We start from the raw sequence: 230,686 nt of genomic DNA, 5'->3' as shown, positions 1-230,686 counted from the left end.
TTCAATCAACCAGGCGAGCTTTTCGCCAATCTTCCCTTCAAGCCCACGCGTGGTCGGATGGTAATAGCGGGTTTGTGCCATTTGCGCCGGGAAATAGTCCTCACCTGCTGCATACGCGTTAGGTTCATCGTGGGCATAACGGTATTCCGCTCCCAGCCCCATTTCTTTCATCAGTTTGGTTGGCGCATTACGCAAATGTTCAGGAACATCATAATCCGGGCTTTCACGCGCATCACGCATGGCCGCTTTGAAAGCGTTATATACCGCGTTGCTTTTTGGCGCGCAGGCCAGGTAAACAATCGCCTGAGCGATCGCCCGTTCACCTTCAGCCGGGCCGACACGAGTAAAACAATCCCAGGCAGAGATCGCCACCTGCATCCCACGCGGATCTGCGTTGCCAACATCTTCTGAGGCGATCGCCAGCAAACGCCGCGCGACATACAGCGGATCACCACCTGCGGTAATGATCCTTGCATACCAGTAAAGTGCCGCATCCGGGGCCGACCCTCGCACTGATTTGTGCAGCGCCGAGATAAGATCGTAGAAACGGTCACCTTTATTATCAAAGCGTGCGCTACGCTCGCCAGATACTTCGTTGAGCAATTGTGGCGTTAGTTCACGCTTGCCTTTGCTATTCACCTCAGCCATATCGGCCATCATTTCCAGCGTATTTAGCGCGCGGCGCGCATCGCCGTTGACCAGCTCAGCAATCATATTGCGGGTATTTTCCGGCAGGATGATGTTGTCATTACCATAGCCACGCTCACCGTCTTGCATCGCCTGGTCCAGCACGGCAGCAATGTCTTCCGTGGTCAGGGATTTCAACAGATACACGCGGGCACGCGATAACAGCGCTGAATTCAGTTCAAATGAGGGATTTTCCGTTGTAGCACCGATAAAGGTAATGGTGCCATCTTCAATATGTGGCAGAAAAGCATCTTGCTGGCTTTTATTAAAACGGTGAACTTCATCAACAAACAGGATGGTACGCCGACCTGCATTGCGGTTTTGCCGCGCACGCTCAATCGCCTCACGGATCTCTTTCACCCCGGAGGTGACAGCGGAAATGCGCTCAACGTCAGCCTGTCCATAGTGACCGATAATTTCGGCCAGCGTGGTTTTCCCCGTCCCCGGAGGTCCCCATAGAATCATCGAGTGAAGATGACCCGCCTCAATAGCACGCGGCAGCGGTTTACCCGCTGCCAGCAGATGCTGTTGGCCAATATACTCGGCCAGGGTGCGTGGCCGCATACGCGCGGCCAGAGGCTGAAACTCATTACGGGAAAAGTCGAGGGACAGGTTACTCACGCAAACCTCACTGACGCTGGTCGTCCACAGTCACACCTTTAGGCGGCGTGAATTTGAACTTATCGGCACTGATGCTGCCATTTTGCTGGCTTTTCAGCGTATAGCAGCTGCGCTGCCCATCCTGCTCTACCGCGCTGAACTGATTGATAGTGCCGTTAGTTGCCACGTTGATGGTGAACTGCTTCAGGTTGCCATCGGCATTTTTCGGCGTCAGAGAGAAGTCATTCCCTTTTTGCGCAACGTTGTATTGTTTCCAGTCACTTGCCTGGTTACGAGCAATCAGCATAAAGGGTGTGTTGCTGGTGGCATCTTTCACCCAGCTGGCGCTAACCTGCTCAACAAACGGATTGTAGAACCACAACGTTTTCCCATCGGAAATCAGGGTGCTTTCATCCGGCGCAGTCATATGCCAGTTGAACAGGTTAGGACGCTGAACCCACATCTCGCCTTCGCCATCCTGCACCGATGCGCCACTGCTGTCGGTCACTTTCTGACTGAACGTGGCATGGAAACTTTTCACCTTATCCAGGCGTTGCTGCAAATCGCTGGATGCATCAGCCCAGGCAGTAACCGAGGAAAAAGCAGCCAGCAGACAGCAGGAAATCATTAATTTTTTCATTACGGCATCCTTATTGAAACTCTTGTATCCCGTTCGGGTTAAGCGTGACGTGGATAACTTTAGCCAGGCGCTGATAACAACAACAGGAGAAAAAACTGAATTCTCCGGGCCGTACCATGCAGATATTGGGACTGCTGTCAGGAATTCAACGGGCCAGACAGTGCCTGACCCGTTGAGAGTTATCGAAAGAAGAAGACTTAACGCTCATGCGGCGGTGGTGCCAGCACCTCACGGTTACCGTTGTGCCCCGGGGACGAGACAATCCCCTGCGCTTCCATCTGTTCAATGATGCGCGCGGCACGGTTATAACCAATACGGAATTGCCGCTGTACACCGGAAATGGAGGCGCGACGCTTGTCGACGACGAACTCTACGGCCTGGTCGAACAACTGGTCCAGCTCTTCGTCACCATCCACGCCACCCGCACCCGATTCAGCATCTTCACCGCCGCTGAGGATACCTTCTTTATACTGAGGTCGTTCGCGTGCCTTCCAGTCTTTCACTACGGCATGCACTTCCTGGTCACGAACAAAGGCGCCGTGGACACGGACCGGAATAGAAGAGTTCGGTGCCAGATACAGCATATCACCCATGCCAAGCAAAGATTCTGCACCCGATTGATCCAGAATGGTACGTGAGTCAATTTTACTTGATACGGTAAAGGCAATACGTGTCGGGATATTGGCCTTAATCAGACCGGTGATCACATCCACTGAAGGTCGCTGTGTGGCCAGTACCAGATGAATCCCCGCCGCACGTGCTTTCTGTGCCAGACGCGCGATCAGCTCTTCCACTTTTTTGCCAACGGTCATGATCAGGTCTGCAAACTCATCCACCATCACCACGATATAAGGCTCTTTTTCCAGTACCGGTGGGGTCATATCCATGCTGTCGGTTGGCTTCCAGAACGGGTCAGGTATAGGACGCCCCATCGCCTCAGCCATATCCACCTTCTCGTTATAACCCGCGATGTTACGCACACCCAGTGCCGACATCAGCTTGTAACGCCGCTCCATCTCAACCACACACCAGCGCAACGCATTGGCCGCATCTTTCATGTCTGTAACAACATCGGTTAACAGATGTGGAATACCTTCATACACCGACAATTCGAGCATTTTCGGGTCGATCATAATAAAGCGCACTTCTTTAGGCGTGGCTTTATACAGGATACTGAGGATCATGGCGTTAACGCCTACTGACTTACCGGAACCGGTGGTACCGGCAACCAGCAAGTGAGGCATTTTGCCCAAATCGGCCACCACCGGATCGCCGGAAATATCTTTGCCCAGCACAATTGACAGCGGTGAGGGATTATCACGGAATGCCGGGCAATCCAGCACTTCCCGCAGATAAACCGTCTGGCGATTTAGATTAGGCAACTCCAGCCCCACATATGGGCGGCCAGGGATAACTTCCACGACACGCACGGCTACGGCCGACAATGAGCGCGCCAGATCCCGCGAGAGGTTAGAAATGCGCGCAGCTTTTACGCCCGGTGCCAGATCCAGCTCAAAGCGGGTGATAACCGGACCCGGTGAGTACCCTACCACCTCAGCCTTAACGCGATAGTCAGCCAGCCGCGCCTCAATCAAACGAGCGGTCTGTTCGAGCGCAAACTGGTCTACCGGTTCCGTTTCGGCTGGCGGCGACGATAACAAATCGAGCGTTGGCAGCGGCGTGGTCGGTTTGTACGTTGGCTGTTCATGACGCATCAGGAACGGATGGATTAAGCTGTCCATATCCGGTTCTTGCGGCTTCACAGGCTGGGCCGTCACAGGAGGTGCGACAGGTGCAGCGGCCGGTTGCCACGCAGGAGGAGCCTGCATAATGGTGGCCGGTGCCTGCGGTTGCGCCTCTTCTGGCTGTTGCCACTGTGACTGAACGGGGGCAACGGGCTCTGCTTCCGGTGTTGCCGACAGTGTAAACAGCGGCTCAGTCGGGCCATCATTGACCAAATCGTCCATGGGTGAGAAATCGAAAGCACCGGAGGTATCAAGCGTAAAGGTTGGGCTTTGGACTGGCGTTTCGGCAGCATAACGTTGCTGCTGCTGCTCAGCGAACTGGCGCGCCAGCGCCGCTTGTTCCAGCGCTTCTTCATCGTCAGCAGCAAACTCTTCACCGTAACGCTGCTGTTCCCGTGCCAGGAACGCTTCACGAAGCTGTGCCTGTTCCGCAGCATCCTGCTCGTCAGGCGGGATACTCTGCCAGGCATCAACTTCAGCAACCTCTGGCTGCTGTAACTCCTGCTCTTTGGCTTTTTCTTCCGCCATTCGCTGCGAAGGCAGCTTAATACCATACGAAGCCAACTCGCGGCGGGTCGGCAATTTAACCGGGTTCGGACGCGGCAGCTCAGGGCCAATACCCTGCTTGACCTGCGGATTCAGATCGTCACCGCTGGTTGCCGTAAAACCGGGCATAAATGGCGTATTACTACTGGCAGATTGCGCAACCGCACCAATCGCAGCACCGGTGGCCACCGCCGCTACGGAGGCTGGATGAGAGGCATGTGGCGTGGAGAAATCAAACGGCGAAGCCGCTGATGTATCCTGCCAGTTACCCATCTGCGGACCGTCTTCTTCATCAACCGGTAACGAAGGCGCTGGCGTCCGGGCATCTGCTGGCACTTCAAACCGATAGAGCGAAGGTTGTGGTGGCGCTACTGGCGTGGAAATCTGTACCTCAGCCTGAGCTGCGTATTACTCCACGGGAGCAATCACCGGCGCAACGGGGGCAATGGTAGCTTGTTGCGCAGCAACCGAAACAACATCGCTGGATGCAGGTTTTGCCAACAGCGGATCGTCCTGCTCATCATCCTCTTCTGCGTAAACAGGCTGCGGTTTCGTCAGCAGTACGTCGTCGTGATCGTCAGCACGCATCGGCGTGCTACGCACAGCAACTGGCGCATCCACTTCATCTTCATCTTCATCGTCTTCATGCCATTTCTCATCAGCACGTGAGCGATTACTGGCAAAAGTCAGGATCCCCATCACCACGCCACCAATCTTTTCGGCAATCGTCAGCCATGACCAGCCGGTATAGAGCGTCAGCCCCGCTGCCCAGATGCACAGCAGCGTCAACGTGCCGCCCGGCCCGCTAAAATAGGGAGCCATCGCATTGCTTAATAAGCTGCCGATCACGCCACCAGACGCAAAGTACCAGATATCATCGGCATTCAACGCGGCCAGACCACAGGATGTCACCACCAGCGCCAGCACGCCAATCATGCGCAAACCAATGGCAAAATAGTCGATGTAATCCTGGAAGTAGCGTCGGCTGAAAGTGATCCAGCACAGGCCTAAAATCACGGGAGGAAGCGCATAGGCCATGACGCCAAAGATGAAGAATAGCGTATCTGCAAGCCACGCCCCAACGCCACCACCGATGTTGTGGATAGGTTCGTGCCAGGCGGTTTGTGACCAACTGGGATCGGAAGGATTGAAGCTCACCAGCGCCACCATCAGATAAATGGCGAAAAGAGCAACAACAATTAATAGCGCTTCCAGCAGGCGACGCCCGCTGCTCAACGGTTCTAACGAAACGTCTTTATCTTCTGTGTATTCCTGGCTCAAGAGTACTCTCCAGGTGCCTGTAAACTATGGAGGTAACAGCGCCGGGCAAGCCCGGCGCTGAACCTGTATGAATTCACAGGAGTGTACCGAAAACTAACAGGTTTTGCACCTACCCTGTGTTACCGGGTTTTAATCACTAACCGGTTACTTTGTTTCACTTCTTCCATGACCACATAAGTACGGGTATCGTTTACACCCGGCAGACGCAGCAAGGTTTCACCCAGCAATTTACGGTACGCAGACATATCTGGCACGCGGGTTTTCAGCAGATAGTCAAAATCACCGGAAACGAGGTGACACTCTTGAGTTTCCTCAAGTTTTTGTACTGCGGCGTTAAACTGCTCAAACACATCAGGCGCACCACGATTCAGAGTAATCTCAACGAATACCAGCAGTGATGCATCCAGGTAGTGCGGGTTTAACTGGGCAGTGTAGCCGAGAATAAAGCCCTGTCGCTCCAGACGGCGAACGCGCTCAAGGCACGGCGTGGGTGATAAGCCTACGCGCTTGGAAAGCTCGACGTTAGAAATACGCCCATCTTTCTGCAGTTCATTCAGGATGTTGCGGTCAATTCTGTCAAGGTCTTTACCCGGCCGTTTTTTATTGTCTACAATTATTATTGTCTCTCTTAAATTTCTTCCCTTTACCTGCCATACCCTGAACGACTCAATGTAACAGGGTTGATCTAAGTGAAGACATAGAGCCTGTCGCGGTATTAAACGCCCTATCTGCATGACGCATGTTGTCTGTCCACACCATGCGTCATTCCAAATAACAGGCTGAGTATATCGGGCGATAAACGCAAAATCCGGGATGAAACCCTGACTGACGTGACCAAATACACTCTGCTTCCCATAATGTTTTCGCAAATGCGCAGCCGATTGTCAAAGCAAAACAAACAAAATCAGTACAACATGCCAAGGTGAATGCTGTCTGTCTGTTTTTCAATGACAATTTTGTCGCAAAAACGCCAAAAAGTGGTCCAAATGGCATGATACTCATCAGCACAATTCGTTGTGCAGCCAACGATTGGTTAAACCTTTTTCATAAATTGTTAACAAAATCGCAGAATACTTTTTTTGCCTCGCTAAATTCCCTACAATCCGGGTATAGGTTTGCCAGTTAATTAATGAGGGTTTCATGGGAACGGCTAAACACAGTAAATTACTGATTCTGGGCTCGGGCCCGGCAGGTTATACCGCTGCCGTGTATGCAGCCCGCGCTAACCTGAACCCGGTGTTGATCACCGGTCTGGAAAAAGGGGGTCAGCTGACCACCACCACAGACGTGGAAAACTGGCCAGGCGATCCGAACGAGCTGACCGGGCCACTGCTGATGGAACGTATGCACGAGCATGCGGTGAAATTTAACACCGAGATCATTTTCGATCATATCCACAGCGTGGATCTGCAAAACCGTCCATTCCGGCTGACCGGCGATGAAGGTGAGTACACGGCTGATGCACTGATTATCGCTACCGGCGCATCCGCTCGTTACCTGGGGCTGCCTTCAGAGGAAGCGTTCAAAGGTCGCGGTGTTTCAGCCTGCGCCACCTGTGACGGTTTCTTCTACCGTAATCAAAAAGTTGCCGTGATTGGCGGTGGTAACACCGCAGTGGAAGAAGCCCTTTATCTGGCGAATATCGCCGCCGAAGTGCATCTGATCCACCGTCGCGATAGCTTCCGTGCGGAAAAAATCCTGATTGACCGTCTGAATGAAAAGGTCAAAAACGGCAATATCGTGCTGCATACTGACCACACGCTGGATGAAGTGCTGGGCGATCAGATGGGCGTCAGCTCATTGCGTCTGCGCTCCACCAAAGACGATCAGACTAAAACACTGGAAGTCGCAGGCTTGTTCGTTGCTATCGGTCACAGCCCGAACACCGCTATCTTTAATGGTCAGTTAGCACTGGAAAATGGTTACATCAAAGTCCAGTCCGGACTTCAGGGTAATGCCACGCAGACCAGCATTCCGGGCGTATTCGCCGCAGGTGATGTGATGGACCATATTTACCGCCAGGCGATTACCTCTGCCGGAACGGGCTGTATGGCCGCCCTGGACGCAGAGCGTTATCTTGACGGTTTAGTTAAAAATAATCAGTAAGTTGTTAAAACTCTGAGCTAATCTTGCCTAAGGCGACGAGCAATTGTCGCCTTTTTATCCTCCGCATTGTAACATTGCCGCGCTTGACACCTATCTTCCTGGGGCCTTTGCCTCACTACTGTTTACGTCAGGGCAATACGGCAACAGATGAATAAAACACGACAACAACAACTCACCCGCTGGCTGAAAAGTCAGAGTGTGCACGGCCATCGCTGGCTGCGCCTCTCATACCTGCTAGGCACATTGAGCGCCCTGCTGATCTTAGCCCAGGCCTGGTTTCTGGCATCGCTGCTTCAGGCCCTGCTGATTGACCATCAGCCGCGTGACAGCCAGCTGCTGCATTTTATTCTGCTACTGGCCTGCTTTGCGGGTCGTGCCTTTATGGCATGGCTGCGCGAAAAAATAGGTTTCAAAACCGGCCAGGCTATCCGCCAGACCCTGCGCCGTCAGGTATTGAACCGTCTGTCTGAGCTGGGACCCGCCTGGATTCAGGGTAAACCCGCCGGGAGCTGGGCCACATTGCTGCTGGAACAGATTGAGGAGATGCAGGATTACTATGCGCGCTATTTGCCTCAGATGCTGCTGGCGGGGATCATCCCGTTGCTGGTATTGATCCTGCTGTTCCCGGTGAACTGGGCAGCCTCGCTGATCCTGCTGGCGACTGCACCATTGATCCCCTTATTTATGGCGATGGTGGGAATGGGTGCGGCCGATGCAAACCGCCGTAACTTTCAGGCGCTGGCACGTCTGAGCGGTCAGTTTCTTGACCGTCTACGCGGGCTGGAAACGTTACGTCTGTTTCACCGCGCACAGGCTGAAACCGCCACCATCGCAGAAGCGTCCGAGCAGTTCCGTCTGCGCACCATGGAAGTGCTGCGCATGGCGTTTCTGTCCTCGGCGGTACTGGAGTTCTTCGCTTCAATCTCCATTGCCCTGATCGCGGTCTATTTTGGTTTCTCTTATCTTGGCGTCTTCAATTTTGGTCACTACAGCACCCCGGTTACCCTGTTTGCCGGGTTCCTCGTGCTGATACTCGCCCCTGAATTTTATCAGCCACTGCGTGACCTTGGGACTTACTACCATGCCAAGGCACAGGCGATTGGCGCCGCCGATGCGCTGCAAACCTTCCTGGAAGAGAGTGAGTCTGCCTCCGTTGAACGCGGATCGCTGACTCCGGACCTGAGTAATGGATTGAATCTGGTGGCCCAGGGCCTGGTCATCACCACGGCAGAAGGCACACCGCTTGCGGGTCCACTGAGTTTTACTTTACGACCGGGACAACGCGTGGCGCTGGTCGGGCAAAGCGGTGCGGGCAAAACTTCGCTGATGAATGTGCTGCTCGGCTACCTGCCCTATCGCGGTTCGCTGCTGATTAATGGCACAGAGCTGCGAGATATCGCTCTGCCGCACTGGCAGCTGCAGCTGGCCTGGGTGGGCCAAAACCCGCACCTTCCCGCCGGTACACTGCGGCAGAACATTTTGCTGAGCGGGAATAGCGATGAAGCCCGTCTGCACCAGGTGCTGGCACTGGCGGGGGTTAATGAATTCCTCTCACAGTTACCCGCAGGTCTTGACAGTGAAACCGGTGATCAGGCTACGGGGCTTTCTGTCGGCCAGGCGCAGCGTGTTGCCGTTGCACGTGCGTTGATGAAGCCCTGTCAGCTGCTGCTGCTGGATGAACCTGATGCCAGCCTCGATGCGCACAGTGAACAGCATGTTAACCACGCGCTGTTACAGGCTTCTCATGCACAGAGTACGCTGCTGATCACCCACCAGCTCGATCGCCTGGATCAGTGGGATGAAATCTGGCTAATGCGCAAAGGCGAAATTGTTCAGACAGGAAGCTGGGAGGCTCTGGCCCATCAGCCAGGCCCGTTTGCAGACCTGATGGCCCAGCGAGGAGGATCGCTCGAATGAAAACCCTGCTGCCGTTTTTAACACTTTATCGTCGCCATATTCTGCGGTTACTGGCGGGCATTGTGCTGGCGGTGCTGACGTTGCTGGCCAGCATCGGCCTGCTGACGCTGTCTGGCTGGTTCCTCGCCGCGACGTCTCTGGCGGGCGTCGCCGGGATCTACAGCTTTAACTATATGCTTCCTGCCGCCGGGGTTCGCGGCACGGCAATCAGCCGTACGGTGGCACGCTACCTGGAGCGCCTGGTCAGCCACGACACTACCTTCCGTGTGCTTCAGCATCTGCGGGTATTCACCTTCAGCAAGCTGCTGCCGCTCTCTCCTGCCGGTATCGCCCGTTTCCGTGAAGGCGATTTGCTCAATCGTCTGGTGGCGGATGTGGATACGCTGGATCATCTCTATCTGCGTGTCATTTCACCGTTGGTGGGGGCGCTGGCCGTCATTGTCGTGGTGACGGTCGGCCTGAGCTGGCTGGATACCAGTCTGGCACTGACCCTTGGCACACTGATGCTGCTGACGCTGATTGTTATCCCACCTGTGTTTTACCGTGCCGGGCTGCCGGTAGGCGCTGATTTAACTCGCCTGCGTGGCGAATATCGCAGCGGCCTGACCCGCTGGCTTCAGGGGCAAGCCGAATTAAGTCTGTATGGGGCTGCCAGCCAGTTCCGCAGCACAATGAATGCCACCGAACAGGCCTGGCTGGCAGCGCAACAGCGTCAGGCGAGCCTGACCGGGATGTCTCAGGGACTGGTGATGTTGATGGGTGGCATCGCCGTCACGCTGCTGTTGTGGTTAAGTGCTGCTGGCATCGGCGGCGATCCTTATCCCGGTGCTTACATTGCGCTGTTTGTCTTCTGTGCACTGGCCGCCTTTGAAGCGCTGGCACCGGTCGGTACCGCATTCCAGCATCTCGGCCACGTTATCGCCTCAGCAAAACGCGTTTCGCAGATTATCGAACAGCGCCCGGCCGTTAACTTCACAGCGGAAAGTGGAACATCGCAGGGTGCTGGTGCGGCGCTGAGCCTGAGTGATGTCAGCTTCCGTTACGGCGAAGGCCCGTACGCCATTGCCGGGCTGACGCTTGAGATTGGCGCTGGCGAACATATCGCCCTGCTCGGTCGGACTGGCTGCGGCAAGTCCACGCTGTTGCAACTACTCACCCGCGCCTGGGACCCGCAACAAGGGACTATCCTGTTAAATGATCAACCGCTGACTGACTGGAGTGAAGCCGATTTACGTGCCCGCACCAGCGTGGTCACCCAGCGTGTGCATCTGTTCAGCGCCAGCCTGCGTGACAATCTGCTGCTGGCCGCACCGGCATGCCACGATGAGCAGCTGTGTGATGCCCTTCATCAGGTCGGGCTGGAGACATTGCTGGAGAATGATCAGGGACTCAATGCCTGGCTGGGTGAAGGCGGTCGTCAGCTTTCCGGTGGGGAGCTGCGCCGACTGGGTCTGGCGCGCGCGTTGCTGCACGGCGGCGATTTAATGTTACTGGATGAACCGACGGAAGGCCTGGATGCAGAAACCGAACAGCAGATCCTGGCTTTGCTGCGCCAGGTCGCCCGCGGGAAAACCCTGATTATGGTGACGCACCGTCTGCGGGGTCTGGCACATTTCGATAGAATTTGTGTTATGGATAGCGGCCAGATCATTGAACAAGGCAATCACCAGGAATTAGTCTCAAAACAGGGCCGATACTGGACATTTCTGCAGCGCTTTGCGCTATAGTCATTACCTCTCGTGCTGATGAGTATTGCCCGATGCGCCTGATCCAGCTCTCACGTGAATCGCTTAATTTCCCGCCGCCAGAAATGGCGTTGCGGGAACCCAATGGCCTGCTGGCAATGGGGGGAGACCTCAGTCCGCAGCGTTTGCTTAACGCCTATCATCGGGGCATTTTTCCGTGGTTTTCCCCTGGCGATCCCATCCTCTGGTGGTCACCCGATCCGCGGGCAGTGCTGCTGCCTGAACATTTCCATCTCAGCCGCAGTATGAAACGCTTTCATCAAAAATCCGCTTATCAGGTCACACTGAATCAACAATTTCAGCAGGTGATAGAAGGCTGCGCCAGCGATCGTAATGAAGGAACCTGGATCACCCATGAGGTGAAACGCGCGTGGCAAAAGTTGCATGAGCTGGGCCACGCACAGTCGATAGAAGTATGGCGTGGTGAAGACCTGGTCGGCGGTATGTACGGGCTGGAACTGGGGCAAATCTTTTGCGGTGAATCGATGTTCAGCCGCAGCGAGAATGCCTCAAAAACGGCATTGCTGGTCTTCAGTGAGTACTTTCAGCAACAGGGTGGCAAGTTAATCGATTGCCAGGTGCTTAATCCTCATACCCTCTCTCTGGGCGCACAGGAAATTCCCCGCGCGACCTACCTGCAATATGTCCATTCTCTGGCGCATCAGCCTCTTTCTGCTGATTGCTGGCAGCCACGCCGGCTTTTTTAATGCAATCCTTCTATGTTTTGCACGCAACAGGGCAAGAACAGTGATATAATATGCGCGTTTGGTATGTCGTCCGCCTTTCACCGGTACAAGATGGTGATGCGGAATACCAGGCTGGGAATCTCAACGCACCTTTTCAGAACTGTTTTAATCGTGCGACCAAAGCATATTTTAAACAGATTCTTAGCCCGCTGTTCCCCCACGCTGACGTCACTGACTCCAGATTAATTCGTAATCCGTCTGCGCCAGGTGCGCGTCAGAGGGATTGATGTGGATGAATTCATCCGCAATTCTTTACTTAATACGTGAAATTCGGCATTATCTCGCCGGTTCAAAACTAAGGTAGTCCACCTAGAGGATTCGATGGCCAAAGAAGACAATATTGAAATGCAGGGTACCGTACTCGATACGTTACCTAACACCATGTTCCGCGTTGAATTGGAAAACGGTCACGTGGTTACCGCTCATATCTCCGGTAAAATGCGCAAAAACTACATCCGCATCCTGACGGGCGACAAAGTCACTGTAGAGCTGACCCCGTACGACCTGAGCAAAGGCCGCATTGTCTTCCGTAGTCGCTAAGTGACCCATTCTGAGGTGCTGCCGCGTTAATCGCGCCAGCAGTACCGATAAGCCAAACCGGACTGCTTTCAGTCCGGTTTTTTTATGCCTGAAATATATTGATTCAAGCCCCCTAAAGTGCCGTTGCCCTTTGCCGATATATCAGATAATTCCTAAAAATGGACGGGATAATCCCGCCAGAATAACTCTGATGGTGGCAAACACAATGAATAAAGGCTTACTTTCTTTTCCTCTTAAACCCCTGGTGATTGCCCTTGCGGCAGCGCAAAGCTTCTCTGGCCTGGCGCTGGCCGATCCCTTGTCGGTGATTGATAATACCTATCCAGGCAATACACCATTTCTTATCCAGACGGGCACCCTGACGATCAATTCCGATGCCAGCATCAATAGTTTTTCCGATGCGCTAACCAACGAGCAGCACACCCTGCTGATAGACAATAACGGGACTCTTTCCTCGGAAATCGGCTCTGCCGTCTATAACCTGTCAACTATCGACCTTTTGCGCAATGGCCAGACCGGTGTTATGAAACAAAATAACTATGGCCCGGGCAATTCAAATGGGGTGATCTATAACGACAACGGCGCCACCATTACCACACTGGAAAACAGCGGAACCATTACCAGCAGCAACACTAATGGGCCCATTTTCCCGCAAAACCGGGCCGCCATTGTTAACAATGGCACCATTACCACGCTAAACAATAAGGAAGGCGCCACGATTTCAGGCAACGGCGGCGCTATTGTCAACAACGGCACCCTGACTGTACTGAATAACGCCGGCACCATCAGAGCAACCAACGATTATTTTCTGTACCAAAATTCCAATGATGCCATTATTAATACCGCCGTCCTGGGGGTTATCAATAACAGTGGTACGATTGCCGGTAATATCACCAACACCACCAGTAATGAGCTGGTGATCAATGGGGGTATAAATCGTCGCGGTTCGCTGATCGGTAGTAACCAGATGATTTATGCGTTCTCATTACCAACATCCTCACTGATATCCTCACCGGTCGGAGCGATAAACAGCACCGATGCTGATGTCCGCTTCCAGAAGGGGCAGCTGCTGCTAAACGACAACGTGTACCTGGGCGGCACTCATACCCTGACCAACAATGCTGACGTTCTGATTAATGAGAGTCTGAAGGTCGACGGCAACTACCATCAGACCGCTAGCGCGATCCTGCGTATTGGGGTTTCCGATGCCTCCCAGGCACTGGGAAGCGCACTGGATAGCGGCTATGGAAGATTGAACGTTAGAGGAAATGCAGTGATTGATGCAGGGTCTTCAATCAAATTACTCAATACAGGCAGCTATGGTTTTGCCGATGGTCAGCGCTATGTGGTGATCAAAGCCAGTACTGCCGATTATAATGCCAGCAAACTGCACTACAGTGCTGACACGTTTAATGGCACAGTGACAGGTACAGCGATTAGCGACGAAGTCAGTAATACCGACAACCTGGTCGTCTATCTGTCCGGCGGTAATAACAGCGGTGGCGGTAATAACAACGGTGGTGGCAATACCCCAACCACGGGCAGACCGCTTCCGACGACTGGCAATGCCATCTCTTCACTGAATGGTCTGTCGAGCTACAGCGGCATCTCCTCCCCTGCGCTGCTGAATCTCTTCAACGCCTCAAAAACCATCACCACGGAAGCAGAAGCCAACCGCATCGGCGAGCAGCTTTCGCCAGGCCAGAACAGCATGGCGTCCGCCGCCACCTCGGCCGCATCCATGGATGCCCTGGGCGTGGTTGGCACGCATCTGGACGGTCTGCGCATCACCCCGGGCGCCAGCGCACGCGGTATCGCCACCGGTGATGACAGCCTCGACTGGGCCGCCTGGGGTAAACCTTTCTACGGCAGCGCGCGTCAGGGCATGGTCGATAACGTCAGTGGTTACCGCGCCCATTACGGCGGCCTGGTGCTGGGTGCTGACCGTCAGATTCTGGATAGCTGGCGTGCCGGTGCGGCGTTAAGCTACAGCCGCACCTCAGTTAAAGGCCAGGATAACGTGAAAGGCAGCAGCAGCGACGTTGACGCATGGGGCGGCATTCTTTATGCCACCTACAGCGGCGAGCCGTGGTTTGTTAACCTCAGCACCAGCCTGACCCGTCAGTCTTACGACAGCCAGCGTCAGGTGGCCTTCGACGGCTTCAACGACAACGCCAGCGCGCACTTTACCGGGCAGCAGGTGGCACTGAAGTCGGAGGTTGGTTACCCGCTGGCATTAGGGGCTAACACTACGCTGACCCCGCTGGCCAGCCTGAGCTACAGCTACCTGCATCAGGGCAGCTATCAGGAAAACAGCGACAACGGCAGTGCACTTGATGTCGACAGTGCGCACAGCCAGTCGGTCGAAAGCAGCCTCGGCGGTAAACTGGCGCACAGCTGGTCAACGTCTGTCGGCGACCTGTCTCCGTTTGTCCAGGTAATGTGGAGCCATCAGTACGATCGCAGCCCGATGACCACTAATTCCGGTTTCAGCGCGGACAGTCTGGGGGAAACCCGCTTTACCTCGCAGGGTGCCCGCCAGGCTTCAGACAGTGCAGATACCAGCGTCGGTGTTTCACTGGCTCATGCCGATGACCTGACCCTGGAAGCGCGTTACGACCTGCAAACTGCACCGCAGTTCATGGGTCAGACCGTCAGTCTGCAAGTGCGTAAGCTGTTCTAAGTCACGGGTGAAATTAACATCCCTCTGCGTTGGGTTACTTTGGTGCAGCCTGCTGACCGGCTGCGCCACCGATAACCGTGCTGCCACCGCCGACGCCATTGCGCGTGCGGCGGGTTTACAGCAGGGTGAAATCAACGCCGTGCCATTTGTACTCCGCTGGTGGGGTCGCATCAGCGATCCCGACCAGCCTGTGCATCTCTATATTGAAGGTGATGGTTTTGCCTGGGTCACCCCCAGCCAGCCCTCACGCGATCCCACGCCGTTTAACCCTACTGCGCTCAAACTTACCGCTGCCGACCCTGCCGTAAATGTGGCGTATCTGGCACGTCCCTGTCAGTACATCCCCATGACGCGCAATCCCGCCTGTGACCAAAGCTGGTGGACCGACCGTCGCTTCGGCCCGGAGGTGATTAACGCAATGAATGATGCCATCACGCAGATTGCCCGCCAGGCACCCGGTCAGCCTCTGGTGCTGGTCGGCTACTCGGGTGGTGGCGCGGTGGCTGCGTTAGTCGCGGCGCGGCGCCATGATGTGCAGTCGCTGCGCACGGTGGCGGGAAATCTCGATATGGATGAGGTGAACCGTCTGCACCACGCCAGCCCGATGCCGCAGTCACTGAATGCTAAAGACGTTGCCCCCACGCTGGCAGGGCTACCGCAGATCCACTTCTCTGGCAGTGAGGATCGGGTGGTGCCGCACAGCGTGGCACAAGGCTATGCGGATGCCAGCCACTCTTCCTGCGTACAAATCGTTGAGGTTCCTGGGCTGACACACGGGGGTCATTGGGAAACGCACTGGGCCGCCCTACTGGCGCAACAGCCCGCCTGTAAATAGACAAAAAAAAGCCTGATGAATCATCATCAGGCTTTTTTATTCGCGCAGGTCCGGCAAATTAATGCACGGTCCCCTCCGCTTTACGCTTCTGTGCACTCAGGAAGTGATAGGTCAGTTGGTTTTTATCTTTATCCAGCGCCACCGACACCGATCCTCCATCAACCAGTGAACCAAACAGCAGCTCATTAGCTAACGGTTTTTTCAGGCTTTCCTGAACGGTACGGGCCATTGGGCGTGCGCCCATTGCCTTGTCGTAGCCTTTCTCTGCCAGCCAGTCACGGGCGTCATCACTGACTTCCAGCGAGACACCTTTCGCATCCAACTGGGCCTGGAGTTCGACGATAAACTTGTCGACAACCTGATGGATCACGACCTGGTCGAGATGTTTGAACCAGATAATATTATCCAGACGGTTACGGAACTCTGGTGTGAAGATCTTTTTGATCTCTTCCATCGCATCGGTACTGTTGTCCTGCTGGATCAGGCCGATAGATTTACGTTCCGTTTCACGTACCCCGGCGTTCGTGGTCATCACGACCACAACATTACGGAAGTCCGCTTTACGGCCGTTATTATCCGTCAGCATGCCGTTATCCATCACCTGCAACAGCAGGTTGAAGACATCCGGGTGTGCTTTCTCAATCTCATCCAGCAACACCACCGCATGTGGATGTTTGATCACCGCATCGGTTAACAGGCCGCCCTGATCGAAACCAACATAGCCCGGAGGCGCACCAATCAGACGACTGACGGTGTGCCGTTCCATATACTCAGACATGTCAAAACGCAGCAGCTCAATACCCAACGCTTTCGCCAGCTGAACCGTTACCTCGGTTTTCCCGACACCGGTCGGGCCGGCAAACAGGAAGGAACCAACAGGTTTACGATCCTGGCCCAAACCTGCACGGCTCATTTTGATCGCTTCGGTCAGCACTTCAATGGCATTATCCTGGCCAAATACCAGCATCTTCAGGCGATCGCCGAGCGTTTTCAGTGAGTCACGGTCGGAAGCCGACACGCTCTTCTCAGGAATACGGGCAATACGCGCCACCACCGTTTCGATATCCGACACGTTGACAGTTTTTTTGCGTTTGCTGACCGGCATCAGACGCGCACGGGCACCGGCTTCATCAATAACGTCAATCGCCTTATCGGGCAGATGACGGTCGTTGATGTATTTCACCGCCAGCTCCACCGCTGCACGCACCGCTTTTGCAGTATAGCGAACGTCATGGTGCGCTTCGTACTTCGGCTTCAGACCATTGATGATCTGCACCGTTTCCTCAACCGTTGGCTCAGTAATATCGATTTTCTGGAAGCGGCGTGCCAGCGCACGATCTTTTTCGAAAATATTACTGAATTCCTGGTAAGTGGTAGAACCCATCACGCGAATTTTCCCACCCGACAGCAGCGGTTTAATCAGATTTGCGGCATCCACCTGGCCGCCTGATGCCGCGCCAGCACCAATAATCGTATGAATTTCATCGATAAACAGAATGCTGCTGGTGTCCTGCTCAAGCTGTTTCAGTAACGCTTTAAAGCGTTTCTCAAAGTCACCACGGTATTTAGTGCCCGCCAGCAGAGAACCAATATCCAGTGAATAGATGGTGCAATCTTTCATCACTTCCGGCACATCACCCTGCACAATACGCCAGGCAAGACCTTCCGCAATTGCCGTTTTACCGACCCCAGATTCGCCCACCAGCAGTGGATTATTTTTACGACGGCGGCAGAGAACCTGAACGGCGCGTTCCAGCTCTTTATCACGGCCGATCAGCGGGTCAATACCGCCAACACGAGCAAGCTGGTTAAGGTTGGTGGTGAAGTTTTCCATACGTTCCTCCCCGCCTGCTTGCTCTTCATTAACCGGATTCTCAGCACCCGATGCCGGGCCTGGTTCATCTTTGCGTGTGCCGTGTGAGATGTAGTTCACCACATCAAGACGACTGACTTCATGTTTGCGCAGCAGATAAGCAGCCTGCGACTCCTGCTCGCTAAAGATCGCGACCAGTACGTTAGCGCCCGCAACTTCGCTGCGGCCGGATGACTGCACGTGGAAAACAGCACGTTGCAGTACGCGTTGGAAACTTAGCGTCGGCTGTGTGTCGCGCTCTTCTTCGCTCACCGGCAAGACCGGGGTGGTTTGTTCAATGAAAGCTTCGAGCTCCTGCCGTAACGCGACAATATCCACCGTACAGGCTTCCAGTGCCTCTCTGGCCGACGGGTTACTGAGCAATGCCAGTAACAAATGCTCGACGGTCATAAACTCATGTCGGTGCTCGCGCGCTCTGGCGAAAGCCATATTTAAACTGAGTTCCAGTTCTTGATTGAGCATAGGCACCTCCCCCACAAATAGATCGCCTTATTCAGGCTTTTTCCAGCGTACAAAGCAACGGATGCTCATTTTCCCTGGCATACTTGTTCACATTAGCGACTTTAGTCTCTGCGACTTCAGCAGTAAACACACCGCATATCGCCTTTCCCTGGTAGTGAACCGCGAGCATCAGTTGCGTTGCACGTTCAACATCATAAGAAAAGAACTTTTGCAGAACGTCAATAACAAATTCCATAGGCGTATAATCGTCATTATTCAGAATAACTTTATACATCGAGGGTGGCTTGAGCTCCTCACGGACTTTATCGTCTGCAAGCTTTTCAAAATTAAGCCAATCGTTAGTCTTTCCCATACCTACCCAGTGTGATCAACATTGCTTACTTACGCCAGACTAACATCATTCATGTTAGGAATAACATGAGCACAATGTTGTACAGCGCGGTTGAAATTGTGTACAGAAATCATCAATCGCGACCTTCATCACAAAATTCGCAATAGCGTTAACTGCTTCAAATTTTGATGATTTCATCCCCATCATAACCGCCCGATTGCTTGACCCTTGATGCTAATTCTCTACAGTACAAACACAGGCTGAATGAAGATTAACCAGCCGTCAGGTTTTTAAACCTGGACACCTCACTCAATTTGAATGTCTTGCGAGGGATGTAGAAGCATGGAGACGGGTACTGTTAAGTGGTTTAATAACGCCAAAGGCTTCGGTTTCATCTGTCCGGTGGGCGGCGGCGAGGATATTTTCGCTCACTACTCAACGATTAAGATGGACGGTTACAGAACGCTGAAAGCCGGGCAACAAGTCCAGTTTGATTTGCATCAGGGCCCAAAAGGCAATCATGCCAGCCTCATCGTCCCTGTTGAAGAGGCCATCGCTATCAGCGCATGACCCCTTACTCATTCTGTACAACCCTGCGACAAAATGCCAGCCAGTGATGCTGGCATTTTTATTGGGCGCTCTGCTCACTCTCCTAATATGGGTGGACAGATGCGCTTTTCAACCCAGGCAGAACGCCATGAACGGAAATAACGGCATTAATCCGCTTTCCCTCGCGCCAGCCACTGCACGCTGGCAAACATGTTACGCAGCAACGGGGGAACCGAGTCCGTTCCGCGTTCAGCAGCATCCATTGCCACTGAAATGGCCAGCTCCGGCTTGGAAGCGTGCTGGAGGGCCTTGCCAATAATTCGCCGCATATTCATCGGTACATTGGGAGGCAGCCTGGCGATACGATGATAGACCGCAGCAAAACCCGCTTTGTACAGGAAATGCTCCATATCCAGTGCGGGTAATTGCGTCAGGTGCTGGTGTTCGTCTGCCCGCGCCTCATCCAGCATACTGCGAGCCGTAGCAGCATATTTCTTTCCGGCATCATCGCCATCGGTGAGAACATGCCATTCAATGCCCATACGCTGAGCGAATTTCAGCAACGGCTTTAACCCGGACTGGGCGAACTCAATCACCTTCACGCCTTCTGCCGCAAAATGATAACCGCACTGGCGCGCCAGCTCGTTCATCACCCACACCTCCGTTTCACCTTCCACCAGCAACCAGCAGCGGGCAAACAGCGAAGACGGGCGGTTAAAACGAATGTGAAAAGCGATGCGTCGGCTGTCCTCTGCACTCATGCCAGCGGGGCCAATACGCCACGCGGCTACGCGCTGTGGCTCGCGTACCAGGCGACACACCTGCTCCACCGGCACTTGCGACAGCAGTTCACCCGAGTTCGTGGTGACGATTTTTTGCAGGGGCAGCAGTGAGAGTAACTCCCAGGCCACGGCCAGCATGGTCGGGTGCAGACGGGTTTCCGGGTCTTCCACCAGCAATAACGGCCGGGCCTGTGCATCCAACTGTCGCGCACCGCGCGCCTGAACCAGCAGGGCAAACATCCGCAACAAGATCAGTCGACGGCTGCGGTCGCCCCCGGCAATCAGTTGATTCATCTCCCGCAGATGACGCCAGCCGCTAACGGATTCACGCTGCTGGTGAGGGACGCGGCTGGCTGGAGGTGATGCCTGGGGCGACTGAAAAGAAAAATAATGTTCCACCAGCTGTTGCAGGGTATTCAGCCCTTCGCGCAGTGCGGTATCCGTCAGATTTTGCGGGCAGATCGCCCCATCACGCATCAGATCTTCCATCATACTTGTCAGTTCAGTCAGCGGCGCAGCCGATGCTGCTTCGTGTGGCTGGCGTCGGCTGAAACGTGCATCGCGCAGGCGCAGCACGGGATGCAGGCGGATCAGTGCTGTTATCGCCTCCGTCGCCTGGTCGCCGCTAATGATGCTTTGTCCCCGGGCATCTCGAAACTGTCGCCGGGTCACCACCTGTTCTTCGTCCAGCAGCCGCCCCTCGATACAGAGTTCAAGACGGCGCAATCCGCCTTCACCACGCCACCACAGGGAGGAAAGCGGCTGATACTGTTCCGCTTCCGCCTCACCCGCCTCGCGTTCGCAAAACGTCAGCACGACCTGCACATCGCGTGCCCGGCGATGCTGTTCACCCGGCAGATAATGAAAATCATGCCGCCTGAACTGGTAAAGATCCTGCTGAGGAGCCAGCAACAGCGTCAGCGCATCCAGCAGGCTGGATTTCCCCCAGGCATTTTCGCCAATCAGAACGTTGTTTCCTTCCAGCGGCAACGACAAGCGGTTGATGCCACGAAAGCCGACGATGGCCATTTTTTCCAGAATCATCTTTGCCCCTTTTTGCTTTTGTATTGAGAATGGTCGGCCTCCGTCGGTGGGTCAAGCCACGGAGAAAAAACGCTGTTTGCCGTTGCAGAATTGCGCCAGATCAAACCAGGGCAGGTTAATCTTTACGGCTGCTTGTATCCCGGGCCGTAATCTCATACATAAAGATACATATTAAATACATCTTATAAAAGGTGAGACCATGTTCTGTATTCAATGTGAGCAAACAATGCGTACTCCGGTCGGCGACGGCTGTGCTTACGCGCAAGGCATGTGCGGTAAAACTGCGGAAACGTCCGATCTGCAAGATCTGCTGGTGGCGGTGCTTCAGGGCTTGTCGGCCTGGGCACTTCAGGCACGCAGTCTGGGAATTATTGATCACGAGGTGGATAATTTCGCCCCGCGCGCGTTTTTCTCCACGCTGACTAACGTCAATTTTGATTCCGCGCGAATTGTCGATTACGCGTTTGAAGCGATCGCCCTGCGCGATCGTCTGCAACAGCGTTGCGTGCAGAGGGGGGGTAGCCTGTTTCTCGACCACCCGCTCGCCGCGCTCAACCTGGCAAGCCATGAAATCGCCGGGTTGCAGCAGCAAGCCGCACAGTTTGCCTTGAACGAGGGGGACACGGACGCGGACACCCTCGGGTTGCGTCTGCTTTGTCTCTATGGGCTAAAAGGGGCGGCAGCCTACATGGAACATGCTCACGTCCATAACCGCTTCGATAACGCGATCTATGCTGAGTATCATCAGATCATGGCCTGGCTGGGGACAAACCCTTCTGCCACCCACGATCTGGTAGCCTGCGCCATGCAGATCGGCAAAATGAACTTCACCATTATGGGCATGCTGGATGAAGCGCAAACGACGGTGTATGGCGACCCACAGCCCGTCACCGTCAATGTTCGCCCGGTGGCCGGCAAGGCGATCCTGATTTCTGGTCACGACCTGAAAGATCTCCAGTTCCTGCTGGAGCAGACCGCCGGCAGAGGCATTAACGTTTTCACCCACGGCGAGATGTTACCTGCCCACGGTTACCCGGAACTCAAAAAATACCCGCATCTGGTGGGTAACTACGGCAGCGGCTGGCAGAACCAGCAAACGGAGTTTGCCCGCTTCCCTGGCCCGATAGTGATGACCTCCAACTGCATTATTGATCCGCTGGTAGGCGATTATCAGCAGCGTATCTGGACACGCAGCATCGTCGGCTGGCCTGGCGTCAATCACCTGGAAGGTGACGATTTCTCTGCCGTCATCGACCAGGCAGAAAGTATGCCGGGCTTCCCCTGGAGTGAAATTCCTCATGAGATCACTGTCGGCTTCGGGCGTAAAGTGCTGCTGGATGCCTGTGACAGTATCATCGACCTGGTAAGCCGCCAGAAACTGCGCCATGTGTTCCTTGTGGGTGGCTGTGATGGCAGCCGTGACCAGCGTAGCTATTACACGGATATGGCGCTGGCGATCCCACAGGACTGCCTGGTACTGACGCTGGCCTGCGGGAAATACCGCTTCAATAAACTGGCGTTTGGCCACATCGAAGGGTTACCACGCCTGCTGGACGTGGGCCAGTGTAACGACAGCTACGCGGCCATTATGCTGGCGGTCAGACTGGCAGAAAAACTCAACTGCGGCGTCAACGACCTGCCGCTGTCATTGCTGCTTTCGTGGTTTGAACAAAAAGCTATTGTCGTGCTACTCACGCTGTTATCTCTGGGGGTAAAAAACATTCGTACCGGCCCAACCTCCCCGGCATTTCTCACCGATAACCTGCTGGCATTGTTGCAAAAAGAGTTCGGTATGATCCCGGTTAGCAGCGTGGAAAACGATCTGGCCACCATCCTGGGCAACGTGGAGTAACCCCCATGAATTCAACGATACTGTGCCCCTGGCGCATGCAGGTTCACCATGTGCAGCAGGAAACCCCCGATGTCTGGACGCTTGCGCTGATTAACCATGACTTCTATCGCTGGCAGGCAGGCCAGTTCGCGCTGGTGAAAATCGGTAACAGCGATGAAATGCGTGCATATACGCTGTCATCCACCCCTGGGCAAAGCCCGTTTATCACGCTCACCGTGCGGCAGATCGAACAGGGTAAAGGCTCGGGCTGGCTGACGCGCGATGTTCGCCCGGGAAACGACATTTGGCTGTCCGACCCTCAGGGAGATTTCAGCTGTCAGCGCCATCCCGCCAGCCATTATCTCTTTCTGGCGGCGGGCTGCGGCATCACACCGATGATGTCGATGTGCCGCTGGCTGCATGCGCAGCGCCCGGCCTGCAATGTGCAGCTACTGTATAGCGTTCGCTCACCGCAGGATGTCATTTTTGCCCATGAACTCAGCGCCATGCAGCCGTGGTTAACGTTGACGATTATCGCTGAAAATAGCGGCACGGCAGCCATGCTGTCCGGCCGCCTTGATCGTACGCATCTCGCCGCACTGGTGCCTGATATGGTCAGGCGCACCGTGATGATCTGCGGACCCGAGGCCTATATGGAGAGCCTGCAGCATGATGCGCAGGCACTGGGGGCAAAAACGATTTTCACAGAACAGTTTACCCCGGTGGCCAATGTTGCCAAAGAAGGCAAGCTGTTCACCCTGCGCAGCCCGATGCGCTTGCAGGGTGACACCTTTCCGTCAGGCTGGTCACTGCTGGCGGCGATGGAACACTATCAACTCCCCGTTGCCGCTGCCTGCCGCTCGGGCGTGTGCGGCTGCTGTAAAACCCGTGTGACGGAAGGCCACTACCAAACCCGCAGCCAGCAGACACTCAGTGACACAGAGATTAGCCAGGGTTACGTACTGGCGTGCAGCTGCTATCCCGAAAGCGATATCGTCCTCGTCTGATCTCACGTTTGACTCCCGTGTGAAACCGCTTGTTTCACACGGTATCCCCCGTCCGGCGCATCCTAAACTAAGCTTGTAACCGTGAATTTTATCTTCCCGTCAAAGGACATCCCCATCACTGAGGAGAACGCATGAAGCAAACTGTTGCAGCCCTGGTCGCAAAAACACTGGAAAGTGCGGGCGTAAAACGTATCTGGGGCGTCACGGGCGACTCACTCAACGGCTTGAGTGACAGTCTTAATCGCATGGGGACCATTCGCTGGATGCCCACCCGTCACGAAGAAGTGGCGGCGTTTGCCGCTGGCGCTGAAGCTCACCTTACTGGAGAACTGGCGGTCTGTGCCGGATCCTGTGGGCCCGGTAACCTGCACCTCATCAATGGTCTGTTCGACTGTCACCGCAACCACGTGCCGGTATTAGCGATTGCCGCACATATTCCGTCAGCGGAAATCGGCAGCAACTACTTTCAGGAAACCCATCCACAAGAGTTGTTTCGTGAATGCAGCCACTACTGCGAACTGGTCTCTAACCCTGAGCAGCTCCCTCAGGTGCTGGGCATCGCGATGCGTAAAGCGATCCTCAATAAAGGTGTATCCGTGGTGGTACTGCCGGGAGATATCGCGCTTCAGCTGGCGCCTGAGGCCGCCAGTGCTGACTGGTATCCTCCACAGTTACCGCAGGTCCAGCCCGTCGCCGCTGAGCTGGAGAAACTGGCTGCGGCGCTCAATCAGGGCGGCAATATCACCCTGCTGTGCGGCAGCGGTTGCGCAGGTGCGCACAGCGAAGTGGTGGCACTGGCTGAAACCCTGAAAGCCCCGGTGGTGCACGCCCTGCGCGGCAAAGAACATATCGAATACGACAACCCGTACGACGTGGGCATGACCGGATTGATCGGCTTCTCCTCCGGCTATCACGCAATGATGAATGCTGACACGCTGCTGATCCTCGGCAGCCAGTTCCCCTACCGGGCTTTTTACCCGGCCGATGCGAAAATCATTCAGATCGATATCAATCCCGGCAGTCTGGGCAGCCACTGTGCGCTGGATATGGCGCTGGTCGGTGATGTCAAGGCCACGCTCACGGCCTTACTGCCACAGCTCAGTGTGAAAACCGAACGCGGCTTCCTCGATCAGGCGCTGGAGCACTACGCCAAAGCGCGTAAAGAGCTGGATGCGCTGGCCACCGCTAACGACAAACAACCGATCCATCCGCAGTATCTGGCGCAGCAGATCAGTCGCTACGCCAGCGAAGATGCGATCTTCACCTGTGATGTCGGCACTCCAACCGTCTGGGCAGCCCGCTATCTGAAAATGAACGGCAAGCGCCGCCTGCTTGGATCATTCAGTCACGGTTCAATGGCCAATGCGATGCCGCAGGCCATTGGTGCCCAGGCCATAGATCCTGGCCGTCAAACCATCGCGCTGTGCGGTGACGGAGGATTCAGCATGTTGATGGGCGATTTTCTCTCACTGGCACAGCTAAAATTGCCGGTCAAAATCGTGGTGTTTAACAACAGCGTATTGGGGTTTGTGGCGATGGAGATGAAGTCCGGCGGCTATCTCACCGACGGCACCGACCTGGAAAACCCCAACTTCGCGGCGATTGCTAACGCCTGCGGAGTGAAAGGCATTCGGGTTGAACAGGCATCGCAACTGGACGACGCCATACAACAGGCGCTGGCCCACGACGGCCCGGCACTGATCGACGCGGTCACCGCCAAAGAGGAGCTGGCGATGCCGCCGCAGATCAAACTCGAACAGGCGAAAGGTTTCAGCCTGTATATGCTGCGCGCAATTATTAATGGTCGCGGTGACGAAGTGGTTGATCTGGCAAAAACCAACTGGCTGCGGTAAAAAAGAGTGAAGGCCTATTCACGGACGCTGCGGCGTCCGTTTTACTGTTGACAGGAGAGTTGAGCGTGATTGACCTGCGTAGTGATACCGTGACCCGCCCCAGCCAGGCGATGCTGAATGCCATGATGTCGGCTGAAACTGGCGATGATGTTTATGGTGATGACCCCACCGTCAATCAACTGGAATCAGAGGCCGCTCGCCTGAGTGGCAAGGCCGCCGCCCTGTTCCTGCCCACAGGCACCCAGGCGAACCTGGTCGCCCTGCTTTGCCACTGTCAGCGTGGTGAGGAGTATATTGTTGGTCAGCTGGCCCATAACTACAAATACGAAGCCGGCGGCGCGGCGGTGCTGGGCAGCATACAGCCCCAGCCGATCCTCGCAGCCGCTGACGGATCGTTACCGCTGGATGTGGTGGCGCAGTTTATCAAACCCGATGATGTCCATTTCGCCGTCACTCGCCTGTTAAGCCTGGAAAATACCCATAACGGCAAGGTGCTGCCGATTGCCTATCTGCAACAGGCGTGGGATTTTACCCGCGAACGTCAGCTGGCGCTGCATATCGATGGTGCACGTATTTTCAACGCGGCAGTAGCGCTGGACGTGCCGCTGGAGGCGCTTACACGCTATTGCGATACGCTGACGATCTGCCTGTCTAAAGGGCTGGGCACGCCGGTGGGATCGCTGTTGTGCGGCAGTGAGGAAGTTATTCAGCGTGCTCGTCGCTGGCGGAAGATGACAGGCGGTGGCATGCGCCAGGCAGGGATTCTGGCCGCCGCCGGGCTGTATGCACTGGAGCATAACGTCGCCCGCTTAAAAGATGACCACGACAATGCGGCCTGGCTGGCAGGGGCACTACGTGACATTGGCGTGGATGTCACCCGTCACGACACCAACATGGTGTTCCTGCGGCTGCCAGAAGCGCAGGTTGCCACGCTGGGGCCGTGGATGCGCGAACGCGGTATTCTCCTCAGCCCCGGCCCCGTGACCCGCCTGGTAACCCACCTGGATGCAGACCGTGATGCACTGCAACAGCTGGTCAGCCAGTGGCAGGCATTTTTAGCCGCGCAGTAACTTAGTCAGAACCGTATTTTTCCAGCAACGCAGCGGCGATGGCTTCAGTTTCAGCATCTGCCACGCCGCTGTAATCTGACGGGCGAAAGTGCATTTGAAAAGCGGCGATCAGCGCCTGCTGCTGATACGGTTTCATCTGCGGCGTCACCTCATAACCATACCGGGCTAACAGATCCAGCAGGCGGGTTTTATCCACGCGCTGTGTCGGTGGGCGGCCCGCCAGCCAGAATGTCACCCTTTCTGCATCAGGCCATGCACCAATGCCCTGCCCGGCAAACCACTGCCAGGGAAACAGCGGGCCAGGGTCCTGTTTACGCAGCGGAGCAATATCACTGTGCGCCACCACATCCTGCGGCTGAATACCGTAGCGCTGCACAATGTCTCGCACCAGCGGCAACAGTGCATCCATCTGCGACTGTGGGAACGGCTGCCAGACCACAACGCCGCCCTCACGGTGCCAGCCCTGATTCTCCAGCTCAATGCCGATGGAGGTATCATTCAGCCGGGTTGCGCCACGCCAGAAACTCTCCCCGGCATGCCACGCCAGCATCGACTCCGGCACCAGCCGCCATACCAGCGGCTGACCATCATATTTTGGTGGCGTTGCCGGTAGAAGATAGTGAGCGCTTACCCGACGATCGGTCAGCGTATTCAGTGAACGCGGGAAATCCCCGGCCGTATAGTGGATCACCAGCACTTTGACGCGCGGGCGCGCACCGTAAGCTTCCTGCCGGGTATCCACCGTGTATCCCTGATGCGGTTGCAGCCCTTTCGGGGTAATAGAGGTATACAGAAAGACCGCCAGCAGCAGCAACAGCGGGCGAACGATGGACAACGGACGCATCAGTGGTGCAGTTTCACTGCGGTGCCACTGACGCTGACCATCAGCATACTGCTGTCTTTGCCCACGGTTTCATAATCAATATCGATTCCGACGACGGCATCGGCCCCCAGCGCTTTTGCCTGTGCTTCCAGCTCGGTAAATGCTATCTGGCGTGCCTTACGCAGTTCTTTCTCATACGCCCCGGAACGGCCGCCGACGATGTCGCGGATACCGGCAAAAAAGTCCTTAAAAATGTTGGCACCAAGAATCGCCTCACCGGTGACGACGCCGCAATATTCAGTAATGGGCTGGCCTTCCAGCGTTGGCGTTGTGGAAAATTTCATGTCGCTCTCCTTGTTCAGTGTTCACTTCGCTCTTGCAACTATACTCAGCGGCTATAATCAATGATAAAGCACACTCGCTGATAACAATAAGGAAATCAGAATGAAATACCTACCCTTTGCTGCCGTGGTACCCCTTGCGCTGTTACTCAGTGCCTGTACTGGCGTAGAGCCTGCCTATAAGGACATTGGTACCCGGGTGGGGCCCTGTGCTGATGGCGGCCCGGACAGCGTTGCGCAGCAGTTCTACGATCTGCGGACACAACAACCTTCACCGGGATTGCCTGATGCTCAACTGCTGGCAAAGTACCGCCCGCTACTCAGTGATGCGCTCTATCAGTCTCTGATTAATGCACAGACGAAACCGAATAAAACCGCACTGCTGACGGGAGACATCTTCTCCAGTCAGGGCCAGGGTGCTACGGACGCCAGCGTGGCGGATGCTTCGACTATCCCGAATACCGATGCCCGCAACATCCCGTTGCGCGTCACGCTGAAACGGGGTGATACAAGCTGGCAGGATGAAGTGCTGATGGTCCGTGAGGGCACCTGCTGGTCCGTCAGTGATGTGCGCTATCTGGGCCCTAATCCGCATCTTTCCGGCGGTTCACTCGTCCAACTGCTGCAAAAATAAGTCACGAATACGTGCCGCTGGCTGGCGGCACGTAATTTAATGCCGTCTTTATCCCCATAGCATAATTCATACGATCGCCTCCTGCCCCCTGATTTATAATCGTATTATTACTATTTCCAATCTAATTCATTGAACGTAAAATTCGCCAAGCAGAGGGTTTATTCAGGAAGTCACACTGGCGCAAAACAAACCAGGCAGACAGGCACCAATAAAACACATTATAATTAATCAGTTAAAACAGCACAAAAAAGGATGTAAAATGAGTGATGCAGAAAGAATCTCAAAACAAATAATAGCGTTAATAAGAACTGACAGCAAACCATTTTATATAAAGCACACAACCTTTGCTGGTGATATTGTTAAGGACTTCTCAAGAGATATTGGATATTCTTTTTATGAATACTTTGACACCGAAAATAGATGGATAAATAGATTGGATTCAGATAGATTATTTAGACGAATTAAATTCGGTGTTTCTAATGATGAGATAAGAAAAATAATAGTATTAGTTGTCGACGAATTTACAAGAAACTCGAAAAAACACGTCACAGACGTTGTCGCTGAACAAGCAGGAAAGGCTTCTGGGCGAATATTTATAAACAGCATTCTGCTTCAGGATATGGCATCTTACTTTGCCAGTAAATTAATTCCCAAGATTATATTCAACGCAACATTCACACTGAGTGTTACAATAGCTGGAGCCAGAGCAAGATCTTTATATATTTCGAGAAAACTAAAAAACAAGTCACCTTCATTGTTTTATATGATGAGAAAAAAAGATGACCTCGACCTGTTTTATTTTCTTGTCGATGATTACCTGGAACCCTTTATTGATGCACTATCAATAAAGGAAAATAATGAAGAGGAATTTCATGAGATAATAAAAGATGTTTTAAGTGGAATTAACTAAATGTCACTTAAATTAATTGGAAATTAGCATATCTATTATCTTAACCCTATCAATTAGTGCCATCAAAGATCGATAAAAAAAACAACAGCACCAAAAAGATTCATCAACGGCGTTAGAAAACCCTAACACCAATACTTTGAGGAAATATATTATTACATTAACAATGATGTCTTTATTGAAAAATAAAGACACCCTAATGTAATCAGCAATATTAAGAGGTGACCAATCAGGTCTCCTGAGTTAAAAGAATAGATACCACCATCCTCGATAATTCTTTTTATTGAAAAAATAGCGCTAACAAAAACAAAGCAAAAAAAAGTAAAAAAAAGAAAAGAGATAAAAATCATGAACATTTTAAAGTGCTTTTTTGAATCCATTCTATATAATTCCTGTAAGTTACTCTCACCTTAACGATTTCGACATGTAAATAGCATATTACATGTAACCCACCTGATCCCGGAAGTGACGAACCGTCATGGTTTATCAGAAAAAAATCGCATTTCGAAAAAATTATAATTGAAAAAAAATAAACTATTATTTTGCTTGAGTTCTGATTCCATGAAGGCCATAAAAATACGACATCTGCAATCACATGGGTATTGTAACCGTAACTTTTAATTAGTTCAATGAGCGTAACTTATTATCATGATTAAATTTCTAGCCACAACCAGTAATCCCTGATTATCGCATGCATTCACGTTAATAATTCTGTAGCGTATTTAATAATCAGAGGCATACCCTTCATACTTTAAGCTACAGATGCGTTTGCTACACCCATTCGCCCCAGCCACATAGTTATCTATGCTCATGAAGGTTCACGAGCTCGCCACCGTTCTGTAGCACAGCCATTGATCCGATCCCGCGCACATAATTGCATAACAGCCCCGATACATTTCAGTGAAAACCGTAACATCGCGCTATCTTGTGCTACTATTTACTCACCCTGCCCGCATAAATAAATTTTAACGCACAATGATTGCATAACTATGCTGTCGACGTTAAGATTCGCGGCATCAATTGCTATTCACTTTTTGCGCATGAGTATTCAACTAAACGGTATTAACTGCTACTACGGTGCCCACCAGGCGCTTTTTGACATTCAGCTGGCTTGCCCTCAGGGCGAGACGCTGGTATTGCTGGGGCCAAGCGGTGCCGGGAAGAGCTCTCTCCTGCGTGTGTTAAACCTGCTGGAGATGCCGCGTTCCGGTACGCTGGAAATCGCTGGCAATCGCTTTGACTTCACAAACCCCCCTGGCGACGTGGCAATACGCGAACTGCGTCAAAACGTCGGTATGGTGTTCCAACAGTATAATCTCTGGCCTCACCTGACTGTCGTTCAGAACCTGATCGAAGCCCCCTGCCGCGTGCTGGGCTTAAGCAAAGCGCAGGCTCATGAACGTGCCGCGAAACTGCTCGATCGCCTGCGTCTGACGACCTTTGCCGATCGTTATCCTCTGCACCTGTCCGGTGGCCAGCAGCAGCGCGTAGCCATTGCCCGTGCGCTGATGATGGAACCGGCTGTGCTGCTGTTCGATGAACCCACCGCCGCACTGGACCCGGAAATCACCGCCCAGATCGTCAGTATCATTCGTGAACTGGCGCAGACCAATATCACTCAGGTGATCGTCACCCATGAAGTGGAAGTGGCGCGTAAAACGGCCAGCCGCGTGGTGTATATGGAAAATGGCTATATTGTCGAACAGGGTGATGCCAGCCGCTTTACACAGCCGCAAACCGAGGCGTTTGCCCATTATCTTTCGCATTAATTGCAGGACATAACGATGAAAAAAATTGTCATTGCCGCACTGTTAGCCGGTTTCAGCCTGAGCGCCAGCGCCACTCAGACCCTTCGTTTTGCTACTGAGGCGTCTTACCCTCCTTTCGAATTCGTGGATTCTGATAATAAGATCCAGGGGTTTGATGTCGATCTGGCTAACGCACTGTGCCGCGAAATCGGTGCCGAATGTACCTTCACCAACCAAGCGTTCGACAGCCTGATCCCCAGCCTGAAATTCCGTCGTTTCGATGCGGTGATGGCCGGTATGGATATCACGCCTGAGCGTGAAAAACAGGTGCTGTTCACCAAAGCCTATTACGACAACTCTGCGCTGTTTATTATCCAGAAAGATAAAGTCAGCAACGTAGATGCGCTGAAAGGCAAACGCGTAGGTGTGCAGAACGGCACCACTCACCAGAAATACCTGAGCGAAAAGCTGCCTGCTATTAACGTTGTGCCTTACGACAGCTATCAGAACGCGATACTCGACCTGAAAAATGGCCGTATCGACGCGGTATTTGGTGACACAGCGGTGGTCAACGAATGGCTGAAACAGAACCCAAATCTGACGCCATTGGGCGAGAAAGTGACGGATAAAGCCTACTTCGGCACCGGCCTCGGCATTGCTGTGCGTCAGGGTAATACCGAGCTTCAGAGCAAATTCGACGCGGCGCTGGACAAGGTGAAAGCCAACGGCACCTATAAGACTATCTACAGCAAGTGGTTTCAGCAGTAATTAATGAGCGAACTTTATACTCTCGCCAGCGCCGCCGGGATGACCGTCGGCCTGGCCGTTTGTGCACTGATTGCCGGTTTAATACTGGCGATGATTTTCGCCGTCTGGGAATCAGCGCGCTGGCGTCCCCTCGCCTGGCTGGGAACCGGACTGGTCACGCTGTTTCGCGGCCTGCCGGAAATCCTTGTGGTGCTGTTTATCTACTTCGGTGCCTCACAGCTGCTGCTGACACTGTCGGACGGCTTCACCGTTAACCTGGGGTTCGTTCAAATCCCGGCTCAGGTCGCCATTGAGAATTTTGACGTCAGCCCGTTTCTTTGCGGGGTGATTGCGCTGGCTATCCTCTACTCCTCTTATGCATCACAAACCCTGCGCGGTGCGCTGAAAGCCGTACCGTCAGGCCAGTGGGAGTCAGGACAAGCGCTGGGAATGAAGAAGACCGCCATCTTCTTCCGCCTGATTATGCCGCAGATGTGGCGCCATGCACTGCCCGGCCTCGGCAACCAGTGGCTGGTGCTGTTGAAAGATACCGCGCTGGTCTCCCTGATTAGCGTTAATGATATTATGTTGCAGACCAAAAGCATCGCCACGCGCACCCAGGAACCTTTTACCTGGTACGTTATTGCGGCAGGAATTTACCTGCTGATCACCCTGTTCAGCCAATTCGTCCTGAAACGCATTGAACTGCGCACCACACGCTTTGAGCGGGGAGACTGCTGATGTTGAGTTATTTCCCTGAACTGCTGAAAGGTTTGAATACCAGCCTGATGCTTACCGTAGCGTCACTGCTGCTGGCGTTGATTCTGGCCCTGGTGTTTACCGTTATCCTGGCGTTGAAAGTCCCGGTTTTTAACCTGATGACTCGCGCCTATATCACACTGTTTACCGGCACCCCACTGCTGGTGCAGATCTTTCTGATCTACTACGGACCCGGACAGTTCCCGGCGATCCAGAATATTCACTGGTTATGGAGCCTGCTTTCACAACCCTGGTTGTGTGCGCTGCTGGCCCTGTCACTGAACAGCGCGGCCTATACCGCACTGCTGTTCCACGGCGCGGTGCGCGCTATTCCTGCCGGGCAATGGCAGTCCTGTGCGGCGCTGGGCATGAATCGTCGCGATCAGTTACGGATTTTGCTGCCATATGCGTTTAAACGCGCGTTATCCTCGTACTCCAATGAGGTGGTGCTGGTGTTTAAAAGCACCTCACTGGCCTACACCATCACGCTGATGGAAGTGATGGGTCACGGGCAAATGCTTTACGGGCGCACCTACGATGTCAGCGTGTTTGCCGCCGCCGGGGTGATTTATCTGTGCGTAAACGGCTTACTGACCCTGATGATGCGCATGATTGAGCGCCGGGCACTGGCGTTCGAACAGCGGAATTGATGCCCGATACGCACACGCGCCTCAGGCATCCATGAAAAAAAAGCCCTGGTAGCCCTTTAATCAACGGATAACGAACACCTTCTGTCGTCAATACTGGTCAGGACAATGAGACCTCAAGGAATTAATAGATGAAAAAACTCGTTCTGGCAGCATTGCTCGCCAGCGTTGCCTTAGGAACCCAGGCTGCAGACAAGATTCGTTTTGCCTCCTCCGCAACCTACCCTCCCTTTGAATCCCTGAACAGCGATAACCAGATTGTCGGCTTCGATATCGATCTGGCGAAAGCACTGTGCAAACAGATGCAGGCGGAGTGCAGCTTCACCAACAACCCCTTTGACAGTCTGGTTCCGGCGCTGAAATTCCGCCGCTACGACGCCGTGATTTCCGGTATGGATATCACCGAAGAGCGCCAGAAACAGGTCAGCTTTACTCAGCCTTACTACGCCAACTCAGCGATTATTATTGCGCAGAAAGGCAAGTTCACCAGCCTGGATCAGCTGAAGGGTAAACGTGTGGGCATTGAGAACGGCACCACTCACCAGAAGTATCTGCATGATAAGCAGCCGGACATCACGGCGGTGGCCTATGACAGCTACCAGAACGCGATCCTCGACCTGAAAAATAATCGCCTGGATGGCATTTTGGGTGACACGGCAGTGGTCGGCGCCTGGCTTAAGACCAACCCGAATCTCAGCGCCGTCGGCGAGCATATTACGGACAGCAGTTATTTCGGTACGGGTCTGGGTATTGCGGTACGTAAAGATAATGATGCCCTGCTGAAGAAGCTGGACACGGCGCTGGCAGCACTGAAAGCTGACGGAACGATTGAGAAACTCAATAAGCAGTGGTTCCCCGAGTAATCTTCGGCATCAGGGCGCGGCGTGCCACGCCCCTACCCGCATAGTGCCATCATCCGTTGGCATCAGGGCGCGGCATGCCACGCCCCTACCCGCATAGTGCCATTATCCGTTGGCATCAGGGCGCGGCATGCCACGCCCCTACCCGCATAGTGCCATTATCCGTTGGCATCAGGGCGCGGCATGCCACGCTCCACATAGTGCTGTTATCGTAGGGGTCGGGCATGCCCGACCCGCTTTACACCCGCTGCAACAGCGTCAACACTTCGTAATGTGCGGTGTGCGGAAACATATCAAAGATCTGAATTTTGATGATGCGATAGGCTTTCAGGCGCCCGATATCGGTGGCCATCGTTTCGGCATTACAGCTGGAATAGAGTATCCATGGCGGTGCCATTGTCTCCAGATACGCGCAAAGCTCGGCACCAATTCCGCGGCGCGGTGGATTGACCAGCACCAGCTCCGGCACGCTGCCCTCTCCGGTGGCAAAAGCGGTGGAGTCCAGTGCTGCAAAGCTCACCTGCTTCAGTCCCATCTGTGCCGCAGACCGCTGCGCACAGGCAATCGCTTCCTGACTGATCTCGATACCTGTCAGCTGCATCTCGGGCGTTGCACAGTGCAGACCAAACCCGCCCACACCGCAGAACAGATCCCACATAGCACTTACCTGTAATTCTCTCACCCAGACGCGCGCCGTGGCATACAGTTCGGCCGCCACCCGGGGATTTGTCTGAAAAAAGCTTTTCGGCAGTACTGACAGCGGCACGTCGTTGAGTTGTTCGGCAAGGACCTGATTATCCGTTAACGGGATCTCTTCCTCCCCCTCCATAATCGCCATCGCCACAGGTTGAATATTGGCAGAAATCACCGCCAGCTGGGGCAGTGCACGCTGAAGCTCGGGCAATGCGGCGCGCAGCTGCGCCAGCTTGGTGGTTGAACGCAGAACAAAACGCAACATCAGTTGCCCGTTATGCTGGCTTTCGGTCAACAGAATATATTTCAGTTCACCTCGCCTGCGTGCCACGTTATAGGGCGTCAGCCCGGCACGGGCAATAAACGGGCGCAGTTCAGCAAACACGCTGGCAAAACTGTCAGGATAGAGCGGACAGTCGCTCAGATCGACTGGCGTACCATCACGATGCAGCATACCCAGCAGCGGGCGTTCGACGCTGCCGCTGCCCACCATTTTGGCTTTATTACGGAATTTTTGTAGCGGAGAGCGCGCGGGCGGCAACCACTGGCCAACCGGAAAAGACTCCAACAGTTGCTGTAAATGTGACTGTTTTTGAGAAAGTTGCCGGGAGTAAGGTGTCTCCAGCCACTGGCAGGAACGGCAACGGCCGGCGTCATAAAGCGCGCAATGCATGATGGAAGCCTGATCTGGGAAGCGAAATGCAGTCGGACAGTATAGCAGTGGAGGATTAACGATAAAACCGTCGGCTACTTTGCGGTACAAACAGCAACAACAACACCAGAATATCGGGAAGCTTTTGTAGCAAGAGAGCGGGAACGACCTGACTATCATTATCGCTATGAATGCTGAAAATCTCCGGATAGACCCAGCCCATAGATGCCAAAAACATATAGCTCAGCACCACCACCTGAGCGATCAGGAAACCCCAGCGCCCCCAGCTGTGCCCGCGCATCAGGGCAATGGCACAGCGCAGCTCGATAAAGAAGATCAGCTGGCTGGCAATAAAGATCAGCGTTGAATCCCAGGCCTGTGCACTGCGATGCACAAAGTTCATCAGCTCCATCAACCCCAGCTCGTTAGCGAGCAGCAATACGCCGAGGCAGCGGGTAGCAATAATGGCGATACCCGCAATCCTTACGGGCACCGGAATGCTTGCCGCGCCGCTGAACAGCGTTTTGCTCTCTCTTATCACTTCAGACATTTCTTCCCTCCTGCTGCTGCCACGCCCTGTGATGGTGCAACTGATCCATCATGGTGTTTTACGGTTGCACTCACAAGAATATTCCCACTGAGAAAAGATAAAAAGCGTCTTTTATTTCATCGTTGCAAATAAATAATCGGTTTTTCACCCTGAGCGGATAGCGAAATTAACCCGCCCTGCCTCACTTCATTTCAGAAGATTAATGATATGAATGCAATCTGGCACGATATCTGCAATCCGAACCCGGTGGTTCGAAAGTTATCGGCAGCAGCCACATTATTTTTAGCCCAGGTCGGTCAATAATTCCACTATATGGAACGAAAAATCCGCTATGGGCTATTTGCATAACCTTTGATGAATACCGGGGAGTAGGAACCAGATGTCTGAAGATAAAATAACCCTGTCGGGTGAAAAGTGGTCAGTCGGCAAAGGGGCCTGGCTGGCATTAATATTAGCCATACTGTTTTTTTCCGGCCTGCTGTTTAACGTTGACGGCATGGCATGGCTGGGTGCATTTGATTTCACCACGCTAGGCGGCAGTTTCGGCACCATGAAAGATCCGGCCCATAATACCTTTGTCGGTGCGGGTGGGCTCAGTGCCAAAGCCGGTTTCCTGTTTGCATTGTCGCTGGTGCCAACCGTGATGCTGGCGCTCGGGCTGCTGGAGATCTTCACCCATTACGGTGCCATTCGCGCGGCCCACAAATTGCTGACGCCACTGTTACGTCCCCTGTTAGGTATTCCAGGACGCACAGGGCTGGCCTTAATTACCGATTTACAAAGCACCGATGCAGGTGCGGCATTAACGAAAGAGCTGTACGACAACAAACAGGTGACAAAAAAAGATGTGGTGATCATGGCGGCCTGGCAATATTCCGGCGCCGGGCTGATTAATAACTACTTCTCTATCGGGTCGGCGTTATTTGCTTCGCTGGCCACACCGGTACTGGTCCCGCTGGTGCTGATGTTCGTACTGAAATTTGTTGGCGGCGCTTTTGTCCGTCTGATGCTGAATACCGTTTACAAGCGAGATTTCCAACATGCAGAATAACCCTCAGGTTAGCGTTTCTAATAATCCCTTCGATATCTTTGTGGTTGGCGCACGTAAAGGCTTCCATATTGCCATTCATAATTTAATGCCGAACGTAGTGATGGCTTATGTGATTGCCGAAGTGCTGAACCTGCTCGGGGTGATGAAACTGATTGGCACGGTTTTCGCGCCTGTCATGGGATTATTCGGCCTGCCCGGTGAAGCGGTTACCGTCCTGCTGACCGCCTGGCTCTCCTCTTCTGCCGGGACCGGCGTTGCTATCAGCCTGCTGGCAAAAGGCGTGCTGACCGGGGGAGATATCACTATTTTGGCCCCGGCGATCTTTTTAATGGGTTCTCAGTTACAGTATATGGGCCGCCTGCTCGGCGTTTCCGACGTGCCGAAAAAATACTGGCCGCTGTTAATGCTGACCAGCATTATGAACGCGGTCATCGCGATGCTGGTGATGCGAATCATTGCGTAACCAGAAGCTGAATGGAGTGTATAACGTGTCAAAAGTGTTAGAACATTACCACTACCTGCACGAAATCCCGGAGTTGGGTTTCCAGGAGTTTAAGACCTCGGCCTACATCAGTCAGCAGCTTAAAGCAGCCGGTTATGAGGTTCAGGATCATTTTAATGCCACCACCGGCATTGTCGCGGTACTGGACAGCGGAGTTCCCGGTCCGACTCTGGCACTGCGTGCCGATATGGATGCGCTGGGGCACATTATTGATGGCATTCCCTGCGCCCGCCACACCTGCGGCCACGACGGTCACTCTTCAGTGGTGCTTACCGCCGCTCAGGAACTGATTGCCGAGCAGGCGATTAAAAAAGGTCGCCTGAAACTGATTTTCCAGCCTGCTGAAGAGCTGGGAACCGGCGCGCTGGCAATGATCGACGGCGGTGCCATTGATGATGTCGATATGATCCTCGGTTTCCACGTCCGTCCGGCGGAAGAGTGCGCGGTTGGCACAGCGATCCCTGCCGTGTATTACTCAGCGTGCGTGACCGTTGAAGCCATTATTCGTGGCCAGACCGCGCACGGCGCTCGCCCACATCTGGGCATCAATGCACTGGATGCGGGTGTCAGCGCGGTGCAGGCCGTGAATGCCATTCATATGGCACCGAACAGCGTGTGGAGCGTTAAAGCCACGCGTTTCCTCTGCGATGCAGGCGTGACTAACTCGATCCCGGATGAAGCACGCGTGGTGTTCGATCTGCGGGCCGCAAAGAACGAGGATATGATCGAACTGCAACATCGTGTGCAGCGTGCGATTGAGCACAGCGTTGCCGCCTTTGGCGCGCAGGCTGAAGTGGTGGTGCTGAAAGCGATGCCCGCTGGCGAAATTGATGATGAAATGACTGCGCTGATCTCCAGCGCAATTGTCGAGGTATTGGGTCAGGACGCTTTACTTGAACCGCGCTCCACGCCGGGCAGTGAAGATTTCTTCCACTATCCGGTGCAGCGTCCTTCAGTAAAGGCCGGTTTCTGGGGCCTGGGCACCGGGTTAGTTCCCGGATTGCACCACCCGGATATGCATTTTGATCTGAATTCACTGCCGGTGGGGATTAAGATTTTCAAAGCCTGTGTGAAGAAGGTGCTTGGGTGATTGATCGCCCAGGAACCTCGTAGAGATAACGGGACGACCTTTTTCCGGTCGTCCCGTTTTCATTGCGGCATAACGGCGCGGTCTGACCGAAACAGAAGGTCAGCCCCGACAGATCTTGCTTAAACGCAGATTAATGCCCGGCGCGCGCCCTCTGAATGTCTTTCAGGCGCTGCTTCTCTTTACTCGCCATCAGACGCCAGGCAATAAAGCCAACAATCCCCACGACGAGCAGAATCAGGGTTGCCAGCGCGTTAATCTCCGGGTTAATCCCACGGCGCACGGTAGCAAATATCTGCATCGGTAACGTGTTAGCGCCTGGCCCGGTGACGAAGTTGGAGATCACCAGATCGTCAAGCGACAGGGTGAATGCCAGCAGCCAGCCGGTGACAATCGCAGGTGCAATCATCGGAACCGTGATCACAAAAAACACCTTCAGTGGCGTCGCACCCAGATCCATCGCCGCCTCTTCAATCGAGCGGTCCAGCTCACGCAGACGCGAGTTAATCACTACCGCTACATAGGCGGTACAGAAGGTAACGTGGGCCAGCCAGATCGTCAGCATCCCGCGCTCGGCAGGCCAGCCGAACGCATTTGCCATGGCCACAAACAGCAGCAGCAGCGACAGCCCGGTGATTACATCCGGCATCACCAGCGGTGCCGTCAGGATAAAGGCGAAGCCGGTGGAGCCTTTAAAGCGGCCGAAGCGCACAATCACCATTGCAGCGATAGTCCCGAGGATCACCGCGGCCGTCGCCGACAGCCCGGCAAGAGACAGGCTGAGCGTTACTGCACGGATCATGGCATCGTCGTTAAACAGTACCTGATACCAACGCAGCGAGAAGCCTTCCCATGCCGCCAGCTGCGATGAGTTAAACGAATAAATCACCAGCAGCAGCATCGGTGCGTACAGGAAGAAGAAACAGACGGCAAGGATAGCCGTGCGCCACTTTGAGCGAATAACCGGTAGCTGACTCACGCTTTATCCCCCTCTTTATTCTGATGTTTATGGAACCAGATAATCGGCAGGATCAGGATCAACAGAATAATCACCGCCAGCGCCGATGCAACCGGCCAGTCTCGGTTGTTAAAGAACTCCATCCACACCACGCGCCCGATCATAATACTGTCCGGGCCGCCCAGCAGTTCCGGGATCACGTACTCCCCTACCGCCGGAATAAACACCAGCATCGACCCGGCGATAATGCCGCCTTTGGTCAGCGGCACAATCACACTGAAGAAAGTTCTTATCGGCCGTGCGCCGAGATCGAGCGAGGCTTCCACCAGCGAGTAATCAATACGTGTTAGCGCGGTGTAAATCGGCAGCACCATAAACGGCAGATAGCAGTAAACAATACCGATATACACCGCCAGATCGGTGTAAAGAATGGTGATCGGATGATCGATCACCCCCGTCCACATCAGAAAGCGATTCAGAATACCGTTATTATTGAGGATGCCCATCCACGCATAAACGCGCACCAGAAACGAGGTCCAAGACGGCAGGATCACCAGCAACAGCAGGATATTGCGCGTAGAAGGTGCAGCATGTGCCACCGCCCATGCCAGCGGATAGCCAATCGCTAAACAGATCAGCGTGGCAATCCCCGCCACCTGCAATGAATGCAGGTAGGCATCAATATACAGCGGGTCCTCAGTCAGCATCAGGTAGTTGCCGAAGTTCAGCGCCATGTTCAACTGGCCGTCAGCCCAGCTTAACAGCTCGGTATACGGCGGGCTTGAACGGGCGATATCGGAAAAACTGATCTTCAGAACAATCAGAAACGGCAGCAGAAACAGCAGCGACAACCAGAGGTAAGGCAGTCCAATCACCAGCTTACGACCGTGTGCCATCGACAGACGCGTCAACAGCCCTTTAATGCCGGTTTGCTGGCCGCTTGGCGGCTCGGGAGGGCGTTCAGAAAATTGGCTCATGATTATACCGTTAAGACCACACAGCTATCGGCATCCCAGCAAAGACGCACTTCGTCACCCCAGGTTGGGGTATCCTTACGGAAGCGATAGGCATTCTGCAACTGGGCACTGATCATCTGCCCGCTATGCAGACGTACGTGATAAATCGACAGATCGCCCAGGTAGGCAATATGCACCACTTCACCCACGGCAAAGTTGCAGCCATCGGCCGGGATCTCATCGCATAGCATCACTTTTTCCGGGCGCAGCGCCACGGACACCGGAACACCATCAACCACCGACACGTCAGAGGCCACTTTCAGCGGATGGATCAGGCCGGGGCTCTCAATAATCAGCCCATCCTCCAGACGTTCACGCAGCAGTCCTTCGAACAGGTTAACTGAACCGATAAATTCAGCACTGAAACGCGTGGTCGGGTGCTCGTAAATTTCTTCCGGTTCACCGATCTGCACAAACTTGCCACGATTCATAATCGCGATGCGGCCCGCCATGGTCATGGCTTCTTCCTGGTCGTGGGTCACCATGACGCAGGTCGCCCCAACGCGCTCAAGGATATCCACCACTTCATGCTGCATGCGGTCACGCAATTTTTTATCCAGCGCGCCCATCGGTTCATCCAGCAGCAGCAGTTTAGGGCGTTTTGCCAGGCTACGGGCCAGTGCGACACGCTGACGCTGACCGCCAGAGAGCTGATGAGGCTTACGTTTGGCAAACTCCTGCATATGCACCAGCGTGAGCATTTCAGCCACACGCTCGGCAATTTCGGCTTTCGGCAGACGGTCCTGTTTCAGTCCAAAGGCGATATTCTGCTCCACCGTCATATGGGGGAACAGGGCGTAGGACTGGAACATCATATTAATGGGACGCTGATACGGTGGCACATGGGAGAGATCCAGGCCATCCAGCACGATTTGCCCCTGCGTTGGCGCTTCAAAACCGGCCAGCATACGCAGCAGCGTTGATTTACCGCAGCCTGAGGCACCTAACAGAGCGAAAATCTCGCCTTTATAGATGGTGAGGTTCACATCATCCACCGCATGCTGACCATCGAACGATTTGGTCAGATTGCGGATCTCCAGCAGTGGCGTCAGCGCCTTACCTGCTTTGCTTTGAGGACGGGGGATCGCGTCATTCACTACCATTATACTCCGGCGCTAAAAGGCGGGGCCGCTGTGCGGGTTGACGTCTGCCCTACCCTAAAAAAAACAAAACAGAGGCCGGTAACCGCGCCTCTGCTGCTTAACGAGTGTGAAACGGTTATGGCTTACTTACCACTTTTAACTTTAGTCCATGCACGCGTACGCACACGGTCAAGTTTCGGATCCTGCACCTTCAGGGTGAACAGTTTCGCCATGGTTTCAGGGGTTGGATAGATTCCCGGGTTGTCGCGAATAGCCGCATCAACAAACGGCAGGGAAGCCTTTACACCACTGGCGTAAAAAACCGTGTTGGAAATCTGCGCCATCACTTTCGGCTCCATCAGGTAGTTAATAAACTGATAGGCTTCATCGACGTTTTTCGCATCTTTCGGGATCGCCAGCATATCGAAGAACGCCAGCGCGCCCTGCTTAGGAATGCTGTAGGCGATATTCACACCGTTCTTCGCTTCTACAGCGCGGTTTTTCGCCTGGAGAATATCACCCGCCCAACCAATCGCCACGCAGGTATTGCCGTTTGCCAGATCGTTGATGTACTGGGATGAGTGGAAATAGCGAATGCTCGGACGCAGTTTCAACAGCAGATCGGTCGCCGCCGTATAATCTTTTGCATCGCTGCTGTTCGGATCTTTGCCCATGTAGTTCAGCACAGTCGCGAAGATCTCCTCAGGTGCATCGAGGAAGGAAACGCCACAGCTCTTCAGCTTTTCGAGGTTTTCCGGCTTGAGGACCAGATCCCAGCTGTCGACCGGGGCATCTTTACCCAGAGCGGCTTTCACTTTTTCAACGTTATAGCCAATCCCGGTGGTCGCCCACAGATAAGGGATCGCATATTTGTTGCCCGGATCGTGCTGCTCGAGCTTTTTCATCAAATCCGGATCGAGGTTTTTGTAGTTTGGCAGTTTGCTTCTGTCCAGCGGCTGGAACACACCCGACTGAAGCTGACGCGCAAGGAAGCTGGAGGACGGCACAACGACGTCATAACCGGTGCTACCGGCCATCAGTTTGCCTTCCAGTACTTCATTGGAGTCGAATACGTCGTACACCACTTTAATACCGGTTTGCTTTTCAAAATCCGCCACCGTACCCGGCGCAATATAATCAGACCAGTTATAAACGTGCAGCGTCTTGTCTGCGGCCAGTGAGCCAGCAGAGATCGCCATCAGCGTACCTGCTACCACACCTGACAACCATTTTTTACGTTGGTTGAACATTTTCCATCCTCATGAACAGAGATAAACATTTTGCCGGGCAGGTGAACCGGTGAACACCTGCTTTCTTGATAGATAAAATTTGAAGAATTAAGGCTAAAGAATGAATCATTATTCACCGGGCCGTTAATACTAAAAACCTATATATCTGGGGACGTTGCACGCGTAATGCAGCCACGCAAGAATAGCCCCAGTATCATGATCAGACCAGCCCCTAGCGTAAAAAACGCCTTTTATCGATTTTTTATGCATGTTTCCTCTATGTGATACGCCATTCATGGCATAAACAGCGACAGATATCTGGCAATATAGGGCAAAATGCAGAATAAAAAGTGGTTATGGTTTTACAGGAAGTGGCGCTAAAAACAGCTGTTGATGCAGGTTTTTGGGCAGAAACACGGAATGAGATCAAAACGGGCGGAAACCATGTCCGCCCGCAGGAAACCAGGAAATGAAACCTTCGGCTTAATGCAGCACAGAATTGCCGCCGCTTACAGGCGTCCGATCGTCATCTTCACCGATCATCAGCAGATTATTGGCAAAAGCCTCCATGACGATCATCGAAATTTGTTCTTCGCTCTGCTTCATAAAATGGACAAACTGGCCGTAGGTCAGCCCGGCGGTCACACTCAGCGACTGGCAGACAATCAGTTTGGGCAGATTATCATCCTGAATATCGAGGAACGCTTTCACCGTCAGCGAACTGGCATTGATCTGTGACAATTCGCCCAGCAGCGGGATCAGGGCCGTTGGTTTGACTTCGGCCAGTGCCGAAAACAGGATGACGTTGTCCACCAAATCGAGTTTGGCATCAAACACCCCATCAAAATTCTGCATATGCGGCAGATGTAGTGCCTGGCATGAATCACACTCAAACCAGGTGATGCTTTGCTGATCCAGCCAACGTCGCAATACGTCGAGATCCGGAACGACGAGTGAATCCATATTCTTTGTCTCTTGCCGAAATAAAATTGCGCCATAGCTTACTAAAAAACGCCGCCAAAAACCATGATTACGACAGAAATATGACGCCAGCAGCTGGTTTTAAGCATTAACTCAGGGAGACACTTCCTGGCCACGCCGCCTGAAGCAACAACAGAGCCCCCCTGCTGCCGCAGCATTCGGACAAACAGATATTATGGCCGCGTGGCGTGCGCCGCAATCGTCAGGTCAATTGCCACCCGGTCATCAACAATTCCGACAAGGCGATCAACCCGAAATGCGCTGCGGGAGATGGCGGTTGACGCATGCAGTGCCAGCGTTTGTGCCTCTGGCGATAACACACCGTGATTATCCAGCGTCGCCTCCATGACGATCGGACGACGAACATCTTTGACGGATAAAAGACCGAAAATTCTGAACTGGCCCTGCCCCAGTGCCACCACGCGGCTACTGGTAAAGCGTATCCAGGGATAATCAACCGCATCAAAAAACAGGGCACTTTTCATCTGACTGGTGAGGAGGATGTTTGACGCAACCAGCGTGGCGACCGGTATTTTCACCTCAATATGATCGTCCCAGTCTGCCATGGGATCCAGTGTCACCGTTCCCGTCCCCCCCTCTAAATGCGCCTGAGAAAACGCATGGCCAAACGCGCGCCAGGAGAGCCCGATGGCAGTTTTGTCCGTCGATATGACATAGGTTTCAGGCGCAGCAAACAGAACCGGGCTGAACAGCAGTAAAACACTCAGAAAGCAGCAAGAACGCATCATGGGTAAACCTCTCTTTAGACGTCATAGCGTAAACACCTGACCGCATGATTTTATTCACGGTACTCTCTGCATTACCCTTTTACAGCGTCACCCCTCTGTTGAATAAGATCTCTTCTTGAGGTTAACCCCCGGTTTTCAAACAAAAACCCGGCTGGGCCTGCTCTTCAATCCAGCCAATCATCATCGCCGCAATATCCAGGCCGGTGGTTTTCTCAATACCTTCTAATCCGGGAGATGCGTTAACTTCCATCACCAGCGGTCCCCGGCTGGCACGCAGAATATCGACGCCGGCCACATCAAGCCCCAGCGTGGTGGCCGCTTTAATCGCTATCTCTCGCTCGCTGTCGCTGATCGTCACACGCCGGGCAGTGCCGCCGCGATGCAGGTTAGAACGAAAATCACCTTCTTTTGCCTCACGCTCGATCGCACCCACCACTTTCCCTCCGATCACCAGGCAACGCACGTCACGCCCGCGCGCCTCCTTGATAAACTCCTGTACCAGAATATGAGCATTCAGACCGCGAAAAGCATCAATCACACTTTCCGCAGCCTGGCGGGTTTCTGCCAGCACCACTCCAATCCCCTGGGTACCTTCCACCAGCTTGACCACCAGCGGCGCACCGCCCACCATCTCGATCAAATCGCGGGTGTCATCCGGTGAATGGGCAAATCCGGTGATCGGCATGGCAATCCCCGCTCGCGCCAGGAGTTGCAGCGAGCGCAGCTTGTCACGCGCCCTGGCTATCGCCAGCGATTCATTCAGCGGGTAGCTGCCACACATTTCAAACTGGCGCAGTACCGCCGTGCCGTAAAACGTGGTGGCCGAACCAATGCGTGGAATAACCGCGTCATAATGTGACAGCTGGCGCCCCCGGTAATGGATAGCCGATGCGCCAGGGTTGATATTCATATAGCAGGAGAGCGGGTCGATGACGTCAATGCTGTGACCACGCGCTCGCGCGGCCTCCAGCAGACGTTGACACGAATAAAGCGAACCATCACGGGAAAGAATAGCAATTTTCACCAATAGCCTCCGGGGCCAAAAGGATTAGCGCGTAGCCCAGCCCTGCTGATGCAGGTAATCAAGAATAAACGGACGGCTCTCTTTGATCAGCGTCTTCTGAATGTGCTCGCTCCAGCTTTCCGAGCGACGGTTGCTGTCGCGTGACTGGTAATAGGCCACCAGTTCGCGGTCATATTGCGCCAGTAACGCAGGATCGATCGGCTGATAGCGGTTTTCATGCATCAACAGCCCCGCAGGCATGCGCGGTTTATGGTCCGGGTCCTGCTCCGGGCTGCCCAGGCAAAGGCCAAACAGCGGCAGCACAAACTTCGGCAGGCCCAGCCGCTCCGTCACATCAGCAATATGGTTACGGATGCCACCAATAAAGCAGCCGCCGAAACCGAGCGATTCGGCAGCGACCAGAGCATTCTGCGCCATCAACGCCGTATCGATACAACCCAATAGCAGCTGTTCTGCCAGCCCTAATTCGGCGTCCGGGCAGATCTGCTGGTTACGATTGAAATCGGCACAAAACACCCAAAATTCGGCGGCCTCGGCAACGTATTTTTGCCCGCCGCTCAAAGCGACCAGCGCATTGCGCGTCTCAGTATCCGTAATACGAATAATCGAGGAGCACTGTAAAAAGCTGGAGGTGGAGGCCGACTGTGCAGCATCCAGAATCGCGGCACGCTGCTCTGCGGTGATAACCTGGTCGCTGTAGGCGCGAATCGAACGGTGTGAACGCAGTAGTTCAATGGTCGGCGTCATGGGAATCTCCTGATTTGGGCTTATCACGCGAACGGCGCGTGTTAAAAAGTTCGGGTGCCATCACCTTCGCTGTCCGCCACATCATCACCGTGGCGGCAGGCAGCATCAGGGCAATACCGGCAAAGATCATCAGCGTTGCTGCAAGCTTACCGGTAAAAGGCGACGGCAAGGGTAGCATTTCATGTAACGTGAGGTAAGACAGGATCAAGAGCAAAATACCGAATACTTCGAGAACTAACACCGCCCGGGGCAGTTGACTAAAGGCACGCATAACGGCTCTCCTGCTGATGACGATATTCCTGCTGAATGGGGGGTATTAAAGCGTAGATTATGCCCTTGTGCATAGGTGCTGCGAATCAGACTAACAGGTAATTCCTTCTTCCTTTCACCGGAGGATGCGGGCATCATAAGCGCCATTGAGCAATGAAATGTGATGTTAATCACATAAAATTCTGACCCTTTGAGGAGAAACCTATGTTTGCAGTGATTTTTGGACGCCCTGGCTGCCCTTACTGTGTTCGCGCGACCGAGCTGGCTGAAAAACTGACTGAAGAACGTGAAGACTTCAATTTCCGCTACATCGATATTCACGCGGAAGGGATCACTAAAGCTGACTTAGAGAAGACGGTGGGTAAACCGGTAGAAACCGTGCCGCAGATCTTCCTCGATTCAACCCATATTGGCGGCTGCACTGATTTCGAAGCCTATGCCAAAGACAATCTGGGCCTGTTCCAGTAATCATCACCGCCTTGCGGGGATGATTACCGTAGGGGTCGATCATCTTTTCCGATCGACCCGTATCACCGCAGCCATGATGACTGTCAGGGCCGATCGTTGAGATCGGCCCTTTGCTTTTGCAGCAATGCTATAAACGCCCTTTTCCATCCTGCTGGTGATGGATATCCATCAGCGTGCGCCACAGCATCACGCCCAATGTGCCAGACCCGCACCAGAATACCGCACTGGCGATAAACACGATCTCCTGCCCCAGGCCCACAGAGTTAAAACCGTCAGACTGCATCAGCACCAGGCAAGGAGGGGATGCCAGTGCGATAGCAATCACCATTGCCGTTAGAGGGGACTCTTTTGAGGTCAACGCTGCCAGCGCGCCCGGCAGCACAAACAACAACAGACCCAACTGTGCATGGCCGATGTATCCTGCGGGCAGCGGATAGCGCACGGCGATATAGATCGCACCATAGAGTGCGCTACAGGCAATCAGGCCTGTCCAACGGATACCTTTTATCCACACGGGAATTTTCTCCAGGTTATTTTAAAACCCAATTCAATTCGACGCATCAATTAGCCATTTCAGTCACTATGGGTAATTGCCGTTTTTTGGTCAGCCTATTCGATAAAAACATAACGGGTAACAAATAAGCGTGCCGGAGACTGGCTGTCAATCGGCATAGGGATTAACATAGTGGTGCAATTTATCTGGCTGTTGGTAAGTGCTGTTAACCCGCGGCGGACAAATGACGAACACAGGGTGAAATCTAGCGTATAAACCCATTTTCTTCAATAGGTTACTGGTAAACAAGAAGTTAAACCGTGAATATAAACATCGCAGATTTGTTAAGTGGAAATTACATTCTGTTATTATTTGTCGTACTGGCTCTGGGGTTATGTTTAGGCAAACTTCGGTTAGGATCTGTTCAACTGGGTAATTCTATTGGTGTTTTAGTTGTTTCATTACTGCTCGGCCAGCAGCATTTTTCGATTAATACTGAAGCACTCAATCTCGGCTTTATGTTATTTATTTTTTGTGTCGGCGTGGAAGCCGGGCCGAATTTTTTCTCTATTTTATTCCGCGATGGAAAAAACTATCTCATGCTGGCGATTGTTATGGTCACCAGTGCGATGATACTTGCCCTTGGACTCGGGAAACTGTTCGGCTGGGATATCGGCCTGACCGCCGGGATGCTGGCCGGCTCAATGACCTCCACGCCAGTGCTGGTGGGCGCGGGTGATACCCTGCGGCAAACCCTCACCGACGAGAAAAGCCTGACGCTGGCACAGGATCATCTTAGCCTTGGCTATGCGCTGACCTACCTGATGGGCCTGGTAAGTTTGATTATTGGTGCACGTTACCTGCCTAAATTACAGCATCAGGACCTGCCGACCAGCGCACAGCAGATTGCCCGCGAACGTGGGCTGGACCCGGACAGCCAGCGCAAAGTCTATCTGCCAGTGATCCGCGCCTATCGCGTTGGCCCGGAACTGGTTGCCTGGAGCGACGGTAAGAATCTGCGTGAGCTGGGTATCTACCGGCAAACCGGCTGCTACATTGAGCGAATTCGCCGTAATGGCATTCTCGCCAACCCTGACGGCGATGCCCTGCTACAACCTGGCGATGAGATCTCGCTGGTGGGTTATCCTGACGCACATTCCCGCCTGGACCCGAGCTTCCGTAACGGCAAAGAAGTATTCGACCGCGACCTGCTGGATATGCGCATCGTCAATGAAGAGATCGTGGTCAAGAACAACAATGCTGTGAATAAACGTCTGAGCCAGTTGAAGCTGACCGACCACGGCTGCTTCCTTAACCGGGTGATCCGCAGCCAGATCGAAATGCCTATCGACGACAATATCATCCTGAATAAAGGCGATGTGTTACACATCAGCGGCGAAGCACGACGCGTGAAATCCGTCGCCGACCGCATCGGCTTTATCTCGATTCACAGTCAGATGACGGACCTGCTGGCGTTTTGTGCCTTCTTCATCGTCGGCCTGATGATCGGTATGATCACCTTCCAGTTCAGCAGCTTTAGTTTCGGCATTGGCAACGCGGCCGGCCTGCTGTTTGCCGGTATTATGCTGGGATTCCTGCGTGCCAATCATCCAACCTTTGGCTACATTCCTCAGGGCGCGCTGACGATGGTGAAAGAGTTCGGACTGATGGTGTTTATGGCGGGGGTAGGTTTAAGCGCCGGTAGTGGCATCACCCACGGTTTAGGTGAAACCGGTCTGTTGATGCTGGGTGCCGGGCTGGTTGTCAGTCTGGTGCCGGTGATTATCTGCTTCCTGTTCGGTGCCTGGGTACTGAAAATGAACCGCGCCCTGCTGTTTGGCGCCATTATGGGTGCCCGCACCTGCGCCCCGGCAATGGAAATAATCAGCGATACTGCACGCAGTAACATCCCGGCACTGGGCTATGCAGGAACCTATGCCATTGCTAACGTTTTACTGACGCTGGCTGGAACATTAATCGTGATAATCTGGCCGATTTTAGGCGGATAAAATAATTAATCGATTTCAGAGAACTTTTGTGACGGCGTGAAGTCTTAATTTATGCCACTGCTTTTCTTTGAAATCCCCTTATTGTGGAGCCCGTTAATCTTATGATTTTCGGGTTTTTTTCTTTTCTGCTCCTGTTCGATTTACCGCGGCCTTCTTAATGTTTCCTTAAGCCCCTCACGGCAAAGTAGCACCATGCTCCCCTGGTCGCCAAAATGTCATGAAATCATCATTAATTCTCAACAAAAGCCAAACGAATCGTGCAATTAAGAGTGATTCTCTTTACCCCTTGCCCGCTCACTTTTACCTTAAGCAATTCGTGCTACTGATTCTCAGCGCCATGGTTTTTATCTGGCTGTCGCGCAGCGAAAGCATCGACATGGCGATCACCCGCCTGTGGTTTGACCCGCTGACACAGCAGTTTCCGTGGAAAGATAATCACTGGCTGGATCTGATTAACCATCGCCTGCTTAAACAGATGGTGATCGGCGGAGGGAGCGTACTGCTACTGGCCGGCGTGGTACGCGGACAACCACGCTGGGTATTGGTGGCATTACTGATGGGCATTGGCCCACTGGTGGTGGGCGTCCTGAAGGCCACCAGTGCCCACTCCTGTCCGTGGGACCTGGTGGAATTTGGCGGTAAGGCGGTTTCTTACCCGTTGTTCGGCGCTGTCCCGTTGAACAGCGGGCCGGGGCGCTGTTTCCCCGGCGGCCATGCATCCAGCGGCTTCAGTGCCCTGGCGCTGTTTTTTCTGTTCTACCCCCAACGCACACGCCTGGCCTGGGCCTGCTGGTGGGCAGCCCTGGCCGTTGGCATGGTGATGGGCTTTGGACAGATTATGCGCGGCGCCCACTTTCTTTCCCACAACCTGTGGGCAGCATGGTGGGTCTGGCTGACGCAATGTGTGACTTTCGGATGCGTAACGTATCTGCTTAACAAGACGAGGAAATCAAGATGATGGAAGAGCTGAACCGGGCACTGTTTCTTTGGGTCAATGCCAACGCGGCGTCACCCGAATGGCTGATCGACCTGGCCACCTTTATTGCCCGCGATGTGATCGCCATTGTTCCCCTGCTGATCGTGGGCCTGTGGCTGTGGGGGCCTCGCAGCCAGCTCACTTCACAACGTGTGCTGGTGGTTAAAACTGGCATAGCACTGCTTTACGCCCTTGCGATTTCCTGGTGCCTGGCACAACTCTTCCCGCACCCACGCCCTTTTGCTATTGGTCTGGGGCATCAGTTCCTGTCACATGCGCCGGATGACTCTTACCCCAGCGATCACGGTACGGTGATCTTTACCTTTGCCATTGCCTTTATCTGCTGGCACCGCCTGTGGTCAGGCGCAGTTTTGATGGTGACCGGCGCAGCCATTGCATGGTCGCGCGTTTATCTGGGGGTACACTGGCCGCTGGATATGCTGGGTGGCATGCTGGTGGGCCTGCTCTCCTGCCTGTTTGCGCAAATATTCTGGCAGTTGTGTGGCGCGATATTGCTACCCCGCCTCTCTTCTCTCTATCGGGCGCTGTTTGCCTTCCCCATCAGTAAAGGATGGGTACGCGATTAATCCAACATGATGGGCCTGATTATTCAGGCCCTTTTACTTTGATGCAGATCATACCTCTCCCTGTTTTAAAAAAAAATGCGCGGCTATTTCATGCAAATCACTTTTTGCTTATTGCGCAACATCCTCAACGTATCTCCCGGATATTATGCCTGTTGCGCAAGGCGCTTAAATTAACCGCAAATCACTCCACACCAAAAAACACAACACATTGATAATTAAAAAATTATGAAATAATGAGATGATATTTTCGCCACTTTAGCTCACTACTTCACCATACTAAAATGATAAAAATCAGTGTAAATACCTGTTTAAACACTCATTACCTGGTCAATAACCCCTTCAAAAACCCACCCCACAGATGTTCACACTAAAAAAGGTGATGGAAATGTGATTTCGATCACCGGTAACCCCAAAGACAGTGCTTTCTTCTATTTTTTCTAGTGGTAGAGTGTGCGCCATAAAATCAGAGTAATTAATTAAAGCCGTAATCAGGGGTTAATTCTGATATCGCGGAAGGAATACGATTTAGTTAATTGTTTTAACATTTCAACCCTGGAGAAATCATGGACACATCCCAAACGGCGGTGTTGAGCCCCGAAGCAACGCAGGATTCCAGCGCGTGGCGTAAAACTGACACTATGTGGATGCTCGGCCTGTATGGTACGGCAATTGGGGCGGGCGTACTGTTTCTGCCTATCAATGCCGGAATCGGTGGCCTGATCCCGTTGATCATCATGGCCGTGCTGGCCTTCCCGATGACCTATTTTGCTCACCGAGGGCTCTGCCGTTTCGTCTTGTCTGGCCGTAATCCGGGCGAAGATATTACTGAAGTGGTTGAAGAACATTTTGGCGTAGGTGCCGGTAAGCTGATCACCCTGCTCTACTTCTTTGCCATCTACCCGATCCTGCTGGTCTACAGCGTGGCGATCACCAATACCGTGGAAAGCTTCATGACTCACCAGTTGCAGATTCAGGCACCGCCACGCGCGCTGCTGTCTCTGATTCTGATTGTTGGTCTGATGACGATTGTACGTTTTGGCAAAGAGATCATCGTCAAAACGATGAGCGTGCTGGTTTATCCGTTTGTTCTGGTACTGATGCTGCTGGCGTTGTACCTGATCCCACACTGGAGCAGCGCCATCTTCGACAACGTCAGCCTGAACGGCAGCGGAAAAGGTCTGATGATGACCCTGTGGCTGGCCATCCCGGTCATGGTGTTCTCATTCAACCACTCACCGATTATCTCTGCCTTTGCCGTTGCCAAACGCGAAGAGTACGGCGACCAGGCAGAACCAAAATGCTCACGCATTCTGGCGCGCAGCCATATCATGATGGTGCTTACCGTGATGTTCTTCGTGTTCAGTTGTGTATTGAGCCTGACACCGGAAAACCTGGCGGAAGCCAAGTCCCAGAACATCTCTATTCTTTCTTATCTGGCGAACCACTTTGATACCCCGCTGATGGCGTGGCTGGCACCGATTATTGCGATGGTGGCCATTACCAAATCCTTCCTGGGCCACTATCTGGGTGCACGTGAAGGCTTTAACGGTACGGTGAATAAGATGCTGCGCAGCCGGGGTAAAACCATTGCCGAGCATAAACTAAACCGCTTTACCGCGCTGTTTATGCTGGTGACGACCTGGATTGTGGCAACTCTGGATCCAAGCATTCTCGGCCTGATTGAGAGCCTGGGTGGCCCTATCATCGCCGTGCTGCTGTTCCTGATGCCGATGTACGCGATTAACAAAGTCCCGGCGATGCGCAAATACAGCGGCAAGCTGAGCAATGTGTTTGTCGTGCTGGTAGGCCTGGTGGCAATTTCCGCCGTGGCGTATGACCTGATCTGATGTTCACAGGGTCAGGCATGCCTGACCCCCTACCGCTTTGCACACCTCGCCCTGCAAAATCCCGAAGTCGTATGTAGGGGCGAGGCACGCCTCGCCCAATGCATTGACGATTTACGCGAACCAGCTACCAAACCAGCTATTCATCTTCATCATCACGAAGTCCCACATGCGGCTAAAGAACCCGCCCTCTTTCACTTCATCCAGCACCACCAGCGGGCGTTGCTCAATCGATTTACCATCCAACTGGAAATCAATCGTCCCGACCACCTGATGCTTAGCCAGCGGCGCCGTCAACTGCGGTTGGGTCAGCGTGAAGCTTGCCTTCAGGTTTTTCATCTGCCCTCTTGGCAGAGTAATTGATGCATCCTTCGCGACGCCGAGACTGACTTCTTTCCGGTCGCCAAACCAGACGCGCTGGGTGGCAAATGCGTTCCCCGCTTTAATCGGCGTCACGGTTTCATAGAAACGGAAGCCCCAGGTCAGCAGCTTTTCACTTTCGCGAAAACGAATCGCATCGGTCGCGGCACCCAGCACCACAGAAATCAGGCGCATATCGCCGTCCGTCGCGGAGGCCACCAGGTTGTTCCCGGCCCCGGACGTATGGCCCGTCTTAATCCCGTCAACGTGCAGGTTGGTACTCCACAGCAGGCGGTTGCGGTTATGCTGGCGGATCTTGTTGAAGGTAAATTCTTTCTCTTTGTGCAGGGCATATTCTTCCGGCACATCGCGGATCAACGCCTGGCCGATCAGCGCCATATCGCGGGCAGTGCTGTACTGACCAGAGGAATCCAGCCCGTGCACCGTTTTGAAATGAGTATTTTGCAGCCCCAGCACCTTCCCGTAGTTATTCATCAGGCCAACAAATGAATCCTGGCTGCCCGCCACATGGTCGGCCAGGGCGATACTGGCATCGTTACCGGACTGGATCACAATGCCTTTATTCAGCTCCGAAACCGGAATACGATCGCCGGGCTTCAGGAACATCAGGGATGACCCCTGCAATACCGGGTTACCGGTAGCCCACGCGTCTTTGCCAACGGTCACCATATCATCGTTGCTGATTTTGCCTGCCTTCAGAGCCTGCCCGGTGACATAGCTGGCCATCATTTTCGTCAGGCTGGCCGGGTCAAGGCGCTGATCGGCATTAGATTCGGTAAGCACTTTACCGCTGTTATAATCCATCAGCACCCAGGCTTTCGCCTCAATCTGTGGGGCGGCAGGTGCCTGCTCTGCCCTGGCGGGGGACAGTGTTAATAGCAACAGCGTGGAGGTGGTAGCCAGTGTAAAAACACGGGATGACAGGGAAATATTCTTCATGTCGTGACCAGGTATCCATTTGAAAGACAATGATTAAAATTAAAGCCAGGAGACTAACCGCCCTACACTAAGGTGTTACATCCTGAAAAAGAACAATTTTACCGTAAAGATTTCTACAGTTTATTCAATATGGCTGATTTTGCCTGCAATAAGGCACAATTTAGCGTCATTTTCACAAAGTGTAAAACGGGCGTAAATCCGAATTATCGGCGAACAGTTAAGCCTGTCACAAAAATCCGCTAATCTGAGAAAAGTCTGCAAGAGGAGTCACGACGATGGATTTAGCGCTGTTTGATCTTGATGAAACACTGATTTGTGAAGACAGTACCGGCCTGTGGCTGCGCTGGCTGGTTTCTCAGGGATTTGCCCCTGCCGCTCTGATCGATGAAGAGCGGGCTCTGATGGAACAATACTATCAAGGCTCGCTGTCGATGGAAGCCTATATGCATACCACACTCTCCCCGCTGGCTGGGATGTCAGCCGCCACGGTATCCGGCTGGATCCGCCGCTTTATTCAGCGAGACATCCTGCCACGCGTCTACCCTGCCGCCCGCGAGCGAATGCGCTGGCATCAGGAACGTGGCGATACCGTCATTGTTATCTCGGCCAGTGGTGAACATCTGGTTACACCGATCGCAGAACAGTTGGGCGCGTGCGGTGCACTGGCGATCGGTGTGGAGATCATTGATGACCGCTACAGCGGCCAGACCTATGGCACCATGACCTATAAAGAGGGCAAAGTCAGCCGTCTGAACGACTGGTTGCAACAGGCGCAAACGCCGACCTATTCCGGCACCTGGGCTTACAGTGATTCCATCAACGACCTGCCGATGCTGGAACATGCGGACCATGCCTGGGTTATCAACCCTGCCGAACCGCTCAGCCTGCTGGCTCAGCAGCGCGGCTGGGAAATCTGTCACTGGCTCCGGTGACATGCCGGGCTGATCGTCTCCGGTCAGCCCGCCTTTGTTGCTTAAGGCTGCAACCCCACCTTCAGCAGTTTACCCTTCGACTCGTCAGTCAGCACATACAGCCAGCCATCCGGCCCGGCCCGTACATCACGAATACGCTCACCACGGTCGGCCAGCAGACGTTCCTGCCCTTCAACACGATTGCCATTAAGGCTCAGGCGGATCAAGTTTTTCTCTTTCAGTGCACCGATAAACAGTGAATCTTTCCACTGTGGGAAGCGTGTGCCGCTGTAAAACGCCATGCCGCTAATCGCCGGAGAGACTTTCCAGTACCAGACCGGTTGCTCGGTTCCCGCCACGCGGCCCCCTTTCGAGCCGGGGACTTTTTCACCGCTGTAATCAACTCCCCATGTTGCCAGCGGCCAGCCGTAATTATTGCCCCGGTGTGGAATATTCACTTCATCGCCGCCACGCGGGCCGTGTTCACTCTCCCAGATTTCACCGCTGGCCGGATTCAGGGCTAGTCCCTGCGGATTACGCATCCCCCAGCTCCAGATTTCAGGTCGCGCTCCTGCTTTCGTCGCCAGCGGATTATCGGCAGGAACAGAGCCATCGGCGTTGAGACGAACGATCTTGCCTTGCAGGGCAGACAAATCCTGCGCTTTTTCTGCCTGGAAGTTGTCGCCAAAGGCGATAAACAGATGGCCACTGCGGTCAAACGCCAGGCGCGTGCCCAGATTGGCTCCGGTTGACAGCCCCTGCTGCCGTAGCACTTCACGGAAGTCGCTCAACTGGCGATGGTCCTCGCTGAGCCGGCCATAGCCAACCGCCGCTCCGGCGCGCCCGTCCTGCCCCGCAACGGTATAACTGAGCCAGACGCGGCGGCTGCTGGAGAAATCAGGTGCCAGTACCACATCCAGCAATCCGCCCTGGCGCTGCGCCCAGACCTCAGGCACACCGCCGATCGGTTCAGACAGCCCCGCTCCAGCCTGCCAGCGGCGTAACTGGCCGGAGCGTTCGGTGATCAACATGCCCTGGTTATCCGGCAGAAAGGCCAGCGACCACGGGTGATCCAACCCATCCTGTAATACCTCAGCATGGACTTTCTCAGCCCGCACCGCTGGGCTGAGTAATAACGCTGACACCATCGTTAACGCCGCCAGGCAACCTCTCATCGTTATGCTCCTTATCGCTATTTGTTAACTAAACGTAGTTAAATTACCAATAATTGCCGAATTATCTGGTTCAGTGCGCTATATTCCCGGGGCTATTTTTTTCAATACTACAAGGGATATGTCTGATGACTTCACGATTACCACAAACAGGTTTCACCCGTTTTTTACTGTTACCGTTGATGATGATGGCCCTGCTGCTGACATTAAGCGGCTGCGGCGACAAAGAACCCGAACAGCGCAAGGCGTTTATTGAATTCCTGCAAACCCGCGTGCTGGCGAAAACACAGGTTGCCGTACCCACCCTGACGGACGAAGAGACCAAAGCATTCGGCCCCTATGCCAGCGACTATGCGTTACTGACGGATTATCATAAGGGTATGGGCAACGTGTTCAGCGCCTCTCTTGGCGAGGTTTTTGCCCAGTTCAGAGGCGTGAATACCGTCAGCAGCCTGATGGCTAAGCGCGATGACCTCCAAAAAATGGCCGAACAAAGTGCCACCTGGAAACCGGTGCTGGTGAAGCTGCGTGCGGATAGCGAAAGCAAACATGCCGCGCTGAAACAGCCGGACGATCTGAAGGCGGTTTATGATCAGGTGTGGGCTAAAGTGATTGTTGCACCGGGTGATGCGGCGTTGCAGGTTGCCACACAGGTACCAGAGGTGCTGACGCTGCTGGTGAGCCAGGTGGATCTGTTGAAACAGCAGGGAGATAAGGTCACCGTATCCGGGAATATCGTACAGTTTACCGACCAGAAAGCCCTGGATCAGTACAATGCCATTCAGCAAAAACTCCAGCCGTTAGTCATGGATCTGATGAAAACCGCCGGCCAGTTACAAAGCATGATCCGTTAAATCCGGGCAGAAAGTTCACCCGTTACCGCATCAAGATAAAAGTGGCCGACCGAGTGTTGCGGTCGGCCAACAACGAGTACTTTACTGCGCAGGGAAAGTCACAACGTCCCGTACCATCTCATCGATACCGCTTTTCAGCTCGCTCAGATTGATCGGTGCATTGCTGTTAGGCACGGTTTTCCCGTAGGCCTTGCGGACTACTTCCACCACCGGTTTGCCGGTTTTCGCATCCAGCAACTGCGTTTCCAGGAACAGCACACTGTTCTGAGTACGATGCCCGGAGGCCGCCATCGTGCTGGCAACGACCGCCGCCACCGGCACCACTTCATAGAACTTCATATCCTGATTTTCGGCATTCACCGCCGTGATCGCCGTTTTCATGATCAGCGTGCCGGGGCCGGACTGATTCACCAGCGTTTTACGCTGCCCAACCGCACTTTTCAGCTGCTGATCGAGATAACTACGCGCCTGGTCCAGCGTGGGTTGGCTGACGCGGGCTGTGGGTTTTGCTGCCGGGTAATAGACCACCGGGGTGTAATAAATGCCGCGATAATCAGACAGTTTAAAATCAGGCGAAACCCAGCGCAACGTCTCATGACCGCTGGGAGACTCCGATGCTTTCAGGCGGGAATAATCCGGCAAAAAACCGGAATATTGTGTGGTATCAGCTACTTTTGACGAACAGCCGGCCAGCACAAGACACAACGTTGCCAGCCCGGCGACCAGAGGGAGACGCAAATTCTGCATTGCCAAATTCCTTGCTCAGTGAAGGTTATTCAAGCATAGAGCGCGCCTGACCTTTCACCAGCGGGATAAGCAAAATAGTTGATCTGACTGCGGTCAGCGTCAGGTTTTTAGCTTCGGATCCAGCGCGTCCCGCAGGCCATCCCCCAGCAGATTAAAGGCGAGCACGGTCAGAAAGATCGCCAGACTGGGGAAAATCGCCACGTGCGGTGCCATCACCATATCAGCCTGAGCCTCATTGAGCATCGCCCCCCACTCCGGGGTCGGCGGCTGCGCGCCCAGCCCAAGAAATGACAGGCTGGCTGCCGAAATGATTGAAGTTCCAATACGCATAGTGAAATAGACCACAATCGACGACAGCGTCCCCGGCAGGATATGCCGTAGGATGATAGTGAGATCCGATGCGCCAATACTGCGTGCCGACTCAATATACGTCAGGTGCTTCAGCACCAGCGTATTGCCGCGGACAAGGCGGGCAAAGGCAGGGATACTGAATATCGCCACCGCCAGAATCACATTCGACATGCCATTGCCCATCACCGCCACCACGGCGATCGCCAGCAGAATGCCGGGAAACGCGAACAGCACATCGCAGATACGCATAATGATGCGGTCCCACCAGCCTTCGTAGTAACCGGCTAACAGCCCCAGCAGCGTGCCTATTGCGGCACCCACCGCCACCGAGAAGAAACCCGCGACCAGCGATAGCCGGCTACCCAGCAGCACGCGACTGAAAATATCACGCCCCAGCGCATCCACACCAAACCAGTGGACCAGCGACGGCCCTTCATTCAGCCGATCATAATCAAAAAAGTTCTCGGCATCGAACGGCGCGAGAAGCGGTGCAAACAGCGCAATCAGGATCAGCAGGAGCACAAAAACAGCAGCAATCATCGCCACATGCTGGCGACGAAAACGCCGCCAGAACTCACGCCACGGGGTACGGACGCGATGGGGGCTGATACCCGGCAGCGCTGAGAGTACGGCGTTACGTCGCCAGTTAATCATCATGCATCCTTACTTGTAGCGAATGGCGGGGTTGATCGCGGCATACAGCATATCGACCACCAGGTTAATCAAGATAAACTCCAGCGAAAACAGCAGCACTTCGGCCTGGATAACCGGGTAGTCGCGCATTTCCACCGAATCCACCAGCAGTCGCCCCAGGCCAGGCCAGTTAAACACCACCTCGACCACGATGGAGCCCCCCAGCAGGAAGCCAAATTGCAGGCCCATCATCGTGACCACCGGGATCATCGCATTGCGCAGGCCGTGTTTGATCACCACCACCGATTCACGCACGCCCTTAGCGCGTGCGGTACGCATATAGTCTTCTTGCATCACCTCAACGAAAGAGGCCCGGGTAAAGCGTGCCATCACCGCCGCCACGGCAGCACCGAGGGTAATGGAGGGTAAAATATAATGTTGCCAGCTATCGGCACCGACGGTCGGCAGCCAGCCAAGCTCCACGGAAAAAACCTGCATCAGCAGGATGCCCAGCGCAAATGCCGGGAAAGAGATCCCCGAAACCGCCAGCGTCATCCCCAGCCTGTCTGGCCAGCGGTTGCGCCACACGGCAGAGACAATGCCAATGGCCATGCCAAAAATCACCGACCACACCATGCTGCTCAGCGTCAGCCACAGTGTCGGCAGAAAGCGTTGAGCGATCTCTTCAGAGACCGGTCGTTTCGACACCATCGAGATGCCAAAATCACCGCGTACGGCATGGGTGATGTACTGCCAGAACTGCTGCGGCAAAGGCAAGTCCAGCCCCAGTTGCTGGCGCACCATCGCCACCACGTCGGCATCGGCTTCGCGCCCGGCAATCAGTCGCGCCGGATCGCCGGGCAGCAGGTGAACAAACAGGAACACCAGCACCGCCACGATCAGCAGCGTGGGGATCAGCCCCAGTAAGCGTTTGAGAAAATAGTTAAGCATCTTGTACCCTGCGCCCCCCTGACGGGAGGGGCGTTAGTCCATTACTTCAGGTCAGCATCGTCAAAGCTGAACGAGGTATCCGGCATCACATAGAACCCGGTCAGGTTTTTGGTGTTCGCCGAAACCAGCTTTTCCACAACCAGCGGTGCCCAAGGCTGATCTTTCCAGATACGGTCCTGCGCATCTTTGTACAGCGCGGCTTTTTTCTCGCCGTCGGTCGTATTCAGCGCATCAGCCAGATCTTTATCCACCTGCGTGTTGCTGTAGAAAGCGGTGTTGAAGATGGTTGGCGGCCAGGACTGCGTGGCGAACAGCGGCGTTAAGGCCCAGTTGGCTTCCCCGGTTGAGGCAGACCAGCCAGTGTAGAACATGCGCACGCCGCTCTCTTTCTGGCCTTTATCTTCCACCTGTGCCGCACGCTGACCGGCATCCATTGCCGTCAGTTCCACTTTGATGCCCACCTGTGCCAGCTGCTGCTGAGTGAACTGCAACACCTTCTGCGCCGTGCTGTGATTGTGCGAAGACCACAGTGTGGTAGTAAAGCCGTTCGGATAGCCCGCTTCCTTCAACAGTTCGCGCGCTTTAGCCGGGTTGTATTGCGGGGCCGGATAGCTTTGTGAGTACTGGATCGACGGCGGTACAATACCGGTCGCCGGGGTGGCATAACCCGCAAAGGCCACTTTTGCCAGCGCCTCACGGTTAATCGCGTAGTTGATCGCTTCACGCACTTTCGGGTTATCAAACGGCTTCTGCGTCACGTTAAAGCTGATGTAACGCTGCATGATCGACGGCGAGGTCACCAGATCCAGCTTGCTGTTTTTCTCCAGCAGTTTCGCCTGCTCAAACGGGATAGGGAAGGCAAAGTTGGCTTCGCCCGTTTGCAGCATCGCGGAACGGGTATTGTTATCCACGACCGGGCGCCAGGTAATGCTGTCCAGCTTCGGATAACCCGCTTTCCAGTAACCCGCAAATTTCTTCACTTTCACAAAGTCAGTCTGATTCCAGGTGACGAACTCGTACGGACCGGTGCCGACCGGGTGGAAGCCGATATCCTTACCGTATTTCTTCAGCGCCTCTGGGGAGATCATCGCGGCTGCCGGGCTGGCCAGGGTGTTGATAAAAGCGGAGAACGGCTGCTTAAGCGTGATTTTGACCGTGTTAGCATCAACCACCTCGGTGCTGGCGATGGTTTTAAACAGGTTATAACGCTTGAGATGATTGTCCGGGTTGCTGGCACGGTCGAGGTTGGCTTTTACCGCTTCAGCATTAAACGGCGTGCCATCCTGGAAGTTAACACCGGTTTTCAGTTTGATGGTATAGCTCAATCCATCCGGGCTGGCCTGGTAACTTTCTGCCAGTACGTTTTCCAGCTTCATCTCTTTATCAAAGCCAAACAGCCCCTGATAAAACGACTTTGCCACGGCCTGCGACAGCGTGTCATTCGCGTCGTACGGGTCCAGGGTGGTGAAGTTAGAGGCGACGGCAATAGTGACATCTTTCGCCGCCCAGGCAGGCAGTGCAACAACGCTGCCGAGCAGGCCAGCAGTTAACAGCAATTTACGCGTGTAGTGATTCATCATGTCATCCCTTGTTGTCGTTCTACTCTGGAGTAAACAGGTTCTAGGTGCGATTTATGGCATGGCGCGCCACGTAATGCCCGGCGCTCACCTCTACCAGCGGTGCCACATCCGGCTCGTCGCCGAGGGCGCGGATCGGGCTGGGTATTTCATCAACGAGCAGTGCGCGTTCACGTCTCCGGTGCGCAGGATCGGCCACCGGCACAGCGGCCATCAGCTTACGGGTGTAAGGATGTTGGGGATGCTCGAACACCGCCTGGCGCGGACCGATTTCCACAATCTGTCCAAGGAACATCACCGCCACACGGTGGCTGATACGCTCCACCACCGCCATATCGTGCGAGATAAACAGAAACGCAATGCCAAATTCACGCTGCAAATCGAGCATCAGATTAATAATCTGTGCCTGGATGGATACATCCAGCGCGGACACTGCCTCATCGGCGATCACCACTTTCGGATTGAGCGCCAGCGCGCGGGCAATACAGATGCGCTGTCGCTGTCCCCCGGAAAATTCATGGGGATAGCGCTGGGCGTGTTCAGGCAGCAGGCCGACGCGCTCCAGCAGAGCGGCCACGCGCTGCTCTGCCTCCCGCCCACGGGCAATGCCGTGCACCAGCAGCGGTTCCATGATCGAAAAACCCACCGTCAGGCGCGGGTCGAGCGACGCGTAAGGGTCCTGGAAAATAAACTGAATATCACGCCGCAGATGCGACAGCGCGCTCCCTGCAAGATTATCGATGCGCTGGCCGTTGAAGGTGATGCTGCCGCCCTGGCTTTCAACCAACCGCAGCAACGAACGCCCGGTGGTAGACTTGCCGCAGCCGGACTCCCCCACCAGCGCCAGCGTTTCGCCGGGACGCAGATCAAAGCTCACCTTCTCCACCGCATGCACACGGCGCTGTACCCGGTTGAGCAGGCCGCCACGAATATCAAAACGCGTCACCAGGTCGCGCACCTGAAGAATCGGCGTATCCTGCGGGTTCACCGTATCCTGCGGATGCTCTTCAATCGGTGCACCTTCACTGATCAACGGGAATTTAGCTGGCCAGTCACGCCCGGTCATCGCCCCCAGTTTCGGTACGGCCGCCAGCAGCGCACGCGTATAGGGCTGCTGCGGGTGACTGAAAATCGCCTCAACGCTGCCGGTTTCCACCACATCACCGCGATACATCACCTGAACGCGGTCAGCCATCTCTGCCACCACGCCCATATCGTGAGTGATAAAGATCACCCCCATCTGCATCTCTTTTTGCAGCACGCGGATCAACTGAAGTATTTGTGCCTGAATGGTCACGTCCAGCGCGGTAGTGGGTTCATCGGCAATCAGCAGCGCCGGACGGCAGGAGAGCGCCATCGCGATCATCACACGCTGACGCATCCCACCAGAAAGCTGATGCGGATAGCGTGCCAGCACGTTCTTTGCTTCAGGGATACGTACGAGGTCAAGCATGCGCTGCGCCTCGGCCAGTGCCCCGGCGTGGCTTTTGCCCTGATGGAGTCGAATGGATTCGGCAATCTGCTCACCCACCGGGAACACCGGGTTAAGTGAAGTCATCGGCTCCTGGAAAATCATCGCCATATCGGCACCGCGCAGGGTGCGCATCTGCGACGGCGACTGTGTGGCCAGATTGACTAACTGATGATTACGGCGACGTAACCACATCGCGCCGCTGTCAATCTGCCCGCCGCCCTGCTCCACCAGCCGCATCAAGGCCAGAGAGGTGACCGATTTACCGGAACCGGACTCGCCAACAATCGCCAGCGTTTCGCCACGGCGAACCTCCAGTGACAGGTTATTGACCGCCTGAATACGCTGGCCTTCATGCTGGAAGCTGACGCTAAGGTCGCTTACCGACAGCACCACATCATCCTGATGGGGTAACTCACTCATCAGGATTCCTCCCGATAAATAGCCACGACGGGCAGTTCACCCACCACGGCATAAGCGCGATACATGCCTTCGCTGTTAAACGGCAGCACCACGTTGCCAGCAGCATCGATGGCAATCAGCCCGCCGCTGCCGCCCAGTGCGGGAATATGTTCATGAATCACTTTGTCGCTAGCCTGTTGTAACGACAGTCCGGCGTACGTCATCAGCGCGGCGATATCATAGGCCGCCAGCGTGCGCATAAACACTTCCCCGGTGCCCGTACAGGAGACGGCAACGCTGTTGCTGGCGTAGCATCCTGCGCCGGGTAAGGGGGAGTCACCGACACGCCCCACCTGTTTGTTGGTCATGCCCCCCGTCGATGTAGCCGCCGCAAGGTGGCCCGCCTGGTCGAGGGCTACCGCACCCACCGTGCCAAACTTACGGTCAGGATCCAGCGGGTCGCCTGACGCATCACCATCGTGATCCAACAGAGTTTGTTGTGTGGCGATGGCGCGCTCAAGCTGTGCGCGGCGCTCTGGCGTGGAAAAAAACGTGTTTTCAACCATTTCGAGGCCATGTGATGCCGCAAACGATTCCGCACCCTGGCCGATAAACAGCACATGAGGGCTGTTTTCCAGCACCGCGCGTGCCGCCAGCACCGGATTACGCACACGGGTAACACCCGCCACCGCCCCGGCTTCTCGCGTGCGGCCATCCATGACGCTGGCATCCAGCTCGTGCGTGCCTTCATGCGTAAAGACTGAGCCGACCCCGGCATTAAACAGTGAACTCTCTTCCAGCTGGCGCACCGCCTCGGTCACCACATCCAGCGCACTCCCCCCCGCCGCCAGCAGCGCCTGCCCGCTGGCAACGATCTGCAACAGCGCCTGGCGATAGAGCAGTTCTTTCTCTGCATCCATGCTGGCACGCGCGATAGCTCCTGCACCACCGTGAATTGCAATCGTCGCTATGGCCATAATTCATTTTACCCTGTGTGCCAAATCAGCATGAAAAACACTGAGTTAGAATATATTTGTCGAAAAAAAGCAGTTTTTGACTATAGGCAGGCAATATAGCGATGTAAAGCAGAAAGTTCGCACCCTGATAATAACCATTAATTCTAAGATAAACTTTATAGACGGTTATGGCTTACGCAGGCGGGCAAACGTGACCCTGCGACCGATTCACGCCATAATGATCGCATTAGATTTTTGCCCGAATCCTGGAGAAATAACTCAATGGAAGCTTTCACTGCGGGGTTGATCTCGCTTGATGATGCACTCAGCACGCTGCTGGCGCGCGTGACCCCTGTTCAGCAACATGACACCTTGGCTTTACCGGATGCCGCGGGTCGTATTACCGCCAGCGCGGTGATCTCCCCCATCGATGTCCCCCCATTCGACAATTCCGCCATGGACGGTTATGCCCTGCGCATGGCCGATCTCACCGCGGGAAGCACGCTGCCCGTGGCGGGAATAGCTTTTGCCGGTAGCCCGTTCAGCGGCAACTGGCCTGCCGGGACCTGCATTCGAATTATGACCGGTGCGCCGCTGCCTGTAGGCTGTGACGCGGTGGTGATGCAGGAACAGACTGAGCAGGAAGGTGAGGCCATTCGCATCACTGCCGACGTCCGTTCCGGGCAAAATATCCGCCGGGTGGGTGAAGATATCCGCCAGGGAACCCGGGTGCTGGGAGCGGGGAGTAAACTGGGTGCGGCCGAATTGCCGCTGCTCGCCTCGCTGGGCATTGCGCAGGTCGCGGTGCTGCGTAAGCTGCGGGTTGCCCTGTTCTCCACCGGTGATGAGTTACAGCCGGTGGGTCAGCCGCTGGCAGCGGGTCAGATTTACGATACTAACCGCTTCGCGGTGCAGCTGATGCTGAACAAACTCGGCTGCGAGGTGATCGATCTCGGGATTATCCGTGATGACCCGGCTGCGCTGCGTGCCGCCTTTATTGAGGCAGATAGTCGTGCGGATGTGGTGATCAGCAGCGGCGGCGTATCGGTGGGTGCAGCGGATTACACCCGGCAGATGCTGGAAGAACTGGGTGAAATCGGCTTCTGGAAGCTGGCAATGAAACCCGGTAAGCCCTTTGCTTTCGGTCGCCTGCCGAACAGCTGGTTCTGCGGCCTGCCCGGCAACCCGGTCTCTGCGGTGGTGACCTTTTACCAGCTGGTGCAGCCCTTACTGGCGAAGCTGACGGGGCAGGAAGGCCCGGCATTGCCGCCACGTCAGCGGGTGCGAAGCGCCAGCTTTCTGAAAAAGTCCCCGGGTCGCCTCGACTTTCAGCGCGGCGTTTTGCAGCGCAATGGGCAAGGTGAGCTGGAGGTAGCCACCACCGGCCATCAGGGCTCACATATCTTCAGCTCCTTCCAACAGGCTAACTGCTTTATTGTTCTGGAACGGGATCGCGGCAACGTTGACGTGGGAGAATGGGTGGAAGTCGAACCGTTCAATTCTCTGCTGGAAGGCTGATATGCTCCCTGAACTGAATGATGAAGAGATGCTGCGCTACAATCGCCAGATCGTGCTGCGCGGCTTCGATTTTGACGGACAGGAGCGGCTGAAGGCTGCCCGGGTGCTGGTTGTCGGGCTGGGCGGGCTGGGCTGCGCCGCCAGTCAGTATCTCGCTTCGGCCGGTGTGGGTCATCTGACGCTGCTCGATTTCGACCACGTGTCGGTGTCGAATCTGCAACGTCAAATCCTGCACGGCGAGGCGCAGGTCGGTATGGCAAAGGTGGACTCTGCACGCCTGCGGCTGGCGGCCATCAATTCCCTGATTTCCCTTGAGGCGATCAACGACCGGCTGGACGATCAACCGCTGGGCGATCACATCGCCGCACATCATCTGGTGGTGGACTGTTGCGATAACCTGGAAACGCGTGAGCAGCTCAACCGGCTGTGCCATGCGCGCAAAATTCCGCTGGTGTCCGGCGCAGCCATTCGCATGGAAGGCCAGATTAGCATCTTCACCTGGGGCCACGATGAACCCTGTTACCGCTGTGTCAGCCGCCTGTTTGGCATCGCGCCCCTGAGCTGTGTCGAAGCGGGCGTAATGGCACCGTTGGTGGGCGTGATCGGTTCATTGCAGGCGATGGAGGCGATCCGCGTCCTGGCCCAATACGGCAGCCCGGTGGCCGGGAAACTGCTGTTGTATGACGCAATGACCTTGCAGTTCCGAAGTATGACGCTGGCTAAAGATCCGGATTGTGAAGTCTGTGGCATCGTCAAGTAGCACTATAGTTAGGGGAGATGCCTGGATGCGTAAAGGATTGATTAGCACATGACTGATGAGCAAAGCGGGATAAGCGCGAGTGAAAAATCGTCATTGCGTCAAATGATGATTATTTTTCTATTGGTGATTGTCACGGCTGTGATTGCGATCAACAGCTGGATCGTGTGGAGCTCATGGAACCGCATGATTTCCACCTCGAAGGATGATGCGCGTAATCTCTCCCAGTCCCTTTCGCGTCAGGCAGAAGATACCTTCTTGCAGGTTGATCTGACATTACAGGATCTGCGTGATCGCGTCTCCCTGATCGGCCTGCGCGACGATCAGACCGAGTACCTGCGTGAGATACTGACCAACCGTAAGGCCAGTCTGCCACAGTTGCATGGTCTGTTTATCTTTGACGCACAGGGCAGCTGGCTGGTGACTTCAGACGGCAATATCCCCAAACGCGCCAATAACAGCGACCGCGAATTTTTTCAATATCACCAGCAGAACAACAGCACGCAGGTGCATATTGGCAAAGTGATCCGCAGCAGAACCACTGGGGAGCTCATTATCCCGGTGTCCATGCGCCTCGTTAATTACGATGGTTCTTTCCGTGGTGTGCTGCTGGCCACCGTCAGGCTGAGCTATTTCAAACAGGCATACAGCTATTACAACCTCGGCGAGCACGATGTACTGGCGCTGATGCTGAAAGACGGCACGATTCTGTACGTCCGTCCTTTCCCCGACGACACCATTAATCGCAATATTTCCGGCAGCCCGCTGTTTACCGGCCTGCTCAATAATGCGTCCAGCGGTACCGCCATTTATGGCTCGGCGCTGGATGGCATCGAACGGGTGTTTGGCTACTCCAGCCTGAAACGGTATCCGTTGGTGGTGGCCGCAGGCTACGACAAGAACCATCTGCTGGAAGTGTGGTTCTCCGATATCAGCATCTTTATTACGCTTTGTACCATTCTGCTGCTGGTGATCGCCCTGCTCGGTTTTCTGGTGCTACGCCATATTTCACTTAACCTGAAAAACCAGCTGGAGTTGACCCAGGTACGCGACAGGCTGACCTCAATGAACCGGACTCTCCAGACGCTGGCGCTGGTAGACAGCCTGACCGGGTTAGCAAACCGGCGACAGTTTGATCTCTATCTGCAACGTAGCGCGGAGCGTTCGGCAAAACTGCACACCCCGCTGGCACTACTGATGATAGATGTCGACAACTTCAAAATGTTCAATGATAGCTACGGGCACCTGGCAGGCGATGACTGCCTGAAACAGGTGGGTGATACGCTGGCGCATTTACCCCGCAGACCCGAGGATCTGGTTGCGCGCTATGGGGGTGAAGAGTTTGCCGTGGTGATGCCAGGGGCGGATCGTGCTGCCGCGCTGCGCTTTGCTCATCAGGCCATCGCGGCGATTGCCGACCTGGCTATCCCTCATCAGCATGCCGAAAAAACGGGGAATGTAGTCACCATCAGCGTGGGGATGCATGTGGTGAACGCCGAACGCAATGTTGATGTCAGTCTGGCACTGATTGCGGAGGCGGATAAAGCGCTTTATGCAGCGAAAAAGGCGGGGAAAAACCGGGTGGCGGAAAATCAATCTGAGGCAGAGACCTGATAAATCGTGCTAACCCTGGCACGGGTCGACCGAAACAAATGGTCGACCCCTACGGGTTTGGCGTGGAGGTGACCGGAAAAATGGTCATCCCGTGCAGGTCTTCCGTAGGGGCTGACCTTCTGTTTCGGTCAGCCCGCAGCCACTGGGCCTTAAACGATACCCTGGCTACGCAGGTAATCTTCGTAGTCACCGGTAAAGTCGTTGATTTTGCCCGGTGTCATTTCAATCACGCGGGTCGCCAGCGAGCTGACGAATTCACGGTCGTGAGACACGAAGATCAACGTACCTTCGTACATTTCCAGCGCCATGTTCAGCGCTTCGATGGATTCCATATCGAGGTGGTTGGTTGGCTCATCCATGATCAGCACGTTAGGCTTCTGCATCATCAGCTTACCAAACAGCATACGGCCCTTTTCACCACCGGACAGCACCTTCGCAGGCTTCTTAATATCGTCCTGGCTGAACAGCAGGCGGCCGAGAATACCGCGTACGGCCTGCTCGTCATCACCGTCCTGCTTCCACTGGCTCATCCAGTCAAACACGGTAAGGTCGTCGGCAAAGTCATGGGCATGGTCCTGCGCGTAGTAACCAATCTGCGCGTTTTCAGACCATTTCACCGTACCGTTGTCTGGCAGCAACTCACCGATCAGGGTTTTCAGCAGCGTGGTTTTACCGATACCGTTTGGCCCCAGAATCGCCAGCTTTTCGCCCACTTCCAGCAGCATGTTGACGTTCTTAAACAGGGGACCATTGTCGAAACCTTTAGTCACCGCTTCCAGTGTTAATGCGTTACGGAACAGCTTCTTGTCCTGCTCGAAACGGATAAACGGGTTCTGACGGCTGGAGGCTTTGACTTCATCCAGCTTGATCTTATCAATCTGCTTGGCGCGTGACGTTGCCTGACGAGATTTCGAGGCGTTGGCGCTGAAGCGGCTGACGAAGGATTGCAGTTCGTTGATCTGCGCTTTCTTCTTGGCGTTATCCGACAGCAGACGATCGCGGGCCTGGGTGGCCGCGGTCATATACTCATCATAGTTACCCGGATAGACGCGCAGTTCGCCGTAATCCAGATCCGCCATGTGCGTACACACCATATTCAGGAAGTGACGGTCATGCGAAATGATGATCATGGTGCTGTTACGTTCGTTCAGCACCTGCTCCAGCCAGCGAATGGTATCGATGTCCAGGTTGTTCGTTGGTTCGTCAAGCAGCAGAATTTCCGGGTTAGAGAACAGCGCCTGTGCCAACAGCACACGCAGTTTCCAGCCGGGAGCGACTTCGCTCATCGGGCCATAATGCTGCTCCAGCGGGATCCCCACGCCCAGCAACAGTTCACCGGCGCGCGCTTCCGCGGTATAGCCGTCCATCTCACCATACTTCTCTTCGAGATCGGCGACTTTGTAGCCGTCTTCTTCGCTCATTTACGGCAGCGCATAGATCGCATCGCGCTTTTCTTTCACCGCCCACAGCTCGCCGTGGCCCATGATCACGGTATCCAGTACGGAATACTGTTCAAAGGCGAACTGGTCCTGGCGTAATTTACCCAGCCGTTCGTTCGGATCAAGAGCAACGTTGCCGCCAGATGGCACCAGGTCGCCGCCCAGAATTTTCATAAAGGTGGATTTGCCGCTGCCGTTGGCGCCAATCAGGCCATAACGGTTGCCGCCGCCAAATTTGACAGAGATGTTTTCGAACAGCGGCTTACTGCCAAACTGCATGGTGACGTTGCTGGAAACTAGCACAGAGATAGCCTTTAATTTTTAATGTGAGTATGTGAGTCAGCGCGCATTATGCCAAAAAAAAGGCGCGGGGCATACAGCGGGAAATCCTGGAGAGGGGGAGCATCAGGGCCGGGAAGAAACCCGGCCCTGGCGGTTAATGACTTTCTGCTTTACGTTTCGACGCGGTTAATGCCTTGCTCTCTTCCTCGTTACTGAGCCAGTCATGCAGATAATGTTCTATCTGCTCAAGACTGCGATTGCGTGTTTCCGGGATGCATTTGATAACAAATACCGCCCCGACAATACCAATCAAGCCAAAGATAAAGAACGCACCTGACAGCCCCACGCTGGCAAGCAGCATCGGGAAGGCAAGAGATATCAGGAAGTTGGCAATCCACATGGCAAAGACCGCACCGCCCATAAAGACACCGCGCAACCTTGTTGGGAAGATCTCTGACAGCAGCAGCCAGGTGACGGGCGATAACGCCCCCTGCTGAAAGCTGAGGAACATCAGCATTCCCAAGAGAACCATGTAGCTGCGTAACATATCCACCTGACCGTTGATGGTCTCAGGCATGAAATAGCTGACGGCACCGATAAAGAACAGGCAGGCGGTACAGCCAAACTGGCCTATTTTGACCATCGTTCGCCGGCCAATTTTACCTAACAGCCAGATGCCGACGAAGGTCATCAGCACCGAGATAGCTCCGTTAGCGATGGTGGCAAACAACGCTGCATCCGTACTCATTCCCACCGCTTTTAGCATCGTCGGTGCATAGTACATGATGGTATTTACACCGGAGGTTTGCTGGATCACCGCCACCCCGATACCGATCAGGAATAGCTTAAACAGCCAGGGCTTTTTCAGCTCACGCACGCTGGCTCGCGTCTGGGCTTTGTCCTCATCTTCCAGCGTTTCAGTAATCTCCTCCAGCTCCCAGTCAACGTCCTCTTTGGCACGGGTGCGTTCCAGCACTTTACGCGCTTCTGCCAGGCGTCCTTTCATCGCATACCAGCGTGGTGTGTCCGGCATAAACATCATGCCAAACCACAGCAGCACTGCAGGAATGGTGGCCACGGCCAGCATCCAGCGCCAGGTTTCATGGCCACCCCACGCGGCGTTAAATCCGGCATTCGAGATATAAGCCAGCATCTGGCCGGAGACAATCATCAGCTCCTGAATCGTCACCAGTTGCCCACGCTTATTCGCTGGTGCGATCTCTGCAATGTAGATCGGCACCGTGGCAGATGCACCACCAACGGCCACCCCTAGCACCAGTCGGAAGAAGATCATCCATTCCACGTTCGGTGCCAGGGCGGTCCCCATTGCGCCGACAGCGAAAATAATCGCCAAAATGATAATGATTTTTTTACGCCCGGCAGAAGCCGCGAAATGCCCGGAAAACAGTGCGCCGAAGGCTGCGCCAAACAGCAGTGAACTGGTGACCAGTCCGGTAGTGAAGGGAGTAAGGTGTAATTCGTCGCCCATAAACAGCAGCGCGCCGGAGATAACGCCGGTGTCATAACCGAAGAGTAATCCGCCGAGAGTGGCAACCAACGCAATGACCTTAACAAAGGGTTCTGTTTTGGTGTTGCTGTTGGGCCCTGATGCCCGGTTAGGTGTTAAATATTGTTCTTTTGCCATGGTGACTACAGTGACCTCTCATCGACCTGGTTAGTAGGATGCAGAGGGGTAAATCATTATTTTGCTCAACCGCTCACCGCCTCTGAACCTTAATTTAGACTATTTCTTTCATTTTAATTAACAATGAAAATTAAATTTTGAGCGTTGCATCGCATTATTTCATTTTAATTGCGACGCTAATCACATAAAAATGCCAATGATGTTGTATTAATGTGATCTAATTGGCGCAAAAACATTTTGAGAACATTTCATCTCAAATGAAATAATCATTATTTATTTCATTTTTAAATGAAAAAATGATAAAAACTTATCAATCTAAAAAAGAATCACGCCGTGAAAAAATTGCAACAAAAACGATTAATAACAATAAATTAGTATAATTTTAACTGACCTTCACGCGATCAAATAAAACTATCAATCTGCAGAATTAACCTCTCAATAAGGGGCAGCAATGATGAAATGAAAGAGGCCCTCCACCGTCATGGCTTACACAGATTCAGAGAGTGAAACAGGGCAAACTCTCATTTCTTGCTTTTTTTGATGAAAAAATGCGATGAGATTTAAACAAAAAAACGCGGCAATCTGACGAGAGCCACGTTTTTTGATAAGAAGATAAAAACGATTAAGGCGTTTCTGCGGGCCCAAATACCGAATAATCCGGCATGTTCACGTTTTGATATGCTTCCCAGCCGCCGCCCAGTGCTTTATACAGCGCGACCAGGTCAAGCGTGCTCTGCACCCGTGCCTGCTCCGCCTGCTGCTGCGCCTGTGCCAGCTGGCGCTGCGCATCCAGCGCCTCAATAAAGGTCGAGAGCCCCTGACGATAGCTGTCGCTGGCCAGTGTAAACGCGCTCTGTAACGCGGCCACGGTGTCATCCAGCCCTTCCACCTGCTGCTGGTCGCTGCGATAGCTGACCAGCGCATTTTCCACATCCTGCAACGCCGTCAGTACCGTCTGACGATAACCCAGCGCCGCGCTCGCCTGCTGCGCACGGGCCAGCTTCACACTGGATACCAGCCGACCGCCCTGGAAGATCGGGATGGTGACGGACGGTCCGTAGCTGTAGAAATGGCTGCTCCAGTTATCCAGATAGCTGGCATCGCTGTTACGCATGCCAAACTGCCCGGTCAGTGACAGGCTGGGGAACAACTGCGCCACGGAAACACCAATATTGGCGGTCGCCGCGTGCAGGCTGGCTTCCGCTTCACGCACATCCGGGCGACGACGCGCCAGCTCAGACGGTACGCCGACCGGCACCGCTTTCGGCAGCGCCGGCAGCGGTTTAGCGGTCATCAACTCCGCGTCCAGTGCGCCGGGGACTCTGCCCGTCAGCACGGCAAGACCGTTCATCGCCTGGTGGATCTGCGCCTGATACTGTGGCAGCTGGGCGCGCAGTGAATTCACCTGCGCACGGGAGTTCTCCACATTGGTCTGCGGTGCCAGCCCATTACGCTGCTGGCTCTGCGTCAGCTCCAGTGTCTGCTCCGCCACCTCAATCTGTGTTTGCAGGGTACGGGTAATGGCTTGCGCGCCCCGCAGCTGCAGGTAAGCCCGCGCCACTTCCGCTTCTAACGACACCAGCGCATCATTACGGTTTTCTACCGACTGCTGCTGCTGCGCATCGGCCATTTCAACCTGACGACGCACTTTGCCCCACAGATCCAGCTCCCATGAAGCGTCAAAACTGCCCTGATACAGCCCGACCGGCTTAGACAGGCTGTCGAGCGCCGGTTGTAAATCGGTTTCGCTTCCCGCCTGGTCAATCTGGTCGTAGACCCCTTCGGACTCCAGCTCGCCTTTAATGCCCAACTGTTGGCGGGTAAAACGGGCATTACCGTTCACGGAAGGTGCCCAGGCACCGCGCGCCTGATTCAGCTGCTGACGTGCGCCAGCGATACGCAGTACCGCCTGCTGCAGGGATAAATTGCCTTTAATGGCACGGGCGATCAGGCTGTCCAGCTGCGGGTCGTTAAATGATTTCCACCAGTTCGGGTTAGTCGCTGCCACCAGCGGCGCGGAGATACCGTCCCGCTGCATACTGTTAAAACGCTCCGGTGTGGCGGGCTTCGGCGCCTGGTAATCCGGGCCAACGGCACAGCCACTGAGCATCAGTGCAACGGCTATCAGCGCACCACTGCGCGAACGCATAAAAGAAGAAGGAACGTTCATGTCAGTGTGCTCCTGCACTGCCCTGGCTCTTGATCGGCGCCAGTAACAGACAAAATGGAATAAGGATCAGGGCAACAATACTGAGGCCCATAAAAACATCGATATAAGCGAGGAAACGTGCCTGCACGATCATCTGTTTATACAGCTGCCCGGTGGCGATGCTGACCGGGTCACCTGCCATATGCACATAGTCCCTGACGCCCTGTGCCCAACGCTCAACCGTCAGGTTAAACGGCTCATTGAGTGGGGTCATGTTATGCACCAGCTGCGCGCTGCGCGCCTGGGAGCGTTCGGTGATCATCGCCGTCGATAGCGAAATACCAATCGATCCGGCCACGTTACGGAACATGGTAAACAGCGCCGAGGCATCAGCATTCAGCCGCTGCGGAATGGTGACAAACGCAATGGTGGTCAGCGGTACAAACAGGAAGCCGAGGCCAATGGTCTGGAAACTACGCATGATCACCAGCGTGGTGAAGTCGATATCCGGCGTCAGCGTTGATGAGTAGATAAACGACACCCCAAGCAGCGCAAAGCCAAAGGCAATCAGCAGACGCGTCTGTACGATGGGCATCAGCTTCAGCACCAGCGGAATCGACAGCACAATCAGCACCGCCCCTGGCGATAACACCAGCCCCGAGAGCGTGGCGGTATACCCAAGGTCCTGCTGTGCCAGTTGAGGGATCACCACCGAACTGCCATACAGGATGGCAGCCATACCTGCCATCAGCAGGCAGGCCACCGCAAAATTACGGTCTTTCAGCACGTGCAGATCGACGACCGGCTTTTTGGCATACAGCAACCAGTAAATCGCTCCGACAATCCCGGTCAGCGCCAACAGCGCGAAGGTTACGATAAAGCCCGACTGGAACCAGTCTTCATCTTCTCCCCGGTCCATCATCACTTGTAAACAGCCCAGACCCAGCGTAATCAGGCTGATGCCGATGTAATCGACCCGCAGCTTGCCCTTCGCCCATTTACGCTCCCACGGCGGATCCTCCAGCAACTGATAAATCGCCAGCACGCTGAGGATCCCCACCGGGATATTGATAAAGAATACCCAGCGCCAGCTGTAGTTGTCGGTGATCCAGCCGCCCAGCGTCGGACCCAGTACCGGTGCCACAATAATCGCGATGGAGGAGAGACCAAACGCCTTACCGCGATCCTCAGGCTTAAAATAATCCAGCAGCACCGACTGTTGTACGGGCTGCAACCCGCCGCCGAAGAATCCCTGTAATATGCGGAAAAGAATGATCTGCCACAGTTCAGTCGCAATGCCGCACAGGAAGGAGCAGACGGTAAACATCACAATACAGATGAGGAAAAACTGCTTACGGCCCAGCAGGCGACTCAGGAAGGCTGAAATCGGCAGCACGATGCCGTTGGCCACCAGATAGGAGGTCAGCACCCAGGTGGATTCGTCATAACTGGCCGAGAGCGATCCGGCCACATGCGGCAGGGCAACGTTAACGATGGTGGTGTCGAGGATCTCCATAAACACCGCCAGCGTGACGGTCATCGCGACCAGCCAGGGGTTACTGGCGGGCTTCCAGCTCTGGCCGGGATTCATTCCAGCGTGACCTTAGGTTCAACCGACAGGCCAATCGGTAGCGGACGGTTTGGATCCAGCCCTTTATCAATCACGATTTTCACCGGCACGCGCTGCACGATCTTCACGTAGTTGCCGGTGGCATTTTCTGACGGGAAAGCAGAGAAGCGGGAACCACTGCCCATCTGCACGCTGTCGACATGCCCCTCCAGCTTGAGGTCCGGCCAGGCATCGACACCAATCTCCACTCTGTCGCCCGGTTTCATCCGTGCCAGCTGCGACTCTTTAAAGTTAGCCACAATCCATACGTCCGGTGACACCAGCGAGAACAGCGACGAGCCTGCCTGCACCAGCGTCCCCACCTGTACATTACGTTTGGTGACAAAACCGTCGTAAGGGGCACGGACTTCGGTATACGCGAGATTCAGATTCGCGGTATTGAGCTGTGCCTGTGCCTGTTCAACCTGGCTCTGCCGCGCTTCAACATTGGTTTCCTGCTGACGGATCTGCAAAGCCACCTGAGAAGCGACTTCAACCTGCGCCTGGGCGTTTGCCAGTTCAGCTCTGGCACTGCGTAACTGGGCGTTTGCCGTATCGATATTACGCTGTGACGTGGCACGCGGGTCGACGCCACGCTGACGTTTATCGTCAGCCTGGGCATTCATATAATTGGCCTGCGCACGGGCGAGCTGTGCCAGCGCCTGGTCTTTCTGTGCCGGATACTGCACCCGTGCCAGTTCCAGCTGAGCCTGCGCCTGATGCAGCTGTGCCTGAGCCAGGCCGAGCTGCGCTTTCGCTTGATCGCGCTGGGCAGTGGTATCACGCGGATCGATCACCACCAGCAGATCGCCCTTCTTCACTCGTTGATTGTCTTTAACCCGCAGCTCGGTGACATAGCCAGACGCTTTCGGCGCAATGGTCACCGCATCTGCTTCCGTGAAAGCATCATCGGTGGTTTCGATATTGCGCGTCGTCAGCCAGAACCACAGCGCCACGATAATCATCACGACAACCACTATCGCCAGAATGACCAGAGGCTTCTTGCCGGGGCGTTGGCGTGGGGTTTCTTCATTTTGCGCAGCATCAGACTGATGCAGGGATTCATCATCAGATGCAGAGGAGGTTTGATTAGCCATAGTATCCGTCAGTAAGTGCGCCCGGGTTCAGTGGGCGCAATGATTCAGTCTGCTATAACCATAGGGCCAAAATTGACAAATGCCAGGGTTTCCTGACAAATACGGAATTGCCTGACGTCAGTTCGCATGAATAAACAAGTAGAGCCCCCAACCACTGACTAACGCCCACACCAGCATCGGCAGGGAATAGAGGTGGAAGTGCCACCAGATAGAGCGATCTTTTGCCATGCGCAGCGCAATCAGATTGGCCAGCGAGCCTGGCAGCAAACCAAATCCACCAATATTCACCGCCCAGGCCAGCAGCACCGACGGCGGCAGGCTGCTCAACAGCAGGATGGTGGCAGGAACATTACTGATCACCTGCGACAGCCCCGCGGCCAGCAAAAACTGCCCTCCAGCCGGAAGCTGCCCGGCCAGATGCAGGGTGGACTGTACCAGCGGCAGCTTCGTCAGCAGGAAGACATCGATAAACATCACAATAAACACCACCAGCAGGCTCCAGTCGATGCTTAACAGGATGCGACGCGCCAGCACAAAGAAGGTAGCAAAGACCAGCACCAGCCCCCAGATGGCGAGATCCATTTCCAGCGCCGTAATAAACAGCAGATAAAGCAGCGCGCTGGCGAACAGCAACCGGCGCTGCCAGGGGGCATCCTCTGACGTCTGATGCTGCTCAATCTTCTTCGCGCGGAAACAGCAGGCGGTCAGTAACAGCAGGCTGAGCACCAGCCATCCGGCCAGTGGTAACATCTGCCAGATAAAACCAGCAAAGCCTGCATCACCGTGACGCCACAGCAGAATATTTTGCGGATTACCGATAGGGGTGAGCAGCGAACCCGCGTTCACCGCCAGGGCTTCAAAGATAATTAAGCGGGCAATCGGCAGCGAGGAATACTTTCGCAGAGAGAGCGTCAGCGGCACCAAAATAAACAGAGCAACGTCGTTGGTCAGGAACGTTGAGAGCAGTGCGGCGGCGGCCACCAGAAACAGCGCTAACTGGCGTTGATGGCGAAAGCCCTGCACCAGACGACGCCCGAGCACATCAAAATAACCGCTGGCCTCAATGCCTTTGGTCAGCATCAGCAAGCCGCACAGCGTGATAATGGTGGGCCAGTCTACAGCACCAGGCAGTTCCGCCAGCCGGAAAGGCACAAAACAGGCCAGCAGCAGCCCCAGAACCACCAACAGATGCAAAAAACGATCGTGCAAAAAAGGTCTGAGCAGAGAAGTCATGCTGGCGCGCCATGTGGTATCCCCTTTATCCCTGACGCTGCATCAGCATACGCCCGATGGACCGTCCCTGGATGGGGCAAGGTTCGTCAGGGCTGCCACAGGCAACGCCAGTGATGGGGGAAGAAGGTGATTAACGACTTTCGCTAAATTTTTTAAAGATGGCCAGCGTTTCATCGCTGACATGATGCTCAATCCCTTCCGCATCGCGGCGTGCGGTATCCGGGCTGATACCCAGTGCCAGCAGGAAGGTTTCAACAATATGGTGACGCTCGCGGCTCTCTTCAGCCAGTTTTTCCCCTTCCGGTGTCAGGAAAACGCCCCGGTAAGGTACCTGTTCAACCAGCCCGCCTGTGGCGAGACGTTTAAGCATTTTGGCCACCGTTGGCTGCGACACGCCCAGGCGAGCAGCCATATCCACCTGGCGGGCTTCACCAAACTCGCGGATCAGGTCAGAAATCAGCTCTACATAGTCATCGATTAATTCACGGCGGTGCGCTTCACGTACCTGACGGAAACCCTCGACATGCTCTTCAATATCTTTCAGTGGCGCGGGCACTGCCACTTTTGCGCGACGACTCATTCAGCTTCCTCTTCTTATCAGCCGCTGCATTATAGCGGGCAGCGGTCTGTTGTGTGCCACATTGTAAACGAACCGCAGGCAAGCACAAAATTTAGCGTATTAGCTATGGCTATAGGGTATAGCCTGTGCTATACCTGATGATAATTCGCGCATATCCTGATTGACCGGAGGGACATCAGATGAAAACACCACTGCTACTCAAACTCTTTTGCCGCTCGCCGTTTACACTCCGGCTGATGCTGCTGGAAATGCTGGTGAATACGAAGCCTGCCCGTCAGGCTTCTTAACCACTCAGCACCACTCAGCGCTTGTTCCGACTATTTTGTCTGTCACTTCACAGAACTTATTGATGATGCTGGTTGCCTTTCGGCAAAACAGCGATTATCGTGCCAGCCTTTCGTAAAGAATGCAGGCCGATCGGGCTCCACCCCACCCCTTCCCCCATGATCTTACGAGTTGTATCAGGCAGTTTGCCACTTCAGCGTCGAACTGAATGGCCGCTATAGCTATAGCTTTCCCTAATAAGAACCCATAATGAATCTGACATTAATTAAAACTGCTACAGCAGGCCGTTATCGTGCCTGGGTTAGCCCGTACGTTGGGCTGTATTTACTTTTATCCGTTCTGATTAATCTGGCATTCGGTTACCCGCTAAGCGGTTTATACAGCCTGGCTTTTACGGCACTGCTGGTGCTGCTGGCGGCGGTTGCCCCGAAAACGCAAAAAACGCTGATTGCCGTCGGTGTACTGATGGCCGGGTTCTATTACCCTTTTGGTCAGGTTTATGGTCCACCCAATTTTAATACCCTGCTGGCACTGCACGCGACCAATGTGGAAGAAGCCAGTGAAATAATGCTGATCTTCCCGCTGCATGATTATTTTATTGGCATGGCCATTCTGGCCGCCGGACTGCTGGCGCTCAGGCGTAAACCACTGGAAAAACAGCGCTGGTGGCACGCGGAAAGTGCCTGCCTCGCTTTCGTACTGGTGGCGTGGGTGACACAGCCAGTGATGAATCAGCTGACGGGCGGGGTGTTTAATCTGAAGGATACCGGTTTCCCACTGGTGCGCTTTGTGAAAGATACGCTGGAAAGTAAGTTTTCTGTCGATAAAGAGATCGACCGGATGAACCAGCTCGCCATGCTGAAAGACGACTGGCATGTGTTAAGCGTTAAACCCCAGCAACAGATTTACGTGGTGGTCATTGGGGAAAGCGCGCGTCGTGATGCGCTGGGTGCCTTTGGCGGGGACTGGGATAATACGCCTTTTGCCAGCCAGCTTAACGGCCAGTTTTTCACCCGCTATACCTCGGCGGCATCCTCCACTCAGAAATCGCTGGGCTTGACGCTTAATCAGGTGGTGGACGGTAACCCTGAATACCAGAACAATATCATTACTCTCGCTAACCGCGCCGGGTTTGATACCTGGTGGATGTCGAACCAGGGCCAGATTGGTCAATATGATACGCCGATTGCCAGCATTGCTCAGCGAGCCAAAAATGTGCATTTCCTTAAAAGCGGCGACTTTGAAGCGGATAAAAACACGCGGGATGAAGACCTGTTGAGTTATACGCCGGGTGCACTGGCACGTCCGGTCGATCGTCCTCGCTTACTGGTGTATCACCTTGTCGGTTCACATCCGAAGGCCTGTGATCGCACGCATGGTCGCTTTGTCGAACGTCTGCATTCGCTGGAAACCTCGTGCTATCTGTACAGCATGACGCAGACCGATGGTTTCCTGCAGCAGCTCTGGGAGCAGTTACACAGCAGCGGTCTGACTTTTTCGATGATCTATTTTTCCGATCACGGCCTGGCATTTAAAGAGAAAGGGACGCGTAACGAGTATCTGACTCACGATGATAAATATCGTCAGAACTTTGAGGTGCCGATGTTTATCAGCTCCAGTAACGACAGTCGTCATCAGATGATCACTACGCCGCGCTCAGCCAATGATTTCCTGATGCTGTTCTCACAGTGGACGGGGATTAAGACGAGGGAAATTACATCACGCTACCGCTTTGTATCCGCAGAGAAAGCGCCACCGATTGAAGTCACTAACTTTGCACTGAAGCGCCTGCCGTTTAATCAACTGCCGCAGGATCATTTTGCTAAGTAGGACATTCACATAAAAAAAATCCGCCCCAAGGGGCGGATTCTTCAACGTCAGTCCGGTAATCCGGACTTGCGGTTAGCAACTTAGAAGCTGTAACCTACGCCAGCAGTCCAGGTGCCAACGTCAACGCTGCGGATACGGCTCTGCTCGTAACCCACGTCCAGAGCGATGTCCTGGATTGGGTTGAACTGCAGGCCAGCACCGTAGGAGAAACCTACGTCGCTTGAATCATATTTTTCACGGTTTGGTTCGTTGTACTGGTATTTGCCGTAGCCGATACCCACAACACCGTAGATGCTTGCCCAGTCATTCAGACGGTAAGCTGGACCACCAGTGATGCCATAGTACTGGCCCTTGATGTAGTCGCCTGCATCGGTACGGTCTTTCTCAGTGTATGTGAAAGAACCAATCCAACCCAGTGCATCGCTGCCGTTTTCGTAGCGGTATTTCAGGTTGAAGCCGTTTGCTTTGTTAGCAACGCCCTGGTAATCACTCTGAGCGTAACCAGCGGAAACGGTGCTCTGTGCCATTGCTGAACCAGCAGATACTGCCAGTACGCAAGCTAATGCTGAAAGACATGCAATTTTTTTCATAACCACCTCAAATGTGAAAGTACTTCTCTCCTGACAACGCTGAAAATATAACAAAAATCAGCGAGAAACTCTGCCCTGATTTTGTTGTCTAACAGAATGTTTGGTGTAACAGAAAGTTAATGATGCATTCTATGTCATTCTTTTTTCTTATATTTATGGCTATTTCCATTCTATTTTTATCGACTGTAAAAAAAGCTTCATTGAGATAAATCCTAATCAAATCTGACAGTTCTTTACTGAACTGGCCCTGTTTTCTGACAAAATTTCTGTTTTTTTCACTTATTTTTTCCCCCTCTCTGGGTTTAGCAGCGCCTTCCAGTACACTGTCACAGCGCGTTTATCTTCGAAACGGATCAATTAAGGCTGGAATACAGGATGTCTTCTTCACACGTAAAAAATGCTGTCTGGTTACCTGTGCTGGTACTGCTGATTGCCATGACGTCTATTCAGGGCGGCGCTGCGCTGGCCAAAACACTGTTTCCTACCGTGGGTGCACCAGGCATTACCGCCCTGCGTCTTGGTCTGGGCACGCTTATTCTCTGCGTGATCTTCAAACCCTGGCGGCTGCGCTTCAACCGTCAGCAAATCCTGCCACTGGTGATCTACGGTCTGGCGCTGGGCGGAATGAACTATTCCTTCTATTTATCGATACGCACTGTACCGCTGGGTATTGCCGTGGCACTGGAGTTTACCGGCCCGCTGGTGCTGGCGCTCGCAGGATCACGACGCCCTCTGGATTTTCTCTGGGTAGGGCTGGCCGTACTGGGGCTGTTCTTCCTGCTGCCGATCGGGCATAGCATTGATAGCATAGACCCGGTTGGTGCGATATATGCGCTCACCGCTGGCGCCCTATGGGCAGTGTATATTCTGGCGGGCAAACGTGCGGGTAGCCAGCACGGCCCGGCCACCGTGGCGGCAGGCTCCCTGATTGGTGCGCTGGTGTTTGTACCGCTGGGCCTGGCGTATGCCAACCCCGGGATCTGGACCTTATCACTGATCCCCATTGGCCTGGCGATTGCGGTGCTCTCCAGCGCTCTACCCTACTCACTGGAAATGATCGCCCTGACACGTCTGCCTGCACGGACTTTTGGAACGTTAATGAGCCTGGAACCGGCGATGGCGGCCATCTCTGGCATGCTTTTCCTGGGTGAAGTGCTCACGCTGGTGCAGTGGCTGGCACTGCTGGCTATTATTACCGCCTCGGCGGGTTCAACCCTGACGATGCGTCCGGCAAAGCAGGACATTGACCCGGTGGGGTAATTAAGATAATAAACGGCCCCCAGCCTGCGGGAAATGTATCTCCCGCAGGTGATGACATCCTCCATGCTTAATTCCACAGCGCGAATTGTGACAAATGGGTTAATTACCCCACCAGAAACATCCAGTTATAATTTTAATAAAAATGAATCACTTAATGCAAAATTAAAACAATTACCCTTTAAAAACAGAAAGATAGAATAATAAAATAAACAAAAATCATTCGCATCATTATTTAACCTCACCCTTCTCTGTCTTTATTCGGTCAACAGGCCAGCACTATTCAATCAATAGGCACTAACTTTCCTGCAAAATTAAAAACCAGTGCTATACTTAATCCCGTATTCAATTAGGACAACCTGACTATCAAGAGGATATTAATGATGAGTACCGCTAAACTGGTTAAAGCAAAATCTTCTGATCTGATTTACACCCGTAACGACGTGGCCGATGACGAGAAAAAAGCCACCATTGAGGTGCTTAATCGTCTGGTTATTGAATTTATCGATCTGTCGCTGATTACCAAGCAGGCGCACTGGAACATGCGCGGAGCAAACTTTATTGGCGTCCACGAGATGCTTGATGGCTTCCGTACCGCGATCACCGACCACCAGGACACCATTGCAGAACGCGTTGTGCAGCTGGGTGGCGTGGCGCTGGGCACCACGCAGATTGTTGCCGACAAAACACCGTTGAAAAGCTATCCGCTGAATATTCACAGCGTGCAGGATCACCTGAAAGCGCTGGCCGATCGTTATGGCATCGTGGCTAATGACGTGCGCAAAGCCATCAGTGAAGTCTCGGATGAAGACTCAGCTGATATCTTTACTGCAGCATCACGCGACCTGGATAAATTCCTGTGGTTTATCGAATCTAACATCGAATAATCCCCCCGCTCAGTCCCAGGCAGATGGTTATCCATCTGCCTTTTTTTTGCCAAAATGTTGCTAAAGTAAGAACTCTGTGACATTAAATTAATCCCCCCCGACACTATCTGTTGTTTTTATCCCGTAATTTGCTAAAACTGCTGATGCACCACCATAGACACAGCGCACTATAATGGGGCACCAAAATTGTGCACCACCCTGAACCCTGTCAATGAGCTTAAGAAAAATCGCATTTAACTTGCTGTTTTTCATTGTTTTTGCAAAAATGGCACGATTCTTTCATAGGGCTGCGGGCATTTAATCGGGAAAGACCTTTCCCGAGAAGCGATAAGGATAAAATGATGAAGTCAATTTTTAAGGTTTCTCTTGCAGCGCTGACGCTGGCGTTTGCGATGTCTTCCACGGCTGCTGACAAAAAACTGGTTGTTGCTACCGATACCGCTTTCGTGCCTTTTGAATTCAAACAGGGTGATAAATATGTCGGTTTCGACATCGACCTGTGGGATGCGATTGCCAAACAACTCAACATGGAATACACCCTGAAGCCAATGGACTTCAGCGGCATCATTCCTGCGCTGCAAACCCGTAACGTTGACCTGGCTCTGGCCGGTATCACCATTACTGAAGAGCGCCAAAAAGCGATCGAGTTCTCTGACGGCTACTACAAAAGCGGCCTGTTAGTGATGGTAAAAGCGGGTAACGATGCCATTAAAGGCATCAATGACCTGAACGGTAAAGTGGTTGCAGTGAAGAGCGGCACCGGATCGGTTGACTACGCTAAACAGCACATCAAATTTAAAGATCTGCGTCAGTTCCCGAACATCGACAATGCCTATATGGAACTGGGCACCAACCGTGCTGACGCGGTGCTGCACGACACACCAAACATTCTTTACTTCATCCACACTGCAGGCAAAGGCCAGTTCAAGGCAGTAGGTGATTCAATTGAAGCCCAGCAGTACGGCATCGCCTTCCCGAAAGGCAGCGACGAACTGCGTGGGAAAGTGAACGGCGCACTGAAAACACTGCGTGAGAACGGCACCTACAATACGTTGTACAAAAAATGGTTCGGCAGCGAACCTAAATAATAAGAAAATATCGGTCATTCCTTAAACGCAGGAGCGTGTTGCTCCTGCGTTTTTTCCACATCAACACACTGTTTTAGATCCGGAGAATAAACATGCAGTTTGACTGGAGCGCCATCTGGCCTGCTATTCCAATCCTGCTTGAAGGTGCCAAAATGACCCTGTGGATTTCGGTCCTCGGTCTCCTTGGCGGCGTGATCATCGGTCTGGCCGCGGGTTTCGCCCGCGCCTACGGTGGCTGGCTTTCACGCAACATCGCGCTGGTTTTCATTGAACTGATCCGTGGCACTCCTATCGTGGTGCAGGTGATGTTTATCTATTTCGCACTGCCAATGGCACTGCCCGATTTCAGGATCGACCCGTTCACTGCAGCGGTGGTGACCATCATGATCAACTCAGGTGCCTACATCGCTGAGATTACGCGTGGTGCGGTGCTGTCGATTAACCGTGGCTTCCGTGAAGCCGGCCTGGCGCTGGGCCTCTCCAGCCGTGAAACGCTGCGCTACGTGATTATGCCGCTGGCACTGCGCCGTATGCTGCCACCGCTGGGTAACCAGTGGATCGTCAGCATCAAAGACACCTCACTGTTTATCGTGATCGGTGTGGCAGAACTGACCCGCCAGGGACAGGAAATTATTGCAGGTAACTTCCGCGCACTGGAAATCTGGAGCGCCGTTGCGGTTATCTATCTGATTATTACGCTGGTGCTGAGTTTCGTTCTGCGTCGCCTTGAGAGAAGGATGAAAATCCTGTGATTGAATTTAAAAATGTTTCCAAGCACTTCGGTGCTACTCAGGTCCTGCATGACATCGACCTGAAAATTAACCAGGGCGAAGTGGTGGTGATTATCGGCCCATCGGGTTCCGGTAAATCCACGCTGCTGCGCTGCATCAACAAACTGGAAGAGATCACCAGCGGCGATCTGATTGTTGATGGCAAAAAGGTCAACGACCCGAAAGTGGACGATCGTCTGATCCGCCAGGAAGCAGGCATGGTGTTCCAGCAGTTCCATCTGTTCCCACAGATGAGCGCGCTGGACAACGTTGCCTTCGGTCCTATCCGCGTACGCGGTGCGAAAAAAGCCGATGCTCAGCGTCTGGCGAAGGAACTGCTGGGCAAAGTCGGCCTGGCTGAACGCGCGAATCACTTCCCTTCCGAGCTGTCCGGTGGCCAGCAGCAGCGCGTGGCGATTGCCCGTGCACTGGCAGTGAAACCGAAAATGATGCTGTTCGATGAACCCACCTCTGCGCTTGACCCGGAGCTGCGTCACGAAGTGTTAAAAGTGATGCAGGACCTGGCTGAAGAAGGCATGACCATGGTCATCGTGACCCACGAAGTGGGCTTTGCGCAGAAAGTGGCATCGCGCCTGATCTTTATCGATAAAGGCCGCATTGCGGAAGACGGCAATCCTGACGAGTTGATCTCCAACCCGCCAAGCGCCCGTCTGCGTGAGTTCTTACAGCACGTGTCGTAATCCCCTCAGGGGCGAACCTGCATTCGCCCCTGCTTTTCGTCTTGTCTCAAAATCTCCTCTTACCCTCCCATACCGCCTTGAAGGTCTATACTTTTCTGCTGATCGCCACTACAGGAGAAGAGGATGTCAGGATTCGCCACGTTGTTGCGACTCTGTTTGCTCATGCTGGTATTTATCGGCGGGGTTCCGTCAATACAGGCCGTCACGCTTCCTGCCGCCGCTGTCGCCGCCTCGCAGTCCCCGCAAATCAGCAGCAGCCAGGCAGAACCGGATCGTGATGATAAGAAAGCGGCCTATGCCGCCCTCGCGAATATTCTCGACAATGACCAGTCTCGTCAGGCGCTAATTGAACAGCTGCGCACCGCTGCCGCTACATCGCCTGCCAACAAAGAACCGGTACTGACACCGCCCACGGAAGACGACGATAAAACCGTCTTACAAGGCGTGACTGACGTCAGCCGCCACTTTGGCGGTGAATTTGCCTCTCGCCTGCAACAGCTGCACCGCAATATCGTCGATGCCCCGCACAAACCCTTTAATCAGCAAACCTTCTTTAACGCGTTCCGGCATTTCGCCATGCTGGCGGCAGGTCTGTTTACTTTTTACTGGCTGATACGCTGGGCAGCCTCACCGCTCTACCGCCGTATGGGTGCCTGGGGACGCCAGAAGAACGCCGACCGCCGTAGCTGGCTGCATCTGCCGGGCATGATTGCTGCCGCCTTTATCATCGACCTGCTGCTGCTGGCACTGGCGTTGTTTGTCGGGCAGATCCTCAGTGACAATATGAACACCGGCAGCCGGACCATCGCCTATCAACAGGGACTGTTCCTCAATGCCTTTGCGCTCATCGAATTTTTCAAAGCCATTCTGCGCCTGATGTTCTGCCCGCGTTATCCGCAGCTGCGTTTTTTCCATCTTAGCGATGACCGCGCACACTACTGGTGCACCCGTCTGAGCTGGCTGAGCGGGCTGATTGGTTACGGCCTGCTGGTGATTGTGCCGATTGTGTCTAACCAGGTAAACGTGCAGGTCGGCGCGCTGGTGAATGTGGCCGTTATGGGGCTGATGACTGTCTGGGCGCTGTATCTGATTTTCCATAACAAGCACAATATCCAGCAGGAGCTGACGCGCCTCGCCGACCGTTCGCTGGCCTTTTTCGGGCTGTTTATCCGTGCCTTTGCGCTGATCTGGCACTGGCTGGCCAGCGCTTATTTTATCGCCCTGTTTCTGTTCTCAATGTTCAACCCTGGCGACAGCCTGAAGTTTATGATGGCAGCGACCGTTCGTTCGCTGGCCATTATCAGCATCGGTGCGCTGGTCTCCGGTATGCTGACGCGCTGGATCAGCAAAACCATTGTGCTGTCACCCGAGCTGCGCCGCGGTTACCCGGAGTTGCAAAATCGGGTCAACGGCTGGGTCTCAGCGATGCTGAAGCTGGCACGGATCATTACCGTATTTGCCGTCACCCTGATGCTGCTAAACGCGTGGAACCTGTTCGACCTCTGGCACTGGCTGACAGCGGGTGCCGGGGAAAAGCTGGTGGATATGATTATTCGTATTGTGGTGATCCTGTTCTTCTCCGCAGTAGGCTGGACGCTGCTCGCCAGCCTGATTGAGAGCCGTCTGGCATCTGACTCCCACGGACGTCCTATGCCCAGCGCACGCACTCGCACGCTGCTGACGCTGTTCCGTAACGCGCTGGCGGTGATTATCAGCACCATCACCATCATGATATTGCTGTCCGAGATTGGGGTGAACATTGCGCCACTGCTGGCCGGCGCCGGGGCGCTGGGACTGGCCGTGTCGTTCGGTTCACAAACGCTGGTGAAGGATATTATTACCGGGGTGTTTATTCAGTTTGAAAACGGCATGAATACCGGAGATCTGGTGACCATCGGGCCGATTACCGGCACGGTAGAGCGGATGTCGATTCGTTCCGTTGGTGTACGCCAGGATACCGGGGCGTATCATATTATTCCCTGGTCTTCGATCACCACCTTTGCCAACTTCGTACGCGGCATCGGTTCCTTTGTCGCCAACTATGATGTCGACCGCCGGGAAGACACGGAACGGGTTAACACCACGCTACAGGCGGCAGTGAAAGCGCTGCTGGAAGACGACAGTATTCGCGCAATGGTGATCGGGGAGCCGGCATTTTCCGGTCTGGTGGGCTTAACCAATCAGTCCTTCACGGTGCGCGTGTCGTTCACCACTCAACCGCTGAAACAGTGGACGGTACGTTTCGCACTGGATGGGATGGTGAAGAAACACTTTGATGCAGCGGGAATTAAAGCACCGCACCAGACGGTGCAGGTGATGCAGACCGGAACCAGTATTGACGGAGCTGCCAGCCTTGAAGCGCTGGAAGCCCCGAAATAAGGTGTTTGACGCCCGCTTAACCGAAACGGGCCGACGCACGCAGCGGCAACGTTAAAGATTAAGGTTGCGGGTTCTCTGGGGCTGTTCCATAAAACTCCACGCAATAAAGCGGCTCTGCTTCTGTCCCTGCGCCATTTCAACGGTACGCATGGCAGCAACATCCGCCTCTTCCAGCGCACGCCACAGCTCCGGCAGATGCTCTTTGCGTGATACCAGCGTGGTGAACCACACGCACTGACGGCCGAAGCTGGCGCTCTCTTCAATCATGCGCTTAATAAACGCCACTTCGCCGCCTTCACACCACAATTCGTCCTGCTGCCCGCCGAAGTTCAACGGAGAGTGGCGATCCAGCCCCAAATTGCGCAGCTTGCGCTGGCTGCCCTGATGAGCATCGGCTGCGGATGCGTGGAACGGTGGGTTACACAGTACGGCCTGATACAGCTCGCTTTTGTGAATCACACCTTTAAAAATCGCGTTAGTGTCTTTCTGACGGCGCAGACGAACGGCACGGTTTAGGCCCGGATTCGCCGCAATAATCGCATTGGCGGATGTCATCGCCTGCTCGTTGACTTCACTGCCGGTAAAGCGCCACTGGTATTCGCTGTGGCCAATCAACGGATAGATCAGGTTTGCACCGCAGCCGACGTCCAGCACGTTAATGTCACGCGGCACCACGCGGCGGTTATCTTCCGCCAGCAGATCAGCAAGATGATGAATATAATCGGCACGTCCCGGCACTGGCGGGCAGAGGAAACCTTCCGGGATATCCCAGTGGGCGATCTGATAAAAATGGCTCAGCAGGGCCTGGTTCAGCGCCTTAACGGCATCGGGATTGCCGAAGTCCACGGACTCACTGCCCCAGTTATTGACCGCGACAAAAGGTGCCAGGGGGGGATGGCTGGCAATCAGCGCGGCAAAATCGTAGCGGCCGCGATGACGATTACGGGGGTGAAGCACATTTTTTTCAACAGGGGTTTTCATCAGTCATTCTCTTATCAGCAGACGCGTAAGATACCTGCTGCGCTATTAATGGTAAACCACTGGCAGATAATTCACGCGTTGTGCCTGCGGCTGGGCAACGCCTGCTGAGAGAAAAAGGGCCTGACGGCCCTGATTTTTGTGCTGACTATTTCGCCATCGCTTTCATCGCTTCGAGATCGGCTAATGACGTAAACTCGCAGCTTAGCAGTGTCTTACCCGGGATCCCCTGCGCTTCACGTGCAGTGATCGCCACGCGTCCCATCTCCGGTGAAGGCTGGTCGGCATCGGCTAATACGCGAATGTAGCTTTTGGTCGCCACGATCATCGGGTTTTTTGGCTCAGGCGTTAACTGATAAGTTTTCGCCAGCTCATCAGCTTTATTGCCTTCGACCAGCACGCCGTAGGTGGTACCTGCCAGCACAAAGGCTTTGGTGCTGTAACCATCTTTGACCACAGCTTCAGTCAGCGGGTAAACCGCCATTGCCCCCACCAGCTGATATTTGGACACTTTTTCTGCTTCATTGTAGAGCGCGCTGGCAGCCTTGGTGGTGTAAGCTGGTTTGCATAATGCGGCATCAAAAAATGCGCTATTATCCGCCGCCGTCGCCGCTGTGGCCGAAAACAGTACCGCGGCAGCAATCAGAAGAGGGGTTGCAGTAAAACGCGAAGCGTTTGAATACATGTAAAGCTCCTTAAAATTAAGTTCCTTAAAAAATATAAGGGCATATCTTCATAGATAGCGCCCTTAATATATTGCATGTTTCAAATGATTTCCCAACTGAATGCATTTGACTTAAGTCATTAATATTTATCTTTATTATTATAGGAGTTCCCTTTGCGTACGCGTCATTCGTATCAACCTAAACAGGGCCACGGCCTGCCGCACGATCCACTCAATGCGATTATTGGTCCGCGCCCGATTGGCTGGATCAGTTCACAGAATGCGGCCGGGCAGCGCAACCTCGCACCCTATAGCTTCTTCAACTGCTTTAATTATCGCCCTCCGGTGATTGGGTTCGCCAGCAGCGGCTGGAAAGACAGCGTGGCGAACATCGTTGAAACCGGAGAATTCGTCTGGAACCTGGCGACACGTTCGCTGGCCGTTCCGATGAATGAAAGCTCAGCCTCTCTGGCCCACGGCGAGGATGAGTTTGCTTATGCGGGGCTGACTGCCCTGCCCGCCAGCCTGGTGAACGTCAGTATGGTGGCCGAAAGCCCGGTCAATTTTGAGTGCCGACTCTCACAGTGCATCCAGTTGCAAACCGCCGATGGCGAGCAAATCCCGACCTGGCTGGTATTGGGCGAAGTGGTGGCGATCCATATTGATCAGGATCTGCTGGTTGAAGGAATCTATCAGACGGCGAAAGCAGAACCGATCCTGCGTGCAGGCGGCCCCTCAGCCTATTACGGCATCAGTGAAGCATTAAAGTTTGATATGGTCAGGCCGGATGCCCGGGGTTGAATACCTGTCGGGCCTGCCCGACAGGTGCAATCGAATAAACGTCAGATAACAGGCCATTCAGTGAGGCAGGTATGACAAACGCCGACATGCCGCCCGCAAGGTTTTTTGCTATGATGCGAGTTCTAAAAAACGTTTGTCATGGAGTGATTATGAAACGCATCGCCATCGATATGGATGAAGTCATCGCTGATTTTCATACAAAGATGTTAGCCACCTGGAACGCCCATTTTTCACAGCAGCTGACGCTGGATGAGCTGAACCTGTTTAATCTGCATCAGGACGATCCAGAGAAACTGGTGGAAATTTTTGAGCTGGTCGGCGACCCCACCTTCTTTGCCGACCTGGGCGTGATCGCCGACAGTCAGCGGGTGATCGCCCGGCTGAGCGAGCATTACGAGATTTTTATTACGACCGCTGCGATGGAAGTGCCGACATCGTTCAACGCCAAGTTTCAGTGGCTAAAACAGCACTTCCCGGCCATCAAACCCAGCAACATCGTGTTCTGCGGCAACAAAAGCATTATCAATGCCGACTATATGATCGATGACAACGTGATTAACTTCGCGAATTTCTGCGGGGAAGGCATTCTCTATTCGGCGCCGCATAACCGCCATGTGACGGGCTACCGACGCGTGGAAAACTGGCAGGACATTGAAACACTGTTGTTATAAGACAGAAACTTTGTTGTAAGGCAGATAAAATCAGGGCGCAATACTAGTGCGCCCGCAAGATCAACGCGATTTGCCGAAGCGCAGCAGCGTCTCGATCAGCTGCTTAAGCAGCGGTTGTAGGCTGCTGGCTTTATCTTCTCTCCAGCCAAAGGGCGGCTGCTCATCCATATAATGACACTGCGCCAGCTCCAGCTGCACCGCATGTTGGTTCTCCTGCGGTTTACCGTAAGCGCGGGTAATATAGCCGCCTTTAAAGCGCCCATTCAGCACCCAGCTAAACTGTGACTGCGCATCGCAGCACGCAGTGAGCTGTTGCGCCAGTTCCGGGTGGCAGCTGGCACCATCGTTGGTTCCCAGATTCACATCAGGTAATTTTCCATCAAATAAACGTGGGATCACTGACGCTATCGAATGGGCGTCAAATAACAGCGCATAACCAAATTGATGCCTGATCCGCGCCAGCTCCTGCTCGATTTTGTCATGATACGGCTGCCAGATATGGTGCAGATACCCTTCACGCTGTACCGGTGTGGGTGTTTTTCCCGGGGCAAACGTTGGAGAGCCGTCAAACAGGGTTTCCGGGTAAAGCCCGGTGGTGGCCGTCGTGTACAGCGCCTGATTATCCGGCGGACGATTGAGGTCGATAACAAAGCGTGAATAGTTGCCCACCAGCACGCTGATGCCCATTGCCCGGGCAAAGTCGTACAGCTGAGGAATATGCCAGTCGGTATCGGGTAGCCCGCGCGCGGCATCACTTAAGCCGGCCTCCACTTCAGGGGTGAGCTGCGTGCCCGCATGGGGAATACTGAGCAGCAGCGGCAGCGTACCGGCGCTGAATTGATAAGCGTTCATCGTTCTTCTCCACGAAAGACGACCCGGCAGGGTAACTGCCCGCCAAGCCAGTAAACCAGTTCAGCCGGACGTACCAGTGGCCAGTGAACGAAATCGGCCAACTTGCCGACCTCCAGTGAACCCAGTCGATCGGCCAGACCCAGTGCTCGCGCACCGTTCAGCGTCACTCCTGCCAGCGCCTCTTCCGGCGTCATACCAAACAGCGTGCAGCCCATATTCAGCATCAGACGCAGTGACAAAGCCGGGGACGTTCCCGGATTGGCGTCGCTGGCCAGCGCCATCGGCACCTGATAACGGCGGAACAACTCAACAGGCGGGCGCTGTGTTTCACGCAACAGATAGAAAGCACCGGGCAGCAGTACGGCAACGGTGCCGTGTTGTGCCATCGCAGCAACGTCAGTTTCAGTGGCATATTCCACATGGTCCGCCGACAGCGCATTAAATTCTGCCGCAAGCGCACTGCCACCCAGCGGTGACAGCTGTTCTGCGTGCAGCTTCACTGGCAATCCGAGTCGCTGTGCCGCGGTAAAGACCCGCCGTACCTGATCGGGGGAAAAGGCCAGGTGCTCGCAGAAGGCATCCACCGCATCGGCCAGACCTTCTGCTGCCACCTGAGGCAACAGCTGATCACAAATGACGTCAACCCAGGCATCGGGCTGCTGCTGATACTCCGGCGGCACCGCATGTGCCGCCAGGCAGGTTGCCTGGATCTGTGCAGGCACCTGCTGCGCCAGTTGACGAATGGCCTGCAGCATCCGCAGCTCGCTGGCAATTTCCAGCCCGTAACCGGATTTAATCTCAACGGTGGTGACACCCTCGGCCAGCAAATGATCGAGGCGCTTGCGGGCACTGGCCACTAACTGCGCCTGGGAAGCGCTGCGGGTTGCGCGCACGGTAGACAAAATGCCCCCGCCCTGGGCCGCAATCTCGCTGTAACTGACCCCGTTCAGACGTTGTTCAAACTCATGGCTGCGATCGCCCCCAAACACCAGATGCGTATGGCAGTCCACCAGGCCGGGCGTGACAATCCCTCCGCCGAGATCGGTGCGCTGACTGGCCGCAATGTGCGTACTGTGTGTATAAGGCCCCAGCCAGACAATCTCTTCCCCGCTGACGGCAATGGCGCCTTGCTCAATGATGCTGTAACGCCCATCCTGCATGGTGACAATATCGGCCCCATACCAAAGATGGTCGCAGCTGAGTTGCTGGTTCATCCGCTCTCCCATGTTATGCACTTTACTGTTGAATCATAAGTATGTATATGTATATACAACCTCATTGCACAGGAAGCAACCATGACACGCTTTTTTGCGCCCCGCGCCCTGCTGGCCGATGGCTGGCAACGCAACGTCCTGATCGATGTCGACGCACAAGGCATGATCACCGCCACCGCTGCCAACAGCACGCCTGAGGGAGCACAGCGTCTTAATGGCGTCGTGCTGCCTGCGATGGCCAACCTGCATTCACACGCTTTCCAGCGGGCGATGGCCGGGCTGGCTGAAGTAGCGGGTGACCCGCAGGACAGCTTCTGGACCTGGCGCGAGCTGATGTACCGCATGGTGCAACGCCTGTCGCCGCAACAGGTCGGCGCCATCGCCACGCATCTGTATGTTGATATGCTCAAAGGCGGCTATACCCAGGTGGCGGAATTCCACTACCTGCACCATCAGCCCGATGGCCAGCCCTATTCTGACGACGCGATGCTGCGCCAGTTGATGCACGCCGCCGATCGCAGCGGCATTGGTCAGACGCTGTTACCCGTGTTGTACAGTTATGCCGGATTTGGCAGCCAGCCCGCACAGCCGGGGCAGAAACGGTTTATTCAGGATACCAACACCTATTTGGCTCAGCAGCAGCGCCTGCACCAGCTGATTGCCGGGCGGCCGTTGTACAACCAGGGGCTGTGCTTCCATTCTCTGCGTGCGGTGAACGAACAGCAGATGCGCGAAGTGCTGGAAAGCAGCCCCGCCGATCTTCCGGTGCATATTCACATCGCGGAGCAGGAAAAAGAGGTGAATGATTCGCTGGCCTGGAGCGGTGAACGCCCGGTGAGCTGGCTGCTGGATCGCTTTGACGTGGATGCACGCTGGTGTCTGATTCACGCCACGCATCTGGACGAACTGGAGGTCCGCCGACTTGCCGCCAGCCAGGCCGTTGCCGGTCTTTGCCCGACCACCGAGGCCAATCTGGGGGACGGGATTTTCCCGGCCACCGACTACGTGGCTCAGGGCGGTCGCTGGGGGATTGGCTCTGACAGCCATGTTTCGCTGGATGTCGTGGAAGAGTTGCGCTGGCTGGAGTATGCCCAGCGGCTACGCGACCGCCGCCGCAACCGTATCGTGACCGCGCAGCAACCGTCAGTGGGTGACGTGCTGTATCAGCAAGCGCTGGCGGGCGGTGCTCAGGCATGCGGCGTGAAGATCGGCAGCCTGCAACCCGGCTACCGCGCTGACTGGCTGGTGCTGGCCGGGGATGCCCTGCTGGACAGCACCCCCGATGCCTCACTGCTGAACCGCTGGCTGTTTGCCGGCCACCGTAGCCAGATTCAGGATGTGTTTGTCGCCGGACAGCAGCGCATCCGTGACGGACAGCATGCACAACAGTCAGCAATCAATGCCGATCTGCGTGAAGCCCTGGAGGCATTACAATGATCCATTTGTATGAGGGCCGCCGCCTGCCCGCCACCCGCTGGCGTAATGGAGGTGGGGAAACGCGGGAAATTGTTAGCTATCCGCCCGGCGCGGCAGATTTTGACTGGCGCATCAGCATTGCCACCATTGCCGCAGACGGCGATTTTTCCCTGTTCCCCGGCATAGACCGCATTATTACGCTGCTAAGCGGCGAAGTGGTGCTCTATCGTGATGATCAGCTCTATCAGTCGCTGAGCCTGCATCAACCGTTCGCCTTCCGCGGTGAGGAAGCCATCAGCGCCCGGCTCTCCGGCAAAATCAGTACAGATTTTAATATCATGGCACGGCGCAGTGCTTTTCTGCCGGAGGCGGGGATTGCCACCACGCGCTTTGCACCTGCAGCGACAGATGCGGGCGTGGTGTATGTGATTTCAGGTCAGTGGCAGCACCAGCAAACGCTACTAAAAGTGGGCCAGGGCGCATGGTGGGAGAACAATGCCGGGGCGTTTATCCCGGTGTCAGAAGATGCGCAGTTGCTCTGGGGCACGCTTCACTTAAAACGTCCGAATAACTGATAGCGTGAACCGGGATAGAGCAGGCGCGCGTAAGTCACAATCTTGCCCTCGCTCCAGGTCTGGCGGCGGATCAACAGGCAGGGTTCCGTAGCCTCGATTGCCAGATGACGGCACTGCTGTGCATCTGGCAATACCGCTTCCACAATATGCTCACCTGCTGTCAGCGGTGCCACGTGCATCAGATAGGTATAAGGCGTCTGATGCTCATAGTCCTGTTGCAGATAATCCGGTGCCATTTGCGGATTCACCAGGCGATCTTCCAGCTGTACGGGTTGCTCGTTTTCGTAATGCACCATCAGCGAGTGGAACAGTGACTGACCGGTGGTTAATCCCAGCACAGCCGCGTGTTCCGGGTCGGCTTTACATTCGCGCAGCGTAAGGATTTTGCTGCTGTGCCGATGACCACGCTGGGCGATCTCTTCTGCGATATTGTGCACTTCCAGCATTGCCGTATAGCCCTTCACTTCGGCCACAAAGGTGCCCACCCCCTGCATACGGATCAGATACCCTTCGCTGGTGAGTTCGCGCAGTGCGCGGTTGATGGTCATACGGCTAACGCCGAGTTCATTGACCAGCTCGCTTTCTGACGGCACGCGCTGGTTGGCTTTCCACACCCCTTCACGGATCTGGCTGATAATCGCCTGCTTAACACGCAGGTAAATCGGAGCAGGCTGATCGCTCATGGCTGCGGAAAGTTGTGAAATGGCAGTCTGCACGACCATAGCGGATTCCTTAATTATCTGATAACGGAAGTTTACGGGCTAAAACCTGATATGTATAGACATCCGGACCGCACCTGAATAAAGCATGATGCCCTGATGCAGTGCAAACCTGAAAGCCTGCCGTGCGCGGGCTGCTGGAAAAAATCCTTAATAAACGCACATCTTCCTCGAAATCGTTTTTGTGACGCAGCTGGCACAACTCTTGCTGGTTGTATAGACAAGACTATACACATGTGTTTCACTCATTAACGTCTTCCTAACAAAACACAGCAACCTTAGTTGTCTATACAGGAGTATACCATGTCACTGACTACGCATCATTGCCTGCTGACGCCGGGCAAGGTGGACCTGGCCACCCTCAAAAGGATCTATCGCGGGGGTGTCACACTGGCGCTGGACGAAACGTCACGCAGCCGTATTCAGCAGGCGAGTGCCACGGTGGCCGCGATCGTCAAAGAAGGCAAAGTGACCTACGGCATCAACACCGGTTTTGGCAAGCTGGCGCAAACCACCATTCCTACGGAACGCCTGGCCGAGCTGCAACGTAACCTTGTTCTGTCACACAGCGTCGGGCTGGGTGATCTGCTGCCAGATGATGTTGTGCGCGTGATTATGGCGACCAAAGTCATCAGTCTGGCACGCGGTCATTCAGGAATACGCATTGAACTTGTCGACGCACTGCTTGCCCTGTTTAACGCAGGCATCATGCCGTGCATCCCTGAAAAAGGCTCCGTTGGCGCCTCCGGCGATTTGGCCCCGCTGGCACATCTGTCGCTGATGCTGCTGGGTGAAGGTGACGTCCGCGTACAGGGCAAACTGATACCTGCCACCGAAGGACTGGCGATCGCCGGGCTGAAGCCCTTTGTGCTGGGACCCAAAGAGGGCCTGGCGCTACTCAACGGTACCCAGGTGTCGACGGCGCTGGCACTGCGCGGCCTGTTCGAGGGGGAGAATGTGTTTGCCGCCGGGTTGGTGGCGGGCGCTCTGTCGCTGGAAGCTATTAAAGGCTCGATCAAACCTTTCGATCACCGCATTCATGAAGCGCGTGGTCAGCAGGGTCAGATTGACGTGGCCGCTGCGGTGTCAGCGCTTCTTGAAGGCAGTGAAATCCTCACTTCGCATGCCAACTGTGGCCGCGTGCAGGACCCCTACTCCATTCGCTGTGTCCCACAGGTGATGGGCGCCTGCCTGGATAATCTCAATCATGCGGCGAAGGTGTTGCAGATTGAAGCTAACGCCGCCTCCGATAACCCGCTGGTGTTTACCGATACCGGCGAAGTGATTTCCGGCGGTAACTTCCACGCCGAGCCGGTGGCCTTTGCCGCCGATATCATCGCACTGGCCGTTGCCGAAATCGGTGCCATCTCTGAGCGTCGCCTGGCACTGCTGCTGGATACCGGCCTTTCGGGTCTGCCGCCGTTCCTGGTGAACGATGGCGGGGTGAACTCCGGCTTTATGATCGCTCAGGTGACCGCCGCTGCGCTGGCCTCTGAAAACAAATCGTTGGCTCACCCGGGCAGCGTCGACAGCCTGCCCACCTCCGCAAACCAGGAAGATCACGTTTCCATGGCGACCTACGCCGCCCGTCGTCTGGGCGCGATGTGCTTTAACACCGCTGCCGTGGTCGGCATCGAAGCGATGGCTGCCGCACAGGGTATTGATTTTATCCGTCCACTGCGCAGCTCCCCTCAGCTGGAAAACGTGCTCGCCGCCATCCGCGAACGCGTGCCTTACCTGGAAAAAGACCGCCTGATGGCACCGGACATCGAGCAGATGCGTTTGTGGGCTGGCGCGGATCGCTGGCCGGATATGATCGCCGCCCTGCAACCCGCACGCGCGCGCTAAGCCCATATTGAGAAGGAATACACCATGACTGAATCTGTAAAAAATGCCGTCGCACGCACTATTCGCGCCCCGCACGGCAGCGAATTACACTGTGCTAACTGGCTGATTGAAGCTGCTTATCGCATGATCCAGAACAACCTTGACCCGGACGTCGCTGAGCGCCCGGAAGACCTGGTGGTTTACGGCGGCATCGGCAAAGCGGCACGTAACTGGGAGTGCTTTGAGCAGATCCTGCGCTCACTGAAGGCGCTGCAACCAGAAGAGACCCTGCTGGTACAGTCCGGCAAGCCGGTGGGCGTGTTTCGCACGCACGCCGATGCGCCGCGTGTACTGATTGCCAACTCTAACCTTGTGCCGCACTGGGCTACCTGGGACCACTTCCATGAGCTGGATAAAGCTGGCCTGATGATGTACGGCCAGATGACCGCAGGATCCTGGATCTACATCGGGGCTCAGGGCATTGTGCAGGGGACATTTGAAACCTTCGTCGAAGCCGGACGTCAGCATTACCAGGGCGATCTTGCTGGTAAATGGATCCTGACCGCCGGATTAGGCGGAATGGGCGGTGCACAGCCGCTGGCGGGCGTGCTGGCCGGAGCCTCCGTGCTGGCGATAGAGTGCCAGGAGTCGCGTATTGATTTCCGTCTGCGCACCCGTTATCTGGATTACAAAGCCTTTAGCGTCGATGAAGCGCTGGAAATTATCGACCGGGCAAACAAAGAAAAACGCGCGATTTCCGTGGGCCTGCTGGGTAACGCGGCCGAGATCCTGCCAGAGCTGGTGAAACGTGCGAAAGCCGGGGGCATGAAGCCGGATATCGTCACCGATCAGACCTCCGCACACGACCCGATTAACGGCTACCTGCCTGCGGGCTGGGATCTGGCGCGTTGGGAATCCACCCGTAAGACCGATGCAAAAGCCGTAGAAAAAGCCGCGCGCGCCTCGATGGCGGTTCATGTTCAGGCGATGCTCGACTTCTGCCATATGGGCATTCCAACGGTGGATTACGGCAATAATATTCGACAGGTTGCCCTGGACGAAGGGGTGAAAAATGCCTTTGATTTCCCGGGCTTTGTTCCGGCCTATATTCGCCCCCTGTTTTGTGAAGGCAAAGGTCCGTTCCGCTGGGTCGCCCTGTCCGGTGACCCGGAAGATATCTACAAGACCGATGCCAAACTGAAAGAGCTGTTCCCGGATCACAGCAACCTACATCGCTGGCTGGACATGGCGCAGGAACGCATCGCCTTCCAGGGGCTGCCTGCCCGTATCTGCTGGCTGGGATTGGGTGAGCGTCATCTTGCTGGGCTGGCTTTCAACGAAATGGTGCGCAACGGCGAGCTGAAAGCACCGGTGGTTATTGGTCGTGACCACCTTGACTGCGGTTCAGTGGCTTCACCTAACCGTGAAACCGAAGCGATGAGGGATGGATCGGATGCCGTGTCCGACTGGCCGCTGCTGAACGCCCTGCTGAACACCGCTGGCGGAGCTACCTGGGTTAGCCTGCATCATGGCGGCGGCGTCGGGATGGGCTTCTCGCAACATGCTGGCGTGGTGATTGTCGCAGACGGCACCCCGGAAGCCGATTTGCGCCTTGGCCGCGTACTGTGGAACGACCCGGCTACCGGCGTGATGCGCCATGCGGATGCGGGGTATGAAACAGCCAAAGCCTGCGCCCGCAAGCACGAGCTGAATCTTCCCATGATCAAATAACCCCGCACGGGCCTGCTCTCAGGCCCGTTTTTCTCTGCCCCCGCCCCTTTCCTTATCCATTTTATGCTAACTTATTTTCTGCCCGCTACTGGATAGCAAAGCCCCTGACAGGAGAACGAATCTATGGTCATTCCCGTATCGCTGATTGATGAAGCCACTGGCTGGCGCAGGGCCTTTCATGCCCGCCCGGAGCTTGGCTATCAGGAGCATCATATGTCGCAAGCAGTGGCGGAACAGCTTACAGCGATGGGGCTTCAGGTGCATCGGGGTCTGGCAGGGACGGGCGTCGTCGGGACGCTGGAAAATGGCCCTGGCCCGACCATTGGTCTGCGCGCTGATATGGACGCACTACCGATGACCGAACTGGGCAATCCGCCGCACCGCTCCACGCAGCCTGGCGTGATGCATGCCTGTGGCCACGATGGCCACACGGCGATTCTGCTGGCAACGGCCAGACACCTCAGCACCACCCGATGTTTTAGCGGCACCGTTCACTTTATCTTTCAGCCGGCTGAAGAAAACCTCGGGGGTGCACGCCGCATGGTTGAAGAAGGCCTGTTTACCCTGTTCCCGATGGATGCCATCTACGGTATGCACAACTGGCCGGGCCTGCCTGCGGGTCATGTGGCGGTCAATGAAGGGGCGATGATGGCCTCGCTGGATTCGTTCGAAATCACGCTGAACGGGCGCAGCTGTCATGCCGCCATGCCGGAAAACGGCGCGGACCCGATTGTCGCGGCTGCACAGCTGATTCTGGCATTGCAAACCATCCCTGCACGTCGCCTGTCACCGCTGGCCTCGGCGGTCGTCAGCATTACGCAGATTAACGGTGGCGAAGCGATCAACGTCATCCCGGAGACGGTGGTGCTGCACGGCACGCTGCGCTGCCTGCAGGCGGATGTCCGCTTACGGGTACGCCAGATGATTGATGAGTTTGTCACCACGTTTACTCGCCCGCTGGGCATTGAGGGCAGCATTGTTTATCAGACGGATTATCCGGTCACGGCGAATAATCCACAGGAAGCGGCGAAGGTGCGCGACTGTGCACTGACGGTACTTCCCGCTGAGCAGGTGCTCTGGAATGTTAACCCGTCGATGGCATCGGAAGATTTTGCCTGCATGCTGGAAGCCTGCCCCGGTGCCTATTTCTGGCTGGGAGCCGACGGTGAAACCCCTTCTGCCCCGCTGCACAATGCCCGCTATGATTTTAACGATACGCTGATCGGCCCCGGCATTGCGCTGTGGACCGCACTGGTCGGTCAGTTATTGCCTCGTTAGAACCGCGTATACAACACCGGGCGAGGCATGCCTCGCCCCTACAGCGGTTAACGATGATGAGGGATTGGTAGGGGTCGGGCATGCCCGACCCGAATGCGGCGCGGGTGTTAATAGCCCGCCGAATCGATCTGCGCTAACGCGCCATCCAGATCAATCGCCCGCCCGGTGGCGAGGTAACAGCAGGCAATTTGCAAACGCAGCGACTGCGGCACGGGTACTTCGCGATCCAGACAGCGACGGATCCATGCGGCTGTGGTGGCCGCATCTTTGGCTGAAGGCAGATGGTCAGCGCTCAGCACCACTTCTTCCTGCCGTGATAACAGCGCACGCGTGTCTTCTCCGGCAATCAACGTGAGCGACGGGCACCGCTGCGGGTTCGCGTACACTTCCCCTTCCGTTCCATTCAGCAACAAACCCCGTCCGCCAACGGCGCTGAAAAACGTTGCCACGCGCGGGATATACTCCGGGTGCGAAACGCTGGCCAGCCTCAACGCCGCATCGGCGGCAAACGGCGTTGCCAGCTTAGCCAGCGTATGCGCACTGTTACGCACCCCCATACGCCAGCGCAACGCCAGCTGCTGCTCCATGGGCTGGCAAAGCGTGCCAATAGTGATAAACACCAGCTCACCGGCATCCAGTTTCGCCTGTGCTTCTTCAAGAGTGGAAACAGCGGGAATATCCAGCGCAGCAAAGACCGCCTCGCTGGTGATGCGGGTTGGATCGTCGCTAACGCCGTGAACCAGCACCGGGAAACCCAGGCGCGACAGCAGCAGCGCCAGCAGCGGGGTCAGGTTCCCCTGACGGCGAGCACCGTTGTAACTGGGGATCACCACCGGCATCGGTCGCTCTGCAGGTGGTATCAGGTGCGGCATCTGCTCCTGCATCGCCTGGTAGAAGCCCAGCATCTCGCCCTCGCCTTCGCCTTTAATGCGCAGAGCTATCAGCAGAGCACCCAGCTCAAGATCCGGCACCTCGCCGTTCAGTATCCGGCGATAAAGCTCGCACGCGGTATCCGCATCAATATCGCGGGCATGATTCTTACCGCGTCCGACCTCTTTGATAATTTTTTTATAGTCCATGCTCATTTTTTGCTCAGTAACAAGGGTTAACGACGACGGCGCTGTGTGGGTTTTTTCTTCACGGCCGGGGCCACGGCTTTTGGCAGTTCGCCTTCCGGCATCGGAGGCTGCGCGATAGGAAACACCGGCAGCGCCCCCAGTAGGCGTGCGCCATAACTTTTGCTGATCAAGCGCCGATCGTAAATCACAATCTCGCCAAAGCAATCATGGCTGCGGATTAACCTCCCAACCTGCTGGATGAGGTTAAACGAGGCGCTGGGCAGGCTTTGCACTTCAAACGGATAACGCTTGAGGCTTTTCAGCCACTCTCCCTCAGTCAAAATAACCGGACTGTCTATCGGGGGGAAAGCGATTTTATGAATATGGACCTGAGAAAGCAGGTCACCTTTCAGATCCAGCCCCTCCGCAAAGGACTGTAATCCCACCAGAATGCTGGTTTCCCCCTGCTCTACGCGTTTACGGTGCAGCGCCACCAGCGCCGGGCGTGGCTTATCGCCCTGCACCAGCATCATCAGGCGCAACTCGGGCAGGTAAGCGAGGAATTGATGCATGGCGCGGCCACTGGCGAACAGCACCAGAATGCCTTTATGAGCCGCCAGCTTAATTTGATGACGAAAGAAGTGCGCCATTTCGGCCAGGTGCATCACTTCGTTTGCCAGCATCGGCTCGTACTTCATCTTCGGGATAATCAGCTGCCCCTGAGCCACATGATTAAACGGCGAATCGAGGGCGACAAAGCGGTCTCCGACTTTCTCACTCAGGCCGGACATCTCCTGCAAACGCTGGAAACTGTTCAGCGAGCGCAGCGTCGCCGACGTCACCACCACATGCGGGATCTTACGCCACAGCAACTTTTCCAGCTGTTCACTGACGCGTATCCCAGCGCAGTGAAACATCAGATGCGCGCTACCGTCGCGGATTTCCCGTGTGACCCATTTCGACACCGGGGCACCGGATGCCTGCTCCATTGCCGCCAGCCGCCACAGCTTGCTGCTGGCTTCAAACCAGCCCAGTGCGCGGTTCATCTGGATCAGCGTACGGTGCAGACGCACCACGTCAAACTGGCCGCTCTTCTCGCTCAGGTCGTTCATCATGCCTTCCGCCAGCCCACGCAGCGCATCGCTGAGTTTAAACAGTCGGGCGCAGATCGTCAGGATCTCTTCGGGCAGCAACCCCATTTCAAAGCGATATTCGCCCTCCTGCCCTTCCGGCGGCAGATACAGACCTAATATCTGAGACAGCATCTGTAGCTGCTCGCGCACCTCTTCGCAGTGGGCTTTGAGCTTGTCCGGGTGGCTAAGGGACGGCGGGCGTTTCGGACGAAACTGCGCCAGGCACTGCTCCACCAGGCGGCAGAATAGATCCAGTTGTAACACGGTCCAGCCTGGGGTGATTTCGCCGCTCATCTCCAGCGCATCACGTGCCACATCCGGTAAATGGTGGCCTTCATCCAGCACCAGCAGCAGGTTTTTTGGCGGTGGCAGCACCGATTCCGTTTCCAGTGCGGCCATCACCAGGGCGTGATTCGCCACCACCACGTCAGCATCTTCGATTTCACGCCGCGCCACATAAAACGGGCATTCGCGGAACCAGTTGCAGTTACTGCCGAGGCAGTTGGCTTTATCGGTGCTCAGGCGTTGCCAGAGGGAGTCTTCAATATTTTCCGCACAGTGATCGCGCAGGCCATCCCACTGATAGCGTTTGAGGGATTTTTCCAGTTCGGTGCAGATGGCCCGCTCATCTTTGCTGGCGGTCATATCGTCGTCGAGGAACAGCAGCAGATCGCCCTGATTTTCTTCATCTGTTGCCAGCGCCGACAGATTGCGCGGACACACGTAACGACCACGACCAAACGCCGCAGTAAACTTCAGATCGGGAATAATTTTCTTTAGCAGGGGCAGATCCTTGCTGAAAATCTGATCCTGTAAGGCCACGTTAGCGGTGCTGACCACCAGCGGTTTTTCCTCGGCGCGGCTGACAGCAATACCGGGGATCAGGTAGGAGAGGGTTTTCCCCACCCCGGTCGGCGCTTCAATTGCCAGATGACGACCGTCGTCCCCCGCCAGCGTTTTCGCGACCTCGGCAATCATCTGCCGCTGCGGCGCACGCGGAATAAAATCGGGAACTTCCTGTTGCAGGGCTTTATACCACCCGGCAATTTGCGTTTTTAACGCGACAGTTAACGCCATGACAATCACTTCCAGCTAAACAAGGCTGTATTTTTACACAGTATTGCGGCGGCGTCAGCCTGCAAACGTTAATCTCCTGCGTCGCCCGTAGTTTCAGCAAGTCACGCAGGGCACGGATCGGGACTTCCCGGCTGCGGCCACGACGAAAAATCAGGGAAAATGCTGTACGATAGTTGAACTGTTCCGGTGACAGACGCCGCAACCGGCCCCCAGCCCCCCATGGCCGGGCGCAGTGCTCCGGCAGGTAACCACTATACTGACCAGAGTTGAGGCTCACTTTCGTTCCACTGATTAACCGGTCGATAGTTAAGTAAATCATGAACTGAATAGTGGATACGAGTGATTTTCCTGCGGAGTGTTCCGTCAGATGATAGCCATAACTTCCCCCTTTTTTTCTGAAGGATAACCATGTCACACCAACATCTGATTTTCCCGGCGCGCGTGCTGCGTGGCGCGGGTGTCATCAACCAGATCGGCACCCTCAGCCGTGAACTGGGCCAGCGTGTGCTGCTGATTGGCGGCTACCAGGCGCTGGCGGCGGTCAAAGACCGGGTGGCGCAACAGCTGACGGCGGCGGGTTGTCTGCTGGTGGGCAACGAATGGTTTGGCGGTGAAACCTCATTACGACAGATTGCCCGCCTGGGCGCACTGACGCAGGAATATCAGGCCGACGTGATTATTGCAGCGGGGGGCGGTAAATCGCTGGATACCTGCAAGGCGGTTGGCGCCGAGCAGAATATCCCGGTGATCACCCTGCCCACCATCGCCGCGACCTGTTCGGCGGTGACGCCGTTAACCATTCGCTATGACGATAACGGCAACTTTTTTGATATCTTCCCGCTGCCGCAGGCTCCGGCGGCGGTGATCATCGACAGCCAACTGCTGACCGAGGCACCGCTGCGCTGGCTGGCCGCAGGGCTGGGCGATACGCTGGCAAAATGGTATGAGTTTCGTGCGGTGAGCGAACGCCACCCGGCCGTGGATGCGAATGCGCTCTCCTCGCTGGCACACAGCCGTCTCTGCTATGACGTGATAGCAAAACACGGCCCGGCAGCCTGTGAAGCCGTGCGCCAGCGGCAGCCTGATCACGCTCTCGATCAGGCGCTGGATGCCATCTTCACCTTTGCCGGGCTGACCTCACTGATGAGCAACGGCGCCCATGCGGCGGCTTCCCATGCCATTTACGAAGGGTTCACTTTCGTCGACAAAACCCGCGAATTCGGCCACGGCCTGTTGGTCGGCTACGGTAATCTCTGCCTGCTGGCGCTGGAGCAGCGCGATGATGCAGAGCTGCTGGCAGAAATGTGCCTGGCGCGAGACTGTGGTGTACCGCTTAGTCTGGCAGAGATTGCCGACCTGAATGCGGACGAACTGGCGGTGATTGTGCGTGAATCGGTGCATGCACCGGATATGGAAAATATGCGCGAGACGGTGACGGAAAGTGCGCTGTATCAGGCGATGGCGCGCGTGGACTCGCTGGCCGCCCGCGTTTAGCCCCGTCTCCCCCGGAAAGTGATCCGGGGGAGCGCGCCCGACCGCTTACCCAATCGGATCGATCGCCTTATACATGATCGTGGTGGCATCCATCACGCCAGCGGTCGATCGGGCATAGCCCGGGATCTGCCCGGCCACCTTCCAGCCCAGCGAGAGATAAAGCGGTTCAGCCGCATCCCCGCTGCGCGTGTCCAGCACCAGCAGACTGCGACCGAGTTCACGTCCCCGGGCTTCTGCCTGCTGCATCAGTTCACGGGCAATCCCGCAGCGGCGTGCATCCGGATGCACCAACAGTTTGATCACTTCAGCACGATGCACGCCGTTCGCGGGCATAGCCAGCACCAGCATTACCGTCCCGACAATTCGCCCGTCGTGCTTCGCCACCAGCAGCTGTTTATCTCCGCAGGCCAGGCTGAGAACCGCATCCTGCCAGAAATGGTGCAGCCTCTGCGCATCACGATCGACAAAGCCAATACTGGCACCCTGCGCCACGCAGCCATCCAGCACCTCACACAATGCAGGCAGCGCCTGCTGCGCCTGACCGGCATCCAGCCATTCATAATCAATATTGTTCATGGGCGGGCCACCACCAGGGCATAGCGTGCACCGCCCGCTTCAGGTGCATGAAAGCGGGTGCGGCCAAACAGATGAAAACGCAGGCAGTCCCCCTGCTCCAGCCGCCAGAAGCGGTCATCCATATGGAACTCCAGCACGCCATCCAGGATCCAGAGATGTTGCTCAAGCCCGGCGATCGGCGGAATGTCATAGTCAATACGCGCACCCGCCGCCAGCCGGGCTTCCACCAGTTCCGCATGAAACGCCTGCGCAGGCGGGGAGAGCGATCGGCGCTCGTAGCCATTTTCCACATCGTGCCAGACGCTTTGCTGCTCAGGCCGCAAAAGTTGTACAGCCTCCTGTTCCACTTCGCTTAACAAACGTGACATCGTTAATCCGTAGGCATTACACAGTCGGTTAAGCAAAGAGGCTGTCGGGCTGGTCTCAGCCCGCTCGATACGGGATAGCGAAGCGCGGCTAATCCCGGTAAGCTCGGCAAGTGTCTCCAGCGACCAGCCCTTTTCCACACGCAGGTCGGCCAGACGTTGTGCCAGCCGCTGTTCCGTTGGGGTTTGTTCCATCTTCGTTTCTCATATTTGGGAATTAATCTCTAATATGAGATATAGCTGTTTATTTTCATCATTTCAACTTGTACAACAAATAATACTTTGTACAACCTGATAATATTGGTTAGGCTGATAAAAGGTCTGACAGCAAGTCAAGAGGTAATACATGGCACTGTACAGCATCGGTGACGTCGCAGAACGCTGCGGCATTAATCCGGTCACGCTGCGCGCCTGGCAACGTCGTTATGGTCTGCTGAAACCACAGCGCACCGAAGGGGGTCATCGTCTGTTTGATGAAGACGATATTGCGCGCATTGAAGAGATTAAACGCTGGATTGAGAGCGGCGTGCCGGTCGGTAAGGTCAAAGCGCTGCTCGAAGGCGAAAACGTTAATATTGATGATGGGTGGCTTGCCCTTCAGGAAGAGATGCTGGCGGTTATTCGCCTCGTGCGTCCGTCAAAGCTACGCGTAAAAATCGCCTCAATGGGTAAAGAAAACCCGGCAGAAATGCTTATCGACCATGTTTTCGTCCCCATCCGCCAGCGCCTTGGTTTAGATCAAAATACCGCCCGGGCTATGTGTAGTTTATTAGATGGTGCTTTAATTGATTACATTAGCTTCTGTTTAACGGGTTCACGCAAGAAAGCAGGCAAAGATGCACTGCTGATTGGCTGGGGCCTGACGGACCGACCCCGCCTGTGGCTGGAAGCCTGGCGGCTCTCGCAGCAGGGCTGGCGCATTGACATCCTGGCCGAACCGCTGGAGTCTCCCCGCCCCGAGCTTTTCCCCGGTCAGCATATTTTTGTTTATACCGGAAAAGCGTTAACCAAACGCCAGCAGGAACAGATGAGCCACTGGCAGGCGCAGGGGTTCTCGATTACCGCATACGGTCACTAAGGAATCAGGTATGACTCAGCAGGCCGCACTACAGCAGTTAGTGACATTTTACCAGACGCTGGACAGCGACAGGCTGACAATGCTGGCGCAGATTTACCATCCGGAGATCTGCCTGAGCGATCCGGTAGGTGAACACCAGGGCATTGCGGTGGTGGAGCAGTACTTTGCCAGCCTGCTGAAAAACATGCGTTACTGCCGCTTTGTGGTGACGCAGGTGCGCGAGTTTGATACCGACGCGCTGCTGCTGTGGCGCATGGAATATGCCCACCCTGCCCTGCAACGGGGAGCTGACCAGACGCTGGAGGGCAGCAGCTACCTGCAGTTTCGCGACAGTAAAGTGGTCTTTCAGCGCGATTACTACGATATGGGCGCCATGCTCTACGAAAAGCTACCGTTGCTGGGCACGATCATCGGCCTGGTCAAAAAGAGGTTGCAACCATGAAACGTGTTCTGATCACTGGCGCCAGCTCCGGCATCGGCCTGCAATTAGCGCAGGATTATGCAACGGAAGGCTGGCATGTCACCGCCTGCGGGCGTAATCCAGAGCGACTGGACGCACTGCGCCAGCAGTTCCCGCTGATGGACATCTGCCTGTTTGATATCACTGACCTGGCTGAAACGCGCGCTGCTCTGGACGGCAAGCGGGCAGACCTGGCGATCCTCTGTGCAGGCACCTGTGAATATCTTGACCATGGCGTTGTCGATGCCGAAAAAGTCCACCGCGTGATGCTGACGAACTTCAGTGGTCCGGTGAACTGCCTCGACAGCCTGCTCCCACAGATGCAGCCTGGCAGCCGCGTGGCGCTGGTCGGCTCTACCGCCAGCATGGTTCCCCTGCCCCGCGCCGAAGCGTACGGTGCCTCGAAAGCCGCGCTGGCCTATTTCGCCCGCAGCCTGGCGCAGGATGTCAAGCGTCAGCAGATTGGTATCACGCTGGTGCTCCCCGGCTTTGTCGACACGCCGCTGACACAGCGCAACGATTTTGCCATGCCGATGATTGTCGACGTGGTTCAGGCTTCGCGCTTTATCCGGCGCGGGCTGGCAAAAGGAAAGGCTGAAATCGCTTTCCCGGCGCTGTTTGCTTTTATTCTGCGGGTGACCTCACGGTTGCCCCAGGCCCTTCAGCGTCTGTTAACGCAAAAAATAGCGAGGTAATGCGTGCGCTTTGCGATTATTGGCAGTGGTATTGCTGGCCTGAGCTGTGCGTGGAAATTAGCCCCACGCGCCGAGGTTCATCTTTATGAAGCCGGCAGTACACTCGGTGGCCATACCGCCACGGTGGACGTGGAGCTGGACGGTCAGCACTGGGCGATTGATACCGGATTCATTGTTTTTAACGATCGCACCTACCCACGTTTTCAGGGATTCCTGGCCGAACTGGGGCTGGAAGGCAGGCCCACGGAAATGAGTTTTTCGGTGCGCAATTCCCGCACCGGGCTGGAGTATAACGGCCACACGCTCAGCAGCCTTTTCGCCCAGCGTAGCAACCTGTTAAAGCCCTCGTTTTATCGCTTCCTCGCAGAGATCGTGCGTTTTAATCGTTGTGGAAAGCAGTGGCTGACGCAGCAGCAGGAACAGGAACAGGGTTCGCTGGATGAGTTTCTGACCGCGCAGGGCTTCAGTGAATTTTTTGCCCGGCACTATATTTTGCCGATGGGGGCCGCCATCTGGTCAGTCTCACTGAGTGAGATGCGCCGTATGCCGCTGACCCAGTTTCTGAACTTCTTCCATCATCACGGCCTGCTGGATTTAACCCAGCGACCACAATGGTACGTGGTGCCCGGCGGTTCACGGGAATATATCCGCCGCATGATGCAGCTTATCGGGCAGCAGATGCAGGTGTATCTCGATACCCCGGTCACCCGGATAACGCGTGACCCCGATGGCGTCACGCTGGAAAGCCCGCGAGGCGTTGAGCGCTATGACCAGGTGATTTTCGCCTGTCACAGCGATCAGGCATTGCAGCTGCTGGGCGATGCGTCGCCGCAGGAAAGTGAGATGCTGGCCGGGGTGCCCTATCGCGCCAATGAAGTGGTGCTGCATACCGATACCCGTTTGCTACCACATAACCGCGCAGCCTGGGCGAGCTGGAACTACCGTCTGGATGATGAAGCAAACGACAGCGAACAGCAGGGTGCCAGCGTGACATACAATATGAATATCCTGCAGGGCATTCAGTCACCGCATACGTTCTGCGTCAGCCTCAACCCGACACAACCGATCGATCCGGCCCGCGTGTTACGCCGCTTTGAATACCATCATCCGCAGTTCGGACCACATGCTCTGCACACACAACAGCAGCGGCTGCTGCTGAACGGGAACAACCGTACCTGGTTCTGCGGCGCCTGGAGCTACAACGGTTTTCATGAAGATGGCATTCGCAGCGCGTTAGATGTAACGACGGCCATGGACCAGGCAGGTTTACTGTGAACAGCGTGCTGTACAGCGGCCATGTGCGCCATCGTCGCTTCACCCCGGTGGATCATCAGTTCAGCTACCGCATTTTTATGCCGCTGATTGATCTTGATGAACTGCCGTTACTGAAAAGCGTCGGCATCGGCCACCACAATCTGCGCGCTGCCAGCTTCAGTGAGGACGATTATCTTGGTGGCGGCAGCGGCATCAAAGAGCGTGCTCAGGCGCGCATTGCCGCCCTGACTGGGGAACATCTTACCGGACGCGTGATGCTGCTGACGCAGCTGCGTTACTTTGGCTGCTCATTCAATCCTGTCAACCTTTACTACCTGTACGATGCCGCCGACAGCCTGCGCTGGATGCTGGCCGAAGTGCGTAATACGCCGTGGAATGAGCGTCATACGTATGCGGTGAAACCTGACGGCAGCGAAACCACGCAGAAAGCGTTTCATGTTTCTCCGTTTAATCCCATGGAGATGGTTTACCACTGGCGGCTGTCCCCGCCGGGTAAATCACTGCTGGTGCATATTGAGAATCACCGTGAGGGGCGCGAGTTTGACGCCACCCTGCATTTACGACGTCAGCCGCTGACCCGGCAGACGCTGCGCCATTTTCTCTGGCGTTTTCCAATGATGACCGTTCGTACCGCGCTGGCGATTTACTGGCAGGCGTGGAAACTTTGGCGCAAAGGTGCGCCGGTGTATGACCACAGCAAGTCGGAGAAATAACCCATGACTGGCACTGATTTCAGCCTGGCACGCCGTGCAAAAACGGGTAAACGCTTCTCCGCATCGCGCCGGGTGATTTTATCCCTGTTGCAGGGCATTAAAGAGGCGGGATTAACCCTGCATGACCCGCATCTCGGCACCTGCTTCTTCGGCGATGCGCAGGCTGCGCTTCAGGCCGAAGTGAAGGTGCATCACTCACGGGCGTATCGCCGTATCCTGCTGGGCGGCAGCATTGCCGCTGCAGAAACCTATATGGATGGCGAATGGGAAACCCCGGACTTAACCGCCGTTATCCTGACGCTGGCACAAAATACCCGTGTCGCCGATAAGCTGGAGGCCCGCCTCAGCTGGCTGACCGCACCGTTTAATCAGCTGCGTCATGCGTTGCGCCGCAACAATGTGCGCCAGGCAAAGCGCAACATCGCCGCCCATTACGACCTCGGCAACGACTTCTACACCACGTTTCTTGATGAGGCGATGCTCTATTCCAGCGCCTGGTTCCAACAGCCGGAGATGACGCTGGAACAGGCGCAGCAGGCCAAGATGAAGCGCCTGTGCGTGAAGCTCGGGCTGACGCCGAATGATCATCTGCTGGAGATTGGCAGCGGCTGGGGTGCCATGGCTGAATTTGCCGCTCGCGAGTACGGCTGCAGGGTGACCACCACCACCATCTCGCGCGAGCAGTATGTCTATTGCTGTCAGCGCATCGCGGCCGCCGGATTGAGCGACCGGGTCACCGTCCTGTGCGAGGATTACCGTGATCTTAGCGGCCAGTACGACAAAATTGTCTCGATAGAGATGATTGAAGCGGTCGGTAAAGCCTATATTCCGTTGTTTATTCAGCGCTGCCAGCAGTTGCTGAAGCCGGGCGGCCGTCTGGCATTGCAGGCGATCACCATCAGTGAAGAACGTTTTGACAGCTACGCGCGCGGCGTCGACTTTATCCAGCGTTATATCTTCCCCGGCGGCTTTTTACCCTCCGTCAGCCTGTTGCAGAACACGCTGCAAGAAATCAGCGATTTCAGCGAGATTGACCAGTTGGAAATCGGCCCGGACTACGCACAGACCCTGCAACTGTGGCGGCGGCGGTTTGACAACGCCTGGCCCCAGCTGTCGAAAGGACGCTTTGATGAACGCTTCCGCCGTATGTGGTTGTTCTATCTCTGCTATTGCGAGGCGGGTTTCCGCGCGCAGACCATTGGCACCGTCCAGCTCACACTGCAACGCGCATGAGCCGCCTGCGCTTCTGGTTACTCACCCTCGGTTTCGATCTCTACTGGGGGCTGGCCGTGGCGCTGCGCGAGCGCATCGGGCTGCTGCTGTGCACCGGGGCGCTGCTGGCCTGGCTGCTGAGTCCGCGCGTGATGAAGCTGCGCCTGCTGCTGGTCGCGCTGGCAGGCATCGCGCTCGACAGTCTGTGGCTGGGCGTCGATCTGTTCAGTTTTAGCGGCAGCCACGCGTTTCCCGTCTGGATGCTGGCACTGTGGCTGACGTTCGCCTGCTGGTGGGGGCTGATCCTCCATCGCTTTGCACCTGACTGGCGCTGGCTGATCGTGGCTGGCGCATTGGGCGGACCCTTTTCCTATTTCATTGGTGAGCGGCTCGGTGGCCTGCAATGGCATCAGTCACCCGCCATAGCGCTGGGCGCGCTGGCGATTGGCTGGGCGATCTGGCTACCGTTAGCCAGCCGACTACTGCGGAGAGAATCATGAAGAAATGGCTGTTATTGCTGCTGTTGTTTTCATCGCTGAGCCAGGCCGCTGACTGGCTACGCTGGAAGAACGTGGGCAAAGCGACGCTGACCTGGGGGCCATTTACACTGTACGATTCCCAGCTCCTGACGCCCGGCGGACGCTGGCAACCCGAGCAGTGGCCGCTGGCACTGGTGATCACCTACCGCCGCGACATCAGCCGCCAGGAACTGCTGGATGCCACGCTGGAACAGTGGCAGGCACAGAATACCGGCAGCAGCGATCAGCGCCAGCAATGGCTGCAACAGCTGGCCACCGTCTGGCCGGACGTCAGCGATGGCACCCGCCTGGCATTTCAGGCGGATGCCCATGGCGGGCAGTTTTACTGGCAGGCAGCCGGTACGCAGGCGGCGATCAACCCGATCGGCCCGCGCTTTGATGCTGCCTTTCGCGACGCTTTCCTCAATATCTGGCTATCGCCATCGTCGACTTACCCCGATATCCGTCGGGAACTGACCGGAGGTTAATCATGTGGAAATCCCTGTTACTGACGTTCAGTCTGCTGCTGGCAGGCTGCGGTGCCACGCTGGAAGACTATCAGCAGGCGCAACCGAAGATTGATATTTTCAGCTGGTTCAACGGTGAGTCCCGCGCCTGGGGCATGGTGCAGGATTACAGCGGCAAGCAGATCCGCCGTTTTGAGGTGGTGATTCGTGGCCAGGTGGTCGGCGAGACCCTGACGTTAAACGAGCAGTTCGTTTATGACGACGGCGAGAAGCAGACGCGGGTCTGGCATATCCGCCGCCTGGCCGACGGCAGCTACACCGGAACGGCCGGGGATATTATCGGCACGGCAACCGGCCATGCCAGCGGTAACGCGTTTAACTGGCGTTACACCATGACGGTCAAAACCGACGACAGCAGTTATAAACTGAACTTTGACGACTGGATTTATCAGCAGGATGCGCAGCATCTGATGAACGTCACCTCGATGAAAAAGTTCGGTATTGAAGTGGCACGCGTCACGCTGTTCTTCTCAAAACAGCCCGATTCGGCACAATAAAACGCCGGCTTTGGCTTAATTCCCACGGGCGAAAGCGCTATACTTCGCCCCTGGTTGAGAAAATGGATGAAGTGATGAACTTACAAAAGATTGGTGTGATATTTATCTTCCTGCTGATGGCGCTCGGCGGGATTGGCGGCGTGATGCTGGCCGGATATACCTTCATCGTGCGTTCCTGATCGTGCGGCCCGGCGGCAGCCTGTTGCCGCCCCGCCAGCACCATTGGTTGTAACTTATAACCACACGGAATTTATCTCGACAGGTCAGCCCGTTATGCTTTGAGTTTATTCATCACAATAAAACTCAACATCATGACTGAAACCACTTCTTCGGCGCACGTCGCGCTGGCAGGGAACACGCCGACAGGCGAAGTCGTCATCCTCCGTCAGGCATCGGATGTCTCTCAGCTGGTGAACACCAGCAATCACGCTGGCAACAATGCACGTATTGTTATCGGTATCGCCCTCGGTGGTGTTTTTCTCGATGCCTACGATCTGGGTGCACTGGCCTTTGGCATGAAAGATGTTACTCGCGAATTCGGCCTCTCCCCGGCAGGCGCAGGTATGATCGCCTCGTCCATTACGCTCGGCGCCATCATCGGCGCGCTGATTGGTGGCTACCTTACCGATAAAATTGGCCGCTACCGCGTCTTTATGGCGGATATGTTCTTCTTTGTTTTTGCAGCCCTCGCCTGTGCCTTTGCCCCCAATGAGTACGTTCTGGCCGGTGCGCGTTTCGTGATGGGCATGGGCATCGGTATTGATTTACCGGTCGCGATGGCTTTTCTTGCCGAGTTTTCCAAACTGCGGGGGCGCGGCAATAAAGCCGCCAGTATTTCCATGTGGTGCCCCACCTGGTACGCCGCGATCTCTATCTCTTATCTGCTGGTGTTGTTCTTCTGGTCAGTGCTGCCGGAAAGCCATAGCGACCTGATGTGGCGCATTATTCTTGGCTTCGGGGCCGTTCCGGCACTGATTATTATCGCCATTCGCAGTCGCTATATGAGCGAGTCTCCGGTCTGGGCCGCCAATCAGGGTGACCTGAAAGGGGCAGCGGCCATCCTGCGCAGCTCCTGGGGCATTAATGCACATGTCGCCGCAGATGCGGATCTCGCGCCAGTCAAAGCGGTACGCCGTGCCAGCTGGAGCAACTACGGCTCGCTGTTCAAAGGGGTTTACCTGAAGCGTACCGTGCTGGCGACCGTTACCTCGATTGTGTCCCCCTTTGCCTATAACGCGGTGGCGTTTGGCCTGCCGGTGATCATCTCCAGCTTCCTGGCGCAATCGATGCTGAACACCATTCTGCTGTCACTGGCGCTGAATCTGTTGTTTGCCTTTGTCGGCGGTACGCTGGCCGTGCGGCTGGTGCCTCGCTTTGGTGCCTGGAAAATGATGACGCTCGGTTATACATTCCAGATAGCGGCGCTGGTCGGTCTGGCACTGGTTGGACGCCCGGAAGACGGGCAACAGGCGGCGATCTCGATTGGCATGCTGGCCCTGTTCCTGCTGGGCCAGGGCTTCGGACCGGGCGCACATACCATGACTTACGCCTCACTCAGCTACCCGACGTCGCTGCGCGGCGTGGGTGTGGGCTTCAATCAGACAATGGTGCGCGCCAGTTCGACGGCTTCGCTGTTCCTGTTCCCGGTGCTGGCCGCCCTGCTGGGCACCAATGTGTTCTGGGTGATTGGGATGGCACCGATTATCGGCCTGATCGCCCTGCTGGCTATCCGCTGGGAACCCTCAGGTTATGATGTGGATTCAGAGGATTTTGCTTTCAGTCATCAGTAGAGGAGAAAGCGGAGGCGTGATCTGACTGCTGCGCGGTAAAACGCGCAAATTCAGAAGGGATGCGGGAAAACGTCAGCAGAAACCACGGAGTGAAGCGTTCCGGGTGAGCGTGCATTTCTCGCTGGATATCGGCCAGGGAACAATAACGCCAGTCGTCGGCCTCTTCCGGATTAATATCAGGCTGCACATCGCTGATGGCAAAATAGACGTGGCCATATTCATGTTCGGTCAGGCCATTACTGAGCGGCAGATAATAACTGAGTTCAAACACCGGTTGCAGCGTCAGGCGGAGCCCCATCTCCTCCCGCAAGCGGCGTTCAGCGGCATCCTGAGTCGACTCCTGCGGATAAGGGTGCCCACAGGTGGTGTTGCTCCACAGACCGCCACAGTGGTATTTACCACTGGCACGACGCTGTAACAGCAGCTGATGGTCGGTGTTGAACACGTAAACGGTGACCGCACGATGCAGCAGACCTTTTTCATGAACTTCCATTTTTTCCATCTTACCGGTAGGACGATCCTGGCTGTCGACCAGAATAACTTCAATTGCAGACATGCCGACTCCTCAGAAATGATACTGACTATTCTGGCATAAGAGGCATCTCATGGTCTGCATAAAATCGTGCTTTATACGAGGCGGGCGTAAACCGAAAGTTTCCCGGCGTTGGCAGGCCGGGATCGCGAGAAATTACTCTTCTACATTCACCACCTGCTGACGGGCGCGGAAAATATGCCCGCCGCCGTACTGCAACAGACGCGCCACCAGATCCAGGCCACCGTTCTCTTCGGCCTGTGCGAATTCGCGCTCGAGCTGAGTGATTGGGGCCGCCCACAGCAGATTGACCTTTTCGCCGTCACGTTTTGGTAGCGGGAACTGGCCGCTGTCACGTCCAAGCGCAGACGAGAGAATAAATCCTTCAAACCCCATCGGGGCCACCGAGGATTCGAGCGTATGTCCTTCCCCCAGCCAACTGAGGCGAGACCATGGCATATGCGCAAATCCGGCTAACGCACTGGCCATTTGCACCGCATTTTCTTCCGTCATCACCTCGGCATCGATGGCCAGCGCCAGCTCTGTCCGGCGATATTCCGGGGCGAGGTCATCAAACAGGAAATCCACCCACGGCATCGGGCGGATGCACATGCCAAGCGTCAGAAAATACCAGCAGCCCTCATGGTAATGCTGGGAGATCGCCATCGGCGGCCAGTTGCCCTGATCAATAGAGTAATATTTCAGTGATTCACCGTACTGCGCTTCATAACATTGCAGCATCTCCTGCTGGAAGGGCTCCCACTGCTGGCCATCCTGCCACTCGCGAAAAAACTGCCGATGCTGTTGTGCGGCAGCGTAGTTTTTATTGGTCGACGCAGAACCCAGCGGTGCGGTCAGTCGGTTCGCTTTGATGCAGCCCGCCGAAAAGCTCACCTGTTGATCCTGGTACAGGCTCCAGCCCGGGATCACGGCCAGTAGCTGTCCCTGGTACCACAGAGCGGCACCGTCATCTGACGGCTCCCAAATGATCTGTAGCCCGGCCGGGTCAAGCATCGGCTCGGCGGCCAGCGTACGGCAATACTCGGCACTGAGCAGCGGCGGTGTGCCCTGCTCCATCGCGGCAACATCATCCTGCAAGGGGGCAGGCAACAGGTTACGCAGCCAGCAGCCGCGCACGGCAAACTGCTGACGAAACGCGTCTGTCGGCCAGATATAAAAATACGCGGTGCGCTCATCCTGTTCGACAATTGCGATGAGCGTCTGTTGCTGATTGGTGACTTCAGCAATCTGATAGGGCTGTGTCATAACGCCTCGACGGTGTGTGGCGGGTTCCATTCCCTTGAGAATAGGCCTGGGCAATAAGAAGAGAATGGCGCGTTACATCACGTCAGGGCAAGGGTAAAAGTCTCAAAAATGCCTTTCGTTACTCCCCCATATGGGTACTTTCGCGCAGCCGGTAGAGGTCACGAGCCTTCTCTTTAATCACATTCAGCTTCGATTCTGACGCCACCAGCACCCAGATTGTTCCCTGCTGCTGCTGATAAAAGCGGTTCATTGCCTGGAAATAACTGTCACGGTAGCTGATCCACGCACGCTGGGCATTTTTCAGCGCGGCCTGCGCCTCAGGTGACTGCCCGGCCAGCAATAGCCTGTACTGTTTATTCAGCTCGCTATCCCAGGCTCTGTGGGTCACCTCATAGCACTGAATATTGTCCAGCGTGCTGACCGCCTGCTGCTGGCAGTTTGCCAGGCGGGTATCCAGATCCTGACGTAATGTTTCTGCTGCACTGGCCGGGCCGCTGAGCAGCAGCACGCTGATAAGGATTTTTTTCATGATGAGATCCCTGAACCGTAAAAAAGGATTAACGTCCAACCCGCGTCATGGCCCGCTGATACGCGCCGCGCGAAATCGCCCAGCGCAACAGCCGCGCAATCACGCCAATACGCAGGCGAATAATGCGCCGCCGCAGCGGAGAAAAATGGAGCCCGAACGCCTGTTGCGCCCACTCCGGCAGCAGTTCAATGCCCGCCAGCAGCATGGCATTCATTGCCGGACGCGCCTGCCATGATGGCGCAGGCGCATTCAGCAGCAGGGATAACACTTCCTGCGTGCGTTCATCACAGCGCAACTGCGGCCGCATCGCCTCAAGATACGCAGCAACGGAGGCCACACTTTTCGGCACGTTTTGCGCACCCAGCGCTTCGGCCACTAACGCCGCCTCAGCATAATAACGATCCTGTTCCGCCAGACTGAGCTGCGGATTTTTATAGCGCAAATGCGCCGCCAGGAAACTGCGGGTTTCCGCCACATGAACCCAGGTGAGCAGCGCCGGATCGCTGGCAGCATAAGGTTGCCCCTGCGCATCCACACCGCTGACGCGCAGATGAATGCGCTTCACCCGGTCAATCAGGGTGTGAGCATCGGTGGTGTTACCAAAAGTGGTGACGGCAATAAACTGGCTGGTGCGGCGTAACCGCCCCATCATGTCGTCGCGGAAGGTGGAGTGATCCCAGACGCCAGCCAGCGCCAGCGGATGTTGCATCTGTAACAACAGCGCGGCGATCCCGCCGCACAGCATGGAAGAAAAATCACCGTGCACGCGCCATATTACGCTGTCCGGGCCGTACAAACCGGGGTCACCCGGTGGTTTTGACAGGTCGAACTCATTTAATGACAGGCCATTTAAGCGGAACACCTGCTGCTGAATTTTATCGCGAAAATTGACCATTACAGCGTCCAGTGAAACCGGGCAAGGCATGCCTCACCCCTACGGAATATGGGGTAGGCATGCCCTGCCCGCCCCGCTCTACAGGTAATCAAACTCCGCATCGACGGTGCGCGCGGAATCCAGCCCGATCATCACGCTGAATTTACCCGGCTCGGCCACCTGCTGCATTCTGGCATTCCAGAATTGCAACGCGCTGACGTCAATCGGGAAGGTGACGGTTTGTGATTCCCCGGCCTTCAGCATGATGCGCTTAAAGCCTTTCAGCTCTTTCACCGGACGGCTAATGCTGGCTACCTGATCGCGCAGATAAAGCTGGACCACGGTTGCACCATCACGCTTACCGCTGTTGGTCACCGTAACGCTGGCGTTGACCGTGCCGTTACGTGGCATGGTCGTCGCAGACATCTTCACAGGCGACAGCGTGAACGAGGTATAGCTCAGACCATAACCAAACGGGAACAGCGGGCCATTCGCTTCATCAAAATAGTGTGAGGTGTATTTATTCGGTTTTTCGAAGTTATACGGACGGCCACTGTTGAGATGGTTGTAATAGATCGGGATCTGGCCCACGGAGCGCGGGAAGGACATCGGCAATTTGCCGGACGGATTGTAGTCGCCAAACAGCACATCGGCGATGGCGTTACCGCCTTCGGTGCCACTGTACCAGCTTTCCAGCATCGCATCGGCCTGCTGCGTTTCATGCACCAGCGTGAGCGCACGGGCATTCATCAGCACCAGCACCAGCGGTTTTCCGGTCGCTTTTACCGCATCAATCAGTTTCAGCTGGCTTTGTGGCAGCGTCAGGTCACTCCGGCTGGAGGCTTCATGCGCCATACCACGCGCTTCACCTATCGCCAGCACCACCACATCCGCTTTCTTGGCGGTGGCAACGGCTTCATCCAGCATCTGCTGCGGTGTACGTGTATCGACGGTCATCGCTTTTTCATACAGGTTGATAAAGTCCTGAATGCCTTTATCGTCAGTGACGTTCGCGCCTTTGGCATACAGCAGCGTAGCTTTATCGGCCGTGGCGTTTTTCATCCCCTGCAACAGCGTGACGGACTGCGCAGCTACACCGGCGGCAGACCAGCTGCCCATGATGTCGATCTGGCTGTCCGCCAGCGGGCCAATTAAAGCCACTGTGCCGGATTTTTTCAGCGGCAGCGTCTCCAGACGGTTTTTCAACAGCACCATGCTTTTGCGCGCCACATCACGGGCTTCGGTGCGATGCAGACGGCTTTCCGCATTGGTGTCTTCCGGGTCACTCCCCACCGGACCAAGATGGCTGTACGGGTCGTTAAACAGCCCCATATCGTATTTCACATTCAGCACATGGCGTGCTGCATCGTCGATCTCTTTCTCGCTCACTTCACCGCGTTTTACCAGGCCCGGCAGGTACTTGCTGTAATACTCATCGCTCATACTCATATCAATGCCGGACTTCAGCGCAATACGCACCGCGTCTTCCGGGTCACGCGCCACGCCGTGTTTGATCAGCTCTTTAATGGCACCGTGATCGCTGATGGTGATGCCTTTAAACTTCCAGTCATCACGCAGCACCTCTTTCAACAGCCAGCTGTCGGCGCTGGCCGGTACGCCGTTCAGCGAGTTAAGCGCCACCATAACGCCGCCGCTGCCCGCATCTAACGCCGCTTTGTACGGCGGCAGATAGTCCTGGAACAGACGCTGCGAACTCATGTCTACGGTGTTGTAATCACGCCCGCCTTCCACTGCACCATAGGCGGCAAAGTGTTTGACGCTGGTCATGACGGAATAGCGATCCGCCGGGCTTTTGCCCTGCATCGCCTGCACCATCGTGCGGCCCATCACCGACGTCAGATAAGTATCTTCACCAAAGCCTTCTGAGCCACGTCCCCAGCGGGGTTCACGGGTCACATCCACCATGGGCGCCCAGGTCATATTCAGCCCGTCATCGGCGGCTTCATACGCCGCAATGCGGCCAACATTCGCTACGGCCTCGGTGTCCCAGCTGGCGGCCAACGCCAGCGGGATCGGGAACTGGGTGCGCTGCCCGTGGATCACATCATAGGCAAAGAACAGCGGGATCTTCAGGCGGCTGAGTTGCATCACCTGATCCTGCATCTGACGAATGTCATGGCGGGTGACGGTATTAAAGATCGCCCCCACCTGCCCCTGCTGGATCATATCGCGTATGGCGGATTTCGGATTTTCCGGCCCCACGCTGATCAACCGAAGCTGGCCGATCTTTTCATCCAGGGTCATTTTTGTCAGCAGGTCGGTAACGAATGCGTCACGCGCCTGCGGAGTCAGTTGATGTGGGCCGATCAAATCGTCGGCAAAAGCTGGCTGGATCGCCAGAGTAACGGCAAGGCTGACAGAACAAATCCATTTCATCAGATGATTTTCTCTCAAGTGACTGTGGCGTATCTATTTATTTTAGTACACGTAACAAGCGGGTGCAGTGTGGCATACCTTGAGAATAGCAGCTAGTTTTCAGGTGATGAATCACAGACGCCACAGGCCGGACTTTATTGCCACGCTGCGAGTGCTACAGTAGGACGGTGATACTGACAAGGATATGACATGCACACTTCCCAACACGCAGAACAAAAACTGATCGCTGAACTGGGCCGTATTGTGGGCCGCAACCATCTGTTAACGGAACCGGAAAAAACAGAACGTTATCGTAAAGGCTTCCGATCGGGCGAAGGCGATGCGCTGGCGGTGGTCTTCCCCGGCAATTTACTGGAGCAGTGGCGTATTTTGCAGGCCTGTGTTGCCGCCGACGTGATTATTCTGATGCAGGCGGCCAATACCGGGCTGACCGAAGGCTCAACGCCGAACGGCAAAGATTATCCGCGCGATATCGTGATAATCAGCACCCTGCGGATGGATAAAATCCAGTTGCTGGATGAGGGGAAGCAGGTGCTGGCGTTTCCCGGCAGCACGCTCTATCAGTTAGAAAAAGCCCTGAAACCGCTGGGACGTGAACCGCACTCGGTGATTGGTTCCTCCTGTATCGGCGCCTCGGTATTGGGCGGTATCTGCAATAACTCGGGTGGATCGCTGGTGAAACGCGGCCCGGCCTATACCGAGATGGCGCTGTATGCGCAGATTGATGCCAGCGGAAAATTGCAGCTGGTGAATCATCTTGGGATCAACCTCGGCGTCACACCGGAGCAGATTTTGGGCAAGCTGGATGACGACAGCTGGCAGCAGAGCGATGTGCTGCACGACCAGCGCCACGCCTCTGACCCGGATTACGCCGAACGGGTACGCGACGTCGATGCTGACACACCATCGCGTTTTAATGCCGATGAACGCCGCCTGTTTGAGGCCTCCGGCTGCGCCGGCAAGCTGGCCCTGTTTGCCGTCCGCCTGGATACCTTTGCCAGCGAAAGCGCCCAGCAGGTGTTTTACATCGGCACCAATGACACGGCGGTGCTCGACCAGCTGCGCCGCCATATGCTGGCCAGCTTCGATAATCTGCCCGTGGCCGGGGAATATATGCACCGCGATATTTTTGATATGGCGGAAACCTACGGCAAAGACACCTTTGTGATGATCGATAAGCTCGGCACCGACAAAATGCCGCTGTTCTTCACGCTCAAGGGGCGTGCAGATGCCCTGCTCGCCCGGATAAAATGGCTGAAGCCCCACTTCAGCGATCGTCTGTTGCAGAAAATCGCCGCGTTGCTGCCGTCACATCTGCCGCCGCGCATGAAGCAGTATCGCGATCGTTTTGAACACCATCTGATGCTGAAAATGTCCGGCGACGGCGTGGCGGAAGCGCGCGCTTATTTAAACGACTTTTTCAGCACCGCCGAGGGCGAGTTCTTCGCGTGCGAAGGAAAAGAAGGGGCGCACGCTTTCCTGCATCGCTTTGCCGCGGCGGGCGCGGCCGTGCGTTATCACGCAGTGCATCATGAGGACGTGGAGGATATCCTGGCACTGGATATTGCCCTGCGCCGTAACGATCGTGACTGGTTTGAGCAACTCCCACCTGAGTTTGACGATGCGCTGACCCACCGTCTTTATTACGGCCACTTCCTCTGTCATGTGTTCCATCAGGATTACATCGTGAAAAAAGGGGTGGATGTGCACGCGCTCAAGGAGAAGATGCTGGACATCCTGCACGCGCGTGGCGCGGAGTACCCGGCAGAGCATAACGTCGGGCATCTGTACAAAGCCAAACCGCAGCTGAAGGCGTTCTATCAGCAGCTCGACCCGACCAACAGCTTTAATCCGGGGATTGGTAAAACCACGCGGGCGAAGCACTGGGGCGAATGCGGGTGCGATAAATCGTAGGGGGACCGGCACGCCTGACCCTGAAACGGGCAACGTGTGCCTGCCCCCTAAACGGGCGAGGCATGCCTCGCCCCTACGTTTTAGGCTCCTGCAATACCATCTGACCGTTTTTACGTTCAATGATCATGGTCTGTGGTGTGGATAACATGACCCCTTCTTTGCGTAAGCGGGTCAGGATATCAAACAGCAAATCGCTTTTCGCCCCACCCACCTGACGCGGGCTGGCAACGTTACCGGTCACGGACAGCACAATCCCCGTGGAGGTCAGATCCTTAAAGGTGACTGACGGCTCCGGGGTCTCCAGAATGCGTTCGTTCTCGTTATACACCTCAAGCAGCAGCTGACGAACCTGCTGCGGGTCAATATCCAGCGGGAAGGTCAGCGTAATGGTCGCCACCCCCTGAGCATTGCCCATTGTGGCATTACGTACGTTCTGCGAAATCAGCTGCGAGTTCGGCACAATCACCGTCGATTTATCACTCAGCTGGATTTCCGTGGCACGCACATTGATACGGCGAATATCGCCTTCAATGCCGCTGATACTCACCAGATCACCAACCTTAACAGGACGTTCCGTCAGCAGGATCAGGCCGGAAATAAAGTTCTTCACAATTTCCTGTAAGCCAAAACCAATACCGACTGACAGGGCACTGACGATCCAGGCCAGCTTATTCCACTGCAGACCCATGATCGACAGGGTCATCAGGATCACCAGCACAAAACCGATATTACTGAACAGGGTAATCAGCGACAGGCGCATCCCCTTGTCCATCGTCGTTTTCGGCAGAAAATCCTGTTCCAGCCAGCGCTTGACCGAACGCAGAACCCAGATGCCCACCACCATGCAGATCAGCGCATTCACCAGATGCGCCGGGACGATATTCAGGGATTCAAGGCCTTTACCGCCCCAGAACTCAATGGCTTTCTGCACCAGCTCAATCGGTGTCGAACTGCCGAAAGTACCGTTCAGCAACGCCATCGCGGCCGCCAGCACCAGGAATGTTTTGCCTATCGCGCCCAGCACTGCTGCAACCTGCCCCAGATGACGCTCATCGATATTCAGCGAAGCCTGAATGCGTTTACCGGAGGCATTGTTGGTAGAAAACAGACTTTCACACCCATCGGCCACCAGCTGGCTGAGAATATAGAAAGAGCCAAAGACAATCCCCATCCAGATCAGCTCATAGCTCAGGAAGCGCGCCAGCGTGATATAGCCAATGACCAGCGCAATCATAATCGCCACGCCAATCAGCGTCAGGGCCATCTGGATCAGCCCGACCAGCGTGGATTTCGCCTCCGGCTGATTACCTTCCTGCATCATACGGCGACGTACACGGTTGGTGCGCATACTGATCGATAGCGCCGTGGCACCAATCAGCAGTGCGGTCAGACCGTTAGCAAAGATAGTGGTGCCAACGCTGGTACTGGCGCTGCTGTTGAAGCTTTCTACTGTCTGGAAGATAAACACCAGCGCAGCGGTGAGCGGCGGGAAGGGTTTTAACGCCGTCGCCACTTCATTGGAGATATTCGGCAAACGCCACGACGGGCGACGGGTGGAGAGGAAAGCCCGCCCAAGACCGGCAATCAGCCCGCAGAGCACACTGAGCCCGACCAGCTTGTCAGCGAAATCCCGGACTTCATCGACAACGTCATCGTGGCGGGTAAAGGCAAGGTCGAGGAAGTTAAAGGCCAGCACTACTGCGGCAAGGGTGGTGATAGCGGTCGCTGCCGCCAGGAAACTGCGGCGCAGACGACCTTCCGGCAAATGGTGAATCCCCACCCAGGCAAGAAACTCTTCCAGATAGCGGCGCCCCAGCGTGGCCACCAGCCCGGCGGCCAGCACCCAGGCCAGCGTGCCAAAGCGCCAGCCGGGTTCCCAGGAAAGCGCAGCCGTGCCAGTCAGCTCATCGACAAAATCGCTGATTTTAGCGCTGTCATCGCTTTGGGTATTAAACAGCGGCGCCCAGAAGCGCGGACCAAAAATACTGCCTGCGTTGAGCGCCAGCTGGGTTTTCAGCGCGTCGCGGCGCAGATTAACGATCTGCGCGGACAGGTTGATCGCCCCGCTTTTGATCGCCTCAGCCTGTTTTATCTGGTCATCCATTTTGCCTTTCTGGTTTTCCAGCTTGTTACGTTTGCTGGTGACCTCCGCCGTTTCTTTCACACCGCTGCTGGCTGCCGGAGCCGGACCCAGTACCGCCAGCTGCGCCTGTAGCTGCGCACGCTGTGGGATAATACTTTGCATCAGCGTATCGGCATCACCGGACAACTCCAGCGCCAGATCGTTGAGCGCATTCAGTTTACTGTCGTTTGTTTCACCGGAAACCTGCTGTTTGATCTTGTCCAGCACCTTCTGCATTTTAGGCAGCTCAACGGAGGCGTTGATTTTATGGGGGAGCATCATTTTGCTGAGTGTTGTCGTTATCCGCCGCCAGCACAAACTGGGGCGACAGCGCCACCAGCGCCAGCAGACAAACACGAAGAAAAGTTAACAAGCCAGACATGTGCAGGTTCCTGAGACTAAAGGGTAGCGCCGGGCGGCGCCTGTCAATTTTCCGGCTAGTTTAAGCTTTTGATCTGGCCGGGACTATAAGATTCGTGATGGAAAAATGAGGTCGCTGTCATAAGAATATTCTATGACCTCGCCTTCCTGGTGTTATGGCAAATTATCCAAAAACGCATGGAGCAAAAAATGTCCCTTTCCTCTTCTGAGCCGCTCGTCCGTGATGCGACACCAGGCGATATCGACGCGATGACCCGTATTTATAGCTGGCATGTGCTGCACGGTTGCGGTTCCTTTGAGGAAACGCCCCCCGATGCAACAGAGATGGCTGCCCGACATCAAAAAGTCTGTTCGTTCGAACTGCCGTGGCTGGTCGCCGAGATCGACGGGCAGGTCGTGGGTTACTGCTATGCCACACAATATCGTCCACGTCCCGCCTACCGTTTTACCGTTGAAGATTCGGTCTATATTGATGCGGAAATGGGGGGCCGTGGCATCGGCAGCGCTCTGCTGGCCGCGCTGATCGTCCGCTGTCAGCAAGGCCCTTTCCGCCAGATGCTGGCGATTATCGGCAACGGCGAGCGCAATGCCGGCTCGCTCAATCTGCATAAAAAGATGGGATTTGAGATTGTCGGTAATTTCCGCGCCGTGGGTTTTAAACATGGCGAATGGCGCGATACGTTACTGATGCAGCGAGCGTTATAACCAGGGCGACCGCAAAAAAAGGTCGCCCCGTGAGCGCAGGTTATTCTACCGCGCTGTCATCGACCGCCCGGTTAGTGACCACCTGCGAGGCTTTCTGCTTCTTGTAACTCAGCGCTGCCGGAGGAACCGGAGAGATTTTGCCGGTTTCCATCCACTTACGCAGACGGTTAGCGTCAGCAAAATGGGTGTATTTTCCGAAGGCATCCAGCACCACCAGTGAAACCGGGCGCTTATTGATCACCGTGCGCATCACCAGGCAGTGTCCTGCCTCATCGGTATACCCTGTTTTCGTCAGCTGTATATTCCAGTCCGGGCGATACACCAGATGGTTGGTGTTACGGAACGGCAGGGTGTAATTCGGGTTACGGAACGTGGCCATATCTTCATGGGTGGTGCTGAGTTCGCCCAATAGCGGATAACGTTTGGTCGCGATCAGCAGTTTGCTCAAATCACGCGCCGTTGAGACGTTCTTAATCGACAGTCCGGTCGGCTCTACGTAATGCGTGTTACTCATGCCCAGTGCGCGTGCTTTGGCGTTCATGGCGCGAATAAAAGCATCATATCCGCCCGGATAGTGGTGCGCCAGGCTGGCCGCCGCGCGGTTTTCTGAGGACATCAATGCCAGCAACATCATATTTTTACGGCTGATTTCGCTGTTAAGACGCACCCGCGAATAGATACCGCGCATTTCTGGCGTACGGCTGATATCAACCTTGAGCATTTCGTCCATCGGCAGATGGGCATCCAGCGTCACCATTACCGTCATCAGCTTGGTGATTGAGGCAATCGGACGGACCAAATCCGGGTGACTGGCGTAGATCACATTCTGGGTGGTCAGGTCGACAATCATCGCACTGCCTGATGCAATTTCAGGCTGGGCCGATGCAGTTTCTACGGCAGGCTGGTGAGTACGGGCAACGGCCTGATTCAGGATGGCCTGACCAGAAAACAGCATAACCACACTTAATAGAGACAAACGGATTTTTGCAGGCATCGTAAACTTAGCGGCTGATAATGAGGGTGTGGAAACCACACACCGCGTCCCGCACTGTTGCGGGGGCTGGCGCAGGCATAATACGCCGGAAGTTAAGGATTATCCTACAGGATATTCGTTTCTGAGCGTTACCAAAATACCGCCGGTTTCCCGGCGGTATCAACGCTCAAAATAGCTGATAGCCGTAACCCCACATCAGCACGGTTATTGCCAGTAACACTTCAAATACCAGGATACCGATGGCCAGTGTGGAGCCGGAGAAACGTAAGCTCTCTTCGCGGTCTATGTTGAGGAGCAGCGGGATGCCGACGTAGAGCAGATAGCCGGTATAAACCAGCGCCAGCGCGCCGACAAGGACACAAAGCCACACCAGCGGATAGAGAGCCACCAGCCCGCTGAGAAACAGCGGTGTTGCCACGTAACCGGCAAACACCCGACAGCTTGAAAGTGAGGGCCGCTGCGGGTAGTCACGCGCCATCCACCAGATCACCTTTCCCATGACGGCCACACCCAGCAGGATCAGCGCATAGAACAGGATGGCCAGTGAGAACGCACTGAATAACGACAGCGGAATAGTCCGTTCAATGCCGATATCCCAACCGATTTGAGTGGTACCAATGAAGGCGCAGATCACCGGGATCAGCGCCATCAGCAGCACATGATGAGTGTAATGATGCGAGAGCGTTTCATTCTCTTGCTTAATGTCGCGCATCTCCCGACCCGGGTGCGCAAGAAGTCCCCAGACATGATTCATATCTTCACTCCTCTGTACAACGGACCGCCAGCAGGCACAGTCTCGGGCGGCATCTCTTCAAGTATAAGCGGCCCTGCCCTGTTTGTTTTTCATCCAACAGATGAACACGTTAAGCGCTTCATTTTCCGTTAAAAATAAACACTGAGACGGCCCTTTTCGCTGCAACTTTTATCAAAAGGGTTAGACTTAACCCTAAAAGCAACATGAGGAACGGGTTTAACAGATGGATGTAAATACGCTAATTTCCCAGTATGGCTACTGGGCACTGTTTATTGGTTGTCTGGCTGAGGGTGAGACATTTACGCTACTGGGCGGTGTCGCCGCACATGAAGGCCTGCTGCATTATGGCTGGGTAGTGCTGGTGGCGATGTGCGGCGGTGTTTTGGGTGATACCGCGCTGTTTTTCATTGGCCGCCGCTACGGTGAGCCGATCCTCCAGCGTTTCAAAAAACATCAGCAGCAGATTGAGCGGGCTAACCGCCTGATCCGCAAACGCCCGGTGCTGTTTGTGATTGGCGTGCGCTTTATGTACGGATTACGCATTGTCGGGCCGATTATTATCGGGGCCAGTCAGCTCTCTCCGCGCAAGTTCCTGCTCTTTAACGCGATTGGCGCCGCACTGTGGGCAGTGATTTTTGTTTCGCTCGGTTACCTCGGCGGCCAGGTGATTGCGCCGTGGCTGCATCAGCTTGATCATCATCTCAAGCACCTGCTCTGGCTGCTGCTGGCGGTGGCGCTGGTGTGGGGCATACGCCTCGCGGTGAAGCACCGCCATAAAAAGCATTGAGTCGTGGTCGACCTTTTTTTCCGGTCGACCCGCACAGCCGGTTCCATTTCGGTCGGCCAGCAACACCTACCCTACCCTTCGTGCAGCCCCCCGGCACGGGATGACCGGAAAAAAAGGTCATCCCCGACGAAAGGTGAATACCTGACCCGTTGCGGCCCCTATTCCCCCCCCGGCAACTGCCGGAAAAAATCCGCATAGGTGGGCGCGCGCACCTGCTCCAGCACCCCGGCTAACTGCACCAGCGGTGCATCCGACCAGTCAACACGCACATCAATGTCGGCATAAGCACGACGATCCCAGACCTTTAGCGCCGCAGAACGAATGCCGCGCTCATCCCCTCCGGCCTGATGCGCAGCATTGAGCGCCGCCAGCATCCGATCGGCCAGCGGCAGACGGTGCGCCGCTGCGAACGCAGTCTGCATCGCTGTCAGTACCTGTTCACTGACCAGCATATTGCCCGCCACGGCCAGCTGCGGGCCCGCCATGCTGCTGAAGCAGCGCCCGCACAGGCTGCCGCTCCAGTGCGCGGTCGCCCCGGCATTATCGATAATCAGCAGCTGCCGCCGCTCACGCGCATCATCTTCCTTCAGCAACAGATGCAGCGTCTGTTCAGCCGTCAGCCCCTCTGCCAGCAATGCCAGCCCGCGACTGCCGTACAGTGGATTGGTCAGCGCCTGTGTGGCAATGGCCCCCGTACGGGCGCGGCCATGGATCACCAGTGCACCCACCGCCGGGCCGCCCGTGGCCGTGGCCGCCGCCAGTGCACCGCTCTGTGGATCGCGTGCCACAATAGAAAAGGTCATTGCACCCTCCTTCTGCCAGGCAGATCAAATTTATATGGATAAATTATTGCACTTAACGCTATTTATACGCATAAATAACAAACAGGACAAACTTTGTTCATCCGCACGTCACACTGTGCGCTGACCACTCTGCTTAACGAGGACCACCATGTTCACATCGCTACGCACCGGGTTGCACTGTCTTACCCTCTGCCTCGGCCTGCTGGCCCTGGCGCCCCATGCCGGGGCGGAATCCCCCCCCGGCGTGCTAATTATAGGCCAGGTGGCAGAGCCACAGTCGCTCGATCCTCAGGTGGCTACAGCTGCTAACGATTCGCGTATTCTGGTCAATATTTACGATGGTCTGGTGCGCAATGCGCCGGGTTCACTCTCGATTGAACCGGCACTCGCCAGCCGTTGGGAAATCAGCCCGGACGGCTTGCGCTATACCTTCCATCTGCGTGAAGGCGTCAAATTCCACGACGGTACGCCGTTCAATGCCGATGCGGTGAAATTTACCTTTGAACGCATGCTTAACAAGCAACATCCGTACTATCACACCGGCCCCTTCCCGCTGAGTTTCTTCTTCTCATCCATCGATACCATCACCACCCCGGATACACAGACGGTGGTGTTGACGCTGAAACAACCCTTCGCCCCCCTGCTCTCCAATCTGGCGACCCCTGCCGGGCTGATTGTCTCTCCGGCAGCGGTGAAGAAATATGACAAAGACGTTGGTCGCCATCCGGTCGGCACCGGGGCCTTTCGTTTTGGCGAGTGGCAGGCCAACCAGCGCGTGGTGCTGACCGCCAATAAAGACTACTGGGACGGCGCGCCAAAGCTGGAAGCCGCCGTGTTCCGTCCGATTACCGATGGCAACACCCGCACCGCGGAGATGCTCTCCGGCGGCATTGATGCGATGGTGGAAGTGCCGCCGGATACGGTAAAAACCTTCGCCGATAACCCGCAGTTCCAGATGCACCAGGCGGTCGGCCCGCACGTCTGGTTCCTGCTGCTGAACACCAAAGAGAAACCCTTTAACGATAAACGCGTTCGCCAGGCGGTGAACTACGCCGTCAACAAACAGGCACTGGTCGATAAGGTCTTGCAGGGCTCGGCCCAGGTCGCCGATGGCCCGATACCCTCGGCGTTTGCCTGGGCGGCGAACAAAGAGGTCAGCCCGTATCCTTACGATCCAGAAAAGGCCCGTGCGCTGCTGAAAGAAGCCGGGGCAGAAGGGGCTACGCTGAATTTCTACGTCACAGAAGGGGGATCAGGGATGCTTGATCCGATCCCGATGGCCACCGCCATTCAGGCCGATCTGAAAGCCGTGGGCCTCAACGTCACTATTCAGACCTGGGAGTGGAACACCTATCTGACCAAAGTGAATGCCGGTCTGACCCCGCAAACCCAGATGGCAGAGATGGCGTGGATGACCAATGACCCGGATACCCTGCCGTTCCTCACCCTGCGGCGCGATGCGTGGCCGGATAAAGGCGGCTTTAATTCCGGTTATTACAGCAATCCCGAGGTCGATAAGCTGCTGGATGAAGCCCGCAGCAGCAGCGACCAGCAGACGCGCGGTGCACTGTATCGCCAGGTCCAGGCCCTCGTTCACGATGATGCCCCCTGGCTGTTCGTCGCCAACTGGAAGCAAAACGCCGTGACCACGCGCCAGGTGCAGAATTTTGCCCTGCAACCTAACTTCAACCTGATCCTGCATCAGGTCAGCAAACCCTGACGGAGGCCGCCTGCCATGTGGAACTATTTACTGCGGCGATTGATTGGCATCATCCCGGTGATTATCGGCCTGTCGCTGATTGTCTTTCTGCTGATGGCGATGATCCCCGGCAACCCGGCACAGGCATTGCTCGGCGCATTCGCCACACCGGAAAATGTGGCGCGCGTCAGCGCCGAACTGGGGCTGGATAAACCGCTCTGGCAGCAGTATTTCATCTGGGTCAACAACCTGCTGCACGGCGATTTTGGTCGCTCCTATGTGCTGAACCGCCCGGTGATCGATGAAGTGCTGGAACGCCTGAGCGCCACCCTGTTACTGGGCGGCTGCGCACTGCTGCTGAGCGTGGTCCTCGGCCTGTTGGCGGGTGTCACCTCGGCGGTGCGCCAGTTTAGCTGGGGCGACAAACTGATCACCCTGCTGGTGTTGATCGGCATTTCCCTGCCCTCGTTCCTGATCGGCCTGCTGATGATCATGCTGTTTGCCGTCAGCCTGCGCTGGTTCCCGGCCTCCGGCATGTTCGCGATTTATGGTGGCGGCGATGCATGGGACCTGCTGCATCATCTGACGCTGCCCGCCATCACGCTGGCGATTGTTGCCACCGGGGTAATTGCCCGCCTGACGCGCACCGCGATGCTGGAAGTACTGCGACAGGATTACATCCGCACAGCGCGCGCGAAAGGCGTCAGCGAGCGCCGGGTGATCTGGCGTCACGCCTTTCGCGTGGCGCTGGTATCGGTGATCCCGGCGATCGGTATTCAGGCTGGCTTTGTGCTGGGCGGCGCGGTGTATATCGAAACCGTGTTCCAGTGGCCGGGCCTGGGCGCGATGCTGGTGAAAGCCGTCTCGACCCGCGACCTGCTCCTGGTACAAGGCGGCGTGCTGGTTGCGGCCATTGCTTATGTACTGATTAATCTGCTGACCGACATCGTTCAGGCCTGCCTCGACCCGAGGGTAAAATCATGACGACATCCACTACCCTGCCCACGCGCCGCTCCAGCTGGTCGCTGTTACTGCACAACCGCCTCGCCGCGCTGGGATTGCTGCTGCTGGCAATCACCTTAACCGCAGCCTTTATCGCCCCGCTGCTGCCGCTGCCGGACCCGGATGCCACCGACCTGCTGCAACGTCTTGCTCCGCCGCTGACGCCGGGCCACCTGCTGGGCACCGATGCACTGGGCCGCGATATGTTATCGCGCCTGCTGTGGGGCACGCGGGTTTCTGTTGCCGTGGGCCTGAGCGCGACTCTGCTGGCCGCCATTTTCGGCACGCTGATCGGCCTGATTGCCGGCTACGCCGCCGGGCGCACAGACAGTATCCTGATGCGCCTGATCGATATGATTATGGCCTTTCCCTATATCCTGCTGGCGCTGGCGATTGTCGCGGTGCTCGGGCCAGGGCTACTGAATGCGCTCTATGCCATCGCGCTGGTCAATATTCCGTTCTTTGCCCGTAATGTACGCGGTCTGACCCTCGGCCTGCGCAGCCGTGATTTTATTCAGGCAGCCAAACTGTCGGGGAAAAATCATACGCAGATCCTGTTAAGCGAAGTCCTGCCTAACGTTCTGCCGCTGATCGTGGTGACGCTCTCCACCACCATCGGCTGGATGATCCTTGAAACGGCCGGGCTCTCCTTCCTCGGTCTGGGCACGCAGCCACCGGATGCCGATCTCGGGTCGATGCTGGGCCAGGGGCGCAACCAGCTGTTTATCGCCCCCCATGTTGCCCTGGTCCCGGGCGTGATGATCTTCCTGCTGGTAATCGGTTTTAACCTGCTGGGAGATGGCGTGCGTGACCTGCTGGATCCGCGTCTGAAGTCCGGCGCCCTGCTACGCTCACAGGCAATGACCACCGTTGATCGTGCAGCGGTCGCCCCGCGTGCTCATCCTGATGCGCTGCTGGAAGTGGTGGATTTACAGGTGGCGTTCAGCCGTGGCAGCCATCGGGTGCCCACGGTAAAAGGCGTTAGCTTCCATGTGCAGGCGGGTGAATGCCTCGGACTGATTGGTGAAAGCGGCTCCGGTAAAAGCGTCAGCGCACTGGCGATTATGGGTCTGGTGGCTTCGCCACCCGGTGTGATCACCGGCGGTAGTGTCTGGCTGGGGAATGAGGAGTTGCTGTCTCTCTCTGCTACGCAGATGCAGCAACGCCGTGGTGTACGCGTGGCTTATATCTTCCAGGACCCGCTGACGTCACTGCATCCCCAGATGCGCATCGGCCAGCAGCTGGTCGAAGCGATTCAGTGCCACCAGCCGCTAAACGCCGCGGCGGCACGCGCCAAAGCCATTACATTACTGGAAGATACCGGCATTCAGCAGGCGGCAGAACGCTTTGATGCCTGGCCTCATCAGCTTTCCGGCGGCCAGCGTCAGCGCGTGGGCATTGCTATCGCCCTCGCCAACGATCCACAGGTCATTATTGCCGATGAACCCACCACCGCGCTGGATGTCACGGTACAGGCGCGTATCCTCGCCCTGTTGAACGAACTGCGCCACAAACGCGGGCTGGCCCTGCTGTTTATTACGCATGACTTTGCCGTGGTCAGTGAGATGTGTGACCGGGTAGCGGTCATGCGCCAGGGTGAAATTGTGGAAAGCGGTCTCACCGCCACGGTATTACAGGCTCCTCAACACGACTATACCCGACGACTGATTGCCAGCGTGCCGCAGCGCGGTCAGGGCCGCGCCTTCCTGCAACAAATCCGCCAGCTACACCAGCAGGAGACCTCTTCATGAAGAACGTGATTGAAGTGAAAAATCTGATAAAAACCTACCCGGGTCAGGGAGGATGGTGGCGACGCAGTAACGCCGTTGAGGCGGTAAAAGGCATCAGTTTTAATCTCGGCCAGGGGGAAACCCTTGCCGTGGTCGGTGAAAGTGGCAGTGGAAAAAGTACCCTCGCCCGTATGCTGGTCGGGCTGGAATCCCCCACGTCTGGCAGCCTGATCCTACAGGGTGAAGAGGCCAGCCTGCTGGCACAGCGTGGCGTGCAGGCTTTTGGCAAAACCATTCAGTATGTGTTTCAGGATCCGGTGGCATCGCTCAATCCGCGTAAAACCATTCGCCAGATCCTGAGCGTGCCGCTCCGGCGGCTGTGTGGATATTCTGCGCGTGACTGTCTGCCGCGTATGCAACAGCTGCTGGCGGCGGTCAATATGCCTGCCGATGCCCTGAACTGTTATCCTCATGAGTTTTCTGGCGGTCAGGCGCAGCGGCTGGCGATTGCCCGTGCGCTGGCGGCAGAGGCACAGATTCTGGTGCTGGATGAACCTGTCTCTGCGCTTGACGTCTCAGTACAGGCACAGGTTCTTCTGTTGCTGGAGGATCTCAAACAGGAGCTGGGTCTGTCTTATCTGTTCATCAGCCATGACCTGGCCGTGGTGGAGTCGATTGCCGACCGCGTTGCAGTGATGAATTCTGGTACTATCGTCGAATGCGCCGCCACACAGACGCTGTTCAGTGCGCCTGAGCACGAATACAGTCGTCAACTGCTGGCAGCCGCGCCAGCCTGGCAGCCCACGCCGCCCAGCGTTCAGCCCACTCTCTGACATACAGGTGACCATGTCTTCAGTATCAACGCCCCCTGAGGCGGTAAAGCGTAAACGCACCGACACCATCATTGATGCCATCAAGCAGAGTATTGTGGATGACAACCTGCTGCCCGGCGATCGCCTGCCGCAGGAAAAAGATCTGATGGTACGATTTTCAGCCGGAAAAAGTACGGTACGTGAGGCACTGAAGGCGCTGGAAGCGCAGGGGCTGATCCGCACGCGTACCGGACCCGGCGGCGGTGCATTTATCGACAGCATGCCGGAAAACCGTGCCATGAGCCTGCTGTCGAATTATCTGTTTACCCGCGAGCTGAGCATCAGCCATATCTATGCGCTGCGTAAAACCCTGGAGCCGCAGGTTGCGGTCAGCGCCATCGGCCAGATTGATGAGGCCGGTTTTCAGCAGTTGCATCAGTTGATTCGCATCTATGACCACCCGCCCGCCAGTGAAGAAGAGCGCTGGGAACAGCGCATGGCCGAGCTGGATTTTCACAGCGTGGTGGCGAGTTATTCGGCCAATCCGCTGCTGGCCTTTTTCTGTCGTTTTCTGCAACGTCTGCTGAAAGATCTGGCGGTGTGCAAAGATATTTATCAACAGCCGCAGCCCGTCGATCGTCGCCAGGGCATCGAATATCAGTATCAGCTGATTGATGCGTTGCGCCGTGAGGATGCCACCGCTGTGGAACGCATCATGCGCGATCATATGCAGCATGCTGAGCAGGCGATGCTGTTGCTGCAGGCGACGCTGGAAGAGCGTTTTTTACGGGATGATAGTTGAGTGAGGGTCAGGCATGCCTGACCCCTACGAAAGATTACGGTTGTAGTAGACGAGTGGCATGCCTGACCCCGGCGAAAAGATAGTGCGGTTATCGTAGGGGCGTGGCATGCCGCGCCCATCTGCCAAAACAACCGCTATAGTTAAACGATGAATAAAATCAAACGAAAGATTGAAGACCACGGCGTCATTGGCGATCTGCGCACCTGCGCACTGATCGCCAATGACGGAACCCTCGACTACTTCTGCTGGCCCAACCTCGACAGCCCCTCGGTATTCAGCGCCCTGCTCGACAGCGATAAGGCGGGCTTATTCAGCCTCAGCCCCGACTGGCCCGATGCGCGTCGTATGCAGCTCTACCTGCCCGATACCACCCTGCTACAAACCCGCTGGCTGGACGATCTGGGTGTCGTGGAAGTGACCGACTATATGCCGGTATGCCAGCGGGAAGACCGCCAGCCGCGCATTATTCGTCGGATTAATGTGGTGCACGGCAGCGCCACCATCAACCTGCGCTGTGCGCCTGTCCATGATTATGCCCGGGCAGAAACCCGCGCCACTCTGCAATCAGGAGGCGTGATATTCCACGCAGAAGGTCAGCCCACGTTGCGCCTGACGGGCGAGGTGGACTTTGCTCTCGAAGGCGCCGTGGCGGTCGCCCGCTTCACCCTACAGGAAGGGGAATCGCGCGAGTTTATTTTCGGGGGCGATGAGGATCCGCAGCGTGAAGAAGAAGGCACCGAAAGCTGCTTTGATGCCACCCTGGCGTTCTGGCGGCAATGGAGCGCGCAGAGTAGCTACCAGGGACGCTGGCGGGAAATGGTTAACCGCTCGGCGCTGACGCTGAAGCTGCTGACCTCCTGGCAGCACGGTTCAATTGCCGCTGCTGCCACGTTTGGCCTGCCGGAAGAGCTGGGTGGTGAACGGAACTGGGACTACCGCGCCGCCTGGATCCGTGATGCCTCCTTCAGCATGTATGCCCTGATGCGCCTCGGCTATGTCGATGAAGCAAAACACTTCACGCACTGGGTCAGCCGCTGCGTTGAGAACAGTCACAACAACGTTGAAAAATTACAGGTGATGTACCGCATCGACAGCGGCACCGAGCTACACGAAAGCGAACTGCTGAACCTGTCCGGCTATGCCGGTTCCACTCCGGTGCGTATTGGTAATGATGCCTGGCGCCAGTCGCAATTGGATATCTACGGTGAGCTGATGGACGCCATTTATCTCGCCAACAAATACGGCGAAGCGATTTCCCAGCGCGGGTGGAGCCACGTCAGCCGGATGATTGACTATGTGGCCGACCACTGGGAGCAGCGTGATGCCGGCATCTGGGAAATGCGCGGGGAACCGCAGCATTTCCTGCATTCACGCCTGATGTGCTGGGTAGCACTTGACCGTGCATTACGTCTGGGGGAGAAGCGATCGCTGTCAATGCCTGCCGAACGCTGGACCGCTGCCCGGGATGCGATCCGCAGCGATATCTGGGAGAATTTCTGGCACAAAGCAGCGGGTCACTTTGTCGCCACCCGTCACGGCGAGTTCGTTGATGCCTCAATGCTATTAATGCCGCTGGTGCGCTTTGTCGGAGCCACCGATCCGGACTGGCTGGCAACGCTGGATGTGATTAAAGAGAAGCTGGTCAGTGATGGGATGGTACGCCGCTACAACGTCAGCGAAACCCCGGCCGATGGCCTGCAGGGTGAAGAAGGGGCCTTTGCCGCCTGCTCTTTCTGGTACGTTGAGTGCCTTGCCCGTGCCGGGCGGCTTGATGAAGCACACTTTGAATTTGAGAAGCTGTTAAATTATGCCAATCCTCTCGGCTTGTATGCGGAGGAGTTTGACAGCCGCGGTCACGCGTTAGGCAATACGCCCCAGGCGCTCACTCATCTGGCCCTGATCAGTGCCGCCTTCTTCCTTGACCGGAAACTGAGTGGGAAAGATCCGCTCTGGCAACCCTGAAATCAGGACGATGCATCGCAGAAACAGAATGATGCATCGCAAAAATGGTCGTATTGCAGACAATTTATCGTAAAGATAGTTCAACAGGGAAAATCCTGGTTTCATCCGGGGCCATAATGCACATATAATGTGCAGCCGGTCACAGTTGGCCAGTATTGGGTCGTTTATCAACAGTCTACATGGCGCTACACCTGAAATTACTATGAAAAAAAACATCCGTGCGTTAGTCACCTTGATTCTGGCCGCTGCGGCTTTCAGCCACTCTGCCTTCGCTGTGGTTTACCCTCTTCCGGCCGCTAATAGCCGCCTGACTGGGGAAAATCTGGAAATTACCATCCCGGAAGACAGCAAACTTCCGCTGGAAGCTTTCGCTGCTCAGTACCAGATGGGTCTGAGCAACGTTATGGAAGCGAACCCAGGCGTGGACGTTTATCTGCCGAAAGCAGGCAGCAAACTGATCATTACTCAGCAGTTGCTCCTGCCTGACGCTCCACGTGAAGGCATCGTGATCAACAGTGCGGAAATGCGTCTGTATTATTACCCGAAAGGCAGTAAAACAGTGGTTGTGCTGCCTATTGGTATCGGCGAACTGGGCCGTGATACGCCGGTAAACTGGACGACCACCGTTCAGCGCAAAAAAGATGGCCCAACCTGGACCCCAACCAAGAAGATGCATGAAGAGTACGCCGCACGCGGTGAATCCATGCCTGCAGTCTTCCCGGCTGGCCCGGATAACCCGATGGGTCTGTATGCGCTGTATATCGGCCGTCTGTATGCCATCCACGGTACCAATGCTAACTTTGGTATCGGCCTGCGCGTGAGTCACGGCTGTGTGCGTCTGCGTGCTGACGATATCAAATGGCTGTTCAAGAATGTGCCAGTGGGTACACGCGTGCAGTTTATCGATCAGCCGATTAAAGCATCGGTTGAGCCGGACGGTTCACGCTACGTGGAAATTCATAACCCACTGTCGCAGACCGAAGAGCAGTTTGCCTCTCGCGAGCCCGTTCCGTTGACACTGACCAGCGCGGTGAACAAAGTGGTTTCAGACGCCAGCGTTAACACCACCGCCATGGAAGATGCGCTGAAAGCCCGTTCTGGCATGCCAACCAAAGTGAACGGCGACGCAAACAGCCAGCCTTCTGCTCCGGTTGTGGTACCTCAGCAGACTGCTGCTCCTCAGGAAGCGCCTGCTGCCCCAGCCGCAGCTCAGGGCACCGAAGCCCCTGCCGCGACTGAAGCACCAGCAGCGACTGAAGCACCAGCAACGACTGAGGCAGCGACCGATGCGCCAGTGCAGGCGGTTCCCGCGCTGACTCAGCCAGGCCCGATCTACAACACGCCGAAGCCTTAATTTCGCGCTGTCGATAAAAAAACCCCCGTGCCATTAAGGTGCGGGGGTTTTTTATTGGGGCGGGATAACCTGTCAGGGCTTATCACGCCGCCGTAACACCAGCCAGGCCGCGACACAGGTGAAAAGTGTCACCAGCATCACCAGCAGGAAAAAACCGTGGGGATTATTGGCCAGCGGCACACCGCCCACATTCATGCCAAAGAACCCGGCCACCAGATTGATCGGCAGAGCCAGCACGGTGATCAGCGTCAGGGTAAACAGGGTCCGGTTGCTTTGCTCCAGTTGCTGCGCAGCAATCTCTTCCTGCAACAGCCGAATGCGCTCGGTCAGTCCATTCAGGTCGTTCAGCACCACGGTAAACTCTTCGGTAAACTGACGCAGATCCTGCACCACATGATGATGCAGCCAGCCCGGCGGGCGATTGATCAGGCGAAACAGTGCCGCCGGTTCCGGTGCCAGCAGGCGCTGAAAACGCAGCAATGTACGGCGCAGGCGCCCCAGTTCACCACGATTACTTTTTATATGCTGCCCAAGCAGGCGCTCTTCTATCTGATCCACATACTGATTCGACTGGCGCACAATCAGCGCCAGCACCTCTTCCTGTTCCGCCAGCAACTGAGCCAGCAGCCCGGTCGACGAACGCAGCTCCAGCTGGTCCAGCTTGCTGACTAACCGTTCCACCAGCCGCAGCGGTTTAAAGCGGGCGCTGACCACCAGCCCATCGCGACACCAGATCCACAGCGTGGCGCTTTCGTCACTGGTTTCCCGTGCGTTGAAAGTGACATCGTTCAGTACCGCCATCAGCGCATCATTCTGTCGTTCTATACGGGTGCTGTGCGACCCCTGCTGGATTTCGTCAAAGAAGTCTTCATCAACGCCAAAGTGGGTTTTCAGCCAGCGGGCGGCGGCGGCATGGTTAAGGTTAACGTGCAGCCAGAGAAAACTGCCCTCAACAGCACCGCTGGCCCAGGCATCGCAGGATTGCTGAACGGTCAGGCTTTCGGGTGCGTGATCCTGAACAAAGCGGTAGCCATAAATCAGGCCGGAAACATCATCACTGAAGTCCGGTTTTTGCCGCAGTAACGGCAGGTGTTGCGTCATTCGTTTTTTTCCGGTTCGGGCGCGTTATGGCGATAGTCTTATCCTGCCGTATGCCGATGACAGTTTTGTTACCGGAGCGACTGTTCGCGCAGAAATCCCTCACGGATGTCATTTTCCTGTCACACAGAGTGCGTATTACCAGAGGATAAATTGATGACCCTGCCTGAATGGCTATTTTCACCACATGACCGGGAGAACGACGTATGGCGATGCAAGGTAATGATTTCTCTGCTGAGAATATTCACCATCGTCTGCTACAGGAATTTTACGACAGCTACGACGAAGAGCTGGAAATGGAGCTGGACGATCTGCGTTTTGGCGATGACAGCAAGATGGAAGAAGGCGAGAAAGCCTGGCGTAAACACTATTTCCGCGAGCTGTTAAGGCTACAGGGCGAACTGGTGAAGATGCAGGACTGGGTGATGCGCACCGGGCACCGTATGGTGATTATCTTTGAAGGCCGGGATGCCGCGGGCAAAGGTGGGGTGATCAAACGTATTACCCAGCGTCTGAACCCCCGTACCTGTCGCGTGGCTGCCCTGCCCGCCCCCAACGACCGTGAACGTACTCAGTGGTACTTCCAGCGCTACATTGCACACCTGCCTGCGGCGGGCGAAATGGTGCTGTTCGACCGCAGCTGGTACAACCGCGCAGGCGTTGAACGGGTCATGGGTTTCTGTAATGAACAGGAAGTGGAAGAGTTTTTCCGCAGCGTGCCGGAGTTCGAGAAGATGCTGACGCGCAGCGGGATCCAGATCGTTAAATACTGGTTCTCTATCACCGATGAAGAGCAGGAACTGCGTTTTCTCAGCCGTATTCACGATCCGCTGAAGCAGTGGAAGCTCAGCCCGATGGACCTGGAAAGCCGCCGCCGCTGGGAAGACTACACCGAAGCCAAAGAGATTATGCTGTCGCGCACCCACATTGACGAAGCGCCGTGGTGGGTGGTCCAGGGAGTGGATAAAAAGAAGGCGCGCCTGAACTGCATCAGCCACCTGCTGCGCCAGGTGCCGTATGAGGACAGCGCCTTAAAACCCATCACCCTGCCCAGTCGTGAGCGCAACGAGGATTATCACCGCAGCCCGGTGCCGGACGATATGATTGTGCCGGAAGTGTACTAAGCCTGCCGGGGCAATGTGCTATTGCCCCGAATTAACACACTGACCATGATAAACAGGGCCAGCAACACCACCCCCGCCGCCGCCAGATAGAGACTGTCCACGCCCCAGTGCCCAATCAGCAGCCCGGCGATCGGCCCGGTAATGCCTAATCCGCAGTCGAGAAACGCGGAATAAAGCCCCAGCGCCGATCCCTGATTTTGTGGCTGAACCCGACGGATCGCTTCCACGCCCAGCGCCGGGAAGATCAGCGAGAAACCGCTGCCGGTAAGAAATGCCCCCAGATCCACCAGCCAGATCGAACTGGCCTGCCAGATTAGCAGCAATCCCACGCATTCAATGCCAAAGGAAACCAGCGAAACACGGATGGCCCCGTAGCGCGCAATGCTGTTGTTAAACAACAGGCGCATCAGAATAAAACCGATGCTGAACAGGGTCAGGGAGAACGCCGCGCCGTCCCAGCCATGGTGGGAGAAATAGAGCGTAATAAAGGTGGCGATAGTCCCAAACCCGACCGTGCCTAATCCCAGGCAAAGACCATAAAGCCAGATTTTTCCAAACACCTGGTTGAAGGGAATACGCTGCCCCACTTGTACCTGAATCGCCGGGCGTTGGGTCGCCAGCCAGTAGCCAAAAGCGGCCATCAGCATGATCAACACGGCAAAACCGGGGATGCCGAACAGCACATTCAGCATCACGCCCAGCGGAGCCCCCATTGCCATTGCCAGATAGGTCGCCACGCCATTCCACGAGATTACCCGAGCACTCTGCACGGTGCCCACCACGTTGATGCCCCAGAGGATCGATCCGGTTGCAGTGAGGCTTTCACCAAAGCCTAACACCACGCGCCCCACAGCCAGCAGCAGCAGGCTGGTCAGCGGTGAGGCATCTATCAGCACCGCTAGCAGCGTAAACAGCCCGCTGGCGCCGCAGAGGATCAGCCCCACCAGCACCACTTTTTTCGGCCCCAGCAGATCAGCATAACGCCCGGCCTGCGGTCGGCTGATCAGCGTGGCAAAGTATTGCAGGCTGATAATCAGCCCGGCAATAAACGAGCTGTAGCCCAGCTGGTTATGCACGTAGCCCGGCAATACCGCCAGCGGCAGGCCGATAGACAGATAGCAGAAGAAGGTGAAGATCACGACAGAGATAATACGTTTGTTCAATTGGGCATTGGTTAACGCCGGGATTGCGGACATAGCGAAGCCAGAAAAAAGATGCGATATGCATCACATTATACGCTTAGCTTGCTAACAGATCCCGATCAGTTTAGAGACAAGTTATGTCCGCGAGGGGAAAGACTGTTGATGCAGAGGAGCAGGAAGAGGCTGGCCTGTTGGCCAGCGATTAACAGAGGGTTAGCCATTCACGGCACCAATCACCCGCGCAATATCCGCGGAGGTTTGCAGCACGCGCACCTGCATAAACAACGACGAGGCTTCTTCATACTCTTTACGCAGATACCCCAGCCACTGTTTGATGCGTGCCACGTGATACAGGCCGGTATCGCCCTGCTTCTCCAGGCGCACATACTTTTTCAGCAACTGAACGACCTGCGACCACGGCATGCGCGGTTCGTTGTATTTGATCACCCGGCTGAGATTGGGCACATTCAGCGCGCCGCGCCCGATCATAACGGCATCACAACCGGTGGCCTGCATACAATCCTGCGCACTCTGCCAGTCCCAGATTTCACCGTTGGCAATCACCGGGATCGACAGCCGCTGGCGGATCTCGCCAATCGCCGCCCAGTTTATCGCCTCAGCGCGGTAGCCGTCCTCTTTGGTACGGCCGTGCACCGCCAGCTCCGTGGCGCCAGCCTGCTGCACCGCATCGGCAATTTCAAACTGCCGCGCACCGGAATCCCAGCCCAGCCGGATTTTCACCGTGACGGGGAGATGAGCAGGCACGGCGGCACGCATCGCCTTCGCCCCCTGATAAATCAGTTCGGGATCTTTTAATAGCGTTGCCCCACCGCCGCTGCCGTTCACCGTTTTTGACGGGCAACCACAGTTGAGATCCACGCCCCAGGAGCCCAGCTCGACGGCACGCGCGGCATTCTCTGCCAGCCATTGCGGGTACTGCCCAAGCAGCTGAATACGCACACGGGTGCCTGACGGCGTGCGGCTGTCATGATCGAGTTCGGGGCTGAGGCGTTGGAAACATTTCACCGGCAGCAATGCATCCACTACCCGCAGAAATTCGGTAATACAGAGATCGTAGTCGTTGACGTCGGTCAGCAGTTCACGCACCAGCGAATCGAGAACGCCTTCCATCGGGGCAAGTAATACGCGCATGGTAAACCTGTGGGATGGGTGAGCAAAGGGGGAAGCGGGCGCTTCCCCCTGATAAATTAGCCGTTGTTCGCAGGGTTGGAACGACGTGGACGGGTTTTATTGACGCGTGGGGCGCCAGCATTACCGCCTTCAGGACGGGCGCCGCGTGGGGCTCCTGCACTGCTGCCATTCGCATTGCCCTGACGACGTTCGCCGCCATTGCCGCCGCCGCCGTTACCGGTACGACTGCCGCTGGCACTGCGATCGCCACCGCTGTTGCTGCGTTGACCCTGGCCCGGGCCGCCACGACCGCGTCCACCGCCGCCACCGGCTCCGCCACGCTGCTGCTGGCGACCGTTGATGATCGGTTCTGCTTTGATGCTTGGGTCTGGCTCGTAGCCGTCAATCGCCATACGCGGGATTTCACGCTTCAGTACGCGTTCGATATCACGCAGCAGCTTCAGCTCATCCACACAGACCAGTGACAACGCTTCACCCACCGCGGCCGCACGACCGGTACGACCAATACGGTGTACATAGTCTTCCGGCACGTTTGGCAGTTCGTAGTTCACTACGTGAGGCAGCTCTTCGATATCGATACCACGGGCAGCGATATCCGTTGCCACCAGCACACGAATTTTGCCGTCTTTAAAGTCGCTCAGTGCACGGGTACGTGCGCCCTGGCTCTTGTTACCGTGAATAGCAGCAGACGTGATGCCGTCTTTATTTAACTGTTCAGCCAGATGGTTAGCACCGTGCTTGGTACGGGTAAACACCAGCACCTGCTGCCAGTTGTCACGACCAATCAGGAACGATAACAGCTCGCGCTTACGTTTCTTATCAACCATATGCACATGCTGCGTCACCTGCTCAGAAGCCGTGTTGCGGCGCGCCACGGACACTTGTTCCGGGTTGTGCAGCAGTTTTTCCGCCAGGGTTTTAATCTCATCAGAGAAAGTGGCAGAGAACAGCAGGTTCTGACGTTTTGCAGGCAGTTTTGCCAGCACGCGGCGGATGTCGTGGATGAAGCCCATATCCAGCATACGGTCCGCTTCGTCCAGGACCAGGATTTCAACCTGAGACAAATCAAGGGCGTTCTGGTGCTCAAGATCCAGCAGGCGACCCGGGGTCGCAACCAGCACATCCACACCACCGCGCAGTTTCATCATCTGCGGGTTGATGCTCACGCCACCGAAGACCACCAGCGAACGCATATCCAGATATTTACTGTATTCCTGCACGTTTTCGCCCACCTGAGCCGCCAGTTCGCGGGTCGGGGTCAAAATCAGTGCGCGCACCGGGCGACGGCCTTTAGGGTGCGGATTGTTGCTGCTTAACAGCTGCAGCAGTGGCAGGGTGAAACCTGCGGTTTTACCGGTACCGGTCTGTGCGCTGGCCATCAGGTCGCGGCCAGCAAGGACTACCGGGATAGCCTGGCGCTGAATAGGCGTCGGCTCGTTATAGCCCTGTTCTGCAACAGCGCGCAAAATATCGGCGTTAAGGCCGAGAGAATCAAATGACATAAAGTTGACTGACTCCGGATCCGCCCTGACCGCATAGCGGTGTAGTTTCCAGGGGGAGAGTTGACGCCAGGATCATTCCTGACGCTTGAATGAGAGCACAAACCACGGTGCGTAAGCCGGGCATTATAACAGATCCCTACGCTGCACAGGGAGTTATTCTTATCGTGTTATCCGAAAATGCGCTACAGCCTGTAACAGTGCACAAACGATCGCTTGCTGTTGCCTACAGCGCATTAACGTCACCCTGCTTATTGTCATGCCGGTAATTTATCAAGCGACTGGCCTGACACTGCGGCCCGTGGGGGTCTTGCGGATACTGGAAGGAGAGGTGAAACGACTTAGAGAGGGCACAAAACAAACGGGCCACCGAAGTGGCCCGTGGGGTTTAGCGTGGGCGCTGACTCGGTTGCACCCGCTCTTTCACCAGCAGGGAGACCAGCGCCGGGCCGGCTAACATGACGACGCCTGCGGCACACAGCAGCAGGTTATTATGGACGACTCGTGACAGCACCAACAGCACCAGCATTGCGGCACCAAAATAGTAAGTGGTGGTCACATCTTCCAGGAAATCGCCAATACGCCGCAGACGCGGCAAACGCTGGGTCAGTAACATCGCGGCAAACACACTGACATACATCGCCAGTAAAATCGTGCTGACCTGTAACAGGGCCTGATGTTTCCACCCCCACACCAACGCAGCAATCAGCAGCAGGTGCAGTGCGATATGTACGCAGTTTTGTCCGGTGACAATCTGAATACGATTAGACCATTTCATGCTCTTCTCCTGGCAACCTCCGTTAAAGGTTACCCAAGCGGGTTACTGACACAGGTCAGTAACATATTTCCTCAGACTAACGTAGTTTTCGGATTATGCTGCAAATTAACGCATATCCCGCCACACTTTTGTGACAAAGACTACACTTTATCCTTCATTAGTTTTGAAGGTAGCGTCATCAGTATGTCACAAAAAGCGCAAGGATTTTCATTTAAAGTCCTGACGATCAATACACATATGGGGTTTAACGCCTTTAACCGTCGCTTTATCTTGCCTGAACTGCGTGATGCTGTTCGCAACACCGGGGCGGATATTGTGCTGTTACAGGAAGTGATGGGCAGCCATGCGTTGCATCAGTTACGCGTAGCTGACTGGCCTGAAACCCCTCATTACGAATTTCTGGCGGATACCATGTGGAAGGACTTTGCCTATGGGCGCAACGCGGTCTATCCGGAGGGGCATCACGGCAACGCCGTGTTATCACGTCTGCCGATCGTCGATTATCAAAACCGGGATATCTCTGTTGCGGGCACGGAAAAACGCGGCATTTTGCATTGCCAGATGCAGGTGCCGGACTCCCCCATTACGCTGCATATTCTCTGCGTACATCTAGGCCTGCGCGAGGCACATCGTAAAGCGCAGTTGCGCATGATGTGTCAGCTGGTCAATGAATTGCCGCCGGAAGCACCGGTGGTGATCGCCGGCGATTTCAATGACTGGCGCCAGCGGGCGAATGCCATTTTGAAGCGTGAGGCCGGGATGGAAGAGGTGTTCAGCCGCAAAAATGGCCGTCCGGCACGCACCTTCCCTGCCCGCTTTCCTCTGCTGCGGCTCGACCGTATCTATGTGCGCAATGCGGGCATTAGCCATCCGCAAACCATCCCGTTACGCCCGTGGTCACATCTCTCCGACCACGCCCCACTCGCCGTGGAGATCCACCTATGAACCTGAACTGGCGTGAGGGCAACCAGATTACGTTGCTGGAGAACGGTGAAGAATTTTTCCCCCGGGTATTTGGGGCGATCCGCCGCGCACAGCACAGCCTGCTGCTGGAGACGTTTATCCTGTTTGAGGATGACGTGGGTAACGCCCTCCATGAGGAACTGCTGGCGGCCGCGCAGCGCGGGGTAAAAATTGAGATGATGGTGGATGGATATGGTTCACCGGACCTCTCTGACGCGTTCGTGCACAGCCTGACATCGCAGGGGGTACGTTTTCTCTATTATGATCCGCGTCCGCTGGTGCTGGGGATGCGCACCAACCTGTTCCGCCGCCTGCACCGTAAAATCGTGGTCGTCGATGGCACCATCGCTTTCGTCGGGGGCATCAATTATTCCGCAGAGCATAACGCCAGCTTTGGCCCGGAGGCCAAGCAGGATTATGCCGTTGAGGTGAAAGGCCCGATTGTTGACGATATTGCACACTATGTGCAGCAGGAGATCGGCAGCGAACAAAAACACTACCGCTGGTGGGGGCACCGTTCTCACCGCCCGGCACACAATGCCACGCCCGGGGATGCTCAGGCATTGCTGGTTTATCGTGATAATCACCAGCACCGCGACGATATCGAGCAGCATTATATCGAGATGCTGAAAAGCGCCAGACAGGATGTGATCATCGCCAATGCCTATTTCTTTCCCGGCTATCGTCTGCTGCGTGAGATGCGTCAGGCGGCGCGGCGCGGGGTGCGCGTGCGCCTTATCGTGCAGGGCAAACCGGATATGCCGATTGTCAAAGTGGGGGCCGAGCTGTTGTACAACTACCTGGTGGAGGGCGGCGTGGAAGTCTATGAGTATTGCCGTCGCCCGCTGCATGCCAAAATTGCGGTGCAGGACAGTCAGTGGGCAACGGTGGGCTCCAGCAACCTTGATCCGTTGAGTCTGTCGCTGAATCTGGAAGCCAATTTGATGATCCACGATCGTGAATTTAATCAGCAGGTGCGTGATAACCTGGAGGGCTTGCTGTCAGCCGACTGTCAGCGGGTGCAGGAAAGTCAGCTACCGTCACGCAGCTGGTGGCAGCTCACTAAAAATGTGGTGGTGTTCCACTTTCTGCGCCACTTCCCGGCAATTGCAGGCTGGCTGCCTGCCCATACGCCGAAACTGGCCCAGGTACCTGTACCGGTTCAGCCGGAGATGGAAACTCAGGATCGCGTTGAACCGGAAAATGGGGGCGCAAAACTCTGATGGCAACCTCCTCGTTACTCTGGAAACGTACGCGAAAAGTCCTCACCTGGCTGTTTTTTATCGCGGTTATTGTGCTGTTGGTCGTCTACGCCCGCCAGGTGAACTGGGCCGATGTCTGGAATGTGGTGGTCAATTATAACCGGCTGGCCATTTTAGGTTCAGTGGCGCTGGTGGTGGTCAGTTACCTGACCTACGGTCTGTATGACCTGATCGGCCGGGCCTACTGCGGGCACAAGCTGGAAAAACGCCAGGTCATGCTGGTGTCGTTTATCTGTTACGCCTTTAATCTGACGCTCAGTACCTGGGTGGGCGGCGTAGCGATGCGCTATCGCCTTTACTCACGACTGGGCCTGGACGGCAGCACCATTACGCGCATCTTCTCACTGAGTATCGCGACTAACTGGCTGGGTTATGTACTGGTGGCCGGCGTGGTGTTCAGCGCTGGCATGGTCAGCGTGCCAGGCGGCTGGTTTATCGGTGCCGGCACCCTGCGTATCACGGGCTTCGCACTGCTGGCTTTTGTGGTGGCGTATCTGGCGCTGTGTGCATTCTCAAAAAAACGGCGCTGGACGATCAAAGGACAGAAGCTGGCGCTGCCGTCACTGCGAATGGCGCTGATTCAGTTTGCGGTATCCAGCGCCAACTGGCTGGTGATGGGCGCCACTATCTGGCTGTTGCTGATGCAGAAAGTGGATTTCCCGCAGGTGCTGGGCGTATTGCTGATCAGCAGTATTGCCGGGGTGATCATTCATATTCCGGCCGGAATTGGCGTGCTGGAGGCGGTGTTCCTGGCATTATTGCGCGGTGAACCGATTTCGCATGGTGCGATTATCGCCGCGCTGCTGGCCTATCGGGTGCTCTATTTTATTGCCCCGCTGCTGCTGGCGCTGGTGCTGTATTTATGGCTGGAAGGCCGGGCGAAATCGTTACGGGCGAAGAATTTGTCAACGTAGTGATAGCGGGTCAGGCATGCCTGACCCCTACGTGATTTCAGACGCGCGCCTGACACCTTCGGGACATGCAGACACAGAGTGTGCGAGGCACGCCTCGCCCACTCTGTTTTTAACGGCGGTTGCCGAAAATCCGCAGCAGCATCAGGAACAGGTTGATAAAGTCGAGATACAGCGTCAGCGCCCCCATAATGGAGAAGCGACGCAGGTTCTCTTTATCATTAACGTCGATCCCTTCACCGATATTTTTCAGCTTCTGGGTGTCATACGCCGTCAGACCAACAAACACCACTACCCCAATGTAGGTTACCGCCCACATCAGTGCCGTGCTCTTCAGCCAGATGTTCACCAGTGATGCCAGTACGATGCCGATCAGCGCCATAAACAGCATGCTGCCCATTCCGCTCAGATCGCGTTTCGTGGTGTAGCCCCACAGACTCATGGCACCAAACATCCCGCCCGTCACCAGGAAAGTGCTGGCAATGGAAGAGTAGGTATACACGAGGAAAATACTCGCCATCGTCAGTCCGGTCAGTGCCGAATAGAGCATAAACAGACCGGTAGCAACGGTGCCGCTAAGTTTATGCACCATCCCCGACAGCACAAACACCAGCCCCAACTGCACGATAATCAGGCCAAAGAAGGTAATACGATTGGCAAACACCAGTTCCATCACCTGCGGCGTATTGGCCGCATACCAGGAGATAAAGGCGGTTAACAGCAGTCCACAGGTCATCCAGCCGTAGACCTGCGCCATATAAACAGACAGGCCGGTGCTGGCACGCTGCACGATTGAATCACTGGAACGTGGATATCGGTCCATGATGCTCCCCTTAAAAGGTGAATGAAATTACGGTTAGATCCGCTATTAGCTTGGCACAAACCCCACCCGCTCCGCCACCCTGCAAACGTGCTCTTTTTGCCAGATTGATTGCCTGTTGAATTTATTACGGGATGAAACAATAAGCGGATAAAGATCGTGCAGCTTCTGCCGATAGATCGCTCACAGGGAAAACTTTAGTTACAAGAAGACACATAGCGATCACATTATTGCCACATCGGGGGAAGTCAGATGCAGAGTCAGTCGGTTCCAAAAAAGAAAATGAGTACCCGTACACTGATGCTGCTGACCGGGGTGCTGACTATCACCCTTGGTTTCAGCGTGACGATTGGACTGCTCAGCTGGCAGTCCAGCCAGCAGCAAAGAAAGCTGGCTGAAGATTATCTCGGTCAGATCGCCCAAAGCCAGGCACTGGCCGTACAGAATGAACTGGATTATGCCCGTACTGTCGCCACGTCGATGGGACAGAGCCTGGTCGCCCTGCGTGCCTCTGGCATCAGCGATCGCGCTGTTGCAGAACAGCAGATGATCTACTCCCTGAAACTCAACCCAAACTACCTGTCGATGTCGGTGGTGTTCGAACCTGATGCCTTTGACGGCCGCGATGCCGAGTTCGCCAGCCAGCCAGGATCGCCACCCGCCGGGCGTTTTGCCCGTTTTGTTGACCGTGACCAGGCAGGAAACTATAAAGCGCACTTTATGGGATCGTTCCTGACACCAGGCCAGGGTGACTACTACCTGGTGCCGCGCAAACTTGAGCGCGACACCCTGACCGAACCCTACAGCTACGCTTATAACGGCATCCCTACCCTGCTGACGTCGGTTTCTGCGGTCATTGTCGATGACGGTAAATTGAAAGCGGTCACCACCTCTGATATCTCCCTCGCCTCGCTGCAAGAGCGTGTCAGTAAAATCAAACCCTGGGAAGGCAGCGGCTATGCCATGCTGATTTCCACCGCCGGTAAAGTGGTTTCCAGTCCTAATAAAGCGGATGCCGGTAAGCAGTACAAAGGCGAAACTGACGGCTTCACCACCAAAATGGTCGAACGCTTTGATCCGGTACTGGGCGAAAAGGTACTGCAAACCTGGCGTCCGGTGACCGTCGGTAACAGTAAAGCTTCATGGTATCTCAGCGTTGTCGCTCCGGTTGATTTGGTGATGGCCGCCGCTAACCGCCAGTTAATGTACGCAGTGGCGATGATGCTGATCAGTATCATTGTGGTGTGCGGCGTGCTGGGCGTGATCTTCAGCCGTAAAGTGGCAACGCCTATTGGTGGCGAACCGCGTCAGGCGGCAGATATCGCCATGGCCGTGTCGGAAGGCGATCTCAGCGCCAATATTCCGGTGAAAGCGAACGATCAGCAAAGTATTTTCTTCGCCATGCAGACCATGCAGCATCAGTTGCGCAATATGGTCGGTGAGATTATCTCAGCCAGCGATTCCGTGCGCCAGGGTGCAGAAGAAATTGCCAGCGGCAACCTTGACCTCGCCTCCCGTACCGAACAGCAGGCGGCAGCGCTGGAAGAGACAGCAGCCAGCATGGAGCAGTTAACGGCAACGGTAAAACATAACGCTGATAATGCCCATCAGGCCACGGCACTGACCGAAAATGCCACGGATATTGCCCAACGCGGTGAGCATCTGGTATCGCAGGTGGTGAAGATCATGCAACAGATCGATGAAAGCTCGCAGAAAATCGGTGCTATCACCAGCATTATCAACAGTATCGCTTTCCAGACCAACATCCTGGCGCTGAACGCAGCGGTTGAAGCTGCACGTGCCGGAGAACAGGGACGCGGTTTTGCCGTTGTGGCGGCAGAGGTGCGCAATCTGGCCCAGCGCAGTGCCAACGCAGTGAAGGATATTTCTGCGCTGATCAGTGAATCGACTCAGCGTGTTGATCAGGGGGTAACGCTGGTGCAAAGCGCCGGAAAAACCATGCAGGAGATGACCCAGGCGGTGAACTCGGTGAAAACCATTATCGGGGAAATTGTGCATGCCTCTGATGAGCAATCACAGGGTATTGGTCAGGTGACGGTCGCCGTGAACCAGATGGATGGCGCAACGCAGCAAAACTCCGCGCTGGTTCAGGAGATGGCCGCGGCTGCGGCTTCGCTGGAAGATCAGGCGAAGACGCTGGCGCAGACGGTGCAGATTTTCAAACTGCAATCAGTGTAAGACAGCTGTAGGGGACGGGCATGCCCGTCCCTGTTAATGACGATCGATACAGCGCTGATATCGGCTGTTCACCCGCTGGGCAAACCACGCGGTGGTGAGATTACGGGTAATCTTCGGACTCTCCAGCTTGATACCCGGAAACACCTCACGCGGCAGTTTTTTCCCGGCATCCTTTTCAGCAAGCGCAAACACAGACTTCCACAGATCGGTTTTCTCGAAATCGATGCTGTCGCCTTTCTCCAGCGCACGGCGAATCGCCCGGTCACTGTAATCCAGCCGCTTACCCAGAGTACGTACCGCCTTCTCGGTCGATCCTGCACTGTCGGAACCGTAGTTGATCAGGTCACCATCCAGCGCCAGCTTAATGCCACTTAACCGCGACACTGCCGCCTGGAATGCCGCATTGCGGCTGGCGTACCAGCCTGCATTAAAGTCGGCAAAGCGATACAGCGGCGACGGATAATTAGCCGGATAGCCGAGCAGGTGCCGGGTGCCAAACCACATGCCTCCCCGGCGGGAAAAGACTTCGCGGCGAACAGAACCGTCCACCTGATACGGATACCCTTTGGCATTGGCTTCCGCAAAGGCAATACTGACCTGCATCGGCCCGCCCGTATGGATGGGGTTCAGGTTGCCAAACAGCTTCTGCCCCATCGGCACCATATCGATAAAATCATCAAATACCGCGCTCAGTTCTTTCTCACTTTTGACGTGATCCAGACGCCAGGCATAACTTTTGCCGGTCGGTGAATTGATCATCAGCGCGGTGCGCACCAGGAAGGAGGGAATATGCAATTGCCCGGCACGGCGATCAATCTCCGCCCAGGCAATTTTTGGCAGGCCCGGCACGGTAGCATCGGCGCTGAAGTTTGATTCCTGACCGGTCACCGCAATGACGGCACAGAGATTGCTGACGTTGGGTACGATATTCTGGCTGTTAAATGCCACGAAAATATCCTGCGCCCACCCCTGACGATCGCTGACGTCAGCAGGTAGCAGACGGGCAATATCGGCTTTTACATCGGTCGGGCGCGGCTGAGATGCTGTGTCCGACGGCTGATGGCTACAACCCGCCAGCACCAGCAGGGCCAGCGGCAAAAGATGATGCAGTTCAATCCGGCGCATGAAAATCCTCAAGGCAGAGTCAACGTGATAAATGCACTATTTCCAGCGCTCTGCGGCCTGATGGTCGCTGTCACGCGCGGCGACCCAGCGGTCACCTTCAGCGGTGGCTTCCTGCTTCCAGAACGGGGCACGGGTCTTTAGCTGATCCATGATAAATTCTGCGGCGGCAAACGCCGCTCCCCGGTGCGCACCGCTAACGCCCACCAGCACGATGTCATCGCCGGGGAACAGCTCACCAATACGATGGATCACCGTCACACGCTGCATCGGCCAGCGCGCTCGCGCCTCATCGACAATCTCTGCCAGGGCTTTTTCGGTCATACCGGGATAGTGTTCCAGCCTGAGGGCGCTGACGTTATCCCCCAGATTGTGGTTGCGCACCTTACCCGTGAACGTCACCACGGCACCGTCAAGATCGGATGCCGCCAGCCACTGGTATTCATCACTCATGCTAAAGGGCGCACTGCCGACGCGAATACGGGTATCCATCTCAACCCCCGGTGACCGGTGGGAAGAAGGCGACTTCATCCCCGGCACGAACAGGATGCTGCATCGACACCAGCGTTTGATTGACCGCTGCCAGCAGCTTGCCGGATTCCAGCGCCAGCGCCCAGCGATCGCTCTGCTGCGCCAGCTGGCTGCGCAGGGCTTCTACATTCTGATATTCCGCGGGCAGTTCAAGGCGATCAATACCGACCAGTTCGCGCACCTGGGCGAAAAACAGCACGTTAATCATGGACCACCGCCTGGAAATCACCGGATTTCCCGCCGCTCTTACTTAACAGGCGACACTGCTCAATGGTGATATCTTTCTGCACGGCTTTACACATATCGTAAATCGTTAACGCAGCGACCGATGCAGCAGTCAGCGCTTCCATCTCAACCCCGGTTTTCCCCGTCAGGCGGCACAGCGATTCAATGCGTACCCGGTGATGTTCAGGTTCGGCGCTTAACGACACTTCGACCTTGCTCAGCAGCAACGGGTGGCAGAGTGGGATCAACTCCCAGGTGCGTTTGGCGGCCTGAATACCGGCGATGCGCGCCGTGGCGAACACATCCCCTTTGTGATGGCTGCCGTCGATAATCATTTGCAGCGTTTCAGGACGCATGACGACATAGGCTTCCGCCCGTGCTTCACGCACGGTTTCCTGTTTGGTGGACACATCCACCATATGCGCCTCTCCGGCGGCATTAATATGCGTTAACTGAGACATTTACGGCTTCTTCACATGCGAAACAAAGTGGCAGGGACGGGTGCGGGCATCAAGCTGATCCTGAATGATGCGCTCCCAGGCGAGCTGGCAGGCGCCGGTGGATCCCGGGATGGCGAAAATCAGGGTGTTATTGGCTAAACCGGCCACCGCACGCGATTGCAGGGTGGACGTACCAATATCTTCATAGGAGATCATGCGGAACAGTTCGCCAAAGCCTTCAATCTCGCGATCGAACAGCGGCAGTAACGCCTCCGGCGTGGCGTTTTTCTCGTTAAACCCCGTGCCGCCGTTAATCAGCACCACCTGCACATTATCGCTGGCGATCCAGCGCGAGACTTCAGCACGAATACCGTAGCGGTTATCCGCCACGATACCGCTCTCCACCGTGTGGTGCCCGGCCTCTGCCAGCGCTTCGCGCAGGTAGTCGCCGGAGCTGTCAGTGTCAGCAGTATGGCGATCGGAGACGGTGAGCACCGCCACGTTAAGGGGGATAAAATCCGTTGATCCTTTGCCCATATATACTCCTTAGATTAACGCCTGTATCGTCGGCTGTTAGCCGCCGATAAACGAGAGATTCTGTGTAATACCGGTATTCCCCTGATGGAGAAAATGCGTCTCTTTCTTCGTCGTCAGGCTGCCGGCAATGCGCGCCTGCAGTTCGGCCTGCTGACTGTCATCGGCCAGCAAATCACGCAGCGGCACACCGCCATCGCCAAACAGGCAAAGATGAAGATTTCCCGTGGCAGAGACGCGCAGACGGTTGCAGCTGGCGCAAAAGTCTTTTTCATACGGCATGATCAGGCCAATTTCACCCTGATAATCCGCATGACTGAACACCTGCGCCGGGCCGTCGCTACGGGCGCGCAGTTGCTGCACCCAGCCCTGTTGCAGTAACTGGTCGCGGATCACCTGGCCGGAAACATGGTGTTTGCGGAACAGTGCACCACCGTCACCGGTTTCCATCAGTTCAATAAAACGCAATTGAATCGGACGGGTGCGTATCCAGTCGAGGAAGGTATCAAGGCTTTGATGATTGACGTCACGCATCAGTACGGTGTTGACTTTTACCTTGCTGAATCCGGCGTCGAAGGCCGCATCAATCCCGCGCATCACGTCATCAAATTTATCCTGCCCGGTGATGGCATGAAACTGGCGCGCATCCAGGCTGTCGATACTAACATTCAGCGCGGTCAGCCCGGCAGCACGCCACTGCGCGACATCGCGCTTCAGGCGATAACCGTTGGTGGTGAGAGCTATCTGGCGAATGGAAGGATTTTCACGCACGGCCGCGATGATCTCGGTAAAATCACGGCGCATGGAAGGTTCACCGCCCGTCAGGCGCACTTTTTCCGTACCTGCTGCGGCGAAGGCACGTGTGACGCGGCGGATTTCATCCAGCGACAGGAAGCTTTTGTTCTGCGCGCCCTGCGGTTTATAACCGTCGGGCAGACAGTAAGTGCAACGGAAATTGCACACGTCGGTGATCGACAGGCGCAGGTAATAAAACCTGCGCGCGAAGTTATCAGTAAATTGTGGCACCTGTGACACCTTTCCAGATAGGGAGATGCAGTCATTTCTTTCTGCACCCTGGCAACTCAACGGTTGCGGCCAGGACACCATATCCTTGAGGACACAGGTATCAGGGCTTAAGTGTGATTCACCGAACATCGGTAAACCGTGATAACGCAAATGTTAGCGCTAATACAGCAGGGTTACCAGTGCAGTGTTTCGCTGTATATTATTATACATAACGTATTTTCACGGCATTTTAGCGGACGTTTAGCGTAAAATAAGGCTCATAACAGTTTCATCACATGACGAATGGATATTATGCGAAATCGCACGTTAGCTGACCTCGACCGCGTGGTGGCATTAGGGGGAGGACACGGTCTGGGCCGTGTGATGTCCGCCCTTTCACCTTTGGGTTCCCGCCTGACCGGCATTGTCACCACCACCGATAACGGGGGTTCTACCGGGCGAATACGCCGCTCTGAAGGCGGTATCGCCTGGGGCGATATGCGTAATTGCCTGAATCAGCTGATCGCCGAACCGAGCGTTGCTTCCGCCATGTTTGAGTACCGTTTTGCCGGTAACGGTGAGCTGGCAGGGCATAACCTCGGCAACCTGATGCTGAAAGCCCTCGATCACCTCAGCGTCAGGCCGTTTGAAGCTATCAATCTGATCCGCAATTTACTGAAGGTGGATGCATTCCTGATCCCGATGTCCGAGCAGCCGGTTGACCTGGTGGCGCTGGATGAGGAAGGCCATCTGATATACGGCGAAACTGAAATTGATCAGATGATACAACCGCCGCAGGAGCTGATGCTCGCCCCCAAAGTCAGCGCCACGCGTGAAGCGGTGGAGGCCATAGGCGAAGCCGATTTGATCCTGATTGGTCCGGGCAGTTTTTACACCAGCCTGATGCCTGTTCTGCTGCTGCCAGAGATTGCTCAGGCCCTGCGCCGCACGCCGGCCACGATGGTGTTTATTGGTAATCTCGGGAAAGAACTCAGCCCGGCAGCCGCGAAGCTGACGGTCACCGATAAGCTGGCCATGATGGAGAAGGCGATAGGCAAACGCGTGATTGATGCGCTGGTGCTGGGGCCAAAGGTCGACAGCAGCCAACTCGACGGGCGACTGATCATTCAGGAGCCGCTGGAAGCCGGGGATATTCCGTATCGCCACGATCGCCTGTTGCTACGTCTGGCGCTGGAGCACGCAGTGCAGGCAATGGTATAAAGACGGGGCGACCGGAAAAATTAATGTCTGATCATTCCGCTTCAGGTCTGAGGCCAGTTTGAGCACACCGGATCGGCAACTGCCGCATCCATGCGGGCCTCGTCACGCGGCGTCCCTGCCCCGTGACGTCCGGCTTACCTCAAACTGGCCCCATCCCCGCAGAACGTCTGCTCGCTGTAGGTATTACAACCCCCACCATGTGACAGTCTCTGCGGATTGATTTGAATCAGGATTTTGGATCTGGGTTTTGACCTGGATTTTGACGTTGAGGCGGCATTCAGCAGCGCTGAGGAAGCACAGTGAACCAGGACGAACCGCCAGGACGGCGGTGAGAGGGAGAGCCGGCACAGGGATGTGCCGTCACGACTGCTCCGTCGGTGAACGATGCTTGCGAAGGTATCCACGCAGTGGACGCAGCGCCTGCCGCAAAGCCCGGGTCCCCAGGGCGGCGGCGACTGGCCGCCCTGGGTCGCTCAGCCCGCGCAGCGGGAAAGCGAAACGCCCTTGACGTTGACCTGAACCATCGTGCAGGCCCGCGTCACTGGCCGACCGGAAAAGAAGGTGGCTGCAAATAATGCAGGTCTTGTTTTGTGGGGATCCCTCAGGGGTCGCCCCTACAGAATCGGGTCAGACCCTACGCTAAGATGCCGCGATAAACAGTTCGCGCACCTTGTGTAGCTGGTCGCGTACCTGGGCGGCCTCTTCGAACTCCAGATTCTGTGCATGCTTTTGCATTTGAGCTTCCAGCTGGTGGATGCGTTTCTGCAATCCACCTGGTGACAGATCAACATATTCCGGATCGTCTTCCACAATGCTGCGCCCTTTCATACTGCGCACCTTCGCTTTGTTCTTCGCCAGCCCCTGGCCCAGCTCCAGAATGTCCGCAATTTTCTTATTCAGGCCCTGCGGTACAATGCCGTTTTCCAGGTTGTGCTGCTCCTGCTTTTCACGACGCCGTTCCGTTTCGCTGATCGCACGTGCCATAGACGGCGTGATTTTATCACCGTAGAGGATCGCCTTACCGTTGAGGTTACGCGCCGCGCGGCCAATGGTCTGGATCAGTGAGCGTTCAGAGCGCAGGAAGCCCTCTTTATCCGCATCGAGGATTGCCACCAGCGACACTTCGGGCATATCCAGCCCTTCACGCAGCAGGTTAATCCCCACCAGCACATCAAACTCACCGAGGCGCAGGTCGCGGATAATCTCCACGCGCTCCACGGTATCGATATCTGAGTGCAGGTACCGCACCCGCTCGCCGTGTTCTTCCAGATACTCGGTGAGATCCTCTGCCATACGTTTGGTCAGCACCGTGACCAGCACGCGCTCGTTTATCACCACGCGTTTACGGATCTCAGACAGCAGATCGTCGACCTGCGTCCCTACCGGGCGCACCTCAATGGTCGGGTCAAGCAAGCCGGTGGGACGCACCACCTGATCCACTACGTCTCCACCCGATTTCTCCAGCTCATAGTTGCCGGGAGTCGCGGACACATAGATGGTTTGCGGCGCCAGCGCTTCAAACTCTTCAAATTTCATCGGGCGGTTATCCAGCGCTGATGGCAGGCGGAAACCGTACTCGACCAGCGTCTCTTTACGCGCCCGGTCGCCGCGATACATCCCGCCGATTTGTGGGATCGTCACGTGGGATTCATCAATGACCAGCAGGCCATCGGCGGGCAAATAGTCAAACAGCGTAGGCGGTGCCTCACCAGGGCCACGCCCGGAAAGATAGCGGGAGTAGTTTTCAATGCCCGAGCAGTAACCCAGCTCGTTCATCATCTCCAGGTCAAACTGGGTTCGCTGGCTGATTCGCTGCTCTTCCAGCAGCTTATTGTTAGCCAGCAGCACCTGTTTACGGTCAACCAGCTCCACTTTGATCTCTTCCATCGCCTGCAGAATGCGCTCACGCGGGGTCACATAGTGGGTTTTGGGGTAGATGGTATAACGCGGCACCACCGAGTCAATCTGCCCGGTTAGCGGATCGAAAATGGATAAGCGTTCGACTTCTTCATCAAACAGCTCAATGCGCAGCGCATAGTCGTCAGACTCTGCCGGGAAGATATCGATGACTTCACCGCGCACGCGGAACGTTCCGCGCTGGAAAGCCTGGTCATTGCGGGTGTATTGCAGCTCGGCCAGCCGACGCAGGATCGCGCGCTGGTCAATAACCATGCCACGTGACAGGTGCAGCATCATCTTCAAATAGAGGTCCGGGTCACCCAGGCCGTAAATTGCTGACACTGAGGCCACCACAATCACATCGCGCCGTTCGAGCAGGGCTTTGGTGGCAGAAAGACGCATCTGCTCAATGTGTTCGTTTACCGAGGCATCTTTTTCGATAAAGGTGTCAGAACTGGGGACATAGGCTTCAGGCTGGTAATAGTCGTAGTAAGAGACAAAGTACTCCACCGCGTTATCGGGGAAGAACTCTTTCATCTCGCCGTAAAGCTGCGCCGCCAGCGTCTTATTGGGTGCCAGTACCATCGTCGGCCGATTGAGATCGGCAATCACGTTGGCAATCGTAAAGGTTTTACCTGATCCGGTTACGCCCAATAACGTTTGATGCGCCAGGCCATCTTCCAGCCCCTCTTCCAGGCGGCGAATCGCTTCCGGCTGATCGCCTGAAGGTTTGAAATCGGAGTTGAGTTTAAACACTTTGCTCATAACAGGCTACCTGATGAAGAGGGACACGAACCGGACTGTAATTCTACTCTGCCGTGACGATTTTGCCAGCAAAAAAGGCTGGATAAAATCCCAGGTATTTTTCATACTGCTTCAAAGAAACGCAAAGCCGCACTTTTGCCGCCCGGTGCGCAAACGTATGCGGAAAGTGTCCGAAAGGCTTATCCCCAGATAGTTTAGCATTTTAACATTTGTCAATAGCCGCCCACCAAAAGCGCTGACGGATCAAGCCAGGATATTTACCTGTATTGATTTTAAATAACAAATTGATTTAAAAGAACTTTATCAATAAGTCGAGTTTCACACCAACCCGAGCCAAAGCCGCGTCCGCTCTCGCATTGCGCAGGTTTTCAGACGTTAATGCACAAGGTTATCCACAGGAATAGTGGATAACTGTTTTCAGCGCCTGACCCGTCTGATATGTATAAATCGTCCCCACGCTCCTGTCTGGGCGCCAAATATTTTTTTTTGCTTTTTTTTCGTCACGGAAAGGGAGCAGCTGTGCAGATAAACGGGCAAGTTATGCACCGTTTTGACCCACGGGTACCCTGCCTTTTTATCGCTTCCGATTTTCGGTTTTGCCATTTTACATGGCAGTTGCACCATGACCGTTTCACCTGCGGCACTGGCCCGGTGCAGCGTGCGGTTGACCACGAGCCATTGTTTAGCGCCGCTCACCAATAGCCGCCGTCAATGTTACCACTTTGTGTATTTTTGGCCTTTTTCCGAACTGGCCTGCTATTTGCAAGCTATATCAGTACCGCCTCACGCTTTCATTACACCAAAGCGAAAAGCGCTAAGCCGCGGGCATTTTTATCAATGCCGGACTGTTTGCCTGACGACAAAGAGCGTAAGCAAAACAGGTGCGATCGATAACTGTCTGAAGGAGAGTGTCAGATGCTCAGTTTACGTTCTATTAATCAATTTTATGGGCAAAACCACATTCTGTGGGACGTTGACCTGGATCTGCAACCGGGCACCTGCACCGGCATTATCGGCCAGCCGGGAATGGGTAAAACCACGCTGGTGAACTGCATTATGGGACACCTGCCCATCAACAGCGGTTCCATGATCTGGCAGGAAGATAACGGCCCGCCGCAGGATCTGTTACTGCAACCGGTAGAGAAACGCGCCTCGCTGGGCATTGGCTATGTGCCGCAGGGGCGCCAGATTTTTTCGCAGATGACCATTGAAGAGAACCTGCAAATTGCCCTGCTGGCAGGGGCGGGGATGGCGCGCCATCGCGCAATCCCGCCGATGGTTTACGATCTGTTTCCGGCGCTTTACTCTCTGCGCCACCAGCGCAGCGGCGAGCTGCCGATTGGCCAGCAACAGCAACTGGCGCTGGCTCGTGCGCTGGTACTCCAACCGAAGCTGCTGATTCTGGATGAGCCGACGGAGGGGATGTCACCCTGGCTGGAAGAGGAGATGGGCAATCTGATCCATCGTCTGAATCACGACTTCGGCATGACGATTCTGTTGCTGGAGCAGCGCCTGTCGTTTATTCGCCGCGTGGCCGATTACTTCCTGCTGCTGCATCGCGGGCGCAATGTCGCCCATGGCAAAGTTGCCCAACTGGACGACAGCATGGTGAATACATGGCTGACGGTGTAATGACGACGGGTCGACCGGAAAAAAGGGTCTCCCCCTACAGGATATCGTAGGGGCGGCCCCTGTTTTCTGGTCCGCCAGTCAGCATCAAGGTAGCGTAATAAAGCGCCCTAAATCCTCTCTCCCCTGCCCGATCAGATGCGGGATCTCACCCAGTAACGGTGCGGGTATACGTTGTTTCAGCGTAGCCAGATATTCCTGATGCCGTTGACCCGGCGGCTGAATACCGTTCGCAATCCATCCTGCCAGCGGTAAACAGGCAGACTGTACCGCCAGTACGGTCAGCAGCGCATGGTTGATACATCCCAGCTTCATCCCCACCACCAGAATCACCGGCAGCTGCATCTGCTGCACCCAATCGGCAAACGTCAGGGTGTCCGACAGCGGCGTAAACCAGCCACCGGCCCCCTCCGTCAGCACCCAATCCGCCTGCTGTGCCACCGCATCAAGCCCGTCAGAAAGCTGCTGTGCAGTAATCGTCCGCTGCTCCACGGCACTGATAATATGCGGTGAGGTCGGTTCAACAAAGGCCAGCGGATTCACCACATCGTAGTGTAGCCTGACCGCGCTGTTACGTTGCAATGCCAGGGCATCTTCATTACGAATCCCCTCCGGGGTCATCTCACTGCCGGAGGCGACCGGCTTATAGCCTGCGCAGCGATAGCCCGCAGCCCGTGCCGCCTGGAGTAATGCACAGCTGGCTACGGTTTTCCCCACTTCAGTATCCGTTCCGGTCACAAACCAGCGTTTACTCACGTTCCATCACTCCTGAAACCAGTTGATAACTGAGCAGGCAACCGCGCGCATCGCGCGGCCAGACCTGCTCAAGCTGTTGCAGCTGTCCACGGCTCAGCGGCCGTTCATCGCGCCCCTGATGCAGATGAGTGGCACCGATGCCTTTTAACGAACGCAGCAGGCTAAGGACATCCGGGAAGGCCAGCGTCAGCGTATAAGGGATCAGCGTCAAAGCACTTCCCGCCGCCGCCTGTTCAATCCTGCTCAGGCTGGCAAACGCGTTAACCGGTGCCGCCCGTCCGAGCACCTGCCAGGCCTGCTGCACTTCAGCAAGTGACCCGGCGGCAAGCGTAGAGAACAGCACCTGACCGCCCGGTTTCGTCACCCGTTGCAGCTCACGCAGCGCTTGTGACAAATCGCCGCACCACTGAACGGCCAGATTGCTCCAGCTGCGGTCAAAGCGGGCATCGGCAAACGGCAGCGCTTCGATATCGCCGGGCAGGTAATGGTCCGCTGCGTGGTTGTTCGCTGCCTGCTGGAGCATTTTTTCCGACAGATCCAGTGCCGTGACCTGATGCCCGGCAGCACGCCAGCGCTGGCTGAACCAGCCGGTGCCACAGCCAGCATCCAGTACCTGGAGTGTGTGACCGGGGCGTGCCAGCGCCATCAGATGTTGACCGCACTGACGCTGAAGATCCGCATGTTGGTTATAGCAGTGTGCCGCGCGCCCGAAGGCTGCCGCTACGGCCTGCTTATCAACGGTTTGCTGCATGGAGAGCCTCCAGAAGCCGATTGATATCCTCAGTGCGATGAGCCGCACTCAGCGTGATACGCAGACGTGACGTCCCCGGTGGCACGGTGGGAGGACGGATAGCGCTGACCCAGCAGCCGCGTTCACGCAGCCGCTGCGATAACGTCAGCGCTGCCTGTTCATCACCGACCATCAGGGGCTGGATGGCACTGTCGGAGGGGGCCAGTGACCAGGACAAACCTGCCGCCTGCTGGCGGAAGTAGTGAATGTTGGCCGACAGCTGCTCGCGCAGACCATCGCCTTGCCGGATGCAGCCGAGGGCCGCCTGCAGTGCGCAGACCTGCGCAGGCGGCATCGCGGTGCTGTAAATCAGGTGACGGGCAAACTGCAGCAGGTACTCGGCAGTCTCCTCATTGCACAGCACCGCTGCGCCGCTGACGCCAAAGGCTTTGCCGAAGGTGACAATAAGCAGCTCCGGTTTCACCCCCTGCTGCCAGCAACTGCCGCGCCCCTGCTCACCGCAGACGCCGACACCATGCGCATCATCCACCAGCAACCAGCCGCCCTGCGCCTGAGAGAGCTGGTGCAGTTCTGCCAGCGGGGCACGGTCGCCGTCCATGCTAAAAATGCCCTCAGTGACCACCAGCGTTTCACCGCTCGCTGGCAACGTCAGCAACTGCGCCAGCGCCGAGGGCTGATTATGGGCGAAGCGCCGCAGCGTGGCCGGGTTAAAGCTGGCGGCTTCAAGCAGTGAGGCATGGCACAGCTTATCGGCGAAGATCCGGTCATTTTTTGCCATCATCGTTGTGACAATCGCCTGGTTCGCCGCAAATCCAGAAATAAACAGCAATCCGCGATCGTATCCCAGCCAGTCGGCCAGCTCACTTTCCAGCGCAGCCTGAGGGGCACGATAACCGGTCACATGCGCCGATCCCCCAGCCCCAACGCCATAGCGTGCAGCGCCCTGCTGCCATGCGCTGATGATGCGCGGGTCGTGGCTTAATCCGAGGTAATCATTCGCAGAGAAGTTCAGATAGTCCTGCCCCGCCACCCGCAGGCTGCGTGCATCTGCTTGCTGGCTGAGGTGGCGCTGGCGGTACTGTCCACTGCTGCGTCGGGCGGTCAGTGCCTGTTCAATACGCTGTGACCAGCTCATTACAGCGCCGCGTTGTAGAACAGGTCGGTATCCGCAGTCATCAACTGGGCTGCCAGCGCCTGTTGCTGCTCGTTATCCCCGCTTTCCGTCTCCGTATGCTGCGGGTTCAGGCCCAGCTTGCGGAACAACACCCGGTCTTTGTCCTCTTCCGGGTTTGGCGTGGTCAGCAGCTTGCAGCCGTAGAAAATCGAATTGGCTCCGGCCATAAAGCACATCGCCTGGGTTTGCTCACTCATCTGTTCACGCCCGGCAGAGAGACGTATATGGGAACGCGGCATCATGATGCGCGCCACCGCAATGGTGCGTACAAAATCGAAGGGATCGACGTCATCGTTATCCGCCAGCGGGGTGCCTTTGACTTTGACCAGCATATTGATTGGCACGCTCTCCGGCGGGGTTGGCAGGTTGGCCAGCTGCACCAGCAGGCCAGCACGATCGCTGACTGTTTCTCCCAGCCCGACGATGCCACCGGAACAGACTTTGATTCCGGCATCGCGCACTTTGCCCAACGTATCCAGTCGCTCCTGATAGCTACGGGTGGTGATGATGCTGCCGTAAAACTCCGGCGAGGTATCCAGGTTATGGTTATAAAAATCCAGCCCGGCATGCGCCAGTCGCTGCGCCTGCTGCTCGCTCAAGGTGCCCAGCGTCATGCAGGTCTCCATCCCCATCGCTTTTACCCCCTGCACCATCTGCTCCAGGTAAGGCATATCGCGCTCGTGCGGATTTTTCCATGCGGCGCCCATGCAGAAGCGTCCGGACCCGGCCGCGTTAGCTTTGCGCGCCGAGCTGAGCACTTCCTCCACTTCCATCAGGCGTTCGGAGGTTAACCCGGTTTTATAACGCGAGCTTTGCGGACAGTATTTACAGTCTTCCGGGCAGGCCCCGGTTTTGATCGACAGCAGCGTGCTGACCTGCACCTGGCGCGGGTCAAAGTGCTGGCGATGGATTTGCTGCGCCTCAAACATCAGTTCGAGAAAAGGTTTATCAAACAGCGCCTGTGCCTGAGAAAGGGTCCAACGAGTTGCCATTGCTTGCTCCAAAAAAGTCTGTCATTTGTCTTCACGGCCTGGTTATACTTGTAAACTAAATTTTTTATTTTTGGTTTACAAGTGATTTTATGACCCCTGACGATCTCGCCTTTGACCGTGAGCATATCTGGCACCCTTACACTTCCATGAGCCAGCCGCTTCCCTGCTACCCGGTGGTCGCTGCCGCTGGCACCTCGCTGGAACTGGCGGATGGCCGCCAGCTGGTGGACGGCATGTCCTCGTGGTGGGCGGCGATCCACGGCTACAACCATCCGCGTCTCAACCAGGCGTTACAGACGCAGATGGCGCAGATGTCCCATGTGATGTTCGGCGGCGTCACGCATCCGGCGGCGGTTGCGCTGTGCCGTCGCCTGGTGGCGATGACGCCACAGAATCTGACGTGCGTATTCCTGGCAGACTCGGGGTCCGTCGCCGTTGAAGTGTCGATGAAAATGGCCTTGCAGTACTGGCAGGCGAAGGGCGAAAAACGCCAGCGTTTCCTCACCCTGCGTAACGGCTATCATGGCGATACCTTTGCGGCGATGTCGGTGTGCGACCCGCAAAACTCCATGCACAGCCTGTATCAGGGCTATCTGCCGGAGCATCTTTTTGCACCCGCGCCGCCGCGTTTCGATCAACCGTGGCAGGCACAGGATGCCGATGCGCTGGAATCGTTGATTGTTGAGCATCATCGCCAGCTGGCGGCGGTGATCCTCGAACCTATCGTGCAGGGTGCAGGCGGCATGCGCTTTTATCATCCGCGCTATCTGCAACGGATGCGTGAGCTGTGTGACCGCTATCAGCTGTTGCTGATCGCCGATGAGATCGCGACCGGATTTGGCCGTACCGGCAAGTTGTTCGCCTGTGAACATGCGGCCATCAGCCCGGACATTCTCTGCGTGGGGAAAGCGCTGACCGGCGGCACCATGACGCTCTCAGCAGCCCTGACGACACGCCAGGTAGCAGACACCATCAGCAACGGCGCCGCCGGTTGCTTTATGCACGGTCCAACATTTATGGGCAATCCGCTGGCCTGCGCCGTGGCATCAGAAAGCCTCGCCATCTTGCAGGAGAACCACTGGCAGGCGCAGGTGGCAAACATTGAGCGGCAGCTACGTGCGGCGCTGTTACCCCTGAGCACACAGCCGGAAGTGGCCGATGTGCGGGTGCTGGGAGCGATTGGCGTGGTGGAGACGCACAGAACCGTCAATATGGCGGCGATGCAGCAATTCTTTGTTGAACAGGGCGTGTGGATCCGGCCTTTTGGTCGGTTGATTTACCTGATGCCGCCTTACGTCATCACACCACAGGCGCTGACACAGCTCATCGACGCCGTCAGTGCCGCCATCGCACATCCTGCCCTGTTTAATTGTTAACAATGGAGGCAGTCTCCAGGCAGCCGTCAGCGTGATGCGCTACGCTTTTACCAGGTTTTGCGCGGCCTGCTGCCGCAAACAGGAGATAACATGCCACAAGATAAACAGACCAACCGTCAGCTGCTGCTGGCTTCCCGCCCGCACGGCGCACCGACCACAGCGAACTTCCGCCTCGAAGCGCAGCACGTTCCCGAACCCGCTGCCGGGCAGGTGCTGTTGCGCACTGTCTGGCTCTCGCTCGATCCCTATATGCGTGGACGCATGAGCGATGCCCCTTCCTATGTGCCACCCGTTGCCCTTAATGAGGTGATGTGTGGCGGAACCGTATCGATTGTTGAGCGCTCTGAGCACGCGGATTTTGCCGCCGGGGACTGGGTGCTCAGCTACAGCGGCTGGCAGGACTTCGCGCTCTCCACTGGAGAAGGGCTGGTGAAACTCAGCGGCCCGGTGCTGAAGCATCCGTCCTGGGCGCTGGGGATGCTCGGAATGCCGGGCTTTACCGCCTATATGGGACTGCTGGATATCGGTAATCCTCAGGCGGGAGAAACCGTGGTGGTCGCTGCCGCGACAGGCGCCGTTGGCTCACTCGTTGGCCAGATTGCCAAACTGAAAGGCTGCCACGTGGTGGGCATTGCAGGCGGTGCGGAGAAATGCCGCTACGCCGAAGACGTGCTGGGCTTTGATCGCTGCCTCGATCATCGTGATGACAACCTGGCCGAACAGCTGAGCCGCCATTGCGCCGATGGCATTGACGTCTATTTCGAAAGCGTAGGCGGTAAAGTGTTTGATGCCGTTTTGCCGCTGATGAACACCAAAGGACGTATTCCGGTCTGTGGTCTGATTGCGGACTATAACAGCACCGGTCAGCACGCCGGACCGGACCGTCTGCCGCTGCTGCAAAGCGCTATCCTGAAAAAACGCCTGCGTGTTGAGGGCTTTATCATTACTCAGGATTATGGCCACCGCTTTGATGAGTTCTTCCGCCAGATGAGCCAGTGGGTGGCTGAAGAGCGCCTGGTGTTCCGTGAAGATATTATCGACGGGCTGGATAATGCGCCGGAGGCGTTTATCGGTATGCTGGAAGGGAAAAACTTCGGCAAGTTGGTGGTGCGTGTGGCAGGAGATAAACCGTCATGAAGCTATTAATGGTATTAACCTCGCACGATAAACTGGGCGATACCGGCCATAAAACCGGTTTCTGGCTGGAAGAGTTTGTTGCGCCTTATTATGTTTTCCGTGATGCCGGGATCACCGTAGAGCTGGCTTCTCCGCTGGGCGGACAACCCCCGCTCGATCCGGTCAGCGACGAGCCGGATGCGCAAACCCGCGACACCGAACGTTTTCGCAGTGACGTGGAGGCACAGCAGGCGCTGGCCCATACGCAACGTCTGGAGACTATCGACGCCAGCGAGTTTGATGCGGTGTTCTATCCTGGCGGGCATGGCCCGCTGTGGGATCTGGCCGAGAATGCCGACAGTATTCAGCTGATCGAAACGCTGTTTGCCAATGGTAAACCAGTGGGTACCGTCTGCCATGCGCCGGGCGTACTGCGTCATACCAAAAAACCCGATGGCACGCCCATTGTTGCCGGGAAAAGGGTGACCGGGTTTACCAACAGCGAAGAAGCCGCCGTTGGCCTGACGAATGTGGTACCTTTTCTGGTCGAGGACGAGCTGAAGAAGCTTGGCGGTCAGTTTGAACACACTGATAACTGGGGTGTTTATGTGCTGACCGATGGCCACCTGGTCACCGGACAAAATCCGGCCTCTTCCGCAGCGGCGGCCGAAGAGCTGCTGAAGCTACTACACCAATAAATGGGAGATGACATGAAATTAAGCAGCCAGAATTTTAACGACGGAGATAAGTTGCCGGAACGCCAGGTGCTGAATGCCATGGGTTACCAGGGTGATAATCTGTCGCCACATCTGGCCTGGGACGATGTTCCCGCTGGGACAAAAAGTTTTGTGGTGACCTGTTACGATCCTGATGCTCCTACCGGTTCTGGCTGGTGGCACTGGGTGGTAGCAAATCTGCCCGCCGAGACGCGCGAACTTCCCGAAGGCGCAGGTTCCGGCAAAGTGGATCTGCCAACGAGCTCAGTGCAGACGCGCACGGATTTCGGCAGCGCGGGCTACGGCGGCGCGGCCCCCCCAAAAGGCGAATCCCACCGCTATATCTTCACCGTGCATGCCATTGACGTTGAAGCGCTGGAAGTGGATGAGAACGCCAGCGGCGCCTTGGTAGGCTTTAACGTGCATTTCCATTCGCTCGGTAGCGCATCCATAACGGCGATGTATTCATAATTTTCCGGGTGAGAGGCGGGGGCGTTTCCCTTCCGGCGCAATGCCCCCGCCTCACTATTACTCTAAAGCCTTGACTATTTGCATGGCGACTTTCACCCGCAAGGTGTTGGGATAGTTTTTATTCGCCAGCATGACAATACCGATCTGTTTTTGCGGGATAAAGGCCACATAGGCTCCAAAGCCCCCCGTAGCACCCGTTTTGTGTACCCATGATGCCTTCACCCGTGGATGAGATTGCGCATCCCGCACCTGCTGGGGCCCCAGAGCCACCGGACTATCAGCGCCTCTGATGGCCAGCGTTGACTGTTCTGGCCAGTCAAGCATCTCCCAGCCAAGCCCCTGATATAACGCATCAGTGCGATAATAACGCGTCTGGGCAAGTACCAACCCCTGCTGCAATGTCTTATCCCCGACCTGTTGAGGATTCATATTGGCCTGCATCCAGCGCAACATATCTTTTATGGACGACTTCACACCGTAGGATTCGGCATCCAGCATGCCAGGCGATACGCGGACGGGTTTCCCATCGCGATAACCCCACGCATAAGCATTTTCGCTGACTTCTGGTACGGTAATAAATGTGTGTGTGAGTTTTAGTGGCGTCAATACACGCTGCTGCATCACCTGTTCAAAGGAGAGTCCCGTTGGCTTTACTGCCAGCATGCCAAAAAGTCCGATACTGCTATTCGCATACTGCCGCGTCTTTACCGGAGCCCACTGAGGTTGCCACTGTTGATAGAAGTTTTTCAGCCCGTCTTCATCCGTAACGGCATCCGGAACCTGGAGGGGCAAGCCACCTGCCGTATACGTTGCAAGTTGCAGTAGCGTAATGTTGCGCCACTGTGGAAGATTAAGTGCCGGCCAGTATTGACTGGCACGATCGTTCAGCGCGATCTCACCTTTTGCCACCGCCACGCCCCCCAGCACACCGGTGAACGTTTTACTCACCGAACCCAGTTCAAAAAGGGTGTCCTGAGTCACCGGGAGATGCTGCTCTTTATCTGCCATACCCCAGGTAAAATAGTATGGTTTGCCTTTTACCAGGACCGCCACTGCCATACCCGGAATGTTTTGCTGATCGATAAGGGGTTTAATCGCCTGGCGGACCGTTGTTTCCACATCAGGAGCCGCTACGGCACCCAATGAGTATGCCGATGCCAGCACAGCCACCATCACAGCCTGAGAACGTAATTTCACTGTTTCTAACCTTCCATATTCTTGAACAGCAGTCAGTTTGACGGGTTTGACAAACAGCAACAAACTGTTAATTTTTACACCTGATAAAAGAAAATCTTACAGGTAAATCCGTGACCCGTCCTTACATCCCCCTCAATGCGCTAAGAGCATTTGAAGCAGCTGCACGCCATCTAAGTTTTACTAACGCAGCCGTTGAACTGAATGTAACGCATGCGGCCGTGAGCCAGCAGGTAAAGTCGCTTGAACAGCAGTTGGGCTGCTCGTTATTTATCCGTGTTGCTCGCGGTCTGATGCTGACCACGGAAGGCGAGAATTTGTTACCGGTCCTAAACGAGTCTTTTGATCGTATTGCCAATACGCTGGACCGTTTCTCTGCGGGTAAAATGCGCGAAAAATTAAAAGTGGGGGCGGTTGGCTCCTTTGCTACCGGTTTGCTGTTGCCGCGCCTGGAGGATTTCAACCACCGGCATCCGCATATTGAGCTGCAACTGTCCACACACAATAATCGCGTTGACCCCGCAGCCGAAGGTCACGATTACACCATCCGCTTCGGCAGCGGTGCCTGGCACGGCACCGAGGCGACGTTAATTTGTGATGCCCCGTTTTCACCGCTCTGTCATCCCACGATAGCCCGTCAGTTGCAGCAACCGGCGGATGTGCATAAATTTACGCTGTTGCGGTCATTTCGTCGTGATGAGTGGAGTCACTGGTTGCACAGTCTTAACGAACCCCCACCTTCTCCCTCACATCCGGTGATGATTTTCGACTCTTCGCTGACGATGATCGAGGCTGCCTTGTTGGGAGCAGGCATTGCGCTGGCGCCGGTTAAGATCTTTCATCACCTGCTACAAACAGAGAAGATTGTTCGCCCTTTTGACGCTGAAATCCACCTTGGAGGCTATTGGTTGACACGCTTACAGTCCCAGCCAGAAAGTGAGGCAATGACGATGTTTTCCGACTGGCTTAACAGGCAGTTTAAAGAGAGTTAATGAGGAGTAAGCGGCCCTGCCAGATGATCACCCGCAGAATCAATGCTCCTGGCCAATATGATTACTCCTGGCGTTTTCTTTTTAAGATGAGTCCATTATACTGAAGGATGTAAACCCCGCCACTAACGGTGAAACTTGCAGGGCTATTTATATTATGGCCAATTGTTATCACTTTGTTTTTATCAATACAGTTGATAGGAGGAGGCATATCATCAAAACATAGACTATCATATCCATCCCCTTCTTTATAACCATCGCCAAAATCCCACAGTATCACATGATATCGCCCATCCTCACTTGGTCTGGGAATATTGTATTTTTCTTTTAATATCGCTTTATTTTTTAACCACCATTTTATTTTTCCTTCATCTGTAAAAGGATAGTCTTTAACTAAAACCTCACTATAGTTACCGTCCTGATGGACAGCGATAATTTTCACTGAACGCAGTGATAACCATAATAAAATCCCACTCAGCATAATTACCACCGACAGGGTAAGCATTCTTTTCTTAGACATCTTCAACATTACGATCCCCTGTAATTTCGATAGTAGCTTCCATATTGGTCATAAACGGTTTAAAAGCAAACTTACTGTAACGTTGAAGGACAAACCAGATACGAAATAAATTGAAATTTCTGTATTTCCAATTTTGGACATCCTGGCTATCCAACCCAAAATGGTCCTGGATTTTATAATGTACAACAGCGCGAAAACGATCACCTTCGATTCTTAGTGATTTAATACTGATCTGGGTGGCCCAGGTATCATGTACGCTAATTCCCATACCGTTGAACCTGTCTTGAATGCGATCAAATTTTGGCAATTTTCCTTTACCTATAGCTTTAGTCAGTTCATCTTTCATATTCAACGGGTAATAACCATTTCTCCAGTCAATTTTTTCTATTAATGTCGTTTGTAATAATAATCGTGAACTGTTTTCATCTGATCTATCAGTCAATATCTGTTCCCTCAGCGCTGAATCCAGCCTCGAACTGCTAAAATCCAGACCCTTTTTATACTGCATATGGGTAATCATCTCGATAATATTATTTTTATACGGTCCGTAAAAAGAGAACGTTTTTGAGCACGCACGGAACTCATCAAACAGGATATTGATGCACTCCTGTTTGCTAATCGACTCCGTGTGCCAAGAGGAGGACGCAGGATAAGTGGGCACATTCTGGTAATTTTTTCGTGCCAGGGTCCAGGGATCAACCCTGTCAGAGACAGTGGAAAGGCCAAAATCTCTTTTCAGCTGCTCCGCACTTAAATCACCGCAGTGCATATCCTTAGCGCCGAAGTCATCCATACGATTCTTGGTGATGAAAATGGTACAGGGAAAAGATAATGCAGACATTGAAAACACTCCTTGTTTTTTAAAATAGTCATCCTGACACTGACTTCCTGTCAGTTCTCACGCGGCATCAGAGAAAGTGTGATTATGTTGTCGACAACGTAATTTATCGATTACACTCAGTACTTCCAAATTAATTTGAGGATAAAAACCAAAAGTGCAGTACAGATCATAGTTATTGATAAATAGTAAAAACACGACTAGCACAGGGGGTATTACCACTTTGCCCTATTAAAACCAGCCATAATAAAGCCTCTGTTGAGGCCATCGCCATCATACCGACCTATTTTTTACTGATGATAATAAACTTTCATTCAATCCGTCTTTCTTTTGACGATCAGACCATTATCCTGAAGAACGTAAACTCCATCATCAAGTGTGAAATCTGTAACGTTGTATTTATCGCGACTGACGGTCATCAGTGCATTTTTATCAACACAGTTTTTGGGCGGTTTCATATCATCAAAGCACAGGCGATCATATCCATCATCCTCTTTATACCCTTCATCGAAATCCCACAATATCACATTATAACTTCCATCCGCTTCAGGCTGAGGAATATCATACTTAGCTTTTAGCATCGATTTGTTTTTTTGCCACCAGTTTATTTTCCCTTTATCCGTGAAAGGATAATCTTCTACTAAAACGATGCTATAATATTTCATCTGATGAACGGAAATAATTTTCATTGGCCGAAATCCAAGCCACAATAAACATCCACTAATAACCATTAGCAAAATTATTTTTTTAGTCCTTTTTAACATCATGCTCACCTGTAATCTCGATAGTTGTTTCCATATTGGTCATAAACGGTTTAAAACCAAACAGACTGTAGCGCTGAAGGACAAACCAGATACGAAACAAGCGAAATTTCCTGAATTTCCAATCCAGGACATCCTGGTTATCCAACCCAAAATGGTCCTGGATTTTATAATGCACAACAGCGCGAAAAAGATCACCGTCTATCCTTAGCGATTTAATATTTATCTGGGTAGCCCAGGTATCATGCACACTAATCCCCATACCATTAAACCGATCCTGAATGCGATCAAATTTTGGAAGCCTGCTTTGTCCAATAGCTGCGGTAAGTTTTCCTTTCGCTTGTAAAGGATAGTAACCATTTCCCCAGTCAATATTTTTCGTTAACGCTTTTTGTAATAACAACCGTGAACTACTTTCTCTTGAATTATCAGTCAGTATCTGCTCTCTCAGCGCCGAGTCTAACCTCGTGCTGCTAAAATTCATGCCTTTTTTATGCTGCATATGGGTAATCATATCGATAATATTATCGCGATACGGGCCGTAAAAAGAGAAGGTCTTTGCACATTCACGGAACTCATCGAACAGGATATTGATACATTCCTCTTTACTGATGGTTCCTGCTCGCCAGTAAGACGTTTGATATGCAGAGACGGGGTGATAGCTTGATCGGGTAAGCGTATAGGGATCAACCTTGTTGGAGACATCGCTGAGCTGAAAATCTCTTTTTAACTGCTCCGCACTTAAATCACCGCAGTGCATATCCTTAGCGCCGAAGTCATCCATACGATTCTTGGTGATGAAAATGGTACAGGGAAGAGATAATGCAGACATTGAAAACCTTCCTTGTATTGAAAAATAGTCATCCTGACGCTGACTTCCTGTCAGTTCTCACGCGGCATCAGAGAAAGTGTGATTATGTTGTCGACAACGTAATTTATCGATTACACTCAGTACTTCCAAATTAATATGAGGATAAAAAACAAAAGTGCAGCACAGATCATAGTTATTGATAAATGGTAAAAATACGATTGGAAAAAATATGCTATTTTTCGTTATGCTTATTTTGACACAACCCTCTTCATTATTATTTGAGTCCGTTACGCTAAGCGGTAATCAATCATCTTTAATAATGCTTCATGTGATATCGCTCTGGCCAATAAAAAAGGCCAGCCATAATACGGCCAGCCCTTGATATTTACTGCCAAAAAATTAACGCGCTTAATCCAGCTGGTGAACGACCACCCACATTGGTCCCTGCCCTACCGCATAGCGTGCCAGCGGTTGTAACAGGCCACGGTCGGCGGTGATTTTATACACTTCGATATGGTGCGACTTCTGCCCTGCTGCCACCAGGTACTGGCCGCTATGGTCGATGTTGAAACCACGCGGCTGCGTTTCCGTAGGCTGATGGCCTTCAACGGTCAGGCTATCGCCCCCGGCACTGATGCTGAACGCGGTAATAATGCTGGCGGTGCGGTCGCAACTGTACAGATGACGGCCATCTGGCGTGATATGAATATCGGCCGCCCAGCGGGTATCGCTGAAGCCTTCCGGCATCATATCCAGGCTCTGTACTTTCTCCACTTCATCTTTACTGATATCCCAGACGTCAACTGTGCTGTCCAGTTCATTCACGCAGTAGGCATAGCGCTGGTTCGGGTGGAACACCATATGGCGCGGACCGGCCCCTTTGGTGGTGTTCAGCTCAGACTGGGCACGTGGGGTCAGTTCGCCGCTGTCAGACAGGCTGAACAAGGCGATACGGTCCTGCTTCAGCGCCGGAACAAACAGTGTCTGATTGGTCAGATCGATATTGGCGGAATGACAGCCTTCCAGACCGTTCACAATCTGCGTTGGCGCACCCGGCAGGCCATCAGCACCAATCGGGCTGACGCTGACGAAAGCATCGTTATAAGAGCCGACGAAAATGAAGCGCCCCTGGCGGTCGGTAGAGATATGCGTCGGGCTGCCTGTGAGCGGTGCATGGCCTGCTTCTTTCAGTTTACCTTCGGCATCAATGCGATAGGCGACCACACGGAAATCCGGGCGCACGCCGACATAAAGAAACTTTTTGTCCGGGCTGACCACCATCGGCTGCACCTGGCCTGGGGCATCAACCACCTGCAACAACGTCAGTGCGCCGTCATCATTCAGCTGCCAGGCGTGGATCTGATGGCTCTCAGGGCTGGCGGTATAAACAACTTGTTTCATGAATGCTCCTTGTTCTGAACGGGAAATCGGTAAGTGGCTTTTCTCTTCATCTTCGGATGATGCTTTCTCTCTGTGCCGCCAGTTTTGTGGCTGGCGTCACAAGGTGTACACTTATTGACTTCTTTTGAGCCACGGGAACTGTTATGAGCTATCGCATCATCGCCCTCGATCTGGACGGCACGCTGTTAACCCCTTCCAAAACCATACTGCCAGAATCACTGGAAGCGCTCAAAAAGGCGCAACAGGCCGGCATAAAAATCCTGATCGTGACGGGTCGCCATCATGTGGCCATCCATCCTTTTTATCAGGCACTGGCGCTGGATACACCTGCAATCTGCTGTAATGGCACTTATTTGTATGATTATCAGGCAAAAACAGTCTTACAAAGTGACCCATTGCCCAAAGAACAGGCGCTGCGTGTGATTGAGATGCTCGACACCGCGGGGATCCATGGCCTGCTATACGTCGATGATGCGATGCTGTACAAAACAGAAACCGGCCATGTGACGCGCACCATTAACTGGGGGCTGTCACTGCCTGAAGCCCAGCGTCCGACATTCTTGCAGGTCAACAGCCTGGCAGATGCGGCAAAAAATGCGCAGTCAATCTGGAAATTTGCCCTGTCTCATGCAGACACCACGGCGCTGCAACAGTTCGCTGAAAAGGTCGAAGCCGAGATGGGTCTGGCCTGTGAATGGTCATGGCATGATCAGGTGGATATCGCCAAAGCGGGTAACAGCAAGGGCAAACGACTGGCGCAATGGGTAGCCGCCAACGGTTACCAGATGAGTGACGTGATCGCTTTTGGCGATAATTATAATGACCTCAGCATGCTGGAAACCGTAGGATTAGGCGTAGCCATGGGCAACGCCGACGAAGCCATTAAAGCGCGGGCAAAACGCGTGATTGGCACCAATCTGGAAACCGGGATTGCCGACACTATCTATCAGGAAGTGCTGTAATCAGGTGGTGATCGACACGCTTTTTATTTGAGCAAACAGCCACATATGCGGTTTTATCATCAGTTCATTGCGAGCCCAGGGCGTGATACGCGCCCACAGCTCGCTTTGCCCCACCAGCAGCTTCACTTCCACCTGGTTATCAATCTCCAGCAGTTCAGCCACCTGCGCCGGGATGACGTTGCGGATGCTACTGTTCACCGGTGGCTTGAGCACCAGCGATACATCGGCGGCCTGAATACGGATACGTAACGGCGTGCCCGCCGGGGAATCCACCCGATTCACCCAGATATGCTGATCGCCCAGCGACAGCGCCGTCATCTGATAATGCGGATGCTGTTCCAGCACCTGCACGCGCAGAATGCTGCTCTGATCACTTCTTGGCAGCCACGGACGCATGGCGCTGCTGGCCCAGACTCTCTCCAGTGCACCAAACGCTTTTACCTTCCCCTGATCGAGCACCATGACGTTATCGGCCAGATGCAGCAGTTCATCCAGGCTGTGGCTGACATAGAGGATCGGCGTGGAAACCTGGCGCGCCAGCGTTTGCAGCCAGGCCAGCAGTTCGCGCTTACGCGGTAAGTCGAGGGACGCCAGGGGTTCATCCATCAGCAACATGTCCGGAGCGGTCAGCAGCGCCCGGCCAATGGCGACGCGCTGTTTCTCCCCCCCGGATAATGACCACGGGAAACGATCGAGCAGAGATTCAAGCCCCAGCAGTTTGACCAGTGCATCGAACTGCGGGCGCATGCTTTTTGCCATGCCGTATTCCAGATTGCCGCGCACCCGATAGTGCGGGAACAGGCGGGCATCCTGAAAGACATAACCAATACGCCGCTGCTCCGGCGGTAACCAGATGCCGGTAGCCGTATCACTCAGCACCCGATCGTTCAGCGTAATGCTGCCCTGCTGCGGTACGGTCAGACCGCCAATGGCATTGATCAGTGAGGTTTTTCCCGCACCGGATACGCCAAAAATGGCCGTAACACCACTGGCGGGCAGGGTGGCCTTTACCGTCAGGGTGTGGTCGCCCTGCTGTTGAGTAAAATCGAGGATCAGCATCAGAGACCTAAACGCTTACGACCCCAGCGGGTCAGCCATTCGGAAAGGAGCAGGGAAACCAGCGCCAGCAGGATGGCAATCACGCACAGGCGTGCTGTCGCCCCTTCGGCCCCCGGCGTTTCAATCAGCGTATACATCGCAGAAGGCAGAGTACGGGTTTCGCCCGGAATATTGGAAACAAAGGTTATAGTGGCACCAAACTCGCCCAGCGATCGGGCAAAGCCCAGCACCGTACCGGCAATAATACCCGGCAGCGTGAGCGGCAGGGTGATGGTGAAAAAGACTCGCCAGCGCCCGGCCCCGAGGGTACGTGCCGCCTGTTCGAGTTTGGTGTCCACGGCCTCCAGCGCCAGACGAATAGCGCGCACCATCAGCGGAAAAGCAATCACCGCTGAGGCCAGCGCGGCGCCGCGCCAGCTAAAGGCAAAACTGAAGCCGAACCAGTCATAAAGATATTCGCCAATAAAGCCGCGACGCCCGAATCCCAGCAGCAGCAAATAGCCCACCACCACCGGTGGCAGCACCAGCGGCAGATGGATAATGCTGTCGAGCAGGGTTTTTCCGGGGAACTGACGGCGCACCAGTAGCCATGCCATCAGGATCCCAAAAGGCAGACTACAGGCAACTGCGACCAGAGAAACTTTAAGACTCAGCGCTACGGCCTGCCATTCAGGATCGCTTAAAAACATCGTTTTAACCTTTATCTTTTAACCTGCAGCGGTGTTGGCTGCACTCCCTCACCCCAGTCACTGACTTTAGTCAGCTCCTGGGGATTCACTCACTTGCCGCCTTGCTGCAGCTTAAAATATTTTGGTTAATTTATCTTTTAACCTGCAATTATAATGGCGCGAACCCGTACTTTTTGAACACAACCGCCGCTTCCGGCCCTTTCAGATAGTCATAAAACGCCTTCACACGGGCATTGTTATGGTCGGTGACGATCGCCAGCGGGTACTCAACCGGTTTATGGCTCTCTTTCGGGAAGATGCCGACCACGGTGACTTTCTTACTGGCTATGGCGTCAGAGCCGTAAACAATTCCGTAAGGGGTTTCATTACGCTCCACCAGCGCCAGCGCCGCACGCACGCTGTTACTGCGCGCCATTAGCGGGGAAAGTTGCTCCCATGCGCCCAGCTTCTGCAACGCTTCTTTGGCATAAATTCCCGCAGGAACATGGTCCGGGTCCCCGACGGCCAGACGCTGACCTTTTAGCAGGCTTTTCCAGTCGGTTGTTTTACTGATATTCACCGGCTGAGGCTGGCTGGCCGTCGGGGCTACCAGTACCAGATCGTTGCCCAACAGGGTCACACGACTGCCATTATCGATCGTTTTCTTCTCGCTGGCATAGTCCATCCATTGCTGATCGGCAGAGATAAACAGATCGGCCGGGGCACCCTGTTCAATCTGGCGAGCCAGCGTTGATGAGGAGGCAAAAGAAGAGACGATTTTCACGTCCTTGCCCTTCTCATACTCGCTGGCAATATCCTGCAACGCATTGGTCAGCGAAGCTGCCGCAAATACGGTAATGTTTTCTGCCGCGATGGCATGGCCACTAACGCTCAGGCTGACGGCGGCGGCGGCCAGCCAGTGATTCCATTTTACAGACATGTTTTCTCTCCAGGGGGTTCGTTATGTACTGAATAATATAACGATGCACTGGGATCTGTAACAGTAATTATCGGCATCTGAGGCGAGAAGTTTAGCGGGGCAGAAACGACAACGCCCGGCAGAGCCGGGCGCCGATCAGAAACGGGAGAGATTTACTGGGTAATCTGGTTTTTTTTCGCTGGCTGGTCTTTGCGGTGACCAATTTTGGAAATAACGTTGAATACTTCGCCCAGACCCCAAATCAGACCGAGGATAATCGCCATGACGATTGGCACCATGATAATGGCAACGGCAAGGCCTTTCAGTAACTCCAGCATGGAAACCTCATCTTACGGGACAAAAGAAGTATTGTAGCGGGCATGGTTGAGAAAGCACTGACCTTTTGTGCCTTCGTGCGCAATTTATTTGCCGCGCACTGATAGAATCAACCCAGACCCTTTATCTTGCCCCCTTCCGGAGTTCCTATGCAGGCCGATATTTCCCTGATTCTGAAACTGCAACAACGGCTGTTTGCCGATCCACGCCGTATTGAACTGCTGCGCCAGGTGAAAGAGAGTGGCTCGATAAGCCAGGGCGCAAAGCTCGCAGGCATCAGCTATAAAAGTGCCTGGGATGCGATTAACGAAATGAATCAGCTGGCCGACCGGGCGCTGGTGGATCGCGCCACCGGAGGAAAAGGCGGCGGCGGTGCCGTGGTCACCGCCTACGGCGAGCGCCTGCTGCAGCTGTATGCCCTGCTTGAGCAGATTCAGCAAAAAGCGTTTGATGTCTTGCAGGATGACGCACTGCCCGGCAGTCTGTTAGGGGCGATTGCGCGCTTTTCACTGCAAACCAGCGCACGCAATCAGCTTTTCGGCACGCTTATCGCCCGCGATGAGCGTCCGGTGCAGCAGCATATAAGAGTGCAACTGGCCGACGGGCAGACCCAAATCCAGGTCGCCCTGACGGAAGTAAGTGCCAATCGTCTGCAACTGACCCACGGCAAAGAGGTGCTGGTGCTGATTAAAGCGCCGTGGATTGAGGTGACTCGCGCTCCCACCCAGGCGGATAATCAGCTGGCCGGAACCGTGAGTCAGATTGAGCAGGGGGAAACCCACAGCGAGGTGTTGATTGCCGTGGGGGGCGGTGAAACCCTGTGCGCGACCGTGGATAATCTGCATATTGTGCAGCAAAAAATCGAACCGGGCGCCACTGTGACCGCCAGTTTTAATGCCGACCGCGTCATCATCGCGACGTTACTGTGAATCGAAAAGGGAAACGAGAATGCCAGTATTGCAGATTCGCCAGGGTATCTTCCGCCTGAACGATACCCGGGTACTTAACCTGAACGACCTGACCCTGACGGCCAGTGAAAGCTGGGCGTTTGTCGGCGCTAACGGTAGCGGTAAGTCCTCACTGGCCCGCGCCCTCTCAGGTGAACTGCCGCCCTCGAAAGGCAGCGTGACCAACCAGTTTCAACGCCCCACCCGTTTATCGCTGGAGCAGTTACAAAAACTGGTAGCCGATGAATGGCAGCGTAATAACACCGATTTACTGAGTGCCGATGAAGATGATACCGGCCTCACTGCCAGTGAAATTATTCAGGAAGCGGTACGTGATAACGTTCGCTGCCAGCAACTGGCTGCTCAGTTTGGTATTGAGCACCTGCTGACACGCCGTTTTAAGTATCTCTCGACCGGGGAAACCCGCAAAACGCTGCTCTGTCAGGCATTGATGGCACAGCCCGATCTGCTGATCCTTGATGAGCCGTTTGACGGTTTAGATGTGGCGTCACGCGCCAACCTTGCCGATGTCCTCGGTGGCCTGCAACAGCAGGGGTTAACGGTGGTGCTGGTGCTTAACCGTTTTGATGATATTCCTGATTTTATCGATCGGGTGGGCGTGCTGGCAGAATGCACCCTGACCCACACCGGTGAACGGCAGGCGATCCTGGCGGAAGCGCTGGTGGCGCAGCTGGCGCACAGTGAACAGCTGACGGGCATGACACTGCCGGAAGCCGATGATGCCAGCGCAATCCCGTTACTGGCGGAGGACGCACCGCTGATTACGTTACGCGATGGCGTAGTGTCCTACAACGATCGTCCCATCCTGCATCATCTTAGCTGGCAGGTGGAACGTGGCCAGCACTGGCAGATCACCGGCCCTAACGGTGCCGGAAAATCGACACTGCTCAGCCTGGTGACAGGCGATCACCCGCAGGGCTACAGCAACGATCTGACGCTGTTTGGCCGCCGCCGTGGCAGCGGGGAAACTATCTGGGATATCAAACAGCATATTGGTTATGTCAGCAGCAGTCTGCATCTCGACTATCGTGTCAGCAGCAGTGTGCGCAATGTGGTGATTTCTGGCTATTTTGACTCCATCGGGATTTATCAGGCGGTGTCCGACCGTCAGCAGGCGCTGGCAAAACAGTGGCTGGCGCTGCTGGGCATGAGCGGAGCCGTGGCGGATTCCCCTTTCCACGATCTCTCCTGGGGCCAGCAACGGCTGGTATTGATCGCCCGGGCGCTGGTGAAACATCCGGCGCTGCTGATCCTGGATGAACCTCTGCAAGGCCTGGACCCGATAAATCGCCTGCTGGTGCGCCGCTTTGTGGATGTGCTGATTGGTGAAGGCCGTACCCAACTGCTGTTTGTCTCGCACCATGCAGAGGATGCTCCGCAGTGCATTACTCATCGTCTGAGCTTTGTCCCGGATGGCGAGGAGTATCGTTACATGCAGGACGCGTTGTCACTCTGACCTTTCGGGTCGATCGGAAAAAACGATCGACCCTTACCGTTCGTGGCAACCTGACGGTAGCGATCCTAGTGTAACCGCTACCATTATTCACCCCGCTCTGCCTGATAACTCTCCAAGCCCGCACTATTTTTATTGATACTTCGGATTTTTCAGCTTGTGTAAACGATTCCATTTATACAAACTCGATCACGCTTTCAGCGCGTAGATTGTGCTATTTTTCTTTGCAGTTCAGAAATGCATAAACCCGGTTATCAGGACACAACATGCAGAAATTTAATCCGGTCGATCACCCTCATCGACGTTATAACCCGCTGTCCGATCAGTGGATTCTGGTTTCCCCTCACCGTGCCAAACGACCCTGGCAGGGTGCACAGGAAACACCGTCGCAGGAAAAACTGCCTGCACACGATCCCGATTGCTTCCTTTGCCCAGGAAATACCCGTGTTACCGGGGATAAAAACCCGGATTACGCCAGCACATACGTTTTCACTAATGACTTCGCTGCGTTGATGACCGACACCCCGGATGCGCCAGAGAGCGACGATATCCTGATGCGTTGCGAGAGCGCACGCGGCACCAGCCGGGTGATCTGCTTCTCTCCGGATCACAGCAAAACGCTGCCCGAACTGACGCTGGCAGGCCTGGTCGATGTCGTCAAAACCTGGCAGGAACAAACGGCGGATCTGGGCCAGCACTATCCCTGGGTACAGGTGTTCGAGAACAAAGGCGCCGCGATGGGCTGCTCTAACCCGCATCCGCATGGCCAGGTGTGGGCCAACAGTTTTCTGCCAAATGAAGCAAAGCGCGAAGACGATCTGCAACGCGCGTATTTTGCGAAACATGCCTCCCCAATGCTGGTTGATTACACGGCTCGCGAGCTGAACGATGGCAGTCGTACCGTGGTGGAAACCGAGCACTGGCTGGCCGTGGTACCGTGGTGGGCAGCCTGGCCGTTTGAAACATTGCTGCTGCCGAAAGCCCACGTGAAGCGCCTGCCCGATCTGAGCGAGGCACAACGTAGCGATCTGGCGCTGGCGCTGAAAAAGCTCACCAGTCGCTATGACAATCTGTTCCAGTGCTCTTTCCCCTATTCCATGGGCTGGCATGGCGCGCCGTTTAATGACGATGCCAATGACCACTGGCAGCTACATGCGCATTTCTATCCACCGCTGCTGCGTTCAGCCTCGGTGCGTAAATTTATGGTCGGCTATGAAATGCTGGCTGAAACCCAACGTGACTTAACGGCCGAGCAGGCAGCAGAACGTCTGCGCGCCGTCAGCGATATTCATTTCCGTGAGGCGGAATAATCATGAGCTTACAGACCGCTACCCAACAGATTTTCAGTACCGTGTTCGGCTACACGCCAACCCACACCCTTCAGGCACCGGGCCGCGTCAACCTGATCGGTGAGCACACCGACTACAACGACGGTTTTGTGCTGCCCTGTGCCATTGACTACCAGACCGTGATCGCCTGTGCGAAACGCAGCGACCGTCAGGTGCGGGTGATTGCCGCCGACTACGACAATCAGCAGGACATTTTCTCGCTGGATGAGGCGATCGTCAGCCACCCGGATCAGATGTGGTCTAACTATGTGCGCGGCGTGGTGAAACACCTGCTGAAGCGCGCACCTGGTTTTGCCGGTGCCGATATGGTGATCAGCGGCAATGTGCCACAGGGTGCCGGATTGAGTTCATCCGCCTCGCTGGAAGTCGCCGTCGGTACCGTGTTCCAGCATCTGTATGAACTGCCTCTGGACGGCGCCGCCATTGCGGTAAACGGACAGGAAGCAGAGAATCAGTTTGTTGGCTGTAACTGCGGCATTATGGATCAGCTGATCTCGGCATTAGGTGAGAAAGATCACGCCATGCTGCTCGATTGCCGTACGCTGGGCACGCGCCCGGTGCCGATGCCATCCGATATTGCGGTGGTCATTATCAACTCCAACTTCCGCCGCAGCCTGGTAGGCAGCGAATACAATACGCGCCGACAGCAGTGCGAAGCAGGCGCGCAATTCTTCGGCGAAACCTCACTGCGTGATGTGGAACTGAGCCAGTTTACCGCGCAGCAGGATCAGCTTGATCCGCTGGTCGCTAAACGTGTTCGTCATGTTCTGACTGAAAACGCACGTACGCTTGAAGCCGCCGATGTCCTGGCGCGCGGCGATCTGGCCCGCATGGGCGTGCTGATGGCCGAGTCGCACGCCTCAATGCGTGATGACTTCGAAATCACCGTGCCGCCTATCGACCAGCTGGTTGAGATTGTTAAAGCCACGCTCGGCGAGCGCGGTGGCGTGCGCATGACCGGCGGTGGTTTCGGCGGCTGTATCGTGGCGCTGATGCCGTTTGATCTGGTGGACGAAGTTAAAGCCGCCGTGGCAGACCAGTACGGAGCGAAATCTGGCATTAAAGAGACCTTCTACGTCTGCAAAGCCTCAGCAGGAGCGGGCGAATGCTAACCCCAAATTCTCATGCGCCCGATGGGCAACCGTGGCACATCACCACCCTGCGCAATCGCAATGGGATGATCGCGACATTTATGGACTGGGGCGCTACCTGGCTCTCTGCGCGCGTCCCAATGGGTGATGGTCACGTACGTGAGGCGCTGCTCGGCTGCGCCACGCCGTCAGACTATCTGGAGCAGAGCGCTTACTTAGGTGCGACCGTAGGCCGCTATGCCAACCGCATTGCCCATGCACAGTTGCAGCATGACGGCCAGCGCATCGCACTCGCTGCCAATCAGGGTGCGCATCAGTTGCACGGAGGCCCGGAGGGCTTCCACAACCGTCGCTGGCAGATTGTCTGTCAAAGCGACAGCGAAGTGGAATATCGCCTGGACTCTCCCGATGGCGATCAGGGATTCCCAGGCACGCTACTGGTATCGCTGCGCTACCATCTGGATGATGACAACACGCTGTCGATTCAATATGACGCTACCGTGGATAAAGCCTGCCCGGTTAACCTGACGAATCATGCCTATTTCAATCTGGATGCGGAACACGGTGATGCACGTCAGCATCGCCTGTACCTGAATGCCGATCATTATCTGCCGGTGGATAGCGAAGGGATCCCCAATGCCCCACTGAAAGCCGTGGCAGGGACCAGTTTTGATTTCCGCCAGGCAAAATCGGTTGCACAGGATTTCCTCAGTGATGCCGATCAGCGCGCGGTAAAAGGCTACGATCACGCCTATTTGTTAAATAACAGCGCGGCACAGCCCGCTGCAACATTGTGGTCTGCCGATGGCAAACTGCAACTTAACGTCTTTACCAGTGCACCGGCATTACAGCTTTATAGCGGGAATTATCTGGAAGGTACTCCGGCGCGCGAACAGGGCGTCTATACTGCTTTCCAGGGTATTGCGCTGGAGAGCGAGTTCCTACCCGACTCGCCTAACCACCCTGAGTGGCCACAGCCCGACTGCTGGCTGCAACCAGGTGAATCGTATCAGTCGATAACGCGTTATCAACTGACTGCGGTTTGATAAAGCGCATGAAAATCGCGCATCGCGAGCGTTACGGACTTACGCGCTGCGCAGAATTCAGCTATGGTAATGCACATTAAAATTGTCGCGTTGTCGTCTCCGGCAGTTTACCGATCACCATTATCATAGAAACGTAAAGTTATTAAGGAGTTAAGCTATGGCTGTAACTAAGCTGGTTCTGGTACGTCACGGCGAAAGCCAGTGGAACAATGAAAACCGTTTCACCGGTTGGTATGACGTTGATCTGTCAGACAAAGGCCGCACCGAAGCGAAAGCTGCCGGTCAGCTGCTGAAGAAAGAAGGCTTCACCTTCGATTTCGCTTACACTTCTGTGCTGAAACGTGCCATCCACACCCTGTGGAACATCCTGGATGAAGTGGATCAGGTATGGCTGCCAGTGGAAAAATCCTGGCGCCTGAACGAGCGTCACTACGGTGCGCTGCAAGGTCTGGATAAAGCTGAAACCGCGAACAAATACGGTGATGAGCAGGTTAAGCAATGGCGTCGTGGTTTTGCCGTGACCCCACCCGAGCTGGATCGCGCTGATGAGCGCTTCCCTGGCCACGACCCACGTTATGCATCACTGACCGCTGAACAGCTGCCAACCACTGAGAGCCTGGCGCTGACCATCGATCGCGTGCTGCCTTACTGGAATGAATCTATTCTGCCACGCATGAAAAGCGGCGAGAAAGTGATCATCGCGGCCCACGGTAACTCCCTGCGTGCGCTGGTGAAATACCTGGACAACATGAGCGAAGAAGAGATCCTGGAACTGAACATCCCAACTGGCGTGCCACTGGTGTATGAGTTCGATGAAAACTTCAAACCTATCAAACATTACTACCTGGGTGATGCTGACGAGATTGCTGCGAAAGCCGCTGCCGTTGCTAACCAGGGTAAAGCGAAGTAATCCTTTCGCAATAGAACGTTCGCAGATATAAAAAAACCCGCCATCTGGCGGGTTTTTTATGCGCGTTAACAGATTAACCGCGACGCGTTTTCACCGCATCCGCCAGCTGACGCAGCACGGTCTCAGTATCTTCCCAGCCAATGCAGGCATCGGTAACACTTTTGCCGTAGACCAGCGGCTCGCCGCTCTCCAGGCTCTGATTACCTTCAACCAGATGGCTTTCGATCATCACACCGATGATCGTGCGATCGCCGCCTGCAATCTGCTGTGCCACATCCGTTGACACCTCCAGCTGCTTTTTAAACTGCTTACTGCTGTTGGCATGGCTGAAGTCGATCATAATCTGAGGATCCAGACCGGCTTTTGCCAGGCCGGATTTCACGGCGCTGACGTGGTGAGCACTGTAATTAGGCTCTTTGCCGCCACGCAAAATAATGTGGCAGTCTTCGTTACCCGCGGTCTCAACAATCGCCGAATGCCCGTATTTGGTCACCGAGAGGAAGCAGTGAGGGGCGCTGGCTGCGCCGATGGCGTCAATGGCGACCTTAATCGTACCGTCGGTGCCATTTTTGAATCCTACCGGGCAGGAAAGGCCGGAAGAGAGTTCACGGTGCACCTGAGACTCGGTGGTACGTGCGCCAATGGCACCCCAGCTCATCAGGTCAGCCACATACTGCGGGGTGATCATATCGAGGAACTCCCCCGCCGCTGGCAGGCCGCTGTCGTTAATCTCCAGCAGCAGCTGACGTGCGATGCGCAGACCATCGTTGATCTGGAAGCTGCCATCCATATGCGGATCGTTGATCAGCCCTTTCCAGCCCACCGTGGTACGCGGTTTTTCAAAGTAGACACGCATCACGACTTCCAGCGAGTCACTCAGCTCTTCACGCAGCGCTAACAGGCGGGTGGCGTACTCTTTGGCCGCTACCGTATCGTGAATCGAGCAGGGACCAATCACCACTAACAGACGGTCATCCTGTTTTTTCAGAATATGATGAATTGCCTGACGGGCCTGGGAAACGGTGCTGGCCGCTTTGTCCGTGGCAGGGAATTTTTCAAATAACGCAACCGGAGGTAAAAGTTCTTTTATCTCTTTGATTCTTAAGTCATCGTTCTGATAATTCATAATATTTCCATGTTATTTCATTGCCGTACTGCACACCAGGCGCATCGCCTCCAATCTATCGCGACTCCCCAGCCCTGTAAATCGTATTACGAGGGTTAACCCGTACTCAGATTTGATTTATCCCTGTCGTGAACTACACTTTTACTCGTTAACTCTTGCATTAAATGCATTTGTACCACTTACGATTTCACCCTGACCCTTTTGCAGGATTTTATTCTGAAGATAATGAAATAACGTAACTCACCGAATCGAGTTATTGAGTCAGGCAACATTCAATAATTAACGGAGCATAATGATGAATAAGTTTGCAATCGTATTTCTGACAGCAGCAATGACCCTGGGCAGCGGTGCAGCAATGGCTGCCGATAGTAACGGTTCAGCGAATGCTGCCGCGGATGCTGGTGCAGTGGCACCAGGCGCCAAAGAAAACTTGCCACCGAATAATGTTGATAACAGCAAAATCAACACTTCAGGTGACAATGCGACGCACAAAGACATGAAGCACCATAAAGGCATGAGTGCGGATGAAGTGAATAAAAATACCCAATGTAAAGATGGCAAATGCCCTGACATCAACAAAAAAGTCGGTAATGAAGCAGATACCAAAACCGATGGTACCAGTCAGTAATCTGTCATAACGTCAGATTCAATAAAGGAGAGCTGATGCTCTCCTTTTTTCTTTCTCGTTTTCTTCGACCATCCCATCAGCTATCCTGAATCCCCTGTTTTATATTGGACTTTTTCATGACCACGTTGCTGCTGATTGACGATCACCCGCTGGTGCAGGTTGCACTGGAAGCCGCTCTGGTTCATGCGCCATTCCCTTTGACTTTATTGTCTGCTGAAAATCAGCAGGATGCACTCGCGTTACTCGACAGTCAGCGTGTCAGCGTGGTGATCCTCGATATTGGTCTGCCTGACAGCGACGGTCTGCAACTGCTTAAACGTATTAAACGGCTTGCCCCCTCACTGCCCGTGGTGATCTATTCTGCGCAGGAAGAGCGTGTCTGGCCGCGTCTGGCAGAAGCGGCCGGGGCATCGGGTTTTGTGGCAAAACGCCAGCCGTTAAGCCAGCTGTTATCGGCCGTCCTCGCCGTGCTGGGGGGACAACGGGCTTTCCCGCCTCAGCAGCAGGATGAAACGCTGCATGAACAGCTCACCGCTAAAGAGTTGCAGATCCTTGCCCTGCTGGCGAGGGGTCAGTCCAACCTGCAAATTGCCGAACAGCTGCATATCAGCAACAAAACGGTCAGCACGCATAAGAAGAATATTATGGATAAAACCGGTGCACAGTCGGTGGTTGAACTGGCACAGCTGTGGCAGTCACGCCAGTGATAACCAGACAACTGTTGTTTATCCTGCTGCTGTGCGTCAGTAGCGTCAGCGCCAGTCTGCGCCCCATCAGCAGTATTGCCCTACCGCAGGAGATGATGCCGCTGGCTTCACCTGCGGCAGAATCGTTAAAAAACCTGCGCGTTGGCGTGCTGGTGGGTGGCGGTTCGCCGTGGAACATGGTGGTGGGTAACGATCTTTACGGCATCAACGCAGACTATCTGGTGGCGTTACAGCAAACCAGCGGCCTGAGTATGAACGTACAGGGCTTTAATCGCCTGCCAGACATGCTGGCAGCGTTACAGCAGGGGAAAGTGGACGTGCTGTTCGGCGTGCCTCAGCACCCTTTGCCACCCGGCATCAGCGCCACGCAGCCCTGGTTTAGCAGCCCACTGCGCATCTATCGTAATCGCAACAATCTGCGTCCGGTAATGTTTAACTCCAGCGAAGCACGCATCAGCGTCAGCCGTGATACGTTGGCGCGGGTTAATCCCGACTTTGTTCAACAGCATCGCTGGCAGATCGTTGACAGCGATGTGCAGGCACTCTCAGGGCTGTTGAATCAGCACAGTGATTATGTGGTCGCGGATGAAACCAGCGCGGGGTTCCTGCTTGGCCAGTTACAACAGGGTGAAGTCTACCAGCTGGCCTCGCCCCTTGATCCGGGTGTGTTGCAGATCAGGGCAATGACCCATAGTCCGGCACTGACGCAGCAGTTGGACAGTGCTATTCGTCAGCTCCCTATGGAGGTGGTCAACGGTATCCAAGCACGCTGGAGCAGCGCACTGCCGCGTTATCAGGACAGTAATACCGCCCGCCTTACTCCGATGGAGCGTAACTGGATCGCCCAACATCCGACGATTATCTACGCCGCCGTCAGTGACGATTATCCGTGGAGCTACCGCAATGCCAGCGGTCAGCCCGCCGGTTACAGCGTGGATCTGCTCAACAGCATTGGCCAGCTCACCGGGTTACGCTTTCAGCCTTACTGGGTCAGCAATGCTCAGCAGGCGGGTACACTGGTTGCCCAGGGTCGCGCCCTGATCCAACTGACGTTACCGCTGACCGGTAATGACGCCATGCTGAATAATACGCAGCCCGTCTGGCGAGCGTTGTGGGGCGTCTATGTTCGTCCATCGGAACAGAGCATCAGTGGCTGGGCCGATCTTAATGGCAAGCGGATCGGTGTAAAGCGTGGCGATATCGCTTCCCGTCTGTTGCCTGCAGGCAGCGAGCCTCAGGTGTTCGATGACACAACCCGCCTGTATGACGCACTGGCCAGCGGTCAGATTGATGCGCTGGTGGACAATGTGCTGTCGGCTCGCTGGCGTGTCCAGAGCCGTTATGTCAATACGCTGCAACTGGCGTTTACCGCCGGTGATACCGCCTGGCCCATTACCCTGGGTATTGCCCCTGACCAGCCGCTACTGCGGGCATTACTGAACAATAGCCTGCAACAGATCCCGGCGGAGAGCTGGCAGCGGCTGCGGGAGAACTGGGGCAGTACACCGGAAAGTGTTGATGACGGTCATCAGGGAACCATGCGGCCAATATCGCTGTTCGTGCTAGTGGCGGCCCTGTTTGCCATTGTCTTCCTGTTGATCCTCCTGCTAAGACGCTATCTTGACCAGCGTCGCGAACGTCAGCAGCGGCGACAGCTGGAGCAGGAGCGCGAAGTGGCTCAACGGGAAAACCGCATGAAAAGCCAGTTCCTGGCCACCGTCAGCCACGAGCTGCGCACCCCAATGCAGGCGGTGCTGGGACTGCTGGAACTGGAGGTGGCACAACAACCTCAGCGCCATAATTTATCGCTGATCTACAGCAGCGCTGCCAGCCTGCTGACGCTGCTCAATGATCTCCAGGATCATGCCAGAGTAGAGAGCAACAGCTTCAGTCTGGTGCCGCGCCCGCTGGAACCGGAAAGCTGGCTGAAGCATCTGGCCGTTTTTTACCCTCCCCTTATTCGCCGTAATGGCCCGCAGCTGAAAGTCAGTGCATTAACGGCCCTGCCCGCCTGGGTACTGATTGATGGTGAGCGCCTGCAACAGATCGCCAATAATCTGATGGGCAATGCCATTAAGTTTACTCTGCAAGGCGAAATCCATCTGACGCTGGCCGCCCAGGAGGATCCGCCCCGGCTCTGCCTGCGGGTGGCTGATACCGGCAGCGGCATTCCTCTGGCTGAACAGCAACGATTGTTTGAACCCTGGTATCAGACACCTTCCGGCCGTCAACTGTCAGTGCAGGGCAGCGGGCTGGGGCTCTCTATCTGCCGTGAAATTGTGAGTCGTATGGGGGGGACCATTGACCTGCAATCGGCACCTGGCGAAGGCACCTCTGTCAGCGTCACGCTGCCGTGGCAGGTGATCAATCCACCACAGCCTGCAGCAACACAGGCGCGTCCTGTTGCGGCCATGACCCACCATCTACGTGCGGCAATTATCGATGACCATCCGACCAACCTGCTGGTGATGCAACAACAGCTGGCACACTGTGGCATTCAGGCTGACACTTTCGGTGATGGACGTGCGCTGCTGGATGCCGCAAAACAGGCGCAATGGGATTTACTGTTTATCGACTTCAGCATGCCTCGCCCGGATGGCCTGACGCTGGCAAAAATCCTGCGCCGCAGCGAACGTCATCAGCCGCATCGCACGCGCATTGTGCTCTGTTCTGCTGACGCCCAGATTCTCAACCATCCGCAGGCACAGCAGGTCGCCGACCACTTGCTGCTAAAGCCCGTGTCTCTCCCGGACATTGCTGCGCTGTTGCAGACCGATGCGCCGGACCTGTTCGCGGATATCGCCCAACGTCTGAACCAGCTTGCCCACCATGATGCGCACTATTTTCAGCGTCTGTGCCAGACACTGAGTGAGACATTAGCGCGCGACATCGAGGCGATGAATCACGCCGTTGCCGCTGAGGCATGGCCTGCACTGGAGAACGCCGCTCACCGGATGAAAGGTAGCTGGTTGCTGCTGGGTTATAGCGAAGGTGAACGGCTTTGCCAGCAGATCATTGAGGCGGTAAAAAACCATCAGTCCCCTAAATCTGCGCTAAATTTATTGATATCATTAAGCGATAAGTTATTAACTCAACTGGAATCTTATGGCTCACAACCACGGTGAAACCGACACCAATCGTTCTCGTCTGCTGGCCGCTTTCGCCGTCACAGCCATTTTTATGGTGGCGGAAGTCGCGGGCGGACTGATCTCAGGCTCGCTGGCTTTGCTGGCCGATGCCGGGCACATGCTGACCGATGCCGCTGCGCTGCTGCTGGCGCTGCTTGCTACCCAGTTTTCCCGGCGCAAACCAACGGCACAGCACTCGTTTGGTCTGTTGCGTTTAACCACGCTCGCCGCCTTTGTGAATGCGATCGCCCTGCTGGTCATTACGGCTCTGATTGTCTGGGAAGCGCTGGTGCGTTTCCGGCAACCGCAGCCGATTGCGGGGGGCATGATGCTGATCATTGCTATTGGCGGGCTGCTGGCGAACCTGCTGTCGCTCTGGCTACTGCGCAGCGGCAGTGAAGAGAAGAATCTGAATGTGCGGGCTGCAGCACTCCATGTCCTGGGCGATCTGCTTGGCTCGGTCGGCGCCATTGTCGCTGCGCTGCTCATCATGCTCACAGGCTGGACGCCTATCGACCCTATTTTGTCAGTTCTGGTGTCTTTACTGGTGCTGCGCAGCGGCTGGGCGCTGATGAAAGAGAGCGGCCGCGAATTGCTGGAAGGTGCGCCACGGGATATTGACGTGGATAAGCTGCAACGCACCCTGGTACGCAGCATTCCTGAAGTCCGTCACGTACATCATGTGCATTTATGGCAGGTGGGGGAGAAACCGGTGATTATGCTGCATGTCCAGGTGATCCCACCGCGGGATCATGATGCTCTGCTGCACTGCATTCAGGATTATCTTCGTCAGCACTATCGCATTGCGCATGCAACGGTACAGATGGAGTATCAGCGCTGCGAAGATGACGACTGTGGCCTGCACGCGACTCAGGAGAATCACAGCACGCATCACCATCACTGAGATGCCAGGAATGAGGGCATCCATGGCTCAGGGTGGACCAAAACAGACGGTCTGCCCTGAGCCAGGCATCAGCGCTGACGGGCGCTTTTCACCCACAGCCACGAACCGTTGAGGGCGATTAATGTCAACAGGGCATATTCCAGCGCCATCGCATAAACCCCCTGGCGGGCGAAAATCATCACGCTGATCACGTTGATAATCACCCACAGCAGCCAGTTTTCGACATATTTACGTGTCATCAACACCATCGCCACAATCGACAGCACCATCATGCAGGAGTCCCAGAAGGGGAACGCATCCGGCTGTAGCTGCGGCATCACCACGTTCAGGCCCAGCCCCTGCATCAACGATACGGCGGTGTGCGTCAGGAAAGCAAACACCGGGTCGATATAGCGCGTCATCAGGGCAATCGCCACGACAATTGCCGCGCCCCAGCCGAGCAGTTTAGGCAGCGGCAGCCAGCGTATTTTCAGCGCCTGCTGATTATCACTGGTTTGCCGGCTCCAGGCGTACCATCCGTAAATATTGGCAACAAAGAAAAACAGTTGCAGCAGCAGGCTGGCATACAGCTGGATCTGGAAGAAGATCACCGCAAACAGGGTGACGTTTATCAGGCCAAACGCATAGTTAGCGATCTTTTCAAGGCTGGCAAGCCAGATACACAGCAGGCCCGCAATGGTACCGATCGCCTCGATCCATGACAGGTCGTACCCGCCCTGACCCAGAGGAATGTGAACCAGAATATTCGAGGTACTAAAAAAATCCATATTGAAATTCCTTCAATTTTATCGATTATGCGTTGCCCTTAATTTTTAATTTAAGGTCTGCGGCAAAGGTTAGCATACGATTCAGCGGGATCAATGCAGCTTCACGCAGCGCATCATCAACAAAAATTTCATGTTCACTCCCCCCCTGCTCCAGACCATCAGCAATCGCTTTCAGGCCGTTCATCGCCATCCACGGGCAGTGAGCGCAACTACGACAGGTGGCACCTTCGCCGGCCGTCGGCGCTTCCAGCAATTCTTTGTCCGGACACGCCTGCTGCATTTTATAAAAAATACCGCGATCGGTGGCGACGATCATCTGCTTATGCGGCATCGTCTGCGCAGCATGGATCAGCTGACTGGTAGAACCAACGGCATCGGCCAGATCGACGATCGCCTGCGGGGATTCAGGATGCACCAGCACCGCCGCCTCCGGGTAGAGCATCTTCATGCGCTGCAGTGCCTGCGTTTTAAACTCGTCATGAACGATACAGGCCGCCTGCCAGCAAATGACATCTGCGCCACTTTTTCGCGTGACATACTGTCCAAGATGGCGATCGGGCGCCCAGATTATTTTCTCTCCCAGACTGTCGAGATGCTCAATCAATTCCACGGCGATACTGGAGGTGACCACCCAGTCAGCACGGGCTTTTACCGCCGCAGAGGTATTGGCATACACCACCACGGTACGGTCAGGGTGGGCATCACAGAACTGGCTGAATTCTTCGATCGGGCAGCCCAGATCGAGTGAACACTCGGCCTGAAGAGTGGGCATGAGAATGGTTTTTTCCGGGCTGAGTATTTTGGCCGTTTCGCCCATAAAACGTACCCCGGCAACCAACAGAGTGGAAGCGGAGTGCTGGCTGCCAAAACGCGCCATTTCCAGAGAATCGGAGACGCAGCCACCGGTCTCTTCCGCCAGAGCCTGAATTTCCGGGTCGGTGTAATAATGAGCGACCATCACCGCATCACGCTCTTTCAGCAGGCGTTTGATTTTTTCACGGTAAAACTGTTTTTAATCAACAGATAAACGTGCCGGTTTGGGCGGAAAGGGATAAATAGCAGCTTCGGGATCGAACATCAGGCTCATAAGGCAACTCTCGTTTCTTCAACTTAACCGAATTAACGTAGAAGGCCCATATGGCGCCAACTCTACGGCTGGTTTGTTTTATATGCTAAACACGATAGCTGAAAAATGAACCGATGTCGCCGGATTTTTAACTTTTGCCTCAGGATGTGATGCCGATCGTCAAAGGGTCTCTTCCGCCCATAACCGCCCTCCTTCCAGACGCAGTAAAAAGGCTTTGGTCACCAGGCCACCGGCAAATCCGGTCAGTTTACCATTAGCCCCGATCACCCGGTGGCATGGGGCAATAATCGAGAGCGGATTTTTGCCATTCGCTGCGCCTACAGCACGCACAGCGGTGGGATTGCCGATCTGTTGGGCTATTTCCCCGTAGCTGCGCGTTTCACCAAAGGGGATAGTCACCAGCGCCGCCCAGACCTGCTTCTGGAACGCTGTGCCGATAAAATCCAGCGGCAAGCTGAACTGCTGGCGATGACCAGCAAAGTATTCGCGCAGTTGCCGTTCTGCTTCCTGCAGGGTTGCGTTCTGGGTGTCTTCCAGCTGAGGCCTGAAGCGCACACGTTTGGGGTCATCATTTTCCCAAAGAATAGCAGCGAGACCCTGTTCGCTTGCCACCAGTTTCAACTCACCAACCGGGGAGTGCATCATTTTGTAGTAGAAAGCCATCTTCCCTCTCCTTCTCTGTCTGGGGTACGCGCTATTATGCCCTGGGGATGGCATATCACTGGCCGCTTTCGGACATCAGTACAGAATAATATTGTGTCCGAAAACGGCGAGTACTGAATGCGCTAAACACCTAATCTGAAGTGAATTCTGTGCGACAGGACATAACGATGATTGACCCAATCTCAGCTTACCGCGCCCTCACCTCACGCGATGCGCGTTTTGACGGCATATTCTACGTGGGTGTGACCTCAACCGGCATTTATTGTCGTCCCGTTTGCCCGGTGAAGGCACCACGTGCGGAGAACTGCCTGTTTTTCGACAGCGCTGAAGCGGCAGAAAAAGCCACCTTTCGGCCCTGCCTCCGCTGCAGACCCGAGCTGGCTCCCGGCCATGCGCCCGTCGATCACAGTCAGCGTATTGCCGAACGGTTGATGCAGCGTATTGATGAAGGGATGATTGAGCAGGTCGATAGCCTGGAAGAGATTGCTGCCAGTTTTCATCTCAGCCTGCGTCAACTTCGCCGCATTGTTCATAAAGAGCTGGGCGTTTCGCCACAGGAGTTACGCCAGACCCGGCGATTGCTGCTGGCTAAACAGTTATTGAGCGAAACCCATTTACCCGTCACGCAAATTGCGTTTGCCAGTGGGTTTTCCAGCCTGCGTCGTTTTAACGCTGCGTTCAGCAGCCAGTATCGTATGCCCCCTACACATTTGCGTAAGAACATGAAGATCAGAGAGGGAGGCATCGACAGCAACGATACATCAACACTGCAACTGAGCTATCGCCCTCCTTATAACTGGGAGGCGATGCTGGCCTTCCTGCGCCGTCGTGCGCTACTGGGCGTAGAGAGTGTGGATAATAGCAGTTATGCCCGTACCGTGTGTCTGGGGACGCATCATGGCTGGATAAGAGTGACGCAGCAGGCAGAGAAAAATATGCTGCAGGTTGAGTTCACACATTCACTGAATGCCGTTTTGCCTGTGCTGTTACGCCGACTAAGAAATCTGTTTGACCTGAATGCCCGCCCTGACCTGATTGCAGAACACCTGGGACAGGACCCGTTGTTGCACGCCTCGGTGCTGGCGCATCCCGGATTACGGGTTCCCGGTGCGTTCGACGGTTTTGAGATGGCCGTGCGTGCGATTCTCGGCCAGCAGATCACCGTGAAAGCCGCTGCTACGTTGGGTGGACGCTTCGCCACCGCGTTGGGGGAAGAGATCACGACGCCTTTTGCAGAACTGACACGTCTTTCTCCCCAGCCAGCCCGGGTGGCGCAATGCAGTATTGATGAGATCGCCCGCCTGGGGATTGTCAGTGCCCGCACCCGCTGTATCCTGGCGCTGGCGGAACAGTGTGCTCTGGAGAAACTACAGCTGGATATCGTCAGCAACCCTGACGATACGATAGCGCAACTGTTAGCCTTGCCTGGCATTGGTGACTGGACGGCGAAATACCTCGCGATGCGCGCATTACGCTGGCCTGACGCGTTTCCGGCGGGAGATATTGTGTTACGCAATAATCTCGGGGGTCTTAGCGTTAAACAGGCGGAGGAGCGTTCACAAGCATGGCGTCCATGGCGCAGCTATGCGGTGATGCATATCTGGCACAGTGGGAAAATGGTATAGAGGAACGGGGCGACCGGACACTACACGAATCGCAGACAGCAAAAAGGCGCCTTTAGGGCGCCTTCTTACATTGGTGGGTCGTGCAGGATGACTCGGCTTCGCCTCGCCCTCCGGGTCGTTGCCTTTGGCAACGCTGTCTCACTGCGTTCGACTCGAACCTGCTGCAGGTTCTCACCCTACACGAATCGCAGACAGCAAAAAGGCGCCTTTAGGGCGCCTTCTTACATTGGTGGGTCGTGCAGGATTCGAACCTGCGACCAATTGATTAAAAGTCAACTGCTCTACCAACTGAGCTAACGACCCGATATGGTGGGTGATGACGGGCTCGAACCGCCGACCCCCTCCGTGTAAAGGAGATGCTCTACCAACTGAGCTAATCACCCATATCAGAACTGCTACGCATGTTTATCTCTTAAGAGATGGTGGGTCGTGCAGGATTCGAACCTGCGACCAATTGATTAAAAGTCAACTGCTCTACCAACTGAGCTAACGACCCGCAATGCGGTAAAACTGGACTACGCTATAACTTGCTACTTTGAAGTGGTGGGTCGTGCTGGATGACTTCGCCCTTCGGGCCGTTGCTGAAGCAACGTTGTCTCGCTTTCGCTCGACTCGAACCTTTACGGTTCTCATCCTCCACGGTTTACACCGCTGACTACTTTGAAGTGGTGGGTCGTGCAGGATTCGAACCTGCGACCAATTGATTAAAAGTCAACTGCTCTACCAACTGAGCTAACGACCCGATATGGTGGGTGATGACGGGCTCGAACCGCCGACCCCCTCCGTGTAAAGGAGATGCTCTACCAACTGAGCTAATCACCCATATCGAAACTTCAAAGCACGGTTTACACCGCTTAAAACTTAATAGTGGTGGGTCGTGCAGGATGACTTCGCCCTACGGGCCGTTGCTGAAGCAACGTTGTCTCGCTTTCGCTCGACTCGAACCTTTACGGTTCTCATCCTTCACGGTTTACACCGTTTAAAACTGAATAGTGGTGGGTCGTGCAGGATTCGAACCTGCGACCAATTGATTAAAAGTCAACTGCTCTACCAACTGAGCTAACGACCCACTTTTGTGCTGCTGGCGTCTCTTAACATATCCCCCGGCAACGGCGGCATATATTACTGATTTGAATTTCCAGCGCAACCACTATTTCAGGATAAGTCGTTCAACTGCTTAGCTTTCACGCGGTAAGACCATATTTCAGGCTAAAATCAGCTAAATCACACCAATCAGAGTGCCGCTGAGCGCTTTTGTGCCTGTTTTGCGGCTTCACTGTTAGGATACAGTTTGACCACCTGCTGATAGACCGCTTTGGCTTTCGCCTTGTCGCCTTTTTCCTGCATGATCACCCCCACCTTCAGCAGTGCATCTGCACTTTTAGGTGATTTTGGGTAATTTTTGACAACAGTTGCAAAATAAAACGCGGCATCGTCTTTTTTGCCTTTGTTGTAATTCAACTGACCGAGCCAATAGTTCGCGTTAGGCTGGAAAGTCGAATCCGGGTATTTCTTCACAAAGGACTGAAAAGCTGCGATAGCCTGATCGTACTGTTTTTTCTCCAGTACCAGCGCCACTGCTGCATTGTAATCAGTATTTGCATCCCCACTTTGGGTCGGGGCAGCAGCGGCAGCAGGAGCTGCTGCCGCTGCATTGCTGCCATCAGAGGACGTATCGGCGGCTGCCGCACCCGCACCTGACGCGGCCGCTGCACCGGCGTTTGCACCACCGCTGCTTAGACTGTCAATCTGCTGGTAAAGTCCTTTCTGACGCTCCACAACCTGATTCAGCTGATAGCTGTTTTCCTGAATTTGACCACGTAGGGAGTCAATATCATTTTGAGTTTCGGAAAGTTGCTGCTGAAGTTGCTGGAGGAGTTGCGCCTGAGCATTAGAAATACGCTCAAGTGTAGTGACACGGTCTTCAACCGAGCCGGAGCCAACGTTACTGATTGTTGCCTGGGCATTAGCGGCCCAGGGGGCCGCTACGCCAACCAGTAACGACAGACTCAACAGGTGAGTTCTGAAGCTACTAATCATGTGATTCTCTTAGTAAACCAGTACTGCACGACGGTTTTTAGCATAAGCTGATTCGTCGTGACCCAGTACTGCAGGTTTTTCTTTACCGTAAGAAACGATAGAGATCTGGTCAGCAGAAACGCCTTTACCCTGCAGGTACATTTTAACAGCTGAAGCACGACGTTCGCCCAGGGCGATGTTGTACTCAGGCGTACCGCGCTCATCCGCATGACCTTCTACGGTCACTTTGTATGATGGGTTGCTACGCAGGAAGTTAGCGTGCGCATCCAGCATCTGAGCGAAGTCAGAAGCGATGTCATACTTATCCAGACCGAAGTATACGATGTTGTTTTTCTGCAGTTCTTGCATCTGCAGACGTGCCTGCTCGTCAGAAGACATGTTACCGCTGTTCATGCCGCTGTTAGAACCGTCACCAAGACCGTTAGTCTGGTCGTTGTTGTTGTTCTTATGAGAGCTACATGCAGCCACTGCGATTACTGGCAGTGCCAGCATTAAGCCTTTCAGCACTTTGTTCAGTTGCATTATTTAATTCCTATTATAGTTTGCCATACATATTTACACATGCATCACAGATACGGCGACCAGGCAGGAAATTTGACCTGTCCATCAGTTGCCGGAAGACGCGCTTTGAAACGCCCATCCGTCGAAACCAACTGCAATACGGAACCCATACCCTGAGTAGAGCTATAGATTACCATTGTGCCGTTAGGTGCGAGACTTGGCGTCTCATCCAGGAACGTGTCCGTTAATTGTTGAACGGCTCCCGTTACCAGATCTTGTCGGGCGATGTGTTGAGCACCGCCATTGGTGCTGACCATCACCATTGATTTGCCATCAGAGCTGACGTCTGAGTCCTGGTTTTGAGAACCTTCCCAGGTAATACGTTGAGCTGTACCGCCGCTTGCGCTGATTTTATAAATTTGTGGACGACCTGCCTGATCGGAGGTGTAAGCCAGACTCTGGCTGTCCGGGAACCAGGTTGGTTCGGTGCTGTTATAACGACCATCAGTGATCTGACGAATCTGACCAGAACCAAGGTCCATCACGTACAGATTCAGGCTACCGGTTTTTGATAACGCAAATGCCAGTTTGCTGCCATCAGGAGAGAAAGCGGGTGCGCCGTTGTGACGTGGGAACGAAGCAACCTGCCTGATCGCGCCATTCGCCAGCGTCTGGATAACCAGTGCAGACTTACCGCTTTCAAAGGTCACGTAAGCCACTTTGCTACCATCTGGAGACCAGGCTGGTGACATCAGTGGTTCTGGTGAACGATGCACAACAAACTGGTTGTAACCATCGTAATCAGATACGCGCAGTTCATACGGGAATTGACCGCCGTTGGTCTGCACTACGTAAGCAATACGGGTACGGAATGCCCCTTTGATGCTGGTCAGTTTTTCAAAGCTTTCATCACTGGCCGTATGCGCGGCATAACGTAACCACTGTTTAGTCACTTTGAACTGATTCTGCGCCAGCACAGCACCAGGGTTAGCCGAGGTATCGACCAACTGGTAGGAAACTGTATAGCTGCCGTCAGCGCCTGGCTGAACCTGGCCTACCACGACGGCATCAATGCCCAGCGCGCTCCATGCAGCGGGCTGCACTTCGGCAGCAGAGGTTGGCTGCTGTGGTAAACGTGAACGATCGATTGGATTGAATTTACCGCTGTTACGCAAGTCGGCAGCAACAATGCCACCAATATCTTCCGGTGCGGCACCTGGACCATCCCATTTAAACGGCACAACGCCGATAGGACGTGCGGAATTCACACCCTGAGTAATTTCAATGCGAACTTCTGCATGCGCGACCGCGACAAACAGCATTAAAAAACTCAGCGCTACACGAAATGCCTGCTTCATTCTTTCTCCCTTATCCGGGCATAGCACCCACGATAATTAGCCTTGTATCAAGAAACCTAAGAGTACGGCATGCAAAACATAGTTCAACATGCCGCTGACGACCGAATTCTTACAGTTTAAACTCGACTGTCGCTTCTTTCACCGCCTGCCAGACATCCTGGGTTGGCGGTTTTGGAATTTTAGCAGTACGAGCAGCACTTAACGCGGCCTGACAGAGCGCAGCATCACCACCGGCCGTCGTTGCTGAAATCAGCAGCCCGTCCGGAGCCAGTTTGATGCGGATATCGCAGGTTTGCCCGGCGAAAGTATCCGCATTATACAATTTACTTTGAATCGCGCCTTTAACCTGTCCGAGATAACTGTCGATAGCAGCACCGGATGCACCTGATTTTTTCTGTGTACCCTGCCCCGCAGCACCACCGCCGCCAGCAGCATTTCCGGATTTCGGCGCATTTTTACCTGAGGTCAGGTCACCCAGCAAGTCACCGACATCACCTGACTCTTTCGCGGCTTCAGCTGCTGCTTTCTTCTTGGCTGCGGCATCGGCTTTGGCTTTCGCTGCGGCATCAGCTTTCGCTTTTGCAGCCGCTTCGGCTTTTTCTTTCGCGGCAGTCGCCGCTTTCTCTTTGGCTTCTTCTGCTGCTTTTTCTTTCGCCTCAGCCGCCGCCTGTGCTTTGGCTTCCTGAGCGGCAGCCTTAGCATCAGCGGCCGCTTTTGCCTCAGCGGTGGCTTTGGCTTTTGCATCCGCTGCCGCTTTCACTTTAGCGGCTTCTGCAGCGGCCTGTTTCGCTTCTGCTTCGGCTTCTTTCTTCGCATCAGCAGCCGCTTTTTTCGCTTCTTCTGCTGCTTTTTTCTGTGCATCAGCAGCAGACTTCGCCTGGGCATCCGCCTGAGCCTTCGCATCGGCTTTGGCTTTTGCCGCCGCGGCTTCAGCCTGTTTCTGCTCCTGCTGCGCCTGCTTCGCCGCATCCGCGGCTTGCTTCTGCTCGGCGGCCGTATCTGCCGCCTGCTGTTTGGCATCTTCCTGTGCCTGCAGACGTTCTTTCTCGATCTGTTTCAGCCTTTGCTGTTCTGCGGCCTGTTTCTGCTGCAACTCTTCCGCCTGCTGTTTAGCCTGCTTCTGACGTTGTTGCTCGGCGCGCTTGCTGTCGCTCTGCTGATTTTGCTGACGATTGTACTGTTCTACGACCGCGCCAGGATCGACCATGACTGCATCAATATCGCTACCGCCACCGCCGCCGCTGGCGTCGATGTTCTCGTCAAACGAGCTCCATACCAGCACGGCCACCAAAATAATGTGGAAGATGACTGATATTGTTATCGCTCGTTTTAACTTTTCGTCTTGCTCGGTTGCCTTCGACACTCTCGGTTCCCAAAAACGGTTCGAATGAATTAAATCGGCTGCGTCATTAATCCGACAGACTTCACGCCTGCCTGATGCAGCAAGTTCAGCGCCTTGATGATTTCCTCGTAAGGAACCTCTTTGGCCCCGCCAATCAGGAACACCGTTTTCGGGTTAGCCGTAATGCGACGCTGCGCTTCGGCCACCACTTGTTCCGCTGGCAACTGCTCCATCCGATCGTGATCGACCACCAGGCTGTACTGCCCGACACCCGCGACTTCAACAATCACAGGAGGATTATCATCGCTGGAGACGGTTTTAGAATCTGTAGCGTCCGGGAGATCAACTTCCACGCTTTGAGTGATGATCGGCGCCGTTGCCATGAAAATCAGCAACAGCACCAGCAGCACGTCCAGCAACGGAACAATATTGATCTCGGACTTGACGTCGCGGCGACCGCGACCACGCCTTCTGGCCATGCTAACCTCCGACTTACTTGCTTACGTCGCTAGAGAACGCCTGACGATGCAGGATAGCCGTGAACTCTTCCATAAAGTTGTCGTAGTTCTGCTCAAGTTTGTTCACACGCTGCGTCAGGCGGTTGTAAGCCATGACCGCAGGAATAGCCGCAAACAGACCAATTGCAGTCGCAATCAGTGCTTCAGCAATACCCGGTGCCACCATCTGTAAGGTGGCCTGTTTCACCGCGCCCAGCGCGATAAAGGCGTGCATAATCCCCCATACCGTACCAAACAGACCAATATAAGGACTGATGGAACCTACGGTACCCAGGAAAGGTATATGGTTTTCCAGCGCTTCCAGTTCACGGTTCATGGAAATACGCATGGCACGCGTCGCCCCCTCCACGACCGCTTCCGGCGCATGGTTGTTAGCACGATGCAGACGGGCAAACTCTTTAAAGCCCGCATAGAAAATCTGCTCAGAACCACCCAGCTCATCGCGACGGGCCTGGCTTTCCTGATAGAGACGAGACAGTTCGATACCGGACCAAAACTTATCTTCGAAGGCGTCTGCATCACGCGTGGCCGCATTCAAAATACGGGTACGCTGAATGATTACAGCCCAGGAGGCGATAGAAAATCCGATCAATATCAACATGATAAGTTTGACCAGAAGGCTCGCCTTCAGGAACAAATCAAGAATGTTCATGTCAGTCACTGCTTGAACTCCGCGACAATAGACTTGGGAAGCGCTATCGGCTTCATTAGATGTGGATTGATGCAGGCGATCAGGACCTCTGCTTCATTGAGCACACGGCCTTCTGCATTAACGATGCGTTGTGCGAATGTCATGGTCGTTCTGGTCATGCCAATGACCTCGCTTTGCACATCGAGCATATCGTCGAGGCGTGCAGCGGCAAGGTAATCAACCGTGATACGGCGCACAACAAAGGCCACCTGCTGTTCCAGCAGAACCTGTTGGTTGAAATGGCGCTGGCGCAGCATTTCAGTTCGTGCCCGTTCATAAAAAGCGACATAGCTGGCGTGGTAAACCACACCACCGGCATCGGTATCTTCGTAATAGACACGCACCGGCCATCGAAACAGCGTTGTACTCACTCTACATCCCGGTAATGCTAACGTTGGTACAGGAAAACGTTGCTACTATACGCAAGAGCTAACCTGTTGGGAATGGGTTGCCAGAGGCTGACGAAAATAATTATCGCGCGGTAACAACTTCACTAATTTCAGCACATTTGTTAGACAAATATTGACATAAACGCAGCTAAAAAAAGCTTCAGCGACATTCATTGTGGCGAGGGACGAAGAGGAAAACAGAGGGACCGATGAATCCGCCCCTCTGCACGATCAGAGGAAAAAAAAAACAACGCCACTCAAGGCAACTAACAAAGCGGGAAGCGGAGAGAAAAATCCACGCCAGCGTAGACGATGCGGGCGGAAGCCCACACCGTGAATCACGCCCGTGCAGACCGCCCACATCAGCAACAGCCCCTGCCAGATAGCCAGCTCACTGCTGTTCGCGGCAAAGCGCGCTGGGTTCCAGAATATGCATCCCGCCAGCACTAACGCAGCCATCAGGGAAAGGGCCCTCAGCAGGCCCTTGTCCATTAGTTGATAGAGACGAGCGATGCCCTCCCCCATCACAGTTCCTCTTTACTCGCGGCTGACGCTTCTGCTTGCTCAAGCGCCAGTGCAGTAATGATACCGAAGGCACAAGCCAGTAGCGTGCCAAGGATCCAGGCAAAATACCACATATGTTGCTCCTTCTTTAGTAGAGAGAATTGCTGTTATTCTCAATCTGTTCTTTCGTCACGCGACCGAACATTTTGTAGTAACACCAGGTTGTGTAAGCCAGGATAATCGGCACAAAGATAGCCGCCACCACGGTCATGACATTGAGTGTCAATACCGTCGACGTAGCATCCCACATGGTCAGGCTCACATTTGGTACGGTACTGGATGGCATAACAAACGGGAACATCGCAATACCGGCCGTCAGAATGACACAGGCCAGCGTCAGTGAAGAGAACAGGAATGCCCAGGCCCCTTTTTCAATTCGCGAGAAGAGAATAGTCAGTAACGGCAGTACCACACCCAGTGCCGGAATAGCCCAGAGAATCGGCGCGTTATTGAAGTTCACCATCCAGGCACCCGCCTGACGGCTGACTTCTTTCACCAGTGGATTAGACACACCGTTATGATCGAGTGCCGAGGTCACCACATAGCCATCAATGCCGTACACCACCCAGACACCTGCCAGCGCGAAGCAAACCATCATCACGGCAGCCGAAATCTGCGCGGTTTTACGGGTACGCAGATGCAGTTCGCCGACGGTACGCATCTGCAAATACGTTGCGCCCTGGGTCAGGATCATTGTCAGGCTGACAATTCCCGCCAGCAGACCAAACGGATTCAGTAGTTGGAAGAAGTTGCCGGTATAGAACAGGCGCAGATCGTTGTCGATGTGGAAAGGCACGCCTTGTAAAAGGTTACCAAAGGCGACACCAATAACCAGCGGCGGGACAAAACTACCGATGAAAATCGCCCAGTCCCACATACCGCGCCAGCGCATATCTTCAATCTTGGAGCGGTAATCAAACCCGACCGGACGGAAGAATAATGAGGCCAGCACCAGGATCATCGCCACATAAAAACCGGAAAACGCGGCGGCATAAACCATCGGCCAGGCAGCAAATAACGCACCACCTGCAGTGATTAGCCAGACCTGGTTGCCGTCCCAGTGTGGGGCAATGCTGTTGATCATAATACGGCGTTCAGTATCAGAACGCCCCAGGATGCGGGTCAGCATCCCTACGCCCATATCAAAACCGTCAGCGACCGCAAAACCGATCAGCAAAATGCCAATCAGCAACCACCAGAGAAAGCGCAATTCTTCATAAGTTAACATTTATGGACTCCTGTCTTAGCGTGCCGGCTGCGAGGCGATGCTGGACTGTTCATAGTGATAGCGTCCGGTCTTCAGACTGCTTGGACCCAGACGGGCAAACTTGAACATCAGGTACATTTCAGCCACCAGGAACAGCGTATACAGACCGCAAATCAACCCCATTGAGAACAGCAGGTCACCCACGGTCAGTGATGAGTTCGCCACGGCAGTAGGCAGCACTTCACCAATGGCCCAGGGTTGACGGCCGTATTCCGCGACAAACCAGCCTGATTCAATCGCAATCCACGGCAGCGGAATGCCGTATAGCGCGCATTTCAGCAGAAGTGGCCATTTACCAATGCGATTACGAATCACGGTCCAGAATGACAGTCCGATAATCAGTAACATCAGCACGCCACAGGCGACCATGATTCGGAAGGAGAAGTAGAGTGGAGCAACGCTGGGAATCGAATCTTTCGTAGCCTGCTGGATTTGAGCTTCGCTGGCATCCGCAACGTTCGGCGTGTAGCGTTTCAACAGCAAACCATAGCCAAGATCCTGTTTGGCCGCATTGAATGCGGTACGCACCGCGGGGTCCTGATTGCCGGTACGTAGCTCCTGCAACAGCTGGTAAGCCTTCATCCCGTTGCGAATGCGCACTTCATGCTGCGCCATCAGCTCTTTCAAGCCGGTGACCTGTTTGTCGACGGAACGGGTCGCGATCAAGCCCAGAGCCCAGGGGATCTGGATAGCATAGTTATTCTTCTGTGCTTCCTGGTCAGGGATACCGAACAGTGTAAAGGCGGCAGGCGCTGGCTGCGTTTCCCACTCGGCTTCAATCGCGGCAAGCTTGGTTTTCTGCACATCACCAATCTCATAGCCGGATTCATCACCCAGGACAATCACCGACAGAATAGCGGCCATACCAAAGCTGGCTGCAATCGCGAATGAACGCTTGGCAAAAGCGATATCACGGCCGCGCAGCAGGTAGTAAGCACTGATACCCAGAATAAACATCGCACCACAGGTATAACCTGCTGCCACGGTGTGCACGAATTTCACCTGTGCTACCGGGTTCAGTACCAGTTCGGAGAAGCTGACCATCTCCATACGCATCGTTTCGAAGTTAAACTCAGAGGCCACTGGATTCTGCATCCAGCCGTTTGCCACCAGAATCCACAGTGCGGAGAGGTTAGAACCGAGAGCCACCAACCAGGTCACGGCCATGTGCTGTACTTTCCCCAGCCTGTCCCAGCCGAAGAAGAACAGCCCGACAAAGGTCGACTCAAGGAAGAATGCCATCAGGCCTTCAATGGCCAGCGGGGCACCGAAGATATCACCCACATAGTGCGAGTAATAAGACCAGTTAGTGCCAAACTGAAACTCCATAGTAAGCCCGGTGGCAACACCCAGAGCAAAGTTAATACCAAATAACTTGCCCCAAAACTTGGTCATATCTTTGTAGATTTGTTTACCCGACAGCACATATACCGTTTCCATAATGGCCAGTAAAAACGCCATACCCAGCGTTAAAGGCACAAACAGAAAATGGTACATAGCAGTCAAAGCAAACTGTAATCGCGACAGTTCGACAATATCAAACATTTTGACTCCTTGCTCCGCAAGTGGGTTCCGACAGAAAAAACCTGAGTAAATTACTCAGAATTACCTGGAGATATCCCAATAAATAATAAAAAACTGAATCCTGTGAAGTGGTCTTTGAGATGCAAAAAACACCGTAATCCGTTGACCAAAAGGGTTAGTAAGCGCTTTTAAGATCCGAAAAGACATCCCGCGCTACATAATACGCCTTTATACACACAGGCTTAAAGTGGTTTTGTGACTTCAGTATTATTTTTAGCAGACTGTATCAAATTTCAAAGGAATAGCAGAAACAGCGCTGAATTGATGCAGCGCAATTTAAACTAAAAACACCAAAATACTCCAGCAATATACTCAATAAATAAGTCTGCTTTTATTGATCTAAATTAAGATCCACGTCTCACAGACTGTGGTAGCGGAAGGCGTTTGTTAAGTGTTTGTATGCATTAATAGAGGGAAGGTTAAAATAGAAGGGTAATAGCCTGGGAATTTAACGTTAAATAAAACACTCAGTATTTCATCACCATTTAACATTAATGCTCATAGTGGAAAAAGTGTGGCAGATGAAGATGAAAAAGGCCACTCTAAGGTGGCCTCTGTTTTTGCATTCTGATGCTGTTACTGTGGCAATACCGCTTTCACGGCCTCGCCGATGTCAGCCAGGCTACGGACGGTTTTCACGCCAGCCGCTTCCAGTGCAGCAAACTTCTCGTCTGCTGTGCCTTTACCGCCGGCAATGATGGCGCCCGCATGGCCCATACGTTTGCCCTTCGGTGCGGTCACACCGGCGATGTAACCGACAACTGGCTTGGTCACGTACTCTTTGATAAACGCCGCGGCTTCTTCTTCAGCGCTACCGCCGATTTCACCAATCATGACGATGGCTTCGGTCTGCGGATCATCCTGGAACAGTTTCAGGATGTCGATGAAGTTAGAGCCTGGGATTGGGTCACCGCCGATACCGACGCAAGTAGACTGGCCGTAACCGATGTCTGTAGTCTGCTTCACGGCTTCATAGGTCAGCGTACCTGAACGGGACACGATGCCAATGCGGCCTGGCTGGTGAATATGGCCAGGCATGATGCCGATCTTGCAGGCGCCTGGGGTGATGACACCCGGGCAGTTTGGACCGATCATACGCACACCGGCTTCATCCAGCTTCACTTTAACGGTCAGCATATCCAGCGTTGGAATGCCTTCAGTAATGGTGATAATAAGCTTAATGCCCGCTTCAATCGCTTCCAGGATGCCGTCTTTGCAGAACGGAGCCGGAACATAGATCACAGATGCTGTCGCACCTGTTGCTTCTACCGCTTCGCGTACAGTGTTAAATACTGGCAGACCCAGATGCTCAGTGCCGCCTTTGCCCGGCGTCACACCGCCAACCAGCTGCGTACCGTAGGCTAACGCCTGCTCGGAGTGGAAAGTCCCCTGACCACCGGTGAAGCCCTGGCAGATAACTTTGGTGTTTTTATCAATCAGAATAGACATTATTTACCCTCCGCTGCGGCAACAACACGGTGCGCCGCATCGCTCAGGCTGGTTGCTGCAATAATATTCAGGCCGCTGTCAGCCAGTTTTTTGGCACCCAACTCGGCATTATTCCCTTCCAGACGCACCACCACCGGCACGTTTACACCCACTTCTTCCACCGCACCGATAATGCCGTCAGCAATCAGGTCGCAGCGAACGATACCGCCGAAGATGTTAACGAAGACCGCTTTGACGGCATCATCTGACAGGATAATTTTAAAGGCTTCGGTCACGCGCTCTTTGGTCGCACCGCCACCAACATCAAGGAAGTTAGCTGGCTGGCCACCGCTCAGTTTTACGATGTCCATCGTACCCATCGCCAGACCCGCACCGTTGACCATACAGCCGATGTTACCTTCCAGCGCCACATAGTTGAGTTCCCACTGCGCCGCATGTGCTTCGCGCGAGTCTTCCTGGCTTGGGTCGCGCATTTCGCGCAGCTCTGGCTGACGGAACAAGGCGTTGCCGTCGGCCGTCAGCTTACCATCCAGGCAAACCAGGTCGCCCTGCTTGGTGATCACCAGCGGGTTGATCTCAACCAGCGCCAGATCACGCTCCAGGAACAGCGTTGCCAAACCCATAAAGATCTTGGTGAACTGACCAACCTGCTTACCAGTCAGACCCAGTTTAAACGCCAGCTCACGGCCCTGATAAGGCTGTGGCCCGGTGAGGGGATCCAGCGCCATTTTGTGAATCAGGTGCGGGGTTTCTTCCGCCACTTTCTCAATTTCCACGCCGCCTTCGGTTGACGCCATAAACACCACGCGACGGGTGCCACGGTCAACGACTGCGCCCAGGTACAGTTCCTGGTCGATATCGGTCGCGGATTCCACCAGAATCTGGTTAACCGGCTGGCCATGTGCGTCAGTCTGGTAGGTCACCAGACGTTTACCCAGCCAGTTTTCAGCGAAAGCACGGATCTCTTCTTTACTGTTAACCACTTTCACACCGCCCGCTTTACCGCGGCCACCGGCATGAACCTGACATTTCACTACCCACGGGCCGGCACCAATCTTAGAGGCGGCTTCTTCTGCTTCACGTGGCGTGGTGCAGGCATAACCGGTTGGTGCCGGTAAACCGTACCGTGCAAACAACTGTTTTGCCTGATATTCGTGTAAGTTCATGATGTTCTATCCATTCAGGTCTGAAAAGATTTAGCCGCCAGAAGCGGCTACACATAGGGTTGGGTACGACAGTACACTGCCGTACCCCAGGGTTTAGACATCCAGCAGCAGACGCGCCGGATCTTCCAGCAGCTCTTTAATCGCCACCAGATAGCCCACTGATTCGCGGCCATCGATCAGACGATGATCGTAAGAGAGTGCCAGATACATCATTGGCTGGATAACGACCTGGCCATTCACCGCCATTGGGCGATCTTTAATGGCATGCATACCCAGGATCGCGCTCTGCGGCGGGTTGATGATCGGGGTAGACATCAGGGAACCGAAAACACCCCCGTTAGTAATGGTGAAGTTACCGCCAGTCAGTTCGTCAACGGTCAACTTGCCGTCGCGCCCTTTCACTGCCAGCTCTTTAATTTTCTTCTCAATGTCAGCCATGCTTAATGCATCAACATCTTTCAGCACCGGAGTCACCAGGCCGCGCGGTGTGGAAACCGCAATGCTGACGTCGAAGTAGTTGTGATACACCACTTCTTCACCATCGATGGACGCATTCACTTCCGGATAGCGTTTCAACGCTTCAACAACGGCTTTGATGTAGAAGGACATAAAGCCCAGACGCACACCGTGACGTTTTTCGAAGGCATCACCATACTGCTTACGCAGTGCCATGATTGGCTGCATGTTGACTTCGTTGAACGTGGTCAGCATTGCCGTGCTGTTTTTCGCTTCCAGCAGACGTTCAGCCACACGCTTGCGCAGGCGCGTCATTGGCACACGCTTCTCGCTGCGGTTGCCCAGAGAAGCAGCCGGTGCGGCGGTAGCAGCAGGTGCCGCTTTCGCTTCAGCAGCTTTCGCCGGGGCATTTGCCAGATGTTTTTCCACATCTTCACGGGAGATACGTCCACCCACACCGCTGCCTTTGATAGCAGCGGGGTCAAGGCTATGCTCGGCAATCAGACGGCGAATGGCCGGGCTGAGTGCATCGTTGCTTTCTTCTTCAAGCGAAGCCGTCTGGCGCTGCGCAGGCGTCGATTCTTTAGATTCCGATTTCGCTGAGGTCTCCTTACCGCCACTGTTGCCTTCTTTCAGACGGCCCAGCGCCTGACGAGAAACGACGGTTGCGCCTTCCTCTTCAAGGATCGCTTCCAGCACCCCATCGGTTGAAGCCGGGACTTCCAGAATCACTTTATCAGTTTCAATTTCTACCAGCACTTCGTCACGTTTGACGCTGTCGCCAGGTTTTTTATGCCAGGTTGCTACAGTGGCATCTGCCACGGATTCAGGCAGGTCAGGAACAACGATATCTACGCTACTCATTCTTTTTCCTTAATTATTCAACGTTCAGCGCGTCATTAACCAGATCTTGCTGCTGCTGCTGGTGAACGGACATATAGCCAACTGCCGGTGATGCAGATGCAGGACGACCGGCATAACGTAATGAAGCCCCAAACGGCACGACTTCGCGGAAGTGATGCTGACTGCAATACCATGCACCCTGGTTCAGTGGCTCTTCCTGACACCAGACAAAATCATGCACGTGAGAATACTGCTGCAACACATCCTGCACCGCTTTGTGTGGGAACGGATAAAGCTGCTCAATACGCACGATAGCGACGTCGGTTTGCTCATTCTTACGACGTTTATCCAGCAGGTCGTAATACACCTTACCGGAACACAGTACGACACGTTTGACGCCTTTAGGGTCGAGATTGTCGATTTCACCAATGGCAGGCAGGAACGCACCGCTGGCCAACTCTTCCAGTGAAGATACCGCCTGCGGATGACGTAACAGTGACTTCGGTGACATCACCACCAGCGGACGGCGCATACCGCGCAGCGCCTGACGACGCAGCATGTGGTAAACCTGCGCTGGCGTAGACGGCACGCAAACCTGCATGTTCTGTTCTGCACAAAGCTGCAGATAGCGCTCCAGGCGCGCTGAGGAGTGCTCAGGGCCCTGACCTTCATAGCCATGTGGCAGAAGCATCACCAGGCCACACATACGGCCCCATTTCTGCTCGCCGGAGCTAATGAACTGATCAATCACGACCTGCGCACCATTGGCGAAGTCACCGAACTGCGCTTCCCAGATGGTGAGGGTACGTGGTTCTGCGGTGGCGTAGCCATATTCAAACGCCAGCACGGCTTCTTCAGACAGCACGGAGTCCCATACTTTGAAGATGCCCTGCCCGTTATGCACATGCTGCAACGGGGTATAGGTTGAGCCATTTGCCTGGTTATGGATCACCGCATGACGGTGGAAGAAGGTGCCGCGCCCCATATCCTCACCGGACAGACGGCAGGGAATGCCTTCATCAACCAGCGTGGCATAGGCGAGGTTTTCTGCTGCACCCCAGTCGAACGGTTTGTTACCGGCCGCCATTTCAGCGCGATCGTTGTAGATCTTCGCCACACGGGACTGCATTTCAACAGATTCCGGTACCGTGCTGATACGTTTTGCCAGTGCCTGCAAACGCTTCAGTTCGATAGATTCCGGGTAGCCTTCATCCCAGTCGTGGTTCAGATACGGCGACCACGTAAAGGAGTGCAGGCTCATTGGGCGCCATTCCGGTACCACGCACTCACCGGCATCCAGTGCATCACGGTACAGGTTGACCATTTCCGTGGCATCTTCCAGGCTGGCGACCTTTTCGACTTCCAGCTTGTCAGCATAGAGTTTACGCGGCGTTGGATGTTTCTTGATCTTCTGGTACATCACAGGCTGCGTGGCGCTTGGCTCATCCGCTTCGTTATGGCCATGACGGCGATAACAGACCAGGTCAATAAACACGTCGCGTTTAAAGGTGTTACGGAAATCCAACGCCAGACGGGTGACAAAGGCAACCGCTTCCGGGTCATCCGCATTGACGTGGAAGATCGGGGCCAGCACCATTTTACCAATATCAGTACAGTACTGAGTTGAACGTGCATCTTTAGGATTCGAGGTGGTGAAACCAATCTGGTTGTTGATCACGATACGTACTGTACCGCCCACTTCGTAACCCCTGGCCTGCGACATGTTCAGGGTTTCCTGCACCACACCCTGCCCGATAACGGCAGCATCACCATGAATAGTGATAGGTAAGACTTTATTGCTGGCAGGTTCATCAAGACGGTCAAGACGGGCGCGTACCGATCCCATGACAACCGGGCTGACGATCTCAAGATGTGACGGGTTAAACGCTAGCGCCAGGTGAACCATGCCGCCTTCAGTTTCCACATCCGATGAGAAGCCCATATGGTACTTCACGTCACCCGTGCCAAGATGCTCTTTATGCTTACCAGAGAATTCGTCGAACAGGTCCTGTGGCTTTTTGCCCAGCACGTTGATCAGCACGTTCAGACGGCCGCGGTGTGCCATACCCAGCACCACTTCGCGCGTACCGCTCTTACCGGCATGACGAATCATCTCATTCAGCATCGGCACCAGCGCGTCACCGCCTTCCAGTGAGAAGCGTTTAGCACCCGGGAATTTTGCTCCCAGATAGCGCTCCAGACCTTCTGCTGCAGTCAGCTGCTTGAGGAAGCCCTTTTTCTCTTCGACAGAGTAAGATGCCTGCCCCACCACCGATTCCAGACGCTGTTGGATCCAGCGTTTTTCTTCGGTGTTGGTCATGTGCATATATTCCGCACCGATCGAACCGCAATAGGTTTGCTGCAGTGCCGCAAACAGATCCGCCAGCTTCAGTGTCTCTTTACCAATGGCAAAGGAACCGACATTGAAACTTTCCTGGAAATCGGCTTCGCTCAGACCATGATAGGCTGGGTCAAGATCCGGTACAGCTTCCTGCTTCCACAGGCCTAACGGGTCGAGGTTTGCTTGCTGATGTCCGCGGAAACGGAAGGCGTTGATCAGTTGCAGTACCTTAACCTGTTTAGCATTGGTTTCAGGATCGCTGACGGAGGCGGTGTAGCGCGAAGCATCTTTCGCCAGACGGCGGAAATACTCGCGGGTGGTGGAGTGAAATTGCTCAGGTCTAACCCCAGTTCCAGGAAGCTGCTGGAAAAGAGACTTCCAGGCCACATCGACAGAGTCAGGATCGGTTAAAAAGTCCTCATAGAGCTGCTCTATGTAGGACTGGTTCGCGCCGGCCAGCCAGGAGGAGTCCAGCCAGGGTTTCATCGCGCTGTTCTGCATTGTGATCCCTTAAGCATATTTGTGCTTTTTTTTTCGCCGTGGTTGGTTAATGGAACCTTTGCAAGTCCCGCGCCGCGTTAACGGCTTACCGTGGTACGGTTCTTCGATACGAGCGACCGGCCCGTAAGGGAACCTTTGCAAAGGGTTTCCGACAACATTACTCTGCCGAAAACACCTTACAAAGATGACCTGGTAAAACGCCGGGAACCCGCAGGCTCCCGGTTCGTCAGTGTTAAGCGCCCCGCTGCAACAGCATCGACTTAATATGGCCGATAGCACGCGTTGGGTTTAGCCCTTTCGGACATACGCTCACACAGTTCATAATACTGTGACAGCGGAATACACTGAAAGCATCGTTCAGATTATCCAGACGTGCATCCGTTTCGGTGTCACGGCTATCAATCAGGAAGCGATATGCCGCCAACAAACCTGCCGGACCGATAAATTTGTCCGGGTTCCACCAGAATGACGGGCATGAGGTGGAGCAACAGGCGCAAAGAATACATTCGTACAGACCATCCAGTTTTTCACGCTGTTCCGGTTCCTGGAGATGCTCCCTTGCTGGCGGTTTTTGCCCATTATTCAACAGGTAAGGCTTAATCTTCTCATACTGAGCATAGAATTGCCCCATGTCCACCACCAAATCGCGAATCACCGGTAAACCGGGCAGCGGGCGGATCACAATTTTCTGTTTACCATTACCCAGCGCAGAAACGGGGGTAATGCAGGCAAGGCCATTTTTACCGTTCATATTGAGACCGTCAGAGCCACACACCCCTTCACGGCAAGAGCGGCGAAAGGCTAACGTCGGGTCTTTCTCTTTCAGACGCATCAGCGCGTCAAGCAACATCATGTCACGGCCGTCTTCTGACTCCAGCGTGTATTACTGCATACGCGGAGCATCATCGACATCCGGATTGTAACGATAGATGGAAAATTCGAGTCTCATGGTGTTATCTCCGCAAACTAGTATGTACGTGCTTTCGGCGGGAAGGCCGCACGCAGTTTCGGCTGCATGTTCACTTCACGGCGCGTCATGCTTTCAGTCAGCGGCAGATACACGCTGTGACATAACCAGTTTGCATCGTCACGTTCAGGATAGTCGAAGCGGCTGTGTGCCCCACGGCTTTCCGTACGATAGTTGGCTGATACCGCTGTGGCGTAGGCCGTCTCCATCAGGTTATCCAGCTCCAGGCACTCAACACGCTGGGTATTGAAGTCACTGGAACGGTCATCCAGACGGGCATTCTTCAGACGCTCACGCAACACTTTCAACTCTTCCAGACCACGCGCCATCGCATCTCCTTCACGGAAGACCGAGAAGTTATTCTGCATACAGGCCTGCAACGCTTTACGCAGATCTGCCGGGTCTTCACCCGTGACGTTGTTATTCCAGCGGTTCAGTCGGGCAAGAGAAGCGTCAATTTCTTCTTCCGTAGCTTCGCGAAGCTCACCCTGCTCGGCAATGGATTCCTGCAGATGCACACCAGCAGCACGGCCAAACACCACCAGGTCCAGCAACGAGTTGCCGCCAAGGCGGTTAGCACCGTGGACGGATACGCAGGCAATTTCACCCACCGCAAACAGACCCGGGACCAGAACATCTTCGCCCTTCTCGTTCACCGTCAGTGCCTGACCGCTCACGCGCGTTGGAATTCCCCCCATCATATAGTGACAGGTTGGGATGACCGGGATCGGTTCTTTCACCGGATCAACGTGGGCAAAGGTCCGCGACAGCTCAAGGATGCCCGGCAAACGCGCTTCCAGCACCTCTTTACCCAGGTGATCCAGCTTCAGTTTAGCGTGTGGTCCCCACGGCCCCTCACAGCCACGGCCTTCACGGATTTCGATCATGATAGAACGTGCTACCACGTCACGACCCGCCAGGTCTTTCGCATTTGGAGCATAACGCTCCATAAAGCGTTCGCCATGTTTATTCAGCAGATATCCGCCTTCACCACGGCAGCCTTCGGTCACCAGCACACCCGCACCCGCAATACCCGTCGGGTGGAACTGCCACATTTCCATATCCTGCACTGGCACACCGGCACGCAATGCCATACCTACGCCGTCACCGGTGTTGATATGCGCATTGGTTGTAGACTGGTAAATACGTCCGGCACCGCCGGTCGCCAGCACGGTGGCACGCGCTTTGAAGTACACCACTTCACCATCTTCAATGTTCAGCGCAGTACAGCCGACAATGGCACCATCGGCGTTTTTCACCAGGTCCAACGCATACCATTCGGAAAAGATAGTGGTGTGGTTTTTCAGGTTTTGTTGATACAGCGTATGCAACAATGCGTGGCCGGTACGGTCAGCGGCTGCAGCCGTTCGTGCCGCCTGCTCACCGCCGAAGTTTTTCGACTGACCACCAAACGGACGCTGATAAATACGACCATCATCCAAACGGGAGAATGGCAGGCCCATATGTTCCAGCTCAAGAATCGCTTCCGGGCCGGTTTTACACATATATTCAATCGCGTCCTGGTCACCGATATAGTCGGAACCTTTGACCGTGTCATACATATGCCATTCCCAGTTGTCTTCATGGGTATTACCCAGCGCAACGGTAATACCGCCTTGTGCAGACACGGTATGGGAACGGGTTGGGAAAACTTTGGACAACAGGGCACAGGTCTGGCCCGATTGGGAAATCTGTAAGGCGGCGCGCATACCTGCACCGCCGGCGCCGATAACGACGGCATCAAATTCTCTGACTGGCAAACTCATCACGCACCCCACACAACAACGGTTCCATAAATTGCATACACCAACAGGGCTACCACAATCACCAGTTGCAGCATCATGCGCAGCGCCAGTGGCTTAATGTAGTCAGTCAGTACCTGCCACATCCCAATCCAGCCATGCACCAGAATGGAGAACAGCGTCAGAAGGGTGAAGACTTTCGTGAAGTTTGAGGCAAAAAAGCCACGCCAGATGTCATAGGTCAGGGTCCCTGACATCACGATAAAGCCGAGGATATATAGCACATAGAGGGTCATAACCATGGCGGCAGCACGTAGCAGCAGCCAGTCATGAATGCCGTTGCGACCCAGTGCAGAAGCATTGCTTACCATACGAGGACTCCAGCCAGGATTGAGAGCACGACAGTGATACCGAATGCAATTTGCGCGGAAAACTTACCCGTTTCTAAGGTTTCACCAAGGAAACCAAAGTCCATCATCATATGGCGAATGCCGCCAGCGATATGGTACGCCAGTGCGGTTAAGATGCCCCACATGATGAATTTGGCAATAAAGCTATCCATGACGGCAGAAGCCTGAAGGAAGCCTTCGGGAGAAGAGAGAGACAGACCCAGTAACCAGAGCAGAATCCCGATCGACACAAAGGTGATCACGCCGGACACGCGGTGGAGAATGGACGCAATTGCGGTTAAGGGAAACCGGATCGTAGTGAGATCCAAGTTGACAGGTCTTTGTTTTTTCACGGTTTTGCCCACACAGCTTTTCTTATTTTGCTTCCTCCGGTCCTGAAGGGGGGTCAGACAGCGTTATCTAAGTTGACCATTCGCGCCAGGCACCAAAACTACAACGTCCAGTGTCAAAAACGACGCGTATGAAACGCTGGGTGGCTCCTACTGCAGGGGAAATCCGGAGACCTGGCGGCAGTATAGGTGGATCACATTCTCATTACAATTCCCCTACAAACTCTTTGGGAACATTTCAGCGGAACAGTGATCACTCTCACGATTTTCATAATTGATACAATTTTAATTATCTGATTTGACAAAAGTTCAACATTCTTGTTACAAACGGACGAATAAAAGTTCTATGATGCACAAAAGTTATGGGGATACACTTTCCCCTAAGCACAAGTTATGTAACATTGGTTGGGATTACCCATAAAGCATCAGGTTTTGACAATAACGTAAGTCATTACCAGATCGGGTCTTTATACAACCATGCTACGCATCAGTAATATGTCATCCCGGCCAGCACGCGCCCGTCACTCTGTACCCTGCACGCAAAAAGATGCCACAGAGATGATGACCTTCTGCGCCAGACACAAGGCTGGGGAATATGACTTTCCTGGTGATAAAGATCCCTAAAATACGGCGCTAAGGAGACTGTAAATGGCTGATAAAAAAGCAACACTAACCCTGGATGGCGAAGATCCTATCGTTCTCGATGTACTGAAAGGTACATTGGGTCAGGAAGAAATCGATGTCCGGAATCTGGGTTCCAAAGGGTACTTCACCTTTGACCCCGGCTTTACTTCTACTGCATCCTGCGAATCTAAAATTACCTACATCGACGGTGATGAAGGCATTCTGCTGCACCGTGGTTTCCCGATTGATCAGTTAGCGTTGCACTCAAACTACCTGGAAGTGTGTTACATCCTGCTGAATGGTGAAGCGCCAACCGAGAAAGAGTTTGAAGAATTCAAAATTACTGTGACGCGCCATACGATGTTGCATGAGCAGATTCACCATCTGTTCCGTGGCTTCCGCCGTGACTCACATCCGATGGCAGTCATGTGTGGTGTTACGGGTGCGCTGGCGGCATTTTATCATGATGCTATGGACGTCAACATTGAGCGCCATCGTGAAATCGCTGCGTTCCGTTTGCTGTCTAAAATGCCAACCATGGCGGCAATGTGTTACAAATATTCTATCGGTCAGCCGTTTGCTTATCCACGCAACGACTTGTCCTATGCCGGCAACTTCCTGCACATGATGTTTTCCACGCCGTGTGAAGACTATGTGGTGAACCCGGTGCTGGAACGCGCCATGGACCGCATTCTGATCCTGCACGCCGACCATGAGCAGAACGCATCGACCTCAACCGTGCGTACCGCCGGTTCGTCTGGCGCCAACCCGTTTGCCTGTATCGCTGCAGGTATCGCTTCCCTTTGGGGACCCGCGCACGGCGGTGCCAACGAAGCGTGTCTGCGCATGCTGGAAGAAATCAGCACCGTTGAGCACATTCCTGAATTCCTGCGCCGCGCAAAAGACAAAAACGATTCGTTCCGTCTGATGGGCTTCGGCCACCGCGTTTACAAGAACTACGATCCGCGTGCCACCGTCATGCGTGAAACGTGCCATGAAGTGTTGAAAGAGCTGGGCATGAAAGATGACCTGCTGGAAGTGGCGATGGAGCTGGAACACATCGCACTGAACGACCCATACTTCATTGAGCGTAAACTCTATCCAAACGTCGACTTCTACTCAGGCATCATTCTGAAAGCGATGGGCATTCCATCTTCCATGTTTACAGTTATCTTTGCGATGGCACGTACCGTGGGCTGGATTGCACACTGGAAAGAAATGCATGACGACGGTGTAAAAATCGCCCGTCCACGTCAGTTGTACACTGGCTACGATCAGCGTGATTTCTCGTCAAACCTCAAGAAATAGTCTTCCTGATCGGGCATGCCCGACTCCTGCAGATATGACCCTAAGGGGCGAGGCATGCCTCGCCCCGATTTATTTCTGGCATCCCGCACACCAGTAAAATGGCCGTGATGACAGCATCGTGCGCTCAATCGTCCCGCCACAGCGCTCACATGCCTGCCCTGCCCGGTGAAATACCTTAAAACGAAACAGTGCGCCATGATGATGGTTCTCATCCGCCTGCCCGCGAGTTTGATAAGAGAGGCGCGGGACTGACAGTAAGGCGGTGACCAGCGCATCAAGCTGAGCTTCGTTTAACGATTCCGCTTTATGGTGTGCGGCCAACTGCGCCTGCCAGAGGATCTCCACGCGCAGATAATTACCCAGCCCGGCCAGGAAAGCCTGATCCAGCAGCAGGCCGCTAAACTGACGGCGGCGAAAACGCGGCGATAACAGCCGCTCACGCACCGTCTTTTCAGTCAGCGACATATCCAGGACATCCGGTCCGATCTTTAACAGGAACGGATGACTGGCCACCCCATCAGCATCCAGCAACGCAATCTCCGATGCGCTGAACAGCAGTAGCGTCTTGTCTACCGCAGCCAGACGAACACGCAGAATGCGTTTTCCTTCAGGCACACTCCCGGTTTTCACCACCCGCCAGACGCCGTACAACTGATTATGGCTGTACAACGTCAGGCCATTAGAGAAATGGGTCAGCAAGGCTTTCCCGCGGGTTTCTATTGAGACAACACGTTCGCCGATCAGCGCCTGCTGATACGTTTGCAATGCCGGATATGCGAACCAGACATCGGTCAAGACCTTGCCTTGTATTGCCTTTTCCAGTTGATCTGCCGCTCGGCGGATTTCCGGTCCCTCAGGCATAGATCCTCACTCTGAATTAATGGGTTGCGCCGCCTTCAAGGCGAATATCTTCCTCAACCGTCAAGGCAATACTGATCGCCATTTCCAGCGCCAGTACCACGGAAGCCAGAGACATGCTCGGTGTTCCCGGGCGCCCAATCGCCTGCTCGGGCGAACAGGGCACATGAATCAGCCCGGCACGTGCTTTACGCCGCCGCAGGCGATGCAACAGGCCATACATCACATGATTACAAACAAAGGTTCCCGCTGTCTGGGAAACCGATGCCGGGATACCGGCCTCACGAATGCCGGAGACAATCGCTTTAATCGGCAAGGTTTAAAAATAAGCCGCCGGCCCCGCGACGATAATGGGTTCATCAATCGGTTGGTTACCCGCATTATCCGCTATGCGCGCATCATCAATATTTATTGCGACCCGCTCAACGCTGATATCCGTGCGCCCCCCTGCCAGCGCCACAGCAATCACCAGTACCGGATCCAGCTCGTCAATCGCCTGCTCCAGTACTTCCAGCGAATGGCCAAAAACACAGGGGAGCTGTCTGGCAACCACTTTTACACCACCGATCATCCGTTCATTCAACTGGCTGGCCGCTTCCCACGAGGGGTTGATACGCGCGCCTTCAAAAGGCTCAAAACCTGTAATCAGTACCGTTTTCATCGTTCCTCACAAAAACATCAGGAAATACAACAGGAAGATATTGGCTATTAACAGTAGCACGCCCGTCGGAATCTGTGCCTTGATCACTGCGTTACGGTCAGGCAACTCCAGCAGTCTGGCGGGCACAATATTGAAGTTTGCTGCCATCGGTGTCATCAGCGTGCCGCAGTAACCACAGAACATCCCAATTGCCGCCATGACGGCCGGATTACCATGATGTTGCAGCACCAGAATGGGAATACCGATGCCCGCCGTCACAATCGGGAAAGCCGCAAAGGCATTGCCCATCACCATGGTCAGCAACGCCATCCCGCCCGCATACAGCACCACCGCAATAAAGCGATTATCCACGGCGAGATAACTTTCTGTCAGATGGGAAATCGCCGTTCCCACGCCCGCGCTGGTGAACAGCAGCCCTAACGTCGCCAGGATCTGCGGCAAGATAAATGCCCAGCCAATCGAGTCCAGCAGGCGCCTGGCCTCCTGTAAGGACTGTGCCGGGGATTCCCGCGTCATCCTCAGTGCCAGCAGCCATGCCAGCAGACAGCCAACCGACATCGAGAACAACGTAACCAGTGTGGCATGATTCCCGGCCCCGAAGACCGTCTGCTGCAGACCAGGAATATTGTTGAACATCAGTACCCCAATCACGGTAACCACCGGGATAATCAGCGCAGGCATAAACAGGCGGTTCCCCAGGCGCTCTGCCCGTTCAATACGCTGTTCCGGGGTACGCTGTGAGTAACTGCCGAGCTTAACGCCCCCCAGACCGGCAATCAGCGCCATCACGACAACCCCCACGCCAATACTGATATGCAGAGCACGCGCCCCCACCAGATCCGTGGCCCATTCCCCCACAAAGAACACCAGGCCATACAACGCCCAAAACAACCCGGTCGTCAGTCGGCGGGGATTGGTTTTATCACGCCACGACATCAGCGCCACCACCAGCAGGATGCTGCCCGCCAGCCAGTACAGATAATTTTGCTGGAACATTAGCGTTCCCCCTTCTGTTGCAGCGCACTGGCATTCAGCTTACTCAATTCGTTCGCCAGCGTTTTATCGAGGCGATGCAACCGTACTGCATGAATTAAAAACGCACAAAGCGCGGTAGGGATCCCCCACAGGGCAATATGCAACGGTTCGGTCTGGATCCCCGCGGACTCCTGCATAAAGTTATGCATAAAGATAATCGCGCCAAAGGCGACAAAAATATCCTCACCAAAGAACAGCCCGACATTATCAGTGGCGGCGGCCATGGCACGAAGCCGGTAGCGCACCGCCGGAGGCAGTTCGCCATAACGGCTCTCAGCGGCACCTTCCACCATCGGTGCCAGCAGTGGACGCACCATTTGGGGATGCCCACCGAGGCTGGTCAGCCCCAGCGCTGCGGTAATTTCACGTGCAAACAGATACACAATCATCAATCTGCCCGCCGTGGCGCTACGAATGCGCGCAATCCATGCCTGGGCACGCTCTTTCAAACCGTTGCGCTCCAACAACCCGATGATTGCCAGAGGAAGTAACAGAATAAACGGCAAATTACGGGTATTAAGGAACCCGGCACCCAGTTTTTCCAGAATATCGGCGATCGGCATCTGTGCCGCCAGACCCGTGATCAGCCCGGCAACCACCACCACAATGACCGGGTTGAACCGTAAAAGAAAACCCACCACAATGGCGGCGATCCCCGCAAGGGGCCAGAGATTAACAGCAGCGTCCATATTGACTCCTGAAACAGAAAAAAACGCCCCAACCGTGGTCAGGGCGTATAATAAGTAATCGGTATTAGCCGCTGGTCACCGCAATCTGCTGCTGGCTGAATGCCTGCCGGAGCTGTCGGGCAAAATCCAGTGCGTGTGCGCCATCACCGTGCAGGCACACCGTGTCGGCCTGAACCTTCACCCATTCGCCACTCAGGCTTTGAACCTGCCCTTGTTGAATCATCGTCAGCGTTTGGGTAATCGCCTGCTCGTTGCTGTCCACCAGCGCACCGGGCTGGTCACGAGGAACCAGTGAGCCATCGGTTTGATAACCGCGGTCGGCAAACACTTCCTGCCGGGTGATTAATCCGTGCCGCACGCCTGCGCGAATCAGCTCGCTGTTGGCCAGGCCAACCAGCATCAGTCCGGGATCAACGGCGTTAACCGCTGCGGCAATCGCATCCGCCAGCTGCGGGTCGCAGGCCGCCTGGTTGTAAAGCATCCCGTGAGGTTTAACATGAACCAGCCTGCCCCCTTCACTTTCTGTCAGTGCTTTCAGCGCGCCAACCTGGTACACCACCTGCGCATAAACGGTTTCTGCAGGAAGTTGCATGGCCGTACGGCCGAAATTTTCACGGTCAGGAAAGCTGGGATGGGCACCAATGGCGACACCGAACTCCCGTGCCCAGCGTACGGACTGCAACATAGTTTGCGCATCACCCGCATGGAACCCACAGGCAATATTGGCTGAAGAGACCAGTTGCAACAGCTCGCGGTCGCACCCCGCCCCTTCCCCGAGATCGGCATTAAGATCGACGTTCATCTGCTAACCCCCAGGCCATTTGATCCAGTGAGCGCTGCTGCTCATTGTTGGCATGCAGAGCATCGGACAGAGTACAGTGCACAAAATGGATCGGTTCTCCCAGACGCAGTTGCGCCAGATGATAAAGATCCGCTTCGATCACGCAGGCAATACGCGGATATCCCCCGGTGGTTTGGGCATCGGCCATCAGCACAATGGGTTGCCCATTAGGTGGCACTTGCACCACGCCAGGCACCAGACCGTGTGAGAGCAGGTCACGGGTAGCATCACGCTGTAATTTCCGCCCCTGTAAGCGATATCCCATACGATTACTCTGTGGGTTAAGCCGCCAGGCAGTGCGCCAGAACGCTTCCTGACTGTCTTCACTGAACTCATGATATTCCGGGCCTGGCATGGCACGCACCCGATTGCCCCACAGCAACTGACGCACCCCCGCCGGCTGGTGGAACTGGCGTGTCGGTTCGCCCAGCGGCAAAATATCACCGTCTTCCAGCTTACGTCCGGCAAAACCACCGAAACCGGCTTTCAAATCGGTACTGTCCGATCCCAGCCGCTCATCAACGCGGTAACCGCCGCTGACAGCCAGATAGCTACGCATCCCACGCAGTGGCAGACTCAACGTTAAACGCTGGCCTTTTTTCACCTCGGTGCGCCAGCCGGTCCAGACGGCTTTACCATCCAGTTCGGCGTGACAGCCTGCCCCCGCCAATGCTATCCAGCCATCGCGCTGAAATTCAGCACAAAACTGACCCAGGGTGATTTCCAGCACCGCACTGTCGCGGGGATTACCCACCAGCATATTGGCGGTTTGCATCGCCGGATGGTCCAGCACGCCGCCCAGACTGATACCGTATTTTCGCCAGCCAACACGGCCGCCATCCTGAATGCTGGTGCTCATACCGGCACGAATAATCTTTAACATACCCCCTCCTTTTGCGGCACAAAGCGCACGCGGTCGCCGGGACGCAGCAACACCGGAGGATGCGTATCCGGGGTAAAAAGTGCCGTTTTAGTGTGGCCAATCAGCTGCCATCCACCCGGTGCTGCCAACGGATAAACCCCGGTCTGGCTGCCGCCGATCCCGACCGAACCGGCGGGAACCTGTACACGTGGCTCGGCGCGCCGTGGCGTATGCAGCCGCTCATCTAACCCACCGAGGTACGGAAATCCGGGTTGAAAACCGATAAAATAGACCACGTAGTCCACCGAGGCATGGCAGGCCACCACGTCAGAGGCACTCATGCCGCTGTGGCGGGCAACATCATTGAGATCCGGGCCTGAATCACCGCCATAGACCACCGGGATTTCCATCAGCCGTGATTCCAGCGTCAGTGATTCACTGGCTTCCCACCATTGCTGTAACCACTCAATCGCATCCAGCGCGGTCTGTTGTGGATCGCTGAGGATCACGGTGATGTTGTTCATGCCCGGTACCACTTCGATCACTTCCCGGCGATTCTGCAATCGCTGCGTCAGGCCCCAGATGCGTTGCTGGCTGGCGAGGGATATTGGCGGGTCCAGCTCCAGTACGACTGCGCGTTCGCTTAACAGATAACAACGTGCTCGTTGCAAAAGGCGCCTCCTGAAAATAAGAAAAGGGAAAAACCACTCACTCCGATGGCAAAACAGAACGGCCAGTAAGAGGGTGAGCCTGGTTAATTGCAGATATGACAAACAGTTATGCGGAATTGTTGTAACGGAGTCAACCTTCAGCGCATTCCATCAGAACGCGCTGAACGATTGGAAAGGCTAGACAGGGTTATGAATGTCGATAAATGTCACGTCCAGGCCGTGCTCGTTTGCCAGCCACTCTCCCAGCGCTTTAATGCCGTCACGTTCGGTCGCATGGTGGCCAGCAGCAAAGAAATGCAGGCCCTGCTCACGTGCGCTGTGGATTGTCTGTTCAGACGCTTCACCGCTGATAAACGCATCAACGCCAAAAGCGGCGGCCTGATCGATATAGCCCTGACCGCCACCGCTGCACCAGGCCACGCGACGGATAAGCGCGGGTGCATTGTCGCCACAGTGCAGTGGCTCGCGGCCCAGTACCGTCGTGATACGTTGGGCAAACTGTTCCCCACTGACCGGCTCAACCAGCTCACCCCAGGGCAGCAGCAAGGCAATTTCACCTTTCACATCAATGCCAAACAGCCTGGCAAGCTGAGCGTTGTTGCCGATTGAAGGGTGTCCGTCCAGCGGCAGATGCCAGCCAAACAGGTTGATGTCGTTCGCCAGCAGCGTTTTCAGGCGCTGACGTTTCATGCCCCTGATAGCTGGCGCTTCGCTTTTCCAGAAATAACCGTGATGCACCAGCACAGCATCGGCCTCCAGACGCACGGCCTCATCGAGCAGCGCCTGACAGGCGGTGACACCGGTAATCACTTTTTTAATCTCGCGGCGTCCCTCAACCTGCAACCCGTTCGGGGCATAGTCTTTGTAATCCGCGCTGTTGAGTAACTGGTTAACCAGCTGTTCGAGTTCAGTATTTAGCATAATCAGTCCGTCTGTTTTCGTGCTGCTTCAAAGGCATCCAGCGTTTGCTGGCGCGCCTGTTTATGTTCCACGATCGGCAGCGGATAATCGAGACTTTGCTGACTTTTCTTTGCCCACTCGTGCGGCTGATGGATATATTTTTCCGGTACCGCGCGCAACTCCGGCAACCAGTGACGGATAAACTCCCCACTTTTATCAAAGCGCTCGCCCTGAGTGGTAGGGTTAAAAATGCGAAAATAGGGTGCCGCGTCGGTCCCTGTAGAGGCAGCCCACTGCCAGCCACCGTTATTCGCGGCCAAATCACCATCCAGCAACTGCGACATGAAATAACGCTCGCCTTCGCGCCAGTCGATCAGCAGGTCTTTCACCAGAAAGCTGGCTGTAATCATACGCAAACGATTATGCATCCAGCCAAGGCTGTTGAGCTGACGCATCGCTGCATCAACAATCGGATAGCCGGTTTTCCCCTGTTGCCACGCCAGCAGCCCCTGTTTATCGTCCCGCCATTTCACGCCTCGGGTCCAGCGTGTAAACGGTTGATGCCGACATAATGACGGCCAGGCCACCAGAAGATGACGATAAAACTCACGCCAGATTAATTCATTCAGCCAGACAAACACCTGCTGATCCTCCAGCCCACGTGGGTGCTGTTTCAGTAACCGGTGCAGACACTGACGCGGAGACAGTACACCGGTCGCCAGATAGACCGACAGGCGGCTGGTGCCATCACGGGCGGGTAAATCACGCTGCTCGGGGTACTCCGTCACAGGTTGCTGGCAAAACTCGCGCAATCGCGCAATCGCTTCCCGCTCTCCTGCCGGGAAAAGGCGAGCGTCCACTGCTTCACGCGGGTAATTGAACGCCGTTAAAGAGTGATCATGGGTATCGATCGCCCCGCCATTCCTGACATCAGGAGCAGGCAGACACTCAGGTAATCCCTCTTTCAATCGCTTCACAAACGCCCGGCTGAACGGCGTAAACACTTTGTACATCTCACGGTTGCCCGTCAGCACGCTGCCGGGCGGCAGCAACAGGCTATCGTCAAATCCCTGCACCATGACATCCTGATCAAACAACGTTCGTTCTACCATTGCATCACGCTGGCGCTCGTTCACTTCATACTGATAGTTATAGAACAGACGGTCGACACGTTGCTCCCGACAAAAGTCCTGTAACAAAGCCACCGAGGCAGTGAAATCGTCACACTCAGCGATATGTAAAGGAATGCCTTTTTTGGCCAGTGAGCGCTGGACGTCAAGCAAGCTCTGCCAGATAAATTCCGCCTGTTTCGGTGCCATATGGTGCTGCGCCCACTGCCCGGGAGTGGCGATAAACAACGCTATCACCCGGGCATTCGCTGAACGGCAGGCTGCATGGAGTGCGGAGTTATCGTTGATACGCAGGTCATTGCGTAGCCAGACCAGATGAGTTGCCATGATGCTCCCTGAGATTAATGCCCGTAGCGCAGACGCAGTGCTTCCGGATAAGGCGCAAAATAACGCTGCCCGGCCAGCCACGGGTGCGGGAATTCCGCCATATAGTGTTTCAGTAAGGTAATGGGTGCCAGTAGCGGCTGGATCCCCTGACGATAGTGGTCAATCAGCCCGGCAAGCTCCTGACGCTGGGCCGATGTCAGCTCACGACGGAAATAGCCCTGTACATGCATCAGTACGTTGGTGTGATTGCTGCGGGAGGCCACCTGCTTCATCAGGTCCATCAGCCGCTGCCGGTACTCTACTGCAAAATCTTCCAGCGATTCCCATTGATCCATTTTCGCGACAAAAGGCCCGATTTCACGGTAGGCGGGCTGAGAGTGTGCCAGTAGCAGCAGCTTGTAACGCGTATGAAATGCCATCAGTTTTGCGCGGGTCAGCCCGCTTTGCCAAAGCTGGTTAAATTCATGCAGGGCATAGACTCGCCCAACGAAATTTTCGCGCAACAGCGGATCGTGCAGGCGGCCATCCTCTTCTACGGGCAGCCAGGGCATCTGCTCCATGAGTTCCCGGGTAAACACTCCGGTTCCGGCTTTGCGGTTATTGTTATTATCTGGCTGGTAAATCCGTACCCGCTCCATGCCACAGCTGGGGGATTTTGCGCAGACAATGTAGCCACACAGATGATGTAGTTGGCTGACTTTCTCCTGCGAGAAAGATGCCATTTTTTCTGTAACAGGGGCATCCTGTCCGTTGCTGAAACAGAGTGACACCTCCCCTTCCCCGGCTTCAGTCAGGCGCAGTGCAGGTCTGGGTGTAGGTAAACCGATAGCCATTTCCGGGCACACGGGCTCGAAGTGTAAAAAGGGCGCCAGATGTTCAGCTGCGAATTCATTGCGTTTGTGGCCGCCATCAAAACGCACCTTCTGACCTAACAAACAGGCACTAATACCCACCGGAATTTTATCGCCCATAATTATACAACCTCAAATATCTTGTACAGATTTGAGTGTAGCGCAAAACACGGCGTAACAGGCAAAAAAAATCCCGCCAGATGGCGGGATTTTATGAGTGCGGGGTCAGTTAATAGAAATCACACCCGGCAGCTTCTGCCTGTGCCAGCCAGACAGGCTGATCGCTGGTTTTCACCCAGACGCGATGCAGGTAACTGTAAAAGCGGGCACGATCGGCGCGAAACAGCATAAATGGCAGCGCAGCGATGCCGATAACCAGCACCGCAGTGCGACGCATGAAAATCCGAGCAGATGAATAGTTATGATAAAGACTCATACGTCCTCCTGAGATGATTAAAAGGGTTGTGTGTAATCTGAACAAAATATACGCCTTCAGATGTAATTTTACTACTGATCCGACCACTTTTGTCGAAATAAAAACCACCAACCGCCTAAAAAATGAAAGAAGGTTACATATTCGTTAAATATTAACCTTGGAATGTGAAAAATATATCCTTTCTTTAACATCAGGGGTGAGCGCAACAATCACAGACGCCCTTCGTTCTTTTTGCTAAATTAGCCCTGTTATCATTTTTCCCGTCGTCACGCCGGTTAGCTACTGAGGTTCTGTGTCCACAATTCTGATTGTTGAAGATGAAAAAGAGATCCGCCGTTTCCTGCGCATGGCGCTGGAAGGGGAAGGTTTTCGCGTGGTTGATGCCGAAACCCTGAGCCGGGGTTTAATCGAAGCCGCCACGCGCAAACCGGAACTGGTGATACTTGACCTCGGTCTACCGGATGGCGATGGGACAGAATTTATTCGTGATATGCGCCAGTGGAGCAATATCCCGGTGATTGTGCTGTCGGCCCGTAGTGATGAGCAGGACAAAATCACCGCGCTGGATGCTGGCGCTGACGACTTCCTGACGAAACCCTTTGGTGTCGGTGAGCTGATGGCAAGAGTGCGTGTCGCCTTGCGTCATCGCCCACAGCAGGGTAACGACAGCGTGGATGTGCCAATTAATATTGGTAGCGTAACGGTGGATATTGCCGCCCGCCGGGTGATGCGCGACGGTGCGGATCTGCATCTGACGCCGATTGAATTTCGCCTGCTGGTCAGCCTGATTAACCACCCGGGTAAGGTGATGACCCAGCGACAGCTGCTGACTCAAGTCTGGGGGCCGAATGCGGTTGAGCACAGCCACTATCTGCGCATTTATATGGGGCATCTGCGTCACAAAATTGAACGCGATCCCGCCAGACCCCAACATCTGCTGACCGAAACGGGTGTGGGCTATCGCTTTATGCCATAAAAAAAGGGCTCACTGTGTGAGCCCTTCTCTTCACTGCCTGATATCTCAGGCGTTTTTCAGTACCGCACTCACAATCTCTACCGCTTCTTTCTCAATCTTCTCGCGGTGTTCAGCCCCCAGGAAGCTTTCGCAATAGATTTTATAAGCATCTTCCGTACCGGATGGACGCGCAGCGAACCAGCCGTTTTTGGTCATCACTTTCAAGCCGCCGATAGAGGCACCGTTACCCGGTGCTGCCGTCAGACGTGCGGTGATGGGATCCCCCGCCAGCGTATCAGCACTGACCATTTCCGGGGACAGTTTTGACAACGCAGCTTTTTGCGCGGAAGTGGCAGATGCCTGAATACGGTTGTAGCTCGGCGCACCAAAGCGCTGTGCCAGTTCGTCATAATGCTGCTGCGGGTTCTTACCCGTTACCGCAGTAATCTCTGCGGCCAGCAGACACATGATGATCCCGTCTTTATCGGTTGACCACGGCGTACCGTCGAAGCGCAGGAACGAAGCACCTGCACTTTCTTCGCCACCAAAACCGAAACTGCCATCGAACAGACCATCAACAAACCATTTGAAGCCAACCGGCACTTCTACCAGCTTGCGGCCCAGATCGTCGACCACGCGGTCAATCATCGCGCTGGACACCAGCGTTTTACCGACCGCGACATCTTTGCCCCACTGTGGACGATGCTGGAACAGATACTGAATCGCTACTGCCAGATAGTGGTTTGGATTCATCAGCCCCGCAGGCGTGACGATACCGTGACGGTCATAATCAGGATCGTTGGCAAAGGCCAGGTCGAACTTGTCACGCAACGCCAGCAAACCCGCCATCGCCGACTCAGACGAGCAGTCCATGCGGATCACACCATCGTGGTCGAGGTGCATAAAGCGGAAAGTCTGATCGACAGCATCATTAACGATGGTCAGGTCAAGATTGTAGAACTCCGCAATACGCTGCCAGTAGGCAATCCCTGAACCGCCCAGCGGATCAACGCCAATCTTCAGACCGGCTTTCTGGATCGCCGGAATATCAACGATCTGAGCCAGACCTTCAATATAAGGCTGGATCAGATCTTTTTCCGTCAAGTGACCGCTGGCCCAGGCCTGATCCAGCGTTATGCGTTTCACTTCTTTCAGGCTGTCTTTGATCAGAGCGTTAGCGCGATCTTCCACCACTTTCGTGACGTTCGTATCGGCCGGACCACCGTTTGGTGGATTGTATTTAATGCCGCCATCTTCAGGTGGATTGTGTGAAGGCGTGATGACGATACCATCAGCCTGAGCACCACCGGTTTTATTGTGTTCAAGGATCGCATTGGAGATCGCAGGGGTTGGCGTATAGCCGTTATCCTGCTGAACGATCACATCAACACCGTTAGCGGTGAGCACTTCCAATACCGAGATGATGGCCGGTTCAGATAACGCGTGCGTATCTTTACCCACAAAACAAGGACCGGTTATACCGTTCTTTTTGCGTTCTTCCGCAATCGCCTGCGCGATGGCCAG

The 230,686-nt window shown here is 55.0% G+C and carries 205 protein-coding genes, 6 tRNA genes, 3 other RNA genes, 7 pseudogenes and 1 riboswitch (2 of these 222 only partly in view); of the genes and pseudogenes, 94 read left to right on the top strand and 127 right to left on the bottom strand.

Going from position 1 to position 230,686, the window contains the following annotated elements:
- From WH279_RS04085 to lrp, 5 genes and pseudogenes are all read right to left on the bottom strand, one after another.
- Window positions 1-1,308 carry the 5' portion of a replication-associated recombination protein A gene (locus WH279_RS04085; protein WP_200640732.1) on the bottom strand. The gene continues 36 nt to the left of window position 1, outside the view, so only the first 1,308 of its 1,344 coding nucleotides appear in the window; its start codon is at window positions 1,306-1,308; its stop codon lies off the left edge, out of view.
- A gap of 7 nt (window positions 1,309-1,315) precedes the next feature.
- Complete coding sequence (lolA, locus tag WH279_RS04080; protein WP_339455093.1) at window positions 1,316-1,927, bottom strand: outer membrane lipoprotein chaperone LolA; 612 nt, start codon at window positions 1,925-1,927, stop codon at window positions 1,316-1,318.
- Window positions 1,928-2,124: 197 nt separating this feature from the next.
- Window positions 2,125-4,164 (bottom strand): annotated as a pseudogene (locus WH279_RS22710) (DNA translocase FtsK); the annotation flags it as partial.
- Window positions 4,164-5,499: pseudogene (locus WH279_RS22705) on the bottom strand (DNA translocase FtsK 4TM domain-containing protein); the annotation flags it as partial. The pseudogenes WH279_RS22710 and WH279_RS22705, both read right to left, overlap by 1 nt.
- A 119-nt stretch (window positions 5,500-5,618) precedes the next feature.
- Window positions 5,619-6,113, bottom strand: coding sequence for a leucine-responsive transcriptional regulator Lrp (lrp, locus tag WH279_RS04070; RefSeq protein WP_006118610.1), 495 nt, complete (start codon window positions 6,111-6,113; stop codon window positions 5,619-5,621).
- Between the two features lie 526 nt (window positions 6,114-6,639).
- Between lrp and trxB the strand changes: the two genes are divergently transcribed.
- From trxB to WH279_RS04035, 7 genes are all read left to right on the top strand, one after another.
- The gene (gene trxB / locus WH279_RS04065) at window positions 6,640-7,605 is read left to right on the top strand and encodes a thioredoxin-disulfide reductase (protein ID WP_133841048.1); all 966 of its coding nucleotides are present in this window, start codon (window positions 6,640-6,642) and stop codon (window positions 7,603-7,605) included.
- 147 nt (window positions 7,606-7,752) lie between these two features.
- Window positions 7,753-9,522, top strand: coding sequence for a heme ABC transporter permease/ATP-binding protein CydD (gene cydD / locus WH279_RS04060; RefSeq protein WP_339455092.1), 1,770 nt, complete (start codon window positions 7,753-7,755; stop codon window positions 9,520-9,522).
- Window positions 9,519-11,249, top strand: a complete 1,731-nt coding sequence (gene cydC / locus WH279_RS04055) for a heme ABC transporter ATP-binding protein/permease CydC (protein ID WP_339455091.1) — start codon at window positions 9,519-9,521, stop codon at window positions 11,247-11,249. The genes cydD and cydC overlap by 4 nt, the downstream gene beginning before the upstream one ends.
- A gap of 32 nt (window positions 11,250-11,281) precedes the next feature.
- Window positions 11,282-11,974 (top strand): leucyl/phenylalanyl-tRNA--protein transferase, encoded by a 693-nt coding sequence (aat, locus tag WH279_RS04050; RefSeq protein WP_339455090.1) that lies wholly within the window; start codon window positions 11,282-11,284, stop codon window positions 11,972-11,974.
- A 360-nt stretch (window positions 11,975-12,334) separates the two neighbouring features.
- Window positions 12,335-12,553: a translation initiation factor IF-1 gene (gene infA, locus WH279_RS04045; RefSeq protein WP_002211347.1), complete on the top strand. Its 219-nt coding sequence runs from the start codon at window positions 12,335-12,337 to the stop codon at window positions 12,551-12,553.
- Window positions 12,554-12,758: 205 nt separating this feature from the next.
- Window positions 12,759-15,236: an autotransporter family protein gene (locus WH279_RS04040; RefSeq protein WP_339455089.1), complete on the top strand. Its 2,478-nt coding sequence runs from the start codon at window positions 12,759-12,761 to the stop codon at window positions 15,234-15,236.
- Between the two features lie 7 nt (window positions 15,237-15,243).
- Window positions 15,244-16,071 (top strand): alpha/beta hydrolase, encoded by an 828-nt coding sequence (locus WH279_RS04035; RefSeq protein ID WP_339455088.1) that lies wholly within the window; start codon window positions 15,244-15,246, stop codon window positions 16,069-16,071.
- 58 nt (window positions 16,072-16,129) lie between these two features.
- Here WH279_RS04035 and clpA read toward each other — a convergent pair whose 3' ends face one another.
- Both clpA and clpS read right to left on the bottom strand, forming a co-directional pair.
- Window positions 16,130-18,406, bottom strand: coding sequence for an ATP-dependent Clp protease ATP-binding subunit ClpA (gene clpA, locus WH279_RS04030; protein ID WP_167864867.1), 2,277 nt, complete (start codon window positions 18,404-18,406; stop codon window positions 16,130-16,132).
- 31 nt (window positions 18,407-18,437) lie between these two features.
- Entirely contained in the window at window positions 18,438-18,758 is a 321-nt protein-coding gene (gene clpS / locus WH279_RS04025; protein ID WP_133841056.1) for an ATP-dependent Clp protease adapter ClpS, read from the bottom strand.
- A gap of 321 nt (window positions 18,759-19,079) precedes the next feature.
- On the opposite strand from clpS, the gene cspD reads away from it, so the two are divergent.
- Window positions 19,080-19,307 (top strand): cold shock-like protein CspD, encoded by a 228-nt coding sequence (gene cspD / locus WH279_RS04020; RefSeq protein ID WP_133841057.1) that lies wholly within the window; start codon window positions 19,080-19,082, stop codon window positions 19,305-19,307.
- Window positions 19,308-19,453: 146 nt separating this feature from the next.
- Here cspD and WH279_RS04015 read toward each other — a convergent pair whose 3' ends face one another.
- Window positions 19,454-21,112, bottom strand: coding sequence for an ATP-dependent endonuclease (locus WH279_RS04015; RefSeq protein WP_339455087.1), 1,659 nt, complete (start codon window positions 21,110-21,112; stop codon window positions 19,454-19,456).
- Between the two features lie 199 nt (window positions 21,113-21,311).
- Between WH279_RS04015 and hcp the strand changes: the two genes are divergently transcribed.
- The 4 genes from hcp to ltaE all read left to right on the top strand — a co-directional run bounded on the left by hcp (window position 21,312) and on the right by ltaE (window position 26,873).
- Window positions 21,312-22,964: a hydroxylamine reductase gene (gene hcp / locus WH279_RS04010; protein WP_339455086.1), complete on the top strand. Its 1,653-nt coding sequence runs from the start codon at window positions 21,312-21,314 to the stop codon at window positions 22,962-22,964.
- 5 nt (window positions 22,965-22,969) lie between these two features.
- Complete coding sequence (gene hcr / locus WH279_RS04005; RefSeq protein WP_339455085.1) at window positions 22,970-23,950, top strand: NADH oxidoreductase; 981 nt, start codon at window positions 22,970-22,972, stop codon at window positions 23,948-23,950.
- Window positions 23,951-24,081: 131 nt separating this feature from the next.
- Window positions 24,082-25,803 carry a ubiquinone-dependent pyruvate dehydrogenase gene (gene poxB / locus WH279_RS04000; protein WP_339455084.1) on the top strand — a complete coding sequence of 574 codons (1,722 nt, stop codon included), beginning with the start codon at window positions 24,082-24,084 and terminating at the stop codon, window positions 25,801-25,803.
- Between the two features lie 65 nt (window positions 25,804-25,868).
- Entirely contained in the window at window positions 25,869-26,873 is a 1,005-nt protein-coding gene (gene ltaE / locus WH279_RS03995) for a low-specificity L-threonine aldolase (RefSeq protein ID WP_339455083.1), read from the top strand.
- Window position 26,874: 1 nt separating this feature from the next.
- Here the strand turns inward: ltaE and WH279_RS03990 are convergent, their stop codons facing one another.
- Together WH279_RS03990 and WH279_RS03985 are read right to left on the bottom strand one after the other, a co-directional pair.
- The gene (locus tag WH279_RS03990; RefSeq protein ID WP_133841063.1) at window positions 26,875-27,717 is read right to left on the bottom strand and encodes an N-acetylmuramoyl-L-alanine amidase; all 843 of its coding nucleotides are present in this window, start codon (window positions 27,715-27,717) and stop codon (window positions 26,875-26,877) included.
- The gene (locus tag WH279_RS03985; RefSeq protein ID WP_133841064.1) at window positions 27,717-28,040 is read right to left on the bottom strand and encodes a heavy metal-binding domain-containing protein; all 324 of its coding nucleotides are present in this window, start codon (window positions 28,038-28,040) and stop codon (window positions 27,717-27,719) included. The genes WH279_RS03990 and WH279_RS03985 overlap by 1 nt, the downstream gene beginning before the upstream one ends.
- A 100-nt stretch (window positions 28,041-28,140) precedes the next feature.
- Between WH279_RS03985 and WH279_RS03980 the strand changes: the two genes are divergently transcribed.
- The 7 genes from WH279_RS03980 to WH279_RS03950 all read left to right on the top strand — a co-directional run bounded on the left by WH279_RS03980 (window position 28,141) and on the right by WH279_RS03950 (window position 34,342).
- Window positions 28,141-28,671: a lipoprotein gene (locus WH279_RS03980; protein WP_339455082.1), complete on the top strand. Its 531-nt coding sequence runs from the start codon at window positions 28,141-28,143 to the stop codon at window positions 28,669-28,671.
- Between the two features lie 259 nt (window positions 28,672-28,930).
- Window positions 28,931-29,581, top strand: coding sequence for a hypothetical protein (locus WH279_RS03975; RefSeq protein ID WP_339455081.1), 651 nt, complete (start codon window positions 28,931-28,933; stop codon window positions 29,579-29,581).
- Between the two features lie 1,037 nt (window positions 29,582-30,618).
- Entirely contained in the window at window positions 30,619-31,347 is a 729-nt protein-coding gene (gene artP / locus WH279_RS03970; protein ID WP_339455080.1) for an arginine ABC transporter ATP-binding protein ArtP, read from the top strand.
- 15 nt (window positions 31,348-31,362) lie between these two features.
- Window positions 31,363-32,094: an arginine ABC transporter substrate-binding protein gene (gene artJ / locus WH279_RS03965; protein ID WP_339455079.1), complete on the top strand. Its 732-nt coding sequence runs from the start codon at window positions 31,363-31,365 to the stop codon at window positions 32,092-32,094.
- A 3-nt stretch (window positions 32,095-32,097) separates the two neighbouring features.
- Complete coding sequence (artQ, locus tag WH279_RS03960) at window positions 32,098-32,814, top strand: arginine ABC transporter permease ArtQ (RefSeq protein ID WP_339455078.1); 717 nt, start codon at window positions 32,098-32,100, stop codon at window positions 32,812-32,814.
- Window positions 32,814-33,482 (top strand): arginine ABC transporter permease ArtM, encoded by a 669-nt coding sequence (artM, locus tag WH279_RS03955; RefSeq protein WP_339455077.1) that lies wholly within the window; start codon window positions 32,814-32,816, stop codon window positions 33,480-33,482. The genes artQ and artM overlap by 1 nt, the downstream gene beginning before the upstream one ends.
- Before the next feature lie 128 nt (window positions 33,483-33,610).
- Window positions 33,611-34,342, top strand: coding sequence for an arginine ABC transporter substrate-binding protein (locus WH279_RS03950; protein WP_200640769.1), 732 nt, complete (start codon window positions 33,611-33,613; stop codon window positions 34,340-34,342).
- Between the two features lie 235 nt (window positions 34,343-34,577).
- On the opposite strand, the gene rlmC is transcribed toward WH279_RS03950, so the two are convergent.
- Both rlmC and WH279_RS03940 read right to left on the bottom strand, forming a co-directional pair.
- Window positions 34,578-35,705 carry a 23S rRNA (uracil(747)-C(5))-methyltransferase RlmC gene (gene rlmC, locus WH279_RS03945; RefSeq protein WP_339455076.1) on the bottom strand — a complete coding sequence of 376 codons (1,128 nt, stop codon included), beginning with the start codon at window positions 35,703-35,705 and terminating at the stop codon, window positions 34,578-34,580.
- A 55-nt stretch (window positions 35,706-35,760) separates the two neighbouring features.
- A complete protein-coding gene (locus tag WH279_RS03940; RefSeq protein ID WP_339455075.1) occupies window positions 35,761-36,234 on the bottom strand; it encodes a YbjO family protein in 474 nt (157 codons plus the stop codon).
- Between the two features lie 379 nt (window positions 36,235-36,613).
- Between WH279_RS03940 and WH279_RS03935 the strand changes: the two genes are divergently transcribed.
- Genes WH279_RS03935 through WH279_RS03925 form a run of 3 tightly spaced genes read left to right on the top strand, consistent with a single transcriptional unit; the run spans window position 36,614 to window position 38,877 of the window.
- Window positions 36,614-37,285 carry a nucleoside recognition domain-containing protein gene (locus WH279_RS03935; protein WP_133841074.1) on the top strand — a complete coding sequence of 224 codons (672 nt, stop codon included), beginning with the start codon at window positions 36,614-36,616 and terminating at the stop codon, window positions 37,283-37,285.
- Window positions 37,275-37,748 (top strand): YjiG family protein, encoded by a 474-nt coding sequence (locus WH279_RS03930; RefSeq protein WP_339455074.1) that lies wholly within the window; start codon window positions 37,275-37,277, stop codon window positions 37,746-37,748. The genes WH279_RS03935 and WH279_RS03930 overlap by 11 nt, the downstream gene beginning before the upstream one ends.
- A gap of 25 nt (window positions 37,749-37,773) precedes the next feature.
- The gene (locus tag WH279_RS03925; RefSeq protein WP_339455073.1) at window positions 37,774-38,877 is read left to right on the top strand and encodes an amidohydrolase; all 1,104 of its coding nucleotides are present in this window, start codon (window positions 37,774-37,776) and stop codon (window positions 38,875-38,877) included.
- Window positions 38,878-39,007: 130 nt separating this feature from the next.
- Here the strand turns inward: WH279_RS03925 and potI are convergent, their stop codons facing one another.
- From potI to WH279_RS03880, 9 genes are all read right to left on the bottom strand, one after another.
- Complete coding sequence (gene potI, locus WH279_RS03920) at window positions 39,008-39,853, bottom strand: putrescine ABC transporter permease PotI (RefSeq protein WP_133841077.1); 846 nt, start codon at window positions 39,851-39,853, stop codon at window positions 39,008-39,010.
- On the bottom strand, window positions 39,850-40,809 hold the full coding sequence (potH, locus tag WH279_RS03915; RefSeq protein WP_339455072.1) for a putrescine ABC transporter permease PotH: 960 nt from the start codon (window positions 40,807-40,809) through the stop codon (window positions 39,850-39,852). The genes potI and potH overlap by 4 nt, the downstream gene beginning before the upstream one ends.
- A gap of 2 nt (window positions 40,810-40,811) precedes the next feature.
- Window positions 40,812-41,945: a putrescine ABC transporter ATP-binding subunit PotG gene (gene potG, locus WH279_RS03910; protein WP_159338129.1), complete on the bottom strand. Its 1,134-nt coding sequence runs from the start codon at window positions 41,943-41,945 to the stop codon at window positions 40,812-40,814.
- A gap of 128 nt (window positions 41,946-42,073) precedes the next feature.
- The gene (potF, locus tag WH279_RS03905) at window positions 42,074-43,180 is read right to left on the bottom strand and encodes a spermidine/putrescine ABC transporter substrate-binding protein PotF (protein ID WP_133841080.1); all 1,107 of its coding nucleotides are present in this window, start codon (window positions 43,178-43,180) and stop codon (window positions 42,074-42,076) included.
- Window positions 43,181-43,642: 462 nt separating this feature from the next.
- Window positions 43,643-44,122: a YbjN domain-containing protein gene (locus tag WH279_RS03900; protein ID WP_200640787.1), complete on the bottom strand. Its 480-nt coding sequence runs from the start codon at window positions 44,120-44,122 to the stop codon at window positions 43,643-43,645.
- Window positions 44,123-44,313: 191 nt separating this feature from the next.
- Complete coding sequence (locus tag WH279_RS03895) at window positions 44,314-44,889, bottom strand: YceI family protein (protein WP_339455071.1); 576 nt, start codon at window positions 44,887-44,889, stop codon at window positions 44,314-44,316.
- 121 nt (window positions 44,890-45,010) lie between these two features.
- Entirely contained in the window at window positions 45,011-45,913 is a 903-nt protein-coding gene (gene rimK, locus WH279_RS03890; RefSeq protein WP_227535940.1) for a 30S ribosomal protein S6--L-glutamate ligase, read from the bottom strand.
- Between the two features lie 24 nt (window positions 45,914-45,937).
- Window positions 45,938-46,660, bottom strand: a complete 723-nt coding sequence (gene nfsA, locus WH279_RS03885) for an oxygen-insensitive NADPH nitroreductase (protein ID WP_339455070.1) — start codon at window positions 46,658-46,660, stop codon at window positions 45,938-45,940.
- Entirely contained in the window at window positions 46,644-46,931 is a 288-nt protein-coding gene (locus tag WH279_RS03880; protein WP_133841085.1) for a YbjC family protein, read from the bottom strand. Before WH279_RS03880 ends, nfsA begins: the two co-directional genes overlap by 17 nt.
- A gap of 203 nt (window positions 46,932-47,134) precedes the next feature.
- Between WH279_RS03880 and WH279_RS03875 the strand changes: the two genes are divergently transcribed.
- Window positions 47,135-47,398, top strand: a complete 264-nt coding sequence (locus tag WH279_RS03875; protein WP_200640794.1) for a GrxA family glutaredoxin — start codon at window positions 47,135-47,137, stop codon at window positions 47,396-47,398.
- Between the two features lie 127 nt (window positions 47,399-47,525).
- Here WH279_RS03875 and ybjM read toward each other — a convergent pair whose 3' ends face one another.
- Window positions 47,526-47,912, bottom strand: a complete 387-nt coding sequence (gene ybjM, locus WH279_RS03870; protein ID WP_339455069.1) for an inner membrane protein YbjM — start codon at window positions 47,910-47,912, stop codon at window positions 47,526-47,528.
- Window positions 47,913-48,211: 299 nt separating this feature from the next.
- Here ybjM and WH279_RS03865 point away from each other — a divergent pair, with 299 nt between their 5' ends.
- The 4 genes from WH279_RS03865 (at window position 48,212) to WH279_RS03850 (ending at window position 53,310) form a co-directional block, all read left to right on the top strand.
- On the top strand, window positions 48,212-49,900 hold the full coding sequence (locus WH279_RS03865) for an aspartate:alanine antiporter (protein WP_339455068.1): 1,689 nt from the start codon (window positions 48,212-48,214) through the stop codon (window positions 49,898-49,900).
- Between the two features lie 217 nt (window positions 49,901-50,117).
- Window positions 50,118-50,858, top strand: a complete 741-nt coding sequence (locus WH279_RS03860) for a phosphatase PAP2 family protein (RefSeq protein WP_339455067.1) — start codon at window positions 50,118-50,120, stop codon at window positions 50,856-50,858.
- Window positions 50,858-51,463 (top strand): undecaprenyl-diphosphate phosphatase, encoded by a 606-nt coding sequence (ybjG, locus tag WH279_RS03855; protein WP_339455227.1) that lies wholly within the window; start codon window positions 50,858-50,860, stop codon window positions 51,461-51,463. The genes WH279_RS03860 and ybjG overlap by 1 nt, the downstream gene beginning before the upstream one ends.
- Before the next feature lie 563 nt (window positions 51,464-52,026).
- Window positions 52,027-53,310 (top strand): HAAAP family serine/threonine permease, encoded by a 1,284-nt coding sequence (locus WH279_RS03850; RefSeq protein ID WP_339455066.1) that lies wholly within the window; start codon window positions 52,027-52,029, stop codon window positions 53,308-53,310.
- Window positions 53,311-53,421: 111 nt separating this feature from the next.
- Here WH279_RS03850 and WH279_RS03845 read toward each other — a convergent pair whose 3' ends face one another.
- Window positions 53,422-54,627, bottom strand: coding sequence for a serine hydrolase (locus tag WH279_RS03845; RefSeq protein ID WP_339455065.1), 1,206 nt, complete (start codon window positions 54,625-54,627; stop codon window positions 53,422-53,424).
- Between the two features lie 275 nt (window positions 54,628-54,902).
- Here WH279_RS03845 and WH279_RS03840 point away from each other — a divergent pair, with 275 nt between their 5' ends.
- Window positions 54,903-55,559 carry an HAD family hydrolase gene (locus WH279_RS03840; protein WP_339455064.1) on the top strand — a complete coding sequence of 219 codons (657 nt, stop codon included), beginning with the start codon at window positions 54,903-54,905 and terminating at the stop codon, window positions 55,557-55,559.
- Between the two features lie 41 nt (window positions 55,560-55,600).
- Here the strand turns inward: WH279_RS03840 and WH279_RS03835 are convergent, their stop codons facing one another.
- Window positions 55,601-56,713: a PQQ-dependent sugar dehydrogenase gene (locus tag WH279_RS03835; RefSeq protein WP_445235217.1), complete on the bottom strand. Its 1,113-nt coding sequence runs from the start codon at window positions 56,711-56,713 to the stop codon at window positions 55,601-55,603.
- A 125-nt stretch (window positions 56,714-56,838) separates the two neighbouring features.
- On the opposite strand from WH279_RS03835, the gene WH279_RS03830 reads away from it, so the two are divergent.
- Window positions 56,839-57,564: a DUF3053 family protein gene (locus tag WH279_RS03830; protein ID WP_200640811.1), complete on the top strand. Its 726-nt coding sequence runs from the start codon at window positions 56,839-56,841 to the stop codon at window positions 57,562-57,564.
- 81 nt (window positions 57,565-57,645) lie between these two features.
- Here the strand turns inward: WH279_RS03830 and WH279_RS03825 are convergent, their stop codons facing one another.
- From WH279_RS03825 to WH279_RS03800, 6 genes are all read right to left on the bottom strand, one after another.
- Window positions 57,646-58,311 carry a DUF3313 domain-containing protein gene (locus tag WH279_RS03825; RefSeq protein WP_339455063.1) on the bottom strand — a complete coding sequence of 222 codons (666 nt, stop codon included), beginning with the start codon at window positions 58,309-58,311 and terminating at the stop codon, window positions 57,646-57,648.
- A 99-nt stretch (window positions 58,312-58,410) separates the two neighbouring features.
- Complete coding sequence (gene gsiD / locus WH279_RS03820) at window positions 58,411-59,316, bottom strand: glutathione ABC transporter permease GsiD (protein ID WP_339455062.1); 906 nt, start codon at window positions 59,314-59,316, stop codon at window positions 58,411-58,413.
- Between the two features lie 9 nt (window positions 59,317-59,325).
- Window positions 59,326-60,246 (bottom strand): glutathione ABC transporter permease GsiC, encoded by a 921-nt coding sequence (gene gsiC / locus WH279_RS03815; protein ID WP_133841096.1) that lies wholly within the window; start codon window positions 60,244-60,246, stop codon window positions 59,326-59,328.
- A 41-nt stretch (window positions 60,247-60,287) separates the two neighbouring features.
- Window positions 60,288-61,826 carry a glutathione ABC transporter substrate-binding protein GsiB gene (gsiB, locus tag WH279_RS03810; protein ID WP_200640815.1) on the bottom strand — a complete coding sequence of 513 codons (1,539 nt, stop codon included), beginning with the start codon at window positions 61,824-61,826 and terminating at the stop codon, window positions 60,288-60,290.
- A gap of 40 nt (window positions 61,827-61,866) precedes the next feature.
- Window positions 61,867-63,717: a glutathione ABC transporter ATP-binding protein GsiA gene (gsiA, locus tag WH279_RS03805; protein ID WP_339455061.1), complete on the bottom strand. Its 1,851-nt coding sequence runs from the start codon at window positions 63,715-63,717 to the stop codon at window positions 61,867-61,869.
- Entirely contained in the window at window positions 63,717-64,673 is a 957-nt protein-coding gene (locus WH279_RS03800; RefSeq protein ID WP_339455060.1) for an isoaspartyl peptidase/L-asparaginase family protein, read from the bottom strand. Before WH279_RS03800 ends, gsiA begins: the two co-directional genes overlap by 1 nt.
- A gap of 261 nt (window positions 64,674-64,934) precedes the next feature.
- On the opposite strand from WH279_RS03800, the gene moeA reads away from it, so the two are divergent.
- The 3 genes from moeA to WH279_RS03785 are packed head-to-tail and all read left to right on the top strand — an operon-like array spanning window position 64,935 to window position 68,541.
- Window positions 64,935-66,170 carry a molybdopterin molybdotransferase MoeA gene (gene moeA / locus WH279_RS03795; RefSeq protein WP_339455059.1) on the top strand — a complete coding sequence of 412 codons (1,236 nt, stop codon included), beginning with the start codon at window positions 64,935-64,937 and terminating at the stop codon, window positions 66,168-66,170.
- A 1-nt stretch (window position 66,171) separates the two neighbouring features.
- Complete coding sequence (gene moeB, locus WH279_RS03790; RefSeq protein ID WP_339455058.1) at window positions 66,172-66,930, top strand: molybdopterin-synthase adenylyltransferase MoeB; 759 nt, start codon at window positions 66,172-66,174, stop codon at window positions 66,928-66,930.
- Window positions 66,931-66,978: 48 nt separating this feature from the next.
- Window positions 66,979-68,541, top strand: coding sequence for a sensor domain-containing diguanylate cyclase (locus tag WH279_RS03785; RefSeq protein ID WP_339455057.1), 1,563 nt, complete (start codon window positions 66,979-66,981; stop codon window positions 68,539-68,541).
- Window positions 68,542-68,690: 149 nt separating this feature from the next.
- Here the strand turns inward: WH279_RS03785 and WH279_RS03780 are convergent.
- The 7 genes and pseudogenes from WH279_RS03780 to mntR form a co-directional block, all read right to left on the bottom strand.
- Window positions 68,691-70,283, bottom strand: a pseudogene (locus tag WH279_RS03780) (ABC-F family ATPase).
- A gap of 133 nt (window positions 70,284-70,416) precedes the next feature.
- Window positions 70,417-71,907: a sugar porter family MFS transporter gene (locus WH279_RS03775; RefSeq protein ID WP_159338101.1), complete on the bottom strand. Its 1,491-nt coding sequence runs from the start codon at window positions 71,905-71,907 to the stop codon at window positions 70,417-70,419.
- A 622-nt stretch (window positions 71,908-72,529) separates the two neighbouring features.
- Window positions 72,530-74,077, bottom strand: a complete 1,548-nt coding sequence (locus WH279_RS03770) for an efflux transporter outer membrane subunit (protein WP_200640831.1) — start codon at window positions 74,075-74,077, stop codon at window positions 72,530-72,532.
- A gap of 1 nt (window position 74,078) precedes the next feature.
- The gene (locus WH279_RS03765; RefSeq protein WP_200640833.1) at window positions 74,079-75,647 is read right to left on the bottom strand and encodes a DHA2 family efflux MFS transporter permease subunit; all 1,569 of its coding nucleotides are present in this window, start codon (window positions 75,645-75,647) and stop codon (window positions 74,079-74,081) included.
- Window positions 75,644-76,762 carry an HlyD family secretion protein gene (locus WH279_RS03760; RefSeq protein WP_200640835.1) on the bottom strand — a complete coding sequence of 373 codons (1,119 nt, stop codon included), beginning with the start codon at window positions 76,760-76,762 and terminating at the stop codon, window positions 75,644-75,646. The genes WH279_RS03765 and WH279_RS03760 overlap by 4 nt, the downstream gene beginning before the upstream one ends.
- Before the next feature lie 117 nt (window positions 76,763-76,879).
- Window positions 76,880-77,995: an SLC13 family permease gene (locus WH279_RS03755; RefSeq protein ID WP_339455056.1), complete on the bottom strand. Its 1,116-nt coding sequence runs from the start codon at window positions 77,993-77,995 to the stop codon at window positions 76,880-76,882.
- 130 nt (window positions 77,996-78,125) lie between these two features.
- Window positions 78,126-78,575, bottom strand: a complete 450-nt coding sequence (gene mntR / locus WH279_RS03750) for a manganese-binding transcriptional regulator MntR (RefSeq protein ID WP_133841108.1) — start codon at window positions 78,573-78,575, stop codon at window positions 78,126-78,128.
- A gap of 534 nt (window positions 78,576-79,109) precedes the next feature.
- Here mntR and WH279_RS03745 point away from each other — a divergent pair.
- The gene (locus WH279_RS03745; RefSeq protein ID WP_339455055.1) at window positions 79,110-80,690 is read left to right on the top strand and encodes a phosphoethanolamine transferase; all 1,581 of its coding nucleotides are present in this window, start codon (window positions 79,110-79,112) and stop codon (window positions 80,688-80,690) included.
- A gap of 80 nt (window positions 80,691-80,770) precedes the next feature.
- Here WH279_RS03745 and ompX read toward each other — a convergent pair whose 3' ends face one another.
- Window positions 80,771-81,280, bottom strand: a complete 510-nt coding sequence (gene ompX, locus WH279_RS03740) for an outer membrane protein OmpX (protein WP_133841110.1) — start codon at window positions 81,278-81,280, stop codon at window positions 80,771-80,773.
- A 375-nt stretch (window positions 81,281-81,655) separates the two neighbouring features.
- On the opposite strand from ompX, the gene rhtA reads away from it, so the two are divergent.
- From rhtA to ybiO, 6 genes are all read left to right on the top strand, one after another.
- A complete protein-coding gene (gene rhtA / locus WH279_RS03735) occupies window positions 81,656-82,540 on the top strand; it encodes a threonine/homoserine exporter RhtA (RefSeq protein WP_339455054.1) in 885 nt (294 codons plus the stop codon).
- 380 nt (window positions 82,541-82,920) lie between these two features.
- Window positions 82,921-83,424 carry a DNA starvation/stationary phase protection protein Dps gene (gene dps / locus WH279_RS03730; protein ID WP_133842093.1) on the top strand — a complete coding sequence of 168 codons (504 nt, stop codon included), beginning with the start codon at window positions 82,921-82,923 and terminating at the stop codon, window positions 83,422-83,424.
- A 341-nt stretch (window positions 83,425-83,765) separates the two neighbouring features.
- Window positions 83,766-84,512: a glutamine ABC transporter substrate-binding protein GlnH gene (gene glnH, locus WH279_RS03725; RefSeq protein WP_200641077.1), complete on the top strand. Its 747-nt coding sequence runs from the start codon at window positions 83,766-83,768 to the stop codon at window positions 84,510-84,512.
- Between the two features lie 92 nt (window positions 84,513-84,604).
- Window positions 84,605-85,264, top strand: coding sequence for a glutamine ABC transporter permease GlnP (gene glnP, locus WH279_RS03720; protein WP_062746608.1), 660 nt, complete (start codon window positions 84,605-84,607; stop codon window positions 85,262-85,264).
- Window positions 85,261-85,983 carry a glutamine ABC transporter ATP-binding protein GlnQ gene (glnQ, locus tag WH279_RS03715; RefSeq protein WP_133841112.1) on the top strand — a complete coding sequence of 241 codons (723 nt, stop codon included), beginning with the start codon at window positions 85,261-85,263 and terminating at the stop codon, window positions 85,981-85,983. The genes glnP and glnQ overlap by 4 nt, the downstream gene beginning before the upstream one ends.
- A 162-nt stretch (window positions 85,984-86,145) precedes the next feature.
- On the top strand, window positions 86,146-88,362 hold the full coding sequence (gene ybiO, locus WH279_RS03710; RefSeq protein WP_339455225.1) for a mechanosensitive channel protein: 2,217 nt from the start codon (window positions 86,146-86,148) through the stop codon (window positions 88,360-88,362).
- 51 nt (window positions 88,363-88,413) lie between these two features.
- Here ybiO and rlmF read toward each other — a convergent pair whose 3' ends face one another.
- Window positions 88,414-89,343 carry a 23S rRNA (adenine(1618)-N(6))-methyltransferase RlmF gene (rlmF, locus tag WH279_RS03705; protein WP_200640845.1) on the bottom strand — a complete coding sequence of 310 codons (930 nt, stop codon included), beginning with the start codon at window positions 89,341-89,343 and terminating at the stop codon, window positions 88,414-88,416.
- Between the two features lie 145 nt (window positions 89,344-89,488).
- Entirely contained in the window at window positions 89,489-90,025 is a 537-nt protein-coding gene (locus WH279_RS03700) for a hypothetical protein (protein ID WP_133841114.1), read from the bottom strand.
- Window positions 90,026-90,178: 153 nt separating this feature from the next.
- On the opposite strand from WH279_RS03700, the gene WH279_RS03695 reads away from it, so the two are divergent.
- Together WH279_RS03695 and WH279_RS03690 are read left to right on the top strand one after the other, a co-directional pair.
- Entirely contained in the window at window positions 90,179-90,805 is a 627-nt protein-coding gene (locus WH279_RS03695) for a flavin reductase family protein (RefSeq protein ID WP_200640847.1), read from the top strand.
- A gap of 149 nt (window positions 90,806-90,954) precedes the next feature.
- Entirely contained in the window at window positions 90,955-91,476 is a 522-nt protein-coding gene (locus WH279_RS03690) for a 5' nucleotidase, NT5C type (RefSeq protein ID WP_200640849.1), read from the top strand.
- Between the two features lie 60 nt (window positions 91,477-91,536).
- Here WH279_RS03690 and hutG read toward each other — a convergent pair whose 3' ends face one another.
- Both hutG and hutI read right to left on the bottom strand, forming a co-directional pair.
- A complete protein-coding gene (gene hutG / locus WH279_RS03685) occupies window positions 91,537-92,328 on the bottom strand; it encodes an N-formylglutamate deformylase (RefSeq protein ID WP_339455053.1) in 792 nt (263 codons plus the stop codon).
- On the bottom strand, window positions 92,325-93,542 hold the full coding sequence (hutI, locus tag WH279_RS03680; protein WP_339455052.1) for an imidazolonepropionase: 1,218 nt from the start codon (window positions 93,540-93,542) through the stop codon (window positions 92,325-92,327). Before hutI ends, hutG begins: the two co-directional genes overlap by 4 nt.
- 81 nt (window positions 93,543-93,623) lie before the next feature.
- Here hutI and WH279_RS03675 point away from each other — a divergent pair, with 81 nt between their 5' ends.
- On the top strand, window positions 93,624-94,979 hold the full coding sequence (locus WH279_RS03675) for a formimidoylglutamate deiminase (protein WP_339455051.1): 1,356 nt from the start codon (window positions 93,624-93,626) through the stop codon (window positions 94,977-94,979).
- On the top strand, window positions 94,976-95,533 hold the full coding sequence (locus WH279_RS03670) for a HutD/Ves family protein (protein WP_339455050.1): 558 nt from the start codon (window positions 94,976-94,978) through the stop codon (window positions 95,531-95,533). The genes WH279_RS03675 and WH279_RS03670 overlap by 4 nt, the downstream gene beginning before the upstream one ends.
- On the opposite strand, the gene hutC is transcribed toward WH279_RS03670, so the two are convergent.
- Window positions 95,509-96,255: a histidine utilization repressor gene (gene hutC / locus WH279_RS03665; protein ID WP_200640858.1), complete on the bottom strand. Its 747-nt coding sequence runs from the start codon at window positions 96,253-96,255 to the stop codon at window positions 95,509-95,511. The genes WH279_RS03670 and hutC overlap by 25 nt on opposite strands.
- A gap of 300 nt (window positions 96,256-96,555) precedes the next feature.
- Here hutC and hutH point away from each other — a divergent pair, with 300 nt between their 5' ends.
- From hutH to WH279_RS03650, 3 genes are all read left to right on the top strand, one after another.
- A complete protein-coding gene (hutH, locus tag WH279_RS03660) occupies window positions 96,556-98,100 on the top strand; it encodes a histidine ammonia-lyase (protein ID WP_339455049.1) in 1,545 nt (514 codons plus the stop codon).
- A 24-nt stretch (window positions 98,101-98,124) separates the two neighbouring features.
- On the top strand, window positions 98,125-99,810 hold the full coding sequence (gene hutU, locus WH279_RS03655; protein WP_200640862.1) for a urocanate hydratase: 1,686 nt from the start codon (window positions 98,125-98,127) through the stop codon (window positions 99,808-99,810).
- Window positions 99,811-99,933: 123 nt separating this feature from the next.
- Window positions 99,934-101,088, top strand: a complete 1,155-nt coding sequence (locus WH279_RS03650) for a M20 aminoacylase family protein (protein ID WP_339455048.1) — start codon at window positions 99,934-99,936, stop codon at window positions 101,086-101,088.
- Window positions 101,089-101,195: 107 nt separating this feature from the next.
- Here WH279_RS03650 and ybiB read toward each other — a convergent pair whose 3' ends face one another.
- Together ybiB and dinG are read right to left on the bottom strand one after the other, a co-directional pair.
- Entirely contained in the window at window positions 101,196-102,167 is a 972-nt protein-coding gene (gene ybiB, locus WH279_RS03645) for a DNA-binding protein YbiB (protein ID WP_200640865.1), read from the bottom strand.
- 26 nt (window positions 102,168-102,193) lie between these two features.
- Window positions 102,194-104,356: an ATP-dependent DNA helicase DinG gene (gene dinG / locus WH279_RS03640; protein WP_339455047.1), complete on the bottom strand. Its 2,163-nt coding sequence runs from the start codon at window positions 104,354-104,356 to the stop codon at window positions 102,194-102,196.
- A 408-nt stretch (window positions 104,357-104,764) separates the two neighbouring features.
- Here dinG and WH279_RS03635 point away from each other — a divergent pair, with 408 nt between their 5' ends.
- Window positions 104,765-105,850 carry an iron-containing alcohol dehydrogenase family protein gene (locus WH279_RS03635; RefSeq protein WP_339455046.1) on the top strand — a complete coding sequence of 362 codons (1,086 nt, stop codon included), beginning with the start codon at window positions 104,765-104,767 and terminating at the stop codon, window positions 105,848-105,850.
- 45 nt (window positions 105,851-105,895) lie between these two features.
- On the opposite strand, the gene WH279_RS03630 is transcribed toward WH279_RS03635, so the two are convergent.
- Together WH279_RS03630 and WH279_RS03625 are read right to left on the bottom strand one after the other, a co-directional pair.
- Window positions 105,896-106,426 (bottom strand): GNAT family N-acetyltransferase, encoded by a 531-nt coding sequence (locus WH279_RS03630; protein ID WP_339455045.1) that lies wholly within the window; start codon window positions 106,424-106,426, stop codon window positions 105,896-105,898.
- The gene (locus tag WH279_RS03625; RefSeq protein WP_339455044.1) at window positions 106,423-106,986 is read right to left on the bottom strand and encodes a helix-turn-helix domain-containing protein; all 564 of its coding nucleotides are present in this window, start codon (window positions 106,984-106,986) and stop codon (window positions 106,423-106,425) included. The genes WH279_RS03630 and WH279_RS03625 overlap by 4 nt, the downstream gene beginning before the upstream one ends.
- A 151-nt stretch (window positions 106,987-107,137) precedes the next feature.
- On the opposite strand from WH279_RS03625, the gene WH279_RS03620 reads away from it, so the two are divergent.
- The 11 genes from WH279_RS03620 to WH279_RS03570 all read left to right on the top strand — a co-directional run bounded on the left by WH279_RS03620 (window position 107,138) and on the right by WH279_RS03570 (window position 115,556).
- Window positions 107,138-107,869 carry a MerR family transcriptional regulator gene (locus WH279_RS03620; RefSeq protein ID WP_339455043.1) on the top strand — a complete coding sequence of 244 codons (732 nt, stop codon included), beginning with the start codon at window positions 107,138-107,140 and terminating at the stop codon, window positions 107,867-107,869.
- 10 nt (window positions 107,870-107,879) lie between these two features.
- Window positions 107,880-108,311, top strand: a complete 432-nt coding sequence (locus WH279_RS03615) for a nuclear transport factor 2 family protein (protein ID WP_339455042.1) — start codon at window positions 107,880-107,882, stop codon at window positions 108,309-108,311.
- Window positions 108,308-109,024: an SDR family NAD(P)-dependent oxidoreductase gene (locus tag WH279_RS03610; RefSeq protein ID WP_200640881.1), complete on the top strand. Its 717-nt coding sequence runs from the start codon at window positions 108,308-108,310 to the stop codon at window positions 109,022-109,024. Before WH279_RS03615 ends, WH279_RS03610 begins: the two co-directional genes overlap by 4 nt.
- A gap of 3 nt (window positions 109,025-109,027) precedes the next feature.
- Window positions 109,028-110,299: an NAD(P)/FAD-dependent oxidoreductase gene (locus tag WH279_RS03605; protein WP_339455041.1), complete on the top strand. Its 1,272-nt coding sequence runs from the start codon at window positions 109,028-109,030 to the stop codon at window positions 110,297-110,299.
- The gene (locus tag WH279_RS03600) at window positions 110,296-111,012 is read left to right on the top strand and encodes a DUF1365 domain-containing protein (RefSeq protein WP_167864892.1); all 717 of its coding nucleotides are present in this window, start codon (window positions 110,296-110,298) and stop codon (window positions 111,010-111,012) included. Before WH279_RS03605 ends, WH279_RS03600 begins: the two co-directional genes overlap by 4 nt.
- A gap of 3 nt (window positions 111,013-111,015) precedes the next feature.
- Window positions 111,016-112,245 (top strand): cyclopropane-fatty-acyl-phospholipid synthase family protein, encoded by a 1,230-nt coding sequence (locus WH279_RS03595; protein WP_339455040.1) that lies wholly within the window; start codon window positions 111,016-111,018, stop codon window positions 112,243-112,245.
- The gene (locus WH279_RS03590; protein ID WP_339455039.1) at window positions 112,242-112,724 is read left to right on the top strand and encodes a DUF2878 domain-containing protein; all 483 of its coding nucleotides are present in this window, start codon (window positions 112,242-112,244) and stop codon (window positions 112,722-112,724) included. Before WH279_RS03595 ends, WH279_RS03590 begins: the two co-directional genes overlap by 4 nt.
- Entirely contained in the window at window positions 112,721-113,230 is a 510-nt protein-coding gene (locus WH279_RS03585; RefSeq protein ID WP_339455038.1) for a hypothetical protein, read from the top strand. Before WH279_RS03590 ends, WH279_RS03585 begins: the two co-directional genes overlap by 4 nt.
- 2 nt (window positions 113,231-113,232) lie before the next feature.
- Window positions 113,233-113,766 (top strand): DUF3833 domain-containing protein, encoded by a 534-nt coding sequence (locus WH279_RS03580; protein ID WP_133841138.1) that lies wholly within the window; start codon window positions 113,233-113,235, stop codon window positions 113,764-113,766.
- A gap of 74 nt (window positions 113,767-113,840) precedes the next feature.
- The gene (locus WH279_RS03575) at window positions 113,841-113,945 is read left to right on the top strand and encodes a protein YohO (protein WP_133841139.1); all 105 of its coding nucleotides are present in this window, start codon (window positions 113,841-113,843) and stop codon (window positions 113,943-113,945) included.
- Window positions 113,946-114,077: 132 nt separating this feature from the next.
- Window positions 114,078-115,556: an MFS transporter gene (locus WH279_RS03570; RefSeq protein ID WP_339455037.1), complete on the top strand. Its 1,479-nt coding sequence runs from the start codon at window positions 114,078-114,080 to the stop codon at window positions 115,554-115,556.
- On the opposite strand, the gene idi is transcribed toward WH279_RS03570, so the two are convergent.
- From idi to bglX, 5 genes are all read right to left on the bottom strand, one after another.
- Window positions 115,543-116,112: an isopentenyl-diphosphate Delta-isomerase gene (gene idi / locus WH279_RS03565; RefSeq protein ID WP_339455036.1), complete on the bottom strand. Its 570-nt coding sequence runs from the start codon at window positions 116,110-116,112 to the stop codon at window positions 115,543-115,545. The genes WH279_RS03570 and idi overlap by 14 nt on opposite strands.
- 132 nt (window positions 116,113-116,244) lie before the next feature.
- Window positions 116,245-117,354, bottom strand: a complete 1,110-nt coding sequence (locus WH279_RS03560) for a suppressor of fused domain protein (RefSeq protein ID WP_339455035.1) — start codon at window positions 117,352-117,354, stop codon at window positions 116,245-116,247.
- Window positions 117,355-117,472: 118 nt separating this feature from the next.
- Window positions 117,473-117,883, bottom strand: coding sequence for a lysozyme inhibitor LprI family protein (locus WH279_RS03555; protein WP_200640898.1), 411 nt, complete (start codon window positions 117,881-117,883; stop codon window positions 117,473-117,475).
- A 28-nt stretch (window positions 117,884-117,911) separates the two neighbouring features.
- Window positions 117,912-118,778 (bottom strand): oxygenase MpaB family protein, encoded by an 867-nt coding sequence (locus tag WH279_RS03550; RefSeq protein ID WP_339455034.1) that lies wholly within the window; start codon window positions 118,776-118,778, stop codon window positions 117,912-117,914.
- Window positions 118,779-118,856: 78 nt separating this feature from the next.
- Complete coding sequence (bglX, locus tag WH279_RS03545) at window positions 118,857-121,154, bottom strand: beta-glucosidase BglX (RefSeq protein ID WP_339455033.1); 2,298 nt, start codon at window positions 121,152-121,154, stop codon at window positions 118,857-118,859.
- A gap of 189 nt (window positions 121,155-121,343) precedes the next feature.
- On the opposite strand from bglX, the gene dld reads away from it, so the two are divergent.
- On the top strand, window positions 121,344-123,068 hold the full coding sequence (gene dld / locus WH279_RS03540; protein ID WP_339455032.1) for a D-lactate dehydrogenase: 1,725 nt from the start codon (window positions 121,344-121,346) through the stop codon (window positions 123,066-123,068).
- Between the two features lie 73 nt (window positions 123,069-123,141).
- Here dld and WH279_RS03535 read toward each other — a convergent pair.
- A pseudogene (locus WH279_RS03535) lies at window positions 123,142-125,572 on the bottom strand (DUF3772 domain-containing protein).
- Between the two features lie 188 nt (window positions 125,573-125,760).
- On the opposite strand from WH279_RS03535, the gene WH279_RS03530 reads away from it, so the two are divergent.
- Window positions 125,761-126,276 carry a GNAT family N-acetyltransferase gene (locus tag WH279_RS03530; RefSeq protein WP_339455031.1) on the top strand — a complete coding sequence of 172 codons (516 nt, stop codon included), beginning with the start codon at window positions 125,761-125,763 and terminating at the stop codon, window positions 126,274-126,276.
- Window positions 126,277-126,316: 40 nt separating this feature from the next.
- On the opposite strand, the gene pbpG is transcribed toward WH279_RS03530, so the two are convergent.
- Window positions 126,317-127,270 carry a D-alanyl-D-alanine endopeptidase gene (gene pbpG, locus WH279_RS03525; RefSeq protein ID WP_133841150.1) on the bottom strand — a complete coding sequence of 318 codons (954 nt, stop codon included), beginning with the start codon at window positions 127,268-127,270 and terminating at the stop codon, window positions 126,317-126,319.
- A 166-nt stretch (window positions 127,271-127,436) separates the two neighbouring features.
- A complete protein-coding gene (locus WH279_RS03520; RefSeq protein WP_200640911.1) occupies window positions 127,437-128,024 on the bottom strand; it encodes a Yip1 family protein in 588 nt (195 codons plus the stop codon).
- A gap of 223 nt (window positions 128,025-128,247) precedes the next feature.
- On the opposite strand from WH279_RS03520, the gene WH279_RS03515 reads away from it, so the two are divergent.
- Complete coding sequence (locus WH279_RS03515) at window positions 128,248-128,811, top strand: DedA family protein (protein WP_339455030.1); 564 nt, start codon at window positions 128,248-128,250, stop codon at window positions 128,809-128,811.
- Between the two features lie 158 nt (window positions 128,812-128,969).
- Here the strand turns inward: WH279_RS03515 and WH279_RS03510 are convergent, their stop codons facing one another.
- Window positions 128,970-129,614, bottom strand: coding sequence for a DUF1028 domain-containing protein (locus WH279_RS03510; protein ID WP_200640915.1), 645 nt, complete (start codon window positions 129,612-129,614; stop codon window positions 128,970-128,972).
- Window positions 129,615-129,762: 148 nt separating this feature from the next.
- Between WH279_RS03510 and WH279_RS03505 the strand changes: the two genes are divergently transcribed.
- The 7 genes from WH279_RS03505 to WH279_RS03475 all read left to right on the top strand — a co-directional run bounded on the left by WH279_RS03505 (window position 129,763) and on the right by WH279_RS03475 (window position 138,975).
- Window positions 129,763-131,334, top strand: coding sequence for an ABC transporter substrate-binding protein (locus tag WH279_RS03505; protein WP_339455029.1), 1,572 nt, complete (start codon window positions 129,763-129,765; stop codon window positions 131,332-131,334).
- A gap of 15 nt (window positions 131,335-131,349) precedes the next feature.
- Window positions 131,350-132,297, top strand: coding sequence for an ABC transporter permease (locus WH279_RS03500; protein WP_339455028.1), 948 nt, complete (start codon window positions 131,350-131,352; stop codon window positions 132,295-132,297).
- Window positions 132,294-134,066: a dipeptide/oligopeptide/nickel ABC transporter permease/ATP-binding protein gene (locus tag WH279_RS03495; protein ID WP_339455027.1), complete on the top strand. Its 1,773-nt coding sequence runs from the start codon at window positions 132,294-132,296 to the stop codon at window positions 134,064-134,066. The genes WH279_RS03500 and WH279_RS03495 overlap by 4 nt, the downstream gene beginning before the upstream one ends.
- The gene (locus WH279_RS03490; RefSeq protein WP_339455026.1) at window positions 134,063-134,878 is read left to right on the top strand and encodes an ATP-binding cassette domain-containing protein; all 816 of its coding nucleotides are present in this window, start codon (window positions 134,063-134,065) and stop codon (window positions 134,876-134,878) included. The genes WH279_RS03495 and WH279_RS03490 overlap by 4 nt, the downstream gene beginning before the upstream one ends.
- Before the next feature lie 13 nt (window positions 134,879-134,891).
- Window positions 134,892-135,659, top strand: a complete 768-nt coding sequence (locus tag WH279_RS03485) for a FadR/GntR family transcriptional regulator (RefSeq protein WP_200640924.1) — start codon at window positions 134,892-134,894, stop codon at window positions 135,657-135,659.
- Between the two features lie 147 nt (window positions 135,660-135,806).
- Window positions 135,807-137,621: a glycoside hydrolase family 15 protein gene (locus tag WH279_RS03480; RefSeq protein WP_339455025.1), complete on the top strand. Its 1,815-nt coding sequence runs from the start codon at window positions 135,807-135,809 to the stop codon at window positions 137,619-137,621.
- Between the two features lie 202 nt (window positions 137,622-137,823).
- On the top strand, window positions 137,824-138,975 hold the full coding sequence (locus WH279_RS03475) for a L,D-transpeptidase family protein (protein WP_339455024.1): 1,152 nt from the start codon (window positions 137,824-137,826) through the stop codon (window positions 138,973-138,975).
- A 72-nt stretch (window positions 138,976-139,047) separates the two neighbouring features.
- Here WH279_RS03475 and WH279_RS03470 read toward each other — a convergent pair whose 3' ends face one another.
- Window positions 139,048-140,076: a transporter gene (locus WH279_RS03470; protein WP_339455023.1), complete on the bottom strand. Its 1,029-nt coding sequence runs from the start codon at window positions 140,074-140,076 to the stop codon at window positions 139,048-139,050.
- Window positions 140,077-140,279: 203 nt separating this feature from the next.
- Here WH279_RS03470 and ppk2 point away from each other — a divergent pair, with 203 nt between their 5' ends.
- A complete protein-coding gene (gene ppk2 / locus WH279_RS03465) occupies window positions 140,280-141,197 on the top strand; it encodes a polyphosphate kinase 2 (protein ID WP_159338073.1) in 918 nt (305 codons plus the stop codon).
- On the opposite strand, the gene WH279_RS03460 is transcribed toward ppk2, so the two are convergent.
- From WH279_RS03460 to WH279_RS03445, 4 genes are all read right to left on the bottom strand, one after another.
- A complete protein-coding gene (locus WH279_RS03460; RefSeq protein WP_339455022.1) occupies window positions 141,194-142,393 on the bottom strand; it encodes an MFS transporter in 1,200 nt (399 codons plus the stop codon). The two genes, ppk2 and WH279_RS03460, sit on opposite strands and share 4 nt — an antisense overlap.
- A 159-nt stretch (window positions 142,394-142,552) precedes the next feature.
- A complete protein-coding gene (gene dusC / locus WH279_RS03455) occupies window positions 142,553-143,491 on the bottom strand; it encodes a tRNA dihydrouridine(16) synthase DusC (protein ID WP_339455021.1) in 939 nt (312 codons plus the stop codon).
- A 56-nt stretch (window positions 143,492-143,547) separates the two neighbouring features.
- A complete protein-coding gene (gene rhlE / locus WH279_RS03450) occupies window positions 143,548-144,993 on the bottom strand; it encodes an ATP-dependent RNA helicase RhlE (protein ID WP_133841165.1) in 1,446 nt (481 codons plus the stop codon).
- 385 nt (window positions 144,994-145,378) lie between these two features.
- The gene (locus WH279_RS03445; RefSeq protein ID WP_200640936.1) at window positions 145,379-145,768 is read right to left on the bottom strand and encodes a YbhQ family protein; all 390 of its coding nucleotides are present in this window, start codon (window positions 145,766-145,768) and stop codon (window positions 145,379-145,381) included.
- A 183-nt stretch (window positions 145,769-145,951) separates the two neighbouring features.
- On the opposite strand from WH279_RS03445, the gene WH279_RS03440 reads away from it, so the two are divergent.
- From WH279_RS03440 to WH279_RS03430, 3 genes are read left to right on the top strand one after another with little or no spacing between them, the layout of a single operon-like run.
- Window positions 145,952-146,713 (top strand): endonuclease/exonuclease/phosphatase family protein, encoded by a 762-nt coding sequence (locus WH279_RS03440; RefSeq protein WP_339455020.1) that lies wholly within the window; start codon window positions 145,952-145,954, stop codon window positions 146,711-146,713.
- Complete coding sequence (clsB, locus tag WH279_RS03435; RefSeq protein WP_200640940.1) at window positions 146,710-147,954, top strand: cardiolipin synthase ClsB; 1,245 nt, start codon at window positions 146,710-146,712, stop codon at window positions 147,952-147,954. The genes WH279_RS03440 and clsB overlap by 4 nt, the downstream gene beginning before the upstream one ends.
- Window positions 147,954-148,907 carry a lysylphosphatidylglycerol synthase domain-containing protein gene (locus WH279_RS03430; protein ID WP_339455019.1) on the top strand — a complete coding sequence of 318 codons (954 nt, stop codon included), beginning with the start codon at window positions 147,954-147,956 and terminating at the stop codon, window positions 148,905-148,907. Before clsB ends, WH279_RS03430 begins: the two co-directional genes overlap by 1 nt.
- A gap of 109 nt (window positions 148,908-149,016) precedes the next feature.
- On the opposite strand, the gene WH279_RS03425 is transcribed toward WH279_RS03430, so the two are convergent.
- Window positions 149,017-149,727 carry a Bax inhibitor-1/YccA family protein gene (locus tag WH279_RS03425; protein ID WP_133841170.1) on the bottom strand — a complete coding sequence of 237 codons (711 nt, stop codon included), beginning with the start codon at window positions 149,725-149,727 and terminating at the stop codon, window positions 149,017-149,019.
- A 249-nt stretch (window positions 149,728-149,976) separates the two neighbouring features.
- Between WH279_RS03425 and WH279_RS03420 the strand changes: the two genes are divergently transcribed.
- Window positions 149,977-151,923, top strand: a complete 1,947-nt coding sequence (locus tag WH279_RS03420) for a methyl-accepting chemotaxis protein (protein ID WP_339455018.1) — start codon at window positions 149,977-149,979, stop codon at window positions 151,921-151,923.
- 33 nt (window positions 151,924-151,956) lie between these two features.
- Here WH279_RS03420 and WH279_RS03415 read toward each other — a convergent pair whose 3' ends face one another.
- From WH279_RS03415 to moaA, 6 genes are all read right to left on the bottom strand, one after another.
- Window positions 151,957-153,048 carry a DUF1615 domain-containing protein gene (locus WH279_RS03415; RefSeq protein ID WP_339455017.1) on the bottom strand — a complete coding sequence of 364 codons (1,092 nt, stop codon included), beginning with the start codon at window positions 153,046-153,048 and terminating at the stop codon, window positions 151,957-151,959.
- Window positions 153,049-153,084: 36 nt separating this feature from the next.
- The gene (gene moaE / locus WH279_RS03410) at window positions 153,085-153,537 is read right to left on the bottom strand and encodes a molybdopterin synthase catalytic subunit MoaE (protein ID WP_339455016.1); all 453 of its coding nucleotides are present in this window, start codon (window positions 153,535-153,537) and stop codon (window positions 153,085-153,087) included.
- Window position 153,538: 1 nt separating this feature from the next.
- A complete protein-coding gene (moaD, locus tag WH279_RS03405) occupies window positions 153,539-153,784 on the bottom strand; it encodes a molybdopterin synthase sulfur carrier subunit (protein WP_200640949.1) in 246 nt (81 codons plus the stop codon).
- Window positions 153,777-154,262: a cyclic pyranopterin monophosphate synthase MoaC gene (gene moaC, locus WH279_RS03400; RefSeq protein WP_339455015.1), complete on the bottom strand. Its 486-nt coding sequence runs from the start codon at window positions 154,260-154,262 to the stop codon at window positions 153,777-153,779. Before moaC ends, moaD begins: the two co-directional genes overlap by 8 nt.
- Entirely contained in the window at window positions 154,263-154,778 is a 516-nt protein-coding gene (gene moaB, locus WH279_RS03395) for a molybdenum cofactor biosynthesis protein B (protein ID WP_339455014.1), read from the bottom strand.
- 36 nt (window positions 154,779-154,814) lie between these two features.
- Window positions 154,815-155,801, bottom strand: a complete 987-nt coding sequence (moaA, locus tag WH279_RS03390; protein WP_159338067.1) for a GTP 3',8-cyclase MoaA — start codon at window positions 155,799-155,801, stop codon at window positions 154,815-154,817.
- Window positions 155,792-155,927, bottom strand: a riboswitch (molybdenum cofactor riboswitch). It overlaps the preceding gene by 10 nt.
- A gap of 165 nt (window positions 155,928-156,092) precedes the next feature.
- On the opposite strand from moaA, the gene WH279_RS03385 reads away from it, so the two are divergent.
- Complete coding sequence (locus tag WH279_RS03385; protein ID WP_339455013.1) at window positions 156,093-157,001, top strand: gluconeogenesis factor YvcK family protein; 909 nt, start codon at window positions 156,093-156,095, stop codon at window positions 156,999-157,001.
- Between the two features lie 639 nt (window positions 157,002-157,640).
- Here WH279_RS03385 and uvrB read toward each other — a convergent pair.
- Window positions 157,641-159,665, bottom strand: a complete 2,025-nt coding sequence (gene uvrB, locus WH279_RS03380; RefSeq protein ID WP_133841179.1) for an excinuclease ABC subunit UvrB — start codon at window positions 159,663-159,665, stop codon at window positions 157,641-157,643.
- A 915-nt stretch (window positions 159,666-160,580) separates the two neighbouring features.
- Here uvrB and WH279_RS03375 point away from each other — a divergent pair.
- Window positions 160,581-161,297 carry an ABC transporter ATP-binding protein gene (locus WH279_RS03375; protein ID WP_200640967.1) on the top strand — a complete coding sequence of 239 codons (717 nt, stop codon included), beginning with the start codon at window positions 160,581-160,583 and terminating at the stop codon, window positions 161,295-161,297.
- Window positions 161,298-161,381: 84 nt separating this feature from the next.
- Here the strand turns inward: WH279_RS03375 and bioD are convergent, their stop codons facing one another.
- The 4 genes from bioD to bioB are packed head-to-tail and all read right to left on the bottom strand — an operon-like array spanning window position 161,382 to window position 164,967.
- Window positions 161,382-162,050 carry a dethiobiotin synthase gene (gene bioD / locus WH279_RS03370; RefSeq protein WP_339455012.1) on the bottom strand — a complete coding sequence of 223 codons (669 nt, stop codon included), beginning with the start codon at window positions 162,048-162,050 and terminating at the stop codon, window positions 161,382-161,384.
- Complete coding sequence (bioC, locus tag WH279_RS03365; RefSeq protein WP_339455011.1) at window positions 162,043-162,801, bottom strand: malonyl-ACP O-methyltransferase BioC; 759 nt, start codon at window positions 162,799-162,801, stop codon at window positions 162,043-162,045. The genes bioD and bioC overlap by 8 nt, the downstream gene beginning before the upstream one ends.
- Window positions 162,785-163,936, bottom strand: coding sequence for an 8-amino-7-oxononanoate synthase (gene bioF / locus WH279_RS03360; protein ID WP_339455010.1), 1,152 nt, complete (start codon window positions 163,934-163,936; stop codon window positions 162,785-162,787). Before bioF ends, bioC begins: the two co-directional genes overlap by 17 nt.
- A complete protein-coding gene (gene bioB, locus WH279_RS03355) occupies window positions 163,936-164,967 on the bottom strand; it encodes a biotin synthase BioB (protein ID WP_339455009.1) in 1,032 nt (343 codons plus the stop codon). Before bioB ends, bioF begins: the two co-directional genes overlap by 1 nt.
- Window positions 164,968-165,056: 89 nt before the next feature.
- On the opposite strand from bioB, the gene bioA reads away from it, so the two are divergent.
- The 4 genes from bioA to WH279_RS03335 all read left to right on the top strand — a co-directional run bounded on the left by bioA (window position 165,057) and on the right by WH279_RS03335 (window position 168,646).
- Entirely contained in the window at window positions 165,057-166,343 is a 1,287-nt protein-coding gene (gene bioA, locus WH279_RS03350) for an adenosylmethionine--8-amino-7-oxononanoate transaminase (protein ID WP_339455008.1), read from the top strand.
- A gap of 90 nt (window positions 166,344-166,433) precedes the next feature.
- Complete coding sequence (locus WH279_RS03345) at window positions 166,434-167,480, top strand: NADP-dependent oxidoreductase (protein WP_339455007.1); 1,047 nt, start codon at window positions 166,434-166,436, stop codon at window positions 167,478-167,480.
- Window positions 167,477-168,157, top strand: a complete 681-nt coding sequence (locus tag WH279_RS03340) for a type 1 glutamine amidotransferase domain-containing protein (RefSeq protein ID WP_339455006.1) — start codon at window positions 167,477-167,479, stop codon at window positions 168,155-168,157. Before WH279_RS03345 ends, WH279_RS03340 begins: the two co-directional genes overlap by 4 nt.
- A gap of 12 nt (window positions 168,158-168,169) precedes the next feature.
- Window positions 168,170-168,646, top strand: a complete 477-nt coding sequence (locus WH279_RS03335) for a kinase inhibitor (RefSeq protein ID WP_171149346.1) — start codon at window positions 168,170-168,172, stop codon at window positions 168,644-168,646.
- A 57-nt stretch (window positions 168,647-168,703) separates the two neighbouring features.
- On the opposite strand, the gene ampC is transcribed toward WH279_RS03335, so the two are convergent.
- Window positions 168,704-169,819, bottom strand: coding sequence for a class C beta-lactamase (gene ampC / locus WH279_RS03330; RefSeq protein ID WP_445235267.1), 1,116 nt, complete (start codon window positions 169,817-169,819; stop codon window positions 168,704-168,706).
- 134 nt (window positions 169,820-169,953) lie between these two features.
- Between ampC and ampR the strand changes: the two genes are divergently transcribed.
- Window positions 169,954-170,832 (top strand): LysR family transcriptional regulator AmpR, encoded by an 879-nt coding sequence (gene ampR, locus WH279_RS03325; RefSeq protein WP_339455004.1) that lies wholly within the window; start codon window positions 169,954-169,956, stop codon window positions 170,830-170,832.
- Between the two features lie 61 nt (window positions 170,833-170,893).
- Here the strand turns inward: ampR and WH279_RS03320 are convergent, their stop codons facing one another.
- The 5 genes from WH279_RS03320 to pgl all read right to left on the bottom strand — a co-directional run bounded on the left by WH279_RS03320 (window position 170,894) and on the right by pgl (window position 175,160).
- Entirely contained in the window at window positions 170,894-171,349 is a 456-nt protein-coding gene (locus WH279_RS03320) for a DUF943 family protein (RefSeq protein ID WP_445235266.1), read from the bottom strand.
- Window positions 171,342-172,190, bottom strand: a complete 849-nt coding sequence (locus tag WH279_RS03315; protein ID WP_339455002.1) for a YPO3983 family protein — start codon at window positions 172,188-172,190, stop codon at window positions 171,342-171,344. The genes WH279_RS03320 and WH279_RS03315 overlap by 8 nt, the downstream gene beginning before the upstream one ends.
- A gap of 311 nt (window positions 172,191-172,501) precedes the next feature.
- Window positions 172,502-172,954 carry a DUF943 family protein gene (locus WH279_RS03310; protein ID WP_445235216.1) on the bottom strand — a complete coding sequence of 151 codons (453 nt, stop codon included), beginning with the start codon at window positions 172,952-172,954 and terminating at the stop codon, window positions 172,502-172,504.
- Window positions 172,935-173,780 carry a YPO3983 family protein gene (locus WH279_RS03305; RefSeq protein WP_339455001.1) on the bottom strand — a complete coding sequence of 282 codons (846 nt, stop codon included), beginning with the start codon at window positions 173,778-173,780 and terminating at the stop codon, window positions 172,935-172,937. Before WH279_RS03305 ends, WH279_RS03310 begins: the two co-directional genes overlap by 20 nt.
- A 387-nt stretch (window positions 173,781-174,167) precedes the next feature.
- Window positions 174,168-175,160, bottom strand: coding sequence for a 6-phosphogluconolactonase (pgl, locus tag WH279_RS03300; protein ID WP_339455000.1), 993 nt, complete (start codon window positions 175,158-175,160; stop codon window positions 174,168-174,170).
- A gap of 143 nt (window positions 175,161-175,303) precedes the next feature.
- Here pgl and WH279_RS03295 point away from each other — a divergent pair, with 143 nt between their 5' ends.
- Window positions 175,304-176,122, top strand: a complete 819-nt coding sequence (locus tag WH279_RS03295; protein ID WP_200641001.1) for a pyridoxal phosphatase — start codon at window positions 175,304-175,306, stop codon at window positions 176,120-176,122.
- Here WH279_RS03295 and modC read toward each other — a convergent pair whose 3' ends face one another.
- The 4 genes from modC to WH279_RS03275 all read right to left on the bottom strand — a co-directional run bounded on the left by modC (window position 176,123) and on the right by WH279_RS03275 (window position 179,106).
- Window positions 176,123-177,181 carry a molybdenum ABC transporter ATP-binding protein ModC gene (gene modC / locus WH279_RS03290; protein WP_339454999.1) on the bottom strand — a complete coding sequence of 353 codons (1,059 nt, stop codon included), beginning with the start codon at window positions 177,179-177,181 and terminating at the stop codon, window positions 176,123-176,125.
- Window positions 177,181-177,870, bottom strand: coding sequence for a molybdate ABC transporter permease subunit (gene modB / locus WH279_RS03285; protein WP_133841201.1), 690 nt, complete (start codon window positions 177,868-177,870; stop codon window positions 177,181-177,183). Before modB ends, modC begins: the two co-directional genes overlap by 1 nt.
- A gap of 148 nt (window positions 177,871-178,018) precedes the next feature.
- Window positions 178,019-178,789, bottom strand: coding sequence for a molybdate ABC transporter substrate-binding protein (modA, locus tag WH279_RS03280; protein WP_339454998.1), 771 nt, complete (start codon window positions 178,787-178,789; stop codon window positions 178,019-178,021).
- 152 nt (window positions 178,790-178,941) lie between these two features.
- On the bottom strand, window positions 178,942-179,106 hold the full coding sequence (locus WH279_RS03275; RefSeq protein ID WP_133841203.1) for an AcrZ family multidrug efflux pump-associated protein: 165 nt from the start codon (window positions 179,104-179,106) through the stop codon (window positions 178,942-178,944).
- 147 nt (window positions 179,107-179,253) lie between these two features.
- Here WH279_RS03275 and modE point away from each other — a divergent pair, with 147 nt between their 5' ends.
- The 6 genes from modE to gpmA all read left to right on the top strand — a co-directional run bounded on the left by modE (window position 179,254) and on the right by gpmA (window position 185,921).
- Window positions 179,254-180,033 (top strand): molybdenum-dependent transcriptional regulator, encoded by a 780-nt coding sequence (gene modE, locus WH279_RS03270; protein ID WP_339454997.1) that lies wholly within the window; start codon window positions 179,254-179,256, stop codon window positions 180,031-180,033.
- Between the two features lie 19 nt (window positions 180,034-180,052).
- A complete protein-coding gene (modF, locus tag WH279_RS03265; RefSeq protein WP_339454996.1) occupies window positions 180,053-181,528 on the top strand; it encodes a molybdate ABC transporter ATP-binding protein ModF in 1,476 nt (491 codons plus the stop codon).
- A 263-nt stretch (window positions 181,529-181,791) separates the two neighbouring features.
- A complete protein-coding gene (galT, locus tag WH279_RS03260) occupies window positions 181,792-182,835 on the top strand; it encodes a galactose-1-phosphate uridylyltransferase (protein WP_200641014.1) in 1,044 nt (347 codons plus the stop codon).
- Window positions 182,836-182,837: 2 nt separating this feature from the next.
- Complete coding sequence (galK, locus tag WH279_RS03255; protein WP_339454995.1) at window positions 182,838-183,986, top strand: galactokinase; 1,149 nt, start codon at window positions 182,838-182,840, stop codon at window positions 183,984-183,986.
- Window positions 183,980-185,011 (top strand): galactose-1-epimerase, encoded by a 1,032-nt coding sequence (galM, locus tag WH279_RS03250; protein WP_339454994.1) that lies wholly within the window; start codon window positions 183,980-183,982, stop codon window positions 185,009-185,011. The genes galK and galM overlap by 7 nt, the downstream gene beginning before the upstream one ends.
- 157 nt (window positions 185,012-185,168) lie before the next feature.
- Window positions 185,169-185,921 carry a 2,3-diphosphoglycerate-dependent phosphoglycerate mutase gene (gene gpmA, locus WH279_RS03245; RefSeq protein WP_012441996.1) on the top strand — a complete coding sequence of 251 codons (753 nt, stop codon included), beginning with the start codon at window positions 185,169-185,171 and terminating at the stop codon, window positions 185,919-185,921.
- Window positions 185,922-185,994: 73 nt separating this feature from the next.
- Here the strand turns inward: gpmA and aroG are convergent, their stop codons facing one another.
- Entirely contained in the window at window positions 185,995-187,047 is a 1,053-nt protein-coding gene (gene aroG, locus WH279_RS03240; protein WP_339454993.1) for a 3-deoxy-7-phosphoheptulonate synthase AroG, read from the bottom strand.
- Between the two features lie 292 nt (window positions 187,048-187,339).
- Here aroG and WH279_RS03235 point away from each other — a divergent pair, with 292 nt between their 5' ends.
- From WH279_RS03235 to zitB, 4 genes are all read left to right on the top strand, one after another.
- On the top strand, window positions 187,340-187,675 hold the full coding sequence (locus tag WH279_RS03235) for a YbgS-like family protein (RefSeq protein WP_339454992.1): 336 nt from the start codon (window positions 187,340-187,342) through the stop codon (window positions 187,673-187,675).
- Window positions 187,676-187,791: 116 nt separating this feature from the next.
- Complete coding sequence (locus tag WH279_RS03230; RefSeq protein WP_200641023.1) at window positions 187,792-188,382, top strand: response regulator transcription factor; 591 nt, start codon at window positions 187,792-187,794, stop codon at window positions 188,380-188,382.
- Entirely contained in the window at window positions 188,382-191,507 is a 3,126-nt protein-coding gene (locus tag WH279_RS03225) for an ATP-binding protein (protein ID WP_445235247.1), read from the top strand. Before WH279_RS03230 ends, WH279_RS03225 begins: the two co-directional genes overlap by 1 nt.
- The gene (gene zitB / locus WH279_RS03220; RefSeq protein WP_339454990.1) at window positions 191,488-192,414 is read left to right on the top strand and encodes a CDF family zinc transporter ZitB; all 927 of its coding nucleotides are present in this window, start codon (window positions 191,488-191,490) and stop codon (window positions 192,412-192,414) included. Before WH279_RS03225 ends, zitB begins: the two co-directional genes overlap by 20 nt.
- Window positions 192,415-192,482: 68 nt before the next feature.
- Here the strand turns inward: zitB and pnuC are convergent, their stop codons facing one another.
- The 3 genes and pseudogenes from pnuC to WH279_RS03205 all read right to left on the bottom strand — a co-directional run bounded on the left by pnuC (window position 192,483) and on the right by WH279_RS03205 (window position 194,931).
- Window positions 192,483-193,181, bottom strand: coding sequence for a nicotinamide riboside transporter PnuC (gene pnuC / locus WH279_RS03215; protein WP_339454989.1), 699 nt, complete (start codon window positions 193,179-193,181; stop codon window positions 192,483-192,485).
- A gap of 25 nt (window positions 193,182-193,206) precedes the next feature.
- Window positions 193,207-194,268: pseudogene (nadA, locus tag WH279_RS03210) on the bottom strand (quinolinate synthase NadA).
- Window positions 194,269-194,427: 159 nt separating this feature from the next.
- Complete coding sequence (locus tag WH279_RS03205; protein ID WP_339454988.1) at window positions 194,428-194,931, bottom strand: methylated-DNA--[protein]-cysteine S-methyltransferase; 504 nt, start codon at window positions 194,929-194,931, stop codon at window positions 194,428-194,430.
- 167 nt (window positions 194,932-195,098) lie between these two features.
- Here WH279_RS03205 and WH279_RS03200 point away from each other — a divergent pair, with 167 nt between their 5' ends.
- Window positions 195,099-196,556 carry an AlkA N-terminal domain-containing protein gene (locus WH279_RS03200; RefSeq protein WP_339454987.1) on the top strand — a complete coding sequence of 486 codons (1,458 nt, stop codon included), beginning with the start codon at window positions 195,099-195,101 and terminating at the stop codon, window positions 196,554-196,556.
- A 71-nt stretch (window positions 196,557-196,627) separates the two neighbouring features.
- On the opposite strand, the gene WH279_RS03195 is transcribed toward WH279_RS03200, so the two are convergent.
- From WH279_RS03195 to sdhC, 28 genes and pseudogenes are all read right to left on the bottom strand, one after another.
- Window positions 196,628-196,752, bottom strand: a non-coding RNA gene (locus tag WH279_RS03195) — RtT sRNA.
- Between the two features lie 31 nt (window positions 196,753-196,783).
- Window positions 196,784-196,859, bottom strand: a tRNA-Lys gene (locus WH279_RS03190).
- A 4-nt stretch (window positions 196,860-196,863) separates the two neighbouring features.
- A tRNA-Val gene (locus tag WH279_RS03185) sits at window positions 196,864-196,939 on the bottom strand.
- Window positions 196,940-196,976: 37 nt separating this feature from the next.
- Window positions 196,977-197,052: transfer RNA gene (locus WH279_RS03180), tRNA-Lys, on the bottom strand.
- Window positions 197,053-197,097: 45 nt separating this feature from the next.
- Window positions 197,098-197,210: non-coding RNA, RtT sRNA (locus tag WH279_RS03175), on the bottom strand.
- A 12-nt stretch (window positions 197,211-197,222) separates the two neighbouring features.
- Window positions 197,223-197,298: transfer RNA gene (locus tag WH279_RS03170), tRNA-Lys, on the bottom strand.
- A gap of 4 nt (window positions 197,299-197,302) precedes the next feature.
- Window positions 197,303-197,378 (bottom strand) — tRNA-Val (locus tag WH279_RS03165).
- A gap of 46 nt (window positions 197,379-197,424) precedes the next feature.
- A non-coding RNA gene (locus WH279_RS03160) (RtT sRNA) lies at window positions 197,425-197,537 on the bottom strand.
- Window positions 197,538-197,549: 12 nt separating this feature from the next.
- Window positions 197,550-197,625: transfer RNA gene (locus tag WH279_RS03155), tRNA-Lys, on the bottom strand.
- Window positions 197,626-197,789: 164 nt separating this feature from the next.
- Entirely contained in the window at window positions 197,790-198,596 is an 807-nt protein-coding gene (cpoB, locus tag WH279_RS03150; protein ID WP_159337428.1) for a cell division protein CpoB, read from the bottom strand.
- A 9-nt stretch (window positions 198,597-198,605) separates the two neighbouring features.
- Window positions 198,606-199,118 carry a peptidoglycan-associated lipoprotein Pal gene (gene pal, locus WH279_RS03145; RefSeq protein WP_133845490.1) on the bottom strand — a complete coding sequence of 171 codons (513 nt, stop codon included), beginning with the start codon at window positions 199,116-199,118 and terminating at the stop codon, window positions 198,606-198,608.
- Between the two features lie 44 nt (window positions 199,119-199,162).
- Window positions 199,163-200,455 (bottom strand): Tol-Pal system beta propeller repeat protein TolB, encoded by a 1,293-nt coding sequence (gene tolB / locus WH279_RS03140; protein WP_200641585.1) that lies wholly within the window; start codon window positions 200,453-200,455, stop codon window positions 199,163-199,165.
- Window positions 200,456-200,564: 109 nt separating this feature from the next.
- Window positions 200,565-201,818 carry a cell envelope integrity protein TolA gene (tolA, locus tag WH279_RS03135; RefSeq protein WP_339454986.1) on the bottom strand — a complete coding sequence of 418 codons (1,254 nt, stop codon included), beginning with the start codon at window positions 201,816-201,818 and terminating at the stop codon, window positions 200,565-200,567.
- Between the two features lie 29 nt (window positions 201,819-201,847).
- Entirely contained in the window at window positions 201,848-202,276 is a 429-nt protein-coding gene (gene tolR, locus WH279_RS03130) for a colicin uptake protein TolR (protein ID WP_062748479.1), read from the bottom strand.
- 13 nt (window positions 202,277-202,289) lie between these two features.
- Window positions 202,290-202,967, bottom strand: a complete 678-nt coding sequence (tolQ, locus tag WH279_RS03125) for a Tol-Pal system protein TolQ (protein WP_171148735.1) — start codon at window positions 202,965-202,967, stop codon at window positions 202,290-202,292.
- Between the two features lie 5 nt (window positions 202,968-202,972).
- Window positions 202,973-203,377 (bottom strand): tol-pal system-associated acyl-CoA thioesterase, encoded by a 405-nt coding sequence (gene ybgC, locus WH279_RS03120; protein ID WP_133845496.1) that lies wholly within the window; start codon window positions 203,375-203,377, stop codon window positions 202,973-202,975.
- 249 nt (window positions 203,378-203,626) lie between these two features.
- Window positions 203,627-203,920 carry a cyd operon protein YbgE gene (ybgE, locus tag WH279_RS03115; RefSeq protein WP_339454985.1) on the bottom strand — a complete coding sequence of 98 codons (294 nt, stop codon included), beginning with the start codon at window positions 203,918-203,920 and terminating at the stop codon, window positions 203,627-203,629.
- Entirely contained in the window at window positions 203,920-204,033 is a 114-nt protein-coding gene (cydX, locus tag WH279_RS03110; RefSeq protein ID WP_133845500.1) for a cytochrome bd-I oxidase subunit CydX, read from the bottom strand. The genes ybgE and cydX overlap by 1 nt, the downstream gene beginning before the upstream one ends.
- 14 nt (window positions 204,034-204,047) lie before the next feature.
- The gene (gene cydB / locus WH279_RS03105; protein ID WP_339454984.1) at window positions 204,048-205,187 is read right to left on the bottom strand and encodes a cytochrome d ubiquinol oxidase subunit II; all 1,140 of its coding nucleotides are present in this window, start codon (window positions 205,185-205,187) and stop codon (window positions 204,048-204,050) included.
- 15 nt (window positions 205,188-205,202) lie between these two features.
- The gene (gene cydA, locus WH279_RS03100; RefSeq protein WP_339454983.1) at window positions 205,203-206,771 is read right to left on the bottom strand and encodes a cytochrome ubiquinol oxidase subunit I; all 1,569 of its coding nucleotides are present in this window, start codon (window positions 206,769-206,771) and stop codon (window positions 205,203-205,205) included.
- Between the two features lie 615 nt (window positions 206,772-207,386).
- Complete coding sequence (sucD, locus tag WH279_RS03095; RefSeq protein ID WP_062748464.1) at window positions 207,387-208,259, bottom strand: succinate--CoA ligase subunit alpha; 873 nt, start codon at window positions 208,257-208,259, stop codon at window positions 207,387-207,389.
- Window positions 208,259-209,425, bottom strand: coding sequence for an ADP-forming succinate--CoA ligase subunit beta (gene sucC / locus WH279_RS03090; protein ID WP_062748462.1), 1,167 nt, complete (start codon window positions 209,423-209,425; stop codon window positions 208,259-208,261). Before sucC ends, sucD begins: the two co-directional genes overlap by 1 nt.
- A 93-nt stretch (window positions 209,426-209,518) precedes the next feature.
- On the bottom strand, window positions 209,519-210,745 hold the full coding sequence (gene odhB, locus WH279_RS03085; protein ID WP_339454982.1) for a 2-oxoglutarate dehydrogenase complex dihydrolipoyllysine-residue succinyltransferase: 1,227 nt from the start codon (window positions 210,743-210,745) through the stop codon (window positions 209,519-209,521).
- 13 nt (window positions 210,746-210,758) lie between these two features.
- On the bottom strand, window positions 210,759-213,566 hold the full coding sequence (sucA, locus tag WH279_RS03080; RefSeq protein WP_339454981.1) for a 2-oxoglutarate dehydrogenase E1 component: 2,808 nt from the start codon (window positions 213,564-213,566) through the stop codon (window positions 210,759-210,761).
- 232 nt (window positions 213,567-213,798) lie between these two features.
- Window positions 213,799-214,515 (bottom strand): annotated as a pseudogene (locus WH279_RS03075) (succinate dehydrogenase iron-sulfur subunit).
- 17 nt (window positions 214,516-214,532) lie between these two features.
- Window positions 214,533-216,299, bottom strand: coding sequence for a succinate dehydrogenase flavoprotein subunit (sdhA, locus tag WH279_RS03070; protein WP_200641578.1), 1,767 nt, complete (start codon window positions 216,297-216,299; stop codon window positions 214,533-214,535).
- Window positions 216,299-216,646, bottom strand: a complete 348-nt coding sequence (gene sdhD / locus WH279_RS03065; RefSeq protein ID WP_133845514.1) for a succinate dehydrogenase membrane anchor subunit — start codon at window positions 216,644-216,646, stop codon at window positions 216,299-216,301. The genes sdhA and sdhD overlap by 1 nt, the downstream gene beginning before the upstream one ends.
- Window positions 216,640-217,029, bottom strand: a complete 390-nt coding sequence (sdhC, locus tag WH279_RS03060) for a succinate dehydrogenase cytochrome b556 subunit (protein WP_133845516.1) — start codon at window positions 217,027-217,029, stop codon at window positions 216,640-216,642. Before sdhC ends, sdhD begins: the two co-directional genes overlap by 7 nt.
- 633 nt (window positions 217,030-217,662) lie before the next feature.
- On the opposite strand from sdhC, the gene WH279_RS03055 reads away from it, so the two are divergent.
- Entirely contained in the window at window positions 217,663-218,946 is a 1,284-nt protein-coding gene (locus WH279_RS03055; protein WP_200641577.1) for a citrate synthase, read from the top strand.
- Between the two features lie 69 nt (window positions 218,947-219,015).
- On the opposite strand, the gene nei is transcribed toward WH279_RS03055, so the two are convergent.
- The 11 genes and pseudogenes from nei to WH279_RS03000 all read right to left on the bottom strand — a co-directional run bounded on the left by nei (window position 219,016) and on the right by WH279_RS03000 (window position 228,207).
- Window positions 219,016-219,807 carry an endonuclease VIII gene (gene nei / locus WH279_RS03050; RefSeq protein WP_339454980.1) on the bottom strand — a complete coding sequence of 264 codons (792 nt, stop codon included), beginning with the start codon at window positions 219,805-219,807 and terminating at the stop codon, window positions 219,016-219,018.
- Window positions 219,808-219,823: 16 nt separating this feature from the next.
- Window positions 219,824-220,465 (bottom strand): annotated as a pseudogene (pcp, locus tag WH279_RS03045) (pyroglutamyl-peptidase I).
- A gap of 6 nt (window positions 220,466-220,471) precedes the next feature.
- Complete coding sequence (locus WH279_RS03040; RefSeq protein WP_159337432.1) at window positions 220,472-221,461, bottom strand: DUF979 domain-containing protein; 990 nt, start codon at window positions 221,459-221,461, stop codon at window positions 220,472-220,474.
- Window positions 221,461-222,189 (bottom strand): DUF969 domain-containing protein, encoded by a 729-nt coding sequence (locus WH279_RS03035; RefSeq protein WP_339454979.1) that lies wholly within the window; start codon window positions 222,187-222,189, stop codon window positions 221,461-221,463. Before WH279_RS03035 ends, WH279_RS03040 begins: the two co-directional genes overlap by 1 nt.
- 64 nt (window positions 222,190-222,253) lie before the next feature.
- Window positions 222,254-222,991, bottom strand: a complete 738-nt coding sequence (pxpA, locus tag WH279_RS03030) for a 5-oxoprolinase subunit PxpA (protein WP_339454978.1) — start codon at window positions 222,989-222,991, stop codon at window positions 222,254-222,256.
- Window positions 222,975-223,913: a 5-oxoprolinase subunit PxpC gene (gene pxpC / locus WH279_RS03025; protein WP_339454977.1), complete on the bottom strand. Its 939-nt coding sequence runs from the start codon at window positions 223,911-223,913 to the stop codon at window positions 222,975-222,977. Before pxpC ends, pxpA begins: the two co-directional genes overlap by 17 nt.
- A complete protein-coding gene (gene pxpB / locus WH279_RS03020) occupies window positions 223,907-224,563 on the bottom strand; it encodes a 5-oxoprolinase subunit PxpB (protein ID WP_339454976.1) in 657 nt (218 codons plus the stop codon). The genes pxpC and pxpB overlap by 7 nt, the downstream gene beginning before the upstream one ends.
- A gap of 177 nt (window positions 224,564-224,740) precedes the next feature.
- The gene (locus WH279_RS03015) at window positions 224,741-225,484 is read right to left on the bottom strand and encodes a type 2 GTP cyclohydrolase I (protein WP_167864133.1); all 744 of its coding nucleotides are present in this window, start codon (window positions 225,482-225,484) and stop codon (window positions 224,741-224,743) included.
- A gap of 2 nt (window positions 225,485-225,486) precedes the next feature.
- Window positions 225,487-226,920, bottom strand: a complete 1,434-nt coding sequence (phrB, locus tag WH279_RS03010) for a deoxyribodipyrimidine photo-lyase (RefSeq protein ID WP_339454975.1) — start codon at window positions 226,918-226,920, stop codon at window positions 225,487-225,489.
- 14 nt (window positions 226,921-226,934) lie between these two features.
- Window positions 226,935-227,891, bottom strand: a complete 957-nt coding sequence (locus WH279_RS03005; protein ID WP_339454974.1) for a YbgA family protein — start codon at window positions 227,889-227,891, stop codon at window positions 226,935-226,937.
- A gap of 109 nt (window positions 227,892-228,000) precedes the next feature.
- Window positions 228,001-228,207 carry a YbfA family protein gene (locus WH279_RS03000; protein ID WP_133845539.1) on the bottom strand — a complete coding sequence of 69 codons (207 nt, stop codon included), beginning with the start codon at window positions 228,205-228,207 and terminating at the stop codon, window positions 228,001-228,003.
- A gap of 292 nt (window positions 228,208-228,499) precedes the next feature.
- On the opposite strand from WH279_RS03000, the gene kdpE reads away from it, so the two are divergent.
- Window positions 228,500-229,183, top strand: coding sequence for a two-component system response regulator KdpE (gene kdpE, locus WH279_RS02995; RefSeq protein ID WP_200641566.1), 684 nt, complete (start codon window positions 228,500-228,502; stop codon window positions 229,181-229,183).
- Between the two features lie 45 nt (window positions 229,184-229,228).
- Here the strand turns inward: kdpE and pgm are convergent, their stop codons facing one another.
- Window positions 229,229-230,686, bottom strand: the 3' portion of a protein-coding gene (pgm, locus tag WH279_RS02990) for a phosphoglucomutase (alpha-D-glucose-1,6-bisphosphate-dependent) (RefSeq protein ID WP_200641565.1). 183 nt of this gene lie beyond the right edge of the window; only the last 1,458 of its 1,641 coding nucleotides appear in the window; the start codon falls outside the window, past its right edge — the gene reads right to left on this strand; its stop codon occupies window positions 229,229-229,231.

It is taken from the genome of Erwinia sp. MYb375, from assembly GCF_037479175.1.
Lineage (GTDB): Bacteria > Pseudomonadota > Gammaproteobacteria > Enterobacterales > Enterobacteriaceae > Erwinia > Erwinia rhapontici.
This window is presented reverse-complemented; position numbering and strand designations above follow the sequence as displayed.

Coding starts and splice junctions, on each gene's coding strand:
- clpA (WP_167864867.1), bottom strand. CDS start 18,406: ATGCTCAATCAAGAACTGGAACTCAGTTTAAATATGGCTTTCGCCAGA.
- WH279_RS03620 (WP_339455043.1), top strand. CDS start 107,138: ATGGCACTGTACAGCATCGGTGACGTCGCAGAACGCTGCGGCATTAAT.
- ybiB (WP_200640865.1), bottom strand. CDS start 102,167: ATGGACTATAAAAAAATTATCAAAGAGGTCGGACGCGGTAAGAATCAT.
- WH279_RS03940 (WP_339455075.1), bottom strand. CDS start 36,234: ATGTCTGAAGTGATAAGAGAGAGCAAAACGCTGTTCAGCGGCGCGGCA.
- potF (WP_133841080.1), bottom strand. CDS start 43,180: ATGTTCAACCAACGTAAAAAATGGTTGTCAGGTGTGGTAGCAGGTACG.
- WH279_RS03825 (WP_339455063.1), bottom strand. CDS start 58,311: ATGCAGAATTTGCGTCTCCCTCTGGTCGCCGGGCTGGCAACGTTGTGT.
- infA (WP_002211347.1), top strand. CDS start 12,335: ATGGCCAAAGAAGACAATATTGAAATGCAGGGTACCGTACTCGATACG.
- nei (WP_339454980.1), bottom strand. CDS start 219,807: ATGCCTGAGGGACCGGAAATCCGCCGAGCGGCAGATCAACTGGAAAAG.
- cydX (WP_133845500.1), bottom strand. CDS start 204,033: ATGTGGTATTTTGCCTGGATCCTTGGCACGCTACTGGCTTGTGCCTTC.
- WH279_RS03615 (WP_339455042.1), top strand. CDS start 107,880: ATGACTCAGCAGGCCGCACTACAGCAGTTAGTGACATTTTACCAGACG.
- bglX (WP_339455033.1), bottom strand. CDS start 121,154: ATGAAATGGATTTGTTCTGTCAGCCTTGCCGTTACTCTGGCGATCCAG.
- WH279_RS03595 (WP_339455040.1), top strand. CDS start 111,016: ATGACTGGCACTGATTTCAGCCTGGCACGCCGTGCAAAAACGGGTAAA.
- WH279_RS03785 (WP_339455057.1), top strand. CDS start 66,979: ATGACTGATGAGCAAAGCGGGATAAGCGCGAGTGAAAAATCGTCATTG.
- WH279_RS03895 (WP_339455071.1), bottom strand. CDS start 44,889: ATGATGCGTTCTTGCTGCTTTCTGAGTGTTTTACTGCTGTTCAGCCCG.
- ybiO (WP_339455225.1), top strand. CDS start 86,146: ATGCTGGTATTTATCGGCGGGGTTCCGTCAATACAGGCCGTCACGCTT.
- cspD (WP_133841057.1), top strand. CDS start 19,080: ATGGAGACGGGTACTGTTAAGTGGTTTAATAACGCCAAAGGCTTCGGT.
- WH279_RS03305 (WP_339455001.1), bottom strand. CDS start 173,780: ATGTCTGCATTATCTCTTCCCTGTACCATTTTCATCACCAAGAATCGT.
- WH279_RS03490 (WP_339455026.1), top strand. CDS start 134,063: ATGAAGAACGTGATTGAAGTGAAAAATCTGATAAAAACCTACCCGGGT.
- WH279_RS03035 (WP_339454979.1), bottom strand. CDS start 222,189: ATGGACGCTGCTGTTAATCTCTGGCCCCTTGCGGGGATCGCCGCCATT.
- WH279_RS03230 (WP_200641023.1), top strand. CDS start 187,792: ATGACCACGTTGCTGCTGATTGACGATCACCCGCTGGTGCAGGTTGCA.
- WH279_RS03315 (WP_339455002.1), bottom strand. CDS start 172,190: ATGTCTGCATTATCTTTTCCCTGTACCATTTTCATCACCAAGAATCGT.
- idi (WP_339455036.1), bottom strand. CDS start 116,112: ATGTCTGCAATTGAAGTTATTCTGGTCGACAGCCAGGATCGTCCTACC.
- WH279_RS03590 (WP_339455039.1), top strand. CDS start 112,242: ATGAGCCGCCTGCGCTTCTGGTTACTCACCCTCGGTTTCGATCTCTAC.
- WH279_RS03755 (WP_339455056.1), bottom strand. CDS start 77,995: ATGACTTCTCTGCTCAGACCTTTTTTGCACGATCGTTTTTTGCATCTG.
- hcp (WP_339455086.1), top strand. CDS start 21,312: ATGTTCTGTATTCAATGTGAGCAAACAATGCGTACTCCGGTCGGCGAC.
- uvrB (WP_133841179.1), bottom strand. CDS start 159,665: ATGAGCAAAGTGTTTAAACTCAACTCCGATTTCAAACCTTCAGGCGAT.
- pnuC (WP_339454989.1), bottom strand. CDS start 193,181: ATGGATTTTTTTAGTACCTCGAATATTCTGGTTCACATTCCTCTGGGT.
- modB (WP_133841201.1), bottom strand. CDS start 177,870: ATGTTTTTAAGCGATCCTGAATGGCAGGCCGTAGCGCTGAGTCTTAAA.
- WH279_RS03935 (WP_133841074.1), top strand. CDS start 36,614: ATGTCTGAAGATAAAATAACCCTGTCGGGTGAAAAGTGGTCAGTCGGC.
- rlmC (WP_339455076.1), bottom strand. CDS start 35,705: ATGCATTGCGCGCTTTATGACGCCGGCCGTTGCCGTTCCTGCCAGTGG.
- WH279_RS03430 (WP_339455019.1), top strand. CDS start 147,954: ATGGCAACCTCCTCGTTACTCTGGAAACGTACGCGAAAAGTCCTCACC.
- moeA (WP_339455059.1), top strand. CDS start 64,935: ATGGAAGCTTTCACTGCGGGGTTGATCTCGCTTGATGATGCACTCAGC.
- WH279_RS03425 (WP_133841170.1), bottom strand. CDS start 149,727: ATGGACCGATATCCACGTTCCAGTGATTCAATCGTGCAGCGTGCCAGC.
- WH279_RS03625 (WP_339455044.1), bottom strand. CDS start 106,986: ATGGAACAAACCCCAACGGAACAGCGGCTGGCACAACGTCTGGCCGAC.
- WH279_RS03205 (WP_339454988.1), bottom strand. CDS start 194,931: ATGGCTTTCTACTACAAAATGATGCACTCCCCGGTTGGTGAGTTGAAA.
- tolQ (WP_171148735.1), bottom strand. CDS start 202,967: ATGAACATTCTTGATTTGTTCCTGAAGGCGAGCCTTCTGGTCAAACTT.
- WH279_RS03005 (WP_339454974.1), bottom strand. CDS start 227,891: ATGGGCGATAAAATTCCGGTGGGTATTAGTGCCTGTTTGTTAGGTCAG.
- gsiD (WP_339455062.1), bottom strand. CDS start 59,316: ATGATTAACTGGCGACGTAACGCCGTACTCTCAGCGCTGCCGGGTATC.
- artJ (WP_339455079.1), top strand. CDS start 31,363: ATGAAAAAAATTGTCATTGCCGCACTGTTAGCCGGTTTCAGCCTGAGC.
- bioF (WP_339455010.1), bottom strand. CDS start 163,936: ATGAGCTGGTCACAGCGTATTGAACAGGCACTGACCGCCCGACGCAGC.
- artM (WP_339455077.1), top strand. CDS start 32,814: ATGTTGAGTTATTTCCCTGAACTGCTGAAAGGTTTGAATACCAGCCTG.
- bioB (WP_339455009.1), bottom strand. CDS start 164,967: ATGGCAACTCGTTGGACCCTTTCTCAGGCACAGGCGCTGTTTGATAAA.
- pxpA (WP_339454978.1), bottom strand. CDS start 222,991: ATGAACGTCGATCTTAATGCCGATCTCGGGGAAGGGGCGGGGTGCGAC.
- WH279_RS03530 (WP_339455031.1), top strand. CDS start 125,761: ATGTCCCTTTCCTCTTCTGAGCCGCTCGTCCGTGATGCGACACCAGGC.
- glnP (WP_062746608.1), top strand. CDS start 84,605: ATGCAGTTTGACTGGAGCGCCATCTGGCCTGCTATTCCAATCCTGCTT.
- WH279_RS03990 (WP_133841063.1), bottom strand. CDS start 27,717: ATGCGTCCGTTGTCCATCGTTCGCCCGCTGTTGCTGCTGCTGGCGGTC.
- aat (WP_339455090.1), top strand. CDS start 11,282: ATGCGCCTGATCCAGCTCTCACGTGAATCGCTTAATTTCCCGCCGCCA.
- WH279_RS03650 (WP_339455048.1), top strand. CDS start 99,934: ATGGTCATTCCCGTATCGCTGATTGATGAAGCCACTGGCTGGCGCAGG.
- sdhD (WP_133845514.1), bottom strand. CDS start 216,646: ATGGTAAGCAATGCTTCTGCACTGGGTCGCAACGGCATTCATGACTGG.
- moeB (WP_339455058.1), top strand. CDS start 66,172: ATGCTCCCTGAACTGAATGATGAAGAGATGCTGCGCTACAATCGCCAG.
- hutI (WP_339455052.1), bottom strand. CDS start 93,542: ATGAACCAGCAACTCAGCTGCGACCATCTTTGGTATGGGGCCGATATT.
- WH279_RS03480 (WP_339455025.1), top strand. CDS start 135,807: ATGAATAAAATCAAACGAAAGATTGAAGACCACGGCGTCATTGGCGAT.
- WH279_RS03510 (WP_200640915.1), bottom strand. CDS start 129,614: ATGACCTTTTCTATTGTGGCACGCGATCCACAGAGCGGTGCACTGGCG.
- WH279_RS03505 (WP_339455029.1), top strand. CDS start 129,763: ATGTTCACATCGCTACGCACCGGGTTGCACTGTCTTACCCTCTGCCTC.
- WH279_RS03000 (WP_133845539.1), bottom strand. CDS start 228,207: ATGAGTCTTTATCATAACTATTCATCTGCTCGGATTTTCATGCGTCGC.
- phrB (WP_339454975.1), bottom strand. CDS start 226,920: ATGGCAACTCATCTGGTCTGGCTACGCAATGACCTGCGTATCAACGAT.
- dps (WP_133842093.1), top strand. CDS start 82,921: ATGAGTACCGCTAAACTGGTTAAAGCAAAATCTTCTGATCTGATTTAC.
- WH279_RS03850 (WP_339455066.1), top strand. CDS start 52,027: ATGGACACATCCCAAACGGCGGTGTTGAGCCCCGAAGCAACGCAGGAT.
- WH279_RS03760 (WP_200640835.1), bottom strand. CDS start 76,762: ATGGCTAATCAAACCTCCTCTGCATCTGATGATGAATCCCTGCATCAG.
- WH279_RS03320 (WP_445235266.1), bottom strand. CDS start 171,349: ATGTCTAAGAAAAGAATGCTTACCCTGTCGGTGGTAATTATGCTGAGT.
- modA (WP_339454998.1), bottom strand. CDS start 178,789: ATGTCTGTAAAATGGAATCACTGGCTGGCCGCCGCCGCCGTCAGCCTG.
- sucD (WP_062748464.1), bottom strand. CDS start 208,259: ATGTCTATTCTGATTGATAAAAACACCAAAGTTATCTGCCAGGGCTTC.
- WH279_RS03840 (WP_339455064.1), top strand. CDS start 54,903: ATGGATTTAGCGCTGTTTGATCTTGATGAAACACTGATTTGTGAAGAC.
- WH279_RS03475 (WP_339455024.1), top strand. CDS start 137,824: ATGAAAAAAAACATCCGTGCGTTAGTCACCTTGATTCTGGCCGCTGCG.
- cpoB (WP_159337428.1), bottom strand. CDS start 198,596: ATGATTAGTAGCTTCAGAACTCACCTGTTGAGTCTGTCGTTACTGGTT.
- WH279_RS03275 (WP_133841203.1), bottom strand. CDS start 179,106: ATGCTGGAGTTACTGAAAGGCCTTGCCGTTGCCATTATCATGGTGCCA.
- WH279_RS03200 (WP_339454987.1), top strand. CDS start 195,099: ATGATTGACCCAATCTCAGCTTACCGCGCCCTCACCTCACGCGATGCG.
- WH279_RS03800 (WP_339455060.1), bottom strand. CDS start 64,673: ATGGCCATAGCGACGATTGCAATTCACGGTGGTGCAGGAGCTATCGCG.
- hcr (WP_339455085.1), top strand. CDS start 22,970: ATGAATTCAACGATACTGTGCCCCTGGCGCATGCAGGTTCACCATGTG.
- gsiA (WP_339455061.1), bottom strand. CDS start 63,717: ATGAGTGAGTTACCCCATCAGGATGATGTGGTGCTGTCGGTAAGCGAC.
- WH279_RS03580 (WP_133841138.1), top strand. CDS start 113,233: ATGTGGAAATCCCTGTTACTGACGTTCAGTCTGCTGCTGGCAGGCTGC.
- clpS (WP_133841056.1), bottom strand. CDS start 18,758: ATGGGAAAGACTAACGATTGGCTTAATTTTGAAAAGCTTGCAGACGAT.
- WH279_RS03610 (WP_200640881.1), top strand. CDS start 108,308: ATGAAACGTGTTCTGATCACTGGCGCCAGCTCCGGCATCGGCCTGCAA.
- tolB (WP_200641585.1), bottom strand. CDS start 200,455: ATGAAGCAGGCATTTCGTGTAGCGCTGAGTTTTTTAATGCTGTTTGTC.
- mntR (WP_133841108.1), bottom strand. CDS start 78,575: ATGAGTCGTCGCGCAAAAGTGGCAGTGCCCGCGCCACTGAAAGATATT.
- ppk2 (WP_159338073.1), top strand. CDS start 140,280: ATGGCGATGCAAGGTAATGATTTCTCTGCTGAGAATATTCACCATCGT.
- bioA (WP_339455008.1), top strand. CDS start 165,057: ATGACCCCTGACGATCTCGCCTTTGACCGTGAGCATATCTGGCACCCT.
- clsB (WP_200640940.1), top strand. CDS start 146,710: ATGAACCTGAACTGGCGTGAGGGCAACCAGATTACGTTGCTGGAGAAC.
- WH279_RS03635 (WP_339455046.1), top strand. CDS start 104,765: ATGTCACACCAACATCTGATTTTCCCGGCGCGCGTGCTGCGTGGCGCG.
- WH279_RS03235 (WP_339454992.1), top strand. CDS start 187,340: ATGATGAATAAGTTTGCAATCGTATTTCTGACAGCAGCAATGACCCTG.
- cydB (WP_339454984.1), bottom strand. CDS start 205,187: ATGTTAACTTATGAAGAATTGCGCTTTCTCTGGTGGTTGCTGATTGGC.
- WH279_RS03420 (WP_339455018.1), top strand. CDS start 149,977: ATGCAGAGTCAGTCGGTTCCAAAAAAGAAAATGAGTACCCGTACACTG.
- gpmA (WP_012441996.1), top strand. CDS start 185,169: ATGGCTGTAACTAAGCTGGTTCTGGTACGTCACGGCGAAAGCCAGTGG.
- hutU (WP_200640862.1), top strand. CDS start 98,125: ATGACTGAATCTGTAAAAAATGCCGTCGCACGCACTATTCGCGCCCCG.
- pgl (WP_339455000.1), bottom strand. CDS start 175,160: ATGAAACAAGTTGTTTATACCGCCAGCCCTGAGAGCCATCAGATCCAC.
- galM (WP_339454994.1), top strand. CDS start 183,980: ATGCTAACCCCAAATTCTCATGCGCCCGATGGGCAACCGTGGCACATC.
- WH279_RS04015 (WP_339455087.1), bottom strand. CDS start 21,112: ATGATTCTGGAAAAAATGGCCATCGTCGGCTTTCGTGGCATCAACCGC.
- WH279_RS03700 (WP_133841114.1), bottom strand. CDS start 90,025: ATGTATTCAAACGCTTCGCGTTTTACTGCAACCCCTCTTCTGATTGCT.
- nfsA (WP_339455070.1), bottom strand. CDS start 46,660: ATGACGCCGACCATTGAACTACTGCGTTCACACCGTTCGATTCGCGCC.
- WH279_RS03985 (WP_133841064.1), bottom strand. CDS start 28,040: ATGAAATTTTCCACAACGCCAACGCTGGAAGGCCAGCCCATTACTGAA.
- pal (WP_133845490.1), bottom strand. CDS start 199,118: ATGCAACTGAACAAAGTGCTGAAAGGCTTAATGCTGGCACTGCCAGTA.
- zitB (WP_339454990.1), top strand. CDS start 191,488: ATGGCTCACAACCACGGTGAAACCGACACCAATCGTTCTCGTCTGCTG.
- WH279_RS03440 (WP_339455020.1), top strand. CDS start 145,952: ATGTCACAAAAAGCGCAAGGATTTTCATTTAAAGTCCTGACGATCAAT.
- bioC (WP_339455011.1), bottom strand. CDS start 162,801: ATGCAGCAAACCGTTGATAAGCAGGCCGTAGCGGCAGCCTTCGGGCGC.
- WH279_RS03765 (WP_200640833.1), bottom strand. CDS start 75,647: ATGAATCCCGGCCAGAGCTGGAAGCCCGCCAGTAACCCCTGGCTGGTC.
- WH279_RS03575 (WP_133841139.1), top strand. CDS start 113,841: ATGAACTTACAAAAGATTGGTGTGATATTTATCTTCCTGCTGATGGCG.
- WH279_RS03980 (WP_339455082.1), top strand. CDS start 28,141: ATGAAATACCTACCCTTTGCTGCCGTGGTACCCCTTGCGCTGTTACTC.
- rlmF (WP_200640845.1), bottom strand. CDS start 89,343: ATGAAAACCCCTGTTGAAAAAAATGTGCTTCACCCCCGTAATCGTCAT.
- ompX (WP_133841110.1), bottom strand. CDS start 81,280: ATGAAAAAAATTGCATGTCTTTCAGCATTAGCTTGCGTACTGGCAGTA.
- WH279_RS03880 (WP_133841085.1), bottom strand. CDS start 46,931: ATGCGTGCCTTTAGTCAACTGCCCCGGGCGGTGTTAGTTCTCGAAGTA.
- WH279_RS03310 (WP_445235216.1), bottom strand. CDS start 172,954: ATGATGTTAAAAAGGACTAAAAAAATAATTTTGCTAATGGTTATTAGT.
- WH279_RS03835 (WP_445235217.1), bottom strand. CDS start 56,713: ATGAGAGGTTGCCTGGCGGCGTTAACGATGGTGTCAGCGTTATTACTC.
- WH279_RS03975 (WP_339455081.1), top strand. CDS start 28,931: ATGAGTGATGCAGAAAGAATCTCAAAACAAATAATAGCGTTAATAAGA.
- WH279_RS03555 (WP_200640898.1), bottom strand. CDS start 117,883: ATGAAAAAAATCCTTATCAGCGTGCTGCTGCTCAGCGGCCCGGCCAGT.
- moaD (WP_200640949.1), bottom strand. CDS start 153,784: ATGATTAACGTGCTGTTTTTCGCCCAGGTGCGCGAACTGGTCGGTATT.
- WH279_RS03860 (WP_339455067.1), top strand. CDS start 50,118: ATGAAATCATCATTAATTCTCAACAAAAGCCAAACGAATCGTGCAATT.
- dusC (WP_339455021.1), bottom strand. CDS start 143,491: ATGCGCGTATTACTTGCCCCGATGGAAGGCGTTCTCGATTCGCTGGTG.
- WH279_RS03340 (WP_339455006.1), top strand. CDS start 167,477: ATGAAGCTATTAATGGTATTAACCTCGCACGATAAACTGGGCGATACC.
- WH279_RS03335 (WP_171149346.1), top strand. CDS start 168,170: ATGAAATTAAGCAGCCAGAATTTTAACGACGGAGATAAGTTGCCGGAA.
- dld (WP_339455032.1), top strand. CDS start 121,344: ATGCACACTTCCCAACACGCAGAACAAAAACTGATCGCTGAACTGGGC.
- poxB (WP_339455084.1), top strand. CDS start 24,082: ATGAAGCAAACTGTTGCAGCCCTGGTCGCAAAAACACTGGAAAGTGCG.
- WH279_RS03295 (WP_200641001.1), top strand. CDS start 175,304: ATGAGCTATCGCATCATCGCCCTCGATCTGGACGGCACGCTGTTAACC.
- sucA (WP_339454981.1), bottom strand. CDS start 213,566: ATGCAGAACAGCGCGATGAAACCCTGGCTGGACTCCTCCTGGCTGGCC.
- WH279_RS03385 (WP_339455013.1), top strand. CDS start 156,093: ATGCGAAATCGCACGTTAGCTGACCTCGACCGCGTGGTGGCATTAGGG.
- modE (WP_339454997.1), top strand. CDS start 179,254: ATGCAGGCCGATATTTCCCTGATTCTGAAACTGCAACAACGGCTGTTT.
- WH279_RS03845 (WP_339455065.1), bottom strand. CDS start 54,627: ATGAAGAATATTTCCCTGTCATCCCGTGTTTTTACACTGGCTACCACC.
- gsiB (WP_200640815.1), bottom strand. CDS start 61,826: ATGATGAATCACTACACGCGTAAATTGCTGTTAACTGCTGGCCTGCTC.
- artQ (WP_339455078.1), top strand. CDS start 32,098: ATGAGCGAACTTTATACTCTCGCCAGCGCCGCCGGGATGACCGTCGGC.
- modC (WP_339454999.1), bottom strand. CDS start 177,181: ATGCTGATCCTCGATTTTACTCAACAGCAGGGCGACCACACCCTGACG.
- cydC (WP_339455091.1), top strand. CDS start 9,519: ATGAAAACCCTGCTGCCGTTTTTAACACTTTATCGTCGCCATATTCTG.
- WH279_RS03345 (WP_339455007.1), top strand. CDS start 166,434: ATGCCACAAGATAAACAGACCAACCGTCAGCTGCTGCTGGCTTCCCGC.
- WH279_RS03670 (WP_339455050.1), top strand. CDS start 94,976: ATGATCCATTTGTATGAGGGCCGCCGCCTGCCCGCCACCCGCTGGCGT.
- WH279_RS03630 (WP_339455045.1), bottom strand. CDS start 106,426: ATGAACAATATTGATTATGAATGGCTGGATGCCGGTCAGGCGCAGCAG.
- WH279_RS03500 (WP_339455028.1), top strand. CDS start 131,350: ATGTGGAACTATTTACTGCGGCGATTGATTGGCATCATCCCGGTGATT.
- WH279_RS03040 (WP_159337432.1), bottom strand. CDS start 221,461: ATGTTCCAGCAAAATTATCTGTACTGGCTGGCGGGCAGCATCCTGCTG.
- WH279_RS03775 (WP_159338101.1), bottom strand. CDS start 71,907: ATGGCAAAAGAACAATATTTAACACCTAACCGGGCATCAGGGCCCAAC.
- WH279_RS03585 (WP_339455038.1), top strand. CDS start 112,721: ATGAAGAAATGGCTGTTATTGCTGCTGTTGTTTTCATCGCTGAGCCAG.
- ampC (WP_445235267.1), bottom strand. CDS start 169,819: ATGGTGGCTGTGCTGGCATCGGCATACTCATTGGGTGCCGTAGCGGCT.
- modF (WP_339454996.1), top strand. CDS start 180,053: ATGCCAGTATTGCAGATTCGCCAGGGTATCTTCCGCCTGAACGATACC.
- WH279_RS03015 (WP_167864133.1), bottom strand. CDS start 225,484: ATGCTAAATACTGAACTCGAACAGCTGGTTAACCAGTTACTCAACAGC.
- WH279_RS03875 (WP_200640794.1), top strand. CDS start 47,135: ATGTTTGCAGTGATTTTTGGACGCCCTGGCTGCCCTTACTGTGTTCGC.
- WH279_RS03445 (WP_200640936.1), bottom strand. CDS start 145,768: ATGAAATGGTCTAATCGTATTCAGATTGTCACCGGACAAAACTGCGTA.
- gsiC (WP_133841096.1), bottom strand. CDS start 60,246: ATGCTTAACTATTTTCTCAAACGCTTACTGGGGCTGATCCCCACGCTG.
- tolR (WP_062748479.1), bottom strand. CDS start 202,276: ATGGCCAGAAGGCGTGGTCGCGGTCGCCGCGACGTCAAGTCCGAGATC.
- WH279_RS03770 (WP_200640831.1), bottom strand. CDS start 74,077: ATGAACGTTCCTTCTTCTTTTATGCGTTCGCGCAGTGGTGCGCTGATA.
- WH279_RS03950 (WP_200640769.1), top strand. CDS start 33,611: ATGAAAAAACTCGTTCTGGCAGCATTGCTCGCCAGCGTTGCCTTAGGA.
- WH279_RS03415 (WP_339455017.1), bottom strand. CDS start 153,048: ATGCGCCGGATTGAACTGCATCATCTTTTGCCGCTGGCCCTGCTGGTG.
- odhB (WP_339454982.1), bottom strand. CDS start 210,745: ATGAGTAGCGTAGATATCGTTGTTCCTGACCTGCCTGAATCCGTGGCA.
- ybgE (WP_339454985.1), bottom strand. CDS start 203,920: ATGGGGGAGGGCATCGCTCGTCTCTATCAACTAATGGACAAGGGCCTG.
- WH279_RS03520 (WP_200640911.1), bottom strand. CDS start 128,024: ATGAATCATGTCTGGGGACTTCTTGCGCACCCGGGTCGGGAGATGCGC.
- lolA (WP_339455093.1), bottom strand. CDS start 1,927: ATGAAAAAATTAATGATTTCCTGCTGTCTGCTGGCTGCTTTTTCCTCG.
- galK (WP_339454995.1), top strand. CDS start 182,838: ATGAGCTTACAGACCGCTACCCAACAGATTTTCAGTACCGTGTTCGGC.
- hutH (WP_339455049.1), top strand. CDS start 96,556: ATGTCACTGACTACGCATCATTGCCTGCTGACGCCGGGCAAGGTGGAC.
- WH279_RS03550 (WP_339455034.1), bottom strand. CDS start 118,778: ATGGTCAATTTTCGCGATAAAATTCAGCAGCAGGTGTTCCGCTTAAAT.
- potH (WP_339455072.1), bottom strand. CDS start 40,809: ATGAGCCAATTTTCTGAACGCCCTCCCGAGCCGCCAAGCGGCCAGCAA.
- WH279_RS03900 (WP_200640787.1), bottom strand. CDS start 44,122: ATGGATTCACTCGTCGTTCCGGATCTCGACGTATTGCGACGTTGGCTG.
- WH279_RS03375 (WP_200640967.1), top strand. CDS start 160,581: ATGCTCAGTTTACGTTCTATTAATCAATTTTATGGGCAAAACCACATT.
- artP (WP_339455080.1), top strand. CDS start 30,619: ATGAGTATTCAACTAAACGGTATTAACTGCTACTACGGTGCCCACCAG.
- glnH (WP_200641077.1), top strand. CDS start 83,766: ATGAAGTCAATTTTTAAGGTTTCTCTTGCAGCGCTGACGCTGGCGTTT.
- pxpC (WP_339454977.1), bottom strand. CDS start 223,913: ATGTTAAAGATTATTCGTGCCGGTATGAGCACCAGCATTCAGGATGGC.
- WH279_RS03515 (WP_339455030.1), top strand. CDS start 128,248: ATGGATGTAAATACGCTAATTTCCCAGTATGGCTACTGGGCACTGTTT.
- rhlE (WP_133841165.1), bottom strand. CDS start 144,993: ATGTCATTTGATTCTCTCGGCCTTAACGCCGATATTTTGCGCGCTGTT.
- WH279_RS03830 (WP_200640811.1), top strand. CDS start 56,839: ATGACTTCACGATTACCACAAACAGGTTTCACCCGTTTTTTACTGTTA.
- hutG (WP_339455053.1), bottom strand. CDS start 92,328: ATGAACGCTTATCAATTCAGCGCCGGTACGCTGCCGCTGCTGCTCAGT.
- WH279_RS03690 (WP_200640849.1), top strand. CDS start 90,955: ATGAAACGCATCGCCATCGATATGGATGAAGTCATCGCTGATTTTCAT.
- WH279_RS03470 (WP_339455023.1), bottom strand. CDS start 140,076: ATGACGCAACACCTGCCGTTACTGCGGCAAAAACCGGACTTCAGTGAT.
- WH279_RS03675 (WP_339455051.1), top strand. CDS start 93,624: ATGACACGCTTTTTTGCGCCCCGCGCCCTGCTGGCCGATGGCTGGCAA.
- WH279_RS03495 (WP_339455027.1), top strand. CDS start 132,294: ATGACGACATCCACTACCCTGCCCACGCGCCGCTCCAGCTGGTCGCTG.
- WH279_RS03560 (WP_339455035.1), bottom strand. CDS start 117,354: ATGACACAGCCCTATCAGATTGCTGAAGTCACCAATCAGCAACAGACG.
- moaB (WP_339455014.1), bottom strand. CDS start 154,778: ATGGGCAAAGGATCAACGGATTTTATCCCCCTTAACGTGGCGGTGCTC.
- WH279_RS03460 (WP_339455022.1), bottom strand. CDS start 142,393: ATGTCCGCAATCCCGGCGTTAACCAATGCCCAATTGAACAAACGTATT.
- aroG (WP_339454993.1), bottom strand. CDS start 187,047: ATGAATTATCAGAACGATGACTTAAGAATCAAAGAGATAAAAGAACTT.
- sucC (WP_062748462.1), bottom strand. CDS start 209,425: ATGAACTTACACGAATATCAGGCAAAACAGTTGTTTGCACGGTACGGT.
- WH279_RS03485 (WP_200640924.1), top strand. CDS start 134,892: ATGTCTTCAGTATCAACGCCCCCTGAGGCGGTAAAGCGTAAACGCACC.
- dinG (WP_339455047.1), bottom strand. CDS start 104,356: ATGGCGTTAACTGTCGCGTTAAAAACGCAAATTGCCGGGTGGTATAAA.
- WH279_RS03745 (WP_339455055.1), top strand. CDS start 79,110: ATGAATCTGACATTAATTAAAACTGCTACAGCAGGCCGTTATCGTGCC.
- sdhA (WP_200641578.1), bottom strand. CDS start 216,299: ATGAGTTTGCCAGTCAGAGAATTTGATGCCGTCGTTATCGGCGCCGGC.
- cydA (WP_339454983.1), bottom strand. CDS start 206,771: ATGTTTGATATTGTCGAACTGTCGCGATTACAGTTTGCTTTGACTGCT.
- WH279_RS03930 (WP_339455074.1), top strand. CDS start 37,275: ATGCAGAATAACCCTCAGGTTAGCGTTTCTAATAATCCCTTCGATATC.
- moaE (WP_339455016.1), bottom strand. CDS start 153,537: ATGGATACCCGTATTCGCGTCGGCAGTGCGCCCTTTAGCATGAGTGAT.
- rhtA (WP_339455054.1), top strand. CDS start 81,656: ATGTCTTCTTCACACGTAAAAAATGCTGTCTGGTTACCTGTGCTGGTA.
- ybjG (WP_339455227.1), top strand. CDS start 50,858: ATGGAAGAGCTGAACCGGGCACTGTTTCTTTGGGTCAATGCCAACGCG.
- cydD (WP_339455092.1), top strand. CDS start 7,753: ATGAATAAAACACGACAACAACAACTCACCCGCTGGCTGAAAAGTCAG.
- WH279_RS03570 (WP_339455037.1), top strand. CDS start 114,078: ATGACTGAAACCACTTCTTCGGCGCACGTCGCGCTGGCAGGGAACACG.
- WH279_RS03055 (WP_200641577.1), top strand. CDS start 217,663: ATGGCTGATAAAAAAGCAACACTAACCCTGGATGGCGAAGATCCTATC.
- hutC (WP_200640858.1), bottom strand. CDS start 96,255: ATGGTCGTGCAGACTGCCATTTCACAACTTTCCGCAGCCATGAGCGAT.
- trxB (WP_133841048.1), top strand. CDS start 6,640: ATGGGAACGGCTAAACACAGTAAATTACTGATTCTGGGCTCGGGCCCG.
- WH279_RS04040 (WP_339455089.1), top strand. CDS start 12,759: ATGAATAAAGGCTTACTTTCTTTTCCTCTTAAACCCCTGGTGATTGCC.
- galT (WP_200641014.1), top strand. CDS start 181,792: ATGCAGAAATTTAATCCGGTCGATCACCCTCATCGACGTTATAACCCG.
- pbpG (WP_133841150.1), bottom strand. CDS start 127,270: ATGCCTGCAAAAATCCGTTTGTCTCTATTAAGTGTGGTTATGCTGTTT.
- moaC (WP_339455015.1), bottom strand. CDS start 154,262: ATGTCTCAGTTAACGCATATTAATGCCGCCGGAGAGGCGCATATGGTG.